The sequence below is a fragment of the Acidiphilium sp. MT5 genome, from assembly GCF_054767495.1.
The window spans coordinates 227,317-411,326 of record NZ_BAABMR010000002.1; the positions used below are offsets into that span (position 1 = coordinate 227,317).

A 184,010-nucleotide genomic window follows, 5' to 3' on the forward strand; every position below is an offset into this window, starting at 1 on the left:
GTCGATCCCGCGACTGGCCATGTCACCCAGCGCATCATGACCGATCGGGGTGCCCATAATTTATTTCTCACCCCGGACCGTAAGCATATCTACGTGACCAATCGCGTCGCCGGCTCGCTCTCGGTGATTGATGCCGAACATCTCACCGTGGTGAACCATATCAAAATGCCGGGCGGGCCGGATGATTTATGTTTCGCGCCGGACGGCAAATTATGGATCGCGCTGCGCTTCGCCGCCCATGTCGCGGTCTATGATCCGGTGAGCGGCGATATCGAGCGCATCGCCGTCGGCCGCTCGCCGCACGGTATTTTTCTCTCCACCTTGCTGACCGACCGGCCAGCCCTCGCCGCGATGACGCTTGCCTAATGCTCCCCGCCCATCCCTTCAACGATCTGGCGGGCTGGATCGAGCAGGTGGCGGTGCTGCCCGCTTTATACCGGTTAGGGCTGATGCGCTGGGAGTTTCTCTCCTTTGGCTGGGTGCTGGTGGCGCTCTACGGACTGGCGCAAATGCTGCTCGCCTTTGGTGTCTGCATGCCGCTGGAGCGGCTCTGGCCGATCGAGCGCGGCGGCAATCCACGGCTCGTTTGGACCGATATCGCCTACACCGCCCTCGCCCGCATCGGGATTTTGCCCATCGCCACCTTCGTCTTGTTCTATGCGGCGCAAACTTGGTTGAACGGCGTTCTGGTCGATCACGGCTATATCCCGCCGATGCTGGAGACCATGATCCCGCCTTTATTCGGCCATCCGGTGCTGACTTTTTTCGCCTACGCGCTGATCTTGGACTTTGCCGATTACTGGCGCCATCGCCTCTCGCACCGATTTCGGCTGTGGTACGCGCTGCACGCCGTCCATCATGCCCAACGCCAAATGACCGTTTGGTCCGATGATCGAAACCATATTCTCGATGAGATCATCTCCTTCACCTGGTTCATGCTGATCGGCCTGCTGATCGGCATCCCGCCGCTGCAATTCCCAATTTTGCTCCTGGCCCTCAGGCTGGTGGAGAGCTTCAGCCACGCGAATATCCGCCTGCATTTTGGCCGGCTCGGTGAGCGCTTGCTGGTCTCGCCCCGGTTTCACCGCGCCCACCACGCCATCGGCGCTGCGGGGCTGCGCTCGGTCAATTACGGTGCGGTGTTTCCGTTCTGGGACATGCTGTTCGGCACCGCCGATTTTTCCCGCGACTTTGCGCCAACCGGCGATGCCAGCGCCCCGGAAGCCATGGCCAGCGGCGGCTATCTGGCGCAGCAATGGGCCGGTATGCGCTATTTGTTTCGAACCTTCGCCGGTTGATCTAGCCAAAGCGGCAGAAACCGGCTAAACACTCAATCGCGGCGCTTTTCTGTTGTGGTTGCTTGTGCTTTTTCGCGTTCTCGCGTTTCGACACTTCCTCAGTTGAAGAGTTCCTTGGCCCGCATCGTGCGGGTTGCCGTGTTTGATGGAGAGTGACGAAATGGCGACCGGTGTTGTGAAATGGTTCAATGCAACCAAAGGCTACGGCTTCATCCAGCCGGATGACGGCTCGAAAGACGTTTTCGTGCATATCTCGGCGGTTGAACGCGCCGGGCTGGGCCGACTGAACGAAGGCCAGCGGATTGCTTATGAGCCGCAGCGCGGCCAGCAAGGCAAAGTCTCGGCGGAAAACCTAAAAGCCGCTTGATTTTGTCTGCCGTGCGCTAAGCACGCAAGCAAAAACTGGAAAACGCCGCGTAAGCGGCGTTTTTTTGTGCCCGGACGAGTCGGGAACGGCACCTTGTTTGCCATCATTCATCGAACCGGGCGAGCCATTGATGGCTGCGGGCGCGATCAAAAATCGGCTCATCGCCCGCCTCCGGGTTCGATTGCAATCTGGTTTGGTAGTTTTCCGGCGCAACACGAATCGGCTTCAGCACCTGATTAAGGCGGCGATAGAGCGGGTAGAGCGCCACAGCGTCGGCCTGAGGCGGCAATGTCAATGGCGAAAGATCATGTGTGTCATCACTTATATCAGGGGCGGTCAGCTTTCCAGGCTGATAAATCGACGGACCATACGGGTTCGGCTCGTCACCAGCCTGAATGGTCAGACCACCCGGATAACGGCGGAGCGTAAAGCCAGGCCCCAGCGCCGCCTCAATCGCCGCCGACCCGCCAAGCTTCCCCGCCCAGCGATCCGACAAGGCCGTGAGAAAATTACCCTCCCGAATCCCGTGCGAGAGATGTCTGGCCTCAAAATACCCATCTTCGACGATTAGAAACGGTGCCTGCACCGCAAGCCGATACACCAAAGGTTCCATCAAACGACGTCTATAAAAAAACAGCAAAAATATGGAGTGGCTACTTCCAACTGATCGCCGCCCAATACCTTGCATTGCACGATGCTTCCGGTGTCAGCTAGGATTTTATCAGCAGCGATGGAGGCAAAATTGGATTGATATCGCAGCCGACGACCCTTACCATCACCGATTATAAGCCCTGCGTAACGCAATTGATCGCCGCACAATTCGATATAGCGATTGAAGCAGGCAAGGACTTGGCGACGCTTCTCCTGCCGAAACCCATCACGGAAAAACAAATTTACCACCAACGCCAAATCAAGCATCGGCTTGTCATCGACCATCACCGGGAACGGCACCTTGGTTGCCATCATTCATCAAACCGGGCGAGCCATTGATGGCTGCGGGCGCGATCAAAAATCGGCTCATCGCCCGCCTCCGGGTTCGATTGCAACTCGGTTTGGTAATTCTCCGGCGTAACACGGATCGGTTTGAGCACTTTGTTGAGCCGACGATAGAGCGGGTAGAGCGCCGCAGCGTTAGCCTGAGGCGGCAATGTCAATGGCGAGATTTTTAGCGTGTCATCGTTATCATCAGGAACGGTCAGCGGGCCAGGCTGATAGATCGACGGACCATACGGGTTTGGTTCGTCACCCGCCTGAATGGTCAGACCCCCCGCATAGCGGCGGAGCGTAAAGCCAGGCCCCAGCGCCGCCTCAATCGCCGCCGACCCGCCAAGCTTCCCCGCCCAGCGATCCGACAAGGCCGTGAGAAAATTACCCTCCCGAATCCCATGCGAGAGATATTCAGCCTCAAAATACCCATCTTCGACGATTAGAAACGGTGCCTGCACCGCAAGCCGATACACCAAAGGTTCCATCAAACGACGTCTATAAAATAAAACAGCAAAAATATGGAGTGGCTACTTCCAACTGATCGCCGCCCAATACCTTGCATTGCACGATGCTTCCGGTGTCAGCTAGGATTTTATCAGCCGCGATGGAGGCAAAATTGGATTGATATCGCAGCCGACGACCCTTACCATCACCGATTATAAGCCCTGCGTAACGCAATTGATCGCCGCACAATTCGATATAGCGATTGAAGCAGGCAAGGACTTGGCGACGCTTCTCCTGCCGAAACCCATCGCGGAAAAATAAATTCACCACCAACGCCAAATCCAGCATTGGCTTGTCATCGACCATCACGGGGAAGGGACTCATGCTCGGTTCTTTCACGATAGGTTACATTGTTATAATCACACTTTGTTGGCGGCACTACCTTTAACGTCTTTGTCCGACCTATAGGAGGGGAAACTGCTTTAGGGAACGGGAAACGGTATTGGTTCCGGGAATGGCTCCGGAAGTGGGATGTCCTCGGGCCAAGGAAGCGCCCCTGGGTTCTGTAAAATGGAGAGAATATGTTTCTCACTTTGCTGCGAAACTGACTTGGGCAGCAGAAAGTGAACTTTCTGTTTCATTTTCTCATCACCGCATCCGCAATTTTCAGCATTGAGCAAGGACGCCTTTTTCTTGCCTCCCGCAATTCGGGCATAAGCTCTCATTTGCTTGTCGTCATATTCATCACCCGGAAACTTCATCTCGTAAACATGATCGATATTGGACTGGATCGGCGGTTGGGTCGGGTTGCTGACCACCACCACATCGGGTCGGCGGACCAACCCCGCACCGGCCGTAAAATTCGGGATTTCAGTGCGGGCGCGCGTGATCCAATTACGCGATGGCTCAGTGGTATCCAGGCCACCATCGCGATGCATGAACGGCGATGGCGGGTTGGTGCTCATATTATAGCTGATTTCCGGCTTGAACCGGCTTTGATAAGCCGCGAGCCGGTTCGCGTCGCGCAGCGTATCTGAGACGCATTGTTGCCTGAAATCAATGACTTTTTTGGGCTTAATGGGGTCCGCCGCTGCGGTGGCGACCAACCAACTACCAAGGTTGTAGGCTTCTTCACCGGGTGGGATTTCCGTGGATGGATTGGCGTTGCAACAGCAAAACAGCAGGCAAAGCGCCTCTCGATCGGTGAGTTCTTGCTCTGGGGATTCCACCGGCGCACAATTTTTACAGCCAGTATGAAGCGCATCAGATGAGCCGACTGTAAACACGCTTAAGCCTTTCATCGCAAAGGTGCAGCGGCTGGTGGTGCGATTTGTCATTGTTCGCCCGCCCTTTCGGTCCAATCTTGCGGATAGGTCGCGGCATCCGCCCAAATCATGAAATATTTGCCTGACAGCAATTCTCTGTTCTTGTCCTCACCCGACATGACAGGATCAGCCAGCACCGCCTGAATGGTCGGCTGTTGATCAAAATTCGGGCTGAGCACAACCATGCGAAAGAAAAAGCGAAATACGGCCCACTCGGATCTAAGACCATAGCGCCACGCCCGATAAACCCCGATCCGCACCCGCCGGTTTAATTCAGCGTCGGACACCGGATCAGACCAAGCGGGCAAATCGGTCCAATATGGCATCGTGCGGCTCGCCCATTCGGTCAGCTCACGGATGCGCGCCGATATTCCGAGCGGCGCAAACGCATCCAGCACCGCCTGCGGCATGGGCACGCCACTGAAACCGAAACTGAGTTGCCGCACGTTGAGATCGGGCGGCGTCGTGTTGTGAAAGCTGCGCGCGGGGCCAAATTCGGTCGCCTCGACGTAAAAAACCTCGATCGGACCAAAAAACGCTGCCCGATCGGCCTCACCGCACGCCGACAGATAAAACGGCAGCACACAAGGGTCGTAAAATCGAAACAAACCCAAATCGCCATTGATCAACCGCGTCCGCAGCAGGGTTTTCAGATGCAGGCGCACCCGTTCGGCGGGCGCGCGGCTCCGCAAAGCAATGCCCCATGCACGGCCAAGGCCCGCATTGCGAACCCAGTGCAGCAGCGGGCTAGGCTCGGCCATAGCCACCAAATAGGGTGCTGCGGCGCGAATATCCGGCGCGAGGGTCCCGCCATACAGGCATTGCGCGTCCGACGCATAATGCATCAAGCCTGGATAAATTTCAGGCGCACGGGCCGTATCGATAACGGCATAGAGGGGCGACAAATCGGCCATCACGGCAATTTGCAAATCGCCGCAAACGGCAGATGCCGATGAGCGGCTTCGCGCATCGCATCAGACTGCGCGGACGAGGTCGCCCCGGCGCCGAGTTCAGGCGGCGGCGTCGCCCCAGCAGCGCCAACGCCAATCAGCACGGTTGGGCACCCCGCAACAATCATGCCACCATGGGCGGTCGGATCACCCTGGCGGGCCGCCATCAGACCGTTAATCAACACGCTGGGTGATCCCATCATGATTTGATCGGGTGGCCCGACGCAATTGACGCTATCGGAAACACGCGCCGCCGGCAGCCCGCCAATCAACACATTCGGTGAACCCGATAACACCGGCCCGCCAACATGCGGCACCGGGCCGGAACTGCCGGGGCAAACATGCAAATCAGAAATCCGAGCGGCTGGTTTTTCGGCGGCCATACGCCCCCGTTAGCAAAATAACCGGCGATCAAAAAGTTAAATTTACTCTATTTAATGTTATAGAATTAAAATCCGTATGGATCGCAATAATCAAGCGCGGGCACGCAAAAACGATGGCGCATCCCTGCGCCATCGCTCAGCCGCTCCAATCCGTTCACGCATGGGCGCAATTTTCGTTATTCCCGCCCTACAATCGCACGCGCAAAAGCAAAATGCAGTGCGGTCGCAAATGCGCGTTGGGCCGCGTCCGCGCCACTGCCATGCCCGCCTTCATCTTGCTCGTAATACAGCGCGTCATACCCCATGGATTGCAGTTTTGCCGCCATTTTGCGGGCATGACCGGGATGCACCCGATCATCGCGGCGGGTCGTCATAATCAAGGTCGGCGGATAAGGCTGACCCGGTTGCACCAGATGATAGGCCGAGATTTTTTGCAAAAACGCCCAGTCCGCCGGATCATCCGGATCGCCATATTCGGCAATCCAGGAATGGCCGGCCAGCAGCTTGGTGTAGCGGCGCATATCCAGCAGCGGCACCGTGCAGAGAATCGCGCCAAAATGGTCGGGAAAGCGGGTTAACATGTTGCCCACTAACAAACCGCCATTACTGCCGCCATACCCCATGATCCGGTTCGCCGTGGTCACGCCAGTGCTAACCAGATCAGCCGCCACGGCAGCAAAATCATTTTGGGCGATGCGTTTTCCCGCGCGAACGCCCGCCTTATGCCAATCCGGGCCGAATTCGCCACCACCTCGGATGTTAGCAACGGCATAAGCACCGCCCCGCGCACACCATAGCGCGCCGGTTGCCCCCAGATAGCCCGGCTCCAGCGAGACATCGAACCCGCCATAGCCATACAAAATCGTCGGCCAACCCGCAGGCGGCTGCGGCGTCGTCGGGGTAATCAGAAAATACGGAATCGCCGTGCCGTCATCAGCAATGGCCGCGTGCTGTGCGACGTGCAAATGGCGCGCGTCAAAGCGCGGCGGTGCGATTTTCAGCGTCTCAAGGTCACGCTCTGGTGCTGCGAGAATCAGGCGTCCCGGATCGAGAAAGCCACTCACGCTCAACAGCGCATCGTGCGATTGCGGGTCTTGCGGGGCGAGTTTGCCCATGGCGATGGCGCTATGGGACGGCAACCCCTCAAGCGGCGTGAGGGTCCAGACCGGCGCGGGATGACCCGCATAATCAGTATCAGGATCGGCGCGCAAAATGCGAGTTTGCACATTATCGAGCACACCGATCAAGGCGTGATCAGCAAACATGATGAAACTATCAAGCGCCGTCCGCGGCTCCGGCGTGAAAATCCGCGCGAAGCGCCGCTGACCCGCCAGAAAATCCGCGAGCCGGATCGTCACCAGGCTGCCGGCAGGCCAGGTATCGGGCCCGACACTCCATTCCGAACGGGTGCGCACGGTGAGCCGGCCATACGCAATATCGACATCACAATCTTCCGGCAGATCAAGCAATTGCGCCGCCTCGCCATCACGCTGGAAAAAATATTGATATCGAAAAAATGCAATTCCACGCATAAACAATGTGTAGGGATCACCCGGATCAATGCTGCGATCCATGCTCAAAAACGTGTCCGACGCCTCGATCTCAAAGACCAGCTCGGCCCCAGAATACGCGGTGCCGCGCCGCCAGCGCCGCACCGTGCGCGCATAGCCCGACGCGGTCACATCACCGCCATGCGCGGTCGCGACCAGGATGGTGTCATGATCGATCCAGGTGACTTGGGTTTTCGCATTGGGGAGTGAAAACCCATCGGCTACGAATTCGCGCCGCGACAAATCAAACTCGCGGATCTCAACCGCATCCGCGCCACCATCCGACAGGCTGATCAACGCCCGGGTGAAATCCGGCGCGAGCACGCTCGCCCCCGCCCACACATAGCTCTTCTGCGCCGCCGCCCCCAGCGCATCAAGATCAAGCAGAATATCCCAATCCGGCGCATCGGTACGATAATCCGAAAGAGTAGTCCGGCGCCACAGACCGCGCGGATGCGCCGCATCCGTCCAAAAATTATACACATCATCGCCGCGCTGAACGATCGCGGGGATGCGATCATCGGCGTTGAGAATATCAAGCACGGTGGTCCGATCCGCCTCGAATTCGGGCGTGCAGAGCCGTTCGGTGCTGCGCTGATTGGCCGCCGCAACCCAGGCAAGGGCGTCAGCGCCATCAATCTCTTCGAGCCAAAGGAAAGGGTCGATCTGGTCTTGGCCGGTGCTATCCATCAATACTCTCCGCTCAGCGTTGGCGCTCAATTTGTCGATCGCATGGGAGTATCACACAGGGCGGAGCGATGGCGAATAGGCGCACGCCGCGCCAACCCCGGCCCCATAATCAATCGTGGCCTTGTAACAAAATATGTCGCCCCGCCCTGGCGCCGATTGACCCGCAGATGACAACTCAGTAAGGTTCATAGGGCAGGATGGATGCCGTTTTGGCAGGGGCCGGATCAAAACATTGGGTGCAGGGTCGCACACTAAGCTTGCCAGAATTGGGTTCAACCCAATCATCAGTCCCACGCGAATATCGATCTATGAGGTTGTTGATGCGTCGAATTTGGTTTGATCCCGCGCTTCGCCAAACCCTTGCGCGCCACGCGGCGCTGGGCAGTCTCATGGCGCTCTCGACCATGGCGGTCGCGGCTGCCGCCCTGCCGCCGCCTGCGGTCAGTGTCGTGGTGGTCACCAAGCAAAAAATCTATCAACAGCAATCCTATATTGGCCGCATTCAGGCGACGCGGATTGTCAATCTGGTGCCACGGATCACCGGATATCTCGAAAAACGTCTGTTTCACCAAGGGGCCGACGTCAAAAAGGGCCAATTGCTGTACGTGATCGAACCTGGCCCCTATCAAGCGGCGTTTGACCAAGCCAACGCCGCCGTCGCCGCCGCCAAAGCAACCTTGGCCAACGCCCAAACCACGCTCGGCCGCTCGGTCGCCCTGCTGCACACCCCCGCCGGCCAACGCTCAACGATGGATAATGACCGCGCGACCGAACAGAGCGATGCGGCGAATCTGCAAGCCGCCCGCGCCCAGCGCGAGACCGCCGCGATCAATCTCAGCTATACCGAGATCCGCTCACCGATCAACGGACGGATCGGCGCCACCAACATCAATATCGGCAACGTGGTCAGCCCCACAACCGGCACGCTCGCCACCGTGGTCAGCCAAAATCCGGTAAACATCACCTTCTCAATGCCCGCGCGCGACGCGCTGAAACTACGCCAAGATTATGCTCAACAAGGCGGTCTCAATGCCGTCGAACTGCGCCTGCGCCTGCCTGATGGGCGAATGGACCCGCAAATCGGCACGCTCGATTTCACCAGCAACCAGATTAGCCAGACCACGGACAGCCTCGCGATGCAAGGCACAATCGCCAACCCGCCGATCAAGGGTCTTGGTGCCGCCAAGCTGAATGACCGCGCGCTGACCAGCGGCGAATTCGTCACCGTGGTGGTGCGCGCCAAGCATCCGGTTGAGCAAATTGTGCTGCCACGCGATGCGGTTTTGTCCGATCAGCTTGGCGATTACGTGCTCACCGTCAACGCGCAGAACAAAGTCGAGCGCACCAGCGTCAAACTCGGCCAAACCACGCCCGCAACCGCAACCATCGCGAGCGGCCTGAAGCTGGGCAGCCACGTCATTATCGATGGGATCGAGAAAATCCATCCGGGCCTCACCGTCAAACCCGAAATCGTGAAATCCCCCGTGGACAGCACGCACACGGCGCAGGGATGATCGCATGATCCCCTCATTTTTCATCGATCGACCCCGCTTCGCCGTGGTGATCGCCATCGTCATCACCATCGCTGGCGCCATCGCGATGACGCGCATCCCGGTGGCACAATTCCCCTCCATTGTGCCGCCCTCCGTGCAAGTCAGCGCCACCTATCCTGGCGCGTCCGCCAAAGTGGTGAACGACACCGTCGCCGAACCGCTCGAGCAGCAAATCAACGGTCTATCCGATGAAATCTATTATTCCTCGACCAGTGCTAACGATGGCACCTATGGCCTGACCGTCACTTTCAAGCTTGGCAGCAACCCCGATATTGACGAGGTCAACGTCACCAACGCGGTGCAGCAGGCGCTGACGCAATTGCCGGCCGAAGTGCAAAAAGAGGGCGTCACCGTTACCAAAAAATCCTCCTCAGTGCTGCAATTCGTGTTTTTCTACAGCCCTGACAACAAACTCACCCCGCTGCAAATTTCCAACTATGTGAAAATCAATGTGCTCAATCCGCTCTCGCGCGTCCCTGGCGTCGGTCAGGCGCATATGTTCGGCGAGCAGGATTACGCCATGCGCGTCATCTACAACACCAACCGCCTCGCCGAGCTTGGGCTAACACCCGCTGATTTGATCAGCGCCATTCAGGACCAAAACACCCAAGCACCGGTTGGCACCATTGGCCTGATGCCCATCGGCGGCAATCAGCAATATCAGCTCTCGGTCGAAACCCAAGGGCGGCTCAGCACCGTCAAGCAATTCGGCAATATCGTCATCCGGGGCAACAAAAACGGCGCCCTGCTCCGGCTCAAGGATGTCGCGAAAGTCGCCCTCGGGCCACAAAGCGAAAACCAGATCGACCGGATCAACGGCCATCCGGGCGTTGCCATCGGCATTTTCCTCTCGCCCGGTGCCAATGCGGTCGCAACTTCAGCGCGGGTCGAGCACGAAATCGCCAAGCTCAAAGCACGCTTCCCCAAAAGTCTGACCAGCAAAACCGTCTATAATTCAAGCTCCTTCGTCCGCGATACAATCTCCGAAGTGATCAAAACATTGATCGAAGCCTTCGTGCTGGTCGTTATTGTGGTGTTCCTGTTTCTGGGCTCGTGGCGCGCCGCGCTAATCCCCTCGATTGTGGTGCCCATCGCGCTGCTGGGCAGTTTCGCCTTCATGCTGGCACTCGGCTACTCCGCCAACACGGTGACGCTCCTCGCTTTGGTGGTGGCAACCGGACTCGTTGTCGATGATGCCATCGTCGTCGTCGAAAATATCGAGCGCGTGATGGAAGAAAATCCGGATATGACGCCAAAGCAGGCGGCCAAAGTCGCGATGGCGCAAATCCAAGCGCCGATCATCGCCATCATGCTGGTGCTGCTGTCGGTGTTCGTGCCAACCGCCTTCATTCCCGGCCTTTCCGGCTTGCTCTTCACCCAATTCGCCGTGGCGATCAGCACCGCCATGCTGATTTCGGCGCTGAACGCCCTAACGCTCTCGCCGGCTCTGTGCGCGTTGCTGCTGCGCCGCGAACAGCATCACGGGATCATGGCCAAGATCCTCGCTTTCATCGATCGCACACGCAACGGCTACGCCAATTTCGTCAGCCGGGTGGTGCAACGATCCGCCCTGGCTCTTCTGGTGATCTTGGTGTTCGGCCTTGGTGCCTTCGCGTTGTCGAGCATCACGCCCGGCGGCTTCCTGCCCGATGAAGATCAAGGCGCATTCTTCATCCAAGCGACCTTACCGCCCGGCGCATCGCTGCAGCGCACCGATGCGATGGGGCGAAAACTCACCAAAATGATCCACACATTGCCCCAAGTGCAGGACGTGATCGCGATTAACGGCTTCTCGATTCTGGACTCGGCAACCGAACCCAACGCGCTGTTCATGGTCGCGCATCTCAAACCTTTCCCTGACCGGCCCGGGGCCAAAAACTCGGTCAATGCCGTGATCGCCAAGGTGTTTCAAATGGGCGCCCAACTCAAAGGCGCGCGGGTGGTGGCTTTCAACCTGCCGCCGATTATCGGCCTCTCCACCAATGGCGGCTTCACCTATGAGCTTGAAAATGTCCAAGCGGCGAGCCAGCAAAAATTCAACTCCGTTCTGAAAGCCCTGATCGTCGCCGCCAATGGCGACAAAAAACTCAGCCGGGTGTTCACCACCTATTCCGCCAATACCCCCTCGATCTATCTCGACATCAACCGCGCCAAAGCCCAGGCTCTGGGCGTGCCCATCTCCTCGATTTTCCAGGCGTTGCAGGCCTCGCTCGGCGGTTTCTATGTCAATCAGTTCAATTTATTCGGGCAAGTCTGGCAGGTGAATATCCAAGCCAAACAGCGTGACCGCGATACCAGAGCTGGCATTTGGCGGATCTATGTGCGCAGCAATTCCGGCGCGATGGTCTCGATGCGCTCGCTCGCCACCGCCCATACGGTGCTCGGGCCGCAAATCATCAACCGTTATAATGATTCGCAATCTGCCCAAATCATCGGCTCGCCCGCCCCTGGTGTTTCCTCAAACGCCGCGTTAGCCGAAATGGCCAAGCTCTCCAACCGGGTGCTGCCCGCTGGCTTCGCCTATGATTGGACCAGCACCGCCTATTTGCAAGAACAAGCCAAGGGTCAAGCGATTTACGTATTTGCACTCTCGCTAACCTTCGCCTTTCTGTTTCTGGTCGCCCTTTACGAAAGCTGGATCATCCCAATCCCGGTCTTACTATCCGTGGTGGTTGGCGTCTTCGGCGCCATGCTCGGCATCGTCATCGCCGGTCTCACCTTCGATCTCTATGCCGAAATCGGCCTCGTCGTGCTCATCGCGCTGGCCGCGAAAAACGGGATCCTGATCGTTGAATTTGCCAAAGAACGCCGCGAAGAAGGCATGAGCATCCATCAAGCCGCCATCGCCGGGGCCAAAATGCGATTCCGCGCCGTGATGATGACCTCAATCGCCTTCGTCTTCGGTCTGCTGCCCCTGGTGGTCGCAACCGGTGCCGCGCAAATCACCCGCCGCTCACTCGGCACCCCGGTCTTTGCCGGCATGATTGCCGCGAGCGGCATTGGTATTTTCGTAATCCCGCTCTTATTCGTGGTGTTTGAAAATCTGCGCGAACGCGGCTTTCGTCGCCGCGTGCATCAGCCACGGATCGTGGATGCCACCGGCGATGATTGATCGAACCACACAAGCTCACTTTATCTGCTCACTTTATCCGCTCATTGGGCCCGGCGGCGCAGCAGCCAAAGCGGTAGCGGCAAAGCAACAGCGAGAAACACCCAGAGCAACGGAAACGTGGCATCAAGGCCGCTATCCTGCAAATTAACCCAAAGCCGGATCGGCATGCCTTGCGGGAAATAGGCAAAGATCAACACAATGCCAAGCTCGCCCACCCCGCGCACCCACGCTAGCGCTAACGCGGCGCCGATCCCATCCGCTGCCAAAGGGAGCAAAATATAGCGAAAAATCTGGCTGCTGCGCACGCCCAAGGTGCGGGCCGATTCGGCAAGTTCCGTCGGAATTTCAGCAAAAGCGCTGCGCGCCGCAACCACAAAGGTCGGCATGCCGGCATAAAAACCCGCGATCAAAAACGCCGCCGGGTTATTACTAATGATCATCCCGAACCGATCAAGCAAAGCCCCTGCCGGGCCGATCGGGCCAAAAAACGCCGCCAGCAAAATCCCCAACGCGAGCGGCGGTGTGAGCAAGGGCAGCAACAGAAAAAATTGCGCCCCATTCCGCAACCGGCTGCGCGCCGTTGCCAACCAAAAAGCCAGCGGCGTGCCGAGCACCGCAATGATCGCGAGACTCGCGAGGCCATAGAGCAAGGAGGTCGTAATCGCCGCAGCATCATTGCCTGAGAGGTGAAACGCCCCCCAATGCGTAAGAAAAACCAACCCAACAAAAGGCGCAGCGAGCAGCACCAGAACCGTGCCGCTCGCCGCCAAGGTGGGGAAACTGGACCTGTTCGTCAGAGAACACCGCCAAGCGGCGGATTATAGCCATAATGCGCAAACAGCTTCTGCCCGGCAGCGCTTTGCAGCAAAGCGAGAAATTTCTGCGCACTCGCCTTGTTCGGTGCATCATGAGGAATGCACGCATAAAACACCAAAGGCTCAGTATGCAGCTTTTGGGTTTTGCCTTTGACATTCAGCGTAATCGCGGCCTTGGAATACCAAGGCTTGATCATTGTCGGGTCGCTCAAATTGATTTGTTTCGGTAAAGCGATGAATGGCAATTTCAGGGATTTAACCGCACTCTCATAGCCCGAGGTCGCATCCAATTCGCCCGCATCCAGCCGCGCCAACAGCGAAGGCTCGGTGAAAATCTGCGCCGGGTTGATCGGCTTGCCCAGAATCCGCGCTGACAAGCCAGGCTGATGATAGAATTTCTCGGCCAGATCGAAGGTGAACAAAATATTGCGGCCTTGCGGGTCGGTGCGCGGATCGGTGCGGCCAAAGCGCAGCCCTTTGTTTTCCAGCACGTGATACCAGAGCTTTCCGCCCGCAGCGGCGGCGTTGAGTTCCGGCGCAAACCGCGATTTCGGGCTATACGCAATCACCATCGCCGTACTCGCCACCGGCACCGCATGACCAACCAAACCCGCCTTTTGCAACACCGCAATCGGCCCCGGCGTGATCGAAACAAACACATCGGCGCGCATGGTTTTTGCCGCAATCAGATGCGCCAAGGCAAAAGCGCCCTGGCCGATGCCGTGAAACGGCGTGCCGGTTTGCTGGGTGAAAGCCGGGCCGATACCCTTATTCATCAACACACCCATCGAACCCGCATACGCCACAGTGAGCGGCGCCTCCGCAGCATGGGCGATTTCAGGACCAAGCGCCACAGCACCGGCACTCGCGGCGGCGGCGAACGAAAAGGCGCGGCGTGAGATGGACATGAGATCCTCCGTTTCGGTTGAGCGCATCGATATGTCCGTTTGGCTATATCGTCAAGCCCGCTCGCCGCGCCGCCCCAATTATGGTTGAATACGCCATGGCAAAGCTGCGACACGAGGATCAAATCGGCCTGCGCATCCGCGTTGTACTGGGCGATGGGCTGGTGATCGGGCCAGGCCGGGCCGATTTGCTGCAATTCATTCAAGAAACCGGCTCCATCGCCGCAGCCGGTCGGCGAATGGGCATGAGCTATAAGCGCGCCTGGCAGCTCGCCGAGGCCCTCAACGACACTTTCTCCAGCGCGCTGATCGCCGCCAATAAAGGCGGTGCCGCCGGCGGCGGCGCAACCTTAACCCCGCTCGGTATCTCGGTTTTGCAGGCCTATCGGGACTTGCAGACCCAGGCCCTGGCCAGCGGTGCCGGGTCACTCGCCCTTTTATCGGCGGCCATGACCCGAACACCCCCTGGCGATCCGGCGGATGAGAGCATAAGTTAAGCGCTATCAAGGAGAACGTGTCTTCCGCCAGCCATCGCACCCAGACCGGTCCTACGCCCATCAGCATCCCTATTTGGTGCTGCTGGGCTTCTGCGCCCTGTGTCTTGCGGTCGGCATCTCCGATTCGGTGATGACCATCCCGAATATTCGCTCTTGGTATGATCTTCTGCCCCACCCGCCGGGAACCCCGCCAAACGGCGTGTTCGGCCCGGTTTGGACGGTTTTATACGTCGCGATGGCGGTCGCCGCGTGGCGGGTTTGGCAGCGGCCGAGCCATGCGGCGGCGCTACAGCTCTGGGGCTGGCAGTTGGGCGTCAATGCGCTGTGGTCGCCGGTATTTTTCGCGCTGCACCGGCCTGGCTTGGCGACTTTTATCATCCTGGTTATGGACGCGCTGGTGGCGTTGACCATTCGCGCCTTCACCCGTCATGACCGATGGGCCGGGCTGATTCTGATGCCCTATTTGGCCTGGGGCCTGTTTGCCACCTATTTAACCGCCGGGTTCTGGTGGCTCAATCCGTGATCGGCTATAGGCACAGCAATCAATAGATAGGTTTGCGGTGATGATGAAGCGGGTTTCGATTGCGATTGTGATGGGTGCATGGCTCAGCGGCGCATCGCTGCTCGGCGTGGCCAATGCCCAAATGCCAACGCCAGGGGCGCCGACCATTGGCCCCACCATGCGTCCGCCCTCGGATCAGCAAGCCGCCCCACCGCCGGCGTTACCCGGTGCCGCCGGCGCGGATCAGATCAGCGCCAGCAGCGTTGCGATTGACAATGAAAACCCCACCAAAGTGCTGTTTTCCGCGATTAATCACGGCAATTATGCCGAGGCACGCGCCGCCGTCAGCCGGGGGGCTGATTTGCGCGCAAAAAACGCTCTGGACGAAACCCCGATCCAGCTTTCGGTCGAGCTTGGCCGCAACGACATTACCTTCATGCTGCTCTCGGTGCTGCATGAAAATCGCGGCGTGAGCACCGGTGTGACCCTGCCGATCAACGCTGCATCCCGCGTGACAACCGCCCATGGTCGCTCGATTCGCCGCACGGCCCAACGCCCGGTATCAATGTCAGCGCAGCGTTCGGATCATGAAAACAGCCTGACCATGACCGCCCCCGCCCCGAGCAACCCGGCGGGCATCGCCGCACCCGCCAAAGGTTTTCTTGGATTTGGCAACGGCTCTTAGCGATCCGCCTGGAAATCCGCCCGGGCACATCAATTAATCAATCTGGTTGCTTTTCGGTGAATTTGACGCAATAAACTGCATAGCGTCGTTATGTTGATGGCGTAAAAATTAAGATTGGGGGATAAAATGTCTGTCACGAATCCGGCACCGCTCGGGCTATTCGGCTTTGCCTTGACCACATGGATGCTGAGCATGGTGAACGCGCATCTGATGCCCGGCTCCGCCGTGCCGATGGTGCTGGCCATGGCCTTTGCCTTTGGCGGCACAGCACAATTTGTCGCCGGGATGATGGAAGTGCGCAACGGCAACACGTTCGGTTTCGTTGCGTTCTGCAGTTACGGTGCGTTTTGGTGGAGTTTCGCGCTGTTCGTCGAATTTTTCGCAAAAGGCGTGCCCGGCGCTGCCGTCGGTTGGTATTTGCTGCTCTGGGGTGCCTTCACCTTCGTGATGTGGATCGGCACCTTCGCGCTGAACCGCGCTTTGTTCATCATTTTCCTGGTGCTGTGGGTAACCTTCCTGCTGCTCGCGCTGGGTGATCTCGGCATGCCAGCCCTCGGCGTATATGGCGGCTATCTCGGTTTGTTGACCGCCGCCCTCGCCTTTTATCTCGGTGCCGCAGAAGTGATCAACATCACCCACGGCAAAACCATCCTGCCGATTGGCGCAAAAAGCTAGATTATGCCCAACTCCATCGATACGCGCTGGCCATCCGCGCGTATCGATGGAGCATTTTCTCGCATTTTTGTAAGGTTTGCGGGACGGTCCCGCGTTGATGGCATTGGCGCGGCAGCGCAGGCGCGCTACATAAAGCCAATCCGGCTATCGCGATACAGCCGATGAAAGGGTCGATCTCATGGGCGGTTTAAGCATTTGGCACTGGTTGATTGTGCTGGCAGTGGTGCTGATCTTGTTCGGCAGCGGCAAGGTGGGCAATCTGATGGGCGAGTTCGGCAAAGGGATCAAATCCTTTCGCAACAACTTAGCCGATGAACCCAGCAAGGACGCATCAATGCTCGACCAGCCATCGGCGCAGGCGCCGCGGGTCGATCCGGTATCGTCCACCACCAAAAATAGCTGAGGTGCGTGATGGGTTTTGACTCGCCAATCCATTGGATCATCGTCATCGGCGTCATCGCACTGCTATTCGGCGGCTCGCGCGTCGGGTCGCTGATGGGCGAATTGGGCAAAGGCGTGAAGGCGTTCAAACAAAACATCGCCGATGATCGCACCGCGACGACAGCAACGCCCCCACCCCCGGCAACCAATACCGCACCCCCTGCCTTGCAGCGCACCGAAACAATGGCTGAACCGGCACCAGCGCCCACCTCGGCACCCACCTCGGCTCCAACGCCGGCGGATAACGCGCATTCGTAATTCTCAGGCGCGAGTAAGGCGGCTGCGCACATGATCCAAACCATTCTCGATGCCCATACCGATTGGGTCGATCCTGCTCTTGCTGATGGGCTGGTCGAAATCGGCGCGCGCATGGATCGGATGGGCTGGGTGCCCGGCTCTGCGGGCAACCTCTCGGCACGCCTGTCCGATCAAGTGATCGCGATCACCAGCAGCGGTGTGCATAAAGGGCGGCTGACCCGCTCGGATATTATTCCGGTCGATCTCGCCGGCCGCGCCCTGCGCGATGGTGATCGTCCAAGTGCTGAAACATTGCTCCATTGCCAGCTTTATGCCCGCGACCCCTCAATCGGCGCGGTGCTGCATGGCCATTCGGTCGCGGCAACCGTGCTGAGCCGCTACGAGCCGGGCGACGCAATCATGCTGGAAGGCTATGAGATCCTGAAGGCATTCCCAGGGATCCGGTCCCATGAAGCGCAAATCGCTCTGCCGGTGTTTGATAATGACCAGGACATGGCACGGCTGGCCGCGCAGATCGCCCCGATCTTGGACCCCGATGCCGCGATCATCCCGATCGGCTATGTGCTGCGCGGCCACGGCGTCTATGCCTGGGGGCCAGACATTGAGCGGTGCTTCTGGCGCCTGGAGGCGCTCGAATTTTTGTTGCGGTGCGAGTTGGAACGGAGGCAAATCGGATGAGCGGATTGCGGGTTTTTGCAGATACGGTGCCGGGCGTTGCCTTGGTCGATACGCGCGATGCCAGCGAGATTGCGGCAACGCTCGCGGCCATCGGCGTGCGGTTCGAGCGGTGGGATAGCCCGGTGACCTTCTCGCATGACGCGGCACCGGAGGTGATTTTGGCCGCCTATCGCCCCTATCTTGATCGGTTGATCGGCGCAGGCGGCGCTGGTTCGGCGGATGTGCTGAAAATGACGCCAGATCACCCGCAAGCCGCCGCCTTGCGCGAAAAATTCCTCGCCGAACATCGTCACACCGAGGATGAGGTGCGGTTTTTCGTGCGCGGCTCGGGCCATTTCGTGCTGCATGTCGACGATAAAATCTATGACGCCTTCTGCGAACAGGGTGATTTGATTTCGGTTCCAGCCAACACACGCCATTGGTTCGATGCCGGCGAAAAGCCCGATTTCGTGGCGCTGCGGATTTATTCCGATCAATCCGGCTGGGTCGCGCATTTTACCGGCGAAACCATCAGCCAGCGTTTTCCCGTCACCTGAACGCTCATTCCCTGAACCGATGAACCCGCCAGCGCCGGTGGCGACGATCAGCGCGGTGCTGCTCGACATCGAAGGCACAATCGTGCCGATCCGATTCGTGCACGAGACGATGTTTGGCTATGCGCGCGCGGCGCTCGATGATTTTCTCGCCAGCGACGACGCCGCCAATGACGAGGTCAAAGCCGCGCTCGCCGCCATCCGCCACGAGCGGCCCGGCTTGACCGATGCGCAGGCGGTGCGCGCGTTGATCGATGCGGATGTCAAATTCGGCCCGTTGAAATGGCTGCAAGGCCGGATTTGGGCGAATGGGTTTCGCTCGGGCGCGCTACGCAGCGAATTTTATCCCGATGTCGCCCCCGCCCTGCGGCGCTGGGCGGCGCAGGGCGTGCGGCTCGCGATTTATTCCTCCGGCTCGGTGGAAGCGCAGCGCCTGCTCTTCGCCCATGGCCCGGCGGGCGACCTGACCGGCCTGTTCTGCGGATTTTTCGATACGGCGGTCGGCGCCAAGCGCGAAGCCGCCAGCTACCAGACCATCGCCGCCCAATTGCAACTCGCCCCGAGCGCGCTGCTCTTTGCTTCGGATATCGGCGCGGAGCTGGATGCCGCCGCCTCGTCAGGGCTGCAAACCTGCCAGATCATTCGCCCGCAAGACGGCACATTGCCCGCTCCAGCGCACCGCCAAGCCGCCGATCTCGTGCAATTATCCGCGCTATTTGGTCTGCCGGCATGACCGGCGCACTGCGCGAGCTTCTGGCCCGGCGCCTGCCGCGCTGGCTGCGCACGCCCGCCTGGGCGTCGTTCGGCCTGGGGCTGCTCGCGGCTTTGGCCTTGCCGCCGTTTTATCTGTTGCCGTTACTCTGGCTCGTCGTGCCGGGGCTGCTGCGCTTATTGACCGCTGCCGGGTCTTGGCGGCGGGCCATTTGGATCGGGTTTTGTTTTGGTTTTGGGTTCAATCTGCTCGGGTTGTTTTGGGTCACCGAGCCGATGCTGATCACCATTGACCAATTTTGGTGGGCAATCCCGTTCGCCGCACCGGGGCTGGCAGCGGCGGTCGCGGGCTATATGCTGATCCCTGCCCTGCTCGTCTATCGGCTGAAGCCCGGATTTGGCCTCGTGCTGGTGTTTGCCGGCATCATGGTGCTGATGAACCTCGCCCAGCAATTTTTATTCACCGGCTTTCCTTGGAATTATTGGGGCACCGACTGGGCGATCCCCGGACGGCTGGGCACCGTGATGATCCAACCGGCGGCGGTGGTCGGCATGCATGGCCTTACTTTGCTGACCATCATCCTGGCCGGCCTGCCGCTCTGTGGCCGGCGCGGTTGGGCCGGCGCGGCACTGTTGCTCGCCCTCTGGGTCGGCTTTGGCCTCGCGCGCACCGCAAGCGGGCCTGCCCCCGAACGGCCTTTGACCATTGCGATGATCCAGCCGGATTTTGCCGTGCCGGGCGGTTTTAGCCAAGCGGCGCTGGAGGCACGCTGGCGCCGTGATTTGGAGATGACCCAGCAAGCCATGCAGCAAGCCGGTCCAGGGCCGAAAGCGATTATCTGGCCGGAGACCGCCAGCCCCGCTTTATTGCAATCGGATGCGCAGGCTCGCGCCGCGATTGCCGCGATTGCGGGCGATACGCCGGTGCTCGCCGGCTCGTTTCGGTTCACCAAGTCCGGCCAGGTGCGCAATTCTCTGGTGGTGGTGCGCGGCGCTGGGCCGGCGCCCGCCTATTATGACAAATGGAAATTAGTGCCGTTTGGTGAATATACGCCCTCGATCATTCCGTTCAAAATCACCCCTGGCAGCGGCTTCACGCCCGGCCCCGGCCCACGGACCTTGCATGTGAAGGGTATTCCGCCGGTCGGCCCGCTGATTTGCTATGAATCGATCTTTTCCGGCGAGATTGTTGACCGCACGGATCGGCCCGACTGGCTGGTGAATATCAGCGACAATGCCTGGTTTGGCGACACCACAGGCCCCAGGCAGGATTTCGCGACCACCCGGCTGCGCGCCGTCGAGGAAGGTTTGCCCTTGGTCGTGGATACGAATTCGGGCATCTCAGCCTTCATCGGCCCGCATGGGACCGTCCATGCGCAATTAGGACTCGATCGGCGCGGCATATTGGTTCATAAACTCCAAGTTGCATTGTCCCCGACGATTTTTGGCCGATTCGGCCTATGGCTGGACCTGATATTAAGCCTCGTATCGATTATCTTAGGCCTGAGCTGGCTAAGATTTGCCTGTTTTTTACGACAAAATCATAAAAAATTAAGTTTGTCTTAAATTATATTCACACTTGTGAAAAATTGATTAAACCGCTATATCGCTCGCCTTGGGATTGTGTTCATCGCGGCGGTGTCGCGGACCGCGATTACCACAGAAAGGTCATCGTTTGATCGCCGTTTGCTCGTTCTCCATCGAGCGCCGACGATTGAACGGTTGAAGCAAGGATGTTGAGAGGATGAGTTCTATGGCGAGTGACGGACTTGAACGGCCCGATCGTGAAGGGCGCCCCAGCCCGATCGATGTGCATGTCGGGTCGCGTGTTCGGTTGCGTCGGACCCTGCTGGGCATGTCGCAAGAAAAACTCGGCGATGCGCTGGGTTTGACCTTTCAACAAGTACAAAAATATGAACGCGGCGTGAACCGGGTTGGCGCCTCGCGCCTGTTCGATATTTCCCGCGTGCTCGACGTGCCAATCAGCTTCTTTTTCGATGACATGCCCGAAGGCATGAATGAATCGCCGATGTCCGGGCCGCGCGGGCGCACCCATGGCGTGTCCGAAGCGCAGGAGCCGTTCGGCATGGGGCTTGATGATCATATGACCAAGCGCGAAACCTTGGAACTGGTCCGCGCTTATTATCGGATCACCGAACCGACGGTGCGCAAGCGCGTTTTCGATCTGATCCGCACCCTCGCCCCCGCCGATAGTTTCCCCACCGAATAATCCGTTCAGAGCCTGATTGATTATGATCAATCAGGCTCTGACCCTTGTTTGCTGATCAATTTCATTGGTTTAGCTTTAATCTGACGATTCAACCTAAACCAATATTGATCTGGCGCGCCGCCCGCATGGCGGCCGCCAGCGCTGCGACATCGTCCAACACCGCATCGATCAGCGCCGGTGAAGCATGGCCGCCCGAATCCAGCCCCTTGGCCAGATGATCGATCAACGCGGACGCAACCACCGCGCCATCGGCGTGCCGCGCGACAATCGCCGCCTGATCCGGTGTGCGCACGCCAAAGCCCACCGCAATCGGCAACGCGGTGGCGCGGCGAATCCGTGGTATATCCCGCGCCAAATCCTCGGCGGAGGCGGTGCGGGTGCCGGTAATGCCGGTGATCGACACGTAATAGACAAATCCTGAGGATTCTCGCAGCACAATCGGCAAACGCTCATCCGAAGTGGTCGGCGCCACCAGGCGGATCAGGTCAATCGCATGGGCCTGCAAGGAGGGCAGCAACAGGTCACTCTCCTCGGTGGGCATATCCACCACAATCACGCCATCGATCCCGGCGGCAGCGGCATCAGCGGCAAACGCATCGATTCCATAAGCGAGAATCGGGTTCAGATAGCCCATCAGCACCAGCGGCACCGTCTGATTGGCGCTGCGAAACGCGCGGATCAGCGCCAACGTGCCGGCAACCGTCGCCCCTGCCCGCAACGCCCGGCGACCGGCTTGCTGGATCGTCGGGCCATCGGCCATCGGATCGGTGAACGGCATGCCAATCTCGATGATATCTGCCCCGCGCGCCGCCATGCCCTTGAGCAAAGCAGCCGACGTTTCCTGGTCCGGATCAAACGCTTCGACAAAAGTGATCAGCGCTGCGCGATTTTCCGCGCCCAGGCGCGCAAAAGTGCTCGCAATCCGGCTCACAATTGCGCTCCGAGATGCTTGGCAACGGTGAAAATATCCTTGTCACCGCGCCCGCAGAGATTCATCAGAATAATATGCTCCGGCGGCAAAGTCGGCGCGATTTTGGTGACATGGGCCAGCGCGTGCGAGGGCTCAAGCGCGGGAATAATGCCCTCGGTGCGGCAGCAAAGCTGAAACGCCGCCAACGCCTCCTCATCGGTCGCCGCAACATAGGAAACCCGGCCAATATCATGCAAATGCGCGTGTTCCGGGCCGATGCCGGGATAATCAAGACCGGCAGAGATTGAATGGGCTTCGGTAATTTGACCATCCGCATCCTGCAACAAATAGGTGCGGTTGCCATGCAGCACGCCAGGCCGCCCGCGCGCCAAAGCCGCCGCGTGCTCGCCCGAATCCAAACCGCGCCCCGCCGCTTCCACCCCGATCAGCGCGACCTCATCATCCAGAAACGCATGAAACAAGCCAATCGCGTTGGAGCCGCCCCCAATCGCCGCAATCGCGGTATCGGGCAAACGATTTTCAGCTTCGAGCATTTGCGCCCGCGCCTCGGTGCCGATCACCGACTGAAAATCGCGCACCATCGCCGGGTACGGGTGCGGGCCAGCGGCGGTGCCGATAATGTAAAACGTATCACGCACATTCGCGACCCAATCGCGCATCGCCTCGTTCATCGCGTCTTTGAGCGTGGCCGCCCCTGCCGTCACCGGGATAATTTCCGCCCCGAGCAGCTTCATCCGAAACACGTTGGGCTGTTGGCGCTCAACATCGGTCGCGCCCATATAAATCACGCAGGGCAAGCCAAACAAAGCCGCCACCGTCGCGGTCGCGACGCCATGCTGACCGGCGCCGGTTTCCGCGATAATCCGAGTTTTGCCCATGCGGCGGGCCAGCAAAATCTGGCCAATACAATTATTGATTTTATGCGCGCCGGTATGGTTGAGCTCATCGCGTTTGAAATAGATTTTTGCACCGCCCAGCTCACGGGTTAGCCGCTCCGCGAACCAAAGCGGGCTGGGCCGACCGACATAATGGGTCAGGTAATAATTAAACTCATCTTGAAAGCTGGGGTCCTGCTTCGCCTGCTCGTAAGCGGCCTCCAGCTCCAGGATCAACGGCATCAAGGTCTCCGCCACGAAGCGGCCACCGAAATCGCCAAAACGGCCCCGCGCATCAGGCAAGCCGCGCAGGGAATTAGGTAGGGGTTTATTCATTTTTTCTCTCCGAGGCGAGCATTCGCGCCGCTGCTGAGAGGGCCATAGCGGATTTCGCCAGGGTGCGAAACCATGGCGACAGCACAAATCAGCTTGGAAATCAGCGGCGCTGTGGTGGCACCGGGATGAAGCCGTGCTTGGCGCTCCGATCATCGGGATCGTCGCTGACCAGACGATCGATCGCGGCGATCAGCGCCGCCCGCCATTGATGGATGATTTCAATATCCGATTTTTTCGTCACCTGCTGAGTATATTGATCGATAAAGCTTCCCAGCTCAGCCAGCCATCGGTCCAAACTATGGTGGCCGTCCCGAGCCGTGGTAACAAAAACCTGTTTCTGGCGTGAGAGCGCGAGATAATGCCGCTCGGCATAATGAATGACTGCATCCAGCACTCGTATCCGTTGCGCACGTTTGAACGCCGCATACACCCCGACAAAAATCACGATCGCATTGGTGCCAACAATGATCGCGAACGTCAGATACGATATGTCGTGATGAAACAGGGCTACCGATGCCGCCATCGTGAAGATACCGGACGCGCCCATCGCAAGCCCCATGCGCCTATCGATTTTTGCTACAAGCCATTGATCATCGACCATTGATGCGCTCCACCAACCAAATCTTGTCGATCAAAACACAGCGCGAATAAATAAAACAATCATTGGACGGAGACAACACGTTAGATCATCGCGAAGCCATGCGCGGTCAGGACGCGGCGGACTGCGCGGCTATTTCTGCGTCATCCAAGGCTGCGGCCCGACTATAGGCCGGGCGCGCGCTCAGGGTGCGAAAATACGCCTCGAATGCCGGGCGTTGCGGCACGGTGCCGAACATCAGGCCAAAGCCAATTTGCGAACCGACATACACATCCGCCGCCGAAAAGTGGTTACCCGCGAGGTAGGTTCGGTCGGTGATCGCGGCTTCGAGCACCTCGATCACCCGGTCATATGACCCGTAGCCAGCCATAGCTTCTTTGTCAGCGGGCGTGATGAAACCCAGAGCGCGATTGGTAATGGCAGCTTCGAGCGGGCCGGCGGCGAAAAATAACCAGCGATAATAGGCACCCCGTGCCGGATCGGTTGGGGCGGGTGCCAGCGCGGCGGCGGGGAATGCATCGGCCAGATAGGCACAGATGGCGGCGGTTTCGGTGACGATCATGCCATCATGATTGATCGCGGGGACTTTGCCCATCGGGTTGATCGCCAGATAATCATCGGATTTCATGCTGGCGCGATAATCGAGCCATTTGACGTGATAAGGCTCGCCAATTTCTTCGAGCATCCAACGGGCGATGCGACCGCGTGACATCGGGTTGCTGTATAAAGTGAGGCTCATGTTTCCAACTCGCTGTCCCAATAGAGGAAATCGCGCCAGCTCTCATGCAAATAATTTGGCGGAAAACCACGACCGCGATCCTGCAACTCCCAGGAATTGGGGCGGCGCGGGGTTTGGCGCGGAAACATTTTACATTCGCGCGGCAGCTTCGAGCCTTTGCGCAAATTACAGGTGCCACAGGCGGTCACCACATTTTCCCAGGTGGTGCGCCCGCCATGCGCACGCGGCACCACATGATCGAAAGTGAGGTCCGGCGCGGGGAGACGGCTCTGGCAATATTGGCAGGTGAAGCCATCGCGCAGAAACACGTTAAAGCGGGTGAAGGCTGGCTGGCGCGAGGCGGCGACGAAATCTTTCAGCGCGATCACCGAGGGCAAGCGCATCGCGAATGAGGTGGAATGAACCTCGTGGTCATATTCGGAAAGCACCGAAACGCGGTCAAGAAACACCGCTTTTACAGCGTCCTGCCAAGCCCAGAGCGATAACGGAAAATAAGAAAGCGGACGGAAATCCGCGTTCAGCACCAAAGCGGGAAAATTCTGCCCGCCGTCAGGCATCGGTACACTGATCCCGCAGTGGCACACAACCAAGAATTGTGAACACCGTTTTATGGGTCATCACGTTCGGACCCTGCGATAGGCTGCACGAATCGTCATACCCCTCTTATGGCAAAGAGGCGCCGCCTGGGCAAGGCGGGAGCGCAGTTGGATGGCCAATGTCAAGAGTTTGTCATCAATGTGCGGCTAAGCAAAGCTGCACCCGCATCCAGCCCCGCTTGATCGATGCCATGGGCGAGGCCGGGGATGAATAAGCCCTGCACGGGCACGTTGGCCGCGATCAACGCGGTTTGCGCCTCACGCGAGCGGGTGGGCGGAACCACGCTATCGGCCTCACCATGCACTAGCAACACCGGCGGCACACCGGTCATTTCACCGGCGAGTGAGGCTGGATCGATCAGGGCGCCGGAATAAGCGAGGATTGCACGCGGCGGCACCGCCCGGCGCAGGCCGGTGAACAGGGCCATCATCGCCCCTTGGCTGAACCCCATCAGCGCATAAGCATCGGGCGGTAATTGGTGGCGGGTGAGTTCGGCATCGATGAACGGATCGAGCGCGCCGCGCGCCCGCCGCGCCCCGGCACCGAGGGTGGCAGGGTCGAGTGAGCCGATGGGGAACCATTGGCGCCCCTCAAAGCCCGGCGGCGCCATATCGCACGGGTCCGGCGCGTTGGGCGAGGCAAACACGGTATTCGGCAAGGCTTTCGCCCAATAGGGCGCGAGCGAGATTAAATCATCGCCATTCGAGCCATAGCCATGGCAGAGGATTACCAGGGACCGGGCTGCACCGCCCGCAGCGGGGCCAAAGCGGGGACCATCAAGCATGTTTTCGCTCCTCTTTTCTCGCTTCAGGCGCAGGGTGCGGATTAGGCGTGGATCAGTGTGCCGATGCCGCCTTCGGTGAACAGTTCGAGCAGGCTGGCATGGGGGACGCGGCCATCGAGAATAGTGGCCCCTTTGACGCCGCCACGGACGGCGGCGATGCAGGTTTCCACCTTGGGGATCATGCCGCCGGAGATTGTGCCATCGGCGCGCAGCCGATCGATTTCGGCGATGGTCAATTCGGTCAGCAGCGCACCATCGCGCCCCAGCACGCCGGGAACATCGGTCAGCATCAGCAGGCGCTGGGCGCCGAGCGCGCCCGCGACCGCGCCGGCCACGGTGTCGGCGTTGATATTATAGGTCGCGCCATCGCTGCCAGAGCCGACCGGCGCGATCACCGGGATCAGCCCGGCGCCGGTCAAAGCATGGATCACGCGCACATCAATCTCTTCCGGCTCACCGACAAAACCGAGATCAAGCGCGGTTTCGATGGCGCTGCCCGGATCGCGGCGCATGCGGGTGAGTTTGCGCGCCCGAATCAGCCCGCCATCCTTGCCGCAAATGCCGACGGCGAGGGCACCGGCTTTGTTGATCAGGCCCGCGACCATTTTATTGACCGTGCCGGCCAGCACCATTTCCACCACCTCGACCATCGCGGCGTCGGTGACGCGCAGACCATCGATGAAGGTGGATTGGATGGCGAGGCGATGCAGCATCGCGTTGATTTGCGGGCCGCCGCCATGCACCACCACCGGATTGATGCCGACCTGCTTGAGCAGGGCGATGTCCCGGCCAAAGCCTTCGGCGAGGCTATCCTCGCCCATGGCGTGCCCGCCATATTTCACCACGATGGTGGCCCCGGCATAGCGGCGCAGATAGGGTAATGCATGGGCGACGATGCGCGCTTGTTCGGCCGCGTCGGCGTGGCGATCGGCAGGACGATCGGCAAGGCGGTCGTTCATGGAGGCCCTCATGCGTTGGTGATCGAGATTGTGATTGCCGAGTCTGTGGTTGCCGCGTCTATGTAAGCGCCGCCGCCGCGGGTCAAGCGGCGAGTGCGGCCAGGACGGCGCGTAATTCATCCATGCCCACGCCGGTTTCGCTCGATGTCACGATAACATCATGCAAGGCGGCGGGATGTTTGCGGGCCAGGGCTTGGACCTCGGCGCGTTTGCGGGCCAAGGCGTCGGGCTTGAGCTTGTCGGATTTGGTCAGCACCAGTTGGAACGCCATCGCCGCTTTATCGAGCAAATCCATCACCGCGTGATCGGCGGGTTTATCTTCGACGCGGGCATCGAGCAGCAAAAACACCCGGCGCAGATTGGGCCGACCGCGCACATAATCGAACATCAGCCCCTGCCAGTCGCGCTTGATTGAGCGCGGGGCTTCGGCATAGCCATAGCCGGGCATATCGACCAGAACCAGATTGCGGCTGCCTACCGCGAAAAAATTGAGCTGGCGGGTGCGCCCCGGCGTGACGCTGACCCGGGCCAAAGCGCGCATGCCGGTGATGGCGTTGATCAGGCTGGATTTGCCGACATTGGACCGGCCAGCCAGCGCGATTTCGGCGCCCTCGGCGGGTGGCAGGCTGGCGCGGGTTTGGGCGGCGTGGAAAAATTGCGCGCCTTGGGCGAACAGCACCCTGCCCGCTTCGATCGCGACTTGGTCGTCTTGCGGGTGGTCCATGCCCGGATCAGCTCTTTGACGGCAGTTTTTCCGCCGCTGCGGAAACCCGCAGGCGGTGTGCGTGATGCAGCTTCATGATGATCCATTGCTGGACCATCGTGAGGAAATTATTGGTGATGTAATAGAGCACCAAGCCGGCGGGGAAGCTGGCCAGCATGATGGTGTAGATCACCGGCATGAGCTGCATGATCCGCGCCTGGGCGGGGTCTGCGGGCGGCGGGTTGAGGCGCTGCGAGCCATATTGCGCGAGGCCCATCAGGATGGGCAGCACCCCCACATGCAAAAGCGGCAGCAAGGCGGAGGGATGGAACGGCAGCAGGCCGAACAGATTGAAAATATTGGTCGGGTCGCGCGCCGAGAGATCATGCACCCAGAGATAGAACGGCGCATGGCGCATTTCGATGGTGATGAAAATAACTTTATACAGCGCGAAAAAGATCGGCACTTGCAGCACCATCGGCAGGCAGCCGGCGGCGGGGTTCACGCCTTCGAGCTTGTAGAGCGCCATGATTTCTTTTTGCTGACGGCCGACATCGTCTTTGATGCGTTCGCGCACGGCGGCGACTTTGGGGGCGACGTCGCGCATTTTCGCCATTGAGAGGAACGAGGTGCGCACCAGCGGGAACAGCACCAGCTTCAGGCAGATGGTGAAGACGATAATGCCCACGCCGAAATTGCCGAAAATCCGGCCCAGCGTGTTCAACGCGAGGAACATCGGCTTGGTCAGCAGATAGAGAATGCCGAAATCGATCGCTTTGTCGAAGCTGGGGATATGGTATTGCGCGCCATAGGCGTTGAGGATGCTGAGCACTTTGGCGCCGGTGAAGACATGCAGTTCCATGCTCGCGGTTGCGCCGGGGGCGACGCTGAGGGGGGTGCTGCGCACCATATCGACCTGATAGGCCCCGTCATCGGCCTTGCGGCCGGCGACATCGCGGTAGCGATAGGCGGTGGTGACGGTTTCATCGGGTGCGGGGATCAGAGCTGTCAGCCAATATTTGCCGGTGATGCCGGCCCAGCCGCCGGGGGCGGTGGTGCTGAAGGCCTGGCCGTCTGGTTTGTTTTTGGCGTTGGAGCGGGTGTCCACATAGTTCAGCGTGTGCAAGGTGCCTTTGAACACACCGAGCGGGCCTTTATGCATGATTAGGCTGCCCGGCACTTTGGGCAGGTAATCCCGGCGGATGCGCGACCAGGGATAGGCGGTGATCGGGGCGGCGGAGCCGTTGCTGATCGCCTGATGCACGGTGAACATATAGCGCTGATCGATGCCGAGGATGATTTTGAAGGTGATGTTCTGCGGATCGGTCCAGCTCAGCGTGACGTCATGGCCGGGGGTGAGTGCGCCGGTGGAGGCGGTCCAGATGGTGCTGGCGGTGGGCAGCGCGAAGCCGGAATTGGGCGGGGCGTCCCAGCCAAATTGCACGAAATAGGAATGGGCGTGGCCGGGGCGCGACAGCAAGGTGACCAAGGGGGATTGGGGCGAGACGGTGGTGTGGTAACGGGTGAGCACCAGATCATCGATTTTCGCGCCGCGCAGGCTGATCGAGCCTTGGACGTCCGGCGCGGTGATGGTCACGCGCGGGGCCGGGCCAATTTGCGCTGCACTGTTTTGCGCCGGAACGCTACCGGCTTGGGGCAGCGGCGCCACGCCGGGCTTCGTGGCTTGGGCGGACGCCGCATTATGCACCAGCGCCGATGGTTTGGGCTTGGGCAGGAAATGATTGGCGAGGAGGTTGAAGATTAGGAAAATCGCCAGCGACAGGGCGACCGCCAGAATCATGCGCTTATTACTATCCATCAGAGGGTCCTGTCAGGCGTGATGTGCTCGCACATCAGAGGATGGCGAGCGGAGCGGGGTGGCACTGGGTCAAACCCGCCGGGATGGAAGGGGTGGCAGCGGCAGAGGCGGCGGACGGAAAGCGCTGTGCCACGACCCGCGCCGTGGGTGGCGATGGCCTCCAGGGCATAGCTGCTGCAGGAGGGCATGAACCGGCATTGGCCGCCAAACAATGGCGATAGGGCAATTTGATAGAGGCGCACCAAGGCGGTGAGAAAGCGGGACGTGCGGCTCATGGTTGCGGGCTTGCGGCGGTTGGCGGGTTCGCACGATCAAGCAGCTCGGCCAGGGTTTGGCGCAGGGCGGCGAAGGCGATTTTGCCGGTATCGTGCCGGGCGATCAAAACCAGATCGAACCCGGCGCAGGGCTGGTTGGCGGTGCGGCGATCCGCGAGGGCGAGGCGTGCGGCTTCGCGCAGGCGGCGGCGCGCACGGTTGCGAATGACGGCGTTGCCGACTTTGCGACTCGCGGTGAGGCCGAGCCGCATGGGCTGGTCCGGGCTGGTGAGCAGGGTTTGCGCGACCAAACCGGGATAAGCCCGCTTTTGCCCACGCGCGGCGGCGCGGAGAAAATCGGCGCGTTTCGGCAAGGGAGGCGGCGGCGAGCCTGTCACGCTGGACACTTTCGGTTTCACCCTGGGCGGTTGCACGCGAGGCCGTGAAAACGCCCGACCTTATCGATAAAGTTCAGGCGCGTTGCACGGGCTGGTGTTACGCCGAGAGGCGCTTACGACCCTTGGTCCGGCGATTGGCGATGACCTTACGGCCGCCGACCGTTTCCATACGGGACCGGAAACCGTGGCGGCGCTTCCGGACGAGCTTCGAAGGTTGATAAGTCCGCTTCACGGCGAGCACTCCACAACGAGAAAATTAAAACGATGAGAACAGAGTAACGCAGCCGCGATCGGGTGATGCGGCCGTGCCGGGTGGCTATAGGACAAGGAAGGGCGAGACGTCAATTCTGCGGGGGGCGCGGGCCGGAGCGTTCAGGTTCGTTCCATTTTATTTCTAATCCGGAACGATTTGGGCATGATTCCGCACCTAGCGCTCGAAGTTGATTTTTGCGCGGGCGGGGGGAGCGTAAATATGGCCGGGGAGTGTGGGGCGTGGCGGCGGAGCAGGAGGGTATTTTGCCAGCATATAGTCGTAAAATGACGGCTCCGGTTTTTCGCTCCGCCGCGCTGGTTTGCGCGCTGGTTTGGGGCGAGGTGGGCGCGGTTTGCGGGGTAATTTGAGGTAAGCGGGGAGCGGGATCGCGAGCATGTGGCAGATTGGGCGCAGCACGCGACCGATGCGGGGATTTGCGGTGTGGAGGCGCGACAAGTCTGGGTCTTCGAGGAAGCGGATGAGATGGCCGCGAACATAGGGGATGTGATGGCCGGGGAAGGTTTGCAGCAGCCAGCCATTTTGCCCCGGCAATTCGCTCCTTTTTGCGCCGGTTTGAGGAGGTGGCGCTGGTGCTTCTGCGGGTTCGGGCGCGGTTTGAGCTTTCGCGCCGGGTTTCCGTTCGCGGATGGGGCGGGGATTGCAGGAGAGAGAACGAAAACGGCGGGCGAGGAGCGAAATACGGTGCCAGACGGCCCACTTGAGCGAAAGATTAAAGCGGGCATAGTCGGGGGCGCCGAGGGTTTTGCGGAGCATGTGCGCGATCGCGGTGAAGCGGTCGGCGAGACTCTGTGCGAGGGGGTTAGTGACCTGCTCCATTTCTCTAACATGGCACAGGAGGGGGTGGGTGCGAAAGGGGAAAATGAGCGAGAGAAGAAATGGTGGCATTGGTGGAGGTGTGCCGAAAAAAATTTCGGCTGGCGTGTCATTTCTGTGAGGCTTCGTCGTTTTAGTGATGATCAGGGCGGCGGTGCCCTGGATTCGAGGGAGCATTTGATGAGCACGACAACGCAGACGAGCTGGACGGGTTTGAGTGGTGATTGGTCGGACGCGCTGATTTGGTCTGATGGCGTTCCGCAGAATGATGGTACGGCGGTTCAGATCACGGTCAGTCTGCCGGGCACGATTACGGTCGCGGCTGGCGAGAGTTTCACTGTCGGCGATTTTAATTTTGTGGCGGGCAGCGCTCTGCTTGATATCAATGGCATATTGACGCTCGCCGGGCCGGCGAGCAGCCTGGCGGGGACTATTGGCGGGGCGGGCGCAGTTTTTGTGGGCGGTGGTGGCAGCGCGGTTTTGGCACCCGGCCTCGTGTTAAATGTGGCAACATTGGCGATTAGCAATCCGAATAATTATGGCGATAGCGGCGCTGTTACGCTCGGCGGCAATTTGACCGATGCCAATACGTTCATTGTGAATGTTCACGATTTCGATACGGGAGGCGGCGGGGTGTTGAACCTCGCGGGCTATACGCTTTCGCTCACCGGCTATGCCGGGCTGTATGGGACGATCAGCGGGCCAGGGGAGATTCTGGCGAGTGGCGATGGGGCGATTGGCAGCAGCGTGAATAGCACTGACAATCTGATCGGCGGCGGTGCGACGATTTATGTGGCGGGTAGCCTTAATCAGGTTGGCAATATCGCGCTCGGCACGACAGCCACCGACACGGCGGACATGATTATTGGATCGCACGGGACGCTCAGTATTTACGATGATTCGAATATTCGGACCGATAGCACGCTGAGCGGCGGCGGGCTGATTATCAATGTTGGCGTGATCCAAAAGCTCGGCGGTGTCGGCGATAGTGTGATTGGCCCGACCTTGATTAATGGCGGGACGATTATTGATGCGAGTGGCGCGATGACCGAGACGGGGCTGCTGATCAATAACGGGCTGATTTATGTTGGTTCGACGGATACGGCGGTCGCTGGCGGTGAAACATTCAGTGCTGGCAATGTCACGATTGATCCGTCCGCTTCAGGGACTTTTGTGATTGAGCAGAATGATACGCTTGCCTTGTCTGGCTCGGTGGGGGCGAACCAGACGATTAGCTTCGCATCGAACGGGGTATATAGTTATCTGGGTGGTGGGGGCGTATTGCAACTCAGCGACGTTTCGCAGTTCAACGCGCCGATTGCCAATTTGGGGCCGAGCGACACGATTGAGGTGACGGGTTCCAATATCCAATATGCCACTTATACCGATCCGAGTGGTTCCAGCCCCGGCAAATTGCTGCTTTATAACACGCCGACGCTCTCGAACGGCGAGAACCCTGTTGCGGTATTGACGCTGGGTGGGCCGACATACCCGGTTGGCCCGAAAGAATATTTCGATGGCGGCAATGTTACGATTGTGATCCAGCGTGGGCCGAATTTGGCCTCGACGCTTTCGACCGATTCCTGGACCGCTGGGTCGGGCAATATGTCCACCGATACGAACTGGAGCCAAGGGATTGCGCCCGACACCGCTGCGGTGGCGGCTTTTGGCAATGGCCTCAACACGGATACGGTTACGATTTCCACGCTGATTGCGGTGAACGCGATTGCTGCGGCCCCGATTACGTTCGATCAGACGGGTGGCGTTTTAGGGGTCGAAAATGGCGGTAATATCGATGGCGCTTATGATCAGTCGGGGGGAATTTTGGATATTGGCGGCACCCTGGCTCTGAATGGCGGGGGCACTATTGAGAACGTCCAAGGGCTTGGCGAGATTCTGTTCAACGGGGGCAATTTTGTCCTGGGTGATTCGCTGACGACGCCGAGTTTCACGCTGTATTCAGAGATTGTTGGCCTTGGCGGCTCGGCGACGCTGACCCCGCTGGGCAGCGAAAGTTTCAATACCCATGCCGAGTTTAATGGCGGCACGATTGGCGGCACCGGCACGCTTGATCTCTATGGCTTATCGGATCTGGCCAATGTGGATGTGGCCAGCGGTGCGACGCTGATCGATGGTAATTCGGGGACGATGAATCTGCTGGGCAATGTCACGCTCGGCTCAGGTAGCACCAGCGCGGTTGCAACGATGACCATTGCGCAACCGGCAACCTTAGCGTTTCTTGGCGATTACCAGTTCGCCATGAATGGCAGCGCCTTGCTTAGTAATGCCGGGATGATTGAAAAAGTTGGTGATGGCGGGGCAGCGCAGATTGCGGCCCCGCTGATTAATGAAGCGGGTGCAACGTTGGACGCGGTGGCGGGCGGGTTATTTCTCGATGGCGGCGGCACGTTGGGCGGGCTACTGGAGGGTTCTGGTTCCATCGTGCTGGCTGGTGCGACTTTTACGCTGGCGGCGGGAGCGACGCTCAATACCGGCACGATTGAACTGGCCGGTGTTAATCCGTTCGATCCCTCGGCGGAATTGGTGCTGGCCGGCAATCAGGAATTTGCCGGCGCGTTTATTGGCAACGGGCAATTTTTCTATCCGGTTACGGTTGCGCTCGGCAATTATACAGCGACCTTTGCGGCGGCGGATAATCGGTTCGGCAATATGGTGTTCACCGACCCTGGCACGGTGAGCGTGACGGGCGGTGGCGTGATTAACGCACTGTCGGTCAATAATGACGTGGTGTTTGTTGATGGCGGGTCAATCGATCAGACGGGTAATTTGTATCTGGGTAATGCGAGCACCGATAACTCTGCGATCAGCATTGCGACGGGTGGGGTTTACGACCTTATCGGGGCGAGCGAAATCCAGGCGAATGGATCGGTTTCGCTGGTCAATGCGGGCTTGCTGGAGGGCAATATCGGCAGCGGATCTGCGATTATCCAGGCGAGGATCAGCAATAGCGGGGCTGGCACGATTGCGGCCATTTTTGGATCGCTGGTGGCCGAGGGACCGGTTGTCAATGATGGGCTGATAACGGTGGCGGCTGGTGCATCGCTCGCGATGGGTGGCGCGCTCAGTGCGGATATTGGCCAAACCGGGACGCTTGCGATTTCGGGGGGATCGGTTGATCTGAACGGCGCGGTGGCTGCCGATCAAACTTTGGTGTTTGGTGGATCTGGGGGGATGGTGCAGATTGGTGATGCCGGTGGATTTGCGGGGGTGATTGAAGGGTTCGGCACGGCTGATATTTTGCAGATTGACGGGCTGGGCGTGCCCAATATCAGCTATAACAGCGCAACATCATTACTGACGTTATCGGGTGCTGGGGCGATAACGCTCGACATGCCGGGTTTGGATATTACCAATCTGATTGCGGTGACCAACGCCTCTGGCACGGCGCTTGAGGGGCCGATGCCGTGCTTTGCCGAGGGCACTCGGCTGCTTGGCGCGCGGGGCGAAATTGCGGTGGAGGAATTGGCGGTGGGGGACCGGCTGGTACTCACCAATGGTGGCCTGGCGCCGGTTATTTGGATTGGACGCCGCACGATTGACTTGACGCGGCATCCACGAGCGGAGGCGGTGATGCCGGTGCGGATTATGGCGGGGGCGATCGGCGATGGGGTGCCGTCGCGCGATCTGCTGTTATCGCCCGATCATGCGGTGTTGCTGGATGGGCATTTGATTCCGGCGAAAGTGCTGGTGAACGGGACGACGATTCGATCGGAGAGAAAACGGTATGTCAGTTACTATCATGTCGAGTTGGTCGACCATGCGGTATTGATGGCCGAGGGGCTGGCTTGTGAATCATATCTGGAGACCGGCAATCGTGATGCGTTTGAGAATGGTGGCGGCGCTATCGCGCTGCATCCGGCATTTGGACCGATGGATGCGGACTGGCAGGCGGTTCGCGTGCAGCGTAGTTGCGCGCCGTTGGCGGAAGCCGGGCCTATCGTTGAGCGGGTGCGCACACGGTTGCTGGCGCGGGCGGGGCTGAAGCTGACCAGCGACCCGACCCTTGTTGGTCGGCGCGAGGCGGATGGCTCGGTGGTGATCAGGAGCCGCAGCGCAGTGCCGGGGCATGTTTCACCCGATCCGCGTGATCGGCGCCGGTTGGGCGTTAAAATCGGCGCCATTGTGCGGGCGGATGGGCGGAGGGTGCCGCTTGATCATCCCGGATTGACCAAGGGTTGGCATGATCCAGAACCTGATGGGCGTTGGACCGATGGCGATGCGGTGATACCGGCAGCCTTGGTTGGGGACGGGGTACCCCAGCTTGTTGTGGTAGCCAGCGAGGTTTATCTGATGCCGGAGGTGGCGGGGCGCGCTCATGCGGCTTTATGATAATATTGGCGCGTAATGTGCGGGTTGATTGGCGAGGAAGGTTTCGGCTTGGTTGATGAGGGCGGCGAGCACGCCGGGGTCGAAAGGGGATTTTAGGGCGGCGCCGTTGAGTAATTCCAGGAAGGAGGCGGTGCCGCCGCGGGCGCAGAGGGCTAAATAGCGGTCAAGCGCGGCTTGTTGGTTTTGGGTGGCGGCGACCCAGAATTGTAGGGCGCAGCAGCAAGCCAAGGCGTAGTCGATGTAATAAAACGGGATCAGGAAGTAATGCAGCACGCTGTGCCAGGTGGCGCCGGTTTCGGCGTGGGCGATGTCGCCGTAATCGCGCCAGGGCATGTAGAGGCGTTCGAGTTTGCGGTAGATGGCGTGGCGTTCGGACGGGGTTGCTGTGGGGTTGGCGTAAATTTCGTGTTGGAAATGATCGCCGAGGGCGCAACTGACGAGCACCCGCAGGAACGATTCTAGATGCATTTTCTGAAAACGCTCGACCGCTTCATCGCCGACCAGCAGGCCGATATGCGGATAGGTGAGCATTTCGAGTGCCATTGAGTGGATTTCGCAGGCTTCGTTGGTCGGCCAGATTGTATCGATCGGGCCGATTGCACGGCTTTCATAGGCTTGCAGTGCGTGGCCCATTTCGTGGGTGAACACGCCGATATCATCGTGGGTGCCGTTGAAATTGGCGAAAATGACCGGCATGCCGTGGGTTGGCAAATAATCGCAAAAGCCGCCGGGCGCTTTGCTGGGGCGGGTTTGCAGATCGAGGAAGCCGCCTTCGTTCATCAGGCGGAAAAAATCGCCGAGCCTTGGGTCCATGCGATCAAACAGGGTTTGGCCGGCGGCGACCAGCGTATCGTGATCGCCTTGCGGGGTGGGATTGCCCTGCGGGTCGATCAAGGGTTCGTCCCAGGCGTAGAGCCTGTCCCAGCCTTGGGTTTGGCGGCGTTGTTCGAGGATGCGGGCGAGCAGCGGCACCACGCTGTTTTGGATTTCGGTGCGATAGCGCGACACGTCCGCTTCGGTGTAATCGATGCGGCGCATGCGCTGATAGCCGAGTGCGGTGAAGTTTGGATAGCCGAGATCTTGCGCCATCGAGGTGCGCAGTTTGACTAACTGATCGAAAATACTGTCGAATTGCTCTGAATTTTTCTTGAAGAATTGCCATTTGGCTTGGGCGGCTTGGTGCCGGGTTGTGCGATCAAGGCTTTCGGCGAAGGGTTGCAGGCCGGAAAGATTGACGGTTTGGCCGGCAATGGTCAGGCGGGCGGCGGCGGTGCGTTCGGTGTAGGCGGCGGTGAGTTTGTTTTCGGCTTCCAGGCGCTCGGCAATGATCGGGTCAAAGGTGGTGATGTCGGTCTGCCAAAGGCGCACCACATGCGCGCTGACGGCGGCGGTGAGTGCGGCGCGATCCGGCATGGCGAGCAGGCGGCGTTTGATCGCGATCTCATGGCCGGTGGCGATGGGGCCGAGTTCATCGGCCTGCTCGCGGGTGGCTTTGGCCGCAGGATCGGTGGTGTCTTGCTGAAAGCGCAGCTCCGCCAGCGCGGCCCAGGTGGCGTAATCGCGGCGTTGGCGATCCCATTGCGCCAAGGCGGCGGGCAGATTGCCTTGGTCCAGCAGCGCATTGATGGCCGCGTGCTGGGCGGCCAGGGTTTCGGGCGATGGGGTGGGGGCGGTGATGTCGCTGAGGCGGGGGGTCATTTGAGTTGATTATGCCGGGTGGGGCGGGATTGTCTAGGCTGGAGGGTGGGGCGATCCGTGGGTATTCACGATGTCGAGATCGCGCCGAGATTGGCTGGTGAGACTCGGCTTGGTGTGATCAGGATTGGCGTTATCGCGCGTGGTTGCACCGGCTGGCGGTTTGCTTGACGGTGCAGACCGGATCAGGAGTGAAATTTTGCTGTGCCGGATGATGCCGATTTTAACCCTAAGAGCGAGGTTTTATGACAGACGCTACGACGACCGAGGCTGCCACTGCGACCAAAGAGCCGGTGATGGTGCCAGATACTGAGCCGCCGCGGCGGTTTGTGACGTCGCACAGGGGTGTGTTTGCGGGCAAGACGGTTGCTTATCAATGTATCGCGGCGGAGGCGCATCTGTGTGGCGCTGACGGCAAGGCGCGGGCCAGCATTTTTTCGTTCAGCTATCTCGCCGAGACGGGTGCGGCGACGGAGCGGCCGGTGATTTTCATTTTCAATGGCGGGCCTGGTTCGGCCTCGTTATGGTTGCATATGGGGGCGATGGGGCCACGGCGCGTGGTGGTGCCGAGCGATGCGAGCCTTGCGGATAATGGGCCTTATCGGGTGGTGGATCATGAGGCTTGTTTGATCGATGTGGCGGATTTGGTGTTCATTGATCCGCCGGGCACCGGGTTCAGCCGGGCGATTGGCGCGGCGAAGGCGGATGCGTTTTGGGGGGTGGCGGCGGATGCGGAGATTATCGGCGATTTTATCAGCCATTGGCTAACGACGCATCGGCGTTGGGCATCGCCGCGCTATTTATGCGGCGAGAGTTATGGCACGACGCGCGCCGTGGCGGTGGCGGGACGGTTGGCGGGTGATTTGGCCGGGATTGCGATGAGCGGCATCATGCTGATTTCGCCGATCCTGGATTTTCATACGGCGCGCTTTGAGCCAGGCAATCCGATGGCGGATGCGTGCTTTTTGCCGACTTATGCGGCGACGGCGCTTTATCATGGCTGCGTGCAAGCCCCTGAGGGCCGCGCTGACTTTCTGAATGAGGCGCGCCGGTTTGCCGCCCATGATTATTTGCCAGCGTTGTTTGCGGGATCGGCGCTGGCGCCGGAGATTTATCAACAGGTGCGCGGCCAATTGGCGCGCTTGACCGGCCTTTCGGCGGCGTGGCTCGATCGCACCCGGTTGCGGATTGAGCCAGCGCGGTTTCGCAAGGAATTGCTGCGGGCACAGGGTTTGACCGTTGGCCGGTTCGACAGCCGGTATCGGGGGGTTGATTTTGATGAGGCTGGGGAATCGCCGGATGCCGACCCTTCATCCTACGGCATGGACCATGCCTATGTGTCGGCGATGCAGGATCATCTAACACGGGTGTTGGCGATTGACGGGGATCGACCTTATCGGGCGTTTAATATGGAGGTCGCGAAAGGCTGGGACTGGATCGGGCCGAAGAGTGAGGGCGTTGCGCCGTGGCCGCGTTATACCAATGTCGCGCCGACGCTTGGGCGACTGCTGCGCGAAAGCCCATCGTTACGGGTGCTGATTGCCAGCGGATATTATGACATTGCGACACCGTTTTACGCGGCGGAGAGCACGATTGCGCGCAACGGCATTGATGCGCGGCGGATTGCGATGAAATATTACGAGGCTGGGCATATGATGTATTTGCATGATCCATCGCTGGAGGCGTTGATGCGGGATCTGCGGCAATTTGTTGCGGCGTGATGGGTGATCAGCCCATGATGGATTGGTGTGACACGCCGTCATCCGGGGGCGCTACCCTTTGCTTATGCCAAACCGCCTGCCTGGATGATGAACGTTGCAATCTGATCGACGCCGATGCCGGCGCGGATATTGGCAAATACGAAAGGCCGTTCGCCGCGCATGCGCTTCGCATCCCGATCCATCACCGATAGATCGGCCCCGACATAGGGTGCTAGATCGATTTTGTTAATCACCAGCAAATCGCTGCGGGTAATACCGGGGCCGCCTTTACGCGGAATTTTATCACCGGCTGAAACATCGATGACATAGAGGGTAATATCGGCGAGTTCGGGGCTGAAGGTCGCTGCCAGATTATCGCCGCCTGACTCGATGAGAATAACATCTAACCCTGGAAACTGCTCTGATAATTCGGCGACGCCTGCCAAATTCGCGCTGGCATCTTCGCGGATCGCTGTGTGCGGACACCCGCCGGTCTCGATGCCCAAAATTCGTTCCGGCGCCAATGAGCCGGCCCGCGTTAAAAACTCGGCGTCCTCTTTGGTGTAAATGTCGTTGGTGATCGCCGCAATGTTGAACCGTTCGCGAAATCGTCGGCATAACGCATCCATCAATGCGGTTTTGCCGGAGCCGACCGGCCCGCCCACCCCTACGCGCAACGCCGTTTGACTCATGACCGAAATAACCTCGTATATTGCGTTTCATGGCGCATTGATGCGATCTCCGCCGCCACACAAAATCCACCCAGCGCCGTCAAGGGAGCATCGCGGCTGGCCCGCGCTTGCGCGATGATCACTGGCTCTAACGCTGCCTGCACTGCGAGACCGGCATTTTGCCCCAACGGGATCAGCCGGACGCCGGCTGAGACGAAATTGGCGACCCAAGCCTGCAGATAGGCTAAAACCACCATCTCCTCGTCAATACCCCGGTGCGCTGCGAGCCGCCCTACCGCCAGCGGGTAGGCGCGGGACGGTGCTGCGGCTTCATTCCAAGGCGCCGACGCGAGGCCGAACGCCGCCCCTTGCTGCATCGTCTCAGCGGCCAGTTCGCGGCTAGGGGCCAAGGCTTGCGCGATCTCGGCCAATACCGCCTCATCATCGCCGCGATAAGCATGGCTGCGATAAGCATGGCGCAGCAAAATCGCATCATTGCGCGCGGCACCCGCGACCAGCGCGGCTTCTAACCATGTGCGCAAAGCGGGCCCGTCAGCGACCGCCCCGGCCTCGACCGCCCATTCCAACCCGTGGGAATAAGCGAAGCCGCCCGTTGGGAAGCTGGGCGACAGCCAGGTCATTAATTGCACCAGCGCCTCAGCCATGATCATGCGCATAGGCCCCGGATTCCGGATCAAACGGTGCTTCAAGCCGTTGCACCTGCGCGCCCAAGCCACGCACCATCGCCTCGATCACATGATCGGACCGGATGACCAACGTGCCTTCGCCAAAGGCGACATCCAGATGCCGATTGCCCAGATGCCAAGCCAATCTGATGAGTAAGGCTGGATCACCGGTGATCTCAGCAATCGGCTCCTGGGCTGCCACCACCCGCACCAACCCATCCGCCCCACAATCGAGCGCATCGCCCTCGCGCAGATGGGTGGCTTCCGGCAAATCCAATAGTAATTCGGTGCCGGTATCGGTGCGCAGCCTTATGCGCCGCCGGTAGCGGCGATCGTAATCGAGCGTGATTATATCAACCGCCTGCCCAATCTGCCAGGTTCCGCAAGGGATCACGCGGTCTGCGCGCATCATCAGGGGCATCCTTAAAATAGGAAATAACGCTGCGTCATTGGCAGCGTCTCTGCTGGTGCGCAGGTCAATAATTCGCCATCGGCGCGCACCTCATAGGTCTCGGGGTCGACCTCGATTTGCGGTGTTGCATCATTATGGATCATGTCTTTTTTGCTGATTCCGCCGCGGGTATTCTCGACTGCACATAGCATGCGCTCCAGACCCAGACGGTGCCCGATCCCATCGCTGAGTGCGGCTTGGGAGATAAAACTGATGCAACTCGCGGCCATCGCGCGGCCAAAGGCACCGAACATGGGCCGCGCATGCACCGGCTGCGGTGTTGGGATGGAGGCGTTGGGGTCACCCATCATGGCGAAGGCAATGGTTCCGCCTTTGATCACCAAATCAGGCTTGACGCCAAAAAATGCAGGATTCCACACGATCAAATCGGCAAGCTTGCCCACCGCGACCGAGCCGACATGGCGCGCTAAGCCATGCGCGATGGCCGGATTGATGGTATATTTGGCGATATAGCGCTTGATGCGCTGATTATCGGCGGCGTTGTCACCCGAGAGCGCGCCGCGCTGTGATTTCATTTTATGCGCTGTCTGCCAAGTGCGCAGGATCACTTCACCGACCCGGCCCATCGCCTGACTGTCCGACGACATCATCGATAACGCCCCTAAATCATGCAGAATATCTTCGGCGGCAATTGTCTCTTTGCGAATGCGGCTCTCGGCGAAGGCTAAATCCTCGGGGATCGAGGGATCGAGATGATGGCACACCATCAGCATGTCTAAATGCTCGTCTATGGTATTCACGGTATAGGGCCGGGTTGGATTGGTGGAGCTTGGCAGCACGTTGGCCAAGCCCGCGACCTTGATAATATCGGGCGCGTGCCCGCCGCCGGCGCCTTCGGTATGGAATGCATGGATGGTGCGGCCCTTGAAGGCAGCGATCGTGTCTTCGACGAAGCCGCTTTCGTTCAGCGTGTCGCTATGGATCATCACTTGCACATCAAAGCGGTCGGCGACTGACAAGCAGTTATCGATGGCGGCAGGCGTGGTGCCCCAATCCTCGTGCAGTTTTAAGGCGCAGGCGCCGGCGCGCACCATCTCTTCAAGGGCTGCCGGGCGCGAGGCGTTGCCCTTGCCCGCGAAGCCCAGATTGACCGGGAAGCCTTCTGCGGCTTGCAGCATGCGTGCCAAATGGAATGGCCCCGGCGTGCAGGTTGTTGCCGCCGTGCCGGTGGCGGGGCCGGTGCCACCGCCGAGCATGGTGGTGATTCCTGACGCGATGGCTTCCTCCACTTGCTGTGGACAGATGAAATGGATATGCGCATCAATGCCGCCAGCCGTGATGATTTTGCCTTCGCCTGCGATGATCTCGGTTCCTGGCCCGATGATGATGGAAACACCGGGCTGGATGTCGGGATTACCCGCTTTGCCAATGGCGCTGATCCGGCCATCAATGATGGCAATATCGGCTTTCACGATGCCCCAATGATCGATGATCATGGCATTGGTGATGACGGTATCAGCCGCGCCCTCGGCCTGGCTGCGTTGGGATTGGCCCATGCCATCGCGAATGACTTTGCCGCCACCGAATTTTACCTCTTCACCATAGATGGTAAAATCCTGCTCCACCTCCGCGAACAAATTGGTATCGGCAAGCCGCACGCGATCACCGACGGTGGGGCCGAACATGTCCGCATAGGCGCGGCGCGACAGGCTCACCATCACAATTTTCCCATCACAAATCTCCCATCACAAATCTCCCATGACCAGGCCACGAAAACCATACATAATTCGGGCGCCGCTCAAGGCCACTAACGTCACGCTGCGGGTCTGTCCTGGTTCAAACCGCACTGCCGTGCCGGCTGGAATATCGAGGCGAAACCCATGCGCTGCCGCCCGATCAAAGTGCAGAGCTTGATTGGTTTCAGCGAAATGATAATGGCTGCCGACCTGGATCGGGCGATCCCCTGCGTTGGCCACCGACAAACTCAAGCGGGCGCGCCCTTCATTCAGCGTGATCTCGCCAGCGGCACAGATAATTTCACCTGGGATCATGACAGCCTCACCGTATCGGTTCGTGAACGGTCACCAGTTTGGTGCCATCGGGAAAGGTTGCTTCGACTTGCACATCGTGGATCATCTCGGCGATCCCGTCCATGATTTGTGCGCGGCTCACCACATGAGCCGCCTGTTCCATCAACTGAGCGACGCTCAGCCCATCGCGCGCTCCTTCCACCACAAAATCGGTGATCAGGGCGATGGCTTCTGGGTAGTTCAGCTTGATCCCACGCTCTAGGCGCCGCCGGGCCACGATGGCGGCCATGGCGATCAGTAGTTTGTCCTTTTCGCGTGGTGACAGGTTCATGATTTTGCGCCCTTTGAGTGCCCTAGCATCCCCAAACCCTCGGCATGGCCCGTCCTTCGCGCAGCACATTGAGCACGCGCCGCACCAGCATGCGCAGCGCTTCGCCGCTTTGTGCCAAAATACGCACCACCAGGAGCTGATTCCAAGCGCTGGCGCCTGCCTGCTCAGCGCCCAAGGCCGCCCGCACGGCGACTAACCATTGCTCCGCATCGATGTCTGCCAGCAGAATTGTCGCCATCGCCCTTGCTCCGCCCAACATCGCGCTATGGCTCTGCGCCTGTTGAAAATCCTGCGGTGGGCAAAGCCGATCCAAAAACACCACTCGACCATCGCGAATAATCTCGAGCCGGTCCGAAAAATCCAAGTGCTGCACAATCTCGCCCATTGCCGCACGACCGAACACCAGCGATTCCACCCCGAGATATCGCCCTGCCCCGGCGATTTCGACGCGGGTTTGGCGGGTCAGGGCGGCTTGATCGAACAAGATTGTTTCCTGCGGCAAAAACTCCACCACCGCCCCTTCGGCCACCACCAATCGGACATCGATCCGCGCTGGATCATCCAGGGCGCTGGCGCGATAGACCCGTTCCGCCCCCTGGGTGCTGATGATCAGCCGGGTATCGATGCCTGTTGCAATATCGATATCAAGCCGGTCACCGCCCGCGATGCCGCCACCGGTATTGAGTAAGACCGCCGTGGCAAAATTCTCCTGCTCGGCGCGCACCAGGCGCAGGCGCAAGGCCCCCGCTTGATAGAGCCGTGCCATAACCGTCTGTGCCTCACGTTTGCACACGGCAAAACCAATCGACCCCACCGAGCGTTGCGCCATCGCCACAGCATCCATCGACGCAGGATGGCATAGTCGCTCAGCATCGTCCATGCGCCATTTGACCCATAGACCCGTTTTTGCTCTTGGCAGCGGGCCAAAGTTTCGTCAGCCTAGCGGGATGACCCGATATCAGAAAGTGATCCATGAGCGACGGCGATATAATCAATGGGTCGCGAACCAAACCTGGGAGGATTTTGCACTGCGGTTCACCGCAACCCAAGCGCGGCGCTGGTCCGCGCTGAGTGTGGGGAATACGGCGCTGGGGGCGATTTCGTTCCTGGCCTGCGAAGCGATTGGCGGCGCGATTACGCTGAGCTTTGGCTTCGCCAATGCCATGGCGGCGATCATTGCTGTGGGTGTTTTGATGTTTGCGCTCGGCTTGCCGATTTGCCTGGCGGCCACGCGCAATGGTGTTGATGTTGACTTGCTCACGCGGGGTGCGGGCTTTGGTTATATTGGCTCGACCATTACATCGTTGATTTATGCCTCGTTCACCTTCATCCTGTTCGCCATTGAAGCCAGCATCATGTCCGAAGCGATCACCATGGTGCTCGGCATCCCGCCTTGGATTGCCCATATTATCAGCGCTCTTGCGGTTTTGCCGATTGCCGCCTTTGGCATTCGCGCGATCACCCGGCTGCAAGCCTGGACCCAGCCGCTCTGGCTGCTGTTGCAATTTGTGCCCTTAGGGTGGCTCGCTTGGCATCACCGCGCTAATCTGATCGCCTGGAGCCATTTTCCTGGCCTGCACCATACCGAGCATTTGGCGCTGCTGCCCTTTGGCATGGCGGCCTCGGTTTTGCTCTCGCTGCTGCCGCAAATTGGCGAGCAGGTTGATTATCTGCGCTTCCTGCCGGAGGTGACCGCCGATAACCGGGTGCGCTGGTGGAGCGCTCTGCTGATCGCGGGACCGGGCTGGGTGCTGATTGGCTGCGCGAAACTTGCCGCTGGTTCATTCCTCGCTTTTCTCGCGTTGCAAGCCGGTGCCAGCGCGTTTGAGAGTGCGCAGCCGGCCATTTTGTATCATCTTGCCTTTCTCGACGTGTTTCACGCGCCTCTGCTCGCCGCCGCGTTGACGCTCATTTTCGTGGTCACCTGCCAGCTCAAAATCAACGTGACCAATGCTTATGCCGGGTCAATCGCGTGGTCGAATTTTTTCTCGCGCCTGACCCATGCCCATCCGGGCCGCGTTGTGTGGGTTGCGTTTAATATCGGCCTGTCGTTGCTATTGATGGAAATTGGCATTTACCGGATCATTGGCAGTATTCTTGGTATTTACGCCAATTTTGCAATTGGTTGGCTTGGGGCCGTGGCCGCCGATCTGATCATCAACAAGCCGCTTGGCCTCAGCCCGCCTGGCATTGAATTCAAGCGGGCTTATTTGCATGATATTAATCCGGTTGGCGTTGGTGCGATGGCTCTCTCGGTGCTCACCTCGACCTTGATGAGCCTCGGCCTGCTCGGCGTCACCGCGCATGCGCTCGCGCCGTTCGGCGGGCTTGCGGTCGCGCTGATTGCATCCCCGGTTATCGCTTGGGCGACCGGCGGGCGCACCTATCTGGCCCGCCAACCGCTCAACCCGAGCGGCCCGCAGCCGGCGAGCCAGCGCTGCATTGTTTGTGATAATAGCTATGAAACGCCCGATATGGCCGCCTGCCCTGCCTATCGTGGGCCGATTTGTTCGCTCTGCTGTTCGCTGGAAGCGCGCTGCCATGATGTTTGCAAACCCCAAGCGCCGTTCGGCGCCCATCTCAATACCGGCCTTAACCGGCTGCTCGCGCAACTGAGGCTGCGCCCGCGCCTGAGCCCGGACAGTCGGATTGGCCCTTTTATCGGCGTGCTCACGCTGTTCACCGTGGCGAGCCTGTCGCTCCTGCTGCTGATTGGCTTTGAAATTGACCGGCTGGCGCCCGCCGCCCGCACCGCGATCAATGACCGGCTGGGGGCTGTTTTTGCGGCTTTGTTCATTATCTTCGCGATCGTTGCCTGGCTGTTAGTGCTGGCCCATGCCAGCCGCCGCGCTGCTGAAGCTGAGAGCCATCGGCAAACCGAGATGCTGATGGCCGAGATCGAAGCCCATGACCGCACGGATGCGGCGTTGCAAGCGGCAAAAGAGGTTGCCGAATCAGCCAATCTTGCCAAAAGCCGCTATATTGTTGGGGTGATTCACGAAATTCGTTCACCACTCAATGCCGTGTCCGGCTACGCCCAATTGCTGGAGCGCGCCGGTGCGATTGAGCCGGCGGATGCGGCCCGGATTATTCGGCGCAGTGCTGAGCATCTTTCCAATCTTGTTGATGGCTTGCTCGATATTGCCAAAATCGAGAGCGGTTCACTCCAACTGCACCGAGACCGGGTCAATCTTGCTGAATTCCTGGATCAAATCAGCGATATGTTCCGCTTGCAGGCCGCTGCCAAAAATCTGAGCTTTATTGATGATCGCCCGCCCACCCTGCCCCGCTTTGTGTACACCGACGAAAAGCGCTTGCGGCAGATTCTGCTCAATCTGCTCTCCAACGCGATCAAATATACCCAAGCTGGCAGCATCACGCTTCGGCTGCGCTTTCGCAGTGAGGTTGCGGAGTTTACCATTCGCGATACCGGCATCGGTATCCGGCCTGATGATCTGAGCCGCATTTTTGAGCCGTTTGAGCGTGGCCGCCATGCCAACCATGCCAGCATCCCTGGCACCGGCCTTGGTCTGACCATTAGCAAACTGCTCACCCAAATCCTCGGCGGTGATCTCACCGTGGATAGCCATGAAGGGCAAGGCAGCGAATTTCGCCTGCGCCTACTGCTGGCCACCGCGCTTGCATCGCCGCATGATGATGCGAACGCGGCGCGCGCCGAACGCCGCCCTCTGGCTTATGCAGGCCCGCGCCGCTCCATCCTCGCGATTGATGATGACCCTGCCCATCTTGATTTGCTGCGCGAAATTCTGATTCCGCTGGGCTTTACCCTCAACACCGCGCCCGATGGCCCCACCGGCCTTGCCTGCGCGCGCGACCATGAGCCGGACCTTGCCATTCTGGATGTTTCGATGCCCGGCCTGTCCGGTTGGGATGTTGCTGCCATCCTGCGTGCCACCCCGCGCCAATCGCCCGATGCTTTGCGCATCATTATGCTCTCAGCCAACCTGCATGAATTGAAAACGACCGAACGCCCGCAACCTCATGACGCCTTCCTTGCCAAGCCCACCGATATTCGTGCGCTGCTCGATCAAATCGGCACGCTGCTTGCCCTGGACTGGATTGACAGCCCAGCCGCGATCACCACGCCACCGAGCCGCCCCGCACGCCAAGACCTTGCTGATCTGCTCGAACTCGCGCATATCGGCTATGTTAGTGCCATGACCGCACGGCTTGCTGAAATCGCGGCGCGCACGCCAACCGCCCAGCCCTTTATTGCCATGTTGCAAACGCTGGTCGATCAATTTGACCTCAGCCGCCTCACCGCCCTGCTTGAAGCCGCCATTACTCAGGATGAGTCCGCCTCGTGACGAACAGCATTAATCCAATCGCTAAGCGCGATACCATCCTTGTTGTCGATGACACGCCCGACACGCTCGGTTTTCTCACGCGCGCTCTCGATCATGCCGGGATGACCGTGCTCGTTGCGACCGGCGGCGACGCGGCGCTGCGCCTGCTCAGCCGCATCACCCCTGATTTGATCCTGCTTGACGCGGTGATGCCTGGGCTTGATGGCTTTGAGACCTGCCGCCGCCTCAAAGCCGACCCTGTGCTGCAAGACATCCCGGTGATTTTCATGACCGGCCTCTCGGACACCCAAGACGTTGTGCGCGGCCTGGAGGCTGGCGGCGTTGATTACGTGGCCAAGCCCATTGTTCTTGATGAATTGCTCGCGCGCATTCGCGTGCATCTCGGCAATGCCCGCACGGCGACGCGCACGCGTGCCGCCCTTGACGCCACGGGCCGGTTCCTGGCCGCCGTTGATGCTAGCGGCACGCTGATTTGGTGCACGCCGCAAGCCGCCGCCTTGATTGCGGACGCGCAAGCTCTAACATCTTTTGCCCTGCCCAAACCACTGGTCACCCGCCTGCAATCGGACCCTGCGAGCCTGACCACCGAAACGCCCATCACCCATGGCCGTAAAATCATTAGCATTGCCTATTTGAGCCGCACTGGACCCAACGAATTCTTGTTCCGGCTGCGCGAACAAAACCCTGGCCAAGACGAGGCTTTTCTGCGCGATTTTCTCTCGCTCACCACCCGCGAAGCCGAAGTGCTGATCTGGATCGCGCGTGGTAAATCCAACCGCGACATCGCTGATATTCTGGGCATCAGCCCACGCACCGTGAACAAACATCTGGAGCAGATTTTTGTGAAACTCGGCGTTGAAAATCGAGCCTCGGCAGCGGCCCTGGCGGTTGGCGCGCTGGCGCGGCGAAGTTGAATGGAAGCCGTGAAGGGCGAGCGGAAGATCAGATATTCACCAAATGGGCTATCTCATCCGCTTGCTCGTCCGCCGTGTTGCCTTCGCGCACGATGCGGCCACGCTGCATCACCGCATAGCGCTCGGCAAAGCTCCAGGCGAAATCGAGATATTGCTCAACAATCACAATCGTCACGCCCAGCTCCGCCCTGATCCGGCGGAGAGCCTGCTCGATTTCCTGCACCACGCTCGGCTGAATCCCCTCCGTCGGTTCATCGAGCAGGAGCAGCGTTGGCCGACCGGCGAGTGCTCGCCCAATCGCCAATTGTTGCTGTTCGCCGCCGGAGAGAAACCCCGCCTTGCGCCCCGCAATAGTCGTTAATTTTGGGAACATGTCATACACATAGTCTGGAATCCGGCGCTCAGCACCCACCCGCCGGTCCAACGCGGCCAAGCCCGTTGCCAAATTCTCGGCCACTGTGAGGTGCGAAAACACATGGCGCCCTTGCGGCACATAGCCGATGCCCGCCCGCGCGCGCTGGTAGGACGCCATTCCGGTCATCACCACACCATCGAAGGTCAAGCATCCTGAAATAATTTTGTGAATTCCCATGATCGCATTGAGCAGCGTGGTTTTGCCCACCCCGTTGCGCCCGATCAACGCCAAGGCGCCGCCTGCTGGCACGGCCAAATCCACATCCCACAGCACCCGGCTTTGACCATAGGCGGCACTCACCTTATCAAGCGTGAGCAGCATCCTTCGTCCTCCCCAAATATACCGCTCGCACCTCGGCATCGGCCCGGATCTCCGCCACACTCCCCTCGGCCAAAATTTGCCCCTGATGCAGCACCGTCACTGGCCCATCCAACGCCTCGATAAAACTCATATCGTGATCGATCACCACCACCGCATGCCGCCCTAACAGCGATTTGATCAGGTCCGCCGTTCGCGCTGTGTCTGCGGGGCCCATGCCCGCTGTTGGCTCATCAAGGAGCAGCAAATCGGCATCGGTTGCGACCACCATGCCGATCTCCAGCCATTGCATCTCGCCATGCGCGAGCCGCCCTGCCAGGGTTTCCCGCCGCTCGGTCAAATTGACCAGGGCTAGAATCTCTTCAACCCGCTCGCGTTCGGATGCTGGGGCCGCGCCGGTCAATCCGCGCCACCATGCCCGGTCGCGCCGCGCGGCTAACGCGAGATTCTGCGCGACCGTCAAATTCGCGAGCACGCCGGGCGCTTGAAATTTTCGGCAAATACCCCGCCGGACAATCTCATGCTCGGCCAAATGGGTGATCACGGCATCCTTGAACAGGACTTGTCCTGAATGCGTTGGCACGCGACCGATAATCGCATCACAAAGTGTGGATTTTCCGGCCCCGTTTGGTCCAATCAAAATCCGTAAATGCCCCGGCGGGACGGCCAAATTAACCCCGCCCAAGGCACGAAATCCGTCAAACTCAACGACCAAATCTTCAACCAGCAAAAGCGGCCCTGGGATCGGATGCGTGATCATCCAGCTCCCCCTTGGCGCAATACCCGCAGGCGGAGTAAACGCAACCGCTGCGTCCAGCCGCCGGCCTCGGGGTCAAACAAGCCGGCGACGCCCTGCGGCAGAAAACTGACCACCAACACAAACAATAATCCCAACGCATAGAGCCAAAGCGAGGGCAAAGCTGAGCTGATCTGCTCTTTGGCAAAGCTGACCAGCAACGTGCCGGCAATCGCGCCCCACAGCGCATTGCGCCCGCCCAATGCCACGTAAACGACCATTTCGATGGAGGGCACCACCCCGACCATCGCCGGCGAGATCACGCCCGCTGCCAGGGTGAACAGGGCGCCGCCAATACCTGCTAACATTGCGGCCAGGGTGAAGGCGACGACCTTATAGGGTGTGGGGTCATAGCCTAAAAATCGCACCCGGTTTTCGCCATCGCGCGTTGCGCGGAGCACGAGGCCGAACCGGCTTGCCATCAGCCATCGCAATCCCAAATAACCGAGCACCGTTCCGAGCAACGTGGTGTAGTACAACCCGAGCGCAAAGCCGTTACTGGTGGTGCTGAGGCCAAATAGGGTTGAGAAATTGGTTAAGCCATTAAAGCCGCCGGTCAATGATTGTTCGCTCACCAGCAATGTGGCGAAGGCGAGCGCCAAAGCCTGGGTGATCAACGCAAAATAGACCCCACCGATCCGGCGGCGAAACACCGCCCAGGAAAATCCCGCCGCAATCACCCCTGGCACCAGCACCACCGCCAAGACGGAAAAAATGCCTGAGCGAAACGGTAACCAGAGCAACGGCAATTTGGCAACCCCGCTCCAGACCATGAAATCTGGCAAGTTCTGCGCGGTGACCCCGGCTAATTTCATATGCATGGCGAGGGCATAACCACCCAGCCCAAAAAACACCCCTTGTCCCAGGCTCAACACCCCGCCTTGGCCCCAGATCAGCCCGATGCCTAACGCCAAAATCGCCATCGCCAAAAATCGCGAGAGCAACATCAGGGTATAGCCATCGACGACCGAAGGCGCGATGACGCCTAACGCCACTGAAGCCAATCCGAGGCCAATTTGTGTGCGCCGTTGTGTGAAATCGATCATCTCAGCCATCCAACGCCCGGCTTTTGATTGCAATCACACCTTGAGGCCGCACCTGCAGGAACAATACCACGAACACCAAAAGCAGCACTTGCGCGACGCTGACATCAACGAAAATCTGGGCAAAGGCTGAAATGAGGCCGACCATGACCGAGGCAATCGCCGTTCCGGTCAAGCTGCCCAGCCCGCCCAGGATCACCACCAAAAAGGCTGGGACAATATAGCTCTGGCCGACTGACGGCGTCACCGGGCCTAACAAGGCCAATACCACCCCGGCCATGCCGGCGATGCCGGTGCCGAGCGCAAATACCAGCATGTCGATCCGGCGCCCATTAATGCCCATCGCTGCGGCAATGGGACGATCCTGGTTGACCGCGCGCACGTAAAGCCCCACCCGTGTGCGGGTGAGCAGCAAGCCTAGCCCCGCCAACACGAGGGCGGCAATCGCCATGATGAATAATCGTGTGACCGGCAGGGTCAGTCCGGCCAGCATTCCATGGGTGATTGAGACGGTGTGGTCCAGCCAATGCGGTGCCACCACATCGACCCCGATGGCCCCGAATAGATTGCGTGCTCCTTGCTGAAAGATCAGGCTGACGCCCCATGTTGCCAGCAGCGTATCTAACGGGCGGGCGGCGAGCCGCTTGATAACGGTCACTTCTAACAATGCGCCGATCAGCCCGGCTCCGATGAAGGCGACCGGCATCGCCACCAAAATGCCGAGTGGTCCTGGCACCACATGCAGCGTGAGATAGGCGAAATAGCCGCCCATCATCAGCATCTCGCCCTGGGCCATATTGATCACGCGCATCAGCCCGAAGCTGAGGGCAAGGCCCAGGGCCGCCAGCACAAATAACGACGCGACCGACAGGCCGTTGAAAAACTGACCCAGCACGAAGGCGGTTTCTGTCATCGACAAATCCTCTGACCGCGACGCTGAGCGTCGCGGCCTTCAACGATTAATGCAGCTTGCAGGTTTTGCCAGGGAATGTCAGCGGATCATAAGGCTGCGGCTGGATCAGCCCCGGTGATTTCCAGACAATTTTGAACTGTCCATCCGGTTGCAACTTGCCGATATAGCCGGTCTGGATCAGGCTTTGATTATCGGCAAACTTGACCATGCCTAGTGGCGTTTTCATATAAGGCAAAGTCACCGCTGCATCACGCACTTTGGTTGGATCAAAACTTTTGGCCTTTTCGACGGCGGCTTTCCAGATATACACATCGACATAGCCATGCACCATCGGATCATCGACCACAGCGCCCTTGCCGTATTTGGCTTGATAGGCTTTGACAAAGGCTAGATTGGTCTTGTTCGGCAAGCTCATGAAATAATTCCATGAGGTGTAACTGCCTGCGAGCAAGCTTGGCCCCATCGCTTTTGCTTCTGGCTCCGCTATCGAAAAGCTCATAATGGGGAGCTTCGCCGGTGTGATTCCTGCTGCCGCCAATTGCTTGAAGAAGCTGACATTGGAATCGCCATTCAGCGTGTTGATGATGATATCGGGTTTGGCTTGCTCGATCTTGGCGATCACGCCGCTGAAATCTGTGCCGCCCAACGGCACATAATCCTCGCCGACCACTTGCAATTTATCGTGCAGAATATGCTTGCGCAGAATTAAATTCGCCGTGCGCGGATATACATAATCCGAACCCAACAGGAAATATTTCTTGTAGCCTTTTTGCTCCGCCCATTTCAGCGCCGGCAGCGCTTGCTGGTTTGGCTGTGCGCCTGAATACATGATGTTGGGCGAGCATTCATTGCCTTCAAATTGCACTGGATACCAGAGCAAATTGTGGAATTTCTGGAACACCGGCAACATTGCTTTGCGGCTCGCTGAGGTCCAACCGCCGAACACGGTGACGACCTTATCCTGCTCGATCAATTGCGTTGCTTTTTGCGCAAAAGTCGAGGGTTCGGACGCGCCGTCCTCCAGCACCGGCACAATCTTGTGCCCCAAGACCCCGCCATGGGCGTTGATCTGATCGATGGCCAGCAGCTCAGCGCGCTCCAGCGGCACTTCGCTGATTGCCATGGTGCCTGATAGGGACTGCAGCACCCCAACCTTGACCACCGGCTGCGCCGCTCGTGCCATGGGTGCCGCACTCATCATTGTGGTGCCCAGCAGCAAGGCCGCCCACGCGATGCTTCGCTTGGTTTGGCTCGCACGCTGCATTGTCTCAACGGTTCGCTTTATCATCTCAATCCCCCAAAATTGCCGCCACCCGACGCTGGATGAGCGCTTCTGCAGTAAGCCCAAGCCAGGGCCGTTGCGGTATGAGGCATTTGACGTAGGGGCCGTAGGCGCGCGCCCGCAGGCCAGCGTGCGGCAATTCGGATTCTGTTTTTCCGCGAAGATGCGGCGTCAAACGTGGAGTTTCACCCGGCGGATCAGCGGGCGCGCAGGCTTGCGCGCAACATCGAGCCCGGCGCCGATCAAAATTAGGGCAGGCGATGTTAGATCGTCGGAGGCGAGACCGTCAGCAAGGTCAATCAGGCGGGCGGTGCGGTGCGTTTCATCGGCCCGGCTGATATTCATCACGATCATGCCGGGTGTGGCGGGGTCGAGCCCGGCTTCGATCAGTCGGTCTGCAATCTGGCCCGCGTGACGCGCACCCATATAGAAGGCGATGGTGCCGTGCAGGCGGGCGAGCGCCGCCCAATCCTGTTCAGGCAAACCGCCATCGCTGGCGTGGCCGGTGATGAAGGTGACGCTGCGGGCCACATCGCGGGCGGTGAGCGATGCCTCGAGTGTTGCGGCAGCGGCGGTGGCAGCGGTGATGCCGGGGATGATGGTGAGATTGATGCCGGCTGTGCGCAGAGCTGCGATTTCTTCGTTGGTGCGACCGAAAATCATTGGGTCTCCCCCCTTCAGCCGGAGCACGCGCGCACCGGTGCGCGCCTCCTGCACGAGCAGCGCGCAGATTTCGGATTGCTTCAGCGCGTGGCGACCGCAGCGTTTGCCGACATTGATGAGCTTGCCGGTGGCGAGGGCGAGGATGCGCGGGTCAACCAGCGCGTCGTGCAGGATAATATCCGCCTCGGTGATGGCGCGCAGAGCCTTGACCGTCAGGAGGTCCGGATCACCAGGACCAGCACCCGCGAGAATGACCGGGGATAGTGCGGTGTTATTCGGCAGCGACGAGTTCATGGCGAAGGAATCCCTTAAGGTCGGAGACGCAGGAACCGCAGCCGGTGCCGGCTTTGGTGGCGGCACCGATCGCGTCAATCGTGGTGAGGTGATTGGCGGCGATGGCAGCGCGGATCGCGGGTTCGGTGACCTGATGGCAGACGCAGATCACGCGGCCAGCGCAAACGGCCCGGGTGGCGCCGCGACCGATGAGGAGCGCACCGGCGTCGAGCGGGGTGGTGGTTTGGCTGAAGCGCTGTTCCAGCGCCTCAACCGTGGGCAAAGCGGCGCGATCGCGCGCCCCGCTGGTGGGAAGAGTGGCGCGATCACGCGCCACATGAAGCAGGAGCAAAAGGGTGCTGCCGTGCAGCGCTGCGAGGCGAAACACGCCTTGCTTGACGTCGGTATAATCGACGATTTCAATCGTATCCGGCAGGTCGAGCAAAGCGGCAGCGACCGCGCGGCTGGTGGCGCCGGGGGGCAGTGCCGTTGTGCCGGTAAAGCGGAGCTGGATTAGCCCACCATCGCGCGGGCTGCGCGACCAGACGGCACCGATTGCGGGGTTAATTCGGGCGATGGAGGCGTTGCGGCACAGCGCGATGCCGTGCCAGATTGGTTCGACTGTTCTGACGCTGACTTGGCCGTGTTTGAAAGCGGGTTCGCCGGATAGCGGGTCACGCGCCGGACCAATGAGGCGGTTGATGGTGCCGGCACTCCCTTGATCGCCGGTCCAATGGATGGGGGCGAAGCCCGTGCCCACACTCTGAGCGGCATCGAGCCGGACCGGCAAAATAATGGTGCCGTGAGCACTGGAGAGCTCGACCAGATCGCCGGTGGCGATGCCATGGCGTTCGGCGTCGGGCGGGGCGAGGTCGAGCGTGGCCGCGTCGCGATGGGCCATTAAGGCGGGGATCCGTCCGGTGCGGGTCATGGTGTGCCATTGATCGCGTAGGCGGCCGGTGTTCAGGGTGATAACGCTTGTTGCTACTGGGGATTGCGCCACTGGCGTTTGCGCTATTGGGGCGACCGCCACAAAGCGGGCGCGGCGGTCTGGCGTACTGAAGCCACCCTCAGTGAACAGGCGTTGGTCGCCGGCGGTGATCGGCCAGTGCAGGGGGCGCAGCGCGTCGTAATCCTCGTCGGGGATCGTGGCGAGCGGGCCGAGATCAAACAGGCGCGCGCCGTTATTTTCAAAGGTGGAGAGGGCCGCGTGCTCACGAAAAATGGCGGCTGGGTTTGCGAAGTCAAACGCGGCACCGTGGCCGAGGCGGCGGGCGAGTTCGGTGAACATCCACCAATCCGGCTTTGCATCGCCGGGGGCTGCGCGAAAGGCGCGCTGACGCGAGATCAGGCGTTCGGAATTTGTGACGGTGCCGTCTTTTTCCGACCAGCCGGCAGCGGGCAGCACGATATGGGCGCGCGCTGTGGTGGCAGTCGGCCAGCAATCGGCGGCGATGACTGTGGGGCAGCGTTCTAACGCCCCGCGGATAAAGTTGCTCTGCGGTAGGGATTCGGCGGGGTTGGTGCCGGCGATCCAGATCGCTTGGATGCGACCTTGATGCACGGCATCGAACAACTCAATGGCTTTCAGGCCGGGATGCGGCGCGAGGTTGGGCGCCTGCCAAAAGCGCCGGAGCAAATCGTGATGGGCCGGATTATCGAATGCAAGATGCGATGCCAGTTGGTTGGCAAGCCCGCCGACCTCGCGCCCACCCATCGCATTCGGTTGGCCGGTGAGGGAAAAGACCGTGGCACCTGGCTTGCCGATACGCCCGGTGGCGAGGTGCAGATTGATGATGGCGTTGATGGTATCCGTTGCAGTCTCGGATTGATTTATGCCCTGCGAGAAGGCGGTGACCATGCGCGGCGTGGTGGCGACAAGTTCGGCCAATTGGTTGAAGATGGTATCATCGATCCCGTGATGGGTGGCGCGCGCGGCGATCAGCGCCGCGTCAAACCCGGTGGTGTGGGTGGCGATGAAGTGATGATCGAGCGCGTGGCGTTTTGCGCAACCATCGAGCAGGGCTGCAAACAAAGCGAGATCGCCGCCTGGGGTGATCGGGATGTGTAGATCGGCGAGTTCTGCGGTGGCGCTGCGGCGCGGATCGATCGCGATGATTTTGGTGCCGCGCGTTGCGCGGGCATGCAGCGCGCGCTGGAACAGAACCGGGTGGCACCAGGCCGCGTTGGCGCCGGCGAGCAAAATAAGATCGGCTTCGTCAAAATCGGCGTAGGTTCCAGGGACGATGTCTTCACCAAAGGCCCGGATATGGGCGGCAACCGGGCTTGCCATACAGAGGCGGGAGTTGGTGTCGATATTGCCGCTGCCAATAAACCCCTTCATCAGCTTGTTCGCGACATAGTAATCCTCGGTCAGGAACTGGCCGGAGACGTAAAACGCGACGGAGTCCGGCCCATGCTCGGCGATTGCGCGGGCGAAACGATGGGCTGCGTGATCGAGCGCTTCGGACCAGGGGACGGCGCGACCGCCGATGGTGGGGGTGGTCAGGCGGTCACGGTCATCGAGCGTGAGGCTGAGTGTTGCCCCTTTGACGCAAAGCTTGCCGCGATTGGCCGGATGCGCGGCATCGCCGGTGAGGCCGCCAGGCCCTGCGATCAGCCCGCAGCCGACCCCGCAATAGGGGCAGGTGGTGTTCATGCGGCGCGGATCGGGCCGGCGATATCGAGCAGGATGCGGCGCTCCTCGATGCGGGTGCGGAAGCGCGCGATGCAAGGGGCGTCCTCGCCGATGGCGGCACCGGATTCGAGCGAAAATACCCAACCATGCAGCGGACAGGTGACACCGTGGCCATGGACGATGCCTTGGCTGATCGGGCCACCGCGATGCGGGCATTGATCGTGCAGCGCGAAAACGGCATTATCGCCCGTGCGAAAGATGGCGATAATGCCATGCGCGGTGGTGACGGTGCGCGCACCGCGGAGCGGAATGTCATCAAGCCCGCCGATATCGACAAACGCGCCTTCGGTCATCATGCCGTCCATCATACTAACGCCGCGACGTGGCTGTATTGCGCCGGTTCCGGGCCGGTGGATTGCTCGGCCCAGGGGTCGAACTGGGCGAAACGCTGTGCCGCGTGGAAGCGGGAAGCGAGATCGCCGCGGCCTGGATGATCCTCGACGATGCGCTGGCGCACATACGCGATGCCGACGCGCTCGATCCAGGGTGCGGTGCGTTCGAGATACCGGGCTTCCTCGCGATAGAGCTGCATGAAAGCGGCGCAATATTCGATAACCTCAGCATCGGTGGTGACTTTGCAGAGCATGTCGGTGCCGCGCAGCTTGATGCCGCCATTGCCGCCGACCATCAGATCCCAACCGGCATCGGTCGCGATCACACCGAAATCCTTGATGCTGGATTCAGCGCAATTACGGGGGCAGCCGGAGACGGCCATTTTGAATTTATGGGGCGTCCAGGAGCCCCAAGACATTCGCTCAAGCGCGACACCCATTGCAGTGGAATTTTGGGTGCCAAAACGGCACCATTCGGAACCGACGCAGGTTTTGACGGTGCGCAGCGCCTTACCGTAGGCGTGGCCGGAGACCAGTCCGGCCTCATTGAGGTCACGCCAGACATTGGTCAGGTCTTCACGTTTGACACCGAGCATGTCGATCCGCTGGCCGCCGGTGATTTTGACCTCGGGGATTGAATATTTATCGACCACATCAGCGATGGCGCGCAATTCGCGCGAATTGGTTAGCCCGCCCCACATGCGGGGCACAACTGAGAAAGTCCCATCCTTTTGGATGTTGGCATGCATGCGTTCATTGACGAAGCGTGACTGCGCATCATCGACATAGTCGCCGGGCCACGCGCAGATCAGATAATAATTAAGGGCCGGGCGGCAGGACGCGCAGCCATCCGGTGTGCGCCATCCAAGTGCTTGCATAACTGCGGGAATGGATTTTAGCGCACCCCCCGTGATGCGGCGGCGCACCTCGTCATGCGGCAGGGTGGTGCATGGGCACAGGGGCTTGACGGCGACCGGTGCATACGCCTCGCCGAGTGTGGATTTCAACAGCGATTCGACCAGGCCGGTGCAGGAACCGCAGGACGAGGAGGCTTTGGTTTTGGCGCGCACCGCTTCGATCGTGGTGAGGCCCGATGTTGTGATCGCGGTGATAATTTTACCTTTGCAGACGCCATTACAGCCGCAAATTTCGGCGGTATCGGGCAAAGCGAGCACGGCGGCGTCAGGGTCGTTGGTATCCGCGCTGACCGGACCAAAAATCAGCGTGTCACGAAACGCCCCGATATCGGCTTCGTCTTTCATGAGCTGGAAATGCCAGGCGGCATCGCTGGCATCGCCGATACAGACCATGCCGACGATGCGGTTTTCGCGCAGCACCAGACGTTTGTAGATGCCGCGCGCGGCATCGCGCAGCACGATATCATCGGTGGTTGCATCGCCCATGAAGGCACCCGCGGAGACCATGTCGATACCAGAAACCTTCAGGCGGGTGACGCTGGCGACGGGCGTGAATCCCGGCGTGGCGGCACCGACCATGGTTTTGGCGGCGATTTTCGCCATGTCCCAGATCGGCGCGACCAGACCGAACAGATTGCCATCATGTTCGACGCATTCACCAATCGCAAAGATCGCGGGATCGGAGGTGCGCATCCAGTCATCGACGAGAACGCCACGGTTGCATTCAAGGCCAATTGCGCGCGCGAGGCCGGCATTGGGCCGGATGCCGACGGCCATGACGACGAGATCAGCCGGGATTTGGGTGCCGTCCTTGAGGCGGACGGCGGTAATGTGTTGGTCACCCTCGAAGCCAGCGGTTTCAGTCGCAGTAAGGATGGTCATGCCGCGCTTGGTTAGAGCGCGTTCGAGCAAATGGGCGGCGGAGGCATCAAGCTGGCGTTCCATCAGCGTCGGCATCAGGTGGATCACCGTGACATCGGCGCCGCGCAGATTGAGGCCGTGGGCCGCTTCCAGCCCGAGCAGACCACCGCCGATGACGACGGCTTTGGTGCCTTGTTGCACCATCGCCACCATATCCTCGACATCCGCGACGGTGCGGAACGTCAGCACCCCCGCCTTGTCCGTGCCGGGGATCGGCAGGACGAAGGGGTTGGAGCCGGTAGCCAGTAACAGCATGTCATAGGGAACATCGCTGCCCTTGGCCCCGCGCACAAGCTGATTTTTCCGGTCGATCCAGTCAACATGCTCGCCGGCGATCAGGCGGATGTTATTGGCTTGATACCAATCATAGTCGTTGAGGACGATGTCAGCGAAGCTCTTGTCGCCCGCAAGCAGAGGCGAGAGCATAATGCGATCATAATTTGGCTGCGCCTCGCCACCAAATACGGTGATGTCGAAATGACCAGGGGCTAACGCGAGGATTTCCTCGACTGTGCGCATACCGGCCATGCCGTTGCCAATAACAACCAGGCGCGGGCGGGGCATGTGGGAACCATCCATGGTGCAAACTTCCTGTTTGTTTCGGTCAAACGCGAATGGCGGCGCTATCGAGCGTGGCGGCGGTGAAATTGGCTCGCCAGCGCCGCTTGACGATTGACAGGCCACCGAAGGCCAGCAGGGCGAGACCGGCGAAGATCAGGAAGCCTGCGTCATACGAGCCGGTGAATTGCTTGGAAAAACCTAGGCTGGAGGCGAGGTAAAAGCCGCCGATGCCGCCCGCCATGCCGACGAAACCGGTTACCGTGCCGATCTCGCGGCCAAATCGGGCGGGGATGAGTTGGAACACGGCGCCGTCGCCCATGCCGAACGCGGCCATAACCACGAGGAATACCGCAAGCGCCGGCCAGAAATGACCAATGCCTGTGCTGAGCACGATCAATGAGGCCGCCGCGAGCAGATAGAGTGCCGAGAGCACGCGCACGCCGCCTAACCGATCAGCCAAGTAACCGCCGAACGGGCGGATCGAGCCGCCGACGAAGGCGCAGGCGGCGGTAGCGAAGCCGGCATGAACCGCCGTGAGGCCATAGACCGAGTGAAAATAGAGGGTGAGTGCGGCTGACAGACCAACGAAGCCGCCGAACGTTACGCCGTAGAATCCCATGAACCACCAGGTATCGGCGATTTGCAGCACCTTGAAATAGTTCGCGACCGGTTGTGGGAATTTATAGGCGGGTGGATTTTTCGCCATCAGCGCAAACAGGATCACCGTCGCGATCATCAGCACCGTGGCCACGCCGAACACGCCGCCAAGCCCGATGGCGATGGCGAGCGAGGGGGCTGCAAGTGCAGTGACCACTGTGCCAATATTGCCAGCGCCAGCGACACCCATGGCGGTGCCTTGATGCTCAGGCGGATACCAGCGCGAGGCCAGCGGCAGGGCCACGGCAAACGAAGCGCCGCCAAGGCCCAAGATCACCCCAATCGCCAGCACCTCATCATAGGAGGTGATGCCCTTGAACGCGGCGAGGCCGAGACCCGCGATAACAATGATCTGTGCCACGATGGCGGTGGCGCGCGCGCCGAACTGATCAACGGCGAAACCGGCTGGGATTCGGAGCAACGCGCCGGAAAGCACCGGCAGCGCAATCATCATGCCTTTCTGCGCCGGACTGAGATGCAATGCGGCGCCGATCTGCACGGCCAGCGGGCCGAGCAACACCCAGATCATGAAGCTCATGTCAAAATACAGGAACGCCGCGAACAGGCTGGGAAAATGTCCTGCTTTGAGGAAGGATTTGTATGGCGATACGCTCATGGTCGCACTCCTGCGGATCGTGCGATCCGCGAAACGGCCCTCATTGGCGCGCGATACCAGAAAGCGGGGTTTTACCCCGGGCGACCACCGAAACCGTCATTGGCTGCGGCGGGGCACGTTTCCGTGCATATTCGCTCCAGCAAAAATGGTGCCAAAACTAATCTCGCCTATATTTCAGTCGATTCTGATCGATCTAAAAAAATTAGGCTAATATATAATCTTATGCAGGCTAATTTTTATGCATATGATTTTTGTTTAGTCATTGATGCATGGGCGCGGCGATGCTCAGATAAATTATTGCCCCAAGAGCGATTGCGCCGCCGCCTCGGGGTCGGTGCCAACCAGATAACCTGCACGGTGCATGCGCTCGATGATCCATTGCAGATCGGCGCGGGTGGGGCGCAGTTCGGCCCCGCGCATGAAGAGCGGGTTGCCCGCCTCGCCGCTGAGACATTCGGCCAATATATTCGCCGGAAGGTCGAGGTTGGCTGGCGATGCGAGGCTGGTGGCGAGTTCAGCACGATATTCGGGCAGATGGCACAAAGCGGTCGCTGCACCCAGCGCATCCCGCAAGGCAGAAGCGAGCCTTGGGTGCGCATCGGCGATCTCATCGCGGATGACCACAAGTTTTTCCGGGTGACCGGGTGCGATAGTGGCGGAGGTTGCGACGAGTGTGCCAATTCCATCGCGCGCGGCAAGGGCGCCCCAGGGTGCGCCAGCGCAAAAACCGGCGATGGTGTCGCGCGCCAATGCGCTCGGCATGTCCGCCGGTGGCAGGGTGATGATGGTCGCCGCGCCGGGTGCAACCCCGCACGTGGCCAACCAGTCGCGCAAGAGCAGATCGTGGTTCGAATAAGCGTGCACGACCGCGAAACGGGGAGCAGTGGCGCTGATCGCTGAGGCGAGATCGGGGCTGGCGGCGAGATGGTTTGCCAGCATAATCGCATTGCCATTACGGCTGAGCGTGGCGGCAAGGCGCAGGCCGGTTGGACGACCGCGCAATCCAAGGCTCATGGCCAGGGCGAGCGGGCCGAGGATGACCGCGACATCGAGCAGGCCATAGGCCAGCTTATCGGCGATATTGGCCCAAGACGGTTCGATCAGGATCGTTGCATCGAGCCCTGCCTCGGCGAAGAAGCCACGATCACGGGCGATCAGAACCGGCGCACTATCGAGCAGGCGCAGGATGCCGATGCGTAAATGTTGGGCACTCATGATTGGGCACTCATGGAGGTTGTTCTCCGGGGTCGTCAATCGGTGTGGCTGCGAGCAAGGCGCGTGCGACATCGGCTAGGCGCATCTGTCGCTCCATGGCGCGCCGCTGCAGAAACCGGTGGGCGGCGGGTTCGGTCAGTTTGTCACGGCGCATCAGGAGGCGCTTGGCACTCTCGATCAAGCGGCGGTCCGATAATTCCGCCTCCGCGGCGGCGAGGCGGACTTCACGGGCGCTCGCATGGCGATAAAGTGCAATGGCACTACGCAGAATGGGCTTGATGTCGGTGATGCTGGCGGCGTTGACGTGGTAGGAGACGACACCCGCGCTGATCGCCTCCTCCATGAAGGTTGGGTCGTCTTCATCAACAAACAGCATCACCGGCATCGGGTGGGCCGCGATTGTGCGCAGATGTTCGAGACTGTCACGATCAGGGCGCGCCATATCGACGATCACGATATCAGGGCGCTCCACCGCGACAATCGTCGCCAAGTTTTCAAGCGGCGGGGCGATGCGAACGCGGTCGACGCCGACTTGAGCCGCCAGGCGGGCGGCGAGCGTTGCGGCGCGGTCGGGGTCGGTATCGGCGATCAGGATATCCAATTTGCGTCGTCAGCCCTATCAAATCGTTCGGTCGTCGCAGATGCGGATATTTTCGATGCAAGACGGGTGCCACGCTCCGAACCGCGCACTGCGACAGGCGACGACGCGCTGGCAATGCCCGTTCAGATCGCCGTGACTTCGGTGCGGGTTGTTGGTTCGCGGCCGGTGGAGGGCGGGTATTTGGCAAGGGCAGCGGTGACGAAGCGCTGATCCACTAGGTCTTTTTGCACAAAATCGGCATCGAGTTTTGCGAGGAAATCGGCATTGCCGGCGACTTTGGTGGTTTTCAGCCAATTGACGATCAGTGTCATGGCAGAGGCGTAGGGGTAAGGTTTGAAATCAATGCGCTGGTCGTGCCAGCCCGGGTGCTCGATGGCGCCGTCTTTGAGATAGGTTGAATTGGCGGCGTAGAGTGTCATGGCGCGTTCGATGACTTTGGCCGGCATCGGCAGATAGCCCTTGCCGTCCCGCGAGATGATGGCCGCCACTTCGGCTTTATGGGCCGAGGCATAATTCTCGGCCCGGACCAGGGCGTTGGTGACTTTCTGGGTCCAGGCAGGGTTTTTGGTGACCATCGCTTCGGGGACGCAGGCGACGCAGCACGGGTGGTTTTCCCACATGTCACCGGTGAAGCGCAGGATGCGGGCGTTGAGGGCGACTTCACCCATCGCGTTGAACGGTTCGGCGACGACATAGCCATCGATCTTGCCAGCAGCGAGGGCGGGCAACATGTCTGGCGGCCCGAGAATTTCGAGCGCGCATTGTTTGGCGGTGGGTTTGGCGCCGGTGAGGATTGGCTCGATCCCGACGGTGCTGAGGGCTTGCTGGAGCAGGATATTATGGATCGAATACCAGAACGGCACCGCGATGCGTTTGCCGCCGAGATCGGCAAATTTGTTGATTTTGCTGTGGGGGCCGACGGTGATGGCGGAGCCGTTCACATGGGCCCAGGCAATCTGCTTGATTTTCACGTGGTTATTGTAGCGCATCCAGATCGGCAGGGGGGCGAGCAGATGCACGAGGTTGAATTTGCCGGCGGCAAAGGCTTCGACCATCGGCGCCCAAGCGCGCATCAGGGTTGGCCGCGCGGCGGTGAGGCCCTCATCCTTGAAATAGCCTTTCTCGTAGGCAACCAGCAACGCCGTGGCATCGGTGATAGGTAGGTAGCCAAGCCGCACGGTTTCATCATCGGCGGCGGCTTGAGCGATACGCGGCTGGGTGGCGAGCCAGGCGGCGAGACCGCCAGCCATCAGGTAGTCCAGCGTGCGGCGACGGGGGATACCGGCGGGTGGTGCTGCATCGCAAGACCAGCCATTTGCTAACATATCGCATTGGATGCACATGATTTCAGCCTTGTTGTTGCCAGCCGACGCGGCGGATGATGATATTGCACACAGTATCGAGCGTGAAGCCGATCAACCCGATGGTGAGGACGATGGCGGCGAGGCGCGGATAGTCCAGCGTGTCGCGCGCATCGCTGATTGCGTAGCCGAGGCCCGAGGACACGCCGAGATATTCCGCTGGCACCAGCACGATCCAGGCGACGCCGAGCGCGAGGCGGATGCCGGTCATTACGTCTTGCGCGATGGCGGGTAAGATGACGGCACGCAGCCGCTGCAGCGGGGTGGCGCGCAGATTGCGGGCGACCTTGAGCCACGCAGGATCAATTTTCGATACGCCATTGGCTGTTGCGAAAATTACCGGCCAGACGGCGGCCATCACGATTAGGAAAATGATTGCCCCGTTCCAGCCTGGGAACATCAGCACCGCAATCGGCATCCATGAGAGCGGGCTGATCATGCGCAGGAACTGAAACGGGATTGCGGTCGCTTGTTTGAGCACCCTGATTCGCCCGATCGCGATGCCAACCGGCACACCGATCACGATGGCGATGGCAAGGCCCGCAGCGACACGGGCGAGGCTTGCGATGCTCGCCGTTTCGAGGGCGCCGGTGGTGGCCAGATGGATCAGGGCGGCGAAGGCGGGGGCGGGCGCAAAACCCGCGAAAGCCCTGGTAGCCGGATTGGTCCGCAGCAAGACGCCGCCGAACCACCAGATGCCCAGCAGGATCATCACACCGACAAGGGCGGGTAGCGTGTTGCGCAGGCCGCGGATCGAGACGCTTCTGGCGGTGGTTTGATCCAAGGCGGTGACGCTCATCGGGCGAAAGCGGGTGTTGCGGCCATGGCATGCTCCATTGGTTGCCGGCTCGCCACAGCACCGCTCGCTTGTTCATACAGGGTTGTTAGCCGGGCGATTTCGGCACGGGCGGCATCGTCATCGGCACCGCGTGCGGACGCGCCGATTATCGTTTCGATGACAATGCGACTTGGGCTGCCAGCCAGGAACGCGGCGCGGTCAGCCATGCGGGCAATCTCAGCAATATCGTGACTAACCAGCACGACTGTGATGTTCAGCCGTGCGGTGATGGCGCGGATGTCGCGTTGCAGGTCAAGCCGGGTGAACAGATCGAGTGCAGCGAACGGTTCATCGAGCAGCAGAACATCGGGCTGCATCACCAAGGCGCGCGCGAGGGCAACGCGCTGGGCCTGGCCGCCGGACAGGGCGGTCGCTCGGTTCGCGGCGATGCCTTGCAACCCCACCAAATCGAGAGTTTCAGCGACACGATTGGCGATTTCGGCGCGTGATAGCCCGGCGAAGCGCAAACCCAATCCGGCATTCTCCGCCACGGTGAGCCAGGGATAGAGCGAGGGAGATTGGAACATCATGACCGCGCGCGGCGTTGGCCCATCGACCGCGATGCCATCGATCACCACTTGGCCGGCATGGGGTCGGGCAAGACCTGCGATGATGTGCAGCAGGGAGGATTTGCCCGAACCGGACCGCCCGACCAGCGCGGTGATGGCACCAGGTGCAATCGTGAGTGACACATCCTGCAACACCGGCGTGCTGCGTGCGGCATAGGCAAAGCCGATCCGCTCGATCAGGATGGTTGCTGCTTTCATCAATAACGCTTGTAAGGCAGGAATTTGCCGCTCATGGTGATTTTGACGCGGTCACCTTTCTGGTCTGCTTGGCGCTCCAGCGTCATGTCGAAATCAATCGCGCTCATGATGCCATCGCCGAATTCCTCGTGGATCAGTTCCTTCCAGGTGGTGCCATAGACCGATACCAACTCATAAAAGCGATAAATGAGTGGATCGGTGGGCACGGCGTTGGGCAGCGAGCCGCGATAGGGCGCCTCGGCCAGGAGTGCTGCCTCCTCGTCATCGAGGCCGAGCAGGGCGGCGGCTTTTTCGGCGGACTCCGGGGTCATCGACATTTGGCCCATGCAGGCGGCGCAGACCCAGACCGGCGCGTGGCCGAGTTTGGCCGCGATGTCAGTCCAGGTTAGTCCCTTGGCTTTTTTGATCTTGAGGATTTTCTGGCCGAGGGCGGTTTTGGCTTCGTTCATGTTGGTTCCAGTTAAGTTAAGCAAGCGCTTCTTTTTGTAAAAAGAAGCAAAAACTTTTTTAATCTGGTCCTGTAGCGTTTAGATCATGCGCCCCAGGCCCAGCAAACAAAAGTTTTTTGGTTCTTTTTTACAAAAAAGAACCTTTCTGCTCCGTCACTCCGCCGCCGCCGCCATTGCCGGCGCCACGAATGGCAAGCCCTCCTCGATCGGCAGCGACGGATCGCGGCTCCACTCGTTCCATGAGCCGAAATAGATCGCGGTGTTGGTGATGCCGGCTTCGGCGAGGGCGACGTAACTGTTCGAAGCGCGCGCCCCTTTGAAGCAATAGATATAGACTTTCGAATGGGGGCCGATGCCAACCGTTGCGCATTCGGCGAGAATTTCGTTTTTCGATTTCAGCATCGGCCCCGCTGCCGTTGGCTTCATCATTCGATACCATTCGATCCAGCGCGCACCAGGGAGCCGCCCTTTGCGCGGGCAGAAATCAGGGCCGTAGGGCGAGGAGCTTTCGCCGACCCATTCATCGACGTCACGCACATCGAGCAGCACAATAGAGGGATCATCGAGGGCGGCTAGAACATCGTCCTTGGTGAGGATCAGCCCCCTGCCCGCTTCGGTGATTGGGAATGCGGCTGGGGTTGGGGTGGCCGCGTCGGTGCTCAGCATCATACCCGAAGCTGTCCAGGCGGCGAGGCCACCATGCAGGATTTTGGCGTTTTTGTAGCCGAGATATTGCAGGAGGAAATAGCCGCGACAGGATTGGCCGAACCCCGAATTCATCGACCCTTCGTACAAAACGGCGGTTTCACGGCCTGACAGCCCGAGCGCGCCGAATGCGTCCGCGAATTTGCTGCGCAATTCGACCATGCCTGCCGGCGTTGAGGTTGCGAGATAGGTAAAGATGTCATGCAGGTTCACCGCACCCGGAATATGTCCTTCGGCGTAAGCGGCGGGGTTGCGCGTATCGATCACGATGACATCGCCGGATGCGATTGCGGCGTTGAGTTCGGCGGGGGAGATGAGCACGGTCATGGTCTGGCCTCCTAGGGTTGGGGTGCAGCAGATCAGCGTTTGGGTAGGCTTAGTTCCAGCCCATCCAGCGCCGCCGTGATCTCGATTTGGCAGCCGAGGCGGGATGTGGGGGAAAGATTGAACAAGGTATCGAGTGTCGCGTCCTCGTCCTCGTTGATGGGCGGCAGTCGGTCGGCCCATGCGGGTGCGACGATGACATGGCAGGTGGCGCAGGCCATCGAGCCGTTGCATTCACCGATGATCGGCAGCCCGGCGGCGCGACCAATCTGCATCACGGTTGCACCGGGCTTGGCTGCTATCCGGTGTTCGGTGCCGACTTGATCGACGATGATGATGGTGGCGATTTCGCTCATGATGCCGACAATGCCGCGATGTCGCGGCGCAACTGGCGGATTGAGGGGGTGATGATGGCAACGAACCAAGCCTCGCGGATGCGGCGATCGACCGGCGAGCCGTGGATATAGCCGCAGGCGCCCCAATGCAGCATGGCGGATTGGGTGGCGGCGAGGGCGAGTTCGGAGACATCGACACGCGCCTGAAGCACGGCGCGGAGATAATCGCGGTCGCGCTCCAGCGGCGTGGCAGCGAGGTTGGCCAAGCGGTCGCGGAGCGCGCTGGCCTGATCGGTCACCGCGCTCGCGCCCAGTGGTAGATGAGTGTTGCAATGCGCCTGGGTGCGGTTGGCTTCGTGTATCAGGCCGATTGCGGCATCGATCACGCCGAGCCCCATGCCGGTTTGCAGCATCACAAAGCCGGGGCGAATGCGCGCGACCATGTCGCCGAGCGGGTCGGCCAGCAATTGTTCATCGGCGATGAAGGCGCGGCGGAACAGCACGGCATAGGTGCCGGTGCCTTCGAGGGCGACGAAATGCGCGTTTTGCTTGATCGAGACGCCATCTTGACCGACGCGCACCATCGCCATCGCGCGGTGAGTGGCATCATCGGCGTCCTCGAACATGGTGCCGAACCAATGGCCTTCGCCGAGATTGGAAACCCAAGGCAGGATGCCAGAGACGACATAGCCGCCGACGACGCGCTTGCCGCGCAGGCGGAAGGCTTCGGTGCCGGAAAGGGCCTTCATGGCGTTGGACAGGCCGGTGCCGGCCATGACGGCGCCGGTGGCGATGGCGGGCTGCAATTTTGCGCGCAGGGCCGCGTTTTCAGTCTGTTCGAGATACCAGCCGGCTGAGTCTTGGCACCAGACGCAAAAGCCGCTCGACATGCAGGTGGCGGAGACGACGGCCATCGCCTCGATCGCGTCGCTCAGCGAGGCGCGGCCAAGTTTGCTGTGAGCGGCCAGATGCAGCCCGTAGGCGCCTGCCGCTCCGAGGCCACGCAATTGTGCGGAAGGATAGATGCCGTTCTGGTCGATTGTGGTGGCGAGCCCGGCCAGAGCGGCGGTTTCAACCGCGACAGCGTTGCGCGCTTCGGCGCGACTGAGGGTGGCATTTGGGCTGATCGCGCCGATGCCGCCATCCATGTCAGGCTGCTTTCACGTCAAGCGCGACGGGCTTGATGAAGGTGTTAGCGACCGGGGACCATTTGGTTGCATGGGCGATCAGGGCGTCGATCTGCTGTTGCGGCGCATCGGCGATCAAATTAACCTTCACCCGCACGGCATCGAACCCAACGGGCTTGGGCGACACATCGCCAGTGCCCCAGACTGCAGTGATGTTGATATCCGCTTCGAGTTCGAGTTCGAGCGATTGGATGGTGATATTCTGCGCGACGGCATTGGCGTGGATGCCGACGGCAAGGCAGGAGCCGAGTGCTGCGAGCGAAGCCTCAGACGGGTTGGGCGCGGTGTCATCGCCGAGCAAGCCGGGTGGCTCATCGACGATATAGGGCGGCAGATTGCGGATCATGTTGAGATGGCGGAAGCGGCCCTCGGCGATTGTTTTGCATTTGAGGGTGCGGATCGCCGTGGGGTCGGCCTTGCCTTTGGCGATCAGGGCCTCCAGCCCGGTGCGGTCGATGGGCTGCAGGCAGGAAATCATTGCGGTTGGGGTGGTGCCTGGCTGGCTCATGGTCGATCCTTTGCGGGCTGGTCGAAATGGAAGGGCTCAGACAGAATGGTCTGTCTACTTATGAACAGACTTAGCAAACCTCGTGCCAAGCGTCCGCCTTTCACGAGCGCGGATGCCATCGGTGTCGTATCGAGGCTGTTTCAGCCATGAATTCACTGGATAATTTTACCGGCGATTTTTTGGCATGATTTGTGTAGGCTTGGCGATGATGTGGATTTATGAGTGGACGATTGGGCGCACCCGCTCGGCGAACAAGACATTTTTTAATCATATGCCCGGAGTTATGGTGTTTTTATGAGCAAACTGAGTCCGGCTTTGATGTTGAAATCGGCAGACAATTCTGTTGCCTCGCCCCAAACGCGCATTCTGGATGTTGCGCGCACATTATTTTGCCGCGATGGCATCCATGCCACCGGCATTGATCGGATTCTGGCTGAGGCGGGTGCTTCGAAAATGACGCTTTATGCGCGGTTCGGCTCGAAGGAGTCTTTGCTGCGCGCCGTGCTCGCGGCGGAGGGTGAGGATTGGCGCCGGCGGTTCTTTACCCGTCTTGCTGACGCCGGCCCGGACCCGGCCGCACAATTACGGGCGATTATCCCCGCGCTCGGCGATTGGTTCAGCGGCGGCAAGTTCTATGGCTGCGCCTTCATGAACGCGGTTTCCGAACATCGCAAGGACGAGAGCTGGCTGCGGGAGATGGCGGCGGCTCATCACCGGGAAATCCTGGAACGTTTCGCCGCGATGGGGGCAGCGGCCCGGTATGCCGAACCCGCGCTATTGGCCCGGCAGCTGCTCTTGCTGATCGATGGCGCCATCGCTGCGCTGATGGTTAGCGGCGATGCCACAGTGCTCGATATTGCGCAGCGCAATCTTGATGCGATCTTGCATGTCGCGGCTTCGGCGCCGACTGACATCACGGCGGGCTGAGGCGGGATGAGCGCCTGTTGAATGTTGGGCGAACGGGGTTTGGCGCACGGATGGCCGTGGCGGAGGGAGTGGGATTCGAACCCACGGTACGCTTTCACGTACACACGCTTTCCAAGCGTGCGCCTTAAGCCGCTCGGCCATCCCTCCGGCTGGGTGCTCCCTTAACCTGTGGCCCAACGCGCGGCAAGAGAGCTTGGGGGATGGGTGGGGTCAGGATTTTAGGGCGGTGCGGATGGCCTCGAAGGCGGCTTGGGTGAGGGTGGCGTCTGGGCCGCCGGCTTGGGCCATGTCGGGGCGGCCCCCGCCGCCTTTGCCGCCTGCGGCTTCGGCAGCGGCGCGGACCAGGGTGACGGCGTTGAAGCGGGCGGTCAGATCGGCTGAGACGGCGACCACCAGGCTGAGTTTGGCTTCGGCGGTGGAGGCGACGGCGGCGATGCCGGAGCCGATTGATTTCAGGATCGAGTCGGCGATCGATTTAAGCTCACGGGGGGCGACATCGCCCAGATCGCGGGCGGCGAGTTTCACGCCGGCGATGTCTTCGATGGCGGCATCGGGGCCGCCGGTCGCGAGTTTGCGTTGTAGGTCGCTGAGCTGGCGCTCCAGGCGCTTGCGCTCATCGAGCAGGGCGGTGATGCGGGTGGGCAGTTCGGACGGTAGGGCCTTGAGCAGATGGGCCGCTTGCGCCAGCGTATCGGCATCCGCCTCGATGGCGGCGAGGGCCGCTTCGCCGGTGACGGCTTCGATCCGGCGGATGCCGGCGGCCACGCCGGCTTCAGCGAGAATGCGAAAGGCACCGATATCGCCGGTGCGGCGGACATGGGTGCCACCGCATAGTTCGATTGAGTAGGCCGATTTACCATCATCGCCCTCACCCATCGACACCACGCGCACTTCATCGCCGTATTTTTCGCCGAACAGGGCCATCGCACCGCGCTTGACCGCTTCTTCAGGGGTCATCAGGCGGGTTTCCACCGGGGCGTTTTCGCGGATACGGGCATTCACCGCCCGTTCGACGGCGCGCAACTCAGCATCGGTCACCGGCCTCGGTTGGGAGATGTCAAAACGCAGCCGATCTGGCGCGTTCAGGCTGCCTTTTTGGGTGACATGCGGGCCGAGCGCGCGGCGCAGCGCCTCGTGCAGCAAATGGGTCGCGGAGTGATGGGCGCGAATGGCGGTGCGGCGCTGATGGTCAAGCTCGGCGTGGACGGTTTGCCGCACGGACAGGCTGCCCGCCTCGATATGGCCGAGATGCACGATCAGATCGCCGAGTTTTTTTTGGGTGTCGCGCACGACAACGCGTGCGGTGCCTGCGGTCAATATGCCGGTATCGCCGACTTGGCCGCCGCTTTCCGCGTAAAACGGGGTTTGATTGAGAATGATCGCGACGTCTTGACCGGCGGTTGCGGCGGGGACGGACGCGCCATCGACCACTAACGCGAGGATGCTGGCATCGCTCGCTTCGCTATGATAGCCAAGAAATTCGGTGGCGCCGATTTGATCACGCAGATCATACCAAAGCTGTTCGTTGGCAGCATCGCCACTGCCGGCCCAGGCGGCGCGGGCGCGAGATTTTTGCTCGGCCATCGCGGTGTCAAAGCCCGCGCGATCCAAGGTGCGGCCTTGTTCGCGCAGAGCATCTTCGGTCAAATCGAGCGGGAAGCCGAACGTGTCATAAAGTTTGAAGGCGACGGCGCCGGGCAAGGGCGTGCCAGCGCCCAGGCGCGCCACCTCGTCATCGAGCAGGGACAGGCCGCGCTCTAACATGACGGCGAATTTTTGTTCTTCGAGCTTGAGGGTTTCGATGATCAGCGCTTCGGCGCGCGGCAATTCGGGGTAGGCGACGCCCATTTGCCGGGTCAAAGCGGGCACCAGCCGGTAGATGAACGGCTCGCGCATGCCAAGCCGATGGGCGTGACGCATGGCGCGGCGCATGATCCGGCGCAGCACGTAGCCGCGCCCTTCATTCGAGGGCAAGACACCATCGGCGATGATGAAGGCGGTGCTGCGCAAATGATCGGCGATGACGCGATGGCTGATTTTATGCGGCCCATCGGGGTCGGTGTTTGACGCTTCGGCGGAGGCGATGATCAGGGCGCGCAGTGTATCGGTATCATAATTATCATGTTTGCCCTGCAAAATTGCGGCGAAACGCTCAAGGCCCATGCCGGTATCAATCGAGGGGCGTGGCAATGGTGTGAGGGTTTTCGAGGCGTCTTCGACATATTGCATGAAGACGAGGTTCCAGATTTCAATGAACCGATCACCATCTTCATCCGGGCTGCCGGGCGGGCCGCCGGGGACGCTGGGGCCATGATCGTAGAAAATTTCCGAGCACGGGCCGCACGGGCCGGTTTCGCCCATGCGCCAGAAATTATCGTCGGTTTTGATGCGAATAATCCGCTCATCGGGCAGGCCGGCAATTTTATGCCAGAGGACGGCGGCGTCATGATCGTCATGAAAAACCGTGACCAGCAGCCGGTTTTTGGCCAAGCCGAAATCGCGGGTCAGCAGGGTCCAGGCATGGGTGATCGCTTGTTCTTTGAAATAATCGCCGAAGGAAAAATTGCCGAGCATTTCAAAAAATGTGTGATGCCGCGCGGTGTAGCCGACATTGTCCAGATCGTTATGTTTGCCGCCGGCGCGCACGCATTTTTGCGCGGAGGTGGCGCGCAGATAGGGGCGTTTTTCCTGACCGGTGAACACGTTCTTGAACGGCACCATGCCCGAATTGACGAACAGCAGCGAGGGATCGTTGCGCGGCACCAAGGGGGCGCTGGGCACGGGCTCATGGCCGTTGCGGGTGAAATAATCGAGGAAGGTTGCGCGGATATCGTTACTGGAGGTCATGGAGCGGTATGAAGTCCCTGAAGGCTGCGGTTGCGCAAGGCATACCGCAGCAATCCGGACCTGTCATCCCACCCGATTGCGCCGGCGCGTTGTGCGGCGCGCTTATTCGGCGGCTTCGGCGGCCTCATTATCCGAGGGCGCGACCATCATGGCTTTTTCCACCACGGCGGCCTGGTCGCGAATGCGCGCTTCGATGGCGGCGGCGATATCGGGGTGATCACGCAGGAATTGCTTGGCGTTTTCGCGCCCTTGGCCGACGCGTTGGCTGTCATAGCTGAACCAGGCGCCGGATTTCTCGACGATGCCGGCTTTCACGCCGAGATCGATCAGTTCGCCGACTTTGGAAATACCCTCGCCATACATGATGTCGAATTCGACCTGGCGGAATGGCGGGGCGAGCTTGTTTTTCACCACCTTGACCCGCGTTTGGTTGCCGGTGACTTCCTCGCGGTCTTTGATGGCGCCGATGCGGCGGATTTCCATGCGCACCGAGGCGTAGAATTTCAGGGCATTGCCCCCGGTGGTGGTTTCCGGATTGCCAAACATCACGCCGATTTTCAGACGAATTTGGTTGAGGAAAATCATCATGGTTTTGCTGCGCGAGATCGAGCCGGTGAGTTTGCGCAGCGCCTGGCTCATCAGGCGGGCATGCAGGCCGACATGGCTATCGCCCATTTCGCCTTCGAGTTCGGCGCGGGGCACCAAGGCGGCGACACTATCGATCACCAGCACATCGATGGCACCGGAGCGGACCAGCGTATCGGCGATTTCCAACCCTTGCTCACCGGTATCTGGTTGAGAAATCAGCAAATTATCGACATCAACGCCGAGCTTGCGGGCGTAGATCGGGTCGAGCGCGTGCTCGGCATCGATGAAGGCGCAAGTGCCGCCGCGTTTTTGCGCTTCGGCAATGGCGTGCAGGGCCAGCGTGGTTTTGCCCGAGGATTCCGGCCCATAAATTTCAATCACGCGGCCACGCGGAAAGCCGCCAATGCCCAAGGCAAGGTCCAGCCCGAGCGACCCGGAGGGCACCACGTCGATCTCCTCATTGCCGGGGCGCGCGCCCATGCGCATGATCGAGCCTTTGCCAAAAGCGCGCTCGATTTGGGAGAGAGCGGCGTCCAGAGCCTTGTTTTTTTCCATCGAAATTTCCTTTGCGGAGCGGCGCGTTACAACTTTAAGGCGAAGTAGCTATAGGGCATTCGCGATGAGGCGTCGAGGCACCTGCATGACGAAATGGGACGAGTGGGCGAACTGGGACGAGTGGCCGAATCGAGGCGCATGGCCTTGATGAGAGTTACCATTGCATGGAGAGAACAGAACGGCAACACCATTGGAAAGGATTTGTTAAGAATTTGTTCTTGTTGTGTTCATTTTTCTCATGTTCATTTTTCTCATGTTCATTTTTCTGGCGCATCCAGCCAGCCACGCTCGGCGACCAGCGTTTCGATGCGGCGCATGGCCTCTGGCATCGGCACGCCTTGCGCCCGCCACGAGGCGCGCAGGGCGCGCAGCTCCACCAGCCGCTCCGCCCAGCGACCATCAAACATGGCTTCGAGCCGCCGCCGGATCAGGCCGGCGAGGCCCGGCGCGGCGCCGCCGGTTGAGATGGTTAGGAGCAGATCACCCCGGCGAATTTCGGCCACCGAATGAAAATCGCAAAAGGCTGGCACATCCTCGATATTGACCAGCAAATGGCGGGCGCGTGCTTGTTCGGCGAGCGGTTCGGCTTTCGCAGCCGCCAGATCGACAATCCATAGCCCGTGCAGGGCCGCGAGATCCGCTGGGTCAGGCAGGCGGGGCCGCCAATGCTCTCCTGCCGCCGTTTGCAGAGCCGGGAGAGGCTCATCGGCAAACAGGAGCAAATCAGTCGCACCCGCCGCTTGCAGCGCGTTGAACCGGCGCAAAGCGAGCGGGCCATTGCCGCAAACCGCGAGACGGACGCAGCGTGGATCAAGGGCGATCGGGATCATCGATCAACCAAGGCGCACGAGCAGCAAGATTGCGGCGGCGGCCATGACGATCCAGGTGATCAGCGCGGCGGGGGCGCGGAACAGATATTGTTGCAGCGAGTTTTCGCGCGCGACCATGCCGACCGGATGCATCAGGCGCACGATGGTGAGCGGCAAGAGCAGAAATGTGATGGTGAGGCCCCCTGCCCCACGCGCTTCGAGCAAGGCGCAGAGGATGAGAATGATCGGTACATATTCGCTGAAATTGGCATGGGCGCGGATGCGGCGTTGCAGCGTGTCATGGCCGCCATCGCCATGGATGACTTTGAGTTTGCCGCGCCCGGCCACCACCCAAAAAGAGAGGCCGAGATAGATCAGGGCCAAAATGGCCGCGTAAAAGGCGGTAACTGCCGGGAAAACCATTTTTGCTCCTTCAGAGGGCGAGTGCTGCTTTGGCTTGGGTGACGACGGTGCCGAGCGCGCCTGGTTTGAACGGCGATTGCAATTTGGCCGCCGCGACGAGGCCGCCAAACGATGCGGACCCCCCAAGACCGCAGAGCGAGACGTAATTATCGAAGCTGCCGCGATAATCTTTTTCGGATTCGACCCAAAATTGCAAAGCGCAGCATTGCGCGAGGGTGTAATCGATATAGTAGAACGGCGCACTATAGATATGCGGCTGGCCCTGCCAACGCGCCCCTTTGGCGGGGTAGGCGAGATCGCCCCAATCGCGCCAGGGCATGTAAAGTTTTTCGAGCTTTTTCCACATCGCGTGACGCTCGGCTGGTGTGGCGGTGGGATTGGCATAAATCTCGTGCTGGAAGTGATCGACGCAGACGCCGTATGGCAAAAATTCGAGGGCGCCGATCAAATGCATGCGCCGATAGCGCGCGGTTTCATCGCCTAACAAGGGGGCGAGATGCGGGTAGGCCAAAAACTCCAGGCTCATCGAGTGGATTTCCGCCGATTCCATGGTCGGCCAGAGATAATCGAGCGCCGGTTGGTGGCGGCTTTGATAATTCTGGAACGCATGGCCCATTTCATGGGTGAAGACGTTGATGTCGTGATGCGTGCCATTAAAATTGGCGAAAATATAGGGCATGCCCACTGAGGGGAATGAGGTGCAGAAGCCACCGCCGCGCTTGGTCGGGCGATTTTGCAAATCCAGAAAGCCGCCTTCGTTCATTTGCTGATAGAAAGCCGCGATTCGGCCATCCATCGCGGTGAACATGTCTTGGGCCTTGGCCACCAGCGTGTCATGATCGCCCTGCGGCTTGGGGTTGCCCGCGGGATCGATGATCGCTTCGTCCCAGGCATATAGATGATCAAGGCCATTATCGCGGCGGCGCTGATCGACAATTTGGGCGACCAGCGGCACCACATGGGTGAGCACTTCGGCGCGGTAGGTCGCAACCTCGGCGGGGCCGTAATCGAGGCGGCCCATCCGCCGATAGGCCAAAGCGATAAAATTATCATCGCCCAGCGCGCGCGCCATTTTATCGCGCAGCTTGACCAAGCGGTCATAAATATCATCGAGCTGATCGGCGTTTTGTTCAAAAAATGTCCAGCGCGCCTGCGCGGCGCGATGGCGGATCGTCCGGTCCAGGCTTTCGCCATAGGGGGTCAAGCCGGCGAGATTGAGAATTTGGCCGTCAAACTCGATTTTCGCCGAGGCCAGCAAGGCGGTATAATCGCTGGTGAGTTTGGCTTCCTGCTCCAGATCATCGGCAATGATCGGGTCGAAGGTGGTGACGTCGTTGCGCCAAATATCGAGCGCGTGCCGGCCATAGAGGGCGATGATCGGGGCCGGATCGAGCGCTAACAGGCGCTGCTTGATTTTGGTATCATGACCGGTGATCACCGGGCCGAGCGCGTCAGCATAGTCGCGGTCAGCTTTGGCTTGGGCGTTGGCGGTATCTTGGGAGAAACGCAGCTCGACCATGGCTGACCAACTGCCAATAGCGCGGCGGATTTGCTCCCAGGCGGCTAACGCTTCGCCCAGCGCGCCGCGATCAAGCATGGTGTGGAGCTTGGCGTAATCGGCCTCCAGGCTTTCGGCGCTTGGGGTGGTGGTGGTGATGCTGGTAAATTTCATCGGTCGATCCCTATTATGTCGATCCCTGTTATTCAGTCAAAAGTCCTAAAGCCTGCCGCTCGAACAGGCGCCGATAGATGCCGCCCGGATGGGCGGTCAAGGCGTCATGCGTGCCCTCTTCCACGATTGAACCTTGGTCGAAAACCAAGATTCGGTCCAGGGCGCGCACGGTGGAGAGGCGGTGCGCGACAACAATCACCGTGCGACCGGTCATCAGCCGCTCGACGGCCTGCTGGATCAACGCTTCGGATTCGGAATCCAGACTTGCCGTCGCTTCGTCCAAAATCAAGATCGGCGCATCGGCCAAAAAGGCCCGGGCGATGGCCACGCGCTGGCGCTCGCCGCCCGATAATTTGACGCCGCGCTCGCCCACCAGCGTCCGATAGCCGCGCGGCAGGCGTTGGATGAAGTCATGGGCGTTGGCCAGCATTGCGGCTTGCTCGATTTCGGCCATGCTGGCATCGGGGCGCCCATAGGCGATGTTCTCGGCGAGGCTGCGGTGAAACAGGATTGGCTCCTGCGCCACAATCGAGATGGCGCTGCGCAGGCTTTGCTGGGTGACCTGCGCGATATTCTGCCCATCGATCAGGATGCGTCCGCCGGTCACGTCATGCAGGCGCTGGATCAGCTTGACGAAGCTGGTTTTGCCGGAGCCGGAATGGCCCACCAGCCCGACGCGCTCACCGGGGGCGATCCGCACCGACAAATTACGAAACAACGGCCGAACATGCGTGCCATAGGCAAAATCCACGTGGTCGAACGTGATCGCGCCCTGGATGATGCGGGCGGGTTGCGCGCCGGGCTGATCGGCGATGGCGAAAGGTTGCGCTTCCATGCGCACCATATCCTCCATCTCGTTCACGGTGCGTTGGATGTTGGCGATGTGATAGCCCATATCGCGCAGATAGCCGAGCACGATCAAATAGGCGGTGATCACGGTGGCGACTTCGCCAGCGCTGGCCTGGTGCCGCCACCAGAGATCGAGCGCCAGTCCGATGATCGCGATGCGCAGCACCAAGAGCGCGGTGCTTTGGCCGGTGCCGACATTATTGCCGCGCAACCAATAGCGCCGGGTGCGGCGCTGCCATTTGCGCACCACTTGGGTTAGCTTTTCATCCTCCCGCGTTTCGGCGGCGAAGCCTTTGACCACGGCGTTGCAGGACACGGCATCGGCCAGGGCTGCGCCCATCGCGGTGTCGCAGCGGTTGGAGAGTTGCGAGGCGGGGGAGACATAGCGCGTCTGCAGCAGCATGGTGGCGGTGACATACATCATCGCGCCGCCGGCGATCAGCAGACCCATGGCCAGGGAGCGCACGCCGAGCATGATCGAGGTGCCGATCAGCACCGAGGCGGCGGGTAGCAGCGCGATCAAGACCGTGTCATTCAGCAGATCGGTCGCCCAGATGCCCCGGGTGATTTTACGCACGATGGCGCCGGCGAAATTATTGGCGTGCCAATCGGCGGCGAAGCGCTGCACGCGATAGAAGGATTCGCGCGCCATGTCCCCCATCATCGCCAAGGTGAGCATGACGATGGCGCGAAAGCCGATAAAGCGCAGCACGGTTTGCGCAGCGCCCAAGGCGGCAATGATCGCGAGCGCTTGCTCCGCCTGGGCCAGCCCGTGCGCGTTGCGCTGCGCCACGGCATTGATCAAATTGCCCGCATAGACCGGCATGAACACATCGGTCAGTGTTGCCAAAATCATCGCGGTTGCGGTGATTGTGACCCAAACCGGGTGTCGCAGCCAGCGCCGACCAACAAAGCCGAAGACGGCCCGAAACGGCGAGTTCATCGCCTGATCGCGTGAAGACATTTTTGCTTCGCTCCGCTTGCGCGGAAACGTCCTTAAGAAAACGGGGAATTTAGGAATTCATGCCATCAGGGACGATGGCGGCGGCGGGCTTGGCTAACGGGAAGTTCGCTCGCACACACAAACGATACCCTGATCGCCAGCAAGAGGCGGAACGGTCATATTATCCATCAACGCCTCCTGGGTTTAAAATTGGCAAGGATCGGGTTCAGAGCGCGCAGCACTATCATCGGGCGATAAGCTTGTCTAGCTTATTTTGACTGCAGCATTTTGTTTTACATTCATTTTATTTATTGAATAATACGATCAAAAAATCGGCGAGAAAATCAATAAATAGGGTGTTTGATCTGTCCGCCGCGCATCGGGGTGGCGACGCCAGTGGTGCTGGGGAGCGAAAGCGGCAGGCCGCGCGCGACGCGGATGGCCAAAAAGCCGAAACATTGCGCTTCGAGCGCATCGCCATCCCAGCCAACGGCTTCGACCGGGTCCACCGGCACCGCGAAGCGCGCCTGTAAGGCTTGCATGATCGCGCGGTTATGCCGGCCACCGCCGGTTACCAGCACCCGCCGCAAACCGGGCGGCACCGGGGCCGCTTTGATGGCGGCGGCGGTAAAGGCGGCCAGGGTGGCCGCGCCATCGGCGGGCGACAGGCCCATGAGGGCTTGGCCAATCGGCGCGGAAAAATCCAGCCGGTCCAGCGATTTGGGCGCAGGGCGGGCAAAATAGGGGTCGGCCATCAGGGCCGCCAGGCGATCCTCGGCCACGGTGCCGCTGAGTGCCATTGCGCCGTCACGGTCGAACGGCGCGCCGGTATGGTGCTGCAGCCAATCATCCAGCGGCCCATTGCCGGGTCCGGTATCGCAGGCCAAGATCGCGCCATCGGCCCCGAGCCAGGTGATGTTGGCGACGCCGCCGATATTGACGATCATCAGCGGTTTTTCGAGCGGAGCGGCCAGGGCTTGATGGAACAGCGGCACCAGAGGCGCCCCCTCGCCGCCGGCCGCGACATCGGCGCTGCGAAAATCATACGCGACCGGCAAGCGGGTTTTATGCGCGAGCAGTGCTGCATTGCCGATTTGCCAGGTTCGGCGCTGCTGCGGGTTATGCAGGATCGTTTGCCCGTGAAAGCCGATAATGTCGGCGCCGCGTGCGAGCAGCACGGCCGCTTCGGCATGGCGCTCGGCGATGATTGCGGCCAGCGCCTTGATTTCGGGGTCATCATGCGGGCGCGTGGCGGCGGCGCTGAGCACGGCGCGCAGGCGGGTGCGCAGCGGGTCTTCGTAAAACAAGGTTGCTTTCGGGCCGAGGGCGAAAATCTGTTCGCCATCGGTTTCGATCCAGGCGGCATCCACCCCATCGAGCGAGGTGCCGCTCATCAAGCCGATGGCCCGCCGCATGGTGACGCCGTCTGTTGTGTGCCCTGACATGGTCTCTGTTTGGCGCTCTGCGCAAATCAGGGCAAGATGCTGGGCGTTTTGGGGGAGAGATAACGATGGAGCCGACGGACCTGCTACGAGCCTTGTTTGACGCGGCGGTTGCGGCGGCGGGTGGCGAGCGGGTGTTGCCATTTTTGCCGCCGCCGCCGCGTGGGCGGACATTGGTGGTGGCCGCGGGCAAGGCGGGTGCGGCGATGGCGCAGGTAGTGGCGCAGCATTGGCCGGCGGCGGCGGCGTTATCGGGCTTTGCCGTGGTGCCTTATGGCCATGGGGTTGGGCCGATCCCGCGTATCGCGACGATTGAGGCGGCGCATCCGGTGCCGGATCAGGCTTGTATGGAAGCCGGGGTGCAGATTTTGGCCGCGGCACGCTTGCTGGGGGCCGATGATTTGTTGCTGTGCTTGATGTCGGGCGGGGCATCCTCGTTATTGACCGTGCCGGCGGCCTCGTTGAGCCTTGAGGATAAGCGGGCGATTAATCGGGGCTTGTTGCGCTCGGGGGCGGATATTCGCACGATGAATGCGGTGCGCAAGCATCTTTCCGCGATCAAAGGCGGGCGATTGGCGACGGCGGCGGCCCCTGCTTGTCTGGTCACGCTCGCGATTTCGGATATTCCGGGGGATGATATCGCGGTGATTGGTTCCGGACCGACTTGCCCTGATCCGAGCACCAGCGCCGAGGCGCTCGCGGCACTCACACGCTATCAAATTGCAATGCCGCCCGCCGTTATCGCGCATTTGGCTGACCCTGCCTCCGAAACGCCGAAGCCGGGCGACCCGATTTTTGCGCGGTCGAGCACGGCGTTGGTCGCGACACCAGCCGATGCGCTGGCGGCGGCGGCGGCGCTGGCGCGCTCGATGGGGGTGGTGCCGATTATCCTTGGCGATGCGATTGAGGGAGAATCAGCGGCGATTGGCGCGCAGATGGCGGCGCAAGCCTTGGATTATGCGCGATCATCGACTGACCGACCCTGCGTGCTGCTCTCGGGTGGCGAAACCACCGTGACGCTCTCGGCGCAGCCGAACCCACAGGCGCGGGGCGGGCGCAATGGTGAGTTTTTGCTTGCACTGGCGATTGCGCTGGGCGGCGATCAGCGGATGTATGCGCTGGCTTGCGACACCGATGGAATCGACGGGTCTGAGACCAATGCCGGCGCCATCATAACGCCGACCAGCCTGACGCGCTTGGCCGCGCAAGGGATGCACCCCGAGGCGCTGTTGGCAGCGCACGCCTCCTATACCGCGTTTGCGGCGTTGGGCGATTTGATTGTGACGGGGCCAACCCGCACCAATGTCAATGATTTCCGGGCGATTTTGATCGTTTGATGGGGGATGGTGAAACGCGGCAAGGGTTCGAGGCTGTCAGCCAACGCCAAATGGCCGTTGGCTGACATCACCTGATGTTAGAATTGAACGCCGCGGGTGAGCGCACCATCGACCACGAGATTGGTGCCGGTGATGAAGCTCGCTGCCGGGCTCGCGAGGAACACTACCGCCTTTGCCATTTCCTCAGGCCGCCCCATCCTGCCGGTTGGGTTGAGGGCGAGCGCTTGTCGGTATAGCTCGGGATTGCCATGCTCGATTTTTTCCCAAACGCCACCTGGGAAATAGGTGTTGCCCGGTGACATTGCATTCACCCGAATGCCCTTCGCGGCCAGTTGGAACGACAGCCCTTTCGCGTAATGGATCAATGCTGCTTTAAAAACGCCGTAGGGCCCGGCTGCGAAATCGACCTCACGCCCAGATACCGAGGAAATAATCACAATCGAACCGGCGGTGGACGCTTCCAGGGACGGCATCGCCGCATCAATAGCGCGCACCGTGCCCATCATGTCTGTTTCAAATTCAGCTCGCCATGAGGCTTCATCTTGCCCGATCGCCAGAGCCGATACGTTGGAGACGACGATATCAAGACCACCAAATTCGGCCGCCACGTCCCGCACCCAATGGGTTAACGCTGGACCATCAGCGACATCGACGGCGCGGCCCGTCGCCCGAACGCCTGTTTTGGCGAGCGCTGATACCGCCTCCGCTACGTCTGCCGCGTTGCGTGCGCAAATCGCGACATCGCAGCCTTCCGCTGCCAAATGTTCGGCAACGGCCCGCCCGATCCCTTTCGTGCCGCCCGTAATCAATGCGCGTTTGCCGTGCAAGCCGAGATCCATGTTACTTCCCCTCTGTTGTTAGATATTTTTTGGCAATGCCGGTGCCCACCGTGTAGTTGGGATCGACAAAATTGCCGAGACGGACGCGGCCGCATTGGCTCAGCATCATATAAGCGTCCCAACGGTCAAAGCCATATTCTGCCTCTAGCCACAAAACCAAGTCGCGGTAAGCGATACGCGTTGCGTCTTCGAGTGGGCGAGCGCTGCCGATTGTCATGATGAAATCCGCGCGCTCCAGGCGTGGCCAATCGAGCGTCCAACCTTTGATCAGATCGACACGGATCGTGGTCTCGGATGCATATTCCACAGCCGTTCCGCATACTTCGCCATCACCTTGGCACGCATGAGCATCACCAATGAAGAGGCGAGCGCCGGGGGTTCGCACCGGAAGATAGGTGATGCTGCCTGGCCCCATATCGGGCAAGTCCATATTGCCGCCATGCGGGCCAGGGGTGAGCGAATTGATACTATCGATTTCGGGCGAGGTGCTGAGCGTTCCGATATGCGGCGCATAAGGCAGCACAACCCGCGCACTCCAGCGAACTTCTTTCTCATCGACATGCACTTTGCGGGTGATTTCGGGCAGCGGCGCTTGCAGCGTTGCCGTGAGTGCCGTGCTGGTCAGCGCGCCAAAATACGGGATCATGCAGCAGGTTCCGCGCGGGTTATCGCCGCGTGGACGCATCTGTTCGATATGCACGGCAATAGCATCCCCTGGCTCCGCGCCTTCAATCATGATCGGGCCATTCTGCGGGTTTACGAACGGCATCCTCAGGCGTTTGCTTGGCTTATCGCGTTCAGTGCGAATGGCACCTTCAAATGCATCACGCGTTTCAACGCGAATACGATCTCCCGGCGCAACGGTCAGAACCGGGTCAGAATAGGGCCCAATTGTGTAATGAAATTGGCCCTGGGCGGCCTCGGTAAGGTGATGCAGCTTTGGTTTACGCGCCCAACCGACACCCCGATTGGCCATGATTGATTGCTTGATCCAGTTTTCTGCCATGTCTTACATCCATTATGTCATAAGCTGATCGATACGGACTCGTTACGCTTAAAACCATTCGGCATCGCCCCCGCACCACCGATAGCGACCCGGTGACATGATTATGTCCTGCAGCCGGCCATCAGAGCAATGGGCTTAGAGCATTTTCCGTTCGCATAGGCTCACCGACAATGCTCTAGCTCCTTGTTTTGGCGAGCAACTTTATTCGATCAGACGATTCTGTCTGATCGGATGTTGCTCTAGCCAATTTTGGCCACGCCGCGTGATATTATTGCTCATCCGTGCGATCCTTTCCAGTGTTATCGCACGGGCACGAACGGCAGGGTCAGCCCAAGCAGGCTACGCACGGCGACCACCACACCCGAGCAAGGGGGGGGTCAACGACGCCGATTATTCCGGCTTCGTGTCATTCGCACCATCGATTCCGGCGCGCACCTGCGCGGACAAACGCGCAATCGGCAAGTGCCAGCGATGTCTGATCGCCATGAAGCGAAGCCCAAAGCACAACACCCCGCCAATAGTGGCAGAGGCGCCGTAGGCGATACCTAGCTGATCACCGATGACGACAACGGACGCACCCGCGAGAGCGGCGACGGCGTAGAGATCGGAGCGTAAGACCTGTGGAATTTCGGTCAAGAGAACGTCGCGCATCATGCCACCGCCAATGCCGGTCAACATTCCCAGCAGGGCTGACGCCACAGGGTTCAATCCAAATTCGGTGGCCTTTTGCGCGCCGGCGACGGCGAAGAAGGCCAAGCCTGCCGCATCAAACATGAGAACGGGCATACGAAGTCGGTTTACCCCGGCATACCAAAAGAACGTAATCAGACCGGCCACGACTGAAACCAGCAGATAGCGCCCATCGATCAAGGCGGCGGGAGGCACCGCGCCGATCAGCAGATCCCGCGTGATGCCACCAAAATTACCGGTCACAAAAGATACGACGAGGATGCCGAAAATATCAAGCCGACGGTTTACCGCAGCAACCGCGCCGCTGATCGCAAACACGAACGTGCCGCCCAAATCAAGGATGGGTATAAACGCTTCGATTCTGATCATGGTCGCCCCGATGGTGAAATCCCCGTATAGCAGATGAGACAACTAAACGGCATGGCGCAAACCTGAGCCAGCACGCAATTTCCATAGCGCGCCAGCAGAATCGGGTCGAAGGTGCTGGCTTGGTTCGGGATCAATGATGTCGATCTATGATGAGCAATTGATAGATAAAAGCTTATATAGCGCCCTGGGTCTGGGCAACCATGCAAAATACATAAATGGATGAAACTAAAGACAAAATTGGTAGCGGCGGGCGCTATAAAGATCGGCGCTATATCACGATTTTTGCGGACAAATTGTCATTACCATACTTTGTTCCATACTGACTTTGTTATGGAAATGTATCAAATTTAGCTCAGGCGTTCTCGACGATTTCGCCGACACAGACCCGATTGCGCTCGATCCATGCTTTTACCGAACGAATAATCCCTAAAATTATTTTCTCCTCCTGGTCGAGTTTTTCAGGATCCTTATAGACATCTAAATACCGTTCAAGGCGCGCGATCAACTCGATCGCATCCCCGCCAGAATTGACCTGCAATCGGCCCATTTCGAGCAAGATCGCATCTATCACATGAGTTCTTACGTCGACAAAATCGTCACGCGGATCGTCCGTGTGGTGCGCGTCGATTTCAGATTCGAGCATGTCAATGAACTCGCAGCGGGCCCGCAGTTCAGGCGAGATGTGAGAGACTTTGGAGATTTTATTCATGTGGAAACTCCCTTGGGTTGCGGAATTAGCAGAACGCTGATACGAAATTACCGTATGAATGGCAAGAAAAATCGTGATGGCGTTCTGATTTTAGATTGGCAGGTTCGCGCCGCGCGCGCGGCGCTTGGGCTTTCGACCCGGAAATTTTGCGAGCTCTGCTCGATCTCCCTTGATACGCTGGCCCGTTGCGAGCGCGGCGAAAAACTGAAACTTTCGACCCAGGCCCGCATCGTCGCTGCCATCGAGCAGGCGGGATTTGTGATCGAGGCAGCGGCGAACGCCCCCGCTGCGATTCGCGCCAAATCTAGCCGATCGCGGCGATAATCTCGGTCGCAGTCGTGCCCGTCGACATGACGAAGGCCGCGCGCACGGGCAACCAGGTTCCGGCCGGAAAATAGACCAAAACCGGCTCGCTATCATTAACCGCAATGATCGAAACGTCGCCAGCGACACCTACATAGGGCGCAGTCGACGCGATCGGCAGCGGTTCGATGTCAGACGGCGTGACCGCTCGAAGCATGCGCGCCGGCGAGCCCAAATCGCCGCCTGAGCCTTGATACAGATCAACCATTTCGTCGCTTCTTCTTCGTCACCGTCCCGGCAGCATCGGCGATCCATTATTCGACAACACGCCGAATAATTGCGCCATCTCTTCTTGCTGCGCCATCATCATCGATTCCAGCGCCGTCATGTCCATGCCCGAGCCACTCGCGTCGATATTCGGCGCATAGGTCAACGAATTATTCGTCGAGGATTGATTGCTCATCATCGCGCCCACATTCGGCATCGCCGCAATCGCGGGCAGCCCAATCCGCAGCGGCTCCGCGATCGAGGCCGGCAAAACCATCTCGTTCCGGTGCAGGAGCGCGGGCATATCGTTGAACGGGACAGTGCCCATGCCGCCTTCGGCTGAAATCACGTCGAACGCCATTACGCCGGCAAACGCCGCCGCTGCCGCTGCCGGTGCCAGCACCGGACCCACAATCGGAATGCCCACCACCGCCGAATAAGCGCCCGCTGCCGCCTTATAGGCATCATTGCCAATGCTCGCGCTATCCTGCGCCGCCTTGGCCGCGTGCCCCGCCGTCTGCGCCGCCGTGATGGCGGTTTGCGTGGTGGTGGTGGTGATCAGCATCGCGAGCTGCTTCTCGGCCCAGGTGACGGCCATTTTCTCCGCACCCTGGATAAAGCTCAGCACGATCGATTGCGCCGCCTTTTGCATGCCCTGCTGGAGCGTCTCACTGCCTCGCAGCACGCCGGTAATGGTTTGTTGAAACGCATTATTGATCGGCTGCACAATCGACTGATAGCTTTTCACCGTCGCGGCAACCGCCTTGGCGTGCGCTTCCTGCACCTGCTTCGCATCCGCGATTTGTTGCTTGGCGAGCTGGGCCGATAGCGCCGCGATTTGCCGATCATGCGACGCTTCGAGCTCGACTTCCGCATCTTTCACCTTGGCATAAGCCGCCGATTCCTGCGGATACAGCGCTAGTTTTTTGGCCAGGGCGGATTTTTGCGCTGCATATTCCTGATTGGCCGCCTGGATTTCGTCCTGGATTTCCTGCGACTTGGTGATTTTGCCCTCGGCGACCTCTTTGTTCAGTTCCTGCTCATAGGTCTGGAATTTGATCGACGCCACACGCTGCGCCGTCGCGATAGAGGATTCTTGGATTTGCTGGATTTGCTCTGCCGCATGGCGCGCCGCCGCAACCTCGGCGCCACCGCCGGAATGACGAACGGCGTGCGCCTTTGCCAAAGGTTCAAGAACCGGCGCGGCAATTTTGCCAGTATCCTCGGGAATTTTCGGCGGTTTTGTCCAGAGCGCCGTATTGATCGACGCCATCAATCGGCCTTCTGCGGCAATGTTTGTGAATGCAGCATGAAAATCTGTCGCGATGACGCGCGCTGCGTTCTTCGCCGTCGCCGCCGCGCCGCTGAAATTGCCATGCAGTGCCTGGCCTAAAGCCTTGGTTGACCGGATCACTTCCATGTCAGTTTGAACGATAAATTTGAGGCCGTCCGCTACTTCAACGGTCCCGGTCGCGACATCAGCAAAAACCTCGATCAGACCTTTGAGAATATCGCCGAGAACGGCGCCGGAATGGGCCATCGCGCCGCCCTGCTTGCTGGCATCGACGAACGCGCCGGTGATTTGCCCAAGCGCCGGAATAAGTGGCCCGATTGCCTCGTTGCGCAGCCCGTCGAGCGCCGAACCTGCATCGCGGAGGGAGTGCAAAAAATTTTCATCAGTTTCCGCAGCCGTTTTTGAGAACGATTGATGCAGCGCCTCGGTTTTTGCGATTAAAGGCGTCATACCGTCAGCGCCAATTTCCTTAAGGACCGGCAAAAGCGCCGTGCCGCCGCGTGCCATTAGGCGTTGCACGATCGCGGCTTTTTCCGCTCCGTCCTTCATTGTCGAAAGCTTGGATGCCAGCTCACCTAGAACAGAGGATTCACTTCTCATCGATCCATTCGCTTCGGTGAGCGAAATTCCCAGCATCGAGAACGTGCGGCCTACCAACGCCGTGGGTGAAGCGATGCCCTCGGCCATCGTCCGCGCCAGGCCGCGCAGCCCGGCATCGAGCTGGGACAGCGGCACACCGGATTCCTTGGCCGCGAGCGCCAAGGCCGAAACCGACCGCGCGCCCATACCGAACTTTTCAGAAAGTTGGTTGATTTGCTCGCCTTGCTCTGCCACTTTTCGGATGGCCTCGCCAAAAGCGCCAATGCCGAGACCGGCGATGACCAGGTCATTAAAGGCACCCATGGCATTTGACACGACATTGAGTCTGCCGTGCAAATCCTCAAGGCTATCGCCCGTTAACCTGACGTTCTCATGAAGTTTCCCGAAAAAACCGCCGCCGTGGCCCGCGATCCGCGCCGATTCGCCAACAGCTCGAAGCTCACCCGATAGGCCCGCTAACTCAGCGCGCTCGCCAGCGGCCTTTGCGGTCAAGGCGGTTAGCTGCGTCATCAGGCCCGACTTAATTTCGCCGCCCGCGACGGTCGCTTGCTTGGCCAGAACCTTGATTTCCGAATTCACTTGGCCAAGGCTTGCCTTCGCGACGGCCATTTTGGCCTCTAAGTCTGCGGTATCGGCGCCGATAACAACTTCGAGCGATTTTGTGGCCATTTAACTGCCTTTCAAAACGAAACGCCCCAGCCATTGAGGCTGGGGCGCGCGCGGCGGAGCGTCCGCACTGTCCCGATGGCGTCATGCACACCGCCACCGAAATTCTTCACCACCCGCTGACCCGACGAAAAACAGCGCGACGCGTTGCCGGGTCCATGTATTTCTCCCAATCAGCACCATCATCGATTTCCATTTCCGATGGCTGCGCGGTCGCCAGCGCGGCAGCTCGGGCCTGGCGTTGCCGGGGCGTCATCGCCTCGTACTCGTGCTCGAAAATTTGCGCCTCCGGGTCGAGGATGCGCGCTGCCAAGTTTCGAGCCGCTTTTGAGAAATCCTCACCCGCATTTCCCCCGCTCCAATCGGAATCATCAGGGTCCGAGAAATCCTCGCCGTTCGACAGCGCCGCCGCCAGATCGCCGGCACGGGTCGCATGCTCAGCCGCCGTTCGCGCCGCGTCTTCGACGATTGCGAGCTGCGCCGCTGTGGCCCCGCTAATCCGCGCGCCGGTTTTACGTGATCGTGCAATCACCGCAGCATCTCCATTGGCTGGTATCGAAACAAAGGAAATCTCTAATAACAATGACTTAAGATATTTGACACCCCGCTTGCCGCCGCTAAGGGGCTCGACTTTGATAGGGTCAAAGCCAATCGACACAGTCGAAATCACACCCGCCTGAATCAATCTCCAACATTCATCAGATTGAGCCGTTGTCTGCTCCGGTGGAAATTGAATAGTCGCCGTGAGATTGCCGCCTGTCAGGCCGACCTGGATCGCGCGCGCGATGGGCTGGTCCGGGTTGTGTTGCCAGAGAATGACAGGATTGGAACGGAATGCCGACAAGTCGATGCCCGCCTGATCGACCACATCGCCCGCCAGGTCGAGCGAGGCCGAGCTGGCTTGCACAATAACTTGGCGCTTAGCCGCGAGCGCGGAAATCTCACCCGGTAGAGACCTGAAAATCATGCCAAAGCCCCTCCACCAGCCGCGAGAATTGCCGCGCCCTCGAAGGCATAAACCGAGATAAGATCGCCCGGCGCGAAATTCATCCCGCTCCAAGTGTCTGAAAAAACCGAACCCGCCGGCGGTCTGTTCGGCAAGCCCGGCGCGGTCAGCATTTCGTAGCTTTCCGTGAGCGTGACCTGGATGATCGCCGCGCCCGCAGTCGGAACCCCGTTGATTTCGACATACGCGACCAAATCGGGCACCGCCTCGATCGTCTGGCTATTTAAGATACCGATCGCGACGGCTGGGACTGTCATGGTGTCTCCATATTGATCAAAGCGACTGCGCCGCGAGCATCGAGCTCGGCCGCTTCGCGAGCGGTGCAGCGCAAAAACTCAAATGCGCCGATCAGCGCGGGCGCGGGCGCTGGACGCGGCACAGAGCGCGCCGGTTTGTATGGTCGATTGAGCAGCGCCTCGACCGGCGTGCTTGCGGCGATTTCGCGCCCGCGCAGTTCGATCGATCCCGCAAAGCCGGATTCATCGGCTGCGATCTCCGTTGCCAGGAGTTTTCCGAGTTTGATTGTGCGGACGCTGCTCATTCGTCCGCCAAATCCGCAACGCCCCGCCGCAGCAAGGGCAGAGCTTTTTCTTTCGGCAGTGCAACAATTCCGCTTAATCGCTGTCCATCGATTTCGACGCCCGCGCGCAAAATCGACACCCTCACCATGCCGTTCGTATCCACAGGCAAGTCATTATCCGCCATGAGCGGCAATTCGTTAATCGGCGGGAGCGTGCGGCCAACGATTGGCGGCGATGCTGCTGCAGCAATCGGCGCCGACGGCGTGGCGCGCGCTGCCGCTGTTTCAGGCTCGGCGCGCGGGCGCGCGTTATTTGTGATCCGGTCGAGCTCATCCGCCAAGCGCTCCAAAATGTCGGGCGCGAGGACGATTGCACCCGAACCCAACGTTGGAATAGAAGGCAGCGCTAACAGTTCACGGAACCCCCGCGACGTGAGATCATCCCTAAATTTTATCACGTCGTTACCAAACCGTGCCGTGGTCTGTGCAGACTCCATGAATGAAGAAAGCGCAGTAATATAGAGCGATTTTGCTGTTTCGGTTTCAGCACGACGCGCTTTGCTTCGTGCCTCGTTTAGCCGCTCGGCCAGCGTAGGCAGGATCAGATCGAAACGCTCAGCCCTAAGCTCGGCGCGCTCAATGGCCTTGTCGATCTCGAAAATCTCATCATCATCGAGATCAAGAATTTCGGATTGCCGCCGCGCCATCAAGCGCTCGGCCTCGACCAATGCGGCGCGGCGCCCGGCCTGCGCTTCCGAGATCGCGCGCTCGAGAAGGGGAACGGCCCTGGCGCGATCCGCAAGCTTGTTAGGAACGGCCCGCCTGGCCAGATCGATCAATTTCTGAAGTGTCGTTTTTTCGGTCATGGCTTTATTCTCCTGTGGAAAGTGTGCAATCGCAAGGGGGTATTTTGCACACGCGATTTTCAAAACTTGCCGGATTTGGCTAATATATTTTGAATTGTTCGAATTCGGTTAGGCTCACCGCCAGAAAGGCGCATGATCGCAAAGAGCCGAACGCGGCGGCTTCCAGCGCGCGGGTCGACACCGCCGCGCGTTTGGTCGCGCGGCCAATCGGTGCGCCGATAGCGGGAAGCCTCATCAATGAACGCCATTGCCGCGCCGCGCTGACTCCGCTCACCAAAAAAAATGGCGCAAAATTCGGCAATCTGCGCATCGCGCGCGGTGCGATCCGCCGCCCGCTGCGCCTGATCCATCAACGCAGCCCGCAAGTCCGCGCGCGAAACCGCGTCGAGGCCGCGCACAAAATTGATTGGATCGAAATCTTTCATCGCGCCGTCCCGCACACCAGCGGGCCGCCAATCGCGTGACGCTCACCATCCCCGCACTGGCGCAAAAAACCCGCCAAAACAGCCCAAAAACCTAACAAAACGCAATAATCTTTCCAACATTTTTCCGCAATGTTGTTACCCAAACCGTGCAAAAAAAAGTTTTTCTGCAAAATCGCGGGCGCGCGCGTTGGGTTGAAACGCGGTTGCCAGCAAAACGCGCCAGCTATTGAAACCGGCACCCCCCTAACCATCGCGGCGATCCGAAGTTAGTGCCGTCGCGATCTCGACAAGCGCCGCATGATGCCATCGCTGCACCGCTCGGTAGTCTGCTCCGAGCATCCGACCGATCTGCCGCCAGGTAAACCAGTGGCCGCCGTGCACCGGATCAATCATCAGCCGCGCTTGTAGCACCCGCCGCACGGTTGGGTTTTTAATGATTGCCACCCAGGCAAGCGCCTCATCCATCCGATCGATTGCCGTGCCGTCTGGCAATGCAGGCCGCACCCGCGTTGCATTCCAACCATATGCTTCAGTTGCCGAGTGAATGACGTCCCAGCCCATTGTGGCAAACCTGGGACCGATCACCGTTCGCGGCAGTGCCAGCAATGTTGCTCCGGCCTCTTCCAACCGCGCCTGCACATCGTCGGTTTTCACAACTTCACAAACCGTGCACAAAAACGGCTCCCTATTTTATTATATTTTTCAATAAGATATATATATAAAGGCTTGTTTTGTGCATTTGTGACTTTGTGAACAGTTTTTCTCTTATACGCGCATGCGCGCGCATTGCGCGCATTATGAGAGATTTTTTCCTTGCACGAATGCACGAATGCACACTCATTGAAATTAAACGGTTTTTTCGTGGTAAGCGGGTTCACAATTTTTCACCCCTCTTCACAATCTGGCGGCAACGCCGCATCGAGATCGACCCATAAGCACCGTCGAGGCGGAAGTGCGCCAACGCGAATATTGACGTCGCAGGCATGAACGTCGCGATGACGGCGCAGTTCAATAAGCCAGCGCTGGCCTTGGAAATTCGATTTTGCGAATAATGCTGCGAGCGGCGCAGCGATCGGATTGACCCATAACCCGCGGCCTGACGTGACGCGTTGAACCGCGCGATTCCGTGCGGTCAGCGCCTCCGCCGAAACAACGCGCAACCCGTAGCGCTCAAGGGTGCGACGCGCGACCTTTTGCTCGCCGAAATCCTCTGGATCGGCGCTCAAAACGCGCTGGATCAGGCGGGCGATGCTGGCATGATCCGTTGATCGATCAAGCGCCACCGAGCTTGAAAAAAGCACGTCGAGCACCGCTTGCGGGGCATCTTCGGCGTCCATGGCATCGGCGCCGCGCATAAACGGCGCCACCGCAGCGACCGAGGAATCAGCCGCTCCGACTGTTGGAGGTTTGTCCTCGACCAGATACCACCAGCCGCTCAGAACGGCGCCTAGCTGATCCATTTCGCGTGCCACGCACCCGGCGCGACCTAATGCCGCCCGAAACTGCGCCAAACTAGCCTCAAAGAGCGGAAGCGAGCGCAGCGCCCGCGCAAACAAGCTAGGCGCAGCCCGTTCGCATGATTTTGCGAGCGCCGTCATTTCGGCCCGGTGATCCGCGCCCGCTTCGGGCTTCATCAGCTCGATCAGCACAAACCGCGATCGATGCTGAGGGAGCATGGCTGGCGGTGAAACCGACGCCATCAAGACCGACGCACAGACGTCAATCGAGCGCCCGCTGCCATCGGCAGTGCCGCGATGCAATTTGGTGCCAGTGCCAGAGCTCGCCGATAGCACAACGTCAATAAGATTTTGCGCAGCATCAGCTCGATCAGAGCTTTCATCGAGATAAATAGGCATCGCGCGACCGTTTACTGCGGATTCGACTCCAGCCTTTGTCGTATCGGTTGAATAATGATGCAGCGGGGTCATGGCGCGCAAGACCGCCAGCAATGATGTCTTTCCCGCATTGCTTGGCCCGGTGATGAACCCGTTCGGGCGCCAATCGATCGCCGCGCCCAAAAATCCCGCGCCGATTAAGCCCATCGCCATAATCGCGCCACCGTCATCGCGAAATTTCCAGAGCTCGCCGATTTCGCGCGTGATGTTCTGGGCAATTTCGCAGGGTGCGGGTTGCTTGGCCGGATGCGGATAGGCCGCGCCTGCGGTGAAAATCTGCTTGCCGATTTTTGTTCCCGGTGCGAGCTGCTTACCATCCGCGAAGACGGCGTCACCGCAATTTGCCACCGGTCCGCTTGCATCGCCTGGCCATACGCCGGCGCGCCGGATTGACACGGCGTCGGAAAAAATGCCGACGCTTTGACATGCCCTGATCAAATAGGCCGCACAGGCGATGGCCGAAAATCCGCCATCCGACGCGCGGGATGAAAAATTTTCGATTACCCAAGTCATGTCGCCCCCAAACAGGTCGAGAATTCCGGCAGGTCTGCTCAGCGCAGACGCGACAATTTGTCGAAGTTCACGGGCGCGGCTGAGAAAGAAAAAAACGCCGTCTCGATGGCCTAACGGTATGACAGGGCAATCATCGCTCGCGACAAATTTCATTTTCGCGCGCTTTTGCTTCTTTTCCCAGGTAGCTAACGAAATTGTCGGTCTTTCGTCAACGCTGCCGCTATCGCCTGGATGCATCGACACGATCGGCGGTTTTTCGCTCACGCTGCGCGCTCAGTACCGCACTCGACCAGGCGCATCACATCCGCGCGCCGAACGCGGGTTCGCCCCATTAATTTGACGCGCGGCAATGCGCCAGCCGCTAACAATTTGTCAATCGCTCCCTGGCCTAAGCCCAGTAGCCGCGCCGCTTCTGGCTTTGACAATAAGAGCTGATCCGGGGCCGTCTGCCGATCGACATTTTTTGTGCGCTGCATTGGTTTGCTCCTTCGTTGCGGAGCGCTCTTGATCAGCCTAAAACGTTATTTTCACAAGGAAAAAAGAAACGCCTCAATATGCCCGTTGTTTTTTCCTTGACAGGGCGCGGGCAGCGCGAACGGCGTTCGTGGCAGTCCGTTCGTTTGGTTGGCGGAATGGAGAAAAAACCTGTTTAATGAAATCGACCGGCGCGCCGCAATCTGCATTTTCGTCGCAAGCCGAAACAACCAAACCGGCCAAAATCGGCGCGACCTTCTGAAATGTTGAAGCGGCGTCTTCGGCGATTCGGTCTAATGCACCGGCAGCTTCGCAACGCGAGCCCGCGAGAAAAGTCAAATTAAATTTCGGGGCATGACTTAGGATTTTGGCGCGCCGATCAAGCGCTGTTCGAAGCGAAAAAAGCCGCGCGCCGAACGCGAGGCTAGCGGGCGTGATTTCGTTCGTGCCGAACGCGAGCGCCGCAAGCTGGATCATTCCCGCGTCGCCAGGCGCTGAAATGTTGAAGCCGTCGAACAAATCCGCCAAATGGCGCGCATCGCGGCGCGCGGCATCGCGCTGCTGTTCGCGTGTTCCGCTGGCGGTCGCCGCATCGAAATACCCGCCGATGGCGACAATCGCCCGGTTTAGTCGCGCCGCAGCGTGCGCGCTCGCCGCCTGGTCGAGACCCAGCGCATCGGCGATAGCGTCGGGGCGGAGCAAAATCACGGCGCGCCGGTCACGAAAGCCGCCCATTGATCCATCAGCGCCCGCCGTCGATCAAAAAAATCGCTCCGGGCATAGGCCGCAACGGTCGCATCGGGCACGGCGTGGGCGAGCGCAGCTTCGGCGATTTCGGGGCGAAAATCGGTAGCATCACTCATCCAATCCCGAAACGATGACCGAAACCCGTGCACCGTGACATCGCGTCGGCCCATCCGCCGCAACAACGCCAGAATCGCGACATTGGAATAAAATTTCCCGCCCGGATTCGGAAAAATCGGCGCATCCGGCGCACTGCCCAGCGATTCGAGCGCCCTGAGGATCGCAAGCGCAGGCGCGCTGAGCGGCACGCGGTGCGCACGTCGGGCCTTCATGCGCGCCGCGGGAATGGCCCAAACCGCTTGGTGAAAATCAATCTCGCGCCAGGGCGCATTGAGCGCGTCGCTAGTGCGGATCGCGGTGAGGATGATCAGCTGGAGCGCTTTCGCCGTCACCGGCTCGATGGCGGCGAGCTGGGCAAAGAATTCTGGGATTTCGCGCCAGGGCATCGCCGCAAAATGCTCGACGCGCGCGATGCGCGCGTGGCTGGGCAGAATGAGCGCAAGATTGCCGGCGAGCCGCGCGGGATTGTCGCCAGATCGATGGCCGTGCACCTTGGCGTAATCAAGGATTTTTTCGAGTCGCAGGCGGATTCGACCGGCAGTTTCGGGAATTGTCGTCCAAATTGGCCGCAAAATACTCACGACGACATCTACATCGATCTTGCTGACCGGCATGCGCTCAAGGCGCGGGAGTGCGTGCTTGCTAAGCTGCGCCCGCCAATTTTGAGCGTGTTTTTCGGACGACCAGGCGGCGCGGTGATCGGCGAGGTATTGCTCAAAAATTTCGCCGAAGGTCACTGCTTCTTTTTTCGCGGTTTTGACGCTGGCCCGGCGCGCGGCCTTAGCGGATTGCCGCGCCTCTCTGGGATCGATGCCATCGAGCCGCTGCGCGGTGATACGGGCCGCGCGCGCCCGCGCATCGGCGAGCGTGAGGCTTCGCATCGAGCCCAGCCCCACGTCCACCAGGCGCGCGCCGTCGCGGTAACGATAGACCCAAGAGCGGGCATGGCCGGGGCCGATCCGCGCATAAAGGCAGTTGCCATCCCCATGAAACCCATCGGGCAGGCTGTCGAGATCCGCGGCGCGGAGTTTGGCGCCGGGGCGCAGTCGGGGGATTTGAACTGGTTCTCTGCCCATACTTTTGCCCATACTAGGAATAGGGCAATTTAGCAACGTTTGGGAAGTTTTGGATTTGAACTTTGCCAGAAACCCAATGAAAACGGGGGCTTTTAGAGCGATCTGGCGAAGTTCGTTACCATACTTGGAATAGCGGCGGGCGGATTTGAACCACCGACCAAGGGATTATGATTCCTGAGATCGTTGATTCGAATACCGTCAGGGTTACCCATCTTTCCATCGATTTTTAGATTTTTATTCTATTAATATCAGATACTTAATCAAGGTTTCCCGCTCCTTCGTATTGATTTAATGTCCAAAGATGTCTAAGGACGTCTAGGGATGTCAGGGGCTCAGCGGGACCCAGACGGGACCCAGAGAAGAGCGAGGTGACAGTATGGCGACCGTGAGATTGACCGATGCGGCTATCAGGAAAATCATCGCAGATGCTGCGACTGGTGTTCGCACCGAACTGACCGATGCCGCGACGCCCGGTTTGAAAATCCGTGCGACAAGGGATGGACGGGCCGTGTGGTCTATCAAGCTACGCGATCTCACGGGTAACCAGGTGCGGATCAATCTCGGTGAGTATCCAACCCTCGGTGTCGCAGACGCGAGGCGTGAGGCGGCGCTTGCGCGGCATCAGGTCCGCCACGAGGGTAAAAATCCAACCGCCGAAAAGCGGGCGCTGCGGCAGCATACTGCTGCGCCGGCGGGAATGACCCTCTCGGGCCTATTGGATGAATTCACCCGTGTCGTGAAACACGACAGCGAGACCTGGTCCGATTATCGCCACCGCATTGAAATCGTCTTTGGCCCCCTGCTGGATAAGCCCGCCTCTCCGCTCAGCCTCGCCGATCTTCAGCGTGGGGCGGACTCATATCCGGCGCTGGGCACCGCATCGCGCGCGGTCGCCTATTTGCGACCCGTCTTAAAATGGGGTGCCGCCCGTGATTACGTCGATTTCAAAACCACCCTCATTAATGAGCCGCGTCGAACGATTCAAAGGCACCGTTTTCTCAACGCGGACGAGCTGAGAGCGCTGATCATCGAATTACGCGGTGGCTCCAATCACCCTGAGGGCGCCTCGCAGCAAGCAAAATATCTAGGTCACCGCGCCGCGCTGATGATGATCTTATATACGGCAACGCGACTCAACGAGGTTTGCGGGGCGACATGGTCGGAACTTTATCTCGATCCTGTTGATGGAGGCCATCCTACTTGGACGATTCCCCCATCCCGGATCAAGGACACCAGGCGGGCTGGGTCAAAATCTCGGAAGAAGAGGCCACCCCATATCATCCCTCTGCCTCGCCAAGTGCTGGAGTTTATTATGGCGAGGCGTCCGGAGAATTGGCGGCCAGAGGATCTCGTATTTCCGAATGAGGCGGGAGGTGCGCTCGGCAATTGGGATCGGGTGACAAAATACCTCTTCGACGCGACCGGCACATCGGGATGGACCCGCCATGATTTACGCCGCACTGCCGCGACGATGATGGGGGAGATGGGCACCCTGCCCCATGTCATCGAATCGGTGCTCAACCATGCCACCATTCATTCCAGTCTGGCCGATACCTATAATCGGTCGCGCTATCTCTCCGAAGTGGGGGAAGCACTACAAAAATGGGCGGACTGGATTGATGGGTTGGTGGGCGTGGGGTAGGAATCTGCGAATAGTTCACCACTACCTGGCATCAACGACAAAAGCGGCCACTGCAAGACACCGACAAGCGGGGTCACCCTTCTATAATTGCCTCGACCGCAGTCTATTAGGAGATCAGTATATTAGGAGATCAGTATATTGTTATGAATTATCAATCCTCCTCTTATAAGAAGCGCATTTTCGGCATAGCGCTGATCACTTGATTACGGGTCGGCGCGACAGATCCTGCAATCGCACAGTCAATTCAGACTGGGTCACGGCATGTCCAGCCGACTGCACGGCATCGTTTACAGATCATCATCCGTAATTCTAAAAAGTTTCATAGCATTCTGACCCATTATCATCTGGCGCGTTGCAGACGACAGTGTGGAACAGTTATTCAATGCCGCAACGGGATTTGGGTCACCCATATCAAACGGATAATCGGACCCCATTAGCACTCGATCTGATCCAACCAGTGTCACAAGCAAGCCGACCAAATCAGCTCGAAAAACGCAGCTGTCAAAATAAAAGCGCTTCAGATAAGCCGATGGTGGATCGACCGTCAGCCGCTTAAGTTCGGACCTATGGGCCCATGCGTGGTCAAGACGACCGATATAGAAGGGCGCATAGCCGCCACCATGGCAAATCAAAACCTTTAATTCCGGGTGTCGATCAATAACCCCACCAAACACGAGATGTTGGAAGGCAATAATTTCTTCTAGCGGTTGCCCAACAGTATTGACCATAAAAAATGGCCCAAGCCGCTGTCCGTTTGAAAAGCCGAGCGGATGAATGATCACCGGGACGTCAAGCCGTGCGAGATGGGCCCAGAGAGGATCAAGGCTGCGATCCGAAAGTTCGATCTCGTTTATCTGGGTATCGATCTGGAACCCGCGGAGCCCAAGCTGTTGCACAGCGCGACTTGCCTCGCGGATCGACGCTTGTATGTCGGGCATCGGCAAGGTCCCCACACCGAGGAATACATGCGGTGCGGAAGCCACAAGTGAAGCTACGTGATCATTCTGTATCCTTGATATCTGATCAATAAGCGGACCCGTACCATAATGGAATTGGCCGGGTGCAGGGCTGATCACTTGCCGATCAATACCCATCCGTTTCATATCATCAAGCCTTCGAGCAACGACGTTGAACGGAGCCTGTAATAGCTTCGCCTGCTCGGCGTCCGTATGACGACTTTCTGGCGACATATCCCGGCGGTAGGCCGTTATCGGCGCGCCTCCGTGTTGGTTCAGCAGCGTTTCAACTGAAGGGCAAAAAGTGTGAGTGTGAATATCAATTACCATTGCGAGATTCACCCTCTATCCAAGCTGGATTCCGCCAAGGGAACGGATCCGATAGGACAACTGGTGCGGGACAAATCGAAAAACAGCATTGCTATGAGTGGAATAATTAGAAGGAGGGTGAGTTGCCATAACGCCGCCTCCCCCCAGCCCAGTGCAATCCGTAACTCGGCGAACAAATAGCCGGAAAGAGCCGCCGGCAGATAAACACAGCTCACCACCAAGCCCGAGGCTCGACCCGTCAGAGCCGATCGCACCGAGCGCTGCATTAACGAATAATTATTGACATAGAGGAAACCACTAAATGCCGACCCTTCAAGGAACGACAGAATATCCTGAGCGAATGGCGTGGTAGCAACATTAAAAAGCAGATAGCCAACAATAGCTAGCATGATTAGAGCAAAGACAGAAATCCATTTCTGGTTCAACCGGTCTGCAGAATAACCGCAAATAACCCCTGTCAGCGCGCCCAGCCCGTACATGCTCGCCGCGGCCCCAGCAGCAAGCACCGGAAAATGTAATTGGGTAATAAGAAACGTCGGATAAAGGCCAAGATAACCCAAGCCGGCCATTCCACTACACGCAGCCGATAGGGCGATAATCATCGTGTTTCGGTTCAGCAAGTGATCTGGAATATGGTTCTCGGAGACCATTGCAGTTGGACTAGCAATTGCGTCCTGCTCGCTAAATCGCTTCGGCACAAGGAAAAAGATCAATAGCGCGCCGATAATGCCAATTCCACCATACACATAAAGGGGAAAATGCCAGCTATCCGCACTCTTGAGGAGTGCCGCTCCCCATCGTGGACCGATGAATGACCCGATACCATAGGCGGCATTGAGGACACCGATTGCTAATGTGCGATTTTTATAAAAATACGCGCCTGCCATGGTGAATATAGCAGCATTCTGAAGTGCTTCGCCCACTCCCGAGATCGCTCGATAGACCGCCATATCGTAAAAGCCGATCGAGAAGCAGGTTAAGATGGTGCAGACCGAGTATACCACGATGCCGACCACGGTCATTGACTTACGGGACATTTTATCGAACAGGAAACCGACCGGCAGCCCTGCGATCCCAAGGCCGAGAGTAAAAATCGTTGCTAGAAACCCTGCCTCAGCAATAGAAAATCCGAACTGGTGAGCCACGCTAGGTAGAAGTATCGGAAAGACAATTCGATCCATTGCGTTTACGACATATGTAGCCGCAATAAGTAAAAATATCATAATTGCAATTGATGGTGAGAGCCGAATGGATCGATTCATGGTCAACTACTCCTTAACTGATAGCTGATTGACGCAGCACCCGCTCATCAATGCCGAACTGGTCTTTTAACCAATCCGCCATTATTTCCTGGCCGATCGTTGGATTATCATGCTGGCAGTGATCTGCACCGGTTTCATCTTCAGATAAAATCCGCAAGGTGACGTTGACGCCCTTTGACTTGGCGTAATCGTGAACTCTTGCCGCTTGCGCGACACCAAGAACATCAAATCCACCATGAACAATCAAATAGGGACAACGCATATGGTCGAGTGCGCCATCCAATGTGAAAGGAGCAGCCTTTTCCAGCGCGTCTTTCATAGTGTTCGCACCGAACACCCATTTAATATGATCGGCGAGCCCGTGATCATCGCCGGCGCCAGCCCAAAGATCCTGAATACTCCAAATGGCCCCGTGCGAAATACAAGCAGCGAGCCGATGCTCATAACTACCAGCGCGCGCAGCGTAATATCCTCCCAGGCTGGAGCCGCATACCGCAATTCGCTCTGGGTCGACATCAGCACGATTCTGCAAATAATCAATGCACCGACCAATTGGCACTTCGTAATCATGGCGTGTCGTCACCTTGTGGCGCCGCAAAGTGCCGCCTTGCCCAGGCCCGTCAATCATCAACACCGAAATCCCCCGTTGCAGGGCGCCATGGGCTTGCATAAACCACATCTCATCCTTGATGCTGTCTAAACCGCCCATGCAGATCAGCACCGGCTGGCGAGCGATAGCAAAGGGAGCCCTCACGAAATAGGCACATAGAGATACACCATTTTCATACGGCACCTCGACCGCCTCACCCGGAACGACCAAATGACTCAGGAATTTCTTCGAACAAGCTTCCATCTGCTCGAAGCAACGCAGGCGGCGCGGATCGGTTCCGCCAAGCCAAAATTCCGCATGACGATAATAATTTGCAGCTCGAAGCCAGCAATTTTGTGCAGTTTGAATATGTCCCCCTGCTGCCGCCATATCGCCTCGCCGGTGATTGCGATCCGCAACAATCAACCACTCAGTGTGCCAGCTCTCACGATCCCCTGGGATCATTTTGGCAGCCGCCTGAAAGCATTCACTTACGGCACCACCACCCTCCTGTGTCTCCCCAAGCGCTCTTCTGAATTGATATGACATCCATGGATGCTGGGGCCAGTGAAGCCAGCCATACGGTTCGAAATGAGGATTCACATTATCGAATTTAGCATCGATCAGTTTTGTCTCGGTTTCCATCTATTGTAGCTCCGTCTTGATTAATTCTTATAGGCAGGCCCATCATCTAATCACATTGTTCCACGAGCAACCGAACTATGCAAGTGACTTGACAAAAAATCAAGGAAGTTGACAATATAAAAACGAGGTCAGTAATGAGGCATATGAAACACCAACCCGCAATCGGCAGAATTACCACTGATCCAGCGCCAATCCCGGACGATCAATCGTCCGAGTCTGCGCAGATTAAAATCGGGCTACGGATCCGGCATTTTCGCCTGACGTTGGGCTTGCGATTGCAGGATGTCGCCCTCAAGGTCGATTGTTCGGAAAGTCTATTATCGAAAATCGAGAATGACCGGATCCTACCCTCCTTGTCGATGTTGCATCGAATTGCCGCTGCTTTGCACACAACTGTTGGAATATTGTGCGCCACGCCAGGCGAGTCGCTGGACAAAGTCGTTAGCCGTGCAGGAGAACGGCAAATTGTCACTATGGATCCGCTACGCAGAGGTTCCGGCACGTATATGGAGCGATTGATCCCTTACGATCCAGCACATCTTTTGCAGGGTAATATCCATGTGATCGAGGCCGGTGGTGGCAGTGATGGCACCATAAGCCACGACGGTGAGGAAGTTGGACTTGTGCTGGAAGGTCAACTTGAACTTATGGTGGCTGATCAAGTTTATCATCTTGGCCTGAACGACTCGTTTTCATTCAGATCCAGTCTGCCTCACGGGTACCACAATCCGGGTCCCGGCCGTGCGCGTGTCCTTTTCGTAAATACCCCGCCAAGCTTTTGATTTTGCCTCGTCGTGCCACCATAACGATTTAGGAGTGAAAAATGATGGATTACGCTGTTGAAACCCATAAATCAGCTGTTATCGCTATTGATCTGCATCGGGGCCATCTGGACATGACCGTCGCGACGATGCCGACGTCTCCCGAGGTTGCCAACCGGATTATTGCGGCCAATAATAAGTTTTTCCGATGGTGTCGGAGTGTCGGCATCCCGGTTATTCATCTTGTCACCCACTATAGGGACGCGACGGAAATTAGAATAAATCCGTTCTGGCGGATGCGGGCCGATGATCCGATGGCAACCCGGAAAAATGTCTTGCGTCATAATATTGTCGGAAGCCCCGGTTGCGAAGTGATGGCAAAATTATTGTCGCCCGAAGATATTATTATCAATACGAAAAAACGCTATGATTGTTTTATGGCAACTGATCTGGATTTTGTGCTCAAGACATTGTCCGTAAATTCCGTATTGATCACCGGAGTAAATACTAATTCTTGTGTTCTTGCCACGGCAGCATCGGCAAATGTCAAAGATTATAATGTGATTGTTGTTGAGGACTGTGTTGATACGATGGATGGAAAAGCACTTCACCAAGCCGGGTTGGACTGTATCAGAACAGCCTTCGGCTTAGTCATGACCACCGATGAAATCATCGCATCGGCGGTAAGACGTTTGCCAGCCACCGAGGTGATGGCATGAATACCGTCAGCGACCAGCCAGACCAGGTTCACACCGTCAGCTTTCGAGACCGTGTGCCGTATCTACCCATCACCATGCGGCCAAAACTACACTTGCCAAATAACGCCCGCATCGCTGTATGGACCATTGTGAATGTTGAGAATTGGGATCCTCAAGGGGCGATGCCGCGCACTGTCTTACCGCCGCCGATGGGTCAAGCCTTGCTACCGGATTTACCTAACTGGGCTTGGCACGAATATGGTATGCGCGTTGGGTTTTGGCGCTTTCTTGATGTGCTGGGGCGTCGCAATATCAAAGCGAGTTTCGCCGTCAACGGAACGTGCTGCACCCTCTATCCTGAAGTCTGTATTGCGGCGCGTGACGCGGGTTGGGATTTCATGGGGCATGGATTTGTGCAAAAGCCTATGCACAAGGTAGAGGATCAACGGGCAGAAATTGCGAAGACGATAAAAGCTATCACAGAGCTCACCGGAAAACCTCCCCGCGGCTGGGAGAGTCCGGGTTTGACAGAAACACGTGAGACAGCCGATCTCTTAGTAGAGGCAGGCATCGAATATGTCGCTGATTGGGTGCTTGACGATCAACCGATTGCGCTGCACACGAAACACGGTCCTATCACTTCGGTGCCCTACACGGTCGAAATCAACGACGTTGTAATCTCCGCGATTCAGCAGCAGCCTTCAGACGAAATCTTGCGGCGTGGCAGAGATCAGTTTGATCGACTTTGGCAGGAGGGCCAGGAGGCACCGCGCGTTATGGCTATATCGATCCATCCGTATCTCACGGGTGTGCCGCATCGGATTAAATATCTGGAAGCGTTATACGACTATATCCTCGGTCATCAGGGAGTGGTCATGTGGACCGGCGCTGAAATTCTGGACTGGTATCTCGGCCAAACCGTGGAACGCCCAGCGCCTTAATTGCTGAATAATGTTATGCTCGTCGCCTCAAAGCGGGACGTGGTCCATTGATTTTTAACCCGGGTGCCAAATGAACGAACGTGCCGATCTAGCTGAAAATGTCGGCTACGGTTTGATCAAGACGCTCCAGATCAAGGGCACCCCAAATGGGCCGCTCGCAGGACTCAACGTCGTGGTTAAGGATCTGTTCGATGTCGCGGGCGAGGTTACGGCATTTGGCAATCCTGAGTGGGGTCGGCGCCGCGGCAAGGCCACATCCCATGCCTGGATTGTGCAGCGTCTGCTTGATGCGGGGGCAACGATCACCGGCAAGACCACGACTGTAGAGCTTGCTTTCGGTATTGAGGGGCGGAATATCCACTATGGGACGCCGATCAATCCTGCGGCTCCAGATCGCTTGCCTGGCGGCTCTTCGAGTGGATCGGCAACGATGGTTGCAAGTGGCCGAGCCGATGTGGGGATAGGGTCGGATACTGGCGGGTCGGTGCGAATTCCTGCCAGCTATTGCGGACTTTACGGATTACGACCTACCCAGGGCTTGGTTAGCTTAGCTGGTGCTGCGGCTTTGGCGCCAAGCTTTGATACTCCGGGTTGGTTTGCCCGCGACGCGATGACAATGGCACGGGTTGGCACAGCCCTACTGCCACCGGGCCAGCCTCTATCTGCGAACCTACTTAAAGTCGGCCCAGCATTTACGAATGCCGATCCCGGTGTCCGCGATGCGATCAACGCGGTGCTCCGCCCATTCGGGCCGATACCAGTCATCGATCCAGCACCAGAAGGGTTGGACGTGCTCTTTGCTGCTCAACGCGCCGTGCGTGATCGCGAAACATGGTCCACGCTCGGCAGTTTTGTTGAATCAACAGAAACATTGGAACCGCTCATCAAAGACCGTTTTATCGGCACCAAAGCCGCCACCGCCGAAGCTGCCGAAGCCGGGCTTTTGCTTCGCCGCGCCTTCACTGCAAGAATGACATCCCTGCTGAATGGCGGCGCGATTTTGGTGTTGCCCACATCGCCCTGTCCCGCACCACCACTTATTGCCGACCAACCGTATTTAGAGGATGTGCGAACCCGCACGATCCGCGTCGGTATTCTCTCTGCTTTTGCCGGCCTGCCGGAACTGACAATACCGGTTGCCCAACTTGATGGCGCCCCCATTGGTCTATCCCTAATTGCGGGCCACGGCCGTGACTTAGCATTGCTCAACTACGCGTGCTCGTTTGATTGGCCAAAAAGCTAGGATTAATATCCTGTTCGAAGTGCTGCGACAACTAACATTACAGTTGCATTTTAGATTTTAAGTGTGCCTGTTGAGCGATTGCTTGATGAGTTCGTCGCCACAGCGACCAAGCTATAACGAAGGCAGGTCGGATACGTTTTTGCGCGAACCGGTTTGCGATCCGCTTGATTTCTTGGATTGACCAACGGATAAGTCCGGGTGACGTCTTGCAGGGTGTTGCATCGTTTTTTTTGGTGGGGACTGATTGGCCTGCAGCCGGACGGCCGCCATCATCGCATATGCCAGCATTACCAGAGACACGTGACGATACCATCCGTGCCAGGACCGGGTTTCGTTATGGTCGAGCCCAAGTTCGTTTTTGGCGGTTTGGAAACTGCGTTCGATGGCCCAGCGATGACCCTCAACGGTGACCAGGGTTTCGATCGTGGTCCCCACCTTGCACCAGGTTGAAAAGAAGGTCAGTTCACCATCCGCAATGTGACGGCGGACCAGCAGACCCCGCGTCCATTGTGCCTGATTTGCATCGCCCTCGGTTTCGTCTTCAAGATCTGCAAGTTCAACGTAGCACCAATCCTGCAGACATGGCCCCTTGGTACCGGAACCAGCCGATAAACGCTGCCAGTCGGCCTTGGTGCGAATTCCGATTGATGTCGGCCACCTATTCCGATGTGATGTCGGCCACCATTCCGATTTGAAGCCGGCCGGCATTCCGATTTCATTCCGGCCACGTGGGTAATGTTTTGAGCGTTATTCGGCTGGGTCAGCAACTCAGGCATCTGTTCTGTCGTGATCAACCACGAGGAGGATTGGATGCCGGCCAGGAGAGAGCTGACGATGCGGCAGATATGACAAATGTTACGGCTTGCCGGTGACGGCATTAGCGCGCGCGAGATTGGGCGGATGCTGGGTGTGGCGCGCAGCACGATCCAGGACAACCTGAAGCGAGCACAGGAGGCTGGGTTGGCATGGCCGGTGCCAGCCAAGCTGAGCGATGCGGCGATTGAAGAGCGCCTTTTTGCCCGCAGTGGCTACAAGCAGGGGGTTCGGCGCCGTGCCGAGCCGGCCTGGGACGAACTGGTCTGCGAACTGAAGCGACCTGGGGTCAATCTGCAGGTGCTTTGGGAGGAGTATCGTGACCAGCACCAGGGGGGTTACGCATTGGCAACGTCGGTAACGCGGCAATTGCCGCTGTCGGCTATAACCGCCCCCACCTGATCGCATCCAGCACCCTTCCTCCAGCCCTCATCGAGACCGTCATTCAAGGCGATACGGCGACCCAACTGGTCTGCCATAGGCGTTCTTCAAGAAAAACCTTACAACGTCATTATCGTCCCCGACGTTCCTCAACCACAAGCTGAAACCCTTCTGAAACCCAATTACCCGTAAAAACTAGCCCCTATATGGTTAACTTATTGTCTTACAACAATTTTTACGTATCCAATCTGTTCATTCGTAATCAGTAGGCCCCCGGTTCAATCCCGGGTGTCGGCACCATTTTTCGCCGGTTTATTCTGCATGGGCATTGATGTCCTCGGCCAGGCTGAGGCGCAGCTTGCGCTTGGCATTTTTGCGTTTTTTTGCTCCTTTTGCTCTTTTTGTTTCTACTCCGGAACGATTTAGGCGCAATTTCGCGCCTAGCGCTCGAAGTTGATTTTCGCGCGGGCGGGGGGTGCGTAAATATGGCCGGGCAGAGTGGGGCGTGGCGGAGCAGGAGGGTATTTTGCCAGCATGTAGTCGTAGAATGACGGCTCTGGTTTTTCGCTCCGCCGCGCTGGTTTGCGCGCCGGTTTTTGCTCCGGTTTGAGACTGGGTGGGCGCGGTTTACGCGGTAATTTGAGATAATCGGGGAGCGGAATCGCGAGCATGCGGCAGATCGGGCGTAGCACTCGGCCTATGCTTGGGTTTTCGCCGTGGAGGAGCGACAAGTCAGGGTCTTCGAGGAAGCGGATCAGGTGCCCGCGCACATAGGGGATGTGGTGGCCGGGGAAGGTTTGCAGCAGCCAGCCTTTTTGCCCCGGCAATTCGCTCCTTTTTGCGCCGGTTTGAGGGGGTGGCGCTGGTGCTTCTGCGGGTTCGGGCGCGGTTTGAGCTTTGGGCTGCGGTTTCCGTTCGCGGATGGGGCGGGGATTGCAGGAGAGAGAACGAAAACGGCGGGCGAGGAGCGAAATACGGTGCCAGACGGCCCACTTGAGCGAAAGATTAAAGCGGGCGTAGTCGGGGGCGCCGAGGGTTTTGCGGAGCATGTGTGCGATCGCGGTGAAGCGGTCGGCGAGACTCTGTGCGAGGGGGTTAGTGGCCTGCTCCATTTCGCTAACATGGCATAGGCGGGGGTGGGTGCGAAAGGGGAAAATGATTAGGCGGCGATGTTAAATTGGTCCAGGAAGGGCATGAATAATGTTGTTAGGTGCGCTTGGTCGGTGGCGGGCCAGTCGCGCCATTTGCCGCTGCGCATGTCGCCGATATGGGAGCGATGGATCTGGGTCACGCGATCATAGTGATCATTGCCGGTGATTTGGACTCGCTCAGCGGGCAGGTTGGCTAACGTGCTGGCGAATGATTGGATGGCGGCGCTGGCGTAGCGTTGGGCGATGGTTGCCATGATCGGCGCGCTGACGGTGAGGCCGAGGCGGGTGGCGATTTGCTCGATTGTTTGCGGGTCATCGAAAAACCGATCTTCATAGCGCAGGGTCAAATAACCTTGGGCGACCAGCCGGGCTAATCGGCGGCAATCATTGAGCACCAAAATGACGGCGGCTTCGATTGGGTATCCGAAGCGTTGATGCACTGAAATTGCGGCATCGCGCGGATCGCGGATGCTGAGAATGTAATCGGCCTGTGCGGCGATCAGCGCATCATCAAACAGCCTGTTACCGCTATGCGATTTGATCACCACAGCGCGGCCCGCCATGAGGGCTGCGCTGGGCAATTCGCCGCGATGCTCGGCAAACACCCCCAGCACGTTGGCTTCGCTGCATGTGGCGATTAATAATTCACGCACGATATTGAACACCCAGGTCGAGCCGCTGCCGCGCAGGCCCGCCGTGACCACCAAGCGCGAAGCGGCGAATGACGCGCTGGGTGGCGGCGCGGATAGACCAGAGATTTGCATGTCGGCGGCTCCGTTTGATCGGAGCGGATGAAACAGCAAATTTGTTAATATATCGTTCGTTTGCTCCGATAAATATCGAGGCGTTATGAGGCGCCCCCGACTTGTGGGGCGACTTGCGGGGCGACTTGTGCGGCGACATGTGCTGCGACGAAGCGGGTGAAGCGTGCGGCGTCGGCGGGGGGTTCACCATCGCCGATCCGCGCCAGATCGAGCAGCAAGGCGGCCCATTCTGCGAGGTCTTCGCCGGCTTGGTGGCGCTGCGCCAAGGCGAGGATCAAGCTATGGGCCGGGTTGATTTCGAGCGCGGGCGGGCCGGCGAACACCGGACGCCCGGCGCGGCGCATCATGCGCTGCATGGCGAGATCCGGCCCCTGGGCATCGGCGGCGAGGGCGGCGGGGCTGTCGGTCAGCCGGGCTGAGCAGCGCACGTCCGACACGGCCTCCCCCAGCGCTGCTTTCAGCGCGGCGGCTAAATCGGTTACCGCAGGATCGACCGTTGCGGCCTCGAACAAATCGGTGGCTTTGGCGACATGCAGCAATTTTTTATCCTGATAGCTGCCGAGGCGCTCGGGCCAAAAATGATCGATTGGGTCGGCGAGCAACAAGACTTCAAAGCCCTTGGCGCGCATGCCTTCCAGCAGCGGCGAGGCGGCCAAACGCTCCTGATCCTCGCCGGTGAGGTAATAGATCGCGCTCTGCCCCTCGGCCATGCGCTCCACATAGGCGTCAAGCGAGGTTAGTTCGGCGTTGCGGGTTGAGCGGAAGCGCGCGAGGCCGGCAATATCGGTGCGATGATCGGCATCGTCATAAATGCCTTCCTTCAGCACCGCCCCCCATTGGCCGATGAAGCTGGCATACGACGCCTCATCCTTGGCGCGGCTTTTCAACTCGGTGATCACCCGGTTGACCAGGGCTTTGCGGATGCGCGCGAGGACGGGGGTTGCCTGCAACATTTCGCGCGAGACATTCAGCGGCAAATCTTCGGTATCGACCACCCCCTCGATAAAGCGCAGCCAGGACGGCAATAATTGGGCGCGATCAGTGATGAACATCCGCCGGACATGCAGGCGCAGATGGCTATCGCGATCCTCCGCCGTCGCTTGGAACGGCGAGGCGCCGGGGATGAACAGCAGGGCCGCGAAATCAACCGCCCCCTCGGCGCGCCAGTGAATGGTGGCCCAAGGTTTGTCGAACATATGGCCGAGATGGCGGTAAAAATCCTCGTAATCGGCCTCGGTGACATCGGCCTTGGCTTTGCGCCAGAGGGCGGCACCTTCATTGGCGGCGACAAATTTGCCATCGCGCTCGATGGAAATCGGCACCGAGACATGGTCGGCCCATTTGCGAATGATGGTGTCCAGCCGGTGCGCATCGAGAAACTCGGTGGCGTCGGATTTGATATGGAGGGTAATGTCGGTGCCCGCTGCGTCGCGCGTGGCCGGGGTGATCCGGTAGCCGCCGCGCCCATCGGAACTCCAGCAATATGCGGCATCGCTGCCGGCGCGGCGGGATATCACCTCGACCCGATCCGCCACCATGAAAGCGGAGTAGAATCCCACGCCGAACTGGCCGATCAAGCTGGGCCGTTCTTCGGGCTTGGCGTCTGCCAAGGTTTCGGTGAAGGCGCGGGTGCCTGAGCGGGCGATGGTGCCGAGATGGCTCGCCAAATCCTCTTCGCTCATGCCAAGTCCGTCATCGCTGATGGTCAAAATGCGGGCGGCATGGTCCGTGCGGATGCGAATGCCGGCCTCGCTCGGGAGTGCTAGGCTTTCATCGGACAAAGCGAGGAAGCGGCGGCGATCGATCGCATCGGCGGCGTTCGCGACCAGCTCGCGCAGGAAAATTTCTCGATCCGAGTATAACGAATGCACCACCAAATCGAGCAAACGACCCACTTCCGCGTCAAACGGGCGATCAGTTTCGATGGCATCACTCATGACATTTTCTCCATAAATTCGATCATTCTCACCGCAAATAGGCAATCAAATTGTCGCTTGCAATGCTGGGCGATCGCGCCAACAGTATGAGCATGTCTGGATTCGCCCCGCGTGTGAAGGCGGTGCTCGGCCCCACCAACACGGGCAAGACGCATCTCGCGATCGAACGCCTGCTGGGCCATGCCTCGGGCATTATCGGCTTTCCGCTGCGTTTGCTGGCCCGCGAGAATTATGACCGGATGGTGGCCCGCAAAGGGGCGCGTTATGTCGCGTTGATCACCGGCGAGGAAAAAATTGTGCCGCCCGATGCGCGCTGGTTTTCCTGTACGGTGGAAGCCATGCCGCTGGATCGCAAGGTTGAGTTTCTGGCGGTTGATGAAATTCAGCTCTGCGCGGACCCGGATCGGGGGCATGTGTTTACCGATCGTTTGCTGCATGCGCGCGGCATGGTTGAGACCATGTTTCTTGGCGCGGAGACCATGCGCAAATTGCTCAAGCGGTTGGTGCCGGAAGCCGAGATTGAGACGCGACCGCGCTTGTCCCAGCTTACCTATAGCGGTCCGTTGAAACTCTCGCGGTTGCCCCCGCGCAGTGCGATTGTCGCGTTTTCGGCGGCTGAAGTCTATGCCATTGCCGAGGCTGTGCGCTCGCGCCGGGGGGGCTGTGCGGTGGTGATGGGGCGGCTCAGCCCGCGCACGCGCAACGCCCAAGTGGCGCTGTATCAGGAGAAAGAGGTTGATTTCCTGGTCGCCACCGATGCCATTGGCATGGGGCTGAATATGGATGTCGATCATGTGGCGTTTGCGGGGCTGAGCAAGTTTGATGGTCATCGCCCGCGCCCGTTGATGGCGGCGGAGATTGGGCAGATTGCGGGGCGTGCCGGCCGTGGCATGCGTGATGGCAGTTTTGGCACCACGGGCCGGTGCGGCCTGTTGACTGATGATATTGTCAGCGCGGTGGAAAATCATAGTTTCGAGCCGATTGAACAGCTTGCTTGGCGGAATGCGACGCTCGATTTCAGCTCGATCGATGCGCTGTTGCTTAGCCTGGCCGCCGCACCGGACCGGATTGGTTTGGCGCGGGGGCATGATGCGTCGGACCAGCAGACGCTCGCCACGCTCTCCGGCGATACGGCGATTCGGGCGGCGACCCAGAGCCGGAGTGCGGTGCGGCTGCTGTGGGAGGTTTGCCAAATCCCTGATTTTCGCAAACTCGCGACCGATGCGCATGCGCGGCTTTGTGCGCGCATTTATTTGCTGCTGCGCGAGGCGGATCGGCTGCCGGAATCATTCATTGCCGCGCAGATTGCCGGGCTGGGCCGGATTGATGGTGATATTGATAGTTTGATGCAGCGCCTCGCGGAGGTGCGCATCTGGTCCTATATTGTGGCGCGGGCGGATTGGGTGAGCAATGCCTTGGTTTGGCAGACGCGGGCGCGCGACGCCGAAGATTTACTGTCCGATGCGCTGCATGAGAAATTGATGGCGCGGTTTGTGGATCGCCGGGCGGCCAAGCTGACCCGCAGCCTGGCCGAGGGCGGTGATCCGGCGTTGTTTTCCGCGGTGACCCGCACCGGCGATGTGTTGGTCGAGGGGCACATGGTTGGCCGCGTGGTGGGGCTGGGCTTTGAGCCGGAGGCGACGATCAGCGGGGCGGATGCGCGCTTGGTTTTGCGCGCCGCCCGCCGGGCGCTGATTGGTGAATTTCCGCGCCGCGTTGCCATGATCAGTGCGGCGCCGGACCCTGATTTTATGCTGCGCGATGATGGCGTGATTTTGTGGCAGGGCGCTGAAATCGCCCGGCTGCGGCGGGGGGCTGCGCTGCTGACGCCGGCGATTGAGGTGACCGACTCGGAGTTTCTGGATGGGGTGCGGCGCGAAGCGGTGCGCGCGCGGCTGGCGCGGTTCATCACGCAGCATATTCAAACGGAACTGGCGCCGCTGTTTGCCGCCGCGAAGGCCGCCGACTCGCCTGCTTGGCGCGGGTTGATCCATCGGCTGATGGAAAATGGCGGCGTGATCGCGCCGGAACCAAGCCCGGCTCCGGCGGAGGCGGGTGCAGCGCGTGATGTTGGCGGCAAAGCGTCCGCCGGGCGGGGGCGGGCGCCGCGTCTTGCGCTGCATCATGGCCGTTACGCTGTTTATCTGCCCGGCCTGCTGAAACCCAAGCCAACCCGCTTGCGGGCGTTGCTGTGGGTGCTGTGGCATCAAGTGCCAAAGCAAACCCTGCCCCAGCCAGGCTTGATCGCCGTGCCGCTGCCACCATGGCCCCAAGGTTTTGCCGCAGCGCTGGGTTGGGTTGAAGCGGGCAACAAAGCGATCCGGCTGGATATGGCCGAGCGGGCGGCCCAGCGCTTGCATCGGGCGGCGCGGGGCGCGGGTTTTGTTAATCCCACCGAGATCGCGCAGCCCTTGGGCCTCTCGATCGTCGATTTGCCAACCGCCCTGCCGGCGCTCGGTTTTCGCTATTATCCGCCCGAACTATTGGACTGCGCCCAATTCGGCCCGCCGATGCCGGCGCGGATTCGGGTGCCGAGCCAAAAACAGCCGGGCCGCAGCGCGGCGCGCGTGGTGAAACGGGCGGCGATGCTGGAGCCGGCGGTGCCGATCAACGCAGACCACCCATTCGCTGCCCTCGCGACCTGGCGGCGCGCCCATCGCTGATCGCGCGCCGCCATGCCCTTGCCATCGGATGCAGCGCTCGCCACCCAGCGCCTCGATCAATGGCTGGTGAATGCGCGGTTTGTGAAAACCCGGCGCCTGGCCGCCGCCTTGGTGATGGATGGCTGCGTGCGGATCAACCGGCAAGTCACTGAAAAGCCTCATGCCCGCGTACGGCTTGGCGATTTTCTGACCATTGCCCAGGCGCATGGGCCGCATCCAAGCGTGCGCGTTATTGAGGTGCGGGGCATTATTGCCAAGCGCGGCCCGGCGAGCCTCGCGCAAACACTTTATATCGACTATGTCGAATAAGCCGCCTGCGGGCTGCTTGCGCGATGGCCAAGTCGGGGGCATATCCCGCTCAGCGTGTTCAGGGCCATTTTGTCGGCCGTAACCTACCTCTGGGAGTCTGCGATGACCTATGTGGTCACCGAAAATTGCATCAAGTGCAAATATATGGATTGCGTTGAAGTCTGTCCGGTGGATTGCTTTTATGTCGGCGAAAATATGCTGGTGATTCATCCGGATGAGTGCATCGATTGTGGTGTTTGCGAGCCGGAATGCCCGATTGAGGCGATTGTGCCGGATTCCGACAGCAAGGCTACCGCTTGGCTGGAAAAAAACCGTGAATTTTCAGCGGTTTGGCCCAATATCACGCGCAAGGGCACCCCGCCTGCTGATGCGGATGAGTGGAAAGATAAGCCGGGTAAGGCTGATTTGTTCTCGCCGGAACCGGGCGCTTAGCCGCAATCTGCTCGGCGCGGTTCACCCCAGCGCGTTTTTGTGATACTAGCCCATGGTGATCGATAGGCAATTCGGTGTTTTTCGCCGTGATTGTCGCTTTCCCCGGAGGTGTGCAGATGACAGAACAGGATGTGACGGCGCCGGCCTTGGACGGTGCCCGTTCAGATTCAACGCAACCCGCTGCGCGCAAAGCCCGACCCTCACGATCCAAAGAAGCTGTGGCCGCGCGCGCCGCCGAAAAGGCGAAAGCGGCAGCAGTTACCCAACCCGCCCCGAAGCCCGCCAAATCCGCCAAGGCGAAACCCGCAGGCGCGACATCATCGACGACATCCGAAAAAGGCTCCCCTTCCCCCATGTCCAGCCGCGTAAACGCCGCCGTTAAACCGGTATCGCCGGAGAGTGCCGAAGCTCCGGCGCCGGTCACCGCGCCGAGCCAAGCAGCCCCGATGGCCGAGGCGGCGCCGAGCCAGGCAGAGATTGCTGAACGCTCATCGATCCCGCCGCCGGGCCCGCGCCCGGTGTTGCCGCAGCGCGCCATCGCGAAAGCGGAGAATTTCAAAGAGGGTGATTTCGTGGTGTATCCAACCCACGGCGTTGGCAAGGTTGAGCGCATCGCGCCGGAGGAAATTGCTGGCCATAAGCTTGATTTGATCCATATCACGTTCGATGAAAACCGCATGACTCTGCGGGTGCCGGTGAACAAGGCCCGCACCGCTGGGCTGCGCAAACTGGCCAGCCGCAAACAATTTGACGAGGTGTTGGTCACCCTCAAAGGCCGTGCGCGGATCAAGCGCACGATGTGGTCGCGCCGCGCGCAGGAATATGAAGCCAAGATCAATTCGGGTGATCCGATGGCCATCGCCGAGGTGGTGCGCGATTTGCACCGCAATGCCGGGCAGCCCGATCAGAGCTTCTCGGAGCGGCAGATTTTTGAAGCGGCGCTTGAGCGCCTCGCTGCGGAATATGCGGCATTGGAATCCCTCACTAAGCTCGAAGCCATCGATAAATTGCTGCTTTTTCTTAAAACCGAGTAAATAAACCTGCACGGAACGGTCATTCGCAAAAATATTTTTCCGCGCCGCATCTCGTTGAGGGTTTGTTAATCAATTCGGTCTAACACATGATGAACAACGCGGAGTTCATCATGACCAGCACGCTGCTTGACCTGTCGGTGCAAAAATTGAGCTATCTCAACAGCGCTCAACGGATGCTATCGCAAAATCTCGCCAATCTGGACACGCCGGGTTACACCCCGTCGCAACCGGTTCCGTTCAGCGCGACCATCAATAAGCTCAACGCGCTGCAACTCGCCGCTCCCGATGGGCGCGATTTGCCGGCGCCGAACACCGCTGCGTCGGTCGCGACGACATCGCGCGTTGCGGCACGCGCGCCGGATGGCAACGCGGTGTCGCTGGATCAGCAACTCGCCGCCATGGCCCATGTGCAGCTTAATCAACAATATGCCGTTAATCTCTATAAATCCTATCTCGGCATGTTTCGTTCGGCCCTTGGTGCCTCGCTGTAATGCGGCCCGCACATCCGCCGTGAAATCGCGCCCCTGAGACCGGCCCCCCGAGATCGGAGCCCGAGATCGGAGCCCGAGATCGGGGAAAAATGGCGTTAACGTCGCAAACCAAGCGGGCAACACTGAGCCAATCGATGAGAGAAATCATGAATTTTGGAACCACATTGAACATCTCCGCCGCCGGCCTGACGGCTGAGGGCACGCGCTTGCAAATCATCGCGCAAAATCTTGCCAATGTGCAAAGCACGGGGTCCAGTCCCGGCAGTAACCCGTATCGCCGACAGACGGTCAGTTTTGCCGATCGGATGAATAGCGCAACCGGTGTCAAGATGGTCGCTGTTAGCCAGATCGGCCACGATCAAGCGCCGTTCCCCCTGAAATATGATCCATCCAATCCGGCGGCGAACAAGCAGGGTTATGTTAAAATGCCCAACGTAAACAGCTTTGTTGAATTGATGGATATGCAGCAAGCCGAGCGCGCTTATAACGCGGATCTTGCCGCGATGAATGCATCGCGCAGCATGCTGTCGCGCACGTTGGGGCTGCTCTGATGTCTGTTCTCCCGGTCAGCCTGTCGGGCGCTTCACCGTCTCTGGTTTCACTTGGGTCTGCCAGTGTGACTGGGGATACGCAAACCAGCACCAACTTTGGCCACTATATCGGCACGATGATTAGCCAGACAGTGCATCAAAGTGCTGCCGCCGAATCCACGGCGACGACGGCGCTCACCCAGGGTGGTGACCTGACCGGCGCGGTCACGGCTGTTGCGCAAGCGCAATTAGCGCTGCAAACCGGCGTCGCCATCCGCGATCGGATGATTTCGGCCTATCAATCGATTATGAATATGCCGATCTGATCGTCATGATCGCACAGATCCTCCATCAAGCGATCATGCTCGCGGTGCATCTTGCAGCGCCACCTTTGTTAGCCGCACTGGCCGTGGGCGTTCTGGTTTCCTTGATCCAAGCGGTGACCCAAATTAATGAAACGAGCCTCTCATTCCTGCCTAAAATCGCTGTTGTATTGGCGGCTTTATTGATCACGGCGGGTACCGCCCAACGGCTTCTCACCATGTTTTCGCAGCATATTTTCGCGGCCATGATCACGGTCGGCGGATCATGAGCCCGTTAAGCGCCGATGCGTATGGATTTACCCTGGTGCTCGCCCGAGTCAGCGCTGCCGTGATGCTGATGCCCGGCTTTGGCGAAGCGCCGATTCCGCCGATGGTACGGGTGGGGCTATCACTCGCGCTTTGCGCCATAGTCTGGCCGATGGCCGCCTCAGCCTTGCCGCCGCCGGGCGCGAATGACATAGCGACGACGCTGATGCTGGCTAAGGAATCGTTGATTGGTGGCGGTATTGGCTGGATCGCTCGGGTTTTGGTGCTGGCTTTGCCCACCGCCGGCCAATTCATTTCGTATCAGATTGGTCTGTCGAGCGTTCTGCTGCCTGATAGCGCCATTGGCGCCCAATCGACAGTGCTGGCCGATGGTTTTAACATTGCCATCCCGGCGCTGGTTCTCAGCAGCCCATTATTTGTGCTGCCGTTGCGCGCTTTGGTTCACTCTTACAGCGCCTTTCCCCCTGGATTATCCGCCACCGCGCTGCATGGCGGGATTGAGATGTCTGCCGGTGCCGCTTTGCATATTATTGTTTCGTGTGTGCAGGAAAGTTTTGCCATGGCGGTGGGGCTTGCCGCGCCGTTCCTGATTATCGGCTTGATGTTGCAGGCTGGTTTGGGGCTGATGGCCCGCGCCGCGCCGCAACTGCAAGTATTTTACCTCGCAGCGCCGTTACAAATTCTGGCCGGGCTTACCCTGGTCGCGCTGACCGCCACCATTTTATTTTCCGCTTGGGAACATGGCGTCATGACGCTGTTTCGCTCAGGGTTGGGCTGGTAGGCCGCGATGGCGGAGGGCGAAAATGACGCCAAAACCGAGGCAGCCACCCCGGCCCGCTTGCTCAAAGCGATTGATCATGGCGAAATGCCGTTGGCCCGTGAACTTCCCGGTGCGCTGGGTCTGCTTGGTTTTATCGGCGTGCTCATCGGCTTTGGCGCCCCCCTGATCGATCAACTCATCCGTGCGCTGGCCGGCATCATCGCCGGGGCGGGTGCGCCGGGTGGCTTTCATCATGTGCTGATGGTGCTGATCGCCGCAGCACGCGAACCGGTGCATATTATCGGCCTTGTGGGCGGCACGGTTATTGTCGCGAGTCTGCTCGGCACCATCGCGCAAACCGGTTTCCGTCCGCGCTTGCAGGCACCGCGCTTGCATATCTCGATGCTGTCACCTTTGACCGGTCTCAGCCGATTATTGAGTGCCAATCATTTGATTGAGACGCTGCGCTCCACCATCAAGCTCATCATCGTTGGCATCGTGGTTGCCCTGATCCTCAAAGCGCGCCTGCCCGCCTTGATCGGCACGATTGGCACCCATCCGGCCGGCATTGTCCTGTGGATTGGCAAGACGCTCCTCGCCATTGTCAGCGCGGTGGCGCTGGGAAATTTGACCATCGCCGCCGCCGATCTCGGCTGGACGCGGTTGCGGTTTCAGTCGCAAATCAAAATGACCCATACCGAAATCCGCGATGAATCGCGCGAGACGCATGGTAATCCTGAAATCAAAGCGCGGCTGCGTGCCTTGCGCGCGGCGCGGGCCAAGCAAACACTCAGCATCGCCCTCGCCCGCGCCAGCGTGGTGGTCACCAATCCGACCCATTATGCTGTTGCCCTCGAATATAACCGTGGCGATCAATCGGCACCGCGCATCGTTGCCAAAGGCAAAGACCGGATGGCGGCGCGCATTCGAGAACTGGCCCGTGATTTGTCGGTGCCGATTGTCGCTAATCCGCCGCTGGCCCGCGCCCTGTACAAAGTGGCGCTGGAGGCGGAAATTCCGTCCGAGCATTTCAAGATCGTCGCGGAAATCATCGCCTATGTCTGGCGCTTGGCCGAACGGATGCAGCCGATGATAGAGCAGGATAGCTGACCTGCATGTAGCACCGTGCTGAATTCTTGCGCATGGGCGCGCCAGGCGGCAAAGTTCAGAGGGCGTGGAACGGCATCGGGCAAACGGGAGTGAAACAATGAATTACCGGGTCAAAGGCGTCTTTGCGGCAGTTGCGACCCCGCTCACCCCGGATTTTGCCGTTGATACGCCCCGGCTGATTGCTCAGTGCCGCCGCCTGCTTGACCAGGGCTGTCATGGTCTGGCGTTGCTGGGCAGCACCGGTGAGGCGACCTCCTTTTCCCAGTCCGAACGCAAAGCGATCTTGGAGGCAGTGCTCGCGTCCGGCATCCCGCCGCAGGCGATTCTGCTGGGCACTGGCTTGCCCGCCATCGGTGATACGATTGAGCTGACGCGCCACGCGCTCAATCTCGGTGTTACTGATTTTCTGGTCTTGCCGCCGTTTTATTACAAAAATCTGAGTGATGACGGGCTTGTGGCCAGCTATCGTCAATTGATTGAGAGCGTGGCCGATAAACGGCTCGCTCTGGTGCTGTACCATATTCCGCAATTCTCAGGCATTCCGATCACCCATGCCAGTATCGAACAGCTTCGCCGCCATTATCCTGAAATTGTGGTTGGGTTGAAAGATTCGTCCGGCCAGCGCGAGTCCGGCCTCGCTTTTATTGAAAATCATTCTGGCTTTGGCGTTCTTGCCGGTGCTGATCCGCTCATGCTGCCGTTTTTGCGCGCTGGCGGCGCTGGGGCGATCACCGGCCTCGCGAACATTGCGAGTGCGGGCCTGCGAATTATTTTTGATCAGGCGGACCAACCCGACAATGCCGAGCGCGTGCAAGCGGCGCAAGCCTATATCGAAGCGCTGCGCGCGATCAGCGCTTCCTATCCGCCGATGGCGGCGATCAAAACCATTACCGCCGCCCTGTTGAATGACCCGACATGGCGCCGGATGCGCCCGCCGCTGAGCGCGCTGGACGATGCGGATTACCGCGCCATTTTGCAAAAATTGGCCGAATTGCCCGCCTGCTCCGCTTGATTAATCGTTGCTGATTGCTTGGTTACTGGCTCATTTCGCGCCGCGCGGTCAGTGCCATTGAAATCAATCCGGTGCCGCCAAACACCATATCGATACCGACCAGCAAGCCGAGCGCCCATACCAAAGTGCCCGGAAAACCGGCGATCACGACAGCGGCCAGGATCAAATCGACCACACCATTGACCAACATCCATTCCCATTTACCAGCCAGGCCGCGCCGGTGCGCCAGCGCCAGAAAAATCATCAAAATGCCATCTGCGATGAAATAAGCGACCAGCACAAAGGTCAGGGTCGCCAAGCTGCGCACCGGGTCCCACAGCAACACCGCACCGACCACGAGGGCGACCACCGAGGACAAGGCGGCCCAGACCAATCCCGGCGCCCGCGTGCCGCGCATGGTGCCCAAGACCGTGACCAGACCGACCGCGCCGGCAATGATGAAGAGCCATCCGAGCACCAAGGTCAGCGTCAGTCCGGCCAGCACCGGCAGGGCAATGGCACCGAGGCCCAAGCCGGTCAGCACCAACCCTTCGAACAGGTAAAACCGCCAATGCTGATGGATCGATTTGGCAATTATCGTGTTGATCATCGCCTGGGGCGATTGCAAGCCTGACATTTTTCGCTCCGTTGATAAACGACCAGACGGCGCGTTAAAAATCCGCGTCGGACTCTTGGCAGGTGGGCGTGCGACCGGCGGGATTCAAGCCAGCACGCAAAGGTTCAGATTAATCCAAGCGCGGTTCGATCCGCCGACCCCGTGGCGGTGCGGGTGGCGCCGGTGGTGCGGGTGGGGGTGAAGATGGGCGGGCGCGTCCAAAACTCTCGCGCAGCGATGGTTCGGCAGAGGGAGATGGCGGGGGTGGCGGTGGGGCCGGTGGTGGTTGGGTTGGTGCTTGAGGGGAGCGTGCCATGGTGAATTCCGCGCTGTCACGCCGACGCAGCGGTGGCTCGGTCATGGGTGCCATCGGGGCTGGGGCTGTTGGTTTGGCGGGTTCGGGATAGACCTGATCCATCACGCCGATCCGCGCGCCCGCTTGACGCAGTGCCATGACCCGCAATTCTTCCTGAATATCCTCAAGCTGCTCTTCGATCGCGCTGAGCCGCGATTTGACGCCAAACACCGCAAACGGCATCGCGAGGAGGGCCAGCGCATAGACGCCGCCAATCAACAGCAGAATCAACACCGCCCAATCGGGTAGCATGAACCCACTCAGCGCAGACGGTAACACCGAACCATTCCCCATAAGATGCTTTTACGATTGCAAATTTACGATTGCAAACCCCGATCACGCCAGCATCCCCTCTTGCCATTCGGGCAAGAGCCAAGAATAACAGCGTCAACGCAGGGAGACGACCGCATGACGACTGATCTTGACATCGCCCGGAGCATCAAGCTCCGCCCGATCGCCACCATTGCCGACACGGCTGGCATCCCTGCCGAGGCCATCATCTCTTATGGCCGACACAAGGCAAAAATCGATTTCGACTATATTAATAGTCTGGCCGACCGCCCGAACGGCGCGCTGGTGCTGGTTGCCGGTATCAGCCCAACCCCGGCTGGCGAGGGTAAAACCACCACCAGTATCGGCCTTGGGGATGCGCTCGCGGCGTCCGGCGCCAAAACCATGATTGCCTTGCGCGAGCCGAGCCTGGGCCCGTGCTTTGGTCAAAAAGGCGGCGCCACCGGCGGCGGTTATGCGCAAATCGCCCCGATGGAGGAGATTAATCTGCATTTCACCGGCGATTTTCACGCCATTACCAGCGCGAATAATCTGCTCGCCGCCATGCTCGATAACCATATTTATTGGGGCAATGGGCTTGATATTGATGTGCGCCGGATTTCCCATCGCCGCGCCATCGACATGAATGACCGCGCGCTGCGCGAAACCGTGCTCAGCCTCGGTGGTGGGGCCAATGGCGCCGCACGCGAGCAAAAATTCGATATTACCGTTGCTTCCGAGGTGATGGCGATTTTCTGCCTCGCCAAAGACCTAACTGATCTGCAAGAGCGTCTGGCGCGGATGATTATCGCGGAGCGGCGCGATGGCACGCCCGTTACCCCGGCGAGCTTGAACGCGGTTGGTGCGATGACGGCTTTGCTGCGCGACGCGCTGCAACCCAATCTGGTGCAAACGCTGCACGGCACGCCCGCCCTGGTGCATGGCGGCCCGTTCGCCAACATCGCCCATGGCTGCAATTCGGTGATGGCGACCACCACCGCGCTCAAACTCGCTGATATTGTGGTGACCGAGGCGGGTTTCGGCGCCGATTTGGGCGGCGAGAAGTTTCTGGACATCAAATGCCGGCAAACTGGCCTGCGCCCTTCTTGCGCTGTGGTGGTGGCCACGCTGCGCGCACTCAAAATGCATGGTGGGGTGGCGCGCGGTGATCTTGGTGCGGAAAACCCCGAAGCCGTGCGGGCCGGGGCTGACAATCTGCGCCGCCATGTCGCGGCGATGCGCGCATTCGGCCTGCCGACTTTGGTTGCGATCAACGGTTTTGTTTCCGATACCGCGGCTGAGCGCGAGGCGCTGCGCGGCGCGCTATTGGCCGATGGCATCACGCCGATTTTCTGCACCCATTGGGCCGATGGCCCCGCCGGTGCGGCGGATCTGGCCCGCGCCGTCCGGGCGGCGATTGCCGATCCCTCGACGAATTTCGAATTGCTGTATCCGGATGAGCTTTCGCTCGCCGATAAGCTGCGCACCATTGTTCGCCGCATCTATGGCGGTGTGGATATTGCGCTGTCCGACCGCGCTGCCAAGCAAATGGCGCGGTTTGAGCGCGCTGGTTTTGGCCATTTGCCGGTTTGCGTCGCGAAAACCCAGTATAGTTTCACGGCTGACCCTGGCCAGCGCGGCGCGCCGACCGGCTTTACGCTCCCGATCCGTGAACTTCGCTTGTCAGCGGGTGCCGGTTTCGTGGTGGCACTCGCGGGCGATGTTATGACCATGCCCGGTTTGCCCCGGATTCCCGCCGCCGAGGCTGTGGGCCTCGATGCGGCGGGGAATATTACCGGGTTGTTTTAGATCAATATTGGCTGAGGTCGAATCGGCAGATTCGACCTCAGCCAATGAAATTGATCGGCAAACAAAGGCTGGAGCTTGGTTGGTGATAACCAATCACGCTCTAGCGCCGCCACCATCCGCTTTTGCGCGGGCCTGGTTCGCCCTCGGCGGTGCCGATCACGATGGGTTGCACCGCCGGGGCGGTGGGCGGTTCCCCGTTCGATGGTTCCGTGACCGGTTCGGGGGTCGGCTCGATGATTGGGGCTGGTGCCAGGGCTGGTGCGGGGGCTGGTGCTGGGGCTGGCTCGGGCGGCGTTGCAGCCACCTGCGCCTCATGCATGACCTCGTCACGCGGCGCGGGGCGGGCTTGGCGCGCTGCGGCTTCGGCACGCGCGGCGGCGGCGCGTTCGGCCTCTTTGCGCTCGGCGGCCTCAAAAATATCGGCAATATCCAGATAAATCGGCTCCTCGCGCGGCATGGGCGGCGCAACCGGCTCGCGCACCGACTCGCTTACCGACCCGCCCACTGACCCGCTCACTGGCGCACTCGCTGCATCGTCGCTGCCCTCGCCGCGCGCTGCACCGCCGCGCCGCCTTGGTGGCCGCCGCCGCCGTGGCTCGCGCGGCACGTCAACCGCCGGCAACTCAATCGGCGCCAAGGCCGGGGTGAAGCGATCATCTGCTGGTTGCTCGTTCTGGCCGGGCGCGGTGTCATCCGCATCACGCTCCTCAGTGGCCATGGATGCATCATCCGCCCCATCGCTCCCGTCACCGGCGTCACTGGCGTCACCAGCCTCGCTGCCCTCACCGCGCCGACCGCGCCGCCTGCGCCGCCGCCGCCGGGAGCGTTTTTCCTCCTCGGTGGCCTCGGCACTGGCATCGAGTGCGGCGTCGCTGCCCATCGCCTCGCCGGGCGCGTCCAACTCGGCTGTGTCGGCGGTGCCGAATCCAGCCTCTTCTACCGCCGCGATCTCGCCGCCCATGGCCAAAGGCTGATCCGCTGCCGAGCGGGTTGGCGCTGCGAGCACCCGCAGCTTCTCGACGCGGAACTGCGTCGGTGTTGCGGCATCGGCGACAAACCGCACGATCATGCCAAAGCGCGTCTCAATCGCTGCCAATTCCGCACGCTTATGATTGACGATATAGAGCGCGACGTCGGCGGCAAGATGCACCGCAAATTCAGCCGCCTGCCGGTTCGCTGCGTGCTTCGCGCCTTCATCCTCCAGCGCGCGCAACACCGCCAGCGCCAGGCTCGCGGCGCTACGCACATGGCCTGCGCCATCGCAATGCGGGCACGGGATCAGCATGGTCTCGGCCAAGGAAGGCCGCAGCCGCTGGCGGCTCATTTCCAGCAGCCCGAAATGGCTGATCGACCCGACTTGAATCCGCGCCCGATCCCCCTTCAGCGCGTCCTTTAGCTTGCGCTCGACCATGGCGTTGTGCTTGCGCACCTCCATGTCGATGAAATCGACCACGATTAGCCCTGCGAGATCGCGCAGGCGCAATTGCCGCGCGACCTCTTCCGCCGCCTCCATATTGGTGCGCAGCGCGGTATCCTCGATGTTGCGCTCGCGGGTTGCGCGCCCGGAATTCACATCGATCGCGACCAGTGCTTCAGTTTGGTTGATCACCAAATAGCCGCCCGAGCGGAGCTGCACGGTGGGTTGAAACACCTGCTCGATCATTTGCTCGACCTGATGGCGGGCAAATAATGGCTGTTTTTCAGTCCATTGCTGCACCTTGCGCACATGGCTTGGCATGAGCATGGCCATGAAATTGCGCGCCGCGCGGAAGCCTTCCGCGCCTTCGACATAGACCGTATCGACCTCGCGGGTATACACATCGCGGATGGTGCGCTTGATCAGCGAGGCTTCCTCGTAAATCAAACTCGGCGCGACGGAACTCATCGTTCGCTCGCGAATATCGTCCCAGAGGCGGAGCAAATATTCGCAATCGCGCTTGATTTCCGGCTTTGGCCGGTTGGCCCCCGCCGTGCGCACGATCATGCCCATGCCATCCGGGATTTCGAGTTCGGCCATGACCTCTTTGAGCCGTTTGCGGTCGCTATGTGCGGTGATTTTGCGCGACACGCCGCCGCCATTGGGCGAATTTGGCATCAGCACCGAGAACCGCCCGGCCAGCGAGATATAGGTGGTCAGCGCAGCGCCTTTCGAGCCGCGCTCCTCCTTGATCACCTGGATCAGCAAAATCTGCCGCCGGTGGATCACTTCTTGGATTTTATATTGGCGCATGATCCTGGTGCGACGGCGCTCGCGCGCTTCTTCCGCCGCATCGCTCTCGCCGCCCACCTGCTCGGGGGTTGGCTGCGCTTCGCTTTCGTCGAACCCGCCATCCGATGTGCCCGCCTCACGCGCGCCCATTTCGCCCGCGACCATTTCACCCGCGCCCATTTCGCCCGTGTTTGGCCCGCCGATGTCTGGTTGCTCGGCATCTGCGGGGTCAATGCTGCGCGGCGCCATCAATTCCCGCTCGATTGCCGCCGGATCAAACTCGATTTCGGTATCGGTCAGGCCGTGATGACCGGGCAGCGCCTCGTCAGGCTCGGCCTGCAAGCGCTCAGCGCTGAGGCCGGTTTCGAGCGCCTGCGCTGTGGGGGCGGCTTCATTTTGTTCGGATTCGCTTGCCGGTTCTGGCGCGGGTTGATCATCGGCGGTGGGGGTTTCGGGCGCTAAGCCGGCCCGCGCGCGGGCTTCGGCGGCCAATTCAGCCGCTTCTTCGGCGGCCTCGCGCCGACGCGCTTCTTCGGCTTCCAGCTCGATCAGACGCTGGCGATCCGCCACCGGGATTTGGTAATAATCGGGGTGGATTTCGGCGAATGCCAAAAATCCGTGCCGGTTGCCGCCATATTCGACAAAGGCCGCTTGCAGGCTCGGCTCGACCCGCACCACTTTGGCGAGGTAGATATTGCCTTTTATCTGTTTTTTATCGTCCGTCTCGATATCAAAATCGTCGAGGCGGTTACCATCCAGTACCGCCACACGGGTCTCTTCCGCATGGCTGGCGTCGATCAACATCATTCTGGGCATCGTCAAAAACTCTCCTGCGCGCCCGCAGCGGCCCCCGAAGGTCGCCGGCCAACAGTCGCGGATCATGGGTTGGGTGAAAAATCATGCTAAAGAACCGGGCGCCTTTGGCCACCAACGCCGACATCATCGGCGCGTCGGAGCGAAACTCTGACAAAAAAGGGGGTCGCCAAAAGTGCTGACATCGATCCTTATCTCGTGGGCTCGCCCGCCAATCCGGCGCCGAACCCGTGCTAAACGCCTGCTGACCTGTCCGCGTCGCGTTCAAGTCAGGGAAAACGGCCCGTTCGAGCCATTAAAGGCTGCAAACACCGTTCTTTCTGTGATGACCCAATTTTCGCTTCGGCGCAAGCGCAGGTCACCGAACGCGGCGACCCGCGACGAAACTACACCGGATGGCTCGGTGTGCCGTAAACCTCGACTTTATCCAGATGAAGAAAATTTTGTGTAAGTAAGCGAATAAGAACAAATCGAGCGCGAATAGGCGCATCTGAGGCGATTATCAGAGGCTGGCTGTCAATTCCCCCAAAAGGCTCGTCCACGTCCCGTCGATATATTTCGCGAAAGGCATCCGTATCCGTCGCGACCTCAACCGCCAAATGAGACGATCTTTTCATGATTTCTTGTTCATCGACGCGGTTGAAAATCACGATAGAGGAAATATCAAAATTCTGCCCTAAATCGACCATCCACCATGGATCAGCATCATAGGACGTATGGCAATTAGCCCGTCCGTTTGGCACGCCGATCAGGCAGCCAAGCGCATCATCAACCGTGGTTGATCCATGAGACCAAGGCGAAACCGAGCTTTGCGCGGCAAATTTCCCCGATGCGATATTCAATTGATCGCGATGCCAATACCCCGCCACGCCCGTGTTTGGGGTTACGTTGCGATTCAGAAATTCGCCGTCAGCGCGAACCGCCAAAATCAACTCCAGAGCGTTGAGGCACAGTTCACGCCAATGCGGCAAAGAGACAGAGCCAGCTTCTGCAAGATCAGCCATATGATCCAAATGACCCTCAAACAAATTTCCGCCGAGCCAACGAACGTGCCCGCTGGGGCACCCCGTGACAGCGGCATCGCAGACCGATAATAATGCGCCGTTGCCATATCGTTTAATCTCGATTGCAACATCACGAATTAGGCGCGGGTCAACCGGGTTGCCATTCATTTTATAAATAAAAATTGCTTCGCCGATCTCCAATTCTTCGATCATTTTCCGGCGAAGAAACTTTAATCTCTGCGTGATTTGTTGATAAAATACATCCGCAGAAATATCGTTAGGGTTTACAAAACTATGTCCGGCGAAATTGTATCGTGTATCAAAAACATCATAATCATCACCTTTTACTGCAATTTTGGTTTGTTCGGGATTGCCAACCCCATCAAAATTTGATCGTAGCATTTCCAGGACTGATTTGATCGGCGTTGCACACCAATCGAGCAGACCAAGCTTTGTCAAGCCGCTCAATTTTTGAACGATGCCAAATTCGCAATTTAAGCCCAGACTGATAAAATTCGAGAATAATTCACGATTATCAACGTCATTACTGACAAATTTCGGCTGTTGGCCAAAAAATCTATCTAGATTTTTCGCAATGGATGCAGAGAGTTTTTCACCGAACACTTCAACCTGATCCAGATGCAAATAGTCGCGCCGCAGCAAGCGCACGCGCACAAATCGGGCTGGGACGGGGATGGTGGGCGCAAAAACCAGGGGGTTGCCATCGATCCCGCCAAATGGCTCTGGGTTTTTCCGCCGATAGATCTCTACCCAGTCATCGCCGCGAAATCCAACCTCGATGGCGAGGTGCGCGGCGCGGGCCATCACCCCTGGCACATCCATCCGGTTATAGATTTTGACCTGTGAGACGCCGAACATTGCCCCCAAATCGACTTGCCACCATGGGCTGTCTTCCATGTCCGTGTGAAATTTGATCTGACCGTCAATTCGGCCATTGATCGCCCCGGCGGCATCCTCCTCCAGCGTTCGCCCAATCGAATAGGGCGATAGCGAACTCTGCGTTGCTTGTTTTCCCTGGCATAAATTGCCGGGCGCGAATGTTACGGGCGGCGCATCAGCCTGTAAAGCGGCGACGCGCCCGGTGTGCAAGGCCCAAAACGCCGGATCATGCTCACGCACCAGCCGCAACGCAGCGCGGCAAATTGCGAGCCAACCGGGGCGATATTGGGCGGGCGTGCTGTCAAAACTCGTATGCGCATCCTTGGTCGCCAACATCAGCCCGCTCTGCCAATGGAAAACCTTGTTATCCTCGCTGCACGCGTCAGAAGGCAGGCCGACGGCGAGCAGGTAATTCGGCGCGCGCCGCGACAACATTGCTGCAAGCTCGGACAGAACATCAAGCGTCGGCAATGGCTCGCCGAAAAAATTATAGACGAAGATATGGCCGCCTTCCTCAAGCTCTTCGAGGAATTTACGGACAAGAAAGCGGTTGCGCGACCGAATTGTTTTGACGAAATCCTCGCGGGACATATCGCTGACGCGGATGAATGAATGACTTTTCAAACCATAAACGGGATCGAACCAAAAATATTCTGAACGATCTTCTAGGACACCGATATCGTCACGGTCGACAAACACCGTTAGATTATCGTGAATGGCGCGGACCAGTTTTTGGGGAGAGGATTCTACCCATTGCAACAGCGACAACCGCCCGATGCCAAGCGATTTTTGAACGCTCCCAAACTCACAATTATTGCCGATTGACTGAAAGCGCACCAACACATCGCGCTCGCTCATTTGGTCAATCGGATCGCATGCCGCTATTTCGGGAATCGGCGCGGACTGCGCCTCGCCGCCCGCTTCGGGCGCACCAAATATCTGAATTTGATCCAAATGCAGGAAATTCGCCTCAAGCAATCGCACTCGGACCAACCGCCCATGAATTGGCGGATCGAAGGGGACAATTAATGGTCGGCCATCAACGCCGCCAAATGCCTCGTCGCTGTCACGCCGATAGATCTCGACCAGATCGGACGGATCACGCCCAACATCGATGGCTAGTCGCGCCGATCTGATCGCCGTATCGGGTTGATCTAACCGATTGAAAATCCGAATCCCACTGATCGCGCAATCCTGTTCAAGATCGACGCGCCACCAAGGCTGAGACTCAAAGGCAGTGTGAAACCCGGCACGGCCATCGATGACGCCATTGACGGCACCCTGCGCGTCTTGCTCCGTTGTTTGACCCCGCGACCATGCGGATAATGAGCTTTGGGTTGCTGGCCGATTTAAGCTCAATAGATTGGCGCCGAGGCGATCATCATCGGCGATTTGATCGTTCATTTTTTTGAGCGCTGACGCGGCTGGCGAGCCTTGATCCCAGAACCGAGCCAGTGAAACATCCTCAACCCCGTTAATGGCCGCCAAAAATCCCTCAAACCCGTTGCCTTCGGCAAGCTCTTTCCACATGCCCTGACCCGCGAATGATCCTAACGTGCCGCGTGCTGCGCGTTCGGCAAAGGCCTGCTCGGATCGAAAGGCGTAATGATGGATCAGGGCTGTTTCGAAAATGCGCTGCCGTCGTCCATCCTCATTGATATAATCAAGGGGCCGATCCGGAAAGCCGGCGTAATAATCATTCGCCGGTTCGCCCAGAACATTCACGATGCGCGAAGCGTCCCGCAAAAGCGGATTGGGCCGATGCCAAAATGGATGATCCCCGTGATCAAAATCGGCGGTGACCGAAGCCAGCGCCGATGCGCGCATCAGAAATTTGGTGTTCTGGTGCAGATAGGCCTGCCGCCGGGTGAAGGCTTGCAGCACTGGCAACTCGGGCGGGGTTTTGTGACCATTAGGACCAAAAAATACCCAATTGAACAATACCGCATCGCTATCAGCGGGCAAACCCGCCAAAAACTGTCCAATCGTTTGCGATGGCGGAATGCGGATGAACTCATCAATATCCAAAAAGCCAAACCATTCGGACTGATGGGCATATTGCTTGAGAAAATCGAGATACATCTCGCGCTGCTGGCCCTGCTCGGCGTGATGCCGGAAGGTCACAAACGGCGTGTCGCTCCGGGTAAAAGGCTCAACGAGCCGGAACAGAGGTAACGGGTCATCGTCATTGCAATAGAGAAACACGTGGTCGAAGCCGAGCGCTTGGTAATATGTCAACCATTCGACGATATAGCGCGCTTCCCAGCGCGCACAGGCAGCGACGGAACAGCGATATTTTGTTTGCTTGGCGGGCAGTTCTATCAATGCACTCATAATCTTATTTCGCCCCTGATGAAATCGTTGTCAGCCACGGTTCTACAGCCAGGCCGCGCTCGGCAGCCGAAACAACGCGATCATCAGTCCACAACATACGCGTCGAGTCATTATCCAAACACCATTGCTCGCCGCTCCGTGCAGTCGCCGAATACCTCCACCTGATCAAGATGCAAAAATCCCTCACCCATCATTTGAATCCTGACGAAGCGGCCAAAAATGCCTGGATTAAATTCAAAGACGAGAGGGAAACCATCGGCACCACCAAACTCAGAATCGTCAAGCTTGGATGCAACTAAAGTCCAATTCTCACCATCGTCAGATATTAGAACGGCGACGTGACGGCACCGGCTTTTTTGATCCAAGCGATTATAAATATCGACGAAGCAAATTTCTTGTCGATCTAATAAATCTACCTGCCACCACGGGTTATGCTCATAATCCGTGTGAAATCGGCAATGCCCGTTAATAACACCATTATTGCCGCCGCTCGCTTCGATAGCTGGATTATCGGTTCGCGAGAAGCGCGATACCGATGAAATTAGACTAGGTTTTCCCTTTGACAATGTTAAATCGGCAATGCCAACGTGCCGCTGACTGAATTGAACAAAGCCTAAGAAATCAATCTGAGGACGTTCGGGAACGGGCAGCCCCTGCATATAGAGTAGGCCGCCCAGAACATCGCCACGGCGTTCAACTAAATATCGATAACCAAACAAATAATCAACCAAGAAAACTGGCTCTTCAGCGGTAACGGTAGCGCCGTCCCAGCGCTCCGCACTCAGTGTTTTATATATTTGCGGAATTTGCATGCCATGGGAGATTAGCCCCATATCATTTAGTGCCTCTTCTTCCAATTGTTGGTCTCGCATCTTACCAACGGGCCTCGTATGCCAAACCGGCGTCTCATCAAAAATCATAATATTTCGGTAATCCAACATATGCGCCCATAAGAATTCCAAACCAAACCCTGTCCCCGACTTTGATAATCTCAGTGTCTCCAACGCACGTGCAAGAAAATTGACACTAAAGCAGGGCACCATAAGTTCGACAAAGCTTGTGCGCCGGGACCGAAATGCTCTGTTCACCATTGTTATTGAATGCGAAAAAAATGATTGCTCACTCAGAGCAGGCGCTGCTAATTCGATTTTGTGTTCGCCGCACAATTGAAAGAATCTGTTAATTGTTAATGGATCTGCTGAAATATCATCATCAGGCAACCAGATATAATCATAATTACGCCAGCCCTGATCACTGATTAAATATTGATATAATCCAGTCCATTTCTGCCCAGGAATTAACATCATGGGCAGCCCGTCGGATTCCAATGCCTGATAAGCGCAGAGCACCAAATCAAAATTTTGCTTACCGCCCGCCAACCATTGGCGGTGAAGCGAATTTGCTCCGCTGCGCACAACAATCAAATTTTTAACCATTAAAAATCAACATTAGCTACAATCCTCTCTCAGTTCTGAATTCTCGCCGCCAACCGCGCCTCGCTCAGCACTGGATGGTAGAGCCGACCATCCGGCGGACGTTGCGCGAGGGCTGCCGCGGAGAATGGTTCGCCCAAACCGTAGCTTTCCGGCCCGCACGCAACACCTTGGGCCGAAAAATCTTTCGCGACGAAGGGGGCTGCCAGCGCAATCGTTGCCGTTATCCCTTCATCGTTCGGATACAGCTTTGGGTCAATCTGCACCACCCCATTCTCTGAAGCCAACCCCATTTGCGCCCGCATTGAGCGGCGCATCGTCGCAATCGCGCGGATCAAGCGCGCTGAGCTGCGCAAAACCGGGTAAAAACAGCCGCCCACCGGCCCCGGCGAGAATCGCTGCATCGCCGGATACCAGAACCAATCGCTCTCATAATGGTCAAGACGTGCGATCCAGAGATCACTCTCGTCATCCGCGAACAAGCCGAAAAACGCCGATAAATCGGCATAATTGATCAGAACATCCGGCTCGACCATCCAAAAATGCGCATAGTCCGGCAAAATCTGCTGGGCTAGAATCAAAAAATAGTCGCCGCACTGCCAGCCCCATCGGTCCAAATTGACCAATCCGGCGGCCGCCACCATTGCCCGATTGATGCCGATTTTGCGAAATCGCGCGGGGAGCGTGACCGCGCCGGCTGATTCATCGACCACCACCACCAGTTCCAGGCCTGATTCGCGCTGATAGCGATCCGCCAAGCGCTCAACGGCGTCATCGACATAATGGGTGCGGAGCAACAGCACCGATTTGGATGTTTGAGCGCTAGCCATTGTTATGATGGGTCACGCCCAGCGTCACGCGACCCGTTGCCCGCCCAGGGGGTTTGCGGCATAGGAGCGACATGCCTGCTCTGACTTGGCTTCCCACCCATCCTGATTGGCCTGCCGCGCTGAAAGCTGCGGAAGCGGCATTGTCTCCGGAAAATCTCACCGCGCTGGCTCATTGCAATCTTGATTTCATCCGCACTGATCGGCTCGATCGGCTGATCGAACGCAGCGATCTTAACGCGTCCGCGCCATATCCGGCAATCCGGTTGGCGATTCTGGGCAGTGCCACCGTTGCGCACCTTGCCGGTGCGATCCGGGTTGCTGGCCTGCGCCACGGCCTTTCGATCAGCATCCATCAGGGCGAATATGGGCAATATGCGCAAGATTTGCTCGCGCCCGATCCGGCACTCGCCGCGTTTCGGCCCGATTTTTTGCTGCTCGCGCTGGATGGTTATCATCTTGCCTCGCTCGATCACGCTGCGATGCGCGCGCGGTTGCAGCAAATCTGGCAGGCGGCGGCGCAACTAGGCGCGCGGGTGATCCAGCAAACCGGCTTGCCGGTTCATCCGGCGCAGCTCGGGCAAAATGAATTTTTGTTGAATTCGCCGGCATCCGCGCTGACGCAACTGAATATGGCGCTGCGCGCGGATGCGCCCGATCATCATGTTTTGCTGCTCAGCATCGATGATGAAGCGGCGCGCCATGGGCTTGATGCGTTGCACAGCCGGACGATCTGGCACCGCGCCAAGCAGGAGATTAGCCCGGCGGCGGCGCCTTATTATGGTGATTTGGTGGTCCGGCTGATCGCGGCGGCACGCGGGAAATCGGCCAAATGCCTGGTGTTGGACCTGGATAACACGCTCTGGGGCGGGGTGATTGGCGATGACGGGTTGGATGGCATTGTTTTGGGCCAAGGTAGTGCGGAGGGCGAGGCTTTTGTGGCAATCCAGGCTTATGCCAAAGCGTTGTCGCAGCGCGGCATCGCGCTCGCGGTGTGCTCGAAAAATGATGAGGCGAATGCGCGGGCGCCGTTTGAACAGCACCCGGAGATGGTGCTCAAGCTGAGCGATATTGCCTGTTTTGTGGCGAATTGGCGCGATAAGGCAACCAATATCCGCGCGATTGCCCAATCCCTCAATCTGGGCCTGGAGGCGATGGCGTTTCTGGATGATAATCCCGCCGAGCGGGCTTTGGTGCGCCGGGAATTGCCGATGGTGCGGGTGTTCGAGATGCCGGAGGAGCCGGCCTTGGTTGCCGATTGCATCGCGCAATCGGGATGGTTTGAGTCGGTGGCATTGACCGAGGATGACCGCAACCGGGCGGCGCAGTATGCCGCCAATGCGCAGCGCGCCGCGTTGCAGCAGAGTGTGACCGATATTGAGACCTATTTATCGAGCCTTGATATGCGGCTGATCTGGCGGCGTTTTGACCGGGTGGGGCTGACGCGGATTGCCCAGCTTGTTAACAAGACCAATCAGTTCAATTTGACCACCAGGCGCTATAGCGAGGCCGAGATTGCGGCGATGATTGAGGCGCCGGATTGGCTGGGGTTGCAGTTCCGGCTGGTGGATAGTTTCGGTGATAACGGCATGATTGGCATTGTGCTGCTGCGCGGGGCCGGGGCGACGCTTGAGATTGATAGCTGGCTGATGTCCTGCCGGGTGTTGGGCCGCCGGGTTGAGCAAGCGATGCTCGCGGTCACCGCCGAGGTTGCGCGCGCGCGGGGAGCGTTGCGGCTGCGCGGGCGCTTTATTGCGAGCGGGCGTAATGAGATGGTGCGCGATCATTACGAAAAACTGGGTTTTGTGCCCGAGCCGGATGGTTTTGCCTTGCTTGATTTGGCGCGCTACACGCCTCCCACCTTGCCCATGATGATTGAGGATGAACCATGACCGAAGCCGAATTACTCGCTGCGATCACGCCGATTTTTCGGGATGCTTTCAGCGATGATCATTTTGTGCCCACCATGAGCCTCTCGGCCAAGGATGTGCCGGGTTGGGATTCCTACAAGCAGGTGAATATTTTGATCGCGCTGGAGGAGCAATTTGGCGTGAAATTTCGCAGCCGCGAGATCGATAAATTAGCCAATATTGGTGATTTGGTTAGGCTGTTGGGTGAAAAGCTGGGTGGCTAAATAATCGCGTCGATCGCTTGCGCCAGTTTGACGTCACGGATCGAAAGGCCGCCCGCATCATGGGTGGTGAGTTTGATGGTGACCCGGTTATAGACGTTCAACCATTCCGGGTGATGATCCATTTTTTCAGCGAGCATCGCCACACGCGCCATGAAGGCGAACGCCGCGCTGAAATCGTGAAATTTGAATTTCCGCTCGATGGCGTCTTGGCCTTTGACGAGGTCCCATTCGGGCAATAGGTCAGCTAAATCTTGATGTTCTTCGGCGGTGAGGCGCGCGATCATGAATGGCTCCTGGTTAGGGTTTGCGCATGGCCAGAAATCGGGTCGCGTCGGGCCGCTCGACATGGAGATAGAGCATGACCGAGCCGGTTGCGCTGAAGGTGAGGCCGCACGGGATGGTCGCGGTGTGGTATAGGCGAAAGCGGGTGCCGATCAGGCGTAAATGCGCGGATTTCAAGTCGAGCACCAAGGTGCCATGCGCGGGGATTGTTAGTTTGGTCAGTTTGGTGCCATCAGCACTGACCATTTCGGTTTTGCGGGCGACCGGGCATTGCGCTGCGATCAGTTGATCGGGTTGGTTCGCGGTGTTGGTGAGGGTGAAATAGCCGTTGGCGGTGACCCCGATTTTGTTGGACGCCCTGATCCAGCCATGATCGACGGCGACACCCGGCAACGGCGCTGGGATTGATTGCGCGCACGCGGGCGGGCTGAGCGCGAGGGCGGCGAGCAGGACGATCCAGCGATAATTCATGGTTTCATATCCTCAAATCGATCAATGCGCCATTCGGGCGGCTCGGACGAAGCCGCTTGATACCAGGATTGCACCAGCGGGTGCGCGCGCACCGCCGCGACATAGGCGGCGGATTCGGCGCTGAGGGCTGACTGGTAGGTGAGGAACCGGGAAACGACCGGGGCGTACATAACATCCGCGCCGGTCATTTGCGCGCCGAACAGAAACGGCCCGGCGCCGCCATAGCGCGCGCGGGTTTGCGCCCAGAGGGTTTCGATCCGTGCGATATCGGCATGCACCGAAGGTGAAAAATTTTGCGGTGGGAAAACGCGCGCGCAGCTCATGGGCATGGCGAGGCGCAAGTCGCGAAAGCCGGAATGCATTTCGGCGGCGATGGCACGCGCATGCGCCCGGGCGCTGCGCTCGGCGGGCCAGAGTTGCGGGTGATGCTCCGCGCAATATTCCAAAATCGCGAGACTGTCCCAGACCAAAGCGCCATCATGTTGCAAGAATGGCACCATGCCGGAGGGCGAGATGGCTTTGACCGCTGGGGTGCTGCCGCCGGCAAGCGGGATGATCTGCTCCTCGACCTCAAGCCCGGCCAGACGCACGGCGAGCCAGCCGCGCAGCGACCAGGAGGAATAACGCCGCGTGCCGAGAACCAAACGATTTTGTGCCGTATCCAGAGCCATAAAGCGAGTTTAGCCTGATCCGGCGCGGCCCGCCAGATCATGCGCCGGATCGGCGCGCAGTGACGGATCGGCGGTGCGCACCTCCTCGATAAAGGCGTTGATGTCGGCCATGACCGGCGCGCGCCAGGCCAGCCATGGCAGCAACGCGAGCAGAATGGTGATGTGGCCGATATTGGGATAGATGCGCGATTGCACCATGGTGCCCGCCGCGCGCAGCAGGCTGGACAGCGAGGCGGTGTTTTTCGGCGCCACCAGCCTATCGCGCGCCCCTTGCAGCAGCAGGCAGGGCGGAGCGCCGGCATCGGCATCGGCATCAACATGGGCATCAACATGGGCGATGGGCTGGGTGCGCACCAGGTCCGGCGCTGTGGCAAAAATCAGCTTATAGGTAGGGCCGGTGATCGGCAGAAAATCATACGGCCCGGCAAGGCCGATGGCGCCGGCGAGCTTGCTCCGGTCATAGCCGACAGCGGCGAGATAATGCGGGGCCAGCGCGAGCATCAAAGCGAGATAGGCGCCGGCAGAATGACCGGCGGTGAAAATGGCCGACGGATCACCGCCTTCGGCGGGAATGGTTTCGGCGATTTTGGCGGTGGCCAGTGCTGCATCCTCGATGAAATCGGGGTAGCGCACCTCAGGATAGAGCCGGTAATCCGGGATGGCGGCGATATAGCCCTGACGGGCGAGCAGGCGGCCAATGAAGCGATATTCGGCGCGGTCGCCCATTTGCCAGGAGCCACCGTAAAAGAAAATCACCACCGGCAGGCGGCTGGCTAGCTTATTATTAGCGTGGGCGGGGAGAAACAGATCGAATTTTTGTCGTGGGTGAGCGCCATAGGCGATGTCACGCCGCTCGCTCACGGAACCGCGCCTGGTGAGCGCATTCAAAAGATCAAAGCTGGAGGGTAGTTTTAGCATTTTCAGTCCATATGGACGTGATGCGCGCCCAGGCAATAGGTGCCGGGCGGCAAAGTTTGCCGGGCAAAATCGGCCCTGGCGGGCGGATAAGGGCCAGAAAATTCGGAAAATCATGACGTTAGCGTTGGCACGGCGGATGCATGGAGCGGGCGGTGACATGAAATGCAGGAGGTTTGCATGGTCCAACCGATCAGTCCGACAATGACAGCGCCGCTCGCCTATAGCGGTGGGATTAGCTCGAAATCCGCGCCGGGATTTGGCGCGCAGCTGAGCGCAACCTTGGGCCAAGTGCAGGCCACCGCATCAGGTTTGCAGGCGCTCGCCAGTGCCGCGAGTTCGGGCGCGCCCGATAACATGGCAGCGACCTCTCATCATCATCATCACGGCTTGCACCATGGCCAGCAGAGTGTTGGGGGTAGCACATCGTCTCTGCCTTGGCAGCCGGGCGGCGGCACGCTATCGGCAGCTTATGCAGGAATTTCGCGCACCGCCTGACGGAGTTCGGCGAGCAAGGCATTGGGCCGGGTTTGCGCTGGACCGGCCTTTGGTCATGGGCATTTTGAATGTCACGCCGGATAGTTTTTCCGATGGTGGCGCGCATGATGATCCCGGTGCCGCGATTATGGCCGGGCAAAAGATGCGCGCGGCGGGGGCGGATATCATTGATATTGGCGGGGAAAGCACGCGCCCCGGCGCGGCCGCGGTGTCACCGGAGGCGGAAATGCGCCGGGTTCTGCCGGTGATCGCCGCGTTGGCCGCGCAGGGTGCGGTGATCTCGGTTGATACCCGCAACGCGGCGACGATGGCGGCAGCGCTTGATGCCGGGGCGCGCATTATCAATGATGTCTCAGCGTTGCGGCATGATCCGGCGGCGGCTTCGCTGGTGGCGGCGCGCGGGTGCCCGGTGGTGCTGATGCATAGTCGTGGCACGCCGGAGACGATGAATGGCCACGCGCATTATGCCGATTTGGTGCGCGACGTGACGGATGAATTGGCCGAGCGTAGCCGTGCTGCGATGGCCGCGGGGATCGCGGCTTCGGCGATTGCGCTTGATCCCGGATTTGGATTTGCCAAGGTCGGCGCGCAGAATTTTGAATTGCTGCGCGGCTTGCGGCGCTGCGCTGATCTTGGATTTCCCTTGCTGGTCGGGGTTTCGCGCAAGCGATTTCTGGGCGAAGCAATCGGGCAGCCGCATCAGCCTGCCGCGCGCGATCCGGCATCGCTCGCCGCCGGGCTGTTTGCGCTTGGCGAAGGGGCGGCGATTTTGCGTGTGCATGATGTGGCGGGGACGGTGCAGGCCACGCGGGTGTGGGGGCGGCTGTTGATTTAGATCAATGAAGCGCGTGGGGGCGTGTCATAGTTTCTTTACATGACAAGTGCAGATCTCATCGCGCGTTATGATGGTCGGGTACCACGCTATACCAGCTATCCGACAGCACCGCATTTCTCGGCAATGGTGGGACCAGAGCGCTACGCGGATTGGCTGCGCGACCTCGCCCCGGAGGTGCCGATTTCGCTCTATCTGCATGTGCCGTTTTGCGATCGGCTTTGCTTATATTGTGGGTGCAATACCGGCGTGGTTCGCCATGAAGCGCCCCGGCGCGACTATGCTTCGTTGCTTGAGCGCGAGTTGCGGTGGGTGGCTGAGCAGGTCGGGCGTCGGCGGGTTAGCCATGTGCATTGGGGCGGTGGCACCCCCACGACGCTGCCGGCGGATTGTTTGACCGGGCTGATGACCGTGATCCGCAGCCTGTTTGACCTAACGGGCGATGCGGAAATTGCCATTGAGTTAGACCCGACGGCGCTGCATGCGGATCGGCTGGCCGCACTGGCTTCCATGGGGGTGACGCGGGTGAGCCTTGGGGTGCAAGACCTTAACCCGGCGGTGCAGAAAGCCATTGGGCGGCTGCAATCCTATGAAGAAACCGAAGCCTGCGCACAGGCGGTGCGCGCCATTGGGGTGTCCGCGATCAATCTGGATTTAATTTATGGCTTGCCGCTGCAAACCGAACAGAGTGTGGCGGAGACCGCGCGGCGGGCGCTGCAGTTAGAGGCGGGGCGCGTTGCGGTGTTTGGCTATGCCCATGTGCCGTGGATGAAAAAACATCAGGCGCTGATCCCTGCAGCGAGCTTGCCCGGCGCGCAAGCGCGGTTTGATCAGCGTGCGGCCATTGGTCGGGTGCTTGAGCAGGAAGGCGGCTATTTGCCGGTTGGGCTGGATCATTATGCCCGGCCCGATGATGCGCTCGCGCAAGCGGCGACAAGCGGCGCGCTGCATCGCAGTTTTCAGGGCTACACGACCGATGCCGCACCGGCGCTGATTGGCATTGGTGCGAGTGCCATTGGCTGCCTGCCGCAAGGCTATGTGCAAAACGCGACCCGTGTTCCAGACTACCGCCAAGCGATCCGCGCCGGGCATGCGGCGATTGTGCGCGGTGTGGCGCTCTCGCCGGAAGACCGGCTGCGGCGGGCGGTGATCGAGCAGGTGATGTGCGATTTGCAGGCTGATTTGCCCGACATTGCGCGCGCACACCAGGCCGACCCTGCCTTGCTATTGAGCGCTGCCCAAAGGCTCGATGGGTTCGCGCGCGATGGGCTGGTGCGTTGGGATGGGGCGGTGGTGCGCGTCACGGAGACCGGACGACCATTTGTTCGCAACGTTGCTGCTGTATTCGACGCTTATCTCAACCATCACCATACCGACCATAATGACAAGCCGCGCCACGCCCAAGCGGTGTGAGCGATCCGGGGAGGCGAACTGATGCGTATTGTGTTGATCCATCCTAATTATCACTCTGGCGGTGCAGAGATTGCGGGAAATTGGCCCCCTGCCTGGGCCGCTTATCTGGCGGGATCGTTGAAGGGCGCGGGCTATACCGATATTCGCTTCATCGATGCGATGACAAATCAATTATCCGACGAACAATTGCGCGATCTGCTCGCTGCTGAGCGGCCCGATATTATCGGCGCGACCGCAATTACCCCATCGATCTACAAGGCCGAGCGGGCCTTGCAAATTGCCAAAGAGCTGCATCCCAACGCGGTGACGATTTTGGGCGGCATCCATGCCACCTTCATGTATCAGCAAGTGCTCAGCGAGGCGCCCTGGATCGATGTGATTGTGCGCGGCGAGGGCGAGGAAATTCTGCTGGATTTGGTAAAATCGATCGAGGCTGGCGCATGGCCGGCCAATCGGCACACGATCAAGGGGCTGGCCTTTAGCGAAAGCGATGCCGAAGGCACCCGGATCGTCGCGACGGCGGCAGCGCCGACGGTCAAAGACCTTGATGCGATCAGCCCGGATTGGGGCATTTTGGAATGGGATCAATATAAATATATCCCGCTGAACTGCCGGGTCGCGATTCCAAACATGGCGCGCGGCTGCCCATTTACCTGTTCATTTTGCTCACAATGGAAATTCTGGCGCGATTATCGGGTGCGCGATCCGAAAAAAGTGGTCGATGAAATCCAAACATTGTTTGAGCGCTATGACGTGCGATTTTTTATTTTGGCGGATGAAGAACCCACGATCAATCGGAAGAAATTCATTCAATTCTGCGAAGAGCTGATTGCGCGGGGTTTGAATGAAAAAGTGAGCTGGGGGATCAATACCAGGGTCACCGATATCTTGCGCGATGCGGCGTATTTGGCGCTGTATCGGCGCGCGGGCTTGCTGCATGTGTCGCTGGGCACAGAGGCGGCGGCGCAGATGAAGCTCGATCGGTTCAACAAGGAAACCAAAGTCAGCGATAATAAGCGGGCGATCCAACTCTTGCGCGAAGCCGGCATTGTGGTCGAAGCGCAATTCATTGTCGGGCTGGAAAACGAGACGGCGGAAACGCTGGAAGAGACTTATCAAATGGCACTCGACTGGAAGCCGGATTTGGCGAACTGGTCAATGTATACGCCCTGGCCGTTCACCCAGTTGTTTAAAGAGTTGAGCGGCAAAATTGAGGTATTCGACTTCGAGAAATATAATTTTGTCACGCCGATCATGCGGCCGGAAGCCATGGATCGGGCGGAATTATTGGATCGGGTGATGAATAATTATCGCCGGTTTTATCTGCGCAAGGCGTTGTTTTCCTATCCATGGGCCGGGACCGGGCAGCGGCGGCGCTATTTGCTGGGGTGCCTGAAAGCGTTTTTGAAATCGGGGTTTGAGCGGAAATTTTATGATCTGGGCAAGGTTGGCTATTGGGGCCCGCAATCGAAAAAGAAGGTCAATTTCCATTTCGATGAAAGCCGAAAGGCGGCAACCGCGCAGACGGCGGATTGGGTGGCCAGCGCTGACCGGTCGCGCAAAGCCCAGCCCCAGGCACCGACCATGACCGCGTGTGGCAGTGAGCATCGGGCGGCAGAGCCGATGGCTCATGACCATCCGCACCCCTGATCGGGCCGCTACCGGACACCAACCCGGCGCACCTGCCGGGAAAATTGGCCCGAATGCGGTGATCCAACTGGTCGAGGCGCTACGCGCGGCAGGGTTGGATGCGGCGATGGCGCCGATCTTTGCCGAGGTTGGCGTGCGCGATTGGCTGCGCGATCCGCCAACGGCGATGGTGGATGAAGCCCCGGTGGCGCGGTTGCATCAGGCGGTGCGCGCCGCGCTGGCGCCGAGACCAGCGGCTGCATTGATGGCGGATGCGGGACGGCGGACGGCGGATTACCTGCTGGCGGCGCGGATTCCACAAGCTGTGCAATTTTTGCTCCGGTTATTGCCGTCATGGCTCGCGGCCCGCCTGCTGGTCGCGGCGATTCGCGCCCATGCCTGGACATTCGCGGGATCGGGGCGGTTTATCGCGAAGGCGGGCCTGCCAACCCGCTTTGTGGTCATGGGTAATCCGCTCTGCGCGGGGGAGCATGCCAATCATCCGGTTTGCGCCTGGCACGCTGCGGTGTTCGAGCGGCTGTTTCAGGCCTTGGTTGCGCCATCCGCTCAGGCGGTGGAAACATCCTGCGCCGCGTGTGGCGATGATGTTTGCTCGTTCGCCGTGACGTGGCGCTGATCAGCACGCGGATCATCGCGCCATTAAACCAACCCTCTTGATCGGGCGGGCGATCCGGCGTTGAACAGTGCCATGAACAAGGTGACGACATCGATGAGTGAAACCGCCCCGGCGCGCCGGTTGTTCGGGACGGACGGGATTCGCGGCAAAGCCAATAGCGCGCCGATGACTGCCGAGATGGCGCTGCGTTTGGGCCAGGCGGCGGGGGTGATGTTTGTGCGCGGATCGCACCGGCATCGGGTCATTATCGGCAAGGATACCAGGCTCTCAGGCTATATGCTGGAGCCTGCGCTGACGGCGGGTTTCATCGGTGCGGGCATGGATGTGACGCTCGCCGGGCCGTTGCCGACGCCGGCGATTGCGATGCTGACGCGCAGTTTGCGCGCTGATTTGGGGGTGGTGATTTCGGCCTCGCATAATCCCTATGAGGATAATGGCATCAAATTATTCGGCCCGGACGGCACCAAACTCTCGGACGCGACCGAGGCGGCGATTGAAGCGCTGATGGCTGAGGATTTGAGCGCGCGGCTCGCGCCGCCGGCAGCACTTGGCAAGGCCAGCCGGTTGAGCGATGCGGCGGGGCGCTATGTGGAATGGGTTAAGGCGAGTTTTCCGCGCGGGATGAGCCTGGAAGGGATGAAACTGGTGCTCGATTGCGCGCATGGCGCGGCCTATCGGGTGGCCCCGGCGGCGTTATATGAGCTGGGTGCCACGGTGATCCCGCTGGGGGTGGCGCCGGATGGGTTCAATATTAACCGCGATTGCGGCTCGACCGCCCCTGGCGCGCTCTGCGCGGCGGTGCTGGAGCACCGGGCGGATTTGGGGATTGCTTTGGATGGCGATGCTGATCGGGTGATTTTGGTCGATGAGACCGGCGCCGTGATTGATGGCGATCAAGTGCTGGGGCTGATCGCCCGGCGGTTTCAGGCATCGGGTCGGCTCACCGGCGGTGCGGTGGTGGCAACGGTGATGTCGAATCTCGGGTTGGAGCGGTTTCTCGCCGGGATCGGGCTTGCGCTCCAGCGAACAGCGGTGGGGGACCGCTATGTGGCGGAGGCGATGCGTGCGGACGGGCGCAATGTCGGCGGTGAGCAATCGGGGCATGTTATTCTTACCGATTTCGGCACGACCGGCGATGGGCTGATTGCGACCCTGCAAGTCTTGGCGGCGATTGTCGATGAGGCGCGCCCCGCGAGTGCGGTGTGCCGGGTTTTTGCGCCCCTCCCGCAGCTCTTGCGCAATGTGCGCTATCGCGGCGAATCGCCCCTCGGACGCGCCGGCGTGCAGGCGGCGATTGCCGCCGCATCGGCGCAGTTGGATGGCGTTGGTCGGCTGCTGGTGCGACCTTCGGGCACCGAAACCTTGATCCGGGTGATGGCCGAGGGCGAGGATGCGGCGATGATCGAGGCGCTGGTCAGCACGGTGGTGGCGGCCATCGAGCAGGAAGTAGCAGGCTGAGCGGCGGGCTGGGGCGCGGGCGCTGATGATCCGGGTGCTGGCGATTGGTGGCTCGGATAGTGGCGGCGGTGCCGGCATTGAGGCTGACATCAAAACGATCACCGCCCTGGGCGGCTATGCGCTGACCGCGATCACGGCGGTGACGGTGCAGGACACGCGGGCGGTGCATCAGATCGTGCCGATTGCGCCCGATGTGGTTGCGCGGGCGATTAGGGTGGGGCTTGCGGATATTGGCGCGGATGCGATCAAAATTGGCATGCTCGGCTCATCCGCGATGGTGGCCGCGGTCGCGGATGCGCTGGCGGGCTGGGCCACGCATGTGCCGATTGTGCTGGACCCGGTTTTAGCGGCCTCAACCGGGGTTTCGCTGCTCGCCGCCGACGCGCTGACCGAATTGCGCACGCGGCTGATGCCCTTGGCACGATTGGTAACCCCGAATTTGGCCGAAGCGGCGCTGCTGAGCGGGATGATTGTGAATGATGTTGAGCAAGCGCAAGCGGCGGCGCTGGCGCTGGCCGGACCCTGTGCAATCTTGGTCAAAGGCGGGCATTTGACCGGTGCGAATTTGGTGGATGTGTTGGTGCGCGACGGCGCAGTGTTACGCTTCAGCGGCGAGCGGATCATCACCAAAGCCGGGCATGGAACCGGATGCACCCTCGCCTCCGCGATTGCCGTCGGGTTGGCTGAGGGGCTGGATTTGGGCGCCGCGATTGAGCGGGCGCGCCGGTTTTTGCGTGCGGCGCTGGCGGCAGCACCCGGCTTTGGCGCGGGCGCTGGGCCTTTGGGCCACGCGGCAGTGGAAATTCGACCCGTGCGCCCTATCTCCAAGGGGCTTTAACCCAGGAGGAATACGATGAAGGCTTTGTATCACGCGCATGGTCATGCAACGGGCGGACGAACCGGCCATGCCGAGACCGATGATGGACGTCTCAAAATCGATTTGAGCACACCCAAGGAATTGGGCGGCGATGGCGGCCCCGGCACCAATCCGGAGCAATTATTTGCTCTCGGCTATTCGGCTTGTTTTCTGGGCGCGCTGAAGTTCGTGGCGATGCAGGAGAAGGTCAAACTGCCGGAGAGCACAGCGGTCAAAGCGAGCATTGGCATTGGCCCGCGCGAAGATGGCACCGGCTTTGGCATCAATGCGCATTTGACCATCACCATCCCCGGCATGGAGCATGAGGCGGCCAAGGCGTTGGTGCATAAGGCTGAGATTGTTTGCCCCTATGCGCATGCGACGCGGGGCAATATCGATAATCGCTTCACGGTGGCCTGAAAAACGCGGATTTGTTGATCGAATATTAAGCTTTTCGGTGCATCGTTGCGGTCATGATGATCGTAACGATGCGGCTGAAAGTGCAAGCATGAGCGAGAGCGCGCTGCGCGATCGCAGCCCGACGCCCATGCGCCGGACCAAGCGGAGCGTGATCGGTTTCGCTGCCGATGCCGCGAGCGAGGCGGTGTTGCAGGATGCGCTGCGTGATTTGGTTCAAGCGGAACTGAGCCATAACGGCGTTGACGTCAGTTTTGATATTAAACGCGGCACCTTGAAAAGCGCGATCACCGCGATGATGCGCGCACCAGCGCCTGATGTGTTGATTGTCGATATTGGTGCGGACCCGGCGCCGGGGCGGCTGCTCGCGGCCTTGAGCGAGGTGATCGAACCTTCCGTGTCGCTGTTCGTGCTGGGTGAGGTTGATGATATCGCGCTGTACCGGATGATTACGCGTGACATCGGCGCGGCTGATTACATGTTCAAGCCGCTTACCCGCGAAACGGTGGCGCGCTATCTCGGCCCGTTGATTTCCCACGATCATCAGGCCACCGAATCCACGCGCGGCGGTCGGCTGATTGCCTTGACCGGCGCGCGCGGCGGGGTTGGCACCAGCACGATCGCGGCGATGTTGGCGCTTTATCTGGGTGAGACCTCGAACCGGCATACATTGCTGCTCGATGCCGATCCATTCATTGGCATCAGCCATGAATTGTGCGGTGGCGCGGGCAGTGAGGCGCTTGGTGCCTTGTTGAGCGGCGAACGCATGATCAATGCCGATGCCCTTGATGCCGCGATCAAGCCGGTTCAGGGGCGATTGAGCCTGTTGGCGCTGCCACCTTCGTTGGATCGGCAATTTATATCGAAAGACGGGGCGGCCAAGGCGTTGATTGCCGCGCTGCGGCAGCGTTTCAATTTCATCGTCGTCGATTTGCCATTTTTGCCGCTGCAATCGCATCGGGAATTATTGGAGGTGGTGCATCATCGGGTGATCGTGCTCGACCCATCGATTGCGGGACTGCGTGACACGTTACGGCTGCTGGCCTTGCCGAAAGGGCCGTTGCAGCCGCAGCGACCGACGATCATGCTCAATCACGCCAATATCAAGGGTGGATTTGACCGCAAACGGCTGGAGGATGCGCTCAAACGCAAGGTGGATATCGCGATGCCGGATTTACCCAAACGGTTTCAGTCGGTGACCCGCCTGGCCGATTTGATGGTCTCGCCGCGCGATCCGGCGTTTCGCGCCATGGCCGATTTGGCGCGCGAGGTGGGGTTCGATGGCGGACGCGGGGTGCCCCGGATCGACCCGCTCGTCACCGAGGCCGCGTGAGGGTGGTGGGGCGAGATGTGCGCCAGCCGCGCGGCCCCCTCCCCCAGCCCCGGCTGCGTGACGGGCGAATTTCGGCTGATTGGCTTGGTTGCGATGGGGGAGTAGCGGCGGCGGAGGGTTTCGGTTAAGGAGAGATTATGTGCCAAGGGGGCACATCGATAGGGGGAATGGTCCCCCGAGATGATCGGGATGGCGTTTGCTGCCCGCTGCACGTTCCGCCGGCATGATTTACGGCGTTTCCGGCCACATGGCCCGTGGCTGTGACGAGTTCTGCTCCGCACAGCCCCGACCCATGCTGCCCGAGACGCCGTTCTGGCGGGGGCGCACGGCGCTTGCTGTTTCGGTCCTTGTTTGAGGATCTAATGATGTTTGATAAATATTTCCGCAAAGAGCTGGATTGGGGTGGTCGCACCCTGGTTTTGGAGACGGGTAAAGTGGCGCGCCAAGCGGATGGCGCGGTGATGGCGCGGTATGGCGACACGGTGGTGCTCGCGACGGCGGTGGGGGCGAAATCGGCTAAGCCCGGCCAGGATTTCTTTCCGCTGACGGTGAATTACCAAGAAAAATTTTTCGCAGCAGGGCGGATACCGGGCGGTTTCTTCAAGCGCGAAGGCCGACCCACCGAGAAAGAAACGCTGGTCTCGCGTCTGATTGATCGGCCGATTCGCCCGCTATTTCCGGCCAATTTCCGCAACGAAGTACAAGTCGTGGTCACCGTGCTCAGCCATGATTTGGAAAATGATCCGGATGTGTTGGCCATGGTCGCGGCATCGGCCGCATTGACCTTGTCGGGTATTCCGTTCTTCGGGCCGATTGGCGGTGCGCGCGTTGGCTATATCGATGGCGCTTACGTGCTGAACCCGACCACCGCACAGCGCGACAAAAGCGCGCTCGATTTGGTGGTGGCCGGCACGCAGGAAGGTGTGTTGATGGTCGAGAGCGAAGCGCATGAATTGTCTGAAGAGCTCATGCTCGGCGCCGTAACCTTTGGCCATGCGGCGTTCCAGCCGGTGATCGATGCGATTATCGCGCTTGCCGAACACGCCGCCAAAGACCCGTGGGCGCTGGTTGAACCCTCCGAGCAGGAACAGGCCCTGGCAACTCGGGTTGACGCGCTGGCCCGCGAGGGCATTCGCCGCGCTTATGACGAGCGTGAAAAAGCGGCGCGCCATGAAAAATTGGCCGCGGTGAAAGACGCCACGATGGCGGCGCTGACCGAGGAAGGTCTGGCCGCTGATAAGGCCAAAGGGCTGTTCAAAGAGTTGGAAGCCGATATCGTGCGCAACGCAATTTTGGATCATGGCATCCGCATCGATGGGCGCGACACCAAAACCGTGCGGCCCATTCTCGCGGAAGTGGGCATTTTGCCGCGCACCCATGGCAGCGCGCTGTTCACCCGTGGCGAGACCCAGGCGATCGTGGTGGCAACGCTCGGCACCGCGCAGGACGAGCAATTGATCGATGCGATCGAGGGCGAGTTCCGCGAGCATTTCATGCTGCACTATAATTTCCCGCCCTTCTCGGTCGGCGAAACCGGGCGCATGGGCTCGCCAGGCCGTCGTGAAATTGGTCATGGCAAGCTCGCCTGGCGCGCGGTGCATCCGCTGCTGCCCGGCAAGGACAAATTCCCGTATACGATGCGGGTGGTGTCCGAGATCACCGAGAGCAATGGCTCATCCTCGATGGCGACGGTGTGTGGCACCTCTCTCGCCTTGATGGATGCCGGTGTGCCGCTGGCGCGGCCGGTGGCGGGCATCGCGATGGGCTTGATCAAGGAAGATCGCGGCTTTGCCGTGCTGTCGGATATTCTGGGTGATGAGGATCATCTGGGCGATATGGATTTCAAGGTGGCCGGCACCGAAGCCGGGGTCACGGCCTTGCAAATGGATATCAAAATCACCTCGATCACGCCGGAAATCATGAAAATCGCGCTGGATCAGGCGCGGCATGGCCGACTGCACATTTTGGGCGAGATGGCCAAGGCGCTGCAAGGCGCACGGGCCGACGTGTCCTCCAATGCGCCGCGCATTACCGTGATTAGCGTGCCGAAGGACAAAATCCGCGATGTGATCGGCACCGGCGGTAAGGTGATCCGCGAAATCGTGGAGCAAACCGGCTGCAAAATCGACATTGAAGATGACGGCACGATCAAAATTGCCGCCACCTCCGATGAACAGGCGCAGAAAGCCATCGATAAAATCCGTGGTTTGACCTCGGAAGCCGAAATCGGTGCCATTTATACCGGCAAAGTCGTGAAAATTGCCGATTTCGGCGCGTTCGTGAATTTCATGGGCGCGAAGGACGGCCTCGTGCATATCAGCGAGCTGGCGCAAGGCCGGGTTGCCCGCACCGGTGACGTGGTCAAGGTTGGCGACGTGGTCAAGGTGAAAATGATCGGCGTTGATGATCGCGGCAAGGTGAAATTGTCGATGCGTGTGGTCGATCAAGCAACGGGTGCGGATATTTCCGATCAGGTGGGCGCCAAAGGCGCCCGCCGTGACGATGCCGCCGAGTAAATCGCGCATCCTCGCGTGATGCGACGGGCCCCGTCCGGGAAACCGGGCGGGGTTTTTTTCTGCCCTATTTGCACGCGGCAGTGATCAGGCTATCGTATAGGATAACGGCGAAGAGGGGAGCGAAAAATCATGTCGCAACGTCAAGCGTTGATGGCCCAAGCGGCGGAATTGCCCCTCTCGGCGTTTCATGTCGGTCAGCCTTTATTGTTCCAGCAGGATGCGCTTTGGCCGTATTTTGCCCGGCTGCGGCGCGAGGCACCCGTGCATCATTGCCGTGAGAGTGAGTATGGCGCTTACTGGTCGATCACCAAATATCGCCACATCATGCAAATTGAGGCTCAGCCTGAAATTTTCTCGTCCGATGTCAAATATGGCGGTATCGCAATCCGCGATCAGCAGCTTGATTTTACCATGCCCATGTTCATCGCGATGGACCCGCCGCGCCACACGCATCAGCGCGCGGCGGTGCAGCCGATTGTTGGCGCGCCAAGCTTGGCGGCGCTGGAAATATTGATCCGCGAGCGCGCCCAAGGCATTTTGGATGATCTGCCGATCGGCGAGGATTTCAACTGGGTCAGCCGGGTTTCGATTGAACTCACCACCCAATTATTGGCAACTTTGTTCGATTTTCCCTGGAATGATCGCCATAAATTAACCCGCTGGTCTGACGTGGCGACAGCATTGCCCGGCGGCGGCATTGTTGACAGCGAAGAGCAAAGACGGGCGGAATTGCTGGAATGTTTGCAGTATTTCATGCAGCTCTGGCAGGAGCGCGCCGCCGCACCGCCGCGCGGTGATCTGATTTCGATGATGGCGCATGCCGAGGCAACACGCGATCAAACACCGATGGAGTATTTGGGCAATTTGATTTTGCTGATTGTCGGCGGCAATGACACCACCCGCAATTCAATCAGCGGCGGCCTGTTTGCCCTGAACCAATTTCCCGATCAATATACAAAATTGCTGGAAAACCCTGGCTTGGTTGCAAATATGGTGCCGGAAATCATCCGTTGGCAAACCCCACTGGCCCATATGCGGCGCACCGCCGTATGTGACACCGAGTTTGAAGGGCAAAAAATCAAGGCCGGCGACCGCGTGGTGCTTTGGTATGTCTCCGGCAATTATGACGAGGATGCCATCGAGCAGGCCGATCAGCTGGTGATTGATCGGGCGCGGGCGCGCAAGCATTTATCCTTCGGCTTCGGGCTGCATCGGTGCCTGGGCGAACGGCTGGCCGATATGCAGTTGCGCATCATGTGGGAGGAAATCTTGCGCCGCTTTGGCCGGATTGACGTGGTCAGCGAACCAGAGAGGATTTTTTCTTCCTTCGTGAAGGGTTATTCGCATTTGATGGTGCGGATTCCCGCCGATCAGGTTAAAGCAGGATTTTCGCGCCATTAGATCAATATTGGTTCAGTTCGAATCCAAAAATTCGAGCTAAACCAATGAAAAATGGTCAGCAAAAAAGACTGGATTTTGATTGACGATAAGCAATCACGCCCTAGGCGTTTGTGCCTGGACAATTCTTTAGATGAAAATTATTCAATCGATTTATGTTAATAATTATTCCGAGGCGATAAAATATGATTTTGATTGTTTCACGATGGCAGCGTCACCATTTATGACGAGAGCGGAATGCAACCGAATTTGAGCCGTGCTGCGGCTGCGAACCAATTGATTTAGATCAATGTCGCCCGGCTGATTTACGTGCATCGGTTACATATCGATTAAGGGGAGATTGGGTTATGCGTAAGATCGTGAAACAATCGAGTATCGTCGCCCTATTGGCAATGAGCGCCCTGGCACCGAGCCGGGCTTGGGCGATTCCCGCTTTTGCAGCGCAAACCGGCGAGCCTTGTTCGGCCTGCCATATCGGCTTTCCGCAGCTCACGCCGTACGGGCGGGACTTCAAGCTGGAGGGCTATATTGCCGGGGGAACATTCCCGACTTGGAAGAATTTCGCCCTCATGTCGCAAATCGGCTTCACCCAGTTGCATGACAAAATTCCGGGCGGGTTAGCGCCGGGCTTTAAGAGCAATGATGCCTGGGCCGCCCAACAAACCAGCCTGTTTTACGGCGGCGCGCTCGATTCGAAACTCGGGATCGGTGCCTTCATCCAGGTCACCTATGATGGTGTTGCCCATCAATTGCACTGGGACAATACCGATATTCGTCTGGCCCGCCCCGGCGAGCTGTTCGGCAAGCCGTTATTCTGGGGTTTGACCTTCAATAACGCGCCGACAGTGACTGATTTGTGGAATTCACCGCCAAGCTGGGGGTATCCGTTTATCCCCTCTGAGCTCGCGAACGGGCCGACCGCCGAGCAACAAATTCCGGCTTTGGCGCAGGGCGTCTATGGCGTCGGCGCGTATAGCGCGTTGAACCTGACGCCGGAAAATATGCTCTATACCGAGGTCGATTTTTACAAATCGCTGCCAAACCGAATGAGCTATGCGCTCGGCGTCGGCCCGGCAGCGCCGGTCGATGGCATCATCCCCTATGTGCGGTTGGCGGTGCAGCATCAATGGGGCAATTCATCGATTGAGGTGGGGAGCTATGCGCTGATGGATCGGCCCTACCCGCAGGGCATGATTAATGGTCCGACCGATCAATTCCTCGATGTCGCGGCGGATAGCCAATTCCAATATATCACCGCGAAGCAAGCCTTCTCGATCCAAGCGAACTTTATCCATGAATCGCAGAGCTGGCAGGGCAGCTACCCGTTGGGCCTGGTCAGTAATCCGGCGGACACGCTGAATACGGCCACTTTCACCGTGTCCGAATTGCTGTTCCAGAAATACGGGATCACCGAATCGTATAATATGATCTATGGGAATAGCGACGCTACACTTTATGGCAATGCGAATGGCAAGCCGAACACCAATAGCTGGACCACCGAGCTTGATTATTACCCGTTCAATAACGGTGGACCTGCGTTTCTGCCCTGGCTGAACGCAAAGTTTTTTGTTGAAAACACGATCTATCCGACTTTTAATGGCTTGGCCCGCAATTATGACGGTGCGGGGACAAATGCCCAGGCCAATGATACGCTGTTCGCCGGGGTTTGGCTCGCTTTCTAATCGTTCGCTTTCTAATCGTTCGCTTTCTATCGTTCACCTTCGGAAAGGACCAACAATGCTTAACAAGAAAAATTCACGGATGGCGGTCGCAGCGCTCGCTTTGACCCTGGGCGGCTTTGGTGCCGCCCACGCGGCCAATGTGGCGAAAGGGAAAAGCGTATTCGCGGCCCAGTGCGCCGCTTGCCACAGCGCCGCCGCCGGACAGAACGGGATCGGGCCCAGCCTCGCCGGGATCTATGGCAAGCCGGCCGCCAGCACCAAGGGGTTCATGTTCTCCCCCGCGCTGAAATCATCGCATATCGTCTGGACCAGCGCCGCACTCGATAAATTCCTCGCCAATCCACAAGCGGACGTGCCGGGGACCAAAATGCCCTATATGGGCATGTCGAGTGCGAAACAACGCGCTGACGTGGTCGCCTACATCAAAACCCTCGGCGCCACCGCGAAGTAACACCCGCACCGAGCGTTACACCCAACGACATGGCTTTGATGGACTGCCAAAACAGTTCATCAAGGCCATAATTTTTGGCCAATCAATCGGCCTGATCCGCGCGCGGGGCCGATGCCGCCAGTGACCAGCCGATGGTCATGAACACCCAACCCGCTGTCGAGAGGGTAAACAAGCTGCTGGTCGAGGCAATCGGCCATAAAATCACGCAGCACGCGACGGTCAGCATCGCTTGGCGCGGATCAGGCGCTGACCAAACCCGGCGGATCATCCGGTTCAGCCACAGACCGACCATGGCCAGAAACACCAGCAGGCCGGGCACACCCGCCGAGGTCGCGATTTGCAGATAGTAATTATGCGGATGGATATTGCAGCCGCGCAGCCCGCCATTATCGACATTCGGAATACCGAGTGCGGGAAACCCGTGGAAATAGCCCGGATTGGTGCAAAAATCACGGAACCCTTCAAAACCCAAGCCCAGCCAAGGATGAGCGACGACCATCACCGCCGCACGGGTATAAAGCTGGCCATAGGGGCTGCGCGGGAAATGCGACATTTGCGATGTGAACTTAATGATCAGCTTGGCGTAGGTCGGCGGTGAAATCACCGGCAGCGCGATCAACGCCATGATGCCCATCGCCATCGCAATCGCGAACGGCACCCGAAACCGTTTGACCAGCAGCGCACTCAAGCAAAGCCCGAACAGCATGAGCAAATTGGGCATGCGCTGGCCGATCAAAATCATGGTCAGCACCAGAAATATCAGCGCCGCCGCCCCGCCGATCCGCGCAAGCCAGTCCGGGCGCTGGATCAGTGTTACCACCACGGGCATCAGGCCGGTGAAAAACACCAAGAGAAATTGCGGCCCGGCGCGGGGCTTGAAAAACGGACCAGTGAGCGAGCCATCCGGCCAACGCGCATCGCCGAGAATATTATGGCCGAATATATATTGCTGCCAACATTCCACCACCAGCCAAATGGCCGCGATGGCAACGCTGATGCCGAGCCATGAACGGGATTTGGCACGAACCAGCACCCAGGATTCCAGGGCAGCGGCAAAAATGAACAACCGAACCAGCACCAAGGCTTCGAGGCTGGAATGGGTTTTGCCGCTCACCATCGAGCTGAGGAGGATCAACAGCCAGAGCAAAAATGCTAGCCGCACCCAAAGTTTTTCCGTCCAGCGCCAATCACGGCTGATCGCCGAATGCACCAAAAACAGGATGGCGGTGAGCGATAACAACGCATCGGCGATGGCGCGGCCATAGAAAAAGAACGCGGGGAGCAGAATTGTGGCGCCCAGCGCTGCGTGCTGAAGCCGGGGGGATGCAGAATTCATCGGGATCAATCGGCCTCTACGCAATCAGAAGGTGGCCGAGGTGAGGTGGCCAGCTTGCAAGCGCCAGACCCGGTCGAGTTTTTCAACGCCGGTAAGCCGATGGGTAATCAGCAACACGCTGCGGCCTTCGGTGGTGAGGTTGAGTGTGGTCATGAAATCGCGCTCGGTCGCCGGATCAAGCCCGGCGCATGGCTCATCGAGGATCAGGATCGGCGCCGGGCTGAGCAAGGTGCGCGCCAAGGCCAGGCGCCGCCCCTCCCCGCCCGAGAATTGCGCCCCCTGCTCACCCACCCAGGCATCGAGCTGATCGGGCAGGCCACGCACCATATCGGCGATGCGCGCCGCCTCCAACGCGGTCCATAATTGCGCGTCCGTCGCGTCAGGTCGGGCGAGGCGCAAATTATTACGCACAGTATCGGCGAAAAGATGGGTCGTTTGCGCCAAATAGGCGATGCGCGTGCGCACATCCGCCGCAGAGAGCCGGGCCAGATCAACCCCGCCGAGCCGGATGCTGCCCGCTTGCGGCGCGGCCAGCTTCAACGCCAGGGCCGCAAGGGTCGATTTGCCAGCGCCCGAAGGACCGAGCACCGCCACCCGCGCCCCGGCCGGCACTTGCAGCGATAATTGATCGAGCACCATCGGATGATCGGGCGACCAGCGAAACTGCACATCATCAAAGCGCAGCGCGGTGGCGGCGGATAGCGGCAACGGATCCGCCGGATCGGGCACGCTGGGCGGCGCTTCGGCGGCGGCGATCACCCGGCGCGCGGCTTCTGCGGCAATGCCTGCCAACGCGCCGGCGCGCGGCATGCCGCCGACCACTTCAAACGCCGCGATCACCACAAAGGCCGCGATCAGAACCGCAATCGGCGCATGAGCACCGCCGATCAGCAGCACCGCGAGCAAGGCCGCTTGGGCGGCAAGAAACGAGACAGCCTGCAACACCGCGCCACGGGCGGCGAGGCCGCGCTCCGCACTGAATAAACCGGCCTCCTTGGCTTGGATATTGGCCAACATCCGGCCTTCGGCACCAAACACCTTGATCTCGCGCAAGCCGGTCAGCGCATCGAGAGCCGCGACGCGCAAGGCCGAGGCCGCCTCGGTTTGCGCAACAGCCGCCGCACGGGCGGCACGCATGGCGCGCTGCGGCAGCAAAAACGCGATCAGCCCAAACAGGCCCAGCGCAATGATCGCGGCAATCACATTATCGCGGCCAACCGCCCACAGCAAAATCGGCACCAGCATCAGCGCGGACACGCCCGGGATCAGAATGCGCAGATAAATACCATCCAGCGCGTCGATATCGGTGATCAGGCGCGAGAGTAAATCGCCAGCCCGGCGCAGGCCCAACCCTCCGGCGGCACTCCCCGCCAGCCCGCGCAGGAACCAGACGCGCAGCGCCGCCAGAGCGCGGAACATCGCATCATGGGTGGAAAGCCGTTCCAGATAGCGCAACACCACCCGCGCCACACCCAGGATCGACAGGCTGAGCGGCACCACCAGCGCGATGCCCGCGATGGCCGCGCCAATAAAGCGCGCCGATTGCGCCATCAACGCGATGAAGCTGGCCAGGGCCGCCAGCGCGATCAGCGCGCCGAGGATCAGCGCCGGAGCCTGGCGACGCCAGAGGGTGAGGATGCGCCAGAGGGGCGAGGCCAGCGTGGCATGTGGCGTGGTATCGGGGTTGGTGTCGGGGTTGGTCATGACACGCGATCAAGCCGAGGGTCGGTGCGCGCACCAAGGTCAAGCTTGCGGCCCGAAAATTCATGCGCGAACGCAGCATGGGTGGCGAGAATCACGGTGCGCCCCAAGGTCAGCCGACGCAGCGCCTCAAGCACGTCACGCTCGGTCGCCGGATCGAGCTGTGCGGTGGGTTCATCAAGCAATAGCAATTGGGCATCTTTGAGGAAGGCACGGGCAATGGCAATGCGCTGGGCCTGCCCGCCGGAAACACCAAAGCCACCATCGCCGATGCGGCTATTCAACCCATCGGGCAGCGCATCGGTGAACGCAGTGACATGGGCGCGTTCGGCGGCGCGCTGCACCGCCTCATCGCTCGCCTCGGGCAGACCAAGCCGGATATTATCGGCGATCGACCCGGCAAACAGGAACGGCTTCTGGCTGATTAAAGCGGTCAGACGCGCCAAAGCGGCGGGCACGATCGATTCGATGGGAGCGCCATTAATGGTGATGCGCCCGGATTGCGGACGCACACCCCCCAGCAGCAATTCGATGATGGTGGATTTACCCGAACCGGAGGGGCCAACCAGCATCATGGTTTCACCCGCAGGCAGGCGAAAGCTGAGATGGTTGAACACCGGCCCGCGCGCGTCGCTCCAGGCGAAACTGACATCCTCGAACGCGATGGCGACGCCTTGGGCGGCCACGGTGCGAATCGGCAGGGCGGCTTCGGTCGCGGCGGGTGAATCAAGCGGTTCGGCGCGCGGCAAGGTGGCGAGCCCTTCGGCAGCGGCCTGGGCGGTCATGCGATCCTGATACACCGCGCTGAAATTGCGAAACGATGCGAAAAATTCCGGCACCAACAGCAAAGCGAACAAGGCGGTTGGCACCAAAACCAGATGACCTGCGCGCAGCGGCGCGGCAAAGCGGATCGCAATGCCGACCAGAGCGGCGGCGGAGGCCAAATCCAGCGCGGTCGAGGAGAGAAAAGCCACCCGCAACACGCGCATGGTGCGACGGCGCAATTCATCGGCAGCTTCCCCCAGCGCAGTCGCTTCTGCCTCGGCGCGCCCGGCCAGTACAATTGTGCTGATCCCGCGCACCCGATCGATGAAGCGGGTTTGCAAGCGGGTCAGTGCGGTAAATTGCCGGCGCGAGGCCGCCGCCGCGCCAATTCCAGCAAGCGCCATCGCCATCGGCACCAGCAGGCCGGTCACCGCCAGGATCAAAGCGGTGCGCCAATCGACCATGATCGCGGCAAGAACAACCAGCGCCGGGCTGACCAGCAATAGTGCCGCGGCAGGGATCCATCGGCCAAATAATCCATCGAGCGCCTCGATCCGGTCCACCACCACGCCCGCCAGTTCGGCGGAATGGCGGCCCCGCAAGCCGGCAGAGCCAAGCTGCAGCAGGCTCGACAACGCCGCGTTGCGCAGCCGGCGGCGCGCCCCGGTGCCCAGCGACTTGGCCAGCCGCTCCTGGAGAATGGTCAGGCCCGCACGCAGCACCGCGGCAAGGATAAACCCGGCGGTCGCCAGAAACATACCCTGATCGGAGGGGTGCAGTACAGCGGCGAGCAACCGCGACGCGCAAAAAATCTGGCCAATCGCGAGGATCGTCTGCGCAACACCGAGGGCGATGGCGGGCATCGCGCGGCGGCGCCCCGCAGCAATTTCATGACGAAGCCAGGATTTAGCCGCAATTGTTTCCGCGCTGTCACTCTGAGCCATGTTCTCCTCATATAAAGTTCCGTGCTAAAACCCAAGCCCTCGCCGGATTAGCGCGCCGATTTTGGCGCTGATGACCGCCGGAACATAACAAGACCATTAAATTCGGGCGAGGAATGATCGGGAACGAATCCCGATTCTCAGCCGCGCAAACTCTGGACGCGGGCCTTGCCCTGTCGCATGACGCACGACAACACAGGGAAACGAGGTCACGCGATGTTGATTGCCCGCACGATTGAAGCGTTGGACGCGGCGCGCGCGGCGCTGGGGCCGTTGGCGCTGGTGCCGACCATGGGCGCGCTGCATGCCGGTCATGTGTCATTAATCACCGCCGCCCGCGAGCAGGGATTGCCGGTTGCCGTGTCGATTTTCGTCAATCCGCTGCAATTTGGACCCAATGAGGATTTCGCTCGCTATCCGCGCGATGAGGCAGCGGATTTGGCGGTGCTGCGCGCGGCGGGCTGCGCGCTGGCGTGGCTACCTGAGATGTCGGTGATGTATCCGCCGGGCGATGCGACGATGATTGAGGTGGCCGGTCCGGCGCAACGCTGGGAGGGTGCCGCACGACCGGGCCATTTTCGCGGGGTGGCGACGGTGGTTGCGAAATTATTCGGCCAAATCCGCCCTGAACGTGCCTATTTTGGCGAGAAAGATTGGCAGCAAGTGCAGGTGGTGCGTCGCATGGTGCGCGATTTGGCCTTGCCGGTCGCCATTTCGACGGTCCCGACCCTGCGCGATTCAGACGGGTTGGCGATGTCTTCGCGCAACCGCTATCTCACACCAGAAGAACGGCACCGCGCCGCTTGGCTCCCGGCAATTTTGCGGGAGGTGCGCGCTGAATTGCAATCGATGATGGTCGATGATCCGTCAAATAGCCGCACGGATGATAGCAAGAATAACAGCGCGACCGCGTCGGCCCTCGGGCAAGCGCAGGGGCGGCTGGAGGCGCAAGGGTTCAAGCTTGATTATCTGGCCTTGGTGGACGCCGTCTCGCTCGAGCCGCTCACCGGCCCGCGCGCGGGCAGCCGGTTGCTGGTCGCAGCACGGCTGGGGGCGGTGCGGCTGCTCGACACCATGAGCGTCGATCTCCCGCCTGCCACGTCCGCAACGCCCTAACAACCGGGCAATGATTATGATGCGCGATAAAATTTCGCAGGAGATTCACTGAAAATTCATTTTTGGCCTGGATACTGACGTCAGCAAAACAGAGACGAGGTCGCAAAATGCGGCAAGCTGGATGAGCCGACGATCAAGACTGGCTGAGAGTGGATGATGAGCAATGTTGCCCCTAATCACGCGACGTTTAGTGACCCGCACGCTGATCGATGCGCAAACGATGGGCTGACCCTGGAGGCCCAAGAAAGGCACCAAGAGAGCCACCAGGAGAGCCACCAAGAAAGCAACGCAGATATCAATAAGGATCTCCACGAAACCGCACGGCGCGAGGCCGCCCTGCGGCGGCTGGAAGCGACCGACCGGCGGCGTCTCGCCGCACGGCTCGATAGTGCCATTCAAGAGCATGGATTTGCCTTGCGCTATGCACCGCGACTATCCGCCCAAATCAAAGCTGCGGAGCCGGCACCCAACCGGTGGAGCGCCTTGCCGCCCCGCTCAGCCGCAAGCCCAGCGCCATCGCTGTTCTGTGGTGCGGAGCTGATTATCGGCGTGCAACATCGCCGCCGGGGGGTGGTTCCGGTCGAGAGTTATCTGCGGTCGGTCAAACGCGCCCCGCTCATCGCCTCGGTTATCGTCGAGGGCTTGACCGAGGCGTTGGCAGAAACCGCCGCCTGGCCCGCCGCTTGGACGCTGAGCGTCGCCGCCCCGCCGCGCCTCGCTGATTTATCAGCCTTGCGCCAAGCGCTCGCCGGCGTGACGCCTGACCAAGCCAGCCGCGTTGCCTTGATGATCGATGAAGCCGCCCTGATCGCGGATGGGCTTGATGCGCTCGATACGCTGGATGCGCTGCGCGGCGATGGGTTTGGCCTCACGCTTGATCGGTTCGGTGGGCGCTTCGGCAGTCTGGCCTTGCTGCGCAGCCTGCCATTCACCGGGGTGAAATTGGATCGGTCCTTGCTGCAGGGTGAGCCAAACCAACGGCAAGCCAATCGGGTATTCACCGAGGCATGCATTGCGATTGGCCATGATCTTGGCCTGACGGTGATCGCCGGCGGGGTCGAAACCGAAACCGATTATACGCGGCTCGGGCGCATGGGGATTGATGCGGTGCAAGGCAGTTGGGCGGGTGCCGCCGTCAATGCCGCGACGATCAATCATTTGCTCCGCACCGCACCGCACGCCGCCTGATCCTTTCTGCCCCCCTCTCCGGCTGATCCGCGCTTGCCAAAATCGGCAAACCGGATCATGCCGCGCGAGTGACCATGCCCCATCCCCCCGATCTCACCGATCCCGCCGCCGCCGAGGCGATTTTGACCTTGTGCCGCGCGCGGGGCCCGGCCAAATCAATTTGCCCCACCGAGGCGGCGCGCCTGCTCGCCGGTCATCCGCCGGATTTGTCCTGGCGGGCGTCATTGCCACGGATCAAACGGGCGGCGGCGCACCTCGCGCAAGCCGGGATGATCGATATCATGCGCAAGGGCAAAGCCATCGCACCGGCCGATGCTCATGGCGTGGTGCGGCTGCGGTTGCACAAGGACGCCGAAAACATCGAAGGAGCCGGTTGATGGCTGTTGGTTTGTTGCCACTGATTCTGAGTGTGATCTTCCCGCTATGCGGCACACCGGGTGCCAAGAATATCCCCGCACCCGGCATCGTCGATTTTGCGCATCTCACCTTGCCAAGCTCGCCGAACAAGGCGCTCGCCGCGCCCACCGGGTTCAACCCCAAGCCCGATTTAGTCACGCCGGCCTACGCGCTGGCGCCCGATCAATTATTCCAAATCGTGCGCACCACAATCCTGGCCATGCCCCATACCTACGCGCTCGATGATCACCCTGACCATTGGCAAGCCGCGTTCGTGGCGCGCACGCCGATGGCCAATTTTCCCGACATTATCGCGATTGCCGTCCAGCCCGACGCGCAAGGCGGATCGCATTTGGTGATGTATTCCCACTCCATTTACGGCTACTCGGATATGGGCGCCAATTTGGCTCGGCTGACCGCCTGGCTTGCCGCGATCAACGCTAAAATCCCGCCGCAATCCTGACCTTTGCGCGCATCGCCCGATGACATACGCCAAACCATTTCCCGTGTTCGGCCATCGCGGTGCGCGGGGCTTGGCGCCGGAAAACAGCGTGCCTGGATTTGCGCTCGCGCGTGATCTGGCGCTCACCGGCGTGGAGTTTGATATTGCGCTCAGTGCCGACCACGTAGCACTCGTGCATCACGACCCGCAGCTCAGCCCCGAGATCACCCGCGATGCGGCGGGGCATTATCTCACCGCCCCCACGCCGGTTCTGCATGATTGCACCGCGTCAGAGCTGGCAGTCTTTGATATTGGCCGGGCGCACCCTGGCTCGGCCTACGCAGCCCGCTACCCATCGCAACGGGCGCTGGATCATGTGCCGATCCCCACGCTGGATCAGGCGTTGGACGCCCTCGGGCCGCTTGATTTGCTGATCGAAATCAAAACCTTTCCTGACCGCCCGACTTTGACCGCCCCACCCGACATGATGGCGGCAGCGGTGATCGATATTTTGCGCCAGCATCGGGCGATTGAGCGCACCGTGCTGTTCGCGTTTGACTGGCGGGTGCTGCGCGCGGCAGCCGGGTTGGCGCCGCGTTTACGGCGCTGCTGCCTCACAGCGCCCGATACTATCGCGCCGATCAGCGCGACGGGCGGGCGGCTTTGGCTCGATGATCTCGATTTAGCGGCGTTCGGCGGCGAGTTGGCCCGGGCCGTGGCCGGCACCGGCGCTTGCGCCTGGGCGCCGTTGCACAGCACGCTTGACCGGCGCTCGTGCGAGCTGGCGCAGTCGCTCGGCCTCGCGGTCATACCGTGGACCGTCAATCTCCCGAGCGACATTGAAACCATGATCGCTCTCGGTGTCGATGCGCTGATTTCCGACTATCCGGACCGGGTGATTGCCAGCCTGCGGCGCGAAGGACGCGATGTGGCGCCCCCGGGATTCGTCGCGTCCCTGCGGCACAATCGCTGAATCCCAAAAATTCGCCCGGCGCGCGGCACGACCGAGAAAATCGCGCATGGCCGGGGCGCGCCAGGCGCCAATGCCGGTAAGCGCATCGATGGGTGCGAATAATTCATGGGCGTGCGCCAAGCTGCCGCAGGCAAATTCCTGGAATTGCCGTGGCTTGAGCGCGTACAGCACCCGAATATCGCGCACCGGCAGCACCAATGCCCGGCTCGGCGCCTGATCGAGCAGGCCGGTGGCTTGCCAGCGCGGCACCGCCTCATTGCCCGGAACCGGGCTGAGCAGCCAAGCGAGCGGGCAGGTAATCAGCAAGGAATGCAGGCTCGGCGCGTAGCGCGAGCGTTTATCAAGCAGATTTTGCAGCCCGCCACAGACTTCAATGGCGAATAAATCGACATAGGGATCATTGGCATCGCCGCCGAACCATAGCCATAGCCCATCGGGCACAGTGCGCATCCGCGCAGAGCCGGGCACTTTGAGCAAGGGTGATTCGGGGTCGGTTTCGCTGCAGGGGCGAGCTTTCAGCCACGCGCCGGCGGCACCGAAATCAGCATTTTCGAGGCCGGGCGGCGTTTGCGGCCAGGCGCGCATCGTTTGCCGAAAAAATGCGTCGAGACTCATAAAACTTGTCATTTTTGGACCCACTTGTTCGATATAAGACGAATAATGCTACCTGAGGTAGTATTCTATCATTATCGCGGGTTGGCAAGTGGTATTGTCCCGCGCCGCGAAAAATTACGCCGGTGAGGCAGTCCAACAATCGGGTTAGCAAGACTGGATTTTCTCCGCAGGATCGGCCAGATCACGGTGACGCAGGCGCTATGACGCATACGCACAAAGACCACATTAAGGGTAATAACGGCCAATGGCTCAAACGACCGATCAAACCGCCCCCAACGGCACAGACCCCGCACCCGGCCAGGGTGGGGCACGGAAATTCATTATTTTGGCGATTATTCTGCTGGGTCTTGCGCTGGCGGGGCTGATTTATTGGCTGCACGCAAGACATTTCGCGACCTCGACCGATGCCGAAATCGATGGCCCGATTCATGCCATCGCGCCACGGATCGCAGGCAGCGTGCAGGCCGTGCTGGTGCATCAGAATGAGCATGTGCTGCGCGGCCAAGTGCTGGTTCGGCTCGATCCGGCGAGCGAGCAAACCGCCCTCGCCCAGGCCCAAGCGCAAGCGCGCGAAGCCGCCGCCCAGATTGCGCTGCGCCGGGCCGATCTGTTGGGCGCACAAGCCCAAGTTGAGGTCGCCAGCGCCGATTTAATCAAAGCCAAGCAAGATTTCGCCCGCTATGCGTCGGTCAATCCGCAAGCCGTGACCCGCGCTGATCGTGACAACGCCACCGCCGCCGAACGCGCCGCGACGGCGCGGTTGGATGCGGCCAAAGCGCAAGTCACCAGCGCGCAAGCCGCCTTGCAAGCCGCCCAAGCCTCGGCGCAGGCCGCGTTGGTCGCGGTGCAGAATGCCCGCTTGCAGCTCGGCTACACCGTCATCCGCGCGCCCGCCGCAGGCTATATCGCCAATCGCACCGTGCGGCGGGGCAATATCGTCGCCCCCGGCGCCGGGCTGATGGCCTTGGTCGGTGATCGGATTTGGGTGACCGCGAATTTCAAGGAAACCCAGCTTGGCCGCATCCATCCCGGTCAGCACGCCCGGATCACCATCGATGCGGTGCCCGGCCCGTCATTTCGCGCGCGCGTCGCCTCGATCCAGCACGGCACCGGCTCGGTTTTTTCGCTCCTGCCCGCCGAAAACGCCACCGGCAATTATGTCAAAATCGTCCAGCGGGTGCCGGTGCGGCTTACCTTTGATGATCCACGGATGAAAAAATACCTGATCGCGCCGGGCATGTCGGTGGAAGTTTCGATCCGGATTTCGGGGCAGTAAGCGCCCGATGAGCGTGATTTTCGCCTCGAAGCCGAATTTGCCGCGCTCCGCCGCCGGAATTTACAACCCGTGGCTGATCGTTGCGATGATCGCGGTCGCCCCCTTCATGGAGGTGTTGGATACCACCATCGCGAATGTGGCACTCACCCATATTGCCGGCTCGCTGGCGGTCAGCCCAGAGGAAAGCACCTGGGTGCTCACCTCGTATCTGGTATCGAACAGCATCATTCTGCCGATCACCGGCTGGTTGCAGGGGGTGGTCGGGCGCAAGCGATTATTCCTGATTTGTGTGGCGCTATTTACCGCAAGCTCGGTGCTCTGCGCATTTTCCACGTCATTATCGATGCTGATCATCGCCCGCGTGTTGCAAGGTTTGGGCGGTGGCGGCTTGCAACCAATCACCCAATCGATGTTCGCCGATACATTTCCGCAGGAAAAGCGCGCCCAGGTGTTTGCGGTCTATGGGCTGGTGATCATCGTCGCCCCGGCAACCGGGCCGTTGATCGGCGGCTGGATCACCGATCATTTGTCGTGGCACTGGGTGTTTTTGATCAATCTGCCGATCGGGCTGATCGCCTTCGCCCTGATCGCCACCTTCGTCGCCGAGCCGATGATTTTGGTGCGTGAGCGCTTGGCGCGGCTCGCACGCGGGCTGAAATTCGACTATGTCGGGCTGACGCTGGTGGCGCTGGGCTTTGGCTCGTTGCAGATTTTTCTCGATAAATTTTCGCTCGATGACGGGTTTTCGAGCCTGCTGATCCGCATCCTGTTCGTGATCTGGAGTGTCTCGTTGGTCACGCTCGCGGTTTGGGAATGGGATCATCCCGAGCCGGTGATGAATATCCGATTATTCAAATACAAAAATTTCGCGGTCTCCTGCGTGCTGATGTTCGTGATCGGCTTTGTGCTGCTGAGCACCACGCAGCTTTTGCCGCAACTGACCCAAACCTTGCTCGGCTATTCGGCGCAAACCTCAGGCTTTGCGCTGGCGCTGGGCGGCATGGCGACCATCGGGCTGATGCCGGTGGCCGGCATCATCACCGGCCGCTTCGTCTCGGCGCGCGTATTGCTGATTGGCGGTCTGGTCGAGACCGGCATTGCCCTGATCATCCAATCTCATTTAGCGCCGGATGCCTCATTCTCGATCATCTCGACCGACCGGGTGTTGCAGGTCTTGGCCCTGCCATTTCTGTTCGTCCCGGTGTCAGCCCTCTCTTATGTCGGGCTGCCGCCGGCGCGCAGTGCTGATGCCTCCGCGATTATCAATCAGGTGCGCAATATCGGCGGCAGTATCGGCATTTCCTTCGTCACCACCATGCTGGCCTGGCGCACCCAATTTCACCATGCACGACTTGCGGAGCAGATCACTGATTATGGTAGTCTTCATGGCCAAACTCTTCCCCACATCGCTGCTATCGTGCAACAACAGGCTCAGTTCATGAGCTATCTGGATATGTTTCACCTGCTCGGCATTGGCGCGCTCTTGGTTTGGCCATTAGCACTCTTGCTCGGCGCGCCGCCCAAATCGGCCGCCCGAGCGTGATGGGTGACCATCCATGACGCTCCGGCCTTGGTTTGCCGATCCATTTGATTGGTTTCGCCCAAATCTGTTGATTTGAATGAAATCAATATTAAGCTAAAGGAGTTGTTTATGAGGTTTAACGGTCAGACAAGTCGGCACACCGCCCGCATCGTCGCCTTCAGTGTTTTGAGCCTGGGCATGATGGGTGGCCTCGCCGGATGTGAATTGGGGCCTAATTTTCGCGCACCGCACCCACACGTGCCCGCAAGCTTCCAAGCGAGCGGCGCGCCGGTTCAGGATCAAGACAAAATCTCCAACGCGGCCATTGATACCAGCTGGTGGCAGAGCTTCCATGACCCGGTGCTGAGCACGCTTGAGCATGACGCGGTCAGTCAAAATCTGGATGTGAAAATCGCCACCCAGCGCTTGGCTGAGGCGCGCGCCCAGGCCGAGATTGAGGGCGCGACGCTCTATCCCTCGCTTGATTTCGCCGGATCATTCACCCGCGAAGGGCCCAGCAAAAAAGGTATTTTCACCGCCCTCGGCGGTGGCTCCAACACCGGCACCGCCACCAACGCCGCGAATACCGCGGCGGGCACCAACAGCTCGATTGGCGGCGGCGGCATCCCCGGCTCGGCGATCCAGCCCTTCAACCTGTTCCAATACGGGTTTTCCTCAGTGTTTGATTTTGATCTCTGGGGCAAGAACCGGCGCACCCGTGAAGCCGCCTTGGCCGCCGTCACCGCCTCCGCCGATGCGCGCCGGGCGGTGCTGCTCAATATCGAGGCCGAAGTGGCGCAGGATTATATCTCGCTCCGCGCCGACCAAGCCTTGCTCGCCATCGCTCAGCACAATTTGCGCACCGCCGATCATTTGACCAAATTGACGCGCGAGCGCGCACAGGCGGGGCTGGCCAATGCACTCGAAGTGGCTGATTCCGAGGCCCAAGCCGCGTCGGTGCAGGCCCAAATTCCCACGCTGCGCGCCGCCATCGCCGGTCAAGAGAGCCAGATCGGGCTGTTGCTGGGCCGAAACCCCGGCGCTTTACGCCCCGAACTCCGCACGCCGCACGCCGTGCCCGCAGCACCGCCCGTGGTGCCCGTTGGGCTGCCATCGCAATTATTGACCCGCCGGCCGGACATGCGCGAGGCCGCTGCGAAACTGCATGAAGCGACTGCTGAAATCGGCGTTGCCACCGCCGCCTTCTTTCCAGACATCACCCTGTCCGGATCGGTTTCGCTGCAAGCGCTGCAATTCTCAAATTTGAACCAATTGGCCGCCGTCACCTACGCCATTGGTCCGGAAATCACCATGCCCCTGTTCGAGGGCGGCAAGTTGCGCGGCCAGTTGCGGCTGCGCAAGGCCGAGCAACGCGAAGCGGCGGTGAATTACGCCAAGACCGTGCTGACCGCCTTGCATCAGGTGGATGACACATTGACTGATTACGACCAGGAACAGCGCCGCCTGCAATCGCTCAATCGCGAGGTTGCCGCCAGCCAGCATGCGCTCACCCTGGCGCAAGAGCGCTACCGGCAAGGTCTCGCGGATTATTTGCAAGTGCTCACCGCCCAACAATCTGTGCTCGGCGCCGAGCAAACCCAGGCGCAGAGCTTGGCCGCGATCTCAACCGATCTGGTCAAACTCTATCAAGCGTTGGGCGGTGGCTGGGAGCAGACCTACCCGGTCACGACGGCGCAGAAGACGCCTTGATCGCCACGGTGAAATTTTTTCCCGCCCAGGTTTTGGGTTGATCGCGCAGGCACCAAGTAAACACGACCTGATCGCCTGGGCGGAGCGTTGTGGTGTCCAACGTCGCGACATGCAGGCCCGCGCCGAAATCCTGCGTGGCGCAATCCTGCCAATGCGCCCAATCATCGAGGGTCCAGCGAATGATCGAAGCCGCCTCAAGCTGGATGCGCAATGATCGCCCCGGATTCATTTCGCTCCGGCGCCAAACCGGGCGCCAATCGGCAATGCACGGCGCTTGCCGGTCCTTGATGTAGCGCTGCACCGTTTGCGGCGGCATATCAAACACCGCACCATCGCGCAGCGAGCGCAGTAATTTTACATATTCGGCATGCGCCCAGACCAGCGGCATCGCCGAGCCGCTGGGCTTGCCGCGATAGAGCTCATGGGCGGGAATATCATCAGCATCCCAGACCTGCTCAGGCAATAGGCCACCTTCACTCGCGCAATTCTCCAGCGTGGTGCAGAGCGCTCGCGCCGTCGCCAGATCCCCCGCGCACAGCGCATAATGGGCGCGCTCGCCGGTCAAAAGCGGCCAGGCGCGGCCATGGCCGGTGCCATCGAACGGGCGGCCATCGTGATGTTCGCCATAGCCATCATCATTATAACGATGCCAAACCGGGCCCTGCGGCAAGTCAACACGGGTGAGATGATCGATCACTTTCAGCGTGTCGAGTATCCGTGGATCATTCGCATCGCGCAGACCAAATCGCACCAAGGCCAGCGCGTCCGGCCCGGTCAGCGCGTCGGCGGCAATATCAGCCTCGCGCGCCGGGCGGTTGCGCAGCGCGATCCGGCCATGGGCATCGGTGCGCGCCAAATCATGATCGCCCTCCGGCGCGATGCGGACATAATAACCCGCAACCCCCATTGCCCGGGTCGCTGGCGTGTCGGTCACGTAAATCCAGTTTTCGATGTCGGCGTTCCAGGCATCGGCGGTGTCGCGCAAAATGGTCGCGAAATCGGTCTCGCCAGCCAGCACCGCCCGCTCGGCAGCGACGAGCAGGGCGGCAATTTCAACAGCCAATGTTGCAGGCGTGTAGCCGGCATTTTCCTCCCAACGATCCTGGCCGGTGACTGGGCCGTTGCGCAGCAAAAACCCGGCGGCCGCGCGGATCATCGGCCAATAATGCCCTACTTCTTCCGCCGGTATCGCGCCCGCGCGGCAGGCCAGATCCACCAGCAAAATCGGGAACGCGGTTTCATCGAGTTGCAGGCCAGACCAATAGGCCGACCCATCGAGCCAGCAATTTTGCGGCCAATGCCCGTCCGGCTCCTGGGTTGCACGCAAATAATCAAGCGTGCGGCGCGCATCCGCCAAGGCGCCGCAGGCGAGCAACGCCCCGGCGGTCTCCACCAGATCACGCGGCCAGACCAGATGGTAGCCGCCCAAATCATCATCGCCTTTCGAGGCGCCCCACGGGATCGACAGGCTGGCAATCGAGCCACCGGGAAAACTCGGGCTTTCATGGGCGCGCAACACGGCGGTGCTGACGCGGTAAAAATTATGGCGTTGATGCTGTGCTGGCGGATCGAGCTTGAGCAAATCATGCTGCCAGCCTTGCCAACGGGCATTATACTCCTGCTCGGCGGCAGCAAAGCCGCGCTGCAAACTCATCCGCGCCTGAAACGCCGCCTCTTCGGGCTTGCGACCAAAGCCGATGGCCAGCAGGCAGGACGCCTCGATTTCGGCAACCAACGCCACATTGCCATCGGTCGCGGTATCGAAGGGTGCGATCAACGCGCCATCGCGCTTGAGGCATTGCCACCCATCCGACACCCCGACAAACCCGACCGAGCGGGCGCGAAACCCTTCGCGGCTGGCCAGCGCGAGCGATGATCCATCGCCGCTGGCAAACAGCATATCAATCCCTTTGAACTGGCCAAGCCAGGCGCTGTTATGCGCGCCACCATTCACCAAATGCGGCGCGAGCAGCACAAAAACCCGCAAACTCGGCGCGCCCTTAGCGGGGCTGAGCGAAATTTGTTGCAATACTGCATCGCCCCACGGATCGGCGATAATGCGCTTGTCAATGGTAAACAGCCGGTCCGGATGAGTGTTGCGAATCGTAAAAGCCGGTGTGCCATCCATCACCCGATGGGTCTGACTGAGCGTATCGCGCTTTTCCTCGGCGAACAGGCCGCCCGCATGGCCATCGGTCACGATCAGGCCGCAATCGCGGGTACACGCCTGATCGACGCGGGGAAAATAAATCTCATCGAGAATGCCATGGCTGAGCGTGAACCAAACATTGCTCAGCGGCGAGAGCGCGGTGCCGACACCGTCTTTGGCGCTGGACGTCCAGCGTGGCGCCAAGCCGGGCCGGCCAGGCGCTTCAGCCATGACGGGCTACCATCCTCAACCGCCCTGCTTGGCTGATCGCTGGGTGCGAGCCAATTCGGCCTGCAGCCGCTCCACCTCGGCGCGCAAGGTGCGAATTTCCTCATCGCGCTCATCGGCAGGGGCGGTGCCGCCCTCGGCGGTCGCAAACGGCGCGAACAGGCCCATCGCCCGCTCAATCATCGCGATATTTTGCCGGCCAATCTCCTCCATGCCGGGCGGCAGAAAGCGGCCCATCGTCTGCTGCATCGTCTGCTGCACGGTTTGCTGCATCGCCTCGCGCATCTGGCGCTGCTGGCGGCCAAATTGGCTCATCGCGGAATCCAGATAGCGCGGCACCACCGATTGCAAATTATCGCCATACAGCCCGATTAGTTGGCGCAGAAAATTGATCGGCAACATCGCCCGATCATCCTTGCTTTCCTCCTCGACGATGATTTGGGTCAGCACCGCACGGGTAATATCCTCGCCGGTCTTGGCGTCCGACACCACGAAATGACGGCCCGCGCGCACCATGTCCGCCAAGGTATCGAGCGTGATATAGCTTGAGGTTTCGGTATTATAGAGGCGCCGGTTTGCGTATTTCTTAACAACCACCGGCGGTTCTGGCGGGGCTTCATGATCTTGTTGCATTGGCGTGACCCTTTCAACACGCAGCCCCCAGGGCCAGGGCGCTGCCTTCCTGAACCATGACAGAGCATCGCACGCTTGACCAGAGCGATGCCGTGGCGCACGCCCCCTCCCACGCCCCGTCATCCCCTCTGTCATCGGAATGAACTGGATTACGGGACGATGGATGCGGTATGGCGAACATCACGGTATGGCGAACATGATAGGCAGCGCAGTGATCCGGAATGCACGATGACCAACCCCCCCGAACCCGATCCGCCCCATTTGGCCAATTTGGCCCAGGACTGGGTGACGCTGTGGCAAAGCGAGTTGACCGCCCTCGCCCGCGATCGCGAGGCGCAGGAGCATTGGGCCAAGCTGATCGGGTTCTGGGCCGGCATGGCTGGACAGGCCATCGCTTCCCAGGCGGCCATCGCTTCCCATGCAGCCATCGCGGCGCGCAGCCATGACCGGCACCCGCCCCGATCAACCCGGACCGATGACACGGCGCGGCCCGCGCCCGCTGCTGCTGCATCTGACCCTGGCGGCGAGCCGGGCGCTGATCAACTTACCCTCGCTCGATTACACCAGCGCATCGCCGACCTCGAAGCCCGATTGGCAGAATTTGCCCGATTGGCACCATTGGATCGAGATCATCCGCCGCGCCGCGACTGATCCCGCCCTCGCCAGCGCCCTCGCCAGCGCCCTCACCAGCGCCCTGGTCAGCGCCGCCAGCGGCCCCGACCAAGCCTTGATCGCCGGGATCGCCGCCTATCGGCGCCATGAATATCAACGAACTTTGACCGACCCCCCCGAAATCTGGGCCGAAGGCGAGACAAGAGTACTCGATTACGGCGGCAGCGGGCCGGTGGTGCTGTTCGTGCCCAGCCTCGTCAATCGCGCCTATATTCTCGACCTTGATGAACCAGCCTCGTTCATGCGCTACCTCGCCGCGCACGGCGCGCACCCTTTGCTGCTCGATTGGGGCTGGCCAGGGGAAGTGGAGCGACAATTCACCCTGACCGATTACATCGCCGGGCGGCTTGATCGGGCGCTGGCCGCCATCGAAGGGCCGGTGGTGCTCGCGGGTTTCTGCATGGGCGGCCTGCTCGCTTTGGCCAGCGCACAACGCAACCCCAAACGCATCAGCGGCCTCGCCTTGCTCGCCACACCCTGGGATTTCCACGCCGATAACCCCGATGGCGCGCGCCGCCTCGCCGCCAGCCTTGCAATGATGGAGCCGATGCTGGCCGCCAGCGACACCCTGCCAATTGATGCGTTGCAAACCCTGTTCGCCATGCTCGACCCGCTCGGGGTCAGCGAGAAATATCGCAGCTTCGCCGATCTCGACCCGAACAGCGCGCGCGCCCAGCGTTTCGTCGCGCTGGAAGATTGGCTCAATGACGGCGTGCCGCTCGCGGCACCGGTCGCCCGCGAAACCTTGGGCCAATGGTACGGCGCCAACGCCCCGATGCGCGGGCAATGGCGCGTCGCCGGCTTGCCGGTCGAGCCCCGGCAAATCCCCTGCCCTGCCCTGATCGTCGCCCCGTCACGCGACCGCTTGGTGCCGCCCGACGCCGCCAAGCCGCTCGCCGCCCTGATCCCGCGCGCCACCCTGATTACGCCACAAGCCGGCCATATCGGCATGGTCGCGGGTATGCAGGCCGAAAAAGTGCTGTGGCAGCCATTCCTGCAATGGCTGGCCGCGCTGTAGCGGTGGCGCGATAAATCGGTTAGACCATCACCAAGAGCCAGGAGGGGAACATCATGGACGATATCGTTATCGTAGCCGCTGCCCGCACGCCGGTCGGCAGTTTCAACGGCGCCTTTGCCAACACGCCAGCCCATGTCTTGGGCGAAGTCGCGCTGAAGGCCGCCATCACCCGCGCTGGTCTCTCGCCAGATGATGTCGATGAAGTCATTCTCGGCCAGGTGCTCACCGCCGGGGCCGGACAAAATCCAGCGCGGCAAGCCGCCCGGAATGCCGGTATCCCCGATAGCAAAACCGCCTTTGGCATCAACCAAGTCTGCGGCTCTGGCCTGCGCGCCGTCGCCCTCGCCGCCCAGCAAATCATGTCCGGCCAAAGCGACATCGTGATCGCCGGCGGTCAGGAGAGCATGTCGCTCAGCCCGCACTGCGCGCATCTGCGCGCCGGCACTAAAATGGGCGATATGAAATTCATCGACACCATGATTAAAGACGGGCTGTGGGATGCGTTCTACGGCTACCATATGGGCACCACCGCCGAAAACGTCGCCCGCGCCTATCAGATCACCCGCGATGAACAAGACGCGCTGGCCCTCGCCTCGCAGCAAAAAGCCTCCGCCGCCCAAACATCCGGCAAATTCAAAGACGAAATCGCCGCCGTTACCATCACCGGACGCAAAGGCGATGTCGTGGTCAGTGACGATGAATATATCCGCCACGATTCCTCCGCCGAAACCATGGCGCGGCTCAAACCCGCTTTCTCCAAAGACGGCACGGTCACCGCCGGCAATGCCTCCGGCCTGAATGATGGCGCGGCAGCCCTGGTCATCATGAGCGGCGCCCAGGCAGCGCGGCGCGGCCTCACCCCGCTCGCGCGCATCGCCAGCTTTGCCACCGCCGGGGTCGATCCGGCACTGATGGGCAGCGGCCCGATCCCCTCCTCGCAAAAAGCCCTCGAACGCGCCGGTTGGAGCGTCGATGATCTCGATCTGATCGAGGCCAACGAAGCCTTCGCCGCCCAGGCTTGCGCGGTCAATAAAGGCCTGCATCTCGATCCCAGCAAGGTCAACGTCAATGGCGGCGCCATCGCCATCGGCCATCCGATCGGCGCCTCGGGCGCTCGTATCCTGGTGACCTTGCTGCACGAAATGCAACGACGCAGCGCCCATAAAGGTCTCGCCACGCTCTGCATCGGCGGCGGCATGGGTGTCGCCATGTGCGTCGAGCGCTAAACATGGGCAAACTCTATCCCAGCGCCACCGCAGCCCTCGCCGGCATTTTGCGCGATGGCATGACCATCCTCTCCGGCGGCTTTGGCCTCTGCGGCATTCCCGACACGCTGATCGAAGCCATCCGCGACAGCGGCGTGCGCGATCTCACCATCGTCTCCAACAATGCCGGGATCGATGGCACCGGCCTCGGCATCTTGCTGGAAACAAGGCAAGTGCGGCGGATGATCTCCTCCTATGTCGGCGAAAACGCCACCTTCGCCCGGCAATATCTGGCCGGTGAACTCGAAATCGAATTTAACCCACAAGGCACCCTCGCCGAACGCATCCGCGCCGGCGGTGCGGGCATCCCCGCCTTCTTCACCGCCACCGGCTACGGCACCGAAGTCGCCAACGGCAAAGAAACCCGCGAATTTGATGGCCGCCATTACGTGATGGAACGCGGCATTTTCGGCGACCTCGCGATCATCCACGCCTGGAAAGCCGATACCGAAGGTAATCTGGTCTATCGAAAAACCGCCCGCAACTTCAACCCGATCATGGCCACCGCCGCGAAAATCACCGTTGCCGAAGTCGAACATCTGGTCGAACCCGGCACCATCGATGGCGATCACATCATCACCCCCGGCATTTTCGTCAAACGATTGGTCAAGCTCGATCATGTGCGCAAACATGTCGAGCAGCGCACCACCCGCAAACGCGCATAGGAACCCATCATGCCCTGGACCCGCGATCAAATGGCCGCCCGCGCCGCGCGCGAACTGCAAGACGGCTTCTACGTCAATCTCGGCATCGGGATCCCAACCCTGGTCGCCAACCATATCCCGCCCGGCATTTCCGTGCAGCTCCACTCGGAAAACGGCATGCTCGGCATCGGCCCCTTCCCCTTCGAAGGCGAAGAAGACGCCGATATGATCAACGCCGGCAAACAAACCGTCACCGCCCTGCCCACCACCAGCTATTTCGATAGCGCCGCCTCCTTCGCCATGGTGCGCGGCGGCCATATCGACATCTCCATCCTCGGCGCCCTGCAAGTCGCCGAAAACGGCGACCTCGCCAACTGGATGATCCCTGGCAAAATGGTCAAGGGCATGGGCGGCGCCATGGATCTCGTCGCCGGCGTGCCCCGCGTGGTGATCCTGATGGAACATACCGCCAAAGGCGAACCCAAAATCCTCAAATCCTGCAGCCTGCCCCTCACCGGCAAAAATGTTGCCAGCCTCATCGTCACCGACATGGCGGTGTTCAGCGTCAACCCCCAACAAACACCCTGCCTCACCCTCATCGATAAACCCGACGACGTCACGATCGAGGCCATCCGCGCGGCGACCGAGCCGGATTTTGCGGTGGCGTTGTAAGGGCGGGAAAAGGCCAAGGGGCGCTGCCCCTTGGAACCCCGGCAAAGGCTGAGCCTTTGCAATCCATTCGTTTTAGGGTTGGGGAGGGCGAGGCATTGGCCCATCCCCAGCCTGTGCCTGGATCGCCCTCCCCAACCCTAAAACGCTAACGGGTTCTAAGGGCTCGCCCTTAGCGGGTCCAGGGCAGAGCCCTGGCCTTAACCTTTCCCTTCCACCCCCACGCCAACCCGATTATGTCATCCAGGGTGGTGTGGGCAGGTTTTTGCTGGCGAGGAAGCTGGGGTTGAACAATTTGGACTGATAGCGGGCGCCGGAGTCGCAGAGGATGGTGACGATGGTATGGCCGGGTCCGAGGGTGCGGGCGGTTTGGATGGCGGCGGCGACGTTGATGCCGGCGGAGCCACCGATGCAGAGTCCTTCGTGGATCATCAGGTCGAACACTTGGGCGAGGGCTTCGGTATCGGGGATGCGGATCGCGTCATCGATGGGCGCGCCGTTCAAGTTGGCGGTAACCCGGCCTTGGCCGATGCCTTCGGTGATGGACGAGCCGCTGGAGGCGAGGTCGCCGGTTTTGACCCAGCTATAGAGGGCGCTGCCATCGGGATCGGCGAGGATGATTTTCACGGACGGGTTATGGGCTTTGAGGGCCATGCCGACGCCGGCGAGGGTGCCACCGGTGCCGCAGGCGCAGGTGAAGGCGTCGATTTTACCGTCGGTTTGCGCCCAGATTTCTGCGCCGGTGGTCCGGCGATGGCCTTCCCGGTTATCGGTATTATCGAATTGATTGGCCCAGAAGGCGCCGGTTTCTTCAGCGATGCGGCGTGAGACGTGAACGTAATTGCCTGGATCGCGATAGGGCTTGGCGGGCACCAGGCGCAAATCGGCCCCGATCATGCGCAGAAAGTCGATTTTTTCCTGGCTTTGGGTCTCGGGCATCACGATGATGCAGCGATAGCCTCGGGCGTTGGCAACGAGGGTCAGGCCGATGCCGGTATTGCCGGCGGTGCCTTCGACGATGGTGCCGCCTGGCTTGAGGGCGCCGCTGGCTTCGGCGGCCTCGACGATGGCGAGGGCGGCGCGGTCTTTCACCGAGCCGCCGGGATTCATGAATTCGGCCTTGCCGAGAATGGTGCATCCGGTGGCGGCGGAGGCGCGGTTGAGGCGGATGAGCGGGGTGTGGCCGATGGCGCCGAGCAGGCCGTCGGCGATGGTAGAGGAGGCATGGGGCATCACGATTGATCCTGGCGTTGGTAGAGCGGTTCGGCGGGTTGCCAAAACCGATGGTTGCTCGCAAATTAGACCCAACGCCGATCAGAAACAAATCACGGGGAACCGCAATGATTGACGATGTCGCACCGCGTCAAGTTTGGGAAGCGTTGATGAGCAATCCGGATGCGTTTTTATGTGATGTGCGCACGGTTGCGGAGTGGCAATTCGTGGGCGTGCCGGATTTGTCGCAAACCGGCAAGCGCCCGGTGATGATCGAGTGGCAGATATTTCCCAGCATGCAGCCGAACCAAGATTTCATCACGGCGCTGCAAGCGGCGGGGCTGACGCCCGCGCATCATGTTTATTTCGTCTGCCGTTCCGGCGGGCGCAGCATGGCGGCGGCGCGGCTGGCGCGCGAATATGGGTTTCACCATGTCTATAACGTGAAAGACGGGTTCGAGGGGCCGCATGACCAGCGGGGTCGGCGCGGCCATGTGGCGGGCTGGAAACATGACGGGCTGCCTTGGTCGCAAAATTAATCGGCTTGAGCGCTGAACGACCCTGCTCAGCGTGACCGTGGCTTGTTGATCCGGCTCGGTTCGGCGAGAACGGGCCTATGAGTTTGTCCGATAAATGATGAGGTTGACCCATGAAGTCGCGTGGCGGGGTGCTGCGTGATTGCGCGCGGGAGCCGTGAATTTCGCCGCGCCAATCTGGCCATGGTGGCCGCCGGTTTTGCCACGTTTGAATTGATGTATTGCGTGCAGCCTTTATTGCCGGTGTTTGTCCATGTGTTCGGGGTCACGCCTTTAGGCTCGAGCTTCGCGCTCTCGATGACTACGGGCACGTTGGCGCTGGCCTTGTTGGTAGCGAGTGCGCTGTCTGAAACGTGGGGGCGCACGCCGATGATGATCAGCGCGATTTTGCTGGCGGCGGTGCTGACGATGATCTCCTCGGTTATTGATAATTGGGCACTGTTTTTACTGATGCGCGGGGCGATTGGGCTGGTGTTATCGGGCCTGCCAGCGGTGGCGATGGCGTATTTAGCCGAGGAGGTGGATCGCGACTCCATCGGCCTCGCCATGGGGCTTTATGTCGCCGGCAGCGGCTTTGGCGGGATGACTGGCCGATTACTGACCGAAATGGTCGCGGATGCGGCGGGTTGGCGCATTGCGGTTGCGGTGGTGGGCGCGATTGGGTTGGCGGCGGGGCTGGTGGTGATGGTGGCTCTGCCGCGGTCACGACATTTTGTGCCACGCTTGTTCGCGGCGCGCGCGTTGGCGTTCAATTATCTGGAACATTTGCGTGATCCGGCCTTGGTGCCTTTGTTTCTCGAAGCGTTTTTGATCATGGGCGGCTTTGTCAGTGTCTATAACTACATTACGTTTCGGTTGCTGGGGCCGCATTTTGGCTTGTCGCAAAGCCGGGTGGGGCTGATTTTCGCGGTCTATCTGGTGGGCGTGGTGAGTTCGGCCTGGGTGGGCGGGATTGCTGGGCGGGTGGGCCGCACGCGGGCGCTGCCGGTTGCCATTGGCGTGGAGCTATTGGGGGTTTTGCTAACGCTATCGGGCAATTTGGCGCTGGTGGTGTTGGGCATTGCGCTGGTGACCTTTGGCTTTTTTGGCGCGCATTCGGTGGCGAGCTCCTGGGTCGGGCTGCGGGCGCGAACCAATCGGGCGCAGGCGGCGGCGCTGTATTTGTTTTTATATTATCTGGGATCGAGCGTGATTGGCTCCGCGAGCGGCGTTGCGTATGGCAAAGCCGGGTGGGATGGGGTGGTGGTTTTCATCGCCTGCTTGTTGATTGGTGCGCTGGGTGTTGCGCGGCTGGTTGCCATCTTGCCATCGCGCGCGGGCGCGGTCATGTAAGGGCAATGATCAGACAAATTCCCCCGCGCCGCCTCGGGTAATGGACGCCGTGACCACACCGCAACGGATCACCATCCATCAAGCGCAGGATTTCGCGCCGATGCGCGCTGCCGGCGCGTTGGCCGCGGCGACCCTTGACATGATCGCCCCCTATGTCCGCCCCGGCATCACGACCGGCGAGCTCGATCAGATTTGCCACGCCTTTATCGTCAGCCATGGTGCGATCCCGGCGACGCTGAATTATCGCGGCTATCCAAAATCGAGCTGTATTTCGATCAATCACGTGGTCTGCCATGGGATTCCCGGCGATCGGCGGCTGGACCCGGGCGACATTCTGAATATCGATATCACCGTGATTTTGGATGGCTGGCATGGCGATACCAGCCGGATGTATGTGGCGGGCGAAGCCTCGGTGAAGGCGCGGCGCCTAATCGATGTGACCTATGAGGCGATGATGCGCGGCATCGAGGCGGCAGCGCCGGGGAAGCATTTTGGCGATATTGGCCATGCTATCCAGGTCTATGCCGAAGCGCATCGTTGCGCGGTGGTGCGCGATTTTTGTGGTCATGGGATTGGCCGCACCTTCCATGAACCGCCGAATGTGCTGCATTTTGGCCGGCCGGGCACTGGACCAGAATTACGGCCGGGGATGTTTTTCACCATCGAGCCCATGCTCAATCTGGGCCGACCCGAGGTGAAAATTCTCGATGATGGTTGGACCGCGGTCACCCGGGATCGCAGCCTTTCCGCCCAGTTTGAGCATATGATCGGCATCACCGATACCGGATACGAAATTTTCACCCTCTCGCCCGCAGGTCACACGCGCCCGCCTTATTAGCGCCGCGGTTCAGCGCATTTCGCGATGTTAGGCTTCCCTATCGCGCGCGAATATGACAACCTATGCGTGTATGACTCAAAAATTATCCGCCTTAGGCGATTTTGCTGAATTTGATGTCGCGCTGCCCCCAGGACCACGGCGCGATCAAACGCCCCCGGGAACCCATGGCCATCGGGCGCGGCTGCGTGAGCGGCTGCTACGGGTGGGACCGGAGGCGCTGGCCGATCATGAAATGTTGGAGATGATTTTATTCACCGCCCTGCCCTGGCGTGACACCAAACCGATGGCGTTGGCCTTGATCAAGCGGTTTGGGTCGTATTCCAACGCGCTCAGGGCGCCGTTGGCGGATTTGCTGGCGATTGAAGAAATCGGCGAAGCGGGAGCGGTGGCTCTCAAATTGGTGCAGACCGCCGCCGCGCGGCTGGTGCAGACGGAGCGACGATACCGGCCATTGCTGCATAATTGGGATCGGCTGATTGAGTATCTGACATCAATGCTCGCCCATGAGCAGATCGAGCGGCGGCGCGTTTTGTATTTAGACCCACGCAACCGCTTAATCGCCGATGAGGGCGCCAACATGGCTGACCCCCATGCTTTGGTCATGCGCGCGCTCGAGCAAGGGGCAACGGCGATGATTTCGGTGCATAATGACCCTGCAGGCGAGCCGACGCCCTCTGACATCGAGATCGATATGACCCGAACGCTCAAGCGCGCTGCTGCATCCTATGCAATTGTGCTGCATGACCATGTGATCATCGGCCATGGCACTTGGATCAGCCTCAAGCGCTTGGGTTTGTTATGAGGCCCAGCCGGTGAGCACGCCGAGCTGCAACGTTATCATCGCCGGGGCGTGCGCCGGGGCGAGACTGGCCAAGGCGTGCGGGAATAATGCCCGTGGCGGAACCGTGCGGGAGCGGGCCAGCAAGGCGTTGGTTTCGCCAGCATCCTGCAAATCGCGCAGCAGGCCGAGGCGGTCGCGATATTCAAAGTGGATGACGTCGCGCTCGGCCACCGGCAATGCAAAGCCGGCGCGTTGCAGCAGGGCGGCGCAATCGGCCAGATCGGGAAACGGGGCGATGCGCGGGGGGGCACCGCCGCTCAGGGCCGCATCGGCTTCAAGCAGCACAGTCCGCAATTCAGCGAGGGTGCCCACCAGCGGCAGGCTGGCGAGGAACAAGCCACCGGGGCGCAAAACCCGGCGAAGCTGCACCAAGGTGCCAGGCAAATCATTCACCCAATGCAGCGAGCAATGCGCCACGATCAGGTCGAAAGAATGCTCGGCGAACGGGATCGCTTCGGCGTCGATCACCAGATCCGCACCGATCGGCGTTGCGAGATCCGCCCGGGTTACCGCCATGGCGCGGGCGGCGAGCAAAGGGGCGACAGCGCCGCGCCCGCCAATATCCAGAGCGGTGGTGAAGCGCACCGCGCTATCATCGAGCCGGTCCAACACGCGCGCCGCCAAATCATCCAGCACCGGGCGCAGCCGCTCCAAGCGGGGGCGCGCGCGGCAACGATGGGCGCGGACCGCTTTGGCATCGAAAAGCAATCTCTGGTTCATCCGAGCCTGTTTGCACGGGTTGCACCCGGCGGAGAAGCCCTGATGTGGCCGCTTGCGCGCGCTGTGCTTGATGCGCTGCTCCCCGCCCATTGCATGGCCTGTAGCGAAATCGTGGAGCAAAACGGCTTGCTCTGCGAAACCTGCTTCAAAGCCACCGATTTCATCACCGATCCGGTCTGTCGCCAGTGCGGCCTGCCCTTGGAGCAGGATAGCGGATTATGCACCGGCTGTGACTGGGACCCGCCGCGCTTTCGTGCCGCCCGCGCGGCTTTGCGCTATGGGCCGGGCGCGAAAAAATTGATTTTGCCATTCAAATATTCGGATCGGCCAGAAGCCGCACGCAGCCTTGCCAAAATGATGCTGCGGCCAGGGGCGGCTTTATTGGCGCAGGCGGATGTTCTGACGCCGGTGCCGTTGCATCGGCGGCGCTTGGCGCAGCGGGGCTATAATCAGGCCGGACTGCTGGCCCGCGCCCTGGGTCATTGGGCCAGGCGCCCGGTGCTGATTGACGCACTGGCCCGGATCCGGGCGACCCCTGCGCTCGCCAGCCTCGATCATGATGCGCGCGCCCAATGGATGAAGGGCGCGATTGCGGTGCGGGCGCATCGGCGGGCGCAGATTGAAGGGAAGGTTATTTTGTTGATCGATGATGTGTTGACGTCCGGTGCCACGGCCTCGGCCTGTGCGGAGGCGTTGCTCGGCGCGGGTGCTGCGGCAGTGGATGTGCTTGCGCTCGCCCGCGTTGTTGATGAGCGGGCGGATGAGGATTATGCGTAACAGGCGGTGGTGAAATGATTGCAGCACTCGCTATCCCCCCTTGTGCGGCGTGCGTGGGCGCGTATGTGACGCGATGGAGACAGAGCATGCCGCAAATTGAAATTTATACTCAGGCTTTTTGCCCCTATTGCAGCCGCGCCGTGAGCTTGCTGCGCCGCAAGGGCGTGATGTTCACCGAGATCGACGCGCCGAATGGCAGCGCCGCCCGGCGTGATGCGATTGCCCGCTCGGGCGGTCAGACCACCGTGCCGCAGATTTTTATCGATGGTCGCTCAATCGGTGGCTGCGATGAACTGATGGCGCTTGAGCAGCGCGGTGCGCTCGACCCGCTGCTCACCGCCTGAAGCGCTCCGCGCCGCACAAAACGACGATGATCCATTACGATCTCCGCTGCGATGAAGGCCACGCGTTTGACGGCTGGTTCAAGGGCAGCGCTGAGTTTGATCGTCTGGCGCAAGCAAACTTATTAACCTGCCCGCAATGCGGCGGGTCCAAGATTGATCGGGCGATGATGGCACCACGGATAGGCAAGCGTGGTCAGTCTGCCCCGCCGCCGATGCGTGAGGAGCCAACTGTGCCGACCGAGGCGCCCAAGCCCGCTCCTACCCTTGCGGGTCCAATCCCGGATGGTTTGCGCGCTATGCTCGCCAAATTGCGCGAGGCGGTGGAGGCGCGCTGCGATTATCTCGGGTCGGATTTCGCCGAGGAGGCCCGGAAAATCCATGAGGGATCGGCCCCGGCGCGCGGTATTTATGGCGAGGCCACGCCGGATGACATCGAATCATTGCTCGATGATGGGATCGAGGTCACGCCGATCCCCTGGGTGCCGCGCTCGGATAGTTAGGGCGTGACAACGCCCTCAGAGTAATTCCAAAATTGCCTTTGCGGCGGCCATACTGGGTTTATCGCCGGAAGGCGGGGTGAGCATGGAGGCGATTTGCGCAAAGCCTGCGCGTTGCGTGGCGGCTGCGCTGCCACCGTCCAGCAAGCTGGATAAAGCCGCGATCATTTTGGGCGGCGTGCAATCTTGCTGGATCAATTCCGGCACCAGCCCGCGTCCCGCGAGCAGATTGACAATGGCGGCATGGTCCACCGTGACCAAGCGCCGGGCAATCGCCGCCGTCGCCGGATGGACGCGGTAGGTCACCACCATCGGCACGCCGGCCATGGCCAGTTCCAGCGTCGAGGTGCCCGATTTGGTCAGCGCGGCGATGCTCGCGGCAAAGGCGTCATAGCGGCTAGCCGGATCGCTGACGATCAAGGGGCGTACCCGCCAATCCTGCATTTCGCGGCGGACGCGATCGGCCATGGCGGGGGCGGCGGCGAGCACGGGGACGAGATCAGGATGGTCGGTGGTCAGGCGATCAAGGGTGGTGCGGAAAATCGGCAACAGGCGGTTCAGCTCTGACCGCCGACTACCGGGCATCAGGATCAGCGGTCGTGCGGCGGGGGGGAGCGAAAATGCGGTGCGAAAACGCTGTGCGTCGCCGCGATCAGCGCCGGATTCCAAAACCGGATGGCCGACAAAAACCGGCGCCAGACCGTGCGGTTCAAAGAAGGCGGGTTCGAACGGGAGCAGGCAGAGCAGACGATCCCACAAGCCGGGAAAATGCTTGACCCGCTGAGGCCGCCACGCCCAAACTTGCGGGGCGACATAATGCACCCGGCGCAGGCCCAGCCCGGCGATGCGGCGCAGCAGCCTGAGCGAAAAGCCTGGACTGTCGATGGTGACGACCATGGCCGGTTTGCGTGCGGCGATGTCTGACGCCGTTTGCTCCAGTCGGCGTTTCAGGCGGGTGATGTTGGGCAGAATTTCCACCAGCCCCATCAGCGATAATTCCTGCATGGGGAATAAAGAATCCATGCCCGACGCCGCCATCATCGCCCCGCCAATGCCTGCGAAACTGAGTTCGGGGTGGATTTGGCGGAGCGCTTGCATCAGCCGCGCCCCGAGCACATCGCCGCTGGCTTCGCCGGCGACGAGATAGATCAGGGCCACGCCGCAACCCGGTTAGGTTTTCGGCGCTTTGGCCAACAGGGCCGCAACCGCCTGGCGATATTTGGCCAGCGCATCGCGTTTATCGCTCATCGATAGGCCCTTGGTGGTGGCGATGACCGGGCAATAGGCGGTAACCGCTTCATTGACCAGATCAGCGTTGGAGAGGCCGGGCATTTTGCTCTTGAGGGTGGTGAGCAGGGTTTGGGTGCGCGCCGTCAAGGTGGCGGTGGTCACACCATTCATGCTGTTCAACCAGCCATCACCCGGATCGGCCATCGCGGTATTCAACAGCGGGCAGCCCAGTTCGCGGGCTTTGGCCGAGCCAATCGGCGGCAGATCGAGATAATCCGGATCGGCCATCGCGATTTCGTGCGGCGGCGAGGTTTTGCGGAGTGCGAGCACTTGCGCCGCCGTGGCATCCGCGACGCCGGGATTATGCCAAGCGGTGCGGACATAATTGGCGATGGCCGCGATTTGATGATCGCTCAGCGAGGCGTTGAACGCCGGCATGGCCGGGCCATTCGCGTGCCAGGGGATCATACCGCCGAGCATCACGCCGATCAGATTATCCGCAGGGCCACCCCAGGCGGCTTGGTTGCCCGCGAGATTGGGGAACACATTCGCGACGCCCGCACCGTTGGATTGATGGCAGGCGGCGCAATTGGCCTCGTAGAGCTGCTTGCCCTGCGCGAGCTGGGCGGCGGTGGCGATGGTTGGCCCCGATGCGGTGTTGCGCGGCGCGGTCGCGGTTTGCAGATAGGCGGCGATGTCCTCAACATCGGATTTCGGAATTTGGCTCAGGCTGTAATCGACCACCGATTTCATCGGGCCGAACGCCGAGCCTTGCTGCATATTGCCGCCATGGCGCAAATAGGACACCAGCACCTGCTTGGACCAGCCGCCGACGCCGGCGGTTTTCGAGGAGGAGATGTTGGGCGCATACCAAGGCTCGCCGAGGATGCGGGCGCCGGCGAGGCTGTGATCCTGCTTGATCGCGAACATGAAATTGCGCGGCGAATGGCATTCGGTGCAGTGACCCAGCGCTTCGGCCAGATACGCGCCGTTGCGCACGGCGGGGCTCCAGGATTTGTTGAATTTGACCGGCGCGGTGCTGAAGAACAGCAAGCGCCACGTTAACAAGCCGGCGCGGATATTGAAGGGGAAATTCAACCCGTTCTGCGGCGGCTTGGACGCAACGGCCGGAATGGCGCGCAGATAGGCGGCGATGGCCATCACATCCGGCTTTGAGAGCTTGGCGTAGGAGGTGTAGGGCATCGCCGGATAGAGAAAACGCGGGAACACCAGCAGCGAGGAACCCGGCGCAATGCCGTTATGCAAGGATGCGTAGAATTGCTTTTCGTTCCAGTTGCCGATGCCGTCTGTTTTATCGGGGGTGATGTTGGGCGAATAAATCGTGCCAAACGGCGTGACGAAGGATAATCCGCCAGCGAACGGCTTGCCGCCGGGCGCGGAATGGCAGGGCATGCAATCGCCCGCGACGGTGAGGAAGCGACCGCGCTGGACTTGAGCGATTTGGGCGGCGCTCATGCCTTGGGTATCGGGCATGGGGACAGCGGGATAGGAATCGGGCGCTGGGACAATCGGGGTTGGTTGATAGGCAAACGGGTTGAGCGCGCCGAACGCCATGCTGCCCACCAAAGTGACCCCGATGATCGCGGCCAAACCCGCTATGATCGCACCGCGACGGCGCTTTGCGCCCGCGCTCACTGATCCTGAACCCACTGATTTTGTCATCGCCAACATCCTGACTGAAATGATCGATACCGATCTGACGGTTCTCCGCTGAACATCGCGATAAACCGCGATTGGTCAAGGAGCAAGGGGCCGATGGTCAGCAACATTTGATCACCGGGCCGCAATGGGCCTTGGGAGGCTTCCCACACCCCGATGATCTTGCTAGAAGCCGCTTCGGTGGCACGAACCGACGGTTCGGGCGCATAGCTCAGTTGGTAGAGCAGCTGACTCTTAATCAGCGGGTCCAAGGTTCGAGTCCTTGTGCGCCCACCAATTTTTCGCTCCTTTCGCTCCATTTTATTTTGATATCGGAACAATGTGGGCGTGATTGTGCGCTCAACGCTCGAAGTTGATTTTTGCGCGTGAGGGTGGCTCGTAGATGTGGCCGGGCAGCGTGGGGCGTGGGGGCGCAGGCGGGTATTTTGCCAGCATGTAGTCGTAAAATGACGGCTCTGGTTTTTCGCTCCGCCGCGCTGGTTTGCGCGCCGGTTTTGGGGCCAGTTTTTGCGCTGACTGGCGGGGTTTGCGCGGTAATTTGAGGTAGGTTGGGAGCGGGATCGCGAGCATGTGGCAGATTGGGCGCAGCACGCGACCGATTCGGGGATTTTCGCCGTGGAGGAGCGACAATTCGGGGTCTTCGAGGAAGCAGATCAGATGGCCGCGCACATAGGGGATGTGATGGCCGGGGAAGGTTTGCAGCAGCCAGCCATTTTGCCGTGGCAATTTGCTTTTTTTCGCGTCGGCTGGGGGTGTTGGTGCTGGTGCTTCTGCGGGTTCGGGCGCGGTTTGAGTTTTCGCGCCGGGTTTCCGTTCGCGGATGGGGCGGGGATTGCAGGAGAGAGAACGAAAACGGCGGGAGAGGAGCGAAATACGGTGCCAGACGGCCCACTTGAGCGAAAGATTAAAGCGGGCGTAGTCGGGGGCACCGAGGGTTTTGCGGAGCATGTGCGCGATCGCGGTGAAGCGGTCGGCGAGACTCTGTGCGAGGGGGTTAGTGACCTGCTCCATTTCTCTAACATGGCATAAGAGGGGGTGGGTGCGAAAGGGGAAAATAGGTGCAAAATGATGGGGTGGCGCGGTGGTTTGGAGGTTGATATGGTTACGTCAATTCTTGGGTGAGATGAAAAATGCGTCTGAGTTGGGGCGAAATTCGAGGGCGGGCGGCTCGGTTTGCGGATGAGTGGCGGGATGCGGCCTATGAGAAGGGCGAAACGCAGAGTTTTTACAATGATTTTTTTGAGTGTCTGACCGAAAATTAAGGTGAGTGATTTCAGTTGGTTATGATTCTCTATTGGTTGCG

178 protein-coding genes, 2 tRNA genes and 3 pseudogenes (1 of these 183 running past the window's edge) are annotated in these 184,010 nt (G+C 59.9%); 80 read left to right on the forward strand and 103 right to left on the reverse strand.

Annotated features, from left to right (window positions below):
* The 3 genes from ACYUCQ_RS03150 to ACYUCQ_RS03160 all read left to right on the forward strand — a co-directional run.
* Positions 1-366, forward strand: the end of a protein-coding gene (locus ACYUCQ_RS03150; RefSeq protein WP_460253048.1) for a YncE family protein. 684 nt of this gene lie to the left of the window's left edge; 366 of the gene's 1,050 nt are visible here — the last part of the coding sequence; its start codon lies off the left edge, out of view; it ends in the stop codon at positions 364-366.
* Entirely contained in the window at positions 366-1,298 is a 933-nt protein-coding gene (locus ACYUCQ_RS03155; protein ID WP_460253049.1) for a sterol desaturase family protein, read from the forward strand. Before ACYUCQ_RS03150 ends, ACYUCQ_RS03155 begins: the two co-directional genes overlap by 1 nt.
* A gap of 160 nt (positions 1,299-1,458) precedes the next feature.
* Entirely contained in the window at positions 1,459-1,665 is a 207-nt protein-coding gene (locus ACYUCQ_RS03160) for a cold-shock protein (RefSeq protein ID WP_460253050.1), read from the forward strand.
* A 103-nt stretch (positions 1,666-1,768) separates the two neighbouring features.
* Here the strand turns inward: ACYUCQ_RS03160 and ACYUCQ_RS03165 are convergent, their stop codons facing one another.
* From ACYUCQ_RS03165 to ACYUCQ_RS03200, 8 genes are all read right to left on the reverse strand, one after another.
* Positions 1,769-2,278 (reverse strand): type VI immunity family protein, encoded by a 510-nt coding sequence (locus ACYUCQ_RS03165; RefSeq protein WP_460253051.1) that lies wholly within the window; start codon positions 2,276-2,278, stop codon positions 1,769-1,771.
* Positions 2,278-2,631, reverse strand: coding sequence for a hypothetical protein (locus tag ACYUCQ_RS03170; RefSeq protein WP_460253052.1), 354 nt, complete (start codon positions 2,629-2,631; stop codon positions 2,278-2,280). The genes ACYUCQ_RS03165 and ACYUCQ_RS03170 overlap by 1 nt, the downstream gene beginning before the upstream one ends.
* The gene (locus ACYUCQ_RS03175) at positions 2,628-3,137 is read right to left on the reverse strand and encodes a type VI immunity family protein (RefSeq protein ID WP_460253053.1); all 510 of its coding nucleotides are present in this window, start codon (positions 3,135-3,137) and stop codon (positions 2,628-2,630) included. Before ACYUCQ_RS03175 ends, ACYUCQ_RS03170 begins: the two co-directional genes overlap by 4 nt.
* 10 nt (positions 3,138-3,147) lie before the next feature.
* Positions 3,148-3,495, reverse strand: a complete 348-nt coding sequence (locus ACYUCQ_RS03180) for a hypothetical protein (RefSeq protein ID WP_460253054.1) — start codon at positions 3,493-3,495, stop codon at positions 3,148-3,150.
* An 83-nt stretch (positions 3,496-3,578) separates the two neighbouring features.
* Positions 3,579-4,433, reverse strand: a complete 855-nt coding sequence (locus ACYUCQ_RS03185; RefSeq protein WP_460253055.1) for a VRR-NUC domain-containing protein — start codon at positions 4,431-4,433, stop codon at positions 3,579-3,581.
* Positions 4,430-5,335 carry a DUF4123 domain-containing protein gene (locus ACYUCQ_RS03190; RefSeq protein ID WP_460253056.1) on the reverse strand — a complete coding sequence of 302 codons (906 nt, stop codon included), beginning with the start codon at positions 5,333-5,335 and terminating at the stop codon, positions 4,430-4,432. The genes ACYUCQ_RS03185 and ACYUCQ_RS03190 overlap by 4 nt, the downstream gene beginning before the upstream one ends.
* Entirely contained in the window at positions 5,335-5,754 is a 420-nt protein-coding gene (locus ACYUCQ_RS03195) for a PAAR domain-containing protein (RefSeq protein WP_460253057.1), read from the reverse strand. The genes ACYUCQ_RS03190 and ACYUCQ_RS03195 overlap by 1 nt, the downstream gene beginning before the upstream one ends.
* 176 nt (positions 5,755-5,930) lie before the next feature.
* Positions 5,931-7,994 (reverse strand): prolyl oligopeptidase family serine peptidase, encoded by a 2,064-nt coding sequence (locus tag ACYUCQ_RS03200; protein ID WP_460253058.1) that lies wholly within the window; start codon positions 7,992-7,994, stop codon positions 5,931-5,933.
* Positions 7,995-8,314: 320 nt separating this feature from the next.
* Between ACYUCQ_RS03200 and ACYUCQ_RS03205 the strand changes: the two genes are divergently transcribed.
* Together ACYUCQ_RS03205 and ACYUCQ_RS03210 are read left to right on the forward strand one after the other, a co-directional pair.
* The gene (locus tag ACYUCQ_RS03205) at positions 8,315-9,508 is read left to right on the forward strand and encodes an efflux RND transporter periplasmic adaptor subunit (protein ID WP_460253059.1); all 1,194 of its coding nucleotides are present in this window, start codon (positions 8,315-8,317) and stop codon (positions 9,506-9,508) included.
* A gap of 4 nt (positions 9,509-9,512) precedes the next feature.
* The gene (locus ACYUCQ_RS03210) at positions 9,513-12,659 is read left to right on the forward strand and encodes an efflux RND transporter permease subunit (RefSeq protein ID WP_460253060.1); all 3,147 of its coding nucleotides are present in this window, start codon (positions 9,513-9,515) and stop codon (positions 12,657-12,659) included.
* 41 nt (positions 12,660-12,700) lie between these two features.
* On the opposite strand, the gene ACYUCQ_RS03215 is transcribed toward ACYUCQ_RS03210, so the two are convergent.
* Positions 12,701-13,429 carry an ABC transporter permease subunit gene (locus ACYUCQ_RS03215; RefSeq protein ID WP_460253061.1) on the reverse strand — a complete coding sequence of 243 codons (729 nt, stop codon included), beginning with the start codon at positions 13,427-13,429 and terminating at the stop codon, positions 12,701-12,703.
* A gap of 23 nt (positions 13,430-13,452) precedes the next feature.
* Positions 13,453-14,382: an extracellular solute-binding protein gene (locus ACYUCQ_RS03220; protein ID WP_460253062.1), complete on the reverse strand. Its 930-nt coding sequence runs from the start codon at positions 14,380-14,382 to the stop codon at positions 13,453-13,455.
* Positions 14,383-14,477: 95 nt separating this feature from the next.
* On the opposite strand from ACYUCQ_RS03220, the gene ACYUCQ_RS03225 reads away from it, so the two are divergent.
* The 11 genes from ACYUCQ_RS03225 (at position 14,478) to ACYUCQ_RS03275 (ending at position 21,589) form a co-directional block, all read left to right on the forward strand.
* The gene (locus tag ACYUCQ_RS03225; protein ID WP_460253063.1) at positions 14,478-14,876 is read left to right on the forward strand and encodes a winged helix-turn-helix domain-containing protein; all 399 of its coding nucleotides are present in this window, start codon (positions 14,478-14,480) and stop codon (positions 14,874-14,876) included.
* A gap of 76 nt (positions 14,877-14,952) precedes the next feature.
* Complete coding sequence (locus ACYUCQ_RS03230; RefSeq protein ID WP_460253064.1) at positions 14,953-15,399, forward strand: TspO/MBR family protein; 447 nt, start codon at positions 14,953-14,955, stop codon at positions 15,397-15,399.
* Between the two features lie 40 nt (positions 15,400-15,439).
* A complete protein-coding gene (locus tag ACYUCQ_RS03235; RefSeq protein WP_460253065.1) occupies positions 15,440-16,063 on the forward strand; it encodes an ankyrin repeat domain-containing protein in 624 nt (207 codons plus the stop codon).
* Positions 16,064-16,189: 126 nt separating this feature from the next.
* The gene (locus tag ACYUCQ_RS03240) at positions 16,190-16,738 is read left to right on the forward strand and encodes an acetate uptake transporter (RefSeq protein WP_460253066.1); all 549 of its coding nucleotides are present in this window, start codon (positions 16,190-16,192) and stop codon (positions 16,736-16,738) included.
* Positions 16,739-16,916: 178 nt separating this feature from the next.
* A complete protein-coding gene (locus ACYUCQ_RS03245; protein ID WP_460253067.1) occupies positions 16,917-17,141 on the forward strand; it encodes a twin-arginine translocase TatA/TatE family subunit in 225 nt (74 codons plus the stop codon).
* Between the two features lie 8 nt (positions 17,142-17,149).
* Positions 17,150-17,437 carry a twin-arginine translocase TatA/TatE family subunit gene (locus ACYUCQ_RS03250; RefSeq protein ID WP_460253068.1) on the forward strand — a complete coding sequence of 96 codons (288 nt, stop codon included), beginning with the start codon at positions 17,150-17,152 and terminating at the stop codon, positions 17,435-17,437.
* 30 nt (positions 17,438-17,467) lie between these two features.
* Entirely contained in the window at positions 17,468-18,115 is a 648-nt protein-coding gene (locus tag ACYUCQ_RS03255; protein WP_460253069.1) for a methylthioribulose 1-phosphate dehydratase, read from the forward strand.
* Positions 18,112-18,651, forward strand: a complete 540-nt coding sequence (locus tag ACYUCQ_RS03260) for a 1,2-dihydroxy-3-keto-5-methylthiopentene dioxygenase (protein ID WP_460253070.1) — start codon at positions 18,112-18,114, stop codon at positions 18,649-18,651. The genes ACYUCQ_RS03255 and ACYUCQ_RS03260 overlap by 4 nt, the downstream gene beginning before the upstream one ends.
* 19 nt (positions 18,652-18,670) lie before the next feature.
* Positions 18,671-19,381: an acireductone synthase gene (gene mtnC, locus ACYUCQ_RS03265; RefSeq protein ID WP_460253071.1), complete on the forward strand. Its 711-nt coding sequence runs from the start codon at positions 18,671-18,673 to the stop codon at positions 19,379-19,381.
* Positions 19,378-20,925, forward strand: a complete 1,548-nt coding sequence (gene lnt, locus ACYUCQ_RS03270) for an apolipoprotein N-acyltransferase (protein ID WP_460253072.1) — start codon at positions 19,378-19,380, stop codon at positions 20,923-20,925. The genes mtnC and lnt overlap by 4 nt, the downstream gene beginning before the upstream one ends.
* A gap of 187 nt (positions 20,926-21,112) precedes the next feature.
* Complete coding sequence (locus ACYUCQ_RS03275) at positions 21,113-21,589, forward strand: helix-turn-helix domain-containing protein (RefSeq protein ID WP_460253073.1); 477 nt, start codon at positions 21,113-21,115, stop codon at positions 21,587-21,589.
* Positions 21,590-21,677: 88 nt separating this feature from the next.
* Here the strand turns inward: ACYUCQ_RS03275 and trpA are convergent, their stop codons facing one another.
* The 13 genes from trpA to ACYUCQ_RS03340 all read right to left on the reverse strand — a co-directional run bounded on the left by trpA (position 21,678) and on the right by ACYUCQ_RS03340 (position 31,672).
* Complete coding sequence (gene trpA / locus ACYUCQ_RS03280) at positions 21,678-22,520, reverse strand: tryptophan synthase subunit alpha (protein ID WP_460253074.1); 843 nt, start codon at positions 22,518-22,520, stop codon at positions 21,678-21,680.
* Complete coding sequence (trpB, locus tag ACYUCQ_RS03285) at positions 22,517-23,731, reverse strand: tryptophan synthase subunit beta (RefSeq protein ID WP_460253075.1); 1,215 nt, start codon at positions 23,729-23,731, stop codon at positions 22,517-22,519. The genes trpA and trpB overlap by 4 nt, the downstream gene beginning before the upstream one ends.
* A gap of 100 nt (positions 23,732-23,831) precedes the next feature.
* Positions 23,832-24,332: a hypothetical protein gene (locus ACYUCQ_RS03290; RefSeq protein ID WP_460253076.1), complete on the reverse strand. Its 501-nt coding sequence runs from the start codon at positions 24,330-24,332 to the stop codon at positions 23,832-23,834.
* A gap of 106 nt (positions 24,333-24,438) precedes the next feature.
* Entirely contained in the window at positions 24,439-25,068 is a 630-nt protein-coding gene (locus ACYUCQ_RS03295) for a glutathione S-transferase family protein (RefSeq protein ID WP_460253077.1), read from the reverse strand.
* A complete protein-coding gene (locus ACYUCQ_RS03300; protein WP_460253078.1) occupies positions 25,065-25,625 on the reverse strand; it encodes an HNH endonuclease in 561 nt (186 codons plus the stop codon). Before ACYUCQ_RS03300 ends, ACYUCQ_RS03295 begins: the two co-directional genes overlap by 4 nt.
* Before the next feature lie 161 nt (positions 25,626-25,786).
* The gene (locus tag ACYUCQ_RS03305; protein WP_460253079.1) at positions 25,787-26,449 is read right to left on the reverse strand and encodes an alpha/beta hydrolase; all 663 of its coding nucleotides are present in this window, start codon (positions 26,447-26,449) and stop codon (positions 25,787-25,789) included.
* A gap of 41 nt (positions 26,450-26,490) precedes the next feature.
* On the reverse strand, positions 26,491-27,408 hold the full coding sequence (argB, locus tag ACYUCQ_RS03310; protein WP_460253080.1) for an acetylglutamate kinase: 918 nt from the start codon (positions 27,406-27,408) through the stop codon (positions 26,491-26,493).
* Between the two features lie 82 nt (positions 27,409-27,490).
* Complete coding sequence (gene yihA, locus ACYUCQ_RS03315; protein WP_460253081.1) at positions 27,491-28,132, reverse strand: ribosome biogenesis GTP-binding protein YihA/YsxC; 642 nt, start codon at positions 28,130-28,132, stop codon at positions 27,491-27,493.
* Between the two features lie 7 nt (positions 28,133-28,139).
* Positions 28,140-29,930: a membrane protein insertase YidC gene (gene yidC, locus ACYUCQ_RS03320; RefSeq protein WP_460253082.1), complete on the reverse strand. Its 1,791-nt coding sequence runs from the start codon at positions 29,928-29,930 to the stop codon at positions 28,140-28,142.
* The gene (yidD, locus tag ACYUCQ_RS03325) at positions 29,930-30,205 is read right to left on the reverse strand and encodes a membrane protein insertion efficiency factor YidD (protein WP_460253083.1); all 276 of its coding nucleotides are present in this window, start codon (positions 30,203-30,205) and stop codon (positions 29,930-29,932) included. The genes yidC and yidD overlap by 1 nt, the downstream gene beginning before the upstream one ends.
* On the reverse strand, positions 30,202-30,582 hold the full coding sequence (gene rnpA / locus ACYUCQ_RS03330) for a ribonuclease P protein component (RefSeq protein WP_460253222.1): 381 nt from the start codon (positions 30,580-30,582) through the stop codon (positions 30,202-30,204). Before rnpA ends, yidD begins: the two co-directional genes overlap by 4 nt.
* 97 nt (positions 30,583-30,679) lie before the next feature.
* Positions 30,680-30,814, reverse strand: a complete 135-nt coding sequence (gene rpmH / locus ACYUCQ_RS03335) for a 50S ribosomal protein L34 (RefSeq protein WP_003618086.1) — start codon at positions 30,812-30,814, stop codon at positions 30,680-30,682.
* 195 nt (positions 30,815-31,009) lie between these two features.
* Positions 31,010-31,672, reverse strand: a complete 663-nt coding sequence (locus tag ACYUCQ_RS03340; protein ID WP_460253084.1) for a hypothetical protein — start codon at positions 31,670-31,672, stop codon at positions 31,010-31,012.
* A gap of 177 nt (positions 31,673-31,849) precedes the next feature.
* Here ACYUCQ_RS03340 and ACYUCQ_RS03345 point away from each other — a divergent pair, with 177 nt between their 5' ends.
* The gene (locus ACYUCQ_RS03345) at positions 31,850-36,019 is read left to right on the forward strand and encodes a Hint domain-containing protein (protein WP_460253085.1); all 4,170 of its coding nucleotides are present in this window, start codon (positions 31,850-31,852) and stop codon (positions 36,017-36,019) included.
* On the opposite strand, the gene ACYUCQ_RS03350 is transcribed toward ACYUCQ_RS03345, so the two are convergent.
* Positions 36,014-37,717 (reverse strand): M3 family oligoendopeptidase, encoded by a 1,704-nt coding sequence (locus ACYUCQ_RS03350; protein ID WP_460253086.1) that lies wholly within the window; start codon positions 37,715-37,717, stop codon positions 36,014-36,016. The two genes, ACYUCQ_RS03345 and ACYUCQ_RS03350, sit on opposite strands and share 6 nt — an antisense overlap.
* A gap of 242 nt (positions 37,718-37,959) precedes the next feature.
* Here ACYUCQ_RS03350 and ACYUCQ_RS03355 point away from each other — a divergent pair, with 242 nt between their 5' ends.
* Entirely contained in the window at positions 37,960-39,435 is a 1,476-nt protein-coding gene (locus ACYUCQ_RS03355; RefSeq protein WP_460253087.1) for a S10 family peptidase, read from the forward strand.
* A gap of 62 nt (positions 39,436-39,497) precedes the next feature.
* Here the strand turns inward: ACYUCQ_RS03355 and ureG are convergent, their stop codons facing one another.
* Genes ureG through ACYUCQ_RS03390 form a run of 7 tightly spaced genes read right to left on the reverse strand, consistent with a single transcriptional unit; the run spans position 39,498 to position 44,388 of the window.
* Entirely contained in the window at positions 39,498-40,106 is a 609-nt protein-coding gene (gene ureG, locus ACYUCQ_RS03360) for an urease accessory protein UreG (RefSeq protein WP_460253088.1), read from the reverse strand.
* A complete protein-coding gene (locus tag ACYUCQ_RS03365; RefSeq protein WP_460253089.1) occupies positions 40,103-40,750 on the reverse strand; it encodes an urease accessory protein UreF in 648 nt (215 codons plus the stop codon). The genes ureG and ACYUCQ_RS03365 overlap by 4 nt, the downstream gene beginning before the upstream one ends.
* A complete protein-coding gene (locus tag ACYUCQ_RS03370; protein WP_460253090.1) occupies positions 40,743-41,183 on the reverse strand; it encodes an urease accessory protein UreE in 441 nt (146 codons plus the stop codon). The genes ACYUCQ_RS03365 and ACYUCQ_RS03370 overlap by 8 nt, the downstream gene beginning before the upstream one ends.
* An 11-nt stretch (positions 41,184-41,194) precedes the next feature.
* A complete protein-coding gene (gene ureC, locus ACYUCQ_RS03375; protein WP_460253091.1) occupies positions 41,195-42,901 on the reverse strand; it encodes an urease subunit alpha in 1,707 nt (568 codons plus the stop codon).
* Positions 42,902-42,928: 27 nt separating this feature from the next.
* Positions 42,929-43,234 carry an urease subunit beta gene (locus ACYUCQ_RS03380; protein WP_460253092.1) on the reverse strand — a complete coding sequence of 102 codons (306 nt, stop codon included), beginning with the start codon at positions 43,232-43,234 and terminating at the stop codon, positions 42,929-42,931.
* Positions 43,235-43,241: 7 nt separating this feature from the next.
* On the reverse strand, positions 43,242-43,544 hold the full coding sequence (locus tag ACYUCQ_RS03385; RefSeq protein WP_460253093.1) for an urease subunit gamma: 303 nt from the start codon (positions 43,542-43,544) through the stop codon (positions 43,242-43,244).
* A gap of 22 nt (positions 43,545-43,566) precedes the next feature.
* Positions 43,567-44,388 carry an urease accessory protein UreD gene (locus ACYUCQ_RS03390; protein WP_460253094.1) on the reverse strand — a complete coding sequence of 274 codons (822 nt, stop codon included), beginning with the start codon at positions 44,386-44,388 and terminating at the stop codon, positions 43,567-43,569.
* 103 nt (positions 44,389-44,491) lie between these two features.
* Here ACYUCQ_RS03390 and ACYUCQ_RS03395 point away from each other — a divergent pair, with 103 nt between their 5' ends.
* Together ACYUCQ_RS03395 and ACYUCQ_RS03400 are read left to right on the forward strand one after the other, a co-directional pair.
* Complete coding sequence (locus tag ACYUCQ_RS03395; protein WP_460253095.1) at positions 44,492-47,872, forward strand: hybrid sensor histidine kinase/response regulator; 3,381 nt, start codon at positions 44,492-44,494, stop codon at positions 47,870-47,872.
* Complete coding sequence (locus ACYUCQ_RS03400; RefSeq protein WP_460253096.1) at positions 47,869-48,786, forward strand: response regulator; 918 nt, start codon at positions 47,869-47,871, stop codon at positions 48,784-48,786. Before ACYUCQ_RS03395 ends, ACYUCQ_RS03400 begins: the two co-directional genes overlap by 4 nt.
* Positions 48,787-48,814: 28 nt before the next feature.
* Here ACYUCQ_RS03400 and urtE read toward each other — a convergent pair whose 3' ends face one another.
* The 20 genes from urtE to ACYUCQ_RS03500 form a co-directional block, all read right to left on the reverse strand.
* Positions 48,815-49,522: an urea ABC transporter ATP-binding subunit UrtE gene (urtE, locus tag ACYUCQ_RS03405; RefSeq protein ID WP_460253097.1), complete on the reverse strand. Its 708-nt coding sequence runs from the start codon at positions 49,520-49,522 to the stop codon at positions 48,815-48,817.
* Positions 49,506-50,279, reverse strand: a complete 774-nt coding sequence (gene urtD / locus ACYUCQ_RS03410) for an urea ABC transporter ATP-binding protein UrtD (protein WP_460253098.1) — start codon at positions 50,277-50,279, stop codon at positions 49,506-49,508. The genes urtE and urtD overlap by 17 nt, the downstream gene beginning before the upstream one ends.
* Positions 50,276-51,361: an urea ABC transporter permease subunit UrtC gene (gene urtC, locus ACYUCQ_RS03415; RefSeq protein WP_460253099.1), complete on the reverse strand. Its 1,086-nt coding sequence runs from the start codon at positions 51,359-51,361 to the stop codon at positions 50,276-50,278. Before urtC ends, urtD begins: the two co-directional genes overlap by 4 nt.
* 1 nt (position 51,362) lies before the next feature.
* Positions 51,363-52,271, reverse strand: a complete 909-nt coding sequence (gene urtB / locus ACYUCQ_RS03420; protein ID WP_460253100.1) for an urea ABC transporter permease subunit UrtB — start codon at positions 52,269-52,271, stop codon at positions 51,363-51,365.
* Positions 52,272-52,317: 46 nt separating this feature from the next.
* Positions 52,318-53,559: an urea ABC transporter substrate-binding protein gene (gene urtA / locus ACYUCQ_RS03425; RefSeq protein ID WP_460253101.1), complete on the reverse strand. Its 1,242-nt coding sequence runs from the start codon at positions 53,557-53,559 to the stop codon at positions 52,318-52,320.
* Between the two features lie 165 nt (positions 53,560-53,724).
* Complete coding sequence (gene cobA, locus ACYUCQ_RS03430) at positions 53,725-54,510, reverse strand: uroporphyrinogen-III C-methyltransferase (protein WP_460253102.1); 786 nt, start codon at positions 54,508-54,510, stop codon at positions 53,725-53,727.
* Positions 54,488-57,148: a nitrate reductase gene (locus ACYUCQ_RS03435; RefSeq protein WP_460253103.1), complete on the reverse strand. Its 2,661-nt coding sequence runs from the start codon at positions 57,146-57,148 to the stop codon at positions 54,488-54,490. The genes cobA and ACYUCQ_RS03435 overlap by 23 nt, the downstream gene beginning before the upstream one ends.
* Positions 57,145-57,483 (reverse strand): nitrite reductase small subunit NirD, encoded by a 339-nt coding sequence (gene nirD / locus ACYUCQ_RS03440; protein WP_460253104.1) that lies wholly within the window; start codon positions 57,481-57,483, stop codon positions 57,145-57,147. The genes ACYUCQ_RS03435 and nirD overlap by 4 nt, the downstream gene beginning before the upstream one ends.
* Before the next feature lie 8 nt (positions 57,484-57,491).
* On the reverse strand, positions 57,492-59,936 hold the full coding sequence (nirB, locus tag ACYUCQ_RS03445; RefSeq protein WP_460253105.1) for a nitrite reductase large subunit NirB: 2,445 nt from the start codon (positions 59,934-59,936) through the stop codon (positions 57,492-57,494).
* Positions 59,937-59,961: 25 nt separating this feature from the next.
* Complete coding sequence (locus ACYUCQ_RS03450; RefSeq protein ID WP_460253106.1) at positions 59,962-61,191, reverse strand: nitrate/nitrite transporter; 1,230 nt, start codon at positions 61,189-61,191, stop codon at positions 59,962-59,964.
* A gap of 294 nt (positions 61,192-61,485) precedes the next feature.
* Positions 61,486-62,406 carry an ABC transporter substrate-binding protein gene (locus tag ACYUCQ_RS03455; protein ID WP_460253107.1) on the reverse strand — a complete coding sequence of 307 codons (921 nt, stop codon included), beginning with the start codon at positions 62,404-62,406 and terminating at the stop codon, positions 61,486-61,488.
* A gap of 10 nt (positions 62,407-62,416) precedes the next feature.
* Positions 62,417-63,007 carry an ANTAR domain-containing response regulator gene (locus ACYUCQ_RS03460; protein WP_460253108.1) on the reverse strand — a complete coding sequence of 197 codons (591 nt, stop codon included), beginning with the start codon at positions 63,005-63,007 and terminating at the stop codon, positions 62,417-62,419.
* Between the two features lie 122 nt (positions 63,008-63,129).
* On the reverse strand, positions 63,130-64,350 hold the full coding sequence (locus ACYUCQ_RS03465; protein ID WP_460253109.1) for an ABC transporter substrate-binding protein: 1,221 nt from the start codon (positions 64,348-64,350) through the stop codon (positions 63,130-63,132).
* A gap of 4 nt (positions 64,351-64,354) precedes the next feature.
* The gene (locus tag ACYUCQ_RS03470; RefSeq protein WP_460253110.1) at positions 64,355-65,167 is read right to left on the reverse strand and encodes an ABC transporter permease; all 813 of its coding nucleotides are present in this window, start codon (positions 65,165-65,167) and stop codon (positions 64,355-64,357) included.
* Complete coding sequence (locus ACYUCQ_RS03475; RefSeq protein WP_460253111.1) at positions 65,164-65,973, reverse strand: ABC transporter ATP-binding protein; 810 nt, start codon at positions 65,971-65,973, stop codon at positions 65,164-65,166. Before ACYUCQ_RS03475 ends, ACYUCQ_RS03470 begins: the two co-directional genes overlap by 4 nt.
* Positions 65,973-66,422 (reverse strand): cyanase, encoded by a 450-nt coding sequence (gene cynS / locus ACYUCQ_RS03480; protein WP_460253112.1) that lies wholly within the window; start codon positions 66,420-66,422, stop codon positions 65,973-65,975. The genes ACYUCQ_RS03475 and cynS overlap by 1 nt, the downstream gene beginning before the upstream one ends.
* Positions 66,423-66,575: 153 nt before the next feature.
* Positions 66,576-67,454, reverse strand: coding sequence for a sulfurtransferase (locus tag ACYUCQ_RS03485; RefSeq protein WP_460253113.1), 879 nt, complete (start codon positions 67,452-67,454; stop codon positions 66,576-66,578).
* Positions 67,455-67,486: 32 nt separating this feature from the next.
* A complete protein-coding gene (locus ACYUCQ_RS03490; protein WP_460253114.1) occupies positions 67,487-67,807 on the reverse strand; it encodes a 2Fe-2S iron-sulfur cluster-binding protein in 321 nt (106 codons plus the stop codon).
* A complete protein-coding gene (locus ACYUCQ_RS03495) occupies positions 67,804-68,934 on the reverse strand; it encodes an acyl-CoA dehydrogenase (RefSeq protein WP_460253115.1) in 1,131 nt (376 codons plus the stop codon). Before ACYUCQ_RS03495 ends, ACYUCQ_RS03490 begins: the two co-directional genes overlap by 4 nt.
* A gap of 1 nt (position 68,935) precedes the next feature.
* Complete coding sequence (locus ACYUCQ_RS03500) at positions 68,936-69,481, reverse strand: OsmC family protein (RefSeq protein ID WP_460253116.1); 546 nt, start codon at positions 69,479-69,481, stop codon at positions 68,936-68,938.
* A gap of 294 nt (positions 69,482-69,775) precedes the next feature.
* Between ACYUCQ_RS03500 and ACYUCQ_RS03505 the strand changes: the two genes are divergently transcribed.
* A complete protein-coding gene (locus ACYUCQ_RS03505; protein WP_460253117.1) occupies positions 69,776-70,408 on the forward strand; it encodes a TetR/AcrR family transcriptional regulator in 633 nt (210 codons plus the stop codon).
* A 57-nt stretch (positions 70,409-70,465) separates the two neighbouring features.
* Here ACYUCQ_RS03505 and ACYUCQ_RS03510 read toward each other — a convergent pair.
* The 8 genes from ACYUCQ_RS03510 to ACYUCQ_RS03545 form a co-directional block, all read right to left on the reverse strand.
* Positions 70,466-70,555, reverse strand: a tRNA-Ser gene (locus ACYUCQ_RS03510).
* A 63-nt stretch (positions 70,556-70,618) separates the two neighbouring features.
* Positions 70,619-73,255: an alanine--tRNA ligase gene (alaS, locus tag ACYUCQ_RS03515; RefSeq protein WP_460253118.1), complete on the reverse strand. Its 2,637-nt coding sequence runs from the start codon at positions 73,253-73,255 to the stop codon at positions 70,619-70,621.
* Between the two features lie 102 nt (positions 73,256-73,357).
* Positions 73,358-74,398, reverse strand: a complete 1,041-nt coding sequence (gene recA / locus ACYUCQ_RS03520) for a recombinase RecA (RefSeq protein ID WP_460253119.1) — start codon at positions 74,396-74,398, stop codon at positions 73,358-73,360.
* Positions 74,399-74,655: 257 nt separating this feature from the next.
* Positions 74,656-75,228: a precorrin-2 dehydrogenase/sirohydrochlorin ferrochelatase family protein gene (locus ACYUCQ_RS03525; protein ID WP_460253120.1), complete on the reverse strand. Its 573-nt coding sequence runs from the start codon at positions 75,226-75,228 to the stop codon at positions 74,656-74,658.
* A 3-nt stretch (positions 75,229-75,231) separates the two neighbouring features.
* Complete coding sequence (locus ACYUCQ_RS03530) at positions 75,232-75,630, reverse strand: MAPEG family protein (RefSeq protein WP_460253121.1); 399 nt, start codon at positions 75,628-75,630, stop codon at positions 75,232-75,234.
* A 10-nt stretch (positions 75,631-75,640) separates the two neighbouring features.
* Positions 75,641-77,302 carry a M3 family oligoendopeptidase gene (locus ACYUCQ_RS03535; RefSeq protein WP_460253122.1) on the reverse strand — a complete coding sequence of 554 codons (1,662 nt, stop codon included), beginning with the start codon at positions 77,300-77,302 and terminating at the stop codon, positions 75,641-75,643.
* 28 nt (positions 77,303-77,330) lie between these two features.
* Positions 77,331-79,115 (reverse strand): ABC transporter ATP-binding protein, encoded by a 1,785-nt coding sequence (locus ACYUCQ_RS03540; protein ID WP_460253123.1) that lies wholly within the window; start codon positions 79,113-79,115, stop codon positions 77,331-77,333.
* Positions 79,116-79,438: 323 nt separating this feature from the next.
* Entirely contained in the window at positions 79,439-80,509 is a 1,071-nt protein-coding gene (locus ACYUCQ_RS03545) for an anhydro-N-acetylmuramic acid kinase (RefSeq protein WP_460253223.1), read from the reverse strand.
* A 95-nt stretch (positions 80,510-80,604) separates the two neighbouring features.
* Here ACYUCQ_RS03545 and ACYUCQ_RS03550 point away from each other — a divergent pair, with 95 nt between their 5' ends.
* On the forward strand, positions 80,605-81,873 hold the full coding sequence (locus ACYUCQ_RS03550; protein WP_460253124.1) for a glycerate kinase type-2 family protein: 1,269 nt from the start codon (positions 80,605-80,607) through the stop codon (positions 81,871-81,873).
* Positions 81,874-81,950: 77 nt separating this feature from the next.
* Here the strand turns inward: ACYUCQ_RS03550 and ACYUCQ_RS03555 are convergent, their stop codons facing one another.
* The 4 genes from ACYUCQ_RS03555 to ACYUCQ_RS03570 all read right to left on the reverse strand — a co-directional run bounded on the left by ACYUCQ_RS03555 (position 81,951) and on the right by ACYUCQ_RS03570 (position 85,324).
* Entirely contained in the window at positions 81,951-82,712 is a 762-nt protein-coding gene (locus ACYUCQ_RS03555) for an SDR family NAD(P)-dependent oxidoreductase (protein WP_460253125.1), read from the reverse strand.
* A gap of 1 nt (position 82,713) precedes the next feature.
* Positions 82,714-83,718, reverse strand: coding sequence for an acetamidase/formamidase family protein (locus tag ACYUCQ_RS03560; RefSeq protein WP_460253126.1), 1,005 nt, complete (start codon positions 83,716-83,718; stop codon positions 82,714-82,716).
* Between the two features lie 390 nt (positions 83,719-84,108).
* Positions 84,109-84,819, reverse strand: a complete 711-nt coding sequence (locus ACYUCQ_RS03565) for a trimeric intracellular cation channel family protein (RefSeq protein ID WP_460253127.1) — start codon at positions 84,817-84,819, stop codon at positions 84,109-84,111.
* 310 nt (positions 84,820-85,129) lie between these two features.
* Positions 85,130-85,324, reverse strand: coding sequence for a hypothetical protein (locus ACYUCQ_RS03570; RefSeq protein WP_460253128.1), 195 nt, complete (start codon positions 85,322-85,324; stop codon positions 85,130-85,132).
* A 24-nt stretch (positions 85,325-85,348) separates the two neighbouring features.
* On the opposite strand from ACYUCQ_RS03570, the gene ACYUCQ_RS03575 reads away from it, so the two are divergent.
* Positions 85,349-85,810 carry a helix-turn-helix domain-containing protein gene (locus ACYUCQ_RS03575; RefSeq protein WP_460253129.1) on the forward strand — a complete coding sequence of 154 codons (462 nt, stop codon included), beginning with the start codon at positions 85,349-85,351 and terminating at the stop codon, positions 85,808-85,810.
* On the opposite strand, the gene ACYUCQ_RS03580 is transcribed toward ACYUCQ_RS03575, so the two are convergent.
* From ACYUCQ_RS03580 to ACYUCQ_RS03635, 12 genes are all read right to left on the reverse strand, one after another.
* The gene (locus ACYUCQ_RS03580; protein WP_460253130.1) at positions 85,791-86,057 is read right to left on the reverse strand and encodes a spike base protein, RCAP_Rcc01079 family; all 267 of its coding nucleotides are present in this window, start codon (positions 86,055-86,057) and stop codon (positions 85,791-85,793) included. The genes ACYUCQ_RS03575 and ACYUCQ_RS03580 overlap by 20 nt on opposite strands.
* An 18-nt stretch (positions 86,058-86,075) precedes the next feature.
* Positions 86,076-88,619 carry a phage tail tape measure protein gene (locus ACYUCQ_RS03585; protein WP_460253131.1) on the reverse strand — a complete coding sequence of 848 codons (2,544 nt, stop codon included), beginning with the start codon at positions 88,617-88,619 and terminating at the stop codon, positions 86,076-86,078.
* A gap of 106 nt (positions 88,620-88,725) precedes the next feature.
* Positions 88,726-89,523 (reverse strand): HK97 family phage prohead protease, encoded by a 798-nt coding sequence (locus tag ACYUCQ_RS03590; RefSeq protein ID WP_460253132.1) that lies wholly within the window; start codon positions 89,521-89,523, stop codon positions 88,726-88,728.
* 56 nt (positions 89,524-89,579) lie between these two features.
* Complete coding sequence (locus tag ACYUCQ_RS03595; protein WP_460253133.1) at positions 89,580-89,879, reverse strand: hypothetical protein; 300 nt, start codon at positions 89,877-89,879, stop codon at positions 89,580-89,582.
* Positions 89,876-90,163, reverse strand: a complete 288-nt coding sequence (locus ACYUCQ_RS03600) for a hypothetical protein (RefSeq protein ID WP_460253134.1) — start codon at positions 90,161-90,163, stop codon at positions 89,876-89,878. The genes ACYUCQ_RS03595 and ACYUCQ_RS03600 overlap by 4 nt, the downstream gene beginning before the upstream one ends.
* Positions 90,160-91,008, reverse strand: coding sequence for a hypothetical protein (locus tag ACYUCQ_RS03605; protein WP_460253135.1), 849 nt, complete (start codon positions 91,006-91,008; stop codon positions 90,160-90,162). Before ACYUCQ_RS03605 ends, ACYUCQ_RS03600 begins: the two co-directional genes overlap by 4 nt.
* 59 nt (positions 91,009-91,067) lie before the next feature.
* Positions 91,068-91,433: a hypothetical protein gene (locus tag ACYUCQ_RS03610; protein ID WP_460253136.1), complete on the reverse strand. Its 366-nt coding sequence runs from the start codon at positions 91,431-91,433 to the stop codon at positions 91,068-91,070.
* 243 nt (positions 91,434-91,676) lie between these two features.
* On the reverse strand, positions 91,677-92,072 hold the full coding sequence (locus ACYUCQ_RS03615) for a DUF6362 family protein (RefSeq protein ID WP_460253137.1): 396 nt from the start codon (positions 92,070-92,072) through the stop codon (positions 91,677-91,679).
* Positions 92,073-92,317: 245 nt separating this feature from the next.
* The gene (locus tag ACYUCQ_RS03620; RefSeq protein ID WP_460253138.1) at positions 92,318-93,841 is read right to left on the reverse strand and encodes an ATP-binding protein; all 1,524 of its coding nucleotides are present in this window, start codon (positions 93,839-93,841) and stop codon (positions 92,318-92,320) included.
* 260 nt (positions 93,842-94,101) lie between these two features.
* The gene (locus ACYUCQ_RS03625; protein WP_460253139.1) at positions 94,102-94,317 is read right to left on the reverse strand and encodes a helix-turn-helix domain-containing protein; all 216 of its coding nucleotides are present in this window, start codon (positions 94,315-94,317) and stop codon (positions 94,102-94,104) included.
* 73 nt (positions 94,318-94,390) lie between these two features.
* Positions 94,391-94,843, reverse strand: a complete 453-nt coding sequence (locus ACYUCQ_RS03630) for a hypothetical protein (RefSeq protein WP_460253140.1) — start codon at positions 94,841-94,843, stop codon at positions 94,391-94,393.
* Between the two features lie 176 nt (positions 94,844-95,019).
* Positions 95,020-96,255: a tyrosine-type recombinase/integrase gene (locus ACYUCQ_RS03635; protein WP_460253141.1), complete on the reverse strand. Its 1,236-nt coding sequence runs from the start codon at positions 96,253-96,255 to the stop codon at positions 95,020-95,022.
* Between the two features lie 376 nt (positions 96,256-96,631).
* Between ACYUCQ_RS03635 and ACYUCQ_RS03640 the strand changes: the two are divergent.
* Together ACYUCQ_RS03640 and ACYUCQ_RS03645 are read left to right on the forward strand one after the other, a co-directional pair.
* Positions 96,632-96,862: pseudogene (locus ACYUCQ_RS03640) on the forward strand (Arm DNA-binding domain-containing protein); the annotation flags it as partial.
* Positions 96,863-96,970: 108 nt separating this feature from the next.
* Positions 96,971-97,897, forward strand: coding sequence for a tyrosine-type recombinase/integrase (locus tag ACYUCQ_RS03645; protein ID WP_460253224.1), 927 nt, complete (start codon positions 96,971-96,973; stop codon positions 97,895-97,897).
* A gap of 287 nt (positions 97,898-98,184) precedes the next feature.
* Here ACYUCQ_RS03645 and ACYUCQ_RS03650 read toward each other — a convergent pair whose 3' ends face one another.
* Genes ACYUCQ_RS03650 through ACYUCQ_RS03660 form a run of 3 tightly spaced genes read right to left on the reverse strand, consistent with a single transcriptional unit; the run spans position 98,185 to position 101,679 of the window.
* Positions 98,185-99,183 carry an amidohydrolase family protein gene (locus ACYUCQ_RS03650; RefSeq protein WP_460253142.1) on the reverse strand — a complete coding sequence of 333 codons (999 nt, stop codon included), beginning with the start codon at positions 99,181-99,183 and terminating at the stop codon, positions 98,185-98,187.
* An 8-nt stretch (positions 99,184-99,191) separates the two neighbouring features.
* A complete protein-coding gene (locus tag ACYUCQ_RS03655) occupies positions 99,192-100,445 on the reverse strand; it encodes an MFS transporter (RefSeq protein WP_460253143.1) in 1,254 nt (417 codons plus the stop codon).
* Positions 100,446-100,458: 13 nt separating this feature from the next.
* Positions 100,459-101,679 carry an alpha/beta hydrolase family protein gene (locus tag ACYUCQ_RS03660; protein ID WP_460253144.1) on the reverse strand — a complete coding sequence of 407 codons (1,221 nt, stop codon included), beginning with the start codon at positions 101,677-101,679 and terminating at the stop codon, positions 100,459-100,461.
* A gap of 143 nt (positions 101,680-101,822) precedes the next feature.
* On the opposite strand from ACYUCQ_RS03660, the gene ACYUCQ_RS03665 reads away from it, so the two are divergent.
* The 4 genes from ACYUCQ_RS03665 (at position 101,823) to ACYUCQ_RS03680 (ending at position 105,322) form a co-directional block, all read left to right on the forward strand.
* A complete protein-coding gene (locus ACYUCQ_RS03665) occupies positions 101,823-102,461 on the forward strand; it encodes a cupin domain-containing protein (protein ID WP_460253145.1) in 639 nt (212 codons plus the stop codon).
* A 41-nt stretch (positions 102,462-102,502) separates the two neighbouring features.
* Positions 102,503-103,159 carry a cysteine hydrolase family protein gene (locus ACYUCQ_RS03670; protein WP_460253146.1) on the forward strand — a complete coding sequence of 219 codons (657 nt, stop codon included), beginning with the start codon at positions 102,503-102,505 and terminating at the stop codon, positions 103,157-103,159.
* Positions 103,156-104,079, forward strand: a complete 924-nt coding sequence (locus ACYUCQ_RS03675) for a polysaccharide deacetylase family protein (RefSeq protein ID WP_460253147.1) — start codon at positions 103,156-103,158, stop codon at positions 104,077-104,079. The genes ACYUCQ_RS03670 and ACYUCQ_RS03675 overlap by 4 nt, the downstream gene beginning before the upstream one ends.
* 70 nt (positions 104,080-104,149) lie before the next feature.
* A complete protein-coding gene (locus ACYUCQ_RS03680) occupies positions 104,150-105,322 on the forward strand; it encodes an amidase (RefSeq protein WP_460253148.1) in 1,173 nt (390 codons plus the stop codon).
* A gap of 111 nt (positions 105,323-105,433) precedes the next feature.
* On the opposite strand, the pseudogene ACYUCQ_RS03685 reads toward ACYUCQ_RS03680, so the two are convergent.
* A pseudogene (locus ACYUCQ_RS03685) lies at positions 105,434-105,943 on the reverse strand (transposase); the annotation flags it as partial.
* 231 nt (positions 105,944-106,174) lie between these two features.
* Between ACYUCQ_RS03685 and ACYUCQ_RS03690 the strand changes: the two are divergent.
* The gene (locus ACYUCQ_RS03690) at positions 106,175-106,537 is read left to right on the forward strand and encodes a helix-turn-helix domain-containing protein (RefSeq protein ID WP_460253149.1); all 363 of its coding nucleotides are present in this window, start codon (positions 106,175-106,177) and stop codon (positions 106,535-106,537) included.
* 419 nt (positions 106,538-106,956) lie between these two features.
* Here the strand turns inward: ACYUCQ_RS03690 and ACYUCQ_RS03695 are convergent, their stop codons facing one another.
* The 3 genes from ACYUCQ_RS03695 to htpG form a co-directional block, all read right to left on the reverse strand.
* The gene (locus tag ACYUCQ_RS03695) at positions 106,957-107,628 is read right to left on the reverse strand and encodes a hypothetical protein (protein ID WP_460253150.1); all 672 of its coding nucleotides are present in this window, start codon (positions 107,626-107,628) and stop codon (positions 106,957-106,959) included.
* A gap of 47 nt (positions 107,629-107,675) precedes the next feature.
* Positions 107,676-108,431: a sulfotransferase family protein gene (locus ACYUCQ_RS03700; RefSeq protein ID WP_460253151.1), complete on the reverse strand. Its 756-nt coding sequence runs from the start codon at positions 108,429-108,431 to the stop codon at positions 107,676-107,678.
* Between the two features lie 83 nt (positions 108,432-108,514).
* A complete protein-coding gene (gene htpG / locus ACYUCQ_RS03705) occupies positions 108,515-110,368 on the reverse strand; it encodes a molecular chaperone HtpG (protein ID WP_460253152.1) in 1,854 nt (617 codons plus the stop codon).
* A gap of 92 nt (positions 110,369-110,460) precedes the next feature.
* Here htpG and ACYUCQ_RS03710 point away from each other — a divergent pair, with 92 nt between their 5' ends.
* The 11 genes from ACYUCQ_RS03710 (at position 110,461) to ACYUCQ_RS03760 (ending at position 119,299) form a co-directional block, all read left to right on the forward strand.
* On the forward strand, positions 110,461-113,031 hold the full coding sequence (locus tag ACYUCQ_RS03710) for a helicase-related protein (protein ID WP_460253153.1): 2,571 nt from the start codon (positions 110,461-110,463) through the stop codon (positions 113,029-113,031).
* A 12-nt stretch (positions 113,032-113,043) separates the two neighbouring features.
* Positions 113,044-113,340: an RNA-binding S4 domain-containing protein gene (locus tag ACYUCQ_RS03715; protein WP_460253154.1), complete on the forward strand. Its 297-nt coding sequence runs from the start codon at positions 113,044-113,046 to the stop codon at positions 113,338-113,340.
* Between the two features lie 102 nt (positions 113,341-113,442).
* Positions 113,443-113,772: a ferredoxin FdxA gene (fdxA, locus tag ACYUCQ_RS03720; RefSeq protein ID WP_460253155.1), complete on the forward strand. Its 330-nt coding sequence runs from the start codon at positions 113,443-113,445 to the stop codon at positions 113,770-113,772.
* A 353-nt stretch (positions 113,773-114,125) separates the two neighbouring features.
* On the forward strand, positions 114,126-114,806 hold the full coding sequence (locus tag ACYUCQ_RS03725) for a CarD family transcriptional regulator (RefSeq protein ID WP_460253156.1): 681 nt from the start codon (positions 114,126-114,128) through the stop codon (positions 114,804-114,806).
* 110 nt (positions 114,807-114,916) lie between these two features.
* Complete coding sequence (locus tag ACYUCQ_RS03730) at positions 114,917-115,297, forward strand: flagellar basal body rod protein FlgB (RefSeq protein WP_460253157.1); 381 nt, start codon at positions 114,917-114,919, stop codon at positions 115,295-115,297.
* Between the two features lie 146 nt (positions 115,298-115,443).
* Positions 115,444-115,848, forward strand: a complete 405-nt coding sequence (gene flgC, locus ACYUCQ_RS03735) for a flagellar basal body rod protein FlgC (protein ID WP_460253158.1) — start codon at positions 115,444-115,446, stop codon at positions 115,846-115,848.
* Positions 115,848-116,153 (forward strand): flagellar hook-basal body complex protein FliE, encoded by a 306-nt coding sequence (locus ACYUCQ_RS03740; protein ID WP_460253159.1) that lies wholly within the window; start codon positions 115,848-115,850, stop codon positions 116,151-116,153. The genes flgC and ACYUCQ_RS03740 overlap by 1 nt, the downstream gene beginning before the upstream one ends.
* A gap of 5 nt (positions 116,154-116,158) precedes the next feature.
* A complete protein-coding gene (locus ACYUCQ_RS03745; protein WP_460253160.1) occupies positions 116,159-116,419 on the forward strand; it encodes a flagellar biosynthetic protein FliQ in 261 nt (86 codons plus the stop codon).
* On the forward strand, positions 116,416-117,198 hold the full coding sequence (locus ACYUCQ_RS03750; RefSeq protein ID WP_460253161.1) for a flagellar biosynthetic protein FliR: 783 nt from the start codon (positions 116,416-116,418) through the stop codon (positions 117,196-117,198). The genes ACYUCQ_RS03745 and ACYUCQ_RS03750 overlap by 4 nt, the downstream gene beginning before the upstream one ends.
* A 6-nt stretch (positions 117,199-117,204) precedes the next feature.
* Entirely contained in the window at positions 117,205-118,287 is a 1,083-nt protein-coding gene (locus ACYUCQ_RS03755; RefSeq protein WP_460253162.1) for an EscU/YscU/HrcU family type III secretion system export apparatus switch protein, read from the forward strand.
* 97 nt (positions 118,288-118,384) lie between these two features.
* The gene (locus tag ACYUCQ_RS03760; RefSeq protein WP_460253163.1) at positions 118,385-119,299 is read left to right on the forward strand and encodes a dihydrodipicolinate synthase family protein; all 915 of its coding nucleotides are present in this window, start codon (positions 118,385-118,387) and stop codon (positions 119,297-119,299) included.
* A gap of 22 nt (positions 119,300-119,321) precedes the next feature.
* Here ACYUCQ_RS03760 and ACYUCQ_RS03765 read toward each other — a convergent pair whose 3' ends face one another.
* Both ACYUCQ_RS03765 and ACYUCQ_RS03770 read right to left on the reverse strand, forming a co-directional pair.
* Positions 119,322-119,915 (reverse strand): HdeD family acid-resistance protein, encoded by a 594-nt coding sequence (locus ACYUCQ_RS03765; RefSeq protein WP_460253164.1) that lies wholly within the window; start codon positions 119,913-119,915, stop codon positions 119,322-119,324.
* Positions 119,916-120,024: 109 nt separating this feature from the next.
* Positions 120,025-120,528 (reverse strand): hypothetical protein, encoded by a 504-nt coding sequence (locus tag ACYUCQ_RS03770; RefSeq protein WP_460253165.1) that lies wholly within the window; start codon positions 120,526-120,528, stop codon positions 120,025-120,027.
* A 129-nt stretch (positions 120,529-120,657) separates the two neighbouring features.
* Here ACYUCQ_RS03770 and ACYUCQ_RS03775 point away from each other — a divergent pair, with 129 nt between their 5' ends.
* Positions 120,658-122,328: a formate--tetrahydrofolate ligase gene (locus ACYUCQ_RS03775; RefSeq protein ID WP_460253166.1), complete on the forward strand. Its 1,671-nt coding sequence runs from the start codon at positions 120,658-120,660 to the stop codon at positions 122,326-122,328.
* A 100-nt stretch (positions 122,329-122,428) separates the two neighbouring features.
* On the opposite strand, the gene ACYUCQ_RS03780 is transcribed toward ACYUCQ_RS03775, so the two are convergent.
* The 5 genes and pseudogenes from ACYUCQ_RS03780 to ACYUCQ_RS03800 form a co-directional block, all read right to left on the reverse strand.
* Entirely contained in the window at positions 122,429-125,353 is a 2,925-nt protein-coding gene (locus tag ACYUCQ_RS03780; RefSeq protein WP_460253167.1) for an Rne/Rng family ribonuclease, read from the reverse strand.
* Between the two features lie 383 nt (positions 125,354-125,736).
* Positions 125,737-128,112 (reverse strand): discoidin domain-containing protein, encoded by a 2,376-nt coding sequence (locus ACYUCQ_RS03785; RefSeq protein WP_460253225.1) that lies wholly within the window; start codon positions 128,110-128,112, stop codon positions 125,737-125,739.
* A 123-nt stretch (positions 128,113-128,235) separates the two neighbouring features.
* Positions 128,236-129,588 (reverse strand): annotated as a pseudogene (locus tag ACYUCQ_RS03790) (glycosyltransferase family 2 protein); the annotation flags it as partial.
* A 110-nt stretch (positions 129,589-129,698) separates the two neighbouring features.
* Positions 129,699-131,024, reverse strand: coding sequence for a discoidin domain-containing protein (locus ACYUCQ_RS03795; RefSeq protein ID WP_460253168.1), 1,326 nt, complete (start codon positions 131,022-131,024; stop codon positions 129,699-129,701).
* Positions 131,025-131,053: 29 nt separating this feature from the next.
* The gene (locus ACYUCQ_RS03800; protein WP_460253169.1) at positions 131,054-131,851 is read right to left on the reverse strand and encodes a hypothetical protein; all 798 of its coding nucleotides are present in this window, start codon (positions 131,849-131,851) and stop codon (positions 131,054-131,056) included.
* 71 nt (positions 131,852-131,922) lie between these two features.
* Here ACYUCQ_RS03800 and ACYUCQ_RS03805 point away from each other — a divergent pair, with 71 nt between their 5' ends.
* A complete protein-coding gene (locus ACYUCQ_RS03805; protein ID WP_460253170.1) occupies positions 131,923-133,740 on the forward strand; it encodes an HAD-IIIC family phosphatase in 1,818 nt (605 codons plus the stop codon).
* Entirely contained in the window at positions 133,737-133,982 is a 246-nt protein-coding gene (locus ACYUCQ_RS03810) for an acyl carrier protein (protein ID WP_460253171.1), read from the forward strand. The genes ACYUCQ_RS03805 and ACYUCQ_RS03810 overlap by 4 nt, the downstream gene beginning before the upstream one ends.
* Here the strand turns inward: ACYUCQ_RS03810 and ACYUCQ_RS03815 are convergent.
* Genes ACYUCQ_RS03815 through ACYUCQ_RS03830 form a run of 4 tightly spaced genes read right to left on the reverse strand, consistent with a single transcriptional unit; the run spans position 133,979 to position 136,267 of the window.
* Entirely contained in the window at positions 133,979-134,266 is a 288-nt protein-coding gene (locus ACYUCQ_RS03815; RefSeq protein ID WP_460253172.1) for a 4a-hydroxytetrahydrobiopterin dehydratase, read from the reverse strand. The two genes, ACYUCQ_RS03810 and ACYUCQ_RS03815, sit on opposite strands and share 4 nt — an antisense overlap.
* Before the next feature lie 13 nt (positions 134,267-134,279).
* On the reverse strand, positions 134,280-134,735 hold the full coding sequence (locus ACYUCQ_RS03820) for a copper chaperone PCu(A)C (protein WP_460253173.1): 456 nt from the start codon (positions 134,733-134,735) through the stop codon (positions 134,280-134,282).
* Positions 134,732-135,406 carry a glutathione S-transferase family protein gene (locus ACYUCQ_RS03825; protein ID WP_460253174.1) on the reverse strand — a complete coding sequence of 225 codons (675 nt, stop codon included), beginning with the start codon at positions 135,404-135,406 and terminating at the stop codon, positions 134,732-134,734. The genes ACYUCQ_RS03820 and ACYUCQ_RS03825 overlap by 4 nt, the downstream gene beginning before the upstream one ends.
* Before the next feature lie 9 nt (positions 135,407-135,415).
* Positions 135,416-136,267, reverse strand: coding sequence for an alpha/beta hydrolase (locus ACYUCQ_RS03830; RefSeq protein ID WP_460253175.1), 852 nt, complete (start codon positions 136,265-136,267; stop codon positions 135,416-135,418).
* 234 nt (positions 136,268-136,501) lie between these two features.
* Here ACYUCQ_RS03830 and ACYUCQ_RS03835 point away from each other — a divergent pair, with 234 nt between their 5' ends.
* The 13 genes from ACYUCQ_RS03835 to ACYUCQ_RS03895 all read left to right on the forward strand — a co-directional run bounded on the left by ACYUCQ_RS03835 (position 136,502) and on the right by ACYUCQ_RS03895 (position 151,441).
* Positions 136,502-136,819: a hypothetical protein gene (locus tag ACYUCQ_RS03835; protein ID WP_460253176.1), complete on the forward strand. Its 318-nt coding sequence runs from the start codon at positions 136,502-136,504 to the stop codon at positions 136,817-136,819.
* Positions 136,794-137,654 carry a dihydropteroate synthase gene (folP, locus tag ACYUCQ_RS03840; RefSeq protein WP_460253177.1) on the forward strand — a complete coding sequence of 287 codons (861 nt, stop codon included), beginning with the start codon at positions 136,794-136,796 and terminating at the stop codon, positions 137,652-137,654. Before ACYUCQ_RS03835 ends, folP begins: the two co-directional genes overlap by 26 nt.
* 39 nt (positions 137,655-137,693) lie before the next feature.
* Positions 137,694-139,064, forward strand: a complete 1,371-nt coding sequence (gene hemN, locus ACYUCQ_RS03845) for an oxygen-independent coproporphyrinogen III oxidase (protein ID WP_460253178.1) — start codon at positions 137,694-137,696, stop codon at positions 139,062-139,064.
* Between the two features lie 21 nt (positions 139,065-139,085).
* A complete protein-coding gene (gene bchE, locus ACYUCQ_RS03850; protein WP_460253179.1) occupies positions 139,086-140,714 on the forward strand; it encodes a magnesium-protoporphyrin IX monomethyl ester anaerobic oxidative cyclase in 1,629 nt (542 codons plus the stop codon).
* Positions 140,695-141,330 (forward strand): bacteriochlorophyll 4-vinyl reductase, encoded by a 636-nt coding sequence (gene bchJ / locus ACYUCQ_RS03855; RefSeq protein WP_460253180.1) that lies wholly within the window; start codon positions 140,695-140,697, stop codon positions 141,328-141,330. Before bchE ends, bchJ begins: the two co-directional genes overlap by 20 nt.
* 93 nt (positions 141,331-141,423) lie before the next feature.
* Complete coding sequence (gene glmM / locus ACYUCQ_RS03860; RefSeq protein ID WP_460253181.1) at positions 141,424-142,788, forward strand: phosphoglucosamine mutase; 1,365 nt, start codon at positions 141,424-141,426, stop codon at positions 142,786-142,788.
* 25 nt (positions 142,789-142,813) lie between these two features.
* Positions 142,814-143,626 (forward strand): bifunctional hydroxymethylpyrimidine kinase/phosphomethylpyrimidine kinase, encoded by an 813-nt coding sequence (gene thiD, locus ACYUCQ_RS03865; RefSeq protein WP_460253182.1) that lies wholly within the window; start codon positions 142,814-142,816, stop codon positions 143,624-143,626.
* A gap of 15 nt (positions 143,627-143,641) precedes the next feature.
* On the forward strand, positions 143,642-144,064 hold the full coding sequence (locus ACYUCQ_RS03870) for an organic hydroperoxide resistance protein (RefSeq protein WP_460253183.1): 423 nt from the start codon (positions 143,642-143,644) through the stop codon (positions 144,062-144,064).
* Positions 144,065-144,152: 88 nt separating this feature from the next.
* The gene (locus ACYUCQ_RS03875) at positions 144,153-145,394 is read left to right on the forward strand and encodes an AAA family ATPase (protein WP_460253184.1); all 1,242 of its coding nucleotides are present in this window, start codon (positions 144,153-144,155) and stop codon (positions 145,392-145,394) included.
* Between the two features lie 362 nt (positions 145,395-145,756).
* Positions 145,757-147,910: a polyribonucleotide nucleotidyltransferase gene (gene pnp, locus ACYUCQ_RS03880; protein ID WP_460253185.1), complete on the forward strand. Its 2,154-nt coding sequence runs from the start codon at positions 145,757-145,759 to the stop codon at positions 147,908-147,910.
* A gap of 129 nt (positions 147,911-148,039) precedes the next feature.
* Complete coding sequence (locus ACYUCQ_RS03885; protein ID WP_460253186.1) at positions 148,040-149,311, forward strand: cytochrome P450; 1,272 nt, start codon at positions 148,040-148,042, stop codon at positions 149,309-149,311.
* Between the two features lie 344 nt (positions 149,312-149,655).
* Positions 149,656-150,990 carry a hypothetical protein gene (locus ACYUCQ_RS03890; RefSeq protein ID WP_460253187.1) on the forward strand — a complete coding sequence of 445 codons (1,335 nt, stop codon included), beginning with the start codon at positions 149,656-149,658 and terminating at the stop codon, positions 150,988-150,990.
* Positions 150,991-151,069: 79 nt separating this feature from the next.
* Positions 151,070-151,441 carry a c-type cytochrome gene (locus ACYUCQ_RS03895; RefSeq protein ID WP_460253188.1) on the forward strand — a complete coding sequence of 124 codons (372 nt, stop codon included), beginning with the start codon at positions 151,070-151,072 and terminating at the stop codon, positions 151,439-151,441.
* A gap of 82 nt (positions 151,442-151,523) precedes the next feature.
* On the opposite strand, the gene ACYUCQ_RS03900 is transcribed toward ACYUCQ_RS03895, so the two are convergent.
* The 3 genes from ACYUCQ_RS03900 to cydD are packed head-to-tail and all read right to left on the reverse strand — an operon-like array spanning position 151,524 to position 156,187.
* Entirely contained in the window at positions 151,524-152,777 is a 1,254-nt protein-coding gene (locus ACYUCQ_RS03900; protein WP_460253189.1) for an O-antigen ligase family protein, read from the reverse strand.
* A 24-nt stretch (positions 152,778-152,801) separates the two neighbouring features.
* A complete protein-coding gene (cydC, locus tag ACYUCQ_RS03905) occupies positions 152,802-154,481 on the reverse strand; it encodes a thiol reductant ABC exporter subunit CydC (RefSeq protein WP_460253190.1) in 1,680 nt (559 codons plus the stop codon).
* Positions 154,478-156,187, reverse strand: a complete 1,710-nt coding sequence (gene cydD / locus ACYUCQ_RS03910; protein ID WP_460253191.1) for a thiol reductant ABC exporter subunit CydD — start codon at positions 156,185-156,187, stop codon at positions 154,478-154,480. Before cydD ends, cydC begins: the two co-directional genes overlap by 4 nt.
* 213 nt (positions 156,188-156,400) lie before the next feature.
* Here cydD and panC point away from each other — a divergent pair, with 213 nt between their 5' ends.
* The 9 genes from panC to ACYUCQ_RS03955 all read left to right on the forward strand — a co-directional run bounded on the left by panC (position 156,401) and on the right by ACYUCQ_RS03955 (position 165,422).
* Complete coding sequence (gene panC, locus ACYUCQ_RS03915; protein ID WP_460253192.1) at positions 156,401-157,300, forward strand: pantoate--beta-alanine ligase; 900 nt, start codon at positions 156,401-156,403, stop codon at positions 157,298-157,300.
* Positions 157,301-157,453: 153 nt separating this feature from the next.
* Positions 157,454-158,488, forward strand: a complete 1,035-nt coding sequence (locus ACYUCQ_RS03920) for an EAL domain-containing protein (RefSeq protein WP_460253193.1) — start codon at positions 157,454-157,456, stop codon at positions 158,486-158,488.
* Between the two features lie 74 nt (positions 158,489-158,562).
* Positions 158,563-158,865, forward strand: coding sequence for a DUF3253 domain-containing protein (locus tag ACYUCQ_RS03925; protein ID WP_460253194.1), 303 nt, complete (start codon positions 158,563-158,565; stop codon positions 158,863-158,865).
* Complete coding sequence (locus tag ACYUCQ_RS03930; protein ID WP_460253195.1) at positions 158,865-159,347, forward strand: DUF1499 domain-containing protein; 483 nt, start codon at positions 158,865-158,867, stop codon at positions 159,345-159,347. Before ACYUCQ_RS03925 ends, ACYUCQ_RS03930 begins: the two co-directional genes overlap by 1 nt.
* A gap of 19 nt (positions 159,348-159,366) precedes the next feature.
* Positions 159,367-160,299, forward strand: a complete 933-nt coding sequence (locus ACYUCQ_RS03935) for a glycerophosphodiester phosphodiesterase family protein (RefSeq protein WP_460253196.1) — start codon at positions 159,367-159,369, stop codon at positions 160,297-160,299.
* Positions 160,300-160,410: 111 nt separating this feature from the next.
* On the forward strand, positions 160,411-160,683 hold the full coding sequence (locus ACYUCQ_RS03940; protein WP_460253197.1) for a hypothetical protein: 273 nt from the start codon (positions 160,411-160,413) through the stop codon (positions 160,681-160,683).
* Between the two features lie 475 nt (positions 160,684-161,158).
* Positions 161,159-162,190 (forward strand): HlyD family secretion protein, encoded by a 1,032-nt coding sequence (locus tag ACYUCQ_RS03945; protein ID WP_460253198.1) that lies wholly within the window; start codon positions 161,159-161,161, stop codon positions 162,188-162,190.
* 7 nt (positions 162,191-162,197) lie between these two features.
* Positions 162,198-163,733: a DHA2 family efflux MFS transporter permease subunit gene (locus ACYUCQ_RS03950; RefSeq protein WP_460253199.1), complete on the forward strand. Its 1,536-nt coding sequence runs from the start codon at positions 162,198-162,200 to the stop codon at positions 163,731-163,733.
* A gap of 108 nt (positions 163,734-163,841) precedes the next feature.
* The gene (locus ACYUCQ_RS03955; protein WP_460253200.1) at positions 163,842-165,422 is read left to right on the forward strand and encodes an efflux transporter outer membrane subunit; all 1,581 of its coding nucleotides are present in this window, start codon (positions 163,842-163,844) and stop codon (positions 165,420-165,422) included.
* Here ACYUCQ_RS03955 and ACYUCQ_RS03960 read toward each other — a convergent pair.
* Both ACYUCQ_RS03960 and phaR read right to left on the reverse strand, forming a co-directional pair.
* Positions 165,397-167,802: a glucan 1,4-alpha-glucosidase gene (locus ACYUCQ_RS03960; protein ID WP_460253201.1), complete on the reverse strand. Its 2,406-nt coding sequence runs from the start codon at positions 167,800-167,802 to the stop codon at positions 165,397-165,399. The two genes, ACYUCQ_RS03955 and ACYUCQ_RS03960, sit on opposite strands and share 26 nt — an antisense overlap.
* A gap of 15 nt (positions 167,803-167,817) precedes the next feature.
* A complete protein-coding gene (gene phaR / locus ACYUCQ_RS03965; RefSeq protein ID WP_460253202.1) occupies positions 167,818-168,432 on the reverse strand; it encodes a polyhydroxyalkanoate synthesis repressor PhaR in 615 nt (204 codons plus the stop codon).
* 228 nt (positions 168,433-168,660) lie between these two features.
* On the opposite strand from phaR, the gene ACYUCQ_RS03970 reads away from it, so the two are divergent.
* The 5 genes from ACYUCQ_RS03970 to ACYUCQ_RS03990 all read left to right on the forward strand — a co-directional run bounded on the left by ACYUCQ_RS03970 (position 168,661) and on the right by ACYUCQ_RS03990 (position 172,703).
* Positions 168,661-169,083, forward strand: a complete 423-nt coding sequence (locus ACYUCQ_RS03970; protein ID WP_460253203.1) for a hypothetical protein — start codon at positions 168,661-168,663, stop codon at positions 169,081-169,083.
* Positions 169,084-169,159: 76 nt separating this feature from the next.
* Complete coding sequence (locus ACYUCQ_RS03975; protein WP_460253226.1) at positions 169,160-170,122, forward strand: alpha/beta fold hydrolase; 963 nt, start codon at positions 169,160-169,162, stop codon at positions 170,120-170,122.
* A 53-nt stretch (positions 170,123-170,175) separates the two neighbouring features.
* Positions 170,176-171,348 (forward strand): acetyl-CoA C-acetyltransferase, encoded by a 1,173-nt coding sequence (locus ACYUCQ_RS03980; protein ID WP_460253204.1) that lies wholly within the window; start codon positions 170,176-170,178, stop codon positions 171,346-171,348.
* A 2-nt stretch (positions 171,349-171,350) separates the two neighbouring features.
* Positions 171,351-172,052 (forward strand): CoA transferase subunit A, encoded by a 702-nt coding sequence (locus ACYUCQ_RS03985; RefSeq protein WP_460253205.1) that lies wholly within the window; start codon positions 171,351-171,353, stop codon positions 172,050-172,052.
* Between the two features lie 9 nt (positions 172,053-172,061).
* Positions 172,062-172,703 carry a 3-oxoacid CoA-transferase subunit B gene (locus ACYUCQ_RS03990; RefSeq protein WP_460253206.1) on the forward strand — a complete coding sequence of 214 codons (642 nt, stop codon included), beginning with the start codon at positions 172,062-172,064 and terminating at the stop codon, positions 172,701-172,703.
* Between the two features lie 231 nt (positions 172,704-172,934).
* Here ACYUCQ_RS03990 and ACYUCQ_RS03995 read toward each other — a convergent pair whose 3' ends face one another.
* Positions 172,935-173,933 carry a cysteine synthase A gene (locus tag ACYUCQ_RS03995; protein WP_460253207.1) on the reverse strand — a complete coding sequence of 333 codons (999 nt, stop codon included), beginning with the start codon at positions 173,931-173,933 and terminating at the stop codon, positions 172,935-172,937.
* 107 nt (positions 173,934-174,040) lie between these two features.
* On the opposite strand from ACYUCQ_RS03995, the gene ACYUCQ_RS04000 reads away from it, so the two are divergent.
* The 4 genes from ACYUCQ_RS04000 (at position 174,041) to ACYUCQ_RS04015 (ending at position 177,420) form a co-directional block, all read left to right on the forward strand.
* A complete protein-coding gene (locus ACYUCQ_RS04000) occupies positions 174,041-174,451 on the forward strand; it encodes a rhodanese-like domain-containing protein (protein ID WP_460253208.1) in 411 nt (136 codons plus the stop codon).
* Positions 174,452-174,586: 135 nt separating this feature from the next.
* Complete coding sequence (locus ACYUCQ_RS04005; RefSeq protein ID WP_460253209.1) at positions 174,587-175,780, forward strand: MFS transporter; 1,194 nt, start codon at positions 174,587-174,589, stop codon at positions 175,778-175,780.
* A gap of 49 nt (positions 175,781-175,829) precedes the next feature.
* Entirely contained in the window at positions 175,830-176,618 is a 789-nt protein-coding gene (gene map / locus ACYUCQ_RS04010) for a type I methionyl aminopeptidase (RefSeq protein WP_460253210.1), read from the forward strand.
* A gap of 70 nt (positions 176,619-176,688) precedes the next feature.
* Positions 176,689-177,420 (forward strand): JAB domain-containing protein, encoded by a 732-nt coding sequence (locus ACYUCQ_RS04015; RefSeq protein ID WP_460253211.1) that lies wholly within the window; start codon positions 176,689-176,691, stop codon positions 177,418-177,420.
* Here ACYUCQ_RS04015 and ACYUCQ_RS04020 read toward each other — a convergent pair.
* On the reverse strand, positions 177,415-178,179 hold the full coding sequence (locus ACYUCQ_RS04020; RefSeq protein WP_460253212.1) for a methyltransferase domain-containing protein: 765 nt from the start codon (positions 178,177-178,179) through the stop codon (positions 177,415-177,417). The genes ACYUCQ_RS04015 and ACYUCQ_RS04020 overlap by 6 nt on opposite strands.
* A 42-nt stretch (positions 178,180-178,221) precedes the next feature.
* Here ACYUCQ_RS04020 and ACYUCQ_RS04025 point away from each other — a divergent pair, with 42 nt between their 5' ends.
* The 3 genes from ACYUCQ_RS04025 (at position 178,222) to ACYUCQ_RS04035 (ending at position 179,800) form a co-directional block, all read left to right on the forward strand.
* Complete coding sequence (locus ACYUCQ_RS04025) at positions 178,222-178,956, forward strand: ComF family protein (protein ID WP_460253213.1); 735 nt, start codon at positions 178,222-178,224, stop codon at positions 178,954-178,956.
* Between the two features lie 86 nt (positions 178,957-179,042).
* Positions 179,043-179,300 (forward strand): glutaredoxin 3, encoded by a 258-nt coding sequence (gene grxC / locus ACYUCQ_RS04030; protein ID WP_460253214.1) that lies wholly within the window; start codon positions 179,043-179,045, stop codon positions 179,298-179,300.
* A 26-nt stretch (positions 179,301-179,326) separates the two neighbouring features.
* Positions 179,327-179,800, forward strand: a complete 474-nt coding sequence (locus ACYUCQ_RS04035; RefSeq protein WP_460253215.1) for a DUF1178 family protein — start codon at positions 179,327-179,329, stop codon at positions 179,798-179,800.
* Between the two features lie 15 nt (positions 179,801-179,815).
* Here ACYUCQ_RS04035 and lpxB read toward each other — a convergent pair whose 3' ends face one another.
* Both lpxB and ACYUCQ_RS04045 read right to left on the reverse strand, forming a co-directional pair.
* Positions 179,816-180,955: a lipid-A-disaccharide synthase gene (gene lpxB / locus ACYUCQ_RS04040; RefSeq protein ID WP_460253216.1), complete on the reverse strand. Its 1,140-nt coding sequence runs from the start codon at positions 180,953-180,955 to the stop codon at positions 179,816-179,818.
* 12 nt (positions 180,956-180,967) lie between these two features.
* A complete protein-coding gene (locus tag ACYUCQ_RS04045) occupies positions 180,968-182,710 on the reverse strand; it encodes a c-type cytochrome (protein ID WP_460253217.1) in 1,743 nt (580 codons plus the stop codon).
* A 197-nt stretch (positions 182,711-182,907) separates the two neighbouring features.
* On the opposite strand from ACYUCQ_RS04045, the gene ACYUCQ_RS04050 reads away from it, so the two are divergent.
* Positions 182,908-182,983, forward strand: a tRNA-Lys gene (locus ACYUCQ_RS04050).
* A 63-nt stretch (positions 182,984-183,046) separates the two neighbouring features.
* Here ACYUCQ_RS04050 and ACYUCQ_RS04055 read toward each other — a convergent pair.
* Positions 183,047-183,718, reverse strand: a complete 672-nt coding sequence (locus ACYUCQ_RS04055; protein WP_460253218.1) for a hypothetical protein — start codon at positions 183,716-183,718, stop codon at positions 183,047-183,049.
* A gap of 119 nt (positions 183,719-183,837) precedes the next feature.
* On the opposite strand from ACYUCQ_RS04055, the gene ACYUCQ_RS04060 reads away from it, so the two are divergent.
* Positions 183,838-183,969 carry a hypothetical protein gene (locus ACYUCQ_RS04060; RefSeq protein WP_460253219.1) on the forward strand — a complete coding sequence of 44 codons (132 nt, stop codon included), beginning with the start codon at positions 183,838-183,840 and terminating at the stop codon, positions 183,967-183,969.
* Positions 183,970-184,010 lie beyond the last annotated feature (41 nt).

Bases quoted from the DNA above. Each gene is read 5' to 3' on its own strand.
- ACYUCQ_RS03155 (WP_460253049.1), top strand. From the start codon at position 366: ATGCTCCCCGCCCATCCCTTCAACGATCTGGCGGGCTGGATCGAGCAG.
- ACYUCQ_RS03160 (WP_460253050.1), top strand. From the start codon at position 1,459: ATGGCGACCGGTGTTGTGAAATGGTTCAATGCAACCAAAGGCTACGGC.
- ACYUCQ_RS03165 (WP_460253051.1), bottom strand. From the start codon at position 2,278: ATGGAACCTTTGGTGTATCGGCTTGCGGTGCAGGCACCGTTTCTAATC.
- ACYUCQ_RS03170 (WP_460253052.1), bottom strand. From the start codon at position 2,631: ATGATGGCAACCAAGGTGCCGTTCCCGGTGATGGTCGATGACAAGCCG.
- ACYUCQ_RS03175 (WP_460253053.1), bottom strand. From the start codon at position 3,137: ATGGAACCTTTGGTGTATCGGCTTGCGGTGCAGGCACCGTTTCTAATC.
- ACYUCQ_RS03185 (WP_460253055.1), bottom strand. From the start codon at position 4,433: ATGACAAATCGCACCACCAGCCGCTGCACCTTTGCGATGAAAGGCTTA.
- ACYUCQ_RS03190 (WP_460253056.1), bottom strand. From the start codon at position 5,335: ATGGCCGATTTGTCGCCCCTCTATGCCGTTATCGATACGGCCCGTGCG.
- ACYUCQ_RS03195 (WP_460253057.1), bottom strand. From the start codon at position 5,754: ATGGCCGCCGAAAAACCAGCCGCTCGGATTTCTGATTTGCATGTTTGC.
- ACYUCQ_RS03200 (WP_460253058.1), bottom strand. From the start codon at position 7,994: ATGGATAGCACCGGCCAAGACCAGATCGACCCTTTCCTTTGGCTCGAA.
- ACYUCQ_RS03205 (WP_460253059.1), top strand. From the start codon at position 8,315: ATGCGTCGAATTTGGTTTGATCCCGCGCTTCGCCAAACCCTTGCGCGC.
- ACYUCQ_RS03210 (WP_460253060.1), top strand. From the start codon at position 9,513: ATGATCCCCTCATTTTTCATCGATCGACCCCGCTTCGCCGTGGTGATC.
- ACYUCQ_RS03220 (WP_460253062.1), bottom strand. From the start codon at position 14,382: ATGTCCATCTCACGCCGCGCCTTTTCGTTCGCCGCCGCCGCGAGTGCC.
- ACYUCQ_RS03225 (WP_460253063.1), top strand. From the start codon at position 14,478: ATGGCAAAGCTGCGACACGAGGATCAAATCGGCCTGCGCATCCGCGTT.
- ACYUCQ_RS03235 (WP_460253065.1), top strand. From the start codon at position 15,440: ATGATGAAGCGGGTTTCGATTGCGATTGTGATGGGTGCATGGCTCAGC.
- ACYUCQ_RS03240 (WP_460253066.1), top strand. From the start codon at position 16,190: ATGTCTGTCACGAATCCGGCACCGCTCGGGCTATTCGGCTTTGCCTTG.
- ACYUCQ_RS03245 (WP_460253067.1), top strand. From the start codon at position 16,917: ATGGGCGGTTTAAGCATTTGGCACTGGTTGATTGTGCTGGCAGTGGTG.
- ACYUCQ_RS03250 (WP_460253068.1), top strand. From the start codon at position 17,150: ATGGGTTTTGACTCGCCAATCCATTGGATCATCGTCATCGGCGTCATC.
- ACYUCQ_RS03255 (WP_460253069.1), top strand. From the start codon at position 17,468: ATGATCCAAACCATTCTCGATGCCCATACCGATTGGGTCGATCCTGCT.
- ACYUCQ_RS03260 (WP_460253070.1), top strand. From the start codon at position 18,112: ATGAGCGGATTGCGGGTTTTTGCAGATACGGTGCCGGGCGTTGCCTTG.
- mtnC (WP_460253071.1), top strand. From the start codon at position 18,671: ATGAACCCGCCAGCGCCGGTGGCGACGATCAGCGCGGTGCTGCTCGAC.
- lnt (WP_460253072.1), top strand. From the start codon at position 19,378: ATGACCGGCGCACTGCGCGAGCTTCTGGCCCGGCGCCTGCCGCGCTGG.
- ACYUCQ_RS03275 (WP_460253073.1), top strand. From the start codon at position 21,113: ATGGCGAGTGACGGACTTGAACGGCCCGATCGTGAAGGGCGCCCCAGC.
- trpB (WP_460253075.1), bottom strand. From the start codon at position 23,731: ATGAATAAACCCCTACCTAATTCCCTGCGCGGCTTGCCTGATGCGCGG.
- ACYUCQ_RS03290 (WP_460253076.1), bottom strand. From the start codon at position 24,332: ATGGTCGATGATCAATGGCTTGTAGCAAAAATCGATAGGCGCATGGGG.
- ACYUCQ_RS03295 (WP_460253077.1), bottom strand. From the start codon at position 25,068: ATGAGCCTCACTTTATACAGCAACCCGATGTCACGCGGTCGCATCGCC.
- ACYUCQ_RS03300 (WP_460253078.1), bottom strand. From the start codon at position 25,625: ATGCCTGACGGCGGGCAGAATTTTCCCGCTTTGGTGCTGAACGCGGAT.
- ACYUCQ_RS03305 (WP_460253079.1), bottom strand. From the start codon at position 26,449: ATGCTTGATGGTCCCCGCTTTGGCCCCGCTGCGGGCGGTGCAGCCCGG.
- argB (WP_460253080.1), bottom strand. From the start codon at position 27,408: ATGAACGACCGCCTTGCCGATCGTCCTGCCGATCGCCACGCCGACGCG.
- yihA (WP_460253081.1), bottom strand. From the start codon at position 28,132: ATGGACCACCCGCAAGACGACCAAGTCGCGATCGAAGCGGGCAGGGTG.
- yidC (WP_460253082.1), bottom strand. From the start codon at position 29,930: ATGGATAGTAATAAGCGCATGATTCTGGCGGTCGCCCTGTCGCTGGCG.
- yidD (WP_460253083.1), bottom strand. From the start codon at position 30,205: ATGAGCCGCACGTCCCGCTTTCTCACCGCCTTGGTGCGCCTCTATCAA.
- ACYUCQ_RS03340 (WP_460253084.1), bottom strand. From the start codon at position 31,672: ATGGAGCAGGTCACTAACCCCCTCGCACAGAGTCTCGCCGACCGCTTC.
- ACYUCQ_RS03345 (WP_460253085.1), top strand. From the start codon at position 31,850: ATGAGCACGACAACGCAGACGAGCTGGACGGGTTTGAGTGGTGATTGG.
- ACYUCQ_RS03350 (WP_460253086.1), bottom strand. From the start codon at position 37,717: ATGACCCCCCGCCTCAGCGACATCACCGCCCCCACCCCATCGCCCGAA.
- ACYUCQ_RS03355 (WP_460253087.1), top strand. From the start codon at position 37,960: ATGACAGACGCTACGACGACCGAGGCTGCCACTGCGACCAAAGAGCCG.
- ureG (WP_460253088.1), bottom strand. From the start codon at position 40,106: ATGAGTCAAACGGCGTTGCGCGTAGGGGTGGGCGGGCCGGTCGGCTCC.
- ACYUCQ_RS03365 (WP_460253089.1), bottom strand. From the start codon at position 40,750: ATGGCTGAGGCGCTGGTGCAATTAATGACCTGGCTGTCGCCCAGCTTC.
- ACYUCQ_RS03370 (WP_460253090.1), bottom strand. From the start codon at position 41,183: ATGATGCGCGCAGACCGCGTGATCCCTTGCGGAACCTGGCAGATTGGG.
- ureC (WP_460253091.1), bottom strand. From the start codon at position 42,901: ATGGTGAGCCTGTCGCGCCGCGCCTATGCGGACATGTTCGGCCCCACC.
- ACYUCQ_RS03380 (WP_460253092.1), bottom strand. From the start codon at position 43,234: ATGATCCCAGGTGAAATTATCTGTGCCGCTGGCGAGATCACGCTGAAT.
- ACYUCQ_RS03385 (WP_460253093.1), bottom strand. From the start codon at position 43,544: ATGAACCTGTCACCACGCGAAAAGGACAAACTACTGATCGCCATGGCC.
- ACYUCQ_RS03390 (WP_460253094.1), bottom strand. From the start codon at position 44,388: ATGGATGCTGTGGCGATGGCGCAACGCTCGGTGGGGTCGATTGGTTTT.
- ACYUCQ_RS03395 (WP_460253095.1), top strand. From the start codon at position 44,492: ATGACCCGATATCAGAAAGTGATCCATGAGCGACGGCGATATAATCAA.
- urtE (WP_460253097.1), bottom strand. From the start codon at position 49,522: ATGCTGCTCACGCTTGATAAGGTGAGTGCCGCCTATGGTCAAAGCCGG.
- urtD (WP_460253098.1), bottom strand. From the start codon at position 50,279: ATGATCACGCATCCGATCCCAGGGCCGCTTTTGCTGGTTGAAGATTTG.
- urtC (WP_460253099.1), bottom strand. From the start codon at position 51,361: ATGATCGATTTCACACAACGGCGCACACAAATTGGCCTCGGATTGGCT.
- urtB (WP_460253100.1), bottom strand. From the start codon at position 52,271: ATGACAGAAACCGCCTTCGTGCTGGGTCAGTTTTTCAACGGCCTGTCG.
- urtA (WP_460253101.1), bottom strand. From the start codon at position 53,559: ATGATAAAGCGAACCGTTGAGACAATGCAGCGTGCGAGCCAAACCAAG.
- cobA (WP_460253102.1), bottom strand. From the start codon at position 54,510: ATGAACTCGTCGCTGCCGAATAACACCGCACTATCCCCGGTCATTCTC.
- ACYUCQ_RS03435 (WP_460253103.1), bottom strand. From the start codon at position 57,148: ATGAACACCACCTGCCCCTATTGCGGGGTCGGCTGCGGGCTGATCGCA.
- nirD (WP_460253104.1), bottom strand. From the start codon at position 57,483: ATGATGACCGAAGGCGCGTTTGTCGATATCGGCGGGCTTGATGACATT.
- nirB (WP_460253105.1), bottom strand. From the start codon at position 59,936: ATGGATGGTTCCCACATGCCCCGCCCGCGCCTGGTTGTTATTGGCAAC.
- ACYUCQ_RS03450 (WP_460253106.1), bottom strand. From the start codon at position 61,191: ATGAGCGTATCGCCATACAAATCCTTCCTCAAAGCAGGACATTTTCCC.
- ACYUCQ_RS03455 (WP_460253107.1), bottom strand. From the start codon at position 62,406: ATGAGTGCCCAACATTTACGCATCGGCATCCTGCGCCTGCTCGATAGT.
- ACYUCQ_RS03465 (WP_460253109.1), bottom strand. From the start codon at position 64,350: ATGTGCATCCAATGCGATATGTTAGCAAATGGCTGGTCTTGCGATGCA.
- ACYUCQ_RS03470 (WP_460253110.1), bottom strand. From the start codon at position 65,167: ATGAGCGTCACCGCCTTGGATCAAACCACCGCCAGAAGCGTCTCGATC.
- ACYUCQ_RS03475 (WP_460253111.1), bottom strand. From the start codon at position 65,973: ATGAAAGCAGCAACCATCCTGATCGAGCGGATCGGCTTTGCCTATGCC.
- cynS (WP_460253112.1), bottom strand. From the start codon at position 66,422: ATGAACGAAGCCAAAACCGCCCTCGGCCAGAAAATCCTCAAGATCAAA.
- ACYUCQ_RS03485 (WP_460253113.1), bottom strand. From the start codon at position 67,454: ATGACCGTGCTCATCTCCCCCGCCGAACTCAACGCCGCAATCGCATCC.
- ACYUCQ_RS03490 (WP_460253114.1), bottom strand. From the start codon at position 67,807: ATGAGCGAAATCGCCACCATCATCATCGTCGATCAAGTCGGCACCGAA.
- ACYUCQ_RS03495 (WP_460253115.1), bottom strand. From the start codon at position 68,934: ATGGATGGCGGCATCGGCGCGATCAGCCCAAATGCCACCCTCAGTCGC.
- ACYUCQ_RS03500 (WP_460253116.1), bottom strand. From the start codon at position 69,481: ATGAGCCAGCCAGGCACCACCCCAACCGCAATGATTTCCTGCCTGCAG.
- ACYUCQ_RS03505 (WP_460253117.1), top strand. From the start codon at position 69,776: ATGAGCAAACTGAGTCCGGCTTTGATGTTGAAATCGGCAGACAATTCT.
- alaS (WP_460253118.1), bottom strand. From the start codon at position 73,255: ATGACCTCCAGTAACGATATCCGCGCAACCTTCCTCGATTATTTCACC.
- recA (WP_460253119.1), bottom strand. From the start codon at position 74,398: ATGGAAAAAAACAAGGCTCTGGACGCCGCTCTCTCCCAAATCGAGCGC.
- ACYUCQ_RS03525 (WP_460253120.1), bottom strand. From the start codon at position 75,228: ATGATCCCGATCGCCCTTGATCCACGCTGCGTCCGTCTCGCGGTTTGC.
- ACYUCQ_RS03530 (WP_460253121.1), bottom strand. From the start codon at position 75,630: ATGGTTTTCCCGGCAGTTACCGCCTTTTACGCGGCCATTTTGGCCCTG.
- ACYUCQ_RS03535 (WP_460253122.1), bottom strand. From the start codon at position 77,302: ATGAAATTTACCAGCATCACCACCACCACCCCAAGCGCCGAAAGCCTG.
- ACYUCQ_RS03540 (WP_460253123.1), bottom strand. From the start codon at position 79,115: ATGTCTTCACGCGATCAGGCGATGAACTCGCCGTTTCGGGCCGTCTTC.
- ACYUCQ_RS03545 (WP_460253223.1), bottom strand. From the start codon at position 80,509: ATGCGGCGGGCCATCGGCTTGATGAGCGGCACCTCGCTCGATGGGGTG.
- ACYUCQ_RS03550 (WP_460253124.1), top strand. From the start codon at position 80,605: ATGGAGCCGACGGACCTGCTACGAGCCTTGTTTGACGCGGCGGTTGCG.
- ACYUCQ_RS03555 (WP_460253125.1), bottom strand. From the start codon at position 82,712: ATGGATCTCGGCTTGCACGGCAAACGCGCATTGATTACGGGCGGCACG.
- ACYUCQ_RS03560 (WP_460253126.1), bottom strand. From the start codon at position 83,718: ATGGCAGAAAACTGGATCAAGCAATCAATCATGGCCAATCGGGGTGTC.
- ACYUCQ_RS03570 (WP_460253128.1), bottom strand. From the start codon at position 85,324: ATGGGCCGATTGCAGGTCAATTCTGGCGGGGATGCGATCGAGTTGATC.
- ACYUCQ_RS03575 (WP_460253129.1), top strand. From the start codon at position 85,349: ATGAGTTCTTACGTCGACAAAATCGTCACGCGGATCGTCCGTGTGGTG.
- ACYUCQ_RS03580 (WP_460253130.1), bottom strand. From the start codon at position 86,057: ATGGTTGATCTGTATCAAGGCTCAGGCGGCGATTTGGGCTCGCCGGCG.
- ACYUCQ_RS03585 (WP_460253131.1), bottom strand. From the start codon at position 88,619: ATGGCCACAAAATCGCTCGAAGTTGTTATCGGCGCCGATACCGCAGAC.
- ACYUCQ_RS03595 (WP_460253133.1), bottom strand. From the start codon at position 89,879: ATGACAGTCCCAGCCGTCGCGATCGGTATCTTAAATAGCCAGACGATC.
- ACYUCQ_RS03600 (WP_460253134.1), bottom strand. From the start codon at position 90,163: ATGAGCAGCGTCCGCACAATCAAACTCGGAAAACTCCTGGCAACGGAG.
- ACYUCQ_RS03605 (WP_460253135.1), bottom strand. From the start codon at position 91,008: ATGACCGAAAAAACGACACTTCAGAAATTGATCGATCTGGCCAGGCGG.
- ACYUCQ_RS03610 (WP_460253136.1), bottom strand. From the start codon at position 91,433: ATGAAAGATTTCGATCCAATCAATTTTGTGCGCGGCCTCGACGCGGTT.
- ACYUCQ_RS03620 (WP_460253138.1), bottom strand. From the start codon at position 93,841: ATGACTTGGGTAATCGAAAATTTTTCATCCCGCGCGTCGGATGGCGGA.
- ACYUCQ_RS03625 (WP_460253139.1), bottom strand. From the start codon at position 94,317: ATGCAGCGCACAAAAAATGTCGATCGGCAGACGGCCCCGGATCAGCTC.
- ACYUCQ_RS03635 (WP_460253141.1), bottom strand. From the start codon at position 96,255: ATGGGCAGAGAACCAGTTCAAATCCCCCGACTGCGCCCCGGCGCCAAA.
- ACYUCQ_RS03650 (WP_460253142.1), bottom strand. From the start codon at position 99,183: ATGGTAATTGATATTCACACTCACACTTTTTGCCCTTCAGTTGAAACG.
- ACYUCQ_RS03655 (WP_460253143.1), bottom strand. From the start codon at position 100,445: ATGAATCGATCCATTCGGCTCTCACCATCAATTGCAATTATGATATTT.
- ACYUCQ_RS03660 (WP_460253144.1), bottom strand. From the start codon at position 101,679: ATGGAAACCGAGACAAAACTGATCGATGCTAAATTCGATAATGTGAAT.
- ACYUCQ_RS03665 (WP_460253145.1), top strand. From the start codon at position 101,823: ATGAAACACCAACCCGCAATCGGCAGAATTACCACTGATCCAGCGCCA.
- ACYUCQ_RS03670 (WP_460253146.1), top strand. From the start codon at position 102,503: ATGATGGATTACGCTGTTGAAACCCATAAATCAGCTGTTATCGCTATT.
- ACYUCQ_RS03675 (WP_460253147.1), top strand. From the start codon at position 103,156: ATGAATACCGTCAGCGACCAGCCAGACCAGGTTCACACCGTCAGCTTT.
- ACYUCQ_RS03680 (WP_460253148.1), top strand. From the start codon at position 104,150: ATGAACGAACGTGCCGATCTAGCTGAAAATGTCGGCTACGGTTTGATC.
- ACYUCQ_RS03690 (WP_460253149.1), top strand. From the start codon at position 106,175: ATGTTACGGCTTGCCGGTGACGGCATTAGCGCGCGCGAGATTGGGCGG.
- ACYUCQ_RS03695 (WP_460253150.1), bottom strand. From the start codon at position 107,628: ATGGAGCAGGCCACTAACCCCCTCGCACAGAGTCTCGCCGACCGCTTC.
- ACYUCQ_RS03700 (WP_460253151.1), bottom strand. From the start codon at position 108,431: ATGCAAATCTCTGGTCTATCCGCGCCGCCACCCAGCGCGTCATTCGCC.
- htpG (WP_460253152.1), bottom strand. From the start codon at position 110,368: ATGAGTGATGCCATCGAAACTGATCGCCCGTTTGACGCGGAAGTGGGT.
- ACYUCQ_RS03710 (WP_460253153.1), top strand. From the start codon at position 110,461: ATGTCTGGATTCGCCCCGCGTGTGAAGGCGGTGCTCGGCCCCACCAAC.
- ACYUCQ_RS03715 (WP_460253154.1), top strand. From the start codon at position 113,044: ATGCCCTTGCCATCGGATGCAGCGCTCGCCACCCAGCGCCTCGATCAA.
- fdxA (WP_460253155.1), top strand. From the start codon at position 113,443: ATGACCTATGTGGTCACCGAAAATTGCATCAAGTGCAAATATATGGAT.
- ACYUCQ_RS03725 (WP_460253156.1), top strand. From the start codon at position 114,126: ATGTCCAGCCGCGTAAACGCCGCCGTTAAACCGGTATCGCCGGAGAGT.
- ACYUCQ_RS03730 (WP_460253157.1), top strand. From the start codon at position 114,917: ATGACCAGCACGCTGCTTGACCTGTCGGTGCAAAAATTGAGCTATCTC.
- flgC (WP_460253158.1), top strand. From the start codon at position 115,444: ATGAATTTTGGAACCACATTGAACATCTCCGCCGCCGGCCTGACGGCT.
- ACYUCQ_RS03740 (WP_460253159.1), top strand. From the start codon at position 115,848: ATGTCTGTTCTCCCGGTCAGCCTGTCGGGCGCTTCACCGTCTCTGGTT.
- ACYUCQ_RS03745 (WP_460253160.1), top strand. From the start codon at position 116,159: ATGATCGCACAGATCCTCCATCAAGCGATCATGCTCGCGGTGCATCTT.
- ACYUCQ_RS03750 (WP_460253161.1), top strand. From the start codon at position 116,416: ATGAGCCCGTTAAGCGCCGATGCGTATGGATTTACCCTGGTGCTCGCC.
- ACYUCQ_RS03755 (WP_460253162.1), top strand. From the start codon at position 117,205: ATGGCGGAGGGCGAAAATGACGCCAAAACCGAGGCAGCCACCCCGGCC.
- ACYUCQ_RS03760 (WP_460253163.1), top strand. From the start codon at position 118,385: ATGAATTACCGGGTCAAAGGCGTCTTTGCGGCAGTTGCGACCCCGCTC.
- ACYUCQ_RS03765 (WP_460253164.1), bottom strand. From the start codon at position 119,915: ATGTCAGGCTTGCAATCGCCCCAGGCGATGATCAACACGATAATTGCC.
- ACYUCQ_RS03775 (WP_460253166.1), top strand. From the start codon at position 120,658: ATGACGACTGATCTTGACATCGCCCGGAGCATCAAGCTCCGCCCGATC.
- ACYUCQ_RS03780 (WP_460253167.1), bottom strand. From the start codon at position 125,353: ATGCCCAGAATGATGTTGATCGACGCCAGCCATGCGGAAGAGACCCGT.
- ACYUCQ_RS03785 (WP_460253225.1), bottom strand. From the start codon at position 128,112: ATGAGCGAGCGCGATGTGTTGGTGCGCTTTCAGTCAATCGGCAATAAT.
- ACYUCQ_RS03795 (WP_460253168.1), bottom strand. From the start codon at position 131,024: ATGGTTAAAAATTTGATTGTTGTGCGCAGCGGAGCAAATTCGCTTCAC.
- ACYUCQ_RS03800 (WP_460253169.1), bottom strand. From the start codon at position 131,851: ATGGCTAGCGCTCAAACATCCAAATCGGTGCTGTTGCTCCGCACCCAT.
- ACYUCQ_RS03805 (WP_460253170.1), top strand. From the start codon at position 131,923: ATGCCTGCTCTGACTTGGCTTCCCACCCATCCTGATTGGCCTGCCGCG.
- ACYUCQ_RS03810 (WP_460253171.1), top strand. From the start codon at position 133,737: ATGACCGAAGCCGAATTACTCGCTGCGATCACGCCGATTTTTCGGGAT.
- ACYUCQ_RS03815 (WP_460253172.1), bottom strand. From the start codon at position 134,266: ATGATCGCGCGCCTCACCGCCGAAGAACATCAAGATTTAGCTGACCTA.
- ACYUCQ_RS03820 (WP_460253173.1), bottom strand. From the start codon at position 134,735: ATGAATTATCGCTGGATCGTCCTGCTCGCCGCCCTCGCGCTCAGCCCG.
- ACYUCQ_RS03825 (WP_460253174.1), bottom strand. From the start codon at position 135,406: ATGGCTCTGGATACGGCACAAAATCGTTTGGTTCTCGGCACGCGGCGT.
- ACYUCQ_RS03835 (WP_460253176.1), top strand. From the start codon at position 136,502: ATGGTCCAACCGATCAGTCCGACAATGACAGCGCCGCTCGCCTATAGC.
- folP (WP_460253177.1), top strand. From the start codon at position 136,794: ATGCAGGAATTTCGCGCACCGCCTGACGGAGTTCGGCGAGCAAGGCAT.
- hemN (WP_460253178.1), top strand. From the start codon at position 137,694: ATGACAAGTGCAGATCTCATCGCGCGTTATGATGGTCGGGTACCACGC.
- bchE (WP_460253179.1), top strand. From the start codon at position 139,086: ATGCGTATTGTGTTGATCCATCCTAATTATCACTCTGGCGGTGCAGAG.
- bchJ (WP_460253180.1), top strand. From the start codon at position 140,695: ATGACCATCCGCACCCCTGATCGGGCCGCTACCGGACACCAACCCGGC.
- glmM (WP_460253181.1), top strand. From the start codon at position 141,424: ATGAGTGAAACCGCCCCGGCGCGCCGGTTGTTCGGGACGGACGGGATT.
- thiD (WP_460253182.1), top strand. From the start codon at position 142,814: ATGATCCGGGTGCTGGCGATTGGTGGCTCGGATAGTGGCGGCGGTGCC.
- ACYUCQ_RS03870 (WP_460253183.1), top strand. From the start codon at position 143,642: ATGAAGGCTTTGTATCACGCGCATGGTCATGCAACGGGCGGACGAACC.
- ACYUCQ_RS03875 (WP_460253184.1), top strand. From the start codon at position 144,153: ATGAGCGAGAGCGCGCTGCGCGATCGCAGCCCGACGCCCATGCGCCGG.
- pnp (WP_460253185.1), top strand. From the start codon at position 145,757: ATGATGTTTGATAAATATTTCCGCAAAGAGCTGGATTGGGGTGGTCGC.
- ACYUCQ_RS03885 (WP_460253186.1), top strand. From the start codon at position 148,040: ATGTCGCAACGTCAAGCGTTGATGGCCCAAGCGGCGGAATTGCCCCTC.
- ACYUCQ_RS03890 (WP_460253187.1), top strand. From the start codon at position 149,656: ATGCGTAAGATCGTGAAACAATCGAGTATCGTCGCCCTATTGGCAATG.
- ACYUCQ_RS03895 (WP_460253188.1), top strand. From the start codon at position 151,070: ATGGCGGTCGCAGCGCTCGCTTTGACCCTGGGCGGCTTTGGTGCCGCC.
- ACYUCQ_RS03900 (WP_460253189.1), bottom strand. From the start codon at position 152,777: ATGAATTCTGCATCCCCCCGGCTTCAGCACGCAGCGCTGGGCGCCACA.
- cydC (WP_460253190.1), bottom strand. From the start codon at position 154,481: ATGACCAACCCCGACACCAACCCCGATACCACGCCACATGCCACGCTG.
- cydD (WP_460253191.1), bottom strand. From the start codon at position 156,187: ATGGCTCAGAGTGACAGCGCGGAAACAATTGCGGCTAAATCCTGGCTT.
- panC (WP_460253192.1), top strand. From the start codon at position 156,401: ATGTTGATTGCCCGCACGATTGAAGCGTTGGACGCGGCGCGCGCGGCG.
- ACYUCQ_RS03920 (WP_460253193.1), top strand. From the start codon at position 157,454: ATGATGAGCAATGTTGCCCCTAATCACGCGACGTTTAGTGACCCGCAC.
- ACYUCQ_RS03925 (WP_460253194.1), top strand. From the start codon at position 158,563: ATGCCCCATCCCCCCGATCTCACCGATCCCGCCGCCGCCGAGGCGATT.
- ACYUCQ_RS03930 (WP_460253195.1), top strand. From the start codon at position 158,865: ATGGCTGTTGGTTTGTTGCCACTGATTCTGAGTGTGATCTTCCCGCTA.
- ACYUCQ_RS03935 (WP_460253196.1), top strand. From the start codon at position 159,367: ATGACATACGCCAAACCATTTCCCGTGTTCGGCCATCGCGGTGCGCGG.
- ACYUCQ_RS03945 (WP_460253198.1), top strand. From the start codon at position 161,159: ATGGCTCAAACGACCGATCAAACCGCCCCCAACGGCACAGACCCCGCA.
- ACYUCQ_RS03950 (WP_460253199.1), top strand. From the start codon at position 162,198: ATGAGCGTGATTTTCGCCTCGAAGCCGAATTTGCCGCGCTCCGCCGCC.
- ACYUCQ_RS03955 (WP_460253200.1), top strand. From the start codon at position 163,842: ATGAGGTTTAACGGTCAGACAAGTCGGCACACCGCCCGCATCGTCGCC.
- ACYUCQ_RS03960 (WP_460253201.1), bottom strand. From the start codon at position 167,802: ATGGCTGAAGCGCCTGGCCGGCCCGGCTTGGCGCCACGCTGGACGTCC.
- phaR (WP_460253202.1), bottom strand. From the start codon at position 168,432: ATGCAACAAGATCATGAAGCCCCGCCAGAACCGCCGGTGGTTGTTAAG.
- ACYUCQ_RS03970 (WP_460253203.1), top strand. From the start codon at position 168,661: ATGACCAACCCCCCCGAACCCGATCCGCCCCATTTGGCCAATTTGGCC.
- ACYUCQ_RS03980 (WP_460253204.1), top strand. From the start codon at position 170,176: ATGGACGATATCGTTATCGTAGCCGCTGCCCGCACGCCGGTCGGCAGT.
- ACYUCQ_RS03985 (WP_460253205.1), top strand. From the start codon at position 171,351: ATGGGCAAACTCTATCCCAGCGCCACCGCAGCCCTCGCCGGCATTTTG.
- ACYUCQ_RS03990 (WP_460253206.1), top strand. From the start codon at position 172,062: ATGCCCTGGACCCGCGATCAAATGGCCGCCCGCGCCGCGCGCGAACTG.
- ACYUCQ_RS03995 (WP_460253207.1), bottom strand. From the start codon at position 173,933: ATGCCCCATGCCTCCTCTACCATCGCCGACGGCCTGCTCGGCGCCATC.
- ACYUCQ_RS04000 (WP_460253208.1), top strand. From the start codon at position 174,041: ATGATTGACGATGTCGCACCGCGTCAAGTTTGGGAAGCGTTGATGAGC.
- ACYUCQ_RS04015 (WP_460253211.1), top strand. From the start codon at position 176,689: ATGACTCAAAAATTATCCGCCTTAGGCGATTTTGCTGAATTTGATGTC.
- ACYUCQ_RS04020 (WP_460253212.1), bottom strand. From the start codon at position 178,179: ATGAACCAGAGATTGCTTTTCGATGCCAAAGCGGTCCGCGCCCATCGT.
- ACYUCQ_RS04025 (WP_460253213.1), top strand. From the start codon at position 178,222: ATGTGGCCGCTTGCGCGCGCTGTGCTTGATGCGCTGCTCCCCGCCCAT.
- grxC (WP_460253214.1), top strand. From the start codon at position 179,043: ATGCCGCAAATTGAAATTTATACTCAGGCTTTTTGCCCCTATTGCAGC.
- ACYUCQ_RS04035 (WP_460253215.1), top strand. From the start codon at position 179,327: ATGATCCATTACGATCTCCGCTGCGATGAAGGCCACGCGTTTGACGGC.
- ACYUCQ_RS04045 (WP_460253217.1), bottom strand. From the start codon at position 182,710: ATGACAAAATCAGTGGGTTCAGGATCAGTGAGCGCGGGCGCAAAGCGC.
- ACYUCQ_RS04055 (WP_460253218.1), bottom strand. From the start codon at position 183,718: ATGGAGCAGGTCACTAACCCCCTCGCACAGAGTCTCGCCGACCGCTTC.
- ACYUCQ_RS04060 (WP_460253219.1), top strand. From the start codon at position 183,838: ATGCGTCTGAGTTGGGGCGAAATTCGAGGGCGGGCGGCTCGGTTTGCG.